This is a genomic window from Pseudomonas sp. St386, assembly GCF_018325865.1.
Taxonomy (GTDB): Bacteria; Pseudomonadota; Gammaproteobacteria; order Pseudomonadales; family Pseudomonadaceae; genus Aquipseudomonas; species Aquipseudomonas brassicacearum.
On record NZ_AP021900.1, the window covers coordinates 4,244,037 to 4,474,722 of the forward strand.

Here is a 230,686-nt window from a genome sequence, read left to right on the forward strand (position 1 = left end):
CCGGATGCACTGCCGGCCGACCTGCATTATGTCGATGACACGGCCCCGGGCATCACCCGTAAAAAGCAGCGGGGCAAATTCTGTTATTTCGACCCGCAGGGCCAGCGCATCACCGACGCAGCCGAGATTCAGCGCATCAATGCCCTGGCGGTGCCGCCGGCCTACACCGATGTCTGGATCTGCACCGACCCGCGCGGCCATCTCCAGGCCACCGGGCGCGATGCCCGCGGGCGCAAGCAGTACCGCTACCATGCGCGCTGGCGTGAGGTCCGTGATGCGGACAAGTACTCGCGCATGCTGGAATTCGGACGGGCCCTGCCGCGCTTGCGCAAACGCCTGGAGGAAATCCTCGCCACGCCGGGGTTCAGCCGCGACAAAGTCATGGCCACGGTCATCACCCTGCTGGACGTGACCCTGATCCGCGTCGGCAACAGCCAATACGCCCGGGACAATCGCTCCTACGGCCTGACGACCCTGCGCGACAAACATGTCGAGATCAACGGCAGCGCCATCGCCTTCCAGTTCCGTGGCAAGAGCGGCATCGAGCACCAGATCACCGTAAAGGATCGGCGCCTGGCGCGGATCATCAAGCGTTGCCAGGAGATCCCCGGGCAGAACCTGTTCCAGTACCTGGACGAACACGGCGAGCGCCACGCCATCAGTTCTTCGGACATCAACGCCTACCTCAAGACCCTCACTGGCGCTGACTTCACCGCCAAGGACTACCGCACCTGGGCCGGCAGCGCAGCCGCTCTGGCCGGGTTGCGGACGCTGCGCTGGGAAACCGAGAGCGAGGCCAAAAGACACGTCGCCGAGATGGTCAGGCAAGTCGCCCGACAGCTGGGCAACACGCCGACCGTCTGTCGCAAGTGCTACATTCATCCTGCGGTGGTGGAAGGTTTCCTGCTCGGTGCCCTGACCCAGTTGCCCAAACCCCGGGCACGCAAAGGCCTCAGCGAAGAAGAAGCCGGGCTGACGCTGTTTCTGCAGCGCATGACGCAAGCCGCCCAGAAATGCGAACAGCAGCAACCGGCTTGATGCGCTCACCAGCAGCCAGCCACGGATGAGGAACATCCGCAGACCGCTGGACTCCCAACTGTACGGCACAGCCGATCCGCAGGCACTTCAAAAAGGGTGAAGTCGACAGGAGTTTCAGATGTCCGAACACATTGTCCATTTTCATTGCCAGATCGATCAGGGAACCACCGAACGCTTTCGCGATAACTGCCTGGAGGCCATTGAGAAAGGCGCCGACTCGCTGATGCTCAATCTCTCCACAGTCGGTGGCAGTACCAACTTCGGTTTCACCCTCTACACCTTCATCAAGTCCCTTCCGGTACCGGTACGTGCGGTGAACGCCGGCAACATCGAGTCGATGGGCATCGTCATGTACCTGGCCGCCAGCGACCGCACCACCACCCCGCATTCGCGTTTCCTGATTCATCCGATGAACTGGTATTTCGGCCAGAAATCCGTGGACCACTCACGCTTGCGCGAGTACCTGTCCAGCCTGGACAACGACGTGGCGCGCTACGTGGAAATCTACGTCAAGGAAACCGCTGGCGCGGCGACGCAGTTGGATATCTTCAAATGCCTGTGCGCCGAAGAGCGGGTGATCCCGGCGGAAAACTCCCTGGCTTTCGGCATTGCCCATCGGGTCGAGCAAGTGATTTTCCCCACGGATGCCAAGCATTGGAAAGTCAGCGGTGGCGAGGATTAGAAGTGAAGACTGAGGGCTGACCATTCGTCGCCAGCAAGCGGTTTTTTTTAAACTTCCCTCAGCCATTTTCTTTCCCAACTAATGCGAGGCACGTTGCTCGCTCAACCAAAATGAGGATTCTCGAAATGGCCAGTAGCGGAAACAAAAACCCAGGCAACTTCGCCAATGATCGTGAAAAAGCATCGGAAGCCGGCAAGAAAGGCGGACAAGCGTCGGGCGGCAACGTTGCCAACGATCGGCAAAAAGGCACTGGAGCCGGTAACAAAGGTAGCGAACGCAACCAAGGCGGCGGCAGAAAATCGTAACCACCCAAATCGTTGGGGCGCAGACGTACTGCGCCCCGGCGCTATCCGCTCTTCCCCTCGCCACAAATACGAAATTCCATATATTCGATTGTCCGCATATACTCCGGCGCAGCCCAACCTTGCGCTTATCGGAGCCGATCGATGAAAGTCCTCTTCATGTGCACAGCCAACAGTTGCCGCAGCATTCTCAGCGAAGCGATGTTCAACCATCTGGCCCCAGCCGGGTTCGAGGCCGTCAGCGCCGGCAGTTTCCCCAAGGGCCACGTGCTCCCGCGCAGCCTGAGCACCTTGCAAGAAGCCGGTATCAGCGTCCAAGGCTTGCGCAGCAAGGGTTACGACGCGCTCGAGGGCAGCCCGCCGGACATCGTCATCACCGTGTGCGACAGCGCCGCTCGCGATGCTTGCCCGGTGTACTTCGGCCCCGCCATCAAGGCCCACTGGGGCCTGGTCGATCCATCGACCGTCAGAGGCAACGACGATCAGATCGGCCAAGCCTTCCATTCCACCCTGGATCGTATCGAAACCCGCTGCCGGGCGTTTTTCGCCCTGCCCTTCGACCAGCTCGATGCCCAGGCCCTGAAAGCCGAGCTCGACCGCATCGGCACCCTCTGACCGATCAACCTGCGCGATAGGCCTGCTTCACCGTCTCGATCCAGCTCGGGTCCAGACGCGATTGTTCGGGGTCCAGGCCCAGCGCCTGCATCTTCGCCAGGTGCGCCTCGGCCTCTCGCGCCAGGGAGCCCTGGGCGCTGGAGTTGGCGTCCAGCTGATGCATCTGGGCCAGTCCCAGGTGATAGAAGCGCAGCAGTTTCATGGCGGTGGGGTCCTGGGCCTGCACCCCGGCGGTCACCTGGTGCATCACGTTGGTGATTTTCATCAGACTGCGCTTGAGCTGCCAACCGTACACGGCGGCGGCCATCCACGGCTGCGACCAGAAATACAGGCGCATCAGCGCAGCCATCGCCAGCACCGCGACAATCACCCCGCCGAGATTGAAACGAAAGTTATCGCCTCCGGGCGTGCCCAGCAGCATCACGGCCAGGCTGGATAGCAGCATCGCCAGGGCCAGGAACACCACCGCGATGATCAGGGTGCTGCGGCGAGTCTGCTTGCGGTACGTGTCGCCATCCCACGGTTTGATCTCGAACATCGCGGTGCAATTTCCTTGTACGGCATCAAAAGAGTCACGCATTATCGCCTGCCCGGTCGATTTAGCTATGCTGGAGCTCATTTTGTAGCGCAACCGACTCGCCGGGTCCGGACCAAAGTCCATGGCGATAGCGCAAGGATCGTGCGATCTTTCTGCGTGGACGTTTTTTTCAAGATGCCGTCGTTGTGTGCATGGCATCGTTTTCAAGGAAAGCTGAATGACTCAAAGACATGTAATCAACGCCTCGGTAAGCCCCAAGGGCAGCCTGGAGACCTTGTCCCAGCGCGAAGTCCAGCAACTGAGCGAAGCCGGTTCCGGCAGTATCTATACCCTCTTCCGCCAGTGCGCCCTGGCCATCCTCAACACCGGCGCCCATGTTGATAACGCCAAGACCATCCTGGAAGCCTACAAGGACTTCGAGATCCGTATTCACCAGCAGGACCGGGGCGTGCGCCTGGAGCTGCTGAACGCGCCGGCCGACGCCTTCGTCGACGGCGAAATGATCGCCAGCACCCGGGAAATGCTGTTCAGCGCCCTGCGCGACATCGTCTACACCGAGAACGAGCTGGACAGCCAGCGCATCGACCTCAGCTCGTCCCAGGGCATCAGCGACTACGTGTTCCATCTGCTGCGCAACGCCCGCACCTTGCGTCCAGGCGTGGAGCCGAAAATCGTCGTGTGCTGGGGCGGTCACTCGATCAACACCGAAGAATACAAATACACCAAGAAGGTCGGCCACGAACTGGGCCTGCGCAGCCTGGACATCTGCACCGGTTGCGGCCCTGGCGTGATGAAAGGCCCGATGAAAGGCGCCACCATTGCCCATGCCAAGCAGCGTATCCATGGCGGTCGCTACCTGGGCCTGACGGAACCGGGCATCATCGCCGCCGAGGCGCCGAACCCGATCGTCAATGAGCTGGTGATCCTGCCGGACATCGAGAAACGCCTCGAGGCTTTCGTGCGTGTCGGTCACGGCATCATCATCTTCCCGGGCGGCGCCGGTACGGCGGAAGAGTTCCTGTACCTGCTGGGGATCCTGATGCACCCGGCCAACCAGGACCTGCCGTTCCCGGTGGTTCTCACCGGGCCGAAAAGCGCCGCGCCGTACCTCGATCAGTTGCATGCGTTTGTCGGTGCAACCCTGGGTGAGGAGGCGCAGAAGCACTATCAGATCATCATCGACGACCCGGCCGAAGTGGCACGGCAGATGACCCAAGGGCTCAAGGAGGTCAAGCAGTTCCGCCGCGAGCGCAACGACGCCTTCCACTTCAACTGGCTGCTGAAGATCGACGAGGGCTTCCAGCGCCCGTTCGACCCGACCCACGCCAACATGGCCAGCCTGGGCCTGAGCCGCGACCTGCCCGCCCACGAACTGGCCGCCAATCTGCGCCGGGCGTTCTCGGGGATCGTGGCCGGTAACGTCAAGGACAAGGGCATCCGCCTGATCGAAGAACACGGCCCGTACGAAATCCACGGCGACGCCGCCATCATGGAACCCCTCGACCGCCTGCTCCAGGCCTTCGTCGCCCAGCACCGCATGAAACTGCCGGGCGGCGCGGCGTATGTGCCGTGCTATCGCGTGGTGACCTGACCGGTTCAAAGACCACAGCAGATCCAATGTGGGAGCAAAGCTTGCTCGCGATAGCGGTTTAAAGGCCCAACAGAGATATTGCCTGTGATGAGGCTATCGCGAGCAAGCTTTGCTCCCACAGGCGCGCTCCCACAGGGGATTGTGTGATTACTGAATCCGCATCAGCCCGGCTTCATCCACCTCAATACCAAGCCCAAGGTAATCCTTGATCTGCGGATGAAGGGTGACCACCGGGTGCGTATGCGTCGCCGTTACCACCAGCACATCCGCCTCGGCCGCCTCGCCTGCCCGGATGCCCGCCTCGGCGTCTTCAAAGACCAGGCATTCTTGCGGTGCCACTTGCAAGCGTTCGGCCGCCAGGCGATAGCAGGCTGGGTTGGGCTTGCCATCGCTGACGTCTTCGGCCGTGACCATGACCAAAGGACGTGGAATTCCGGCGGCTTCCATACGGCGCAAGGCCAATGCCATCGGCGCTGAGGTGACGATTGCCCAGCGCTCTGGCGGCAGGCTGTTCAGAAAGGCCTGCGCACCGGGCACCTGCACCACCCCTTCGACGTCTTCGATTTCCTCCCGGGTAATCTGCTCGGCCCCGGCCTGGGCATCCACCCCTGGCAGGTGCTGGCGGGCGATGGTGTCGATGGCGCGCACGCCATGGATCGTCGGCAGGAACGTCGCCACGTCCACGCCATGACGCACGGCCCAGCGCGTCCAGATCCGCTCGGCGGCGGCGATGGAGTTGAGCAATGTGCCGTCCATGTCGAACAGGAAGGCGCGATAGGCAATGTGGGTGGGGAGACTGGCAGACATCGGATCCTCGGTGGCGGCGTGGCGGGTGATGGCCACTGTAACATCGCCAGAACCCAATCCTCTGTGGAGGCGAGCCTGTGGGAGCAAAGCTTGCTCGCGATAGCGGTTTTAAAGCCAACAGGGGCGTTGTATGTGATGAGGTCATCGCGAGCAAGCTTTGCTCCCACAGGCTGACCCACTGCTGACCCAAAGGGGATTTGTGTTGTGTCAGAAAGCTCTGTTCTACACCAACCGCTCGATCGGCTGATGCTGCCACACCCGTTTGTAGTACAGCGTCTGCAACAGCAGCATACTCAAGTAGGCCACCGGGAACGCCATCCACACCCCTTGCAGCCCGAAGTGAGCGTCCAGCAGATACGCCGCTGGCACTTGCACGGCGACGATGCAGAAGATCGAGATGGCGACCGGCACCAGCACCGTGCCGCTGGCGCGCATGATGCCGCCGACGATCGCCTGGAAGCCGAACACCAACAGGCTCCAGAGCATGATGTGCAGCAGGTGTTCGGCCTGGACCCGTGCCGCCGGGTCGGTGATGAACAACCCCAGCAGCCAGTGGGACAACAGATAGCCCAGGACCACCAGCCCACCCGTAAGCCAGAGGTTGATCAACAGCCCCGTGCGCAGGATCGGCCCCAGGCGCTCCAGGCGTCCGGCACCGATGGCCTGGGCGCCGAGGATCGAGGCGGTGATGGCGATCGACAGCGCCGGAAACTGCACGTAGTTGACGATCTGCGTCACCGCGCCATAGGCCGCCGTGGCCTGGGAGCCATGGCTATTGACCAGCGTCAGGATGACCAACTCCGACAACGAGATCACCACCATCTGCAACCCTGTGGGCAAGCCAATGCGCAGCACTTTGCCAAGGATCTCCGTGTCCAGGCGCATCGCCGCGAACAACGCCCGGTCCGGTGCCAGGGCATGCTCGCGACGGTTCAGGCGCCATGCCAGCATGGCCATGGCCGAGGCCGTCCCCACCAACCCCGCCAGCGCCGCGCTCTGGATGCCCATCGGCGGCAACCCCAGCCAACCACGAATCAATACGGGCGTAAGCAGCAGCCCGACACTGGTGGAGATCAGCAGCGCCAGCATCGGTGAGACCGTATCGCTCACCCCGCGCAGCAGTTGAGTGAACAGCACAAATACCAACAACATCGGCAGGATCCACATCATGACCCGGGCATAGGAAACGGCATCCTCCAGCACATCGGCCGGCGTGCCGAGCCCCTGCAACGCCTGACGCGCAAAAACACTGCCGAGCACCGCCGCCGTCAGGCCGATGATCGCCCCCAGCAACAACGTCGAACCGGCAATCGCCTTCACCGTGCCGGTTTCTCCGGCACCGTAGGCCTGCCCGATCAACACTCCCGCCCCCGCGCCGAGGCCAATCACCAATGCGATAAAGAAAAACACGATGGGAAACATGCCCGACACCGCCGCCAAGGCCTGGGTACCGAGCATCTGGCCGATGTAGATGCTATTGAACGTGCCAGACATGGACTGCAGGAAGTTGGACAGGACCATGGGGGCCAGGAACAGAAGATAGGTTTTCCAGAGGGGCTGGGTGGGCATGGGGGCTCTGATGGCAGGTTCGAAATCCAATGCGGGGTAATTTAGCGCAATCCATTCAGTCTGTTTCAGAAGAATCAACCGGAGAGCACTCTTGAGGGTTCTATGTTGTGGCTTATACCTTCGTCGGGTGCATTCGACATTTCACAGACAGCGTCTAATCTGAAGTAGCACAGTGCCACGTACTGTGTAGGCCAATGCCTATGCAATACCGGTATCGGACAGCCGGTCTTAAAGTCCGAGTAGAGGTCGCAGATAACCAGTTATTCGCAAATAACCTGTTAGAAACTCTGTTCAAGGACCGAACCATGACGTCGTACCCACACGGTCATTCCTTCGCCCAACCACCTCGCATCCTCTGGAACACAGTGCTCGTCGCTTTTGTTGCTGCCGTTGGCGTCTTACTGCTCAACGGTCCAAGTGTTCAAAACATCATCCTGGCTGTTGCCCTCCTGGCCGTTGGCGTCGGTGCTGGCGTATGGGGTGCGCGTTCGCAACGTCAGCAGTTCGACCGCGCCATCGCCGCCGCCATGGCCCGCCACGACCTGCAAGCCAGCGAGCACCTGGCCCATAAAACCAGCGAGCAACTCAACGAAGTCATTCTCGGTGCGATGCCGATCTGGGCCAAGCAGGTCGAAAGCTCCAGGCAGCAGACCGAAACCGCAATCGTCTCGCTGACCAGCCGCTTTACCGGCATTTCTTCGCGCCTGGAAGAGACCGTGCAAGCCTCGCAACTGGCCGCCGGTGAGTTGGCCGGCAGCAGCAGTGGCGGTGCCGTACAGGTGCTGGCCCAGAGCGAAAGTGAACTGGTCAAGGTCATCGATTCCCTGAAGGCCACCCAGGCCAGCCGCGATGAAACCCTTGCCCAGGTGCGCAACCTGACGGCCTATACCGGCGAGCTGCGGACCATGGCCGCCGATGTCGCGGCGATTGCCGCACAGACCAACCTGCTGGCCCTCAACGCCGCCATCGAAGCCGCCCGTGCCGGCGAGGCCGGGCGTGGGTTTGCCGTGGTGGCCGACGCCGTGCGCAGCCTCTCGAGCAAATCCAGCGAGACCGGCCAGCAGATGTCGGCCAAGGTCGACATCATCAACAACGCCATCACCCAACTGGTGCATGCCGCGTCCAGCGGCGCGGACCAGGACAGCCATTCGGTCAGTGCCTCCGAGCAAAGCATCCAGCAGGTGCTGGAGCGCTTCAAGAGTGTCACCGGCAGCTTGGCCGACTCGGCCGACATGCTGCAGCGCGAGAGCTTCGGCATCCGCGATGAACTCACCGAGGTGCTGGTCAGCCTGCAATTCCAGGATCGGGTCAGCCAGATCCTCAGCCACGTGCGCGACAACATCGAGGACCTGCATGTGCACATGCAGCAGGCCAGCCAGTCGCCCGAACAGGCTGTTTCCATCGACGCCCGCCAATGGCTGGCGCGCATGGAAACCACTTACGCCACCGACGAGCAACGCCGTAATCACCACGGCGACTCGGGCGCGCAACAGACTTCACAGGAAATTACCTTCTTTTAGGAGCGCCGTTCATGGCTAAAAGTGTATTGGTTGTCGACGACTCCGCGAGCGTTCGACAGGTGGTCGGCATCGCGTTGAAAAGTGCCGGCTATGACGTGATCGAAGCCAGCGATGGCAAGGACGCGCTGGGCAAGCTCAATGGCCAGAAAGTGCACCTGATCATCAGTGACGTGAACATGCCCAACATGGACGGCATCACCTTCGTCAAGGAGGTCAAGAAGCTGGCCAGCTACAAGTTCACGCCGATCATCATGCTCACCACCGAATCCCAGGAATCGAAGAAGCAGGAAGGCCAGGCCGCCGGAGCCAAGGCCTGGGTGGTCAAGCCGTTCCAGCCGGCGCAGATGCTGGCGGCGGTATCCAAGCTGATTCTTCCTTGATAGCCGGAGGCTCCCATGCCGTGGCAATACGAGACACACGATGACACCGCCCAGGTGCACATCGACGGCGAGCTGACGATCTACACCGCCGCCGACCTGGCCGCGCAATGGTTGCCGCACCTGGGCGCAACACCGCGAATGGCCCTCGATCTGTCGCAGATCACCGAGATGGACGGCGCCGGCCTGCAACTGCTGCTGATGGTACAGCGCGAGGCCGCCAAGGCCGGCACCCAACTGACATTGACGGGCCAAAGCAAGGCCGTCACGGAAACACTTGCCCTGTGCAACCTGGTTGCCTAGGGCTGTTGCAATACGTCGGACACGACAAAGGATATGAGCGTGAGCATCAATCTCGATCAGGCACAACAGACCTTCATCGTCGAGGCACGGGAACAGTTGCAGGCGATGGAAGAGTCGCTGCTGCAACTGGAAACCGACCCCGGCGACGATGACGCCATTGGCGCGATCTTCCGGGCGGCGCACACGATCAAGGGCTCGGCCGGGCTTTTCGGCCTGGAACCGATCGTCAGCTTCACCCATATCGTCGAAGACGTGCTCGATCGCCTGCGCAATGGCAGCGTCGAGGTGGACGCAGGCCTGATCGCGGTGCTGCTCAAGTCCAGCGATCACATGCTGGAACTGATCAACGTGGCCGCCAACCAGGGCGGAGCGCTGCCGCCACCGGCCCTGCAGCGGGAAGTGGAGCTGTGCCAGATCCTGCAGGAGTACCAGGCGCCCTCGCCCGCTGCGGCCCCGACATCTACCCCTGAAATCAACACCAGCGAACCCGGCGAAACGCGCCTCTGGCACATCTCCCTGCGCTTCGGCCAGGACGTGTTCCGCAACGGCATGGACCCGCTGTCGTTCCTGCGCTATCTGCAAACCCTGGGTGAAATCGTCGACCTCACCACCTTGACCGACGCCCTGCCCGCCGCCGATGCCTGGGACGCCGAATCCTGCTACCTGGGCTTCGACATCGAGTTTCGCTCGGCCGCCAGCCACGGCGCGATCAACGAAGTATTCGACTTCGTCCGGGAAGACTGCGTGATCGAGATCGTTGCCCTGGATAACGACATCGCCCCCCAGGCCAACACCGGCCTGGTTGCCACGTCGCCGGAACAGGTCGAGGAAAACACCGCCCTGGTCACCACCGGCGAGGTGTTGTCCGACCAACGCAAGACGCCGCGCGTGCCTGCCCAGATCGCCAGCGACAAACAAGCGGTGACCAGCGACAGCAAGGCCAAGGACGGCACCTACGTGCGGGTCAATGCCGACAAGCTCGACGAACTGATCAACCTGGTGGGCGAACTGGTCATCGCCAGCGCCGGTGCCAGCCTGCTGGCCCGCACCTGCAACAACGATCCGTTGCAGGAATCCACCTCGACGGTGTCGTCACTGGTGGAGGAAATCCTCGACGGCGCCCTGCGCCTGCGCATGATCCCCATCGGCGAAACCTTCAACCGCTTCCGTCGGGTGGTGCGCGATGTCAGCCAGGAGCTGGGCAAGGACATCGACCTGATCATCAGCGGTGCGGAGACCGAGCTGGACAAGACCGTGGTGGAAAAAATCGGCGACCCGCTCATGCACTTGCTGCGCAACGCCATGGACCACGGCATTGAAACCGCCGAGGCGCGCCTGGCCGCTGGCAAACCAGCCAAGGGGCACCTGCACCTCAACGCCTATCACGACTCGGGCAGCATCGTGCTGGAAATCGCCGACGACGGCGCCGGCCTGAACCGCGACCGGATCCTGGAAAAAGCCCAGGAACGTGGCCTGGTAACACCGGGCGCGAGCCCGACCGACCAGGAAATCTACAACCTGATTTTCGAACCTGGCTTCTCCACCGCCCAGGCCGTGACCAACCTTTCGGGGCGTGGCGTGGGCATGGACGTGGTCAAGCGCAACATCACCCTGCTGCGCGGCACCGTCGACCTGGACAGCCAGCCTGGCAAGGGCACCGTGGTCCGTATCCGCCTGCCGCTGACCCTGGCAATCATCAATGGTTTTCTGGTGGGCATCGGTCAATCGACCTATGTCATTCCGCTGGATATGGTCCAGGAATGCATCGAGCTGAGCGAAGACGATGGGCTCGCCAGCCGCGAACAAGGCTACCTCGACCTGCGCGGCGAGGTGCTGCCGCTGGTCTACCTGCGCGATCACTTCAGCCACGAAGGCCCGGCCGCGCGCCGGCAGAACGTGGTGGTGGTGCGCTACGCCGAACTCAAGGCCGGGCTGGTGGTGGATGACTTGCTGGGTGAATTCCAGACCGTGATCAAGCCGCTGGGCAAGCTGTTTGGTGCCCTTCGCGGCATCAGTGGCTCGACCATCCTGGGCAGTGGCGCCGTGGCGTTGATTCTCGACGTACCGGCGCTGCTCACCCAGATCGCCCAAGTGGAAAACCGCTACACACCGACTCAATTCCAACAAGCCAACGCTCGCTGACGCTTTAGCAATTCCATGGAGAGGTACTTCCCAATGAAATGGTTCTACGATCTTAGAATCGCCACCAAACTGATCACTTCATTTCTTGTGGTGCTGGCACTGACAGCCGTCATGGGTGTGTTCGCGATCATCCAACTGGGCGAAGTAAACAGCACCACGGTCGAGATCCGGGAAAACTGGATGCCGTCCATGCGTGCCGCCTCGGGCATGCGTTTCTACGGAGCGAACTATCGCCTCAAGGAAAACCGTCACATTACCGCCGACTCCGAACAGGAACGCGTGACTGTCGAGCAAGAAGCGGAAGAAGCCAGGAAGGGTTTTGAAACGCGCCTGGCGACCTATGAAAAATTGCTCTCCAATGCAGAAGACCGTCAACTGTTCGAAACCACCCGCAATGACTGGACCGCTTACCTCGCCGTGAGCAAGGACCTGTTTGCACTGTCCCGGCAAAACCTGACCGAGCAAGCCCACGCACTGCTCAAGGGCGAGTCCAAACGTCAATTCGATCTGGTGACCACTGATCTGCAAAAAATGGTGGAGCTCAATGATGTCGGAGCCGGCAAGGCCAGCGAGCGTGGCGCAGCGCTGTTTGAAAAATCGCGCCTGTCGATCATTGCCGTGCTGATTGCCGCCCTGCTGGTGGGCCTGGGCCTGGCGCTGTTCATCTCGCGCATCATCTCCCGCCCATTGAAACAGGCCGCGGCCGTCGCCGAACAATTGGCCGAAGGCAACTTGAACGCAAAAATCGAGGGCGGGTCCAAGGACGAAACCGGCATGGTGCTCAACGCCATGCAGAACATGGTGGGCAAGCTCTCGCACATCATCGGTGAAGTGCGTAACGCGGCGGACAACCTGGCCAGCGCCTCCGAAGAAGTCAGCGCCACCGCACAATCGATGAGCCAGGCCACCAGCGAGCAAGCGGCCAGCGTCGAAGAAACCAGTGCCTCCATCGAACAGATGAGCGCCAGCATCAACCAGAACACCGAGAACGCCAAGGTCACCGATGGCATGGCCAGCAAGGCTGCCAAGGAAGCCACCGACGGCGGCGAATCGGTGCAGCAGACCGTGGTGGCGATGAAGAAAATCGCCCAGCGCATCAGCATCATCGACGACATCGCCTACCAGACCAACCTGCTGGCGCTCAACGCCGCCATCGAGGCTGCCCGCGCCGGTGAACACGGCAAAGGCTTCGCGGTGGTCGCCGCCGAAGTGCGCAAGCTGGCCGAACGCAGCCAGGTGGCCGCCCAGGAAATCGGCGAGCTGTCGTCCAGCAGCGTCGACATGGCGGAAAAGGCCGGGAACCTGCTCAACGAGATGGTCCCTTCGATCAACAAGACCTCGGACCTGGTGCAGGAAATCAGCGCCGCCTCCGAAGAACAGGCCGCCGGTGTGGCGCAGATCAACACCGCCATGACCCAGCTCAACCAGGTGACCCAGCAAAACGCCTCCAGCAGCGAAGAACTGGCCGCCACCGCCGAGGAAATGAGCAGCCAGGCCGAGCAGCTGCAACAGGCCATGAGCTTCTTCACCCTGGACACGCCGCCCAAATCCGCCGTCCAGGTCGCTCGGGTCGACAACACCCCCGGCCCGTCCAGCCGCAAACCGGCCCGGACTCAGGCACCGGTCATGCCCAAGGCGTTTGCCTACAACATGGCCAGCGCCCCGGACGAATCGGAATTCACTCGGTTCTGATGGCCCGGTTCCACTGGCTTGCTTAAAGGAGAAAAAGCAATGGGCGCCATCGCGACCACACGTCAAACCGCCATCGCGGTCGAGGAAGAAGCGCAATACCTGACGTTTATGCTCGGCACGGAGATGTTTGCCATCGGCATCCTGTGCATCAAGGAAATCATCGAGTACGGCAACCTGACCGTGGTGCCGATGATGCCGGCCTTCGTGCGCGGGGTGATCAACCTGCGTGGCGCGGTCGTGCCGGTGGTGGACCTGTCGGCCCGTTTCGGCCGGCCGAATTCGGCGATCAGTCGCCGCAGCTGCGTGGTGATCATCGAGGCGGCCAGCGCCGACGGCCAGGCCCAGGACATTGGCCTGTTGGTGGACACGGTATCGGCGGTGCTGGAAATCCCGGCCTCGCAGATCGAGCCGCCACCGAGTTTCGGCGCGAAGATCCGTGCCGATTTCATCAGCGGCATGGCCAAGGTCGATGGCAAGTTCGTCATCGTGCTGGAGGTGGACCGTGTGCTGTCCATCGACGAGATGTCCCTACTCGCAGAAGCCAGCCCGAGCGCGCTGGAAGTGGATGCCCCGTGAACGCCGATACCTGCAAGGAACGCACGCTGAACGCACAGGCGCTCACTGACCGAGAGTTCGGCCAGTTCCAATCCTGGCTGTACCAGGCCGCCGGCATCAGCCTGTCCGAGGCCAAGAAAGCCCTGGTGGCCGGGCGTTTGTTCAAGCGCCTCAAGCACTATGGCTTGGACAGTTACGGCGAGTATTTCAAGCTGATCATGAACGGCCAGCGCACCGATGAGCTGCAGGTGGCGCTGGATCTGTTGACGACCAACGAGACCTACTTTTTCCGCGAGCCCAAGCATTTCGACTTCCTGCGCCAGCACGTGCTGCCCCATGCGACACCGGGCAAGACCTTTCGCTTGTGGAGCGCGGCCAGTTCATCGGGGGAAGAGCCCTACAGCCTGGCCATGACCCTGGCCGAAGGATTGGGCACCACACCCTGGGAAGTCATCGGTTCGGACATCAGCAGCCAGGTGCTGGCCAAGGCGCGCGCCGGGCATTACCCGATGGAACGTGCCCGCACCCTGCCCCATCCGCTGCTGGTGAAATATTGCCTCAAGGGCACCGGCAGCCAGCAAGGCACGTTCCTCATCGACCGGGCATTGCGCAACCGGGTCAACTTTATCCAGGTCAACCTCAACGACACCTTGCCGGATCTGGGGGAGTTCGATGTGATCTTCCTGCGCAACGTCATGATCTATTTCGACCAACCCACCAAAAGCAAAGTGGTTGCCCGCTTGTTCCCCCGGCTCAAGCCCGGCGGGTATTTCATCATCAGCCACTCGGAAAGCCTCAACGGTGTGTCCGATGCATTGAAACTGGTGGCGCCATCGATTTACCGCAAACCATGAACGCCGCCATCAGGGAAGTGGCCGAGGTGTACCTGGCGCCTGGGGAGTTTCGCTTCGCCACCTGCCCGACCCGCCTGCGCACGATCCTCGGCTCTTGCGTGGCGATCACGCTGTGGCATCCGGAACGCAGGATCGGCGCCATGTGCCACTTCATGCTGCCCAGTCGGGTGCGCTGCTCCACCGCACTGAACGGCCTCTATGCCGACGAAGCCATCGAACTGTTCATCCACCAGGCCCGGGCCCACCACACCGAACCCGAGGACTACCAACTCAAGCTGTTCGGCGGCGGCGAGATGTTCCCCGAGCTGCAACGCCACGTGCCCTACGGCGATGTGGCGCGGCTGAACGTCAACGCCGCGCTGGAAATGGCCGCCCTCTATCGCCTCGACCTGATCGCCCAGGACATGGGCAGCACTGGCCACCGCAGCATCATCTTCGACCTTTGCAGCGGCGATGTGTGGGTCAGGCACCAACCTATAAGGACCCGGCACTGACTATGTCAAAAAAGATCAATGTACTGCTGGTGGATGACTCTGCCGTGGTTCGCCAGGTGTTGCTGGCGATCCTCAGCGACACACCGGACATCCACGTCATGGGCGCGGCGTCCGACCCGATTTTCGCCATGGACAAACTGGCCAAGGAATGGCCCGACGTGATCGTGCTGGACGTGGAAATGCCGCGCATGGACGGCATCACGTTCCTGAAGAAAATCATGAGCGAGCGCCCCACTCCGGTGGTGATCTGCTCGTCCCTGACACCCCGGGGCGCGGAAACCACCTTGCAGGCGATGGCCGCTGGTGCGGTGGAGATCATCACCAAGCCCACCACCGGCCTGAAGAACTTTCTGTTGGAGTCGGCGCCGGAGCTGGTGTCGGCGATCCGTGCCGCCGCCCAGGTCAACGTGCGCAACCTGGGCAAGCGCCCCGCCCCGATCGCGCTGACACCCGCGACCAAACTCACCGCCGACGCCATGTTGCCCGCCGCCAACGGCCACGCCATGGCGCAGACCACCGAACGCATCGTCGCCCTGGGCACCTCCACCGGCGGCACGCAGGCCCTGGAAGCGGTGCTCACCGCCCTGCCGCGAGTGTGCCCGGGCATCGTCATCGTCCAGCACATGCCGGAAAAATTCACCGCCTCGTTTGCCGCCCGGCTCAACAGCCTGTGCCAGATCGAAGTGCGCGAGGCCCGCAACAACGACCGTATCCACCCGGGCCTGGCGCTCATCGCACCAGGCGGCAAACACATGATGGTGACCCGCAGCGGCGCGTTCTATCACGTGCAGGTGGTGGACGGCCCGCTGGTCAACCGCCACCGCCCTTCGGTGGATGTGCTGTTCCGCTCCGTGGCCAAATTCGCCGGCCGCAACGCCACCGGCATCATCATGACCGGCATGGGCGACGACGGCGCCCGCGGCCTGAAGGAAATGCTCGACGCCGGCAGCACCACCGTGGCCCAGGACGAAGCCAGTTGCGTAGTCTTCGGCATGCCCAAGGAAGCGATCAAACTCAACGCCGCACAACGGGTGATGGGGTTGCAGGAGATTGCGCAGGTGATTCTGCATCGGTAACAACGACCGTCCCTACAGCGGAGCTTGATCTGGTGAACGATCGTTCCTCACGCTCCGCGTGGGAACGCCGCCAGGGACGCTCTGCGTTCCGCTTCTGGAAGGTGACGCAGAGCGTCACGGGATGCATGCCCACGCAGAGCGTGGGAACGATCAGGTGGCGGGGCGGTGAACGATCGTTCCTCACGCTCCGCGTGGGAATGCCGCCAGGGACGCTCCGCGTTCCGCTTCTGGAAGGTGACGCAGAGCGTCACGGGATGCATGCCCACGCAGAGCGTGGGAGCGATCAGGTTGCGGTGGCGGTGAACGATCGTTCCTCACGCTCCGCGTGGGAACGCCGCCAGGGACGCTCTGCGTTCCGCTTCTGGAAGGTGACGCAGAGCGTCACGGGATGCATGCCCACGCAGAGCGTGGGAACGATCAGGTGGCGGGGCGGTGAACGATCGTTCCTCACGCTCCGCGTGGGAACGCCGCCAGGGACGCTCTGCGTTCCGCTTCTGGAAGGTGACGCAGAGCGTCACGGGATGCATGCCCACGCAGAGCGTGGGAGCGATCAGGTAGCGGTGGCGGTGAACGATCGTTCCTCACGCTCCGCGTGGGAACGCCGCCAGGGACGCTCTGCGTTCCGCTTCTGGAAGGTGACGCAGAGCGTCACGGGATGCATGCCCACGCAGAGCGTGGGAGCGATCAGGTTGCGGTGGCGGTGAACGATCGTTCCTCACGCTCCGCGTGGGAACGCCGCCAGGGACGCTCTGCGTTCCGCTTCTGGAAGGTGACGCAGAGCGTCACGGGATGCATGCCCACGCAGAGCGTGGGAGCGATCAGGTTGCGGTGGCGGTGAACGATCGTTCCTCACGCTCCGCGTGGGAACGCCGCCAGGGACGCTCTGCGTTCCGCTTCTGGAAGGTGACGCAGAGCGTCACGGGATGCATGCCCACGCAGAGCGTGGGAACGATCAGGTGGCGGGGCGGTGAACGATCGTTCCTCACGCTCCGCGTGGGAACGCCGCCAGGGACGCTCTGCGTTCCGCTTCTGGAAGGTGACGCAGAGCGTCACGGGATGCATGCCCACGCAGAGCGTGGGAGCGATCAGGTTGCGGTGGCGGTGAACGATCGTTCCTCACGCTCCGCGTGGGAACGCCGCCAGGGACGCTCTGCGTTCCGCTTCTGGCGGAGGGCAGTGAACGCCGCGGTCAATACCATCGCTGAATCTCAATCAACCCTTCCATCCCCGCATAATTGCGTGCACTGGAGTAGCGCCAATGCTCCGGTAACTCCACGTACCCACGCTTCACTGGGTTGAAATGGATGTAATCCAGTTTCTGGCGCATGACCGCTTCGCTATGGATTTGCTCCGCATGTGAGCCTTCTTGCCAGAGCTGATAGACCCTGTCCTGCTTATGTGCTCGCTTGCTGAACCGCAGGCGTTGCAATGCCCGCGCAGCGCCCTTGCTCTGTAGGTCGTTGATGATCTGGCGCGCCGTAAAGGATTTGAACTGACGCAAGCACTTGCCCAGATTCGGCGCTTGGGCAACGAAATGCAGATGGTTTTCAAGAACGACATAACCGAACAACTGCAAGTTTTGATGGGTTTGCTGATAGCGCCAGCACCCAAGCAGGTGATCAACGAGATAGGGCCGTATGAACAGCGGCAACCACTCCATCAATGTGCAGGTGAGAAAGTGGGGTTTTTCGGGTTCGGTAATGACGTAGCGGCTCCGGCCCATGGGATGCCTTCCTTTGCGGCGTGAGGAACAACTATGTTGCCGGCTTGGAGCCATTTGCGGATAGACGAACAGGGCTCGGAGCATGTGGGAATGGTCGGAAAGAACTCGATGATCGTTCCCGCGCTCTGCGTGGGAATGCAGCCTGGGATGCTCTGCGTCCCTTCAAGAGCCGAACGCGGAGCGTCCGTGGAGGCATTCCCACGCAGAGCGTGGGAACGATCAATGAAATCGCTCTCCGCAGGCTTTCCAGCAGCCGTTGCCTATACAGGCGAAATCGTCGCCAGCACGCCGATCAAAATAGTCAGCGCCAAAAACCCACCTAAAAAAATCGCCATCTTCGCCATGAGCACTCCTGGACCAAAAAATTGCAGTACACGGGCCGTCCGATAGGCAAACCGCGTGTTTATTCTGGGGTGGGGGCCGGGTTCATTACAGAGGCTCCTGACGCAGGAAAATACGGATCAGACGAACGCCCGCCCGCCCCCGTCGCGCAACTTTCAATAAGCGACAGATACGGCGAAGTTCTTTCACCGAAGGGGAGCGGATATACCAAAGTATATTTTCATGTCCCAAGTCAGCGTGGTCATCGGCCCAGGCAGCACTTAATCTTGCCGGGCATTTAACGCCCCCGTTCAAGTGCGCTTCAACTTCATGACATCCAATGATCGCAAGTGTGGTCGCAGCTCTGGCTTTGCACAGTAAATAGAGGTGATCCATGCGCCCTTCTTTCCTTGCACCTGTATTGACGCCCTTCAAAAACCGGGAACAACTTCCTGCTAGTTCCTGGCGGGCCGATATAGCGCTGCTGGGCCTCCTGTTGCTCTTGGCTGCCTTTGTCTTCCATGGCCTGGATCAAATGAACCAGCCCCTCGGCGTGCTTGATGCTTCACCGCTGTCCCTTGATCTGGTGCACCTGCCGGAATATACCTTGCGCACGACTTTGCGCATGTTCATCGCCTTGTTCGCTTCGTTTGTTTTTTCCTTGGTCGTCGCCACGTTGGCTGCCAAAAGCCGCAAGGCTGCAATCGTTATCCTGCCCGCCTTGGATATTCTCCAATCCGTGCCAGTCCTTGGCTTTCTTACGTTTACCGTTGTGTTCTTCATGGGACTTTTCCCGGGCAAGGAAACCGGCGTGGAGTGCGCGGCCATCTTCGCCATCTTCACCAGTCAAGTCTGGAACATGACCTTCAGTTTCTATCAATCGCTGAGAACCGTGCCCAACGATCTTTACGAGGTCAGCCGACAGTTCGCGTTTTCGCCATGGCAACGCTTCATCAGGCTGGAGTTGCCCTTCGCCACGCCGGGCCTGGTGTGGAACATGATGATGTCGATGTCCGGCGGCTGGTTTTTCGTGGTCGCTTCCGAGGCCATCACCGTCGGCGACACCACCGTCAGCCTGCCGGGGATCGGTTCATGGCTGGCGCTGGCAATCGAGCAGCAAAACATCGCCGCGATTGCATGGGCGGTACTGGCCATGGTCGCGGTGATCATTGCTTATGACCTGCTGTTTTTCCGGCCTATCGTCGCCTGGGCGGACAAATTCCGCTTCGAGCAGACCGCCTCCCAGAAACGCCCACGGTCCAGGGTCTACGACCTGCTGCGCTCGACTCGCCTGGTGCCCTTGGTGCTGCTGGCGCTGGGCAGCATCAAGGCCTCGCTATTCCTGGAGAAGCTCCCCGGCTGCCGTCCATCCGCTTCAAGACCAGTGCCCGCGTCAGCCGCACAGCCGACCGGGTCTGGCTCGCCCTGGTCGCCGCTGCCTGCATCGCCGGCATCCTGCAGTTGTCGCGGTTCATCGGCAGCACTTTAGGTTGGGAGGACGTCGCCAGTACGTTTGGCCTGGGCCTGATCACCCTGGTGCGCGTCAGCGTACTCATCGTGCTGGCCAGCGTGGTGTGGGTGCCCATCGGCGTCTGGACCGGCTTGAACCCGCGCTGGGCCGAGCGCCTGCAACCCATCGCGCAGTTACTGGCAGCCTTCCCGGCCAACGTGCTATTTCCGTTCGCGGTGATCGCCATCGTCGCCCTGAAACTCAACCCCGATGTCTGGCTTTCGCCGCTGATGATCCTGGGCACCCAGTGGTACATCCTGTTCAACGTGATTGCCGGTGCCAGCGCCCTGCCGACCGATTTGCGCGAGGCGGCGCGCAGCTTCCACATACGCGGCTGGCAGTGGTGGCGCCAGGTCGCGCTGCCGGGCGTCTTCCCTTACTACGTCACCGGCGCCCTCACGGCAGCGGGCGGCTCATGGAACGCCAGCATCGTCGCCGAGGCGGTGTCCTGGGGCGACCACCATTTGTACGCGTCCGGCTTGGGCTCCTTCATCGCCCAGGCGACCACGGCCGGGGATCTGCAACGAGTGGCGCTGGGCGTTGTGGTCATGTCGATTTTCGTGGTGGGTTTCAACCGGTTGCTGTGGCGCCCGCTGTACGGTTTCGCCGAGCGTCGGCTTCGAATTGATTGAGGGGTGATCCAATGCAAGTGATGGACAAACGCTGCCTCGTGGATGTGCAGCAAGTCGGCCACGTCTACGGCACGGCGGGCGGCGCCGAGCGCCGGGTTCTGGACAATGTCTGCATGCGTCTGGACGAGGGCGAAATCGTCGGTCTGCTCGGGCGCTCGGGCTCCGGCAAATCGACCTTGTTGCGCTCCATAGCCGGCCTGATTTCGCCCACCTCCGGCGTGGTGGATTTTCCAAGCAATGCCCAAGGGCTGGCGAGCTCGGTGCGCATGGTGTTCCAGAGCTTCGCCCTGTTCCCCTGGCTGACGGTGCTGCAAAACGTCGAGGTCGGCCTCGAGGCCCTCGGCGTGGCGGCACCTGAGCGGCGTCGGCGCGCGCTGGCCGCCATCGACATGATCGGCCTCGATGGTTTCGAAAGTGCCTTCCCCAAAGAGCTATCGGGCGGCATGCGCCAGCGCGTTGGCCTGGCCCGCGCGTTGGTGGTCAATCCGGATGTGTTGTTGATGGACGAACCGTTTTCCGCGCTGGACGTGCTGACCGCCGAAACGCTGCGCACCGACCTGCTGGATTTGTGGCGTGAGGGGCGCATGCCGATCCGGTCGATCCTGATGGTCACCCACAACATCGAAGAAGCCGTGCTGATGTGTGATCGGATTCTGATTTTCTCCTCCAACCCGGGGCGGGTCATGAGCGAGATCAGCGTGGACCTCAGCCAGCCGCGCAATCGTGCCGACCCGGCGTTCCAAGCCCTGGTCGAACACATTTACGTGCAGATGGCCGGGGGCGCGAATGTCGGCTCCGCACGCCAGGAAACCTTTGCCGGCAGCGGCGTGGGCATGGTCCTGCCGTCGATCTCCAGCAATGCCCTGGCCGGGCTGATCGAAGCGGTGCAGGACCAGCCGTTTGCCGGCCAAGCAGATCTGCGCGAACTCGCCAGTGCATTGCGCTACACCGCCAGTGACCTTTTGCCGGTCGCCGAGGTGCTGCAACTCATGCGCCTGGCCGACCTGCAGGACGGCCACATTACCCTCCTGCCGGCCGGGCAGCGCTATGCCGAGTCGGCGGTGGATGAGCGCAAGCAACTGTTTGCCAAGCACCTGCTCAAATATGTCCCGTTGGTGGGGCATGTGCGCCGGGTGCTGGACGACCGCCCTACCCGCACCGCACCGGCCAGGCGTTTCCGTGACCAACTGGAAGATTTCATGTCCGAGCACGACGCTGCCATTACGCTGGACTGTGTCACGCAATGGGGCCGCTACGCCGAGTTGTTCGCCTACGACGAAGTGGCCGATCAGTTCAGCCTGGACAATCCATCCTGAGACGCTGCGGTATAAACTGCGTGGATCAGGCCTGGTCGTTGGAGCAATGCGCGATGGACATTCAATGAGAAGAACGGCGTTGACCCTGCGTCTACTGCTCCTGCTGGGATTGGCCCTGGGCATCGCGGCGATCGACACCGTCACCGACCTGGAAATCGCGGTCGGGGTCTTCCAGATCGTGGTGGTGCTGATCGCCGTGAGAATCCTGCCAGCGCGCGCCGTGGCTGGGGTCTCGGTCATCTGCATGGTCCTGACGATTCTCAGCTATCGCTTCACTCGTTTTGGCGACACAGAGGCCGGGCAGATCAACGTGCTGATCAGCCTCGCGGCCATCGCCGGCACCACGTACCTGGCGTTGCGTCTCTCGGCCGCCGTGCGCACGGTGCATCAGACCCGCGCCCACCTGGCGCACATCGCCCGCATCAACATGCTCGGCGAACTCGCCGCCTCGATTGCCCACGAAGTCAACCAGCCCCTGGCCGCCGTTGCCGCCAGCGGCAGTGCCAGCCTGCGCTGGATGGCCACCGAGCCGCCCAACCTGCCCAAGGCCCGGCAGGCGGTAGAGCGGATCATCGCCGACACCCATCGGGCCAGCGACATCATTGCAAGGTTGCGCGGTATGGCCCGGCATCAAGCGCCGACGAAGCAATGGCTGAACGTCGCCGACACGGTCCATGCCGCGCTGCGATTGTTGGCCGGCGAACTGAACGAGCAGAACATCACCTTGCGCGTACAGGTCCAGGAAGGCCTGCCGCCGATGCTGGCGGATGAAGTACAAATCCAGCAAGTGCTCCTGAACCTGGCGATGAACGCGCTCGACGCCATGCGCCAGGTTGACGTCGACCAGCGGATTCTGCAGGTTCATGTGACGCTTGAGTCGCCCCAGCAACTGCTCTTTTCGGTGTCCGACCAGGGCAACGGCTTGTCGGCAAGCGACCGGGAACGGGTGTTCGACGCCTTCTACAGCACCAAGCAGGACGGCATGGGGATGGGGTTGGCCATCAGCCGCTCGATCATCGAGGCCCATGACGGGCGAATCTGGGCCGCCAGTAATCCGCAGTCCGGCTCGACGTTTCACTTCACCCTGCCAGCCGTTACAAGGGAATCCGATGAGCCAAACTGACATTCATGACCAGGTCGATTCGATGATCTACATCGTCGACGACGACCACTCGGTGCGTGCCTCACTGCAAGACCTGCTGGCCTCCGTGGGCCTGGCAAGCATGGCATTCGGCTCGGCCCGTGAGTTCATCGACGCCCAACGGCCGGACGTGCCGGCGTGCCTGATTCTGGATGTGCGCATGCCGGGCTTGAATGGGCTGGACTTCCAGCAGGAAATGGCCCGCTTGAACATCCTGGTCCCGGTGGTGTTCATCACCGCCCATGGCGACATTCCCATGTCCGTCAAAGCCATGAAGGCCGGGGCGCTGGAGTTCCTGACCAAGCCATTTCGCGAACAGGACCTGCTCGATGCCATCACCCAGGGCCTGAACCGCGATCAGGAACGGCGCAAGGCCGCAGCGAGCATGGACGCGTTGAAACGCCGGCATGACACCCTGACTGACGGCGAACGCGAGGTGATGGAACTGGTCGTGTCAGGGCTGCTGAACAAGCAGGTGGCCGGCCAACTGGGTTTGAGCGAAGTGACCGTGAAAGTGCGCCGCGGGTCGTTGATGCGCAAGATGAATGCGGACTCGTTGGCAACACTGGTGAAGATGTCGGAAAAACTCAAGGAAGCAGATCGCTAGCGGCCCATGATCACGGCTATCATTGCCGCTCGCCCTGTTGACGGGCGATGTCGCAGCCCCTCAAGGACTCAGGTATGAACCTTCTGCCGTCACGCTCCACCCTCTTCGTCTCCAGCCTTTTGCTCAGCTCGCTGTGCTTCGCCGAAGGCGAGCCAACCGACGGCAGCCTCATCAAGGACTCAACCAAAGCAGCCGTCTCAACGTTCATTACCGCCGGCAAGAACCTGCTCGGCGGCGTCAGTGAAGGCGTGCTCGATGGCCGCGAATCGGCCCAAGGCACCGATGGCGCCGCGATCATTTCCTCCAGCGAGCAAATGAAAGACCGCATCGCCGTTGAAGTGCTGAAGCTCGAGCCCAGCGACGACAACGTCAGCATCACCCTCGGCTTCAAGAACAGCACCGACACCCAACTGCGCGTGGTCAACCTCGGCCAGACCGGCGTGCTGCTGGCCATCGACCAGGCGGGCTACTCCAACCGCCTCACCGGCCTGGACAACCCGGATGAAGTCACCATTCCGCCGAAGACTGCCGTGCGGCAGAAGTTTGTTTTTGAAGGCATGAACGAAGCGGTCAGCACGGTACGGGTGTGGGGGCAGGATTATCCGGTCAAGAAATAATGCACCCGCTCGTTCGGACGATCGTTCCCACGCTCCCGCGTGGGCATGCATCCCGTGACGCTCTGCGTCACCCTCCAGAAGCGGAACGCGGAGCGTCCCTGGCGACATTCCCACGCGGAGCGTGAGGAACGATCGTTCAAAGTTGTAGGCATAACGCAACCTGTGGCGAGGGGATTTATCCCCGCTGGGCTGCGCAGCAGCCCCAAAAAACCGCGCAGCAGAACACAGGATTCATTGATAAACCCCAAGCTCAACCCGGGTCAGGTAATCCTCTACTAACTTGAAACCCTGCGCATTATCGATCAGCTCCAATGGCACCTGACCGTCCAGGTACGTACAGGGCTTCCTCAACCAGTCTTCAGCCAACCGCTGGCTGCCGAAAACATTGGCGGCGTGTTCCAAGGCCTTGGCGTATGGGGCTCCAGGCATCGATCTGTCCTCACGATATAAAACCAAGCTGAGCGCGCCGGATGCCACGCTGAGCACTGAGACAATCCAGATCGTAAGGCTGGTACTTCCGAAGGCCAACCCTAAAAAGTTGTCAGAGACTTCTGTGATTTATCCCAAAGCGATCGCCTGTCTGTAGGACGGGGGTTCCATGGCACTCCGTGTGGCGACAACATCCAACGTCATTGCCTACACCCACAACAGAATCAACCGACTTTTGCCCCACTCCCCGGCTCAAACCTCAACGCCAGCACGCTCACCAACACAATCACCGCCCCCACAATAACCATCGCTGACGGGCGCTCAGCCAGCACCAAAGAAGCCATCAACATCGCCGTGGGCGGTATCAGGTAAAGCGCCATGGAAGCGCGGCTCACGTTGCTGTGCGCCAGCACGTAAGCCCAAGCAAGGTACGCCAACGCGCTGGGAAAAATACCCAGAACCAACACCGCCAGATTCACCGAAGCCGAAGCCTGTCGCGCCGCACTCAACATCCCCGGCGCAAAAATGAACAACAGAATCGTGCCCGACCAAACGGTGTAACAAACCAGGGTCAAACCGTCATAACGATGGGCATGGCGCTTCTGCAAAACGAAATACAAACTCCAGGACAGCGCAGCCAACAGGATCAAGAGCCCATGGGCGTCCATGTCACCCAGGCCACGATCCCCCGCGACCACCACGCCAGCGCCAAGCAAGCCGCACAGCACACACCCCCACTGCCAACCGCTGACTCTGTCCTTGAAGACAAAATGCGCCAGTAACGTGCTGAACAACGGCGTGGACTGGGCCAGCACACTGGCCGCCCCGGCGCTGACGCCCCGCTGACCGTAATTGAGGGCGATGTGGTGCAAGCTAACGGCAAAGAAACCCAACACCATCAGCAACGGCAAATCCCTGAGACGCGGCCAGGAAATACCCCTCACCATCGCCACAAGGGCCATGAACACCGAGGCGATGAGAAACCGCACCAACGCCAATTGACCCGGCTCATAAGCCTGCAAGCCAATGCGGATACCAATCGGTGAATAAGCCCAGCAAACGATCACCAACAGCGTCGCCAGGATAACCTTCACACCGGTTTTGCCGGAGGAACCTTCAACCAGCGCAAAACGCGTTTCCATCTAGAGTTCCTGCTCACTGGCCGATTTGCCTCGAAGTATCGAAACCACCCCACCTCAGCACAAGTGACTTAAACTCAGTCAACCATTCACTTTTGGTGAGCTATGGAACTGTCCCAACTGCGCATGCTCAAGACGGTCTGCGACACCGGCAGCATCGCCCGCGCCGCCGAAGTGCTGCACTGCGTGCCGTCCAACATCACCGCGCGCCTCAAGTCCCTGGAACGGGAACTCGGCACGCCGCTGTTTTTCCGCGAAGGTCGCGGGCTGCAGGTCAGCCCGGCAGGCGAATTGTTTCTGGAGTACGCGATCAAAATACTGAGCCTGACGGAAGAGGCCCGCCGCGCAGTCGCCCCCACCCGCGCACCGAGTGGCCCACTGCGCATAGGCGCGATCGAGTCCAGCGCCACCGGACGCCTGCCTCAGTTGCTCGCCAAATACCACGCGCAGTATCCGCAAGTGTCACTGGAACTGAGCACCGGCACCTGGGCGCAGCTGCTGGACGATATCCAACATCACCGGCTTGATGGCGTGATCGTAGCGGTGGACATCGAACGGCCTGGGCTCAAGCGAGCCGTGATGTACCGCGAAGACCTGGTGCTCATCGCCTCCGAGTCTCACGGCCCGCTGCGCAGCGCCGCCGATTTGCAAGGCAAGGCAATCTTCATGTGGCCCACGGGCTGTCCGTACCGCTTGGCGCTGGAGCAGTGGCTGCTGCGTCATGACCAAGTGCAACCGATCATCAGCATTGCCAGTTATGGCGCCATCGTTGGCTGTGTCAGCGCTGGCGCAGGCGTCTCGCTGGTGCCCCGGGGATCTATGAGCAATACCGCCAGGGGGCTGGTTGGACGGGGTATGAATTTCCCGAGCTGACGGGGATTGATAACGTTTTTTACTGGCATGAAAACGCTGGCCGGCATCCTGCCAGAGAGGCGTTTCTGGCGATGCTGCAAACGGAGTTCGAAGGCTAGGTGTAGCACGCTCCCCTGTGGCGAGGGAGCTTGCTCCCGCTGGGCTGCGCAGCAGCCCCAATACCCGATCATCCTGATAAACGAAGATTCCAATCATTAACAAGGAGTCCGCTTTGGAATTACTCCCCCCACTTCATCCTCCACGAAACCACCCACTGGATAGTCAACCACCACCTGGCATCCACCCTGCCCGGCTACCTCATGCTCGGCTCCAAGCACCACGTTAATTCACTGGCGCAACTGCCCGAACCCGCACTCGCAGAGCTGGGTGGCCTGATGGCAAACATCCAGAGCGTTCTTGAAACACAACTGACCCCCAAATGGCTTTACATCAGCCGCTTCGGCCACGATCCCCGCTACCCCATCCACTTCCATTTCATCCCGGTGTACGACTGGGTCGAGGCACTGTTTTGGAAAGATGCGCGGTACAGGTTGCTGGAAACCTTTGGGGCTCAAGAGAACGCCCAGACATTAACCGATGGCGCAGAGCTGACGTTGTTCATCTGGCGTGAATTTGGTGAGAGCCCGACGCCGCCAGCAATCCAAGGGCCCTCTATCAGCCAGGTAATTGAAAAGTTGCGGCAAGCATTCAGGACTCAGCCAACACCAAACCTTCCTCCAGCGCACTAGCCATGATGTCTGCTGCAGGTGCGCTGACCCAGGTCGAAATATCAGTTTCGCCCCTCGACGCAAGCCAGCGTCCGACCATTTGATAGCCTAACGAGTAACCAAGCCATTTGGGTTTGTCGCCAAAACCAAAGAACCACTCGTTGTGATCGTAATACCTCGACTCGAGAATTTGCAGTCCAACCGGTGAGCGTAAAAGATCGGCAGATGCGATGGCATGCTCCCAAGGCTCCGGATCGCTACCAAGCACATGCCGAACAAACTGACCGGCAAGCCCTTCGCTGACCAACGCCTCGCCTAACGTCCAGCCATAACCAGGGCCGCCCATGCGCAGGCAATGGTGAACCTCATGAACAACATGCCGACGCAGTGCGCCGGTGCGCAGGCTGGAAAAGAAATTCGGATTGTCGGGATCAAGGGTCATGGTAAACATGGAGCTGCGATACGCCCGCCCTACCAGGCCCATCTCCGGAATGGTTTCGCCCGGTAGCCGCTGAATCAGGACATCGAGTCTCGGCGGGGGCATTAGGCGAGCAATAGCTTCGTAGGCGGCGTCAAACTCATCAACCAGCCCGCGGCGAAGCTCGGCAAGACTCCCCGAGGCCTCCAGCCAGTGCAGCGTCCATTTCTCCACGCCCCTTCTCCTTTATTAATCAAGTACCTGACTCGATGACTCCGGGCCGCTCGCGACGGTAGATCCCCGCCGGGCAACTGTCCAGCGTCGACCAGATTCGACTGCTCCTTTGTCTGCCCGGTTATCTCTGGCAAAAAACTGTCTCGATTCCTACAAGGCTATCGGAAGCAGATGTCTTGCCCGTCCTGTCTGGTGAAATCTATAGTCATTCCCATCGCCGAATAGGGTGATCAGGTTTGGCGACCTGCGTATCGGATCAGCCCTTTAAATTAATTGGAGCAATCCCATGCAAAGATACACACCCATCACCGGCATCGACTGTACTCCCGCTTCCCTGCTCATCGACACCCAAGCCCCGCTTGACGTATTACATGCCACAGCTGATTACCGCATCCGTGTGGTGACTCAGGTACTGGAGAACATTGCGTTTCGCTCTGAAATCACTAGCGATACGGTAGTGCTTTCGGACTTTGCACAGCTTTTGGTGATTCCGTTGCGGGATGGGTGCGATTTGCTGGAGGTGATTGGTCGGCGGCTTCAGGCGCAGGTTGAAAGCTGATGGAACGACGGGCGCCTAAAAGCGCCCGTTTTACGTAATTAGAAGTGATATCCGTACCACGCCTCAAATCTGGCCAACTAGTTTAAAGGTCATGCCGGCAGAGAGCGGCCAAAAGTAGTCAGTGGACAGATTAGTGGCAAATCGGCTGCGTTCACCTGCTGCGCTCATTCACTCAGGACGTTAGCCCCATCCGAATCAGCTCGCTGAGGTATCTGCGAGGTCGGAGTTTTAGCCCCGTCCTAGTGAGCAGAGAGAGCTATTTGAACCAGCTTTTATGTGCACGGTGTCAAGTCACCGAGGGCTTCGTAGCTAGCATGAAGGTCATAAAGAAAATCCTCAGCCAATTCGGGTAGGCCCAAGATATAGGTGTCTCGGTGAGAGATGTTGAATAGCTTGTAGTTTTGCATGCTATCAATGCGCCCCGTGGACACAGGCTTGAATGGTCTGCCGCTGAGTATTTCTATATTAAGTTGCTTCTCTTCAATTATGTTGTATTGATCCGCCGTCAAGTCTATAGCTGTTTCTTGATATTCAAGCCAGTAATGAGAAATCGTATCGTGCCCGTAATGATTTACAGCTCTTCCACTAACACCATAGATCACCATAGATGGCCATTTTTGGAGCGAATGATAAGCGAATAGCAAGGAAGATAGCTTGCAGTGCATGATCGGAAAATTCTCTGTGACCAACAGAATATTTGCTTTTTTGGCAAGCTCCAGTTTGAGCCTGAATTTCTCTGCCTCGACGATTACTTCATTGATATCTGGCTCGTTCATGATTCTATTCACAATTACGATTGAGTACGGGCAAGCAAAAGCACAGTGCTTGACTGCCCGATGAACGAAGCAAGCAACAATTGCCACTTCGGCTGAAACACTACTTAATTCGAACGGAATGTGTCTATCACCTAAGAAAAACGTGGAGTCGGAAAAATACCAATTGAGACCCCCTCAACTAGAACGCTAGATGTCATTCGTTTTTTTAAATCGTTTGCAAAATCTATAATCAGCATAACATCCCTTTTAAGCATATCAAACTCAACCATAAAGGTTTCGCCCGTCACGGACGTGCCGTTTCGGTGAACAATGTCATGTCGTCGCTCGATTACGACCTCCAATGGACCTATATCGATACCCTTTCCCGCATCATCAAACATCAACCCGAAAACATTTTTTACCGTTTTTAGATTGTGAAATACGTCCTTAGAAAGCCCTTCAATAACTAGACCTTTTAAGCCGCCCTCTGAGTCGAGCACTTTCCTCCATCCATATTTTTTGATTGCACCGCTCGGATCGTAGTGCTGGGTGATTCTTGTGGCAAAGTTACTATATTGTGTTGCTAATGCCACAAGCGACTGACTGATATATGACTCAAGAAGCGTAACAGAGTGCGAGTACGCCATACCGTACACCACACGTTTGAAATTATGTCCGCCGTTGAGTCTAGCCACATCCATTATATTCTCTAGCTGGGTTAACAACAGCGCATAATAGCCGCAGTGAGGAAAGGTATGATCGAATTCAAGCGAAGGAGGTATTAGCGTTCCGTACCCGTAGAAAAGTGCAGACGAATTGTCGAATTCCAAACCATCGAGCGCGCAAAGCGCTTCATCTCGTTCATTGCAGAGCCCAATCAGGTGATCCTTGATTCTTGACATTCTATTAAACTCATTTTTAGGCGCATTAGTAAGAGAGGAGTTTAGTATCAAATAAGGCGTCTCTCTACCAGTCTTGGCAACCCTGAGAGTTTGTCTCATTCTTACCTACCAAACCCGATGGGGCATGCACGTTCGCCTATTTGGCGCAAAATAATTCGCATGATCATCGTTCGAATACTTGATTTGTCCTCATAGGCACCTTGACGTTAGCCGGGCAGCATCAGACGACGATCAGGTGGTCCATAACTGCCCGCTATGGCGGAGATCAGACATCCATCGAACGACCGCTTTCGGCCAAAAGCGGTCACTCGCGTCCAACTGCTCCTCATCTAACGGTGGAAGCGTTCCAAAACGCTTAGTCATACGACATGGTTTCCACAAGCTAATAAATTGGACCTGCTAGAACATCAAGAAGAGAATGAACTACTGGTCGTACAACGTCGGCTGTCGAATCGTATCCATGAGCTGGAATGCACAAGGAAGAGGACCTTGCATTGAGCAAACGTAGACAATGCCCATGAGTTTCTTCGTTGAGCCTTCCTGCGGACGCTAAATAACGCGAGTAGCTTGAAATTTCACTCTCGGACGAACTTGACGCCAACCGCGCACCAATCAAACCAGCAAACTCATCATCTGTGCCAATCCTGGATTTAATAGCATAATTGACCCTGTCCTGAAAATCCCATAACGAATGGCTCGGTCGATTGATCATTGCTCTAACCAGCTTCTCGAGCTTTACACCTTGAAGCCTTTGAACCGCGACAAGGATAGGTCCAACAAAGCTTTCATAGTCGTGGTCGTCATTACTTACCGCTGATACTACTTTGTCCAGACTGGGGTTGCCGGGATCATAAATGGCCAGTGCTGCAACGCCAAGTTGGAAACCACTCTCACAAACAGTCGACTGTAATTGGGCTAACACGTCACCGTTCTCGGAAAATTGCTGTCGCAATATATAGGAAGCTTCGAAATAGCTCTGCATTCTATGCCAAGAGTGATCCGCACTGTTTCTGCGAATCCTAGTCCCAGTCAAACAGTGCTGTAGCAGCAAATCGCTTCTGGAAACCTCCTTGGCGAGCGCCTGCAATACCGGGACGCGAAGACACTCCGTGGTGTGTGAGCAATAGTCGAGAAAGCGCTGCCGCAAAACGTCATTAACGGACACATATGGCGCTATAAGCTCCCAAAAGCGCGATTCGTCAGTAAAGTGTCCTAGTCTTGAGAGTAATTGCTCGCCGAAGCTCTTTTCCAATTCGTCCCAGTGCTCGGCCACCAATCTAATCAGCGCTGGGGGCTCATTAGAATATTGCCCTAGCGATATATCCAGGGGTTTTTTGCCCCACTCGAGGATGGAAAATTGCTCCGTTGCTCCGTACACGACCAAGCCGGCGAACGCAGCCGCTCGCCGAGCGTCATGATCGTGTCCAACCGCCATTGCATCTATAAGCAGGCGATCGACAACTGGCTTCCGGTCTGTGTCGATGGAGAGCAGTGCTTGATAGTTTTTTATGGCAGCGTGTGTTTTGAGAGGGCCGTCTACTTCATGATCATACTTTTCCAAGATTTCCTTGGCAGTATCGTTTCGGTCGAATTCACTGGAGGCAGCATCAATGATTTGCAACCGCATGACAACTGAGAGGGAACCAACACTCTGAGCGATAAGTTTCTGAACGACCGAATCATCACGATAGGCTGAAGCTAGCAGCCCAATGGGAGGGTTACGCCCTTTAAGTCTTTCTAGCGCAAACGCTTTAACCCTGCCTTCTTGGGGTAGAGCGCAATCAACTGCCCGGAACCTGAAAACACGTGGTCTGGCTCGCACAACGCCCTGCTCACCAAAATATCTACAATTTCTTTATGATCGGAAACATCCAACTTGCTGAAAGCAGCAAGCAATGTGTCGAACCTTACCTTATGGTGACCGTTGAGAATTTTTAATAATTCCTCAATGCACGCTTCGCGACTAAGCATTTTGGGGTACAAGCCAATCAGATGAAATCTGCGCTCATCGGGCCACAGAAGTACCTCTTGCACCAGCGCGCGAACTTCAGGAAGCTCAGCCGCCCAACCTTCAACCAAAGGAGCCAGAGCCCAGAAGACCGAAAAACCCTCAGTTTTTTTCACCCTATCCATCAAGTACTGTTTAATTCTTGGGTCTTGAAGGCAGTTGTACACCGGTCTCGCGACATACTCTTGATGCTCCACCTTCTTGGAAATAACCGCGAGCACGAGCTGCTCTCGAACCTCACTATCCATTTCCGAGAATTTCAAAAGCTGGCTCCAATCCTGCCCCAATCGCAAGACGAACGGATGCTCTGACTGCAACTCACGCGCGATCCATGCACATATCTGCGCATTGTCAGCACTACAGCTGAGAAGATAATGTTGTGCGATCTCCTTCTCAATTTCATCGTAGCGCGTGAAGCTTCCGTTTAGGGTACCCAGGCAAATCTCAACTAATTTAGGGTTGTCCAACCAACCCTGTACCAAACTTTCCCCAACCTGTGCACGATGCAAGTAGCCGACCCCATCACGCCAAGCACACAATGAAAGTAGCGCTGACAGATCAGTATCCTGGTGCAGCCCTAATTGAACCTTGCACCAGATAGCGCTCAGCTGAAGCGCCTTGTCCACAGCAACAGAGGCTGTGGTTAGAAAATCAATCAACATCGGATTATCGGACCAACCGAGGGTCAGGGCCTCCAGAGCCCGCGCCACCACCGCCAAATCGGAGTCACCGCGAAGCAACCCCATCAGCCAGCCTTCTACCTCAAGATCGCCGTTGTAGACGACTGCCAAGGACTGAGCGGCGGCTCGAGAATTGGCGGGACTCTCATCCTTAAGCCCATGTTTCAACAAACTGAGCTGATGGTCTGACCGCACCCATCGTGCTAATGCGGAATAAAATTCTTGCAAATACTCTGCAGCCCGTATGCCCCAGCGGTTGATATTTTCCGAAGTTCTTTCTCTGAGTGTCGGGTTGTAAATTCCCCCTAGCGCAGCGGCAAGGTGGGCACTTCGCTCGCCACCCCACCCAGCCCCTCCAATGATGTTCAGACTGCGTTCAGCCAGCCTGATAGCAGTAGGTCGATTGATCTCTGCCCCTCCAAACACGACATTGGCAAGAAGCAAGCGCCGCTGCAATGCGCCGATCACATCAACCTCAGGCTCATCGATAACCTGCACGATTTGCTCGGCTTCAGACCGCCTCGTGTTCCCCGCAATCAAATCGCCGAACACACTTCTCCAACGGAAACTGCTTGCATTCGCCCGCACAAAATTCAAGATCGTCTCAATCGGCCAGCCGTGTATATGGACGGATGCCAGATATTCCTCCAGGCTTGCATGCACAAAACCCACTTCCTCGCGCCCTTTTTCAACTAACAGGCCCATCGTCTCAGCGTTAACCGCAAGGATCTCGTTGGCGACTTCAGAAGCCTCGCGAGTCGTGTAGCAATATCCCTCAGGGTCAGTGAGAAATGTTTTTATGCATTTACGAGCCAGTTGAAGGGGATACCCCGCGTCTCCCCCCTCCATTCGAATCTCGAATGCAAGCGCTGCGAGCGCTTCCCTGCGAACGTCGATTGATGCTGCGGAGGAAAATCGAGGACTGACGTCCCCTGCCGCCGTGGCTCGGCTAGACGGATGGACCTCCAACAGCAGGTCAGTCAACTGGCTCAGCGCCTGCACCTTGTTGATCGGCAACACCAACTGCCGAACGGCCAACGCGATCAATCCCAGCAATAACAGCGGCGTCTCAGCGAGCGTGGCCAACCCACGCCCTTTATCAAGCTCTTTGAAGAACCGCTGAGTTTGCCAGGTGATTGATTCTTCATTGGAAGATTGATCGTTGCTGGAACCCACGTTTCGCGAGAACCACGTCGTGGCGATTTCCCTCTGCTGCACCTTTGACAGCGGTGCTAGCAGCCCAACTGCCCAGCTGTCGGGAATCCCTCCGATTTTTGAAAGTCCTCCGGGTCGAGCACTGACGACCGCCGGAATGTTGTGTGCGGACACAATGGTTAGCATTGTGAGCAAGGTCGTGCGAGCTGCCTGCTCGTTGGCCCATTCGTCCAGCCCGTCGACAAGAAGCACTACCCGGGATTCATCAATGGCTTGATCAATCAATGCTACGAGGTCACCAGTTAACTGAGGCTGCCAAGTCGCACGGATTAATTCTTTGATACCTATAGTTCCGTCATTGGCTTCACTGAGGCGCACCCACTTGGCGAAAGAAATGAACAACGGTAAATGGCGGCCCCAGCGTTTCGCAACGTCAGTAAATCGCTCCTGTTCACCGAGCAGATCAAGCGCTAGGCACCGCAGCACCGTACTTTTTCCACTACCAGCATGCCCGACGACAGCAATCTGATCGGACTCTGCCAGCCAATCCAAGATGGGGGTGCGACGGTAATTTTCCGCCTGACGGCTTTCCTCTTTTTTCACCGGTGAATGTGCGTCAGTTCGCTGCGGTTCGGACATGAGCGAAGTTGATGCCTCACCCTGGCCAGGCGCCGCCTGGCTCATGACAGTTTCCTTCAGCAGAACGTCAGGGGCAGAGAAACGGTCAAGCAGTGAAATGGGAGCCTGGGGCCGATCGGAAAAAGGCGTTGGGGCATTCACCAGAATTCGGTCCAGAAGCTCGAAACCTCCTTGATAGACACGACGGAGTTGCGTCCTGATCTTGTGCAACTCGCTACCATCTAGCCGCAACAGAACGTCCTGACTTACAGTGTCTCCAAAAAATGCCTTAGCGCACTCACGCCCAAAAAACTCCAATACGACATCTGGGTAATTTTGCAAGGCGCCGCACAAGTCATGACCGCCAAGCACCTTAAGGGTCATTCCTTGGGCATGAAATAATTCGGCCTGAACTTCAATCGCATCCTGCAAACCGACGTCATCCACTGGACATTGCACGGCAATGTAGAAAATATCAGTCCTTCCCACCCAGCCTCCGGCAAGGAATGTCGCACAGGCTTTCTTCAGGTCTCTCGCGGTGTACTTTGCATAGCATTTCACCTGCCAGGTGTCGTATCTGCCGTTGCGCTTTCGAGCAAAAATGTCTATGCCCTGCTGCGCTTGTCCTGCCCTTCCATATAGGCTATGAGATTCGATATCAGCTTGTTTCCCCGCCAATCGATAACACAGCTTTTCAAAGTTCTCCCAGCGTAGTTCACTAAATGGCAACGCCTGTGCGGCCGTGCGAACTGAGGTAAAAGGTGGAACATGGCTCGCTGGGGCCGTGATTGCAGTTTCCGTCATTTTTGAGGATCCATGTGCAGGTGCGACTCCTGTCATCGGCCGCCGGTGGTTATGCATCATATTGTGTATTAAAACTGGGGGCACCGTGGTTTGAATCGCCACTGTCTTGATAGACACCATTGAGTGGCCGCTTCTGGCCGATTGCTACCTCTTGCGAATGGCTGCAGGCCAGAAGCGGTCACTCGAAGTTGTCTGTGAGCCTAGAGGCGATTCAGAGTGCGAGGGCCTATTGATCACGGTAAAGCGATATCCATTGACGAGCGACATGTGCGGTTAATACCTCAGCCCATGGCTGCCTCAGAGTTCACGGCGTGCTCGCGGTAAAGCGTCTGAATGAGGTGGTGAAAATTCTCTTGACCGATCTTCCGAGCGAGAATCGCTTATGCTGCCTCGAAAACTGCTCCAGTGTGGATCGCCTCATCTTCAAAAAGATCAAGCTGACGTATGTGAGCCTCTGCCTGCTCAGGATCAACCGTGAAAAGTACTACAGCCAAGTCTTTAAGCGCCCTTGTGCAGCTCACATAAAAAAGACGGCGCGTTCGATCCACTGTTGTTTCTTCACCCGCATCCATATGTTTTTTGTCGTTATCTGATAGTTCTTTAAGGCCTAAGTATTTTTCATAGGAGAATTGGAAGTGGCTACTTTCAGCGTCATCTAAGACCACAAGTACCCTGTCGAACTCAGCACCTTTTATGCCTTGCTGAGTCCAAAAAGGTGAGCGTTCCGAGATGTAGGTATGGTAAGGCAAAAGCTGGCTTGCGGGACACGCTAGAAAAGCATCCATCGAAACCATTTCCTTTTCGGACTCATCGTCTTCTTGAACGTCGTCGTCATCCTCCTCTCCTACTTCGGGCTCGGGCTGAACAGGCACAGCTGCACTTGGGTCCAAATACGATACCAACCTAGGGTCGAGGATCAGTAGCTCAGAGACATGTACTTGTTTCAAAAGATCGCCGATCGTTGCACCCGAATTCCCTGCTATGCCTGCTGCGATCGAAGCAACAAGTTCGCCGAGTATTTTAAGGCGCTTCTCCACACTCACCTCGAAAAGGGACTCTTTATCAAGAAGAAGTGAATAGTCTCGGATCAATCGCATTACCTCAAGCTGTCGACCATTGGTATGAGCGATAGCGATCGGGATCAAAAACTTTACACACGGCGAAATAGGCCATGCAGATCCGTCTAAAAAGCCATCTTTGAACGCTGAGGGAGCTTTGGAGTTGAGCGCAGCGTAGAGAGTTCCAAATCCTAAGCGCCTTGCAGCCATCTGATGAACAATGACGAGAAGCTTTACCCACGCTTGGTCGTCATCACCTGGTCGCCAATGATCATCACCGGTATGTGCCGCCATCCATTCGCGTACTCGAATCAAATTCGCGTCGCGTGTATCGTCTGCAGGCAAAATGAAAAGGTGCGCCGAACCTTCAGGGGTTTGAACGATGCCCTCAGGACCTAGCCGGTTTCCAGGGATTTGAACGAGGTCATCACCGTCACGACGGATGGCATTCGCGAGATTCAGAACCTTAGTTGAGCACCGGAAATTTTCAGGTTTCGGAATGTCGGCCCAAGTAGGTTCTGCTTCAACCTGTCCAGTCCCCGTAGCGTAGATTCTTTGCATCGGATCGCCAAAGAATCCAAGACAAAATGTGACTCCGGGTTCGCGCTCGACGGTCTTCAGAGATTCCACAACCTCTGTGGTCGTGTCTTGGCTCTCGTCCACAAATACGAACGGAAACTGGCGCGCGAGAAGGGTTCGGAAGAGGGGGCGTTCGGCAATGAGATAGGGGACGAGTTTCAGAATGTCGTCATGTCCCAAAATACCCTTCGCGTAATTGCTACCTGTACCGTATCGGAATCCTTTGACTGCCGCGATCCGCCCCGACTGCCGATGGAGGCGTTCCAAGTCTCGGGTGTCCTTATCCTTCGTGCGCTGTTGAACCCTAGGCCCATAGGTTGCCCGTTTTTCTTCAAGAGCCTCTATTTTTTCCACGATGCGCCCCGACACCCAGACGCGAATGTCGTTCTGAAAAGGCTTTGCCAACAGCCACATGAAGCTGTGGATCGTCGAGACGTGAACTAGGGGGTCACTGCCGACATCCCTCCAAATCTCTCCGGCCGCAATCTCGGTGTAGGTAATGCAGGCAACGCGCTGACGAGTTTTCTTCAGCTTATCGCCGTGCATTTGGATGACCGATGACAGGCCCTTAATTAGCGAGGTGGTTTTTCCGGAACCAGCACCGGCCTTCATGATGAAGCTACGCGGTGGAGCATTCCCAAGGCAGTTCCGCAGATCGATGTCGGCCTGGGTGTCCGGCTTGTTCGCCCGGCTACTCATACTCGCCTCCTATCGCACCATCTTCTTCGGCGATGAGAATGGCGTCAGGCAGCACGGCCTCGAGTTCGATCCGTATTTCGTCTTTCAGCCAGACAAGCCCATCACGGATGTAAGTCGGCACATCCCACGCTTTCTCGTCTTCAGTGAGAACGGCGAGCGCGAACTTCGTTTTATCGAAACTCTTCCGCGAAACCTTCTGATGGAGGCCTTTGGCAAGAGCAGCAGGACCAGCGGCTTCGCCCTTCACAATCAGGCCTAAAGGCTTCCTCGCTATGGACTGGGACCAGTCCGGGTTTTCGAGGCCGAAGTCTTCTTCTAGCGTACGCCCGCAGAGGGTTTCGGTGGCCCCGTTCCAAGTGATAGCCCGTTCAGTCTGATAGGCCACGCGAACCTTCGCATCGTCTTCGAGCACGTGAGTTTTGTCCGCTTCCGATGCATTACGCAAGTCTTCGATTGTGAGCTTCCCCGGAAGCCATTTAATGAGTGTTTGATTCGAAGTTGCAGCGTCCGGTTCACTGGGCAAACAAGCTCTCCCATATTTCTTCTTAGTCGCTGGGACTATAGGCTCTTGGACTGGATCTTGCGCATTGTCCAGAGCCTGCCCTGCTGCATCGTCTTCCGCGTCGGCTGGAACCTCAAACTCTTCGACTTCCTCGTCATCCACGGCATCGTCAGCCGCCTGTGCTACGAGGGCAACACTATCAATATCGGTGATGATCAGAGTTGTCAGACCGAGAAACTCGATGAGCGACTGGAAGCGGTGCCCAAAGGCACCGCCCACCTCCAAGATGCATAGACAAGCTGAGCGGAGAGTTTTTGCGCTCTTCCGGATCATGACAGGAAGGAGCAATCTCTCAACATTGCCTTCAACCAGAATTGCTGCATCTGAGAAAAATAGATCACAGTGTGTCAGCTTAAGATATCGTTCTAGAAAATCACGATCATCCGGCTGGGATTGGTAGAACGCCGATAGATTAAGTACCTCCGTCAACTGTTCCTTGCCAACTTTTTTGCGTCGGAAGTAGCGGATCGGCTTAAAGCCTCGCTCGTAAAGGATGTGCGGGGAGTGGGTCGTGATGACCATTTGACTGCCAAAAATGCTTCCGTCATCGCCCTCTATATTCAGAAGCTCAAGAATATTGCGTATGAATACCTGTTGGAGTTGGGCGTGTAGATGGGCCTCTGGTTCCTCCACAAAAAGTAGGTGCAATGGAGGGCGACTGTCCATTGTCGCCCACCTAGCTTGGGAGTCTAGAATCTCCACAACCATGTAGATCAAATTCTTGAACCCAAGCCCGTTATAGCTATCAGGAAGGGTGGCCGTGTCTTCGCCATCTCCTATCTGGTAGTGAACCCGTGCGTCCTGGCTCATGACGTGCGCGGGGTCTAGCGCTGACATTATCTTCAGTCGCGGGTTATTGACACCCGGATAGCCAAGCTTGGCGAGCCGATCAAGCGTCGGCTTGAAAACGCCATCCAAGTGAATGTTGAGCGCTTGCTCAGAGTCGAACAACGCTTTTAAGGCTATGTGATCGTCCTGCCTCTGATTGAGGTTGCGCTTGTAGAAACGGCTCAGACGCTTTGACAGGTCTTCTGATCTTGCGCCAGCTTCCGGATTAGGATCAGCAAGGTGTCGTTGAGCACCCAGATTGTCGATATGAATAAGAGACTTTAGAATCGTTCCGCCGCCTGGCTCTCCACCTAGTTCATCTGGAACATAATCGCCGACCTCGCGGAAGCTCTCATCAAATTGCGAGCGATCCAAGATGAAGTAGCGCAGCTCGTATTCGCTCTTGAGCTCACGCTGGAGATAATCCGTCATAGAACGCGGCCAAGGAATATATTGCGACTCGGGCGGCAGTTCCGCTGTCTGCGCAGCACCTTTGGCCTTAGCTTCTTGGAAGTTTTGAATGAGGTTGATGGGGCTTCTAGCAGTCAGGGAAACTCGTATACCAACTTTGGTTCCTTCCCACGCAGTACTAGGGAGCAAGGGAATCACTAGATAGAGGTCTGGCGCTGCAACCTCGAACCAAAGATCAAGATCTATACTTGGAAGCGAGAACCCCCGAGGTAGTGCGCCGGCTAAGTCGATATTTCCAGCTTCATCGAAACTCTTCCAGCATGAGGAGCTGAAATCATAGAGGCTGAAACGATCCCTTCCACCCGTCACGAATGCATGGATTGCCTGAGTTGCCGACGTTTTGCCGCTGTTATTCGATCCTACGAATATTGAAATATCGTCAGCCAGCTCAATATGAGCATCCTTTAAACGTCGAAAATTTCTGAGACGATACGAGTGAAGATGCACGAAAGTCCTCCGCTGATTTTTGAAATCTATAGCAAGCTGTATCTCCGAAATACATCAAGCCAGTGACCGTTTTCCATTAGGGCGTGCAGGTTTTGCATCGTCCCAGTTTAGTAGACGATTTGAGTGTCTGCTTTTGGCCGATTGCTGCCTCTCACGAAGGGCTGCAATCGGCCAAAAGGCGCCAATCAAGAAAATCCCCTATCCCCCCATCAACCCGCCAACCCACTAGCCCCTAACCACCTTCATATTGCCAAGTATCCTCCCAGCACCCTGTCCAGACGGAAGTCCAAACACTCGCGCCTAATCCCGGCTGAATTGCGTCGCGCTCTCGTAGCCCACTTCAAAGGCAGCCGCCATGACGCTTTTGGCATTCGCCACCATCAGGGTTCTGGCCTGGAGCAGACGAACCCGCTTCTGGTACTGCAAGAGGCTCAGGTTGGTGACAACTATGAAGTGACAATGGAATGCAGAGGCGCTCATTGAAGCGCATAGCGCCAATCGCTCAACACCAATGGGCTCGGCGAAGTCGCGGCGGATTCATTGGATTGCCAGGTTGATTCGGGCCATCGCGGTATCCGGCGCGGCGATGTCTCGCAACATCCAGCCATGGGGCCTTGGAGTACGCGGAAGATAATCTCTCGCTCATAGACGGGGGCCAGTGTCTTCGGAGAAGGATTCGCCCTGAGCATCGCCGGGACCGTCATTACTGACCTCCAAGAATGATCAATCCCGAGGCACACGACCCGACTACCAAAGCCCTTGGGCTCAAGCCTCCAATACGCGTTTCACCTCAAACCCTCTCACCGTCACTGATATGAATACCAAGATCACAACGACCCGATGCAAGATGCGCTTTGAGCGTCAACGCCGGGATTTCGTAATCGCCGTGGTTCTGGCGACGAAATGGCAAGGGTTGATCACTGAAGAGCCTATCCAAGCGAGCGGCATAAGCCGTGCAAATGGATTGGAACCGGGCGGCGTCCATCTTGCTGGTCTTATAGATTGAGAAGGCCGGCAGGACCGTGAAGCCAGGATAGAAAAGCACCCCATGCTGGATAGGAAATAGCAGGTCATCCAACGCGCCGTTCACCCCTCGGCCACTGTAGTGGGATTCCCAACCGCCCATCGTGACCACCAACATGGCGCGCTTGCCTGTCATGCTGCCTTCGCCGTAGCGATCGCCCCAGTGGTTTTCGCTATGTTCGCCGACACCATAGGCAAACCCGTAAGCGTAGACGCGTTCGATCCAACCCTTGAGAATCGCGGGCATCGAGAACCACCACAGCGGAAATTGAAAGATGACGGCATCGGCCCAGCGCAATTTGGCCTGCTCTGCCTGGATGTCCGCCGGTTGGCTGTCAGCGGCAAATACACGCTGGGATTCAAGTGCCGGGTTGAAAGGCGTTTCTGCGTCATAACCTGGGGCGTCGTCCGGATCGAGAGACGCTTTCCACCGCATGCTGTAGAGATCTGAGACTTCGACCTCGTGGCCTGCTGCTTCCAGGTGAGTGATTGCAAAATCCTTGAGCGCGCCATTGAGCGAACGAGGTTCGGGGTGGGCGTAGATCAGCAGTATTTTCATGAGGGGCTCCGCGTTGAATGTGTCCCTCAGCGTAAGCATGCATCCGCTATGATAGAAATGAATTCCCGAAACACATGGTATTTGCATGCACAATAGCTTGCGCCGTCTGGATCTTAATTTGCTGGTCACATTGGACGCCTTGCTGGCGGAGCAAAATGTGACGCGGGCAGCGCGCTTGCTCAATCTCGCGCAACCGACCGTCAGCCTGCAACTGGGCAGGCTGAGGGATCTTCTTGATGATCCGCTTTTACTGCCTGGCCCCCGAGGGATGTCGCCCACCGAGCGTGCTCGCGAATTGCAGGGGCCCCTGCGTGACGCGTTGGCCGCGCTGGAAAGCGCACTGAGTCCTGTTGCCGCTTTTGAACCCGGACGGTCCCATCAAACGTGGAAGATCGCTGCCAGTGATTATGCGACGACTGCCTTGATCTGGCCGTCGCTCTCGCGGCTCAGGCACTTGGCGCCGCACACGCGGTTGGCGCTTGTGAATAAACCGACTGTCGACTTTGCCAAGGATCTGGAAAACGGCCTTATCGATCTGGCGCTGCACACCCGCGATGAAGCGCCGCCCAGGTTGCGTCAGCGTTCCTTGATTCACGAACGCTATGTGCTGGCGGCGCGGCGCGGCCATCCCGCGCTGGCAACCAGGCTGTCGCTCAAAGCGTTCTGCGCGCTTGAACATGCTGTCATGTCACCTGATGGCGCCGGCTTCGTTGGCAGTACCGACCATGCGCTGGCAGCTGAAGGTCTGGAACGGCGAGTGGTATTGTCCGTGTCCAATTTCAACTCGCTGGTCTCGGCATTGGTGCACAGCGATTTGGTTGCGGTGGTGCCGGAACGGCTGGTGAAACATGAGTCAGCGCTTCACGTCCAGGCACCTCCGCTCGCCATTCCCGGGTTTGAAATGCTGATGTTATGGCCCGAGCGACTGCATCGCGATCCTGCCCATATATGGCTGCGCGACCTTATCGCTTCGACGTTGGAAACAACCGGCACGCAGAAATAAATGGACCGGACCATGAAACGATGACGACGCCCCCCTGCCCCCGTGTCCCGTTAATAATGTCCAATTCACTCCAAGGAAGAAGCTAATGTCCTCCGATCCCCTATGCCTGGTTTTCGTACCCGCCCTTGCAGCTGTACTCACAGCAGCCGAGTCCAAAAAAGGCACCCCACTCACCGAACTCGAAGTCTGCAACATCCGAGACCAAGCCACCTGCATTGCAGTCACCTTTGCCACCGCGCTGGCGATGGAACAAGAGCGGGGCTATGCGGATATCGTTGCCGAGGATTGCTGGAATGAGTGGCAACGATTACGCCTCTCGATTCAACAAAGCCCACGTTGAAGGGCTAACACCTCAGCCCACCCCCAGGGCTCAAGAATTTGAAAAAATTACAGCACGTTTAGCGTTATGCAGGTGGTCAGCTCCATCCGAAGTAACGGGTTGCTTTCGGCCAGAAGCGGCCAAACGATGACCGCTGGGGCTGTATTTTGCGCCTTCCTGCAAACAGATGGCTAAACCGTTGGTACTGTTCCGCCGTCGATCACAAACTCACTTCCCGTGATAGATGCCGCTCGCGGCGAAACCAGGAAACCGATCAGGTCAGCAACTTCGGAAGGTGTCGATGGACGGCCGAGCGGGATACCCCCAAGTGCTTTCATGATGATCTCTTTACCACCTTGATAGTCAGTACCTGCCTCCTGCGCGAGTCGCTCGGCTAATGCGACCGACGCTTCGGTTTCAACCCAGCCCGGCGAAACCCGAACCACGCGGATGCCTCTGGGCGAAACCTCTTTCGATAAACTTTTGCTGTACGTCGAAAGCGCGGCCTTGGCCGCCGCATAAGCTGTTGTCGCTTGCGGCAGTGGCAGCCGACTCTGGATGGAGGTGACGTGGATGACGACCCCTTCCTTGCGCTCCAGCATACCCGGGAGCAAGGCGCGGTCGAGACGCACCGCCGGCAACAGGTTCAGGCTGAGCTCTCGTTGCCACTGTTCCTCGTCCAGTGCAGCAAAACCACCGCCGGGTGCCGACGAACCACCCAGGACATGGATCATTATGTCCACGCCATCCAGCCGCTGTTGGATCGCGGCGATCAGCACGTCACAACCTTCCCGGGTCGAAAGATCAGCCGCAATCAGAATAGCGCCCGGCATTTCAACGTCCACCTGCCTGGCCGAGGTAATGACCTTCGCGCCCTCGGCCAGTAACAACTCGACGACAGCCTTGCCGATGCCTTTGGTGCCACCGGTGACGAGGACCCGCTTGCCAGTCAAACCTAGATTCAGCATGGCGTGATCTCCAGGGAACGGATTCGACCGCCCTCCAGCGTGAAGACGTGACTCAGTTGAACCGGGCTACCGGGGAAATTCCCAACAAGGCGCGCAATGACAGTCAGTCTGCCCTGCCCTTGCAGGGCATGCAGTGGTTGGACCTGATAGATAAAGGCTCTACGTGCCTCCTGTTGCCAGGCTTCGATGGCAGTTGTTCCTTCGTATGTTTTTCTCTCATCCGAAACCGTGGCGTCCGAGCAGAAGCAGCTCGCAAGTTGCGCTGCATCGCCACCATTGGTGACCGCAAAGTACGCCTGCACGACGTCGGGAAGCTGAAGGGTCATGTTTTCGCTCTCCAGAATCTGGTTGTATGAAGCGATCTTGTGCACTTTTGTACGCGAACCTGATGCAATGAGGCATCCATCCGGGCCGGGCATCAGGAGATCAACCCCAGTTTCGCTGCCTTGAAGGTGGCGGCCGCTCGAGTCGAGCATTCCAACTTTCGGAAGATGCTTTCCACGTGCGTGCGAACGGTGCTAGGACTTATTTCCAGCAACCTCGCCACTTGCTTGTTGTTGGCGCCAACGCTGATCTCCCTGAGGATGCGACACTCTCGCCCAGTGAGTAATAGCCCACCAAGCTGCTGGATCTGGTGCTCGCCGTGTGCGGCCAGCCTCAGCAATGCATCACATGCTTGAGGTGGCGAGCATTCAGCAGTAACCCAATCGCTTCCACTGCCGATGTCAAAGTACGTCTCAACAACGCTGACACGCTGAAGGCTCATTTGCTGATCTCCTGGATAGATTTCCTGGAGCGATCTTGCTGCCTGACGGATAGTTTGTTCAACTGGGACAAACCCTTATGACCAATCCCGAAATTCAGGACAATCCATGTCACAAGATCGTTTAGGCCTCAGTGATCTGGACGCTGTCATAGCGGTCGCACGCAGGGGTTCGTTTCGGCAAGCCGCTATCGATCTCGACGTCTCCGCCACCGCATTGAGCAACACCATTGCCCAACTGGAAGCCCGCCTCGAATCGCGGCTGTTCAATCGCACTACCCGTAGCGTGGCCATCACCGAAGCGGGCAGGATATTTCTGGAGCAGGTGGGGCCAGCCTTGCAGGATTTGCGTGCTGCACTCGATGCAGTGCGATCGCATAACGCCGGCCCCTCGGGCACGCTGCGTATCAATGCGTTCGCCAGCGCTGCCCGATCGGCGCTCCTGCCACTGGTGATGGAGTTCCTGCAGCATCATCCGAAAGTACACATCGACCTCGTAACCGAAGGCCGTCTGGTGGATATCGTTGCTGACGGCTTCGATTTCGGCGTGCGTTCAGCAAGCCTCGTTCCGAACGACATGATTGTGATCCCTCTCGGCCAGCCGCAACGGTACGCTGTGGTCGGCTCGCCGGCGTACTTCGAAAAACACGGCAAACCGCGAACGCCATCCGAGCTGCTCCAGCATCGATGCATCCGCGTTCGACTACCGAATGGGGCGATTTTCCCGTGGCATTTCGAGCGGGACGCAGAAGTGACTCGTCTCGATGTGAGCGGGCCGCTTACGCTGGATGAATCCAGCGTGGTCAAAGTGGCAGTGCAGGAAGGCATGGGGCTCGGCTTTTTCATGGAGCAGGACGTTCACGAGGAAATCCGCGCCGGACAGTTCGTGCGGACTCTCGAAGACTGGACACCGCCCAGAGACAAGCTGTGCCTGTACTACCCGAACCGCCGCAACCCCTGCGCGGCAGCCAAGGCATTCATCGACCTGGCACGCGCCAGTCAAGCCGATCAGGACGGGCTCGCATGATTCAGGCTTGACCCGGACCTGGCTCAGGCAATCAATCCCAGTGTCAGTCCCTTCAAGGTAGCGGCTGCCCGGGTCGAGCATTCCAGTTTGCGAAAGATGCTTTCCATGTGCGTGCGAACCGTGCTCGGACTGATGTCCAGCAGCCGCGCCACCTGCTTGTTGCTGGCGCCACGGCTGATCTCCAGCAGGATGCGGCACTCGCGAGTCGTGAGTACCGAAGCCTTCGGTTGACGCATCCGACGCTCGCCACCTGCGGCGGCAATTACTGCTTCGCAAACATCGTTGTCGAACAAGCCACTGCCAGCATCCTGTTTGAGTAGCCTGGCTGCATCCGCTTCGCCGTGGGCCGATCGCCATGGCCTGGCTTCCCTTAGCGCGACCCAGGCTACCGATGTGGCGAACAGGCGATGCTCGGCACACAGCGCATCACCCGCCACGCCTCGAAAATAGCCACTGCCGTTGAGCCGTTCATAGGCATGGGTTGCAATCTCTGCGGGCACGGCCAGTTCAGTGATAGGTCTAAGCGCCTGTTGCGTCCAGTAAGGGACAAGGCGCACCCGCTCCGCAGCGCCGTATGGCAACCTCCCTGCGGTATTCCAAAGGTGGTTCGAAACGGCTGCCCGGCCGAGACCGTAGATGAGCGCGGACTTGCCAATTTCTGTCAAAGTGGGCTCACGCAGCCCCCACAGGCGCGCCGCTTCCACGGCGACACGCGCTACCTGCCGCGAATGCCCTGCCAACCACGGGAGCTTCAAGTCGATGATGTCTCCCACCAACGTCAGTGAGACGCAACGCTGCTCATGCGCGTGGTCAACCGTTTTCGAAAGCGTTTCCAAATCCGCCAGCCAGTCCTTTGCGTTCCCCAGAAGCAACGATACTAGCGACGCGGGATAGCGCCGATCCGACTGCTCTCTGATCCAGCGCAGCGCCGCGTCGAGGCCGTGTGCACGACTGAGAATATCCAGATCACCTGCAAGTACTACTTGATAGGCGACCTCCGGAATGTGCTCATGGGTCAGGCCCAGCGGCCGGCCAGTGCCGTCGTAGGTTTCGAACACGCGACACAAGCCCGCCTCGACGGCGGCACCGAGCTGGAGGGTTTTGGCGATTGCTCCAGACACCTCACAGTGCACGACGGCAAGCGGGGTTGCCTGATGCACCGCGTTCATTTGCTCATTGCCCAGCGTCAAATCGAGCATCGCGCGGCGGCCATCGACGTCGTCGCCCAGCAGATCCGCAAAGCCTTCGGCATTGGCGGTGCAACCGGACCAGCGCAGCAAGGCAACCTGTTCCGCTACCCTCAGGTGCTCACCGTCGCCGTGCTGGGCCTGCGCCAGCATCCGCGCCAGTGCGGCAACACGCCGGGAATGACCGAGTGGTTGTCCCATGCTGAGGTCACCGACCTGGGCGATCGTCGCCAGTGCCCCGCCCAGGGAGATATCCAGTTGCAACACTCTATCCATGAAAAATGTCCCGGGGTCGGATAATTGACCGATGCCCACAACGCAGGCTAGTCAGCAGAATTTGAACTCCCGAACAGGAGCTCATCCAATGAAAACATTCAAATCGAAAATCGCTACCGTCGCCTTTGCCCTAGCCGGTACCTTCATCGCAAGCGCCAGTCACGCGCAGGATACAACGCCCTCCGTGGTGATCGTACACGGCGCGTTCGCCGACGGCTCCGATTGGGCCAAAGTGGTGCCACTGCTCCAAGCCCAAGGGGTGGCCGTTACGGTTGTGCAAAACCCGCTCACCTCGCTTGCCGACGATGTTGCCGCTACGCGCCGCGCGTTGAGCAACCAGCAGGGCAAGGTGATTCTAGTCGGGCACTCTTGGGGCGGCACTGTGATTACCGAGGCCGGTAGCGACCCGAAGGTCAGCGCGCTGGTGTATGTCGCCGCCTTCGCGCCAGAGGCCGGGCAAACCAGCGGCGAACAAGGTAAAGGTGCGCCCACGCCCCCTGGCATCAGTCAGATCAAGGCAGACGGCAACGGTTTCCTCTATTTGACGCCGGAAGGCATGGCCAAGGACTTCGCCCAGGATCTCCCGGCAGCGCAGACCGCCGTCATGACCGCCACGCAAGGTCCCATCAAGGCATCTGCCTTCGAAGATAAAACGACCGTGTCGTCCTGGAAGGCCAAACCGTCCTGGTATCTGCTTGCCACAGAAGACCGGATGATCCACCCCGACGTCCAGCGCTCTGCCGCCAAGCGTATCGGTGCCACCCTTGCAGAGGTGCACACCAGCCATGTTCCCCAGCAGTCACAGCCCGCCGAGGTCGCCGCAGTGATTCTTAAGGCAGTGCACAGCGTTGGCGAACAATGATCGTAGGGAAATGACGCCACTGATAACCGCAAATTCAATCGCTGCATCGATACGGAGCGTCCGCATGAATCATCTGCATGATCAACACTATGATTTCATTGTGTGCGGTGCAGGTACGGCGGGCTGCGTGGTCGCAGCCCGTCTTGCCGATCAGAAAAGCGCACGCGTCTTGCTGATTGAAGCTGGCGAGGGGTACTCGGGCCCCGAGGTTGCCGAACCGGCACAATGGCCGATGAACCTCGGTTCAAAGCGCGACTGGGCATTCGAGGGGCAACCCAACCCACACCTCAACGGTCGACGACTATCCCTGAGCATGGGTAAGGGACTCGGCGGTGGCTCCAGCATCAATGTGATGGTCTGGTCGCGCGGGCACCGCTCCGATTGGGACCATTTCGCTGCCGAGTCCGGCGACCCGGCCTGGGGCTACGATTCGGTACTCAATTACTACCGCCGGATCGAGAACTGGCAAGGCAGCCCTGATACCACTCGGCGTGGTTCAGGTGGCCCCGTGCATGTCGAACAGCCGGCCATGCCTCAACCCCTCGCGTGGGCAACGCTGGAGGCGGCAAGCCGGCTGGGTATCCCCAGATTCGACAGTCCCAATGGCGAGATGATGGAAGGCCCGGGCGGGATCGCTATTACCGACCTGCGCATCAACCAGGGCAAGCGCGAATCCGTTTACGACTCCTATATCCGGCCACGGTTGCACTATCCGAACTTGACGGTTCTGACAGGGGCATTGGTGACCCGCGTATTGCTTATCGGTACACGGGTTATCGGTGTCGAAGCGGTGATCGCAGGCGAACGGCAGTGCTTCTATGCCGCAGCCGAGGTCATCCTGTCCTTGGGCGCGGTGCAGACACCCAAGGTGCTCATGCAATCGGGAATCGGCCCGGAAGAGGAACTGCGAAACCACGGCATCGCACCGACCAATCACCTTCCCGGCGTGGGCCAGAATCTTCAGGACCATCTCGCCTTTGGCTGTACGTGGGAGTACCTGCAACCCCAGGCAGTCGGTAGCAGCGGGTGCGAAACCACCTTGTACTGGAAAAGCGACAGTCGCCTGGAGGTCCCGGACCTGTTGCAGTGTCAGCTGGCGTTTGCGGTACCCTCTCCGCCTGAGGTCGCGATTGAGCCGCCACAACATGGCTGGACAATGTTCGCTGGACTGGCCAGGCCTGCCAGTCGAGGACGCTTGCGCCTGTCGGGTGCCGGGCCACTGGATGCCCCACTCATTGAGCCGAACTCGCTGAGCGCGCCCGAGGATATGACAGCGGCGTATGCGTCGATCGACCTGTGCAGGGCCCTCGGTAACAGCGAAGCCTTCAACGGGCTGGTCAAACGCGAAGTTGTGCCCGGGCCGAAAGAACATCGCGCTATGGAGCAGTTCATCCGCAACTCTGCCGTGACTTACTGGCACCAATCCTGCACCGCGAAAATGGGCCGAGATACGATGTCGGTGGTCGACCATCAACTGCGTGTGTATGGCATCGATAAACTGCGCATCGCTGATGCCTCGATCATGCCGCGAATTACCGTTGGCAACACGATGGCGCCGTGCGTCGTCATCGCCGAACGAGCAGCAGATCTTGTCCTCGCTGCGCATGGTGTGACGGCTGCGGCCATAGCGCTGACCGGTAATTCATAAGAATACTGATACAACCCATGCTCGCTGGCAGAAACTGGCCGATTGCTGCCCGCTACGAAGCACAGTTATCGGCCCAAGATCCAAAACGCGGTCAGCACAACGACTTCTGGTAATAGAGCCGGGTATGCCCCGGTGGATAGTCTGCCAGGCGTCCGAATTCGGAGTAGCCAAGTTTTCGATAAAACCCGGGAGCCTGAAAGCTGAAGGTCTCCAGCCAGATACCAATGCAATGTTTTTTCTGCGCAACTTCTTCAGCCATACGCATTAGCCGTTCTCCGATACCCTGACCACGCATCGACTCGGGAACGCTGATAAGATCGATGAGCAGCCATCGATAAGAGACCTTGCCGTACAGCCCGCCAATCACTTCATTGCTGTCAGCGTCTCGTAGCAATAGAGCAAAAACCTCATAGGCGTCGTCTCCACCGTTGGCCAAGTTATGGGCAAGCAATGGGGTCAAAATTCCTATTCGCTCTGCTTCAGTCGCATTTTCCGAAAGCTGGATTTCTACAGGCATGGCGCTCTCCCTGAGCAGTGAGTAACTGGGTCAACAAGGTATCCCATTCAGTGGATACAACAAGTCCAGGCAGTTGGGCAGCCCCACTTATCCAACAGAATCGGCCGAAAAGCCATTTGACCCTGAGGGATTCCCGAATTTTCTTACGCGCGACCTTATCGCTTCAACGTTGGAAACAACCGGCGCGCAGAAATAAATGGACCGGACCATGAAACGATGACGACTGGCCCCCTGCCCCCGGCGCAAAAGCGCTTTTCAAGCCTCTTCAAGCGCTCTCGAAACCAGCCCATCTGGAACATCGCTGCTAATTAGCCACCGCTTCGAACGCACCCAAGACCGCACCCGTAAATTAACCCCTCGCTGGCAGGCTCGGACGTTGGGCGCATAGTAGATTGGCTTTCAACTCTGCCCTGCTCTGCCGCTCCTGCTTCCAGGCCGGTTGACCTGGAGCGCTGCGCCAAGATTCGTTAAGCGGGCTATTATCGACAGTGTCGAATCCAAACTCATTATAGAGCCGGGTCACAAATTCGATTGCCTCTGGGAAGTCGCTGGAGGCCGCTAGAGCTAGCCGATCTGGTGACCCGGCCGGCTTGCCCCAAGTAGTGATTCGTGGGGCCTGAATATGCGTAAAGGCCTTGACTACTTTGGCTTTGGGAAGATGCTCCTGGCGAAGTTCGTGAATGGTTTTCTGGCCGGTGTCCACGAGGTCGAAAGCGCCGTCACGCCAAGCCATATAATTGTTGGTATCCAGCACGATCTTACCTGCAAGCTCCTCAACCGGTATGTCGTTGATCCTTTTCAGCGGGACGGCGACAACGATGACCTCGCCAGCCATCGCGGCACCTGCCGCAGTTTCCGCGCGCGCTAACGGGCCCAATTCGTTGATCAGATCTACTAGGGTGTCCGGACCGCGAGAATTGGCGATGACGATGTTATAGCCGCACGCAATGGCTGCTCGGGCAATCTGGCTGCCGACCTCGCCTGCCCCAATGATGCCGATGGTAGTCATGAAGAACTCACCTGATGTCTGCTATCAAAACTATCCGCAGGTTATGAACGCCTGACGCTAACGTGGTGCACGAGTCCGACGTGGGCCGGGCAGTGGAAAAACCTGCCCGGCTATGTGTCAAGCGCCGAAGGCACCGTCAATTGTATGCATTGCTCCGGTCACAAAACCCGCTTCCGGACCGGCCAACCAGGCCACCATTCCCGCGACCTCTTCAGAACGGCCATGGCGTTTGATCGCCATGAAGCTATGCATAAGGTCTTTCATCGGACCGTTCGCTGGATTGGCTTCGGTATCAATCGGCCCCGGCTGGACGATATTGATCGTAATTCCACGCGGGCCGAAATCACGGGACAGCCCTCGCGCCATACCTTGCAGTGCGGACTTACTCAAGGCGTAGGACGCCATGCCGGGAATGGGCATGCGGTCGCCGTTCACCGAACCGATCACGATAATCCGACCGCCTGCGGGCATCTGTCGCGCCGCTTCCACCGAGGCATGGTAAGGCGCTTGCACATTGATGCGGAACAGACGATCAATCGCGTCCGGGTCCTGCTCTAGCGCGTCGCCGAAGATGGCGATGCCAGAATTGACGATCAGTATGTCCAACGGACCGCTGTCGCGGACACGAGTAATGACTGCATCACGGTCGGCGCTGTCCGTTGAGTAGGCACTGGTGCCGGTTTCGGTAGCCAGAGAATGTGCCGCTTCCGGCGAACCCGAGTAAGTAAAAGCAACCTTGGCGCCATCGGCAGCAAAGCGCCTGACAATCGCCGCGCCAATTCCACGGCTGCCGCCAAGTACCAACACCGACTTATTCTTGAAATCCGACATGAACGTACCCTCCTGATTAATGTAGCGCATGATACAATTATCCAGAACCTCCCTGTCAAAGGATTTTGTAATAGTGACTACAAATAAGTCAGTGCGTGGGCGTCCTCGGCGGTTCGATCCGGATCAGGCAGTAGCCACCGCCCAGCGCTTGTTCCATGCCAAAGGCTACGACGACGTAAGCGTTGCAGATCTCACGACAGCATTCGGCATCAATCCGCCCAGCTTTTATGCGGCATTTGGCAGCAAGGCCCAGTTGTACAAGAGGGTCCTTGATCGGTATGCCCAGACTGGGGCCGTCCCGTTATTACAGATACTCGGGGCAAACCGGCCGCTCGCTGTCTCGCTTGCGCAGGTGTTGGAGCAGGCCGCGCGCGCCTACGCTGCCGATCCTTCAGCCACTGGCTGTATGGTTCTGGAGGGCACTCGAAGCAACGACGTGGAGGCGCGTGAGGCCGCTTGCGCCTTCCATGTCGCTGCGCAAGAGGTGATTAGAAACGCCATTGCCGAGCGTTACCCACTTGAGGCCGACCGGCTAGCGGATTTCGTCAGCACCACGATGGCTGGCCTTTCGGCCAGCGCGCGTCACGGACAAAGCTTGGACCGTCTGTTGGCCACCGCACAGCTTGCCGGCGTGGCGCTCGCCCAGGCTCTTCCGGGCTGAGGTATTGACCAATAAGGGACCGGAACTGTTTTCAAGCAAATAAATCCGTTCCCTTTTCCGGACGGCTCAATAACAAGCGTAGCTTTGCGCCACAGAATAAGCGCCAACCTGATTTGAAAATGGATAACTGCCTATCGTGACCGCCTGACGCCGACGTTGCCTGCTTGGTGCTACGGTGATGGCTTTCTAGCAACCCATTCGAGATATCCATATGAAACCCGATCCGACGATCGATAACGTATTACGCGTCGCGTTGGTGACAGGATCCACTTCCGGTATCGGCGCAGCCATTGCGCGTGTACTAAGCCGGGCAGGCTATGCGGTGGTGCTCCATTCGCGAAATTCTGCTGATACGGGACGCGCTATGGTTGCCGAAATGAAGCAGGCTATTTACGTGCAAGCCGATCTTGCTTTCGAAGCTGACAGGGTCAGGCTTATTAACGAGGCGATCGCTGCGTGGGGGCAGCTCGACGTATTGGTCAATAATGCCGGTATTAGCAGAGTCATTCCGCACAGCGACCTTGCCTCGGCCAACTCGACGGTATGGCACGAACTTAACGAGGTTAATGTCGTGGCGCCGTTCCACCTGGTCGCATTGGCCGAGTCGGCATTGCGCGATGCCGCCCGTTACCGTCGAGCCGGTTGCGTCGTAAACATCAGTTCCCATGCCGGCATCCGTCCTAAGGGCGCATCGATTCCCTATGCGGTAAGCAAAGCTGCGCTTAATCACATGACCCGCTTGCTCGCGGTATCGCTGGGGCCAGAAATTCGCGTAAACGCTGTGGCGCCTGGCTTGGTCGACACGCCTCTGACCGCAGAATGGACAGATGCCCAAGAGTTGTGGCGAACTCGCGCACCTATGCGCAGGGCCGCTAGCCCAGACGACATCGCAAAAGCTGTTGTAATGCTGGTCGAGTCGGACTACTTGACCGGCGAGATACTCCTCTCAGACGGCGGGTTGAATCTGACCTAGGCGAGCGTGCTCCGGTGTAGCAGGTGAGAAGACGGGTCACTCTGTTTCGCCGGCTCACCCAAAGGACGGGCAGCATAGCTTCTCAGGACGGACTAGGGTTTGTCTGAAAGTCGCTTTGACTAAAAGCCTCGACCAGGCCTGCCGCGTTTGTGTGACGGGTCTCAGTACAAAAAACGCAACGTTATTGAGCGGTTGTTCAGCTGGCTCAAGGAAAAACGTCGGCTCTGTACGCGTTACGACAAACTTGCCAGCAGCTTTAAAGCCATGGTCACACTGGCCTGCATCGAGAGATGTTTGCGGGCTGACTTTTCATACAAGCCCTAGGTCGCCTGCACTCATTTGTGCCATATTCATTTCCGAAAACTGCAGAGTAATCTTTCAAATCGGCAGCGCCGTACGTGTGCGGATGGCTAAGGCTGGCTACGTTACCGCTTAGAATGAGCCCTTCCATCAGCCAACGAGCACGCCATGAAGCCGGACAATCTGAGTTGGGATGATCTGCGGATCTTCATGCACGTCGCCAGGTGCCAGAACCTCTCCCGAGCGGGAAAACAGCTGAAGATCGACCAGTCGACGGTAAGCCGCCGGATCAACCAGCTGGAATACGCCCTTGGCTTTAGCGTATTCGAGCGCAGCAGTTCCGGCTTGCAGTTGAATGACCAAGGCGCTCGCTTGCTGGCGCAGGTGGAAGTGATGGGCAACGGTTTTTCCGGGCTGCTTGAGCAGTTGTCCTCGGGCACCAACACGGTTTCCGGCAGGGTCCGGGTCGGTACCATGGAAGGCCTGGCCTCGCTCTACCTGACCCAGCAGGTGCCAAAGCTGCAATTGCTGCACCCCAACGTCACCCTGGAGTTGGTCACTTCGACCCACCAATTGCAGGTGACCCGGCGCGAGGCAGATATCTTCCTGGGCTTCTTCGAACCCTCGGGCCAGGGCTTTCACACCGAACGAGTCGGGCAGTTCGAATTGAACCTGTACGGTAGCGACGACTACTTGCTATCTCACGGCACCCCTTCGCTGCAGACATTGGAGAACCACTTGTTCGTCGGCTACATCGAAGAGTTGGTGCAGATCGAGGCGGTCAAATGGCTCGATGAACTAATTTCAACGCCTAAACTGGTATTCCATTCCAACAGCATGCTCGCGCAGATGTTTGCCGCCAGCGCCGGCGCAGGGCTGGTAATGCTGCCCTCCTTTGCCCATGCCGAACGCTTTGGTCTGCGGAAAATCCCGCTGAATGGGCCCAAGGTCACCCGCGATCTATGGCTGAGCGTCCATCAGGACCTGCGTTATGTGCCGCGAATCAAAACCATGCTGGAGCACCTGTCGCGGCTGTTTCGTAACGACGAGTTATTCACCATCAACTAATACCACGCGACATTCAAAGTTGATAATTGCGCACTTTTGCACCATATCGCAGCACTTCTTCATTTCAAGCACCGTTTCGGCGATGCAGCTTTGCAATAGGCGTTGTTGCATTACGGCTTGGCAGTCTGGGCCCGTACTTTAAACTGAGTTCGCCACCTACCCGACCGAGGCGCACTCAATGAAACAAGACTCCATCTGGAGTGCCATTTTCGAGCACCCAAACTTTGCAATACTGGTTAAACGACGGCGCCGGCTGGTCTCCACGCTGATGCTGATCAGCATGGTGGTGTACTTCGCCATTCCATTGTTCTCTGCATACTTCCCCGAATTTCTTTCTTATAAGATTTATGGCGCCATCAATGTTGGCCTGGTGTATCTGGTCGGGCAATATTTCTTCGGTGCTGCGATTGCCATTTTTTATGCCTGCCGCTTGAAGAACATCGACGCGATGTCCGTCGCCCTGGTTTCCGAAGCTTCCGTGAGCGTCAATCATGACCCAAACCAACCGCACTAACCGCTTGGCCACCCTGCGCGGCTCGACAGCATTCAAAGCCTGCATGGGGCTGGCCGCCTTGCTCACGGCCAGCCAGGGCAACGCCGCCACGCTGGTCTCCGAAGCCAACCGGCCACTGACCTTCGGCGTGTTTGCCGCGCTGTTCCTGATCACCCTTGGGATTACCTTCTGGGCCGCGCGCAAGAACAGTTCGGTGAAGGATTTCTATACCGCGGGCGGTGCATTGTCCGGCCGGATCAACGGCCTCGCCATTGCCGGTGATTACCTGTCAGCAGCCGCATTTCTAGGGGTCTCCGGCCTTATCGCCATCTATGGGTTGGACGGTATAACCTACGTCATCGGCTTCTTTGTATCTTTCATACCGGTGCTACTACTGATCGCCGAGCCTTGCCGCAACTTGGGTAAATATACCTTGGGCGATGTGTTGGCGTTTCGTAATAACTTCCGCGCCTCGAAGTTCGCAGTAGCGATTTCCAGTGTATTGGTCGCGCTCTTTTATATGGTGCCGCAGATCGTTGGCGGCGCCGTGATCATCGCTGCACTTATCGGTATCCCATTCGAAATATCGGTGGTGTCGGTGGGCGTGCTGATGCTGGTCTACGTGCTGTTTGGCGGCATGCGTGCCACCACCTCGGTGCAGATCCTCAAAGCCACCTTGCTGATTGCCTTCTGCTTCCTGTTGGTGGTACTGAGCTGGGCCCCTTATGGCTTCAACATCAGTGCCTTTTTCAGCGACCTGGTAGGCAGCTCGGCCGTGCAGAAACACGTGCTCGGCACCTTGCTCAACGGCGTGTCCCAACTCTCGGCGGAACAAGCCGGGCAACGCTTCATGGAGCCTGGGCTGTACCTGAAGAATCCGCTGGAACAGATCTCCCTGAGCCTGGCGCTGGTGCTCGGCACGGCGGCCATGCCCCATATCCTGATGCGCTTCTTTACCGTGCGCGACGCACAAAGTGCCCGTACTTCGGCGCTGACCGCCATGCTGCTGATCGGCCTGTGCCATCTGTTCATCATCGTCATCGGTTTCTCCGCCGCGCTCCACCTGGGGCCCTTCGCGATTACCACCATGGACAAGGGCGGCAACCTCGCCGCCCCGATGCTGGCCCAGTTCCTGGGCGGTGGCGCCGATAGCCTGCTCGGCAACCTGATGCTCGCGTTCGTCGCGGCCGTGTCCTTCGCAACCATAGTCGCAGTGGTCGCCGGGCTGACGCTGGCAGCAGCCTCCACACTCGCCCATGACGTGTATGTAGGCGCCGTGCGCCAGGGCAAGGCCACCGAGGGCGAGCAGGCCACCGCAGCCCGCCTGGCGACATTGGCGATCGCCGTCATCGCCATCTGCGTGGGCATTTCGGCCAAGGGCCAGAACGTCGCGCAACTGGTCGGGCTGGGCTATGCGGTCGCCGCGTCGGCCAACCTTCCGGCACTGCTGCTGACCCTGTACTGGCGCCGCTGCAGCACCGCTGGCGTGATCGCGGGCTTGCTGGGCGGCACGGTGCTGTCCATCGGCCTGGTGCTGGTGTCGCCGAATATGAGCTACCCGCTGCAGCAAAAACAGGTGGCGCTGGCCGCAGCCGCTAAATCCCAAGCCAAAATCGAATTGATCGACAAGGGCGCATTGGTTGCCACCGCCACGGAGCGCGAGCAATTACTCAGCGATGTGACCAAGCAACAGGCAACCGCCAGCCTGATCCCGGACTCGGCCACCAGCCTCATCGGCCTGCGTGAGCCATGGGTGCAGCTGCGCAACCCGGGGTTGATCTCTATCCCGCTCGGCTTTGCCCTGGTCATTCTGTTTTCGCTGCTGTTCCCCAGCCAGCTGTCGCTGTCGCGCTGGGTGGAGTTTTCCGTGCGCCGCGAGACCGGCCTGGGCGTCGCACAAGCGGCTCAACACTAATTCGTCAAGGTTTCCATCATGTCCCTGCCTACTGTAAAAGTCGCCGCCGCCCACGCCGCGTCCGTGTATATGAACAAGGCCGCCTGCGTAGACAAGGCCTGTTCCTTCATTGCCGAAGCGGCCGCCAATGGCGCCGAACTGGTGGTGTTTCCGGAGTCCTTCATCCCAGGTTTTCCGGTCTGGGCGGCGCTGTGGGCGCCCATCTATAACCATGATTGGTTCAAGCTGATGGTCGAGAACAGCGTGATGATTGACGGCCCGGAGATCACCGCCATCCGCTCCGCCGCACGGCGCCATGGCATCCTCGTTTCCTTGGGGTTCAGTGAAGCGACGCCGGCCAGTGTCGGCTGCATCTGGAACTCGAACGTACTGATCAGCGAACAAGGCACCGTGCTCAACCACCATCGCAAACTGGTGCCTACCTTCTATGAAAAGATGGTGTGGGCACCCGGCGATGGTCACGGCCTGCGTGTGTCCGATACCCGCATCGGCAAAATAGGCACCCTGATCTGTGGCGAAAACACCAACCCCCTGGCCAAGTACAGCTTGGCGGCGCAAGGCGAGCAGATCCACATCTCCGCCTGGCCGGCGATCTGGCCGACGCGCAAACCCGGCGGCCAGAATTTCGACAACCTCGCGGCCAACAGAATTCGCGCAGGGGCGCAGTGCTTTGAAGCCAAGGTATTCGGCATCTTGAATGCAGGCTTCATGGATGACTCGATGCTCGACATGCTCTCGGCCAGCAGTGATGAGCAAGCCATCGAAGTGCTGCGCAACAGTCCACGTGCCGCTACGCAATTTCTCGACCCGGCGGGGGCCTCCATTGGCGACCTGTTGCAGAACGAGGAAGGCCTGGCGTACGCCACTTTCGATTTGAACGAATGCGTGGAGCCGAAGCAGTTTCATGACATCGCCGGTTATTACAATCGCTTCGACGTATTTGACTTGACGATAGACCGGCGCCGGATTACCCCTGCCACCTTCAACGACCCTGTGGACTCTAACTGCAACCGGGAATTACAGGCGTTGCCTGAGCTGGACTGATTGCTGGAAAACGCAATGAGCTTCTGCTGAAGGCCGGTGTGGCAGTTGTGGGGCAGACAGTATGCACTGCCTATTCGCCACTATCGAGAAAGGCAGTAGGAATGGCTTATCCTTCAGCCAGCTGAAACCGCAGGGTATGGGGATAGCCCTCCTGATTGGTGCCTCAAGGTATCCAGTATTCGAGCGTTAAAATCCATTGCCGGAGCAACATCGTGGCCCTGCGACTCACCTTGTTGGTTCATGCCCGTGCAGCATCTGCACGCTCGGGCAGCTTTTCTAGTGACGAGCCCCTCGAAATGGATGGGCCTATGGATGGATTCACTGGACGGTAGGGGGAGAGTCATCGCGATCACCCAGCGGACTGACCACCAAAATATACCTCGCCTGCGACACCCATGGCTTCCCGCTGGCCATAATGCTCTCACCCGGCGAGAACGTTATTGAGCGACTGTTCAGTTGGCCCAAAGAAAAACGTCGGATCTGTACGCGTTACGACAAACTGGCCAGCAGCTTTAAAGCCATGGCCACACTGGCCTGCATCGAGAGATGCTTGCGGACTGACTTTTCAGACAAACCCTAAGGGCCCTTATCGCATCCGGCAGATCGCGTTCTGCTGTTTCAAAAAGGCTCTTCAAGCGAAAGTCTGTCTGTAATCAAGTTAGCCAATGCATCGTGATCGCTGGGAGGGAACTTGGCACCGAAAGCTATTCTGTTCGATCTGGACAACACACTCACCCATCGCGCGCTCAGCATTGACCGCTACGCTGAGCGATTTCTGCATGAGTTCAAGATTGAAATCGCTGAGGCAGACAGCCGTCAGATCTCTCATCTGATCGCGCGCATCGACAACGGTGGATATCTACAACCGGGATCGGAATATTCTTCCATCCGCGAGGCGATTGGGTACACGCTAGCCCAGGAGCTGAAGTGGACTGGGCCAGTCGATCCCAAGCGATTAATTACACACTGGATGAATCACTTCCCGAGCGCTGCGGTTGAAATGCCAGGCGCTAGCGCGATGGTTCAAGCGCTTCATCGCAAGGGTATTGGCATGGGCGTCATCTCCAACGGCGCCGAGCATTCGCGACGGCAGACCTTGGAGGCACTACCTTTCGGCGAAACAATTGAAACGATGATTTGCTCCGAGGCGTGCGGCATTGCGAAACCGACGCCTGAGATATTCCATCTGGGAGCGCAGGCGTTGGGAGTTCGTCCTGAGCATTGCTGGTTTGTCGGTGATCACCCACAGAACGATTACCTGGGTGCTACAGCAGCCGGAATGCTTGCCGTCTGGTTGAGTGGATTCCATCCATGGCCAGCGAGCATAACGCCAGCGGAGCGTTCCATTAAAACATTGGAAGGACTCCTGGACATGCTTACAACCTAGCAACGGTCCACCGCTTACATCCGATGATGCTCCACCAAGAAATCCACAAACAACCGCACCCGCGCCGGCATTGCCGAGCCCCCTACGAACACCGCATGAATCGGTTCCCGGTCGCCGGGGTTCCAGGCTTCCAGCAGCGGTATCAGGTCGCCGCGCTGCAGGTCCTCGCTCACGGTGAACTCGCCGATACGCGCAATGCCGGCACCTACTCGCGCAAGTTGTGCCAGCGCTTCACCACTGCTGCATTCGATGTTGCCGCTGACCTTCAGGGAGAACTCTCGTCCGTCGCGGATGAACGGCCAGTTGGGTTCGGCACGTCGGAAGTTGAAGCGTAGGCAGTTGTGCCGGAGCAGGTCTTCCGGTTCCTCGGGGGTGCCGTGGCGCCGCAGATAGTCGGGCGATGCCACCACTACCTGGCCGGTGTCGCCGATCCTGCGCGCGGTCAGCGGGCTGTCGGGCAGATGGCCAAAGCGTACCGCTACGTCGGCCTGGCCGCCGAGAATGTCGACCACTTCGTCGCCGAGGGTGAGGTCGACGACGATGTTCGGGTAGCGGGCGCTGAACGCTGCCACCAAGGGAACGATGGCCAGCCGCCCATGGCCAAGGGCGGCGCTGACCCGCAAACGGCCCTTGGGTACGCCCTGGTCGGCGATAGCTTCTTCGACCTCGGCCATGTCGGCCAGGATACGCCGTGCGCCGCGCAGGAACGCCTCACCCTCGGCGGTGAAGGTGATCGCTCGGGTGGTGCGCAGCAGCAGGCGGGTGCCAAGGCGTTGTTCGGTACGCGCGATGATCCGACTGACCGCCGAGGGTGTCAGTCCCAATGCACGCGCGGCGGCTGAAAGGCTGCCTTCTTGCGCCACGGTGGCGAACACGCTCATTTCACCGGACCTGCCGTTAAAGTCCATTTGTGCCTCTTACGCAAAGGTGATTGCCAAAAATGCTATCTACCGCCTGGAAAAGTTGGATCGTAGCATTGGCGGCATAGATAAGGAGCCTTCCATGCGTATCAATCCACCACTTGTCGCACTCGCCATTGGTGCCTTTGGCATCGGCGTTACCGAGTTCGCCCCCATGGGCATGTTGCCGGGCATCGCTGCGGATCTCGGCGTTTCCATTCCCGCTGCGGGTCTGTTGGTCAGTGCTTACGCCCTGGGCGTGCTGCTTGGCGCGCCGCTGATGACCCTGACCACCGGCAGGATTCCCCGGCGCTATCTGCTGATCGGACTCATGGCGATTTTCACCCTGGGTAATCTGATGTCAGCCTTGGCTACCGATTACTACAGCCTCATGGTCGCCAGGGTGGTGACCTCACTGAACCACGGTGCGTTCTTTGGCGTTGGTTCCATCGTAGCCGCCAGTGTGGTCGCCCCAGAGAAGCGTGCCGGGGCGGTCGCGGCCATGTTCATGGGTCTGACCCTGGCGACCATCGGCGGCGTGCCGCTGGCCGCCTGGTTTGGCGAACTGTTCGGCTGGCGCACCGCTTTCTGGGGTATTACCGGCCTAGGCGTGGCGACCATGGCCGCGTTGTGGTTCGCCCTGCCCAACCTGCCGGCGCCGCAAGGCGTCGGTGTACTGGCCGAAATTCGGGTACTGGGCCGCGGACCGGTGCTGGGAGCGTTGGCCCTGACCGTCGTCGGCTCGGGTGCCATGTTTACCGTCTTCACCTACATCGCGCCGATCCTCAGCAGCGAGACCCATGCGTCCACCGCCTACATCACGGCCATGCTGGTGCTGTTCGGTGTGGGGTTGACGCTGGGCAACATGTGGGGCGGCAAGGCCGCCGACCGCTCGATAGACCGCACCCTGATCGTTTCACTGAGCGTGCTGATTCTTGTCTTGCTGGGGTTCACCGTACTGATGCGTTGGCCGCTGCCGGCCGCCGTGGCGATCCTGATATGGGGTATCGCCAGCTTCGCCCTGGTGCCGCCGTTGCAGATGCGCGTCATGGAAGCGGCCAAGGACGCGCCCAACCTGGCCTCGGCGGTGAACATCGGCGCCTTCAACCTCGGTAACGCGATTGGTGCGGCGCTCGGGGGTGCGGTGATCAATGCCGGGCTGGGTTATCCGGCGATCTCCCTGGCCGGGGCGGCAATGGCGGGGTTGGGTTTGCTGATGGTGTTGGCTTTTGCCTGGCGCTCCAGAGCGATTGCAGCTGCAGTGGTGTGAGGATGATGTGAGGGGGACTGTTAGTCGCCATTGAGGCGCTCAAGCAGCCCCTTTGAAATGACAATCAAGCCCTGCGCTTGGCGCAATACTCCAGCATGAGCTGAGTGACCGCTGCCACAATCGTCTGATCCGCATCGGGCGAGGTGAACAGCCGACATTGCGCATCCGGCAAATTCGGCAACCCATGTTCTACCCCAATGACCGCCAATCCTTGCCCCAACTGACTCAGTGGCATGGGCGCTACCGCGAAGCCTGCCAAGGCCGACGCCCGTAACCCGGCCGTGCTGCTGCACAACATCACTGTGCGTTGGGCGATCCCCGCCTGCGCCAGCCTTGTCAGCGCGGCCTCGCGATAAGGGCACGGCTCGGGGAACAGGGCCAGCGGCAACGGCGTGGGTAACCGCGCAACGGGTTGCGCCGACCAGGCCCACACCAGCGGTTCTTGCCATAGCAACAGCCCCGCTTCGCTGGTTTCGCACAGCGAACCGATGACCACCTCCAGATGCCCTTGCTTCATCAGCGCCAGTAACGTCCCCGGAATGTTCACCTGCACCTCGATCTCCATTCCGGGGTACTGCGCGGCGAAATCCTGAACAGTGCGCAGTAATCGAGCCTCGACAAAATCTTCGGACACTCCGATTCGCAGCCGTCCGTGAAACGGCGTGCGTGTCAGGTCTGTCCAGGCATCACGGTTGAGCGCGAGGATCGTGCGCGCATAAGAGACCAGGCGCTCGCCATCGGCCGTCAGTTGCTGGGAACGGGTGGTGCGCGTCAACAGGGGTTTACCAATCTGTTCTTCCAATCGCCGCACGTGGCCACTGACCGCAGACTGCGTCAGGTGCAGCTTCTGGGCGGCGCGGCTGAAGCCGTCTTCATCGACAACCGTGACCAATGTCTTGAGCAGCAGAGCATCGAACATAGTTTTATACGTGATCAATTGAGCTTTAATTTACGATTTATATTTCAATTACAACTATGTTGCAATGCTCCCACCTGCCCTGCCTTCCCCTCATTCAAGGTGTGTCATGACGACTCTTCTCCATATTCAGTGTTCTCCACGCAAGCACCGCTCGGCTTCCCTTGAAGTCGCGCGCAGCTTCATTGCGCGTTATCAAGCAAACACCCCGGACACCGAAATCATCACCCTCGACCTCTGGAACATGGCCCTGCCGGAATTCGATGATCTGGCCATGGAGGCTAAATACGCCGGGCTCAATGGCACGCCGTTGACTACCACACAACAAGAGGCCTGGAACACGTTAGAAGCGTTGGCAAGTCACCTGCACCGCGCGGATGTACTCGTGATGTCCGTACCGCTGTGGAATTTCAGCATCCCGTACAAACTCAAGCACTTCATCGATCTGGTATCGCAGAAAGACATCCTGTTCAGCGTTGACCCGCAACGCGGTCTGGAAGGCATGCTGCACAATAAACTCGCCGTGGTGATGTACGCCCGCGGCCTGGATTTTTCGGCGCAGTCGATCACACCGGCGGAGCGCTTCGACTTCCAGAAACCCTACGTGGAAGCCTGGCTGAAATTTATCGGCATCACGGATGTGCATTCGGTGATTGTGGAGAAAACCATCCTGGGAGAAGACGTCGATCGGCACGCACGTGAGGCCGCGACTCAGCAAGCCAGGAACCTGGCAGACAGCTTTATCAGCACCTGATGATCGATGAGAAGAAGGCAGAAGATCCGGCGTGTGGGCATTTGAAGGATTGGCTGGTTGCTCAGTTCAAGTAAAGTCAACGAACTTAACCTTGCCTGACAATATCGACCGAGATCTCCACCGCCGCAATCGTGCCTCTGTTCTCAAGCCAGTGCGTGGTGTTCCTGTCCTCGGGCCAGCCCACTCCCGGCCCGTAATCCGTGGCGACGCCATTTCGATGGTCAGTGATCGTTCCTTGCAGAATGTAGACGGTGCCTGGTCTGTCGACATGGTTGTGAATCGGCCCGAAGACGCCTCCAGGCTCGATGGTCACCCTGCGCATCCTGAGTTGGCGCCCGGCCATACCCTCGATCTCAGGCCCCAGGTCAATCGTTGACAGTAACGTCACCGTTACCCCTTTCGTCTCAGGCGCCACCTGTTCGTTGCTCATCGCGCGCTCCCAACTTTACTTACAGGGCCTAACTGGAAGTAAAGACCCTGAAAGGTGTGATCCGTTGGAAGGCGACAAAGGGTCGATTGCCGGCCTTCGCGACAGGCCGTTGTAGACCCAGGCTGTGTAAAAACGTATCCCTGCTTTTTGACCTATGTATCAAAATCCCAATCTGACACCTCCCACTACTGCGCAACCGCAAAACCGAACGTGTGCTCTTGCAGGCTCGTTTTGATCAACGCGGCCAGTTGCCGGATGGCGGGCGTCGGGTCTTCTCCACTGCTGTGAAGCACATAGCCAAGGCTTGGTACGGCCGGCAAGCCGGAAACGACAGCGAGATGACTCGGCAGCCCAATGCGAGTTCGCAGCGTCAAGCCCAAACCGGCGGCGACGGCCGCCCAGATACTCGCGACGCTGGGGCTGGTCAGGGCGATTCGCCAGGGAATTTTCGCGGCATCCAGTGCCTGTGTGGCAGCGCTACGCAATACGCAAGGCGCGTCGAACATGATCAATGGCAGCGGTGAGTCAACAAGGCGGGTAAGTGACGGCATGTCACGAGCCCCGATCCAGTGCATCTGCGTTTCGCCCAGCCGCGTGGCATAGGGCGACATATGCCCTGTGTCCCATGTCAGGGCCAAGTCCAGGCCAGCACTTTCGACCAACGCAAGCAGTTCGGCGTTACGCGCGATCCTGACCTCGAGAATCACCATCGGGTAAGTCTGGACGAAGCGTCGAAGGATCTCGCTCAGTAAATGTTCCCCAAAGTCTTCTTGAAGCCCGAGGCGAATTGTCCCCGCGGTTTGGCTTTCATGCAGGGTCTGGAAAATGCCGTCGTTCAGTTCCAGCAACCGACGGGCATGACTGAGCAGTGATTCACCTGCGGGCGTCAAGACTAACCCTCGACCGGATTTGGCCAGTACCGGAGTACCGATCTGCTCCTCAAGTTTCTTCAATTGAGCGCTCACGGCAGAAGTCGATCGACCGAGACGATCCGCCGCTTTGGCAAAGCTGTTGAACTCCACGCCGGTGACGAAAGTACGCAATACATCAAGATCGAAGGTCGGACGGCGCATTGAATAGTCCACTAATTTGGGATGATCTCCTCTATTAAATCTGATATTCGGAACTATCGCGACTTGATAGTTTTCCCCCCTGTCGCTTTAGCCATGGGAATAACTGTTATGCCGTTTTCACGTATTTCACTGCACCGGGGGAAGTCGGCCGAGTATCTACAAGCATTGTCCCAAGGGCTGCACGATGCCTTGGTTGATAGCTTCGAGGTGCCGAAGACCGATCGCTTCCAGGTCATCCACCAACATGAAGTGGGCGAGTTGATATTTGATCCCGACTACCTGGGTGGGCCGCGTAGCCATGACTTTGTGCTGATCACGATTACCGCTGGCCGCCCTCGAAGCGTCGAGACGAAACAGCGTTTCTACCGCGACCTGGTCGAGAAACTGAGGCGAGCTCCAGGTCTCGACGCGGAGGATGTAATGGTGGTGATCACCACTACGGCCAGCGATGAATGGTCGTTTGGTGGTGGCCGGGGCAACTAGCCTTCAAGTTTGTGCGGGGTACGACGGCCATCGTGGATGACTGTACGGTGGCGGTGCACCCTGCGCACCGCCTACTCCAACCGCAACAAACTTTATCGCTTAGATGAATCCTGTGATACTTAATGCGAATTACTCTCACAAGCATTAGCATCTAAGGATCTATCCATGTCGACTTGTGCCACCTCGCCACGTCACTTCACCCCTGCCCGCAATCTTCTGGCCATGGCAATTTGCATGGCCACCCTCGCCCCAGCCTTTGCCGATGACAACAGCACCACCCCACCCGCCACCCTGGAACTAGACGCAACCGAGGTCTCCGGGAGCGGCCAACTGGGGAGTACCACGGAAGGCACCGAGTCCTACACCACCGGCGCGATGTCGACCGCGACCAAACTCCCGCTGACGATGCGTGAAACCCCACAAGCCATCACCGTCATTACGCGCCAGCGCATGGATGACCAGGTGATGACCGACATCAACGACGTGGTCAAGGCGACGCCCGGTTTGTTCCTGGACTTTTCCTCTGGTCCTGGTCGGCAGATCTACAAGGCACGCGGTTTTGAAATCGACAACTTGATGTATGACGGCATCCCGAGTGGCTACAACGGCGTTAACGTTGGCGCCCAGCCTAACTTGGCCATGTTCGATCGAGTCGAGGTGGTGCGCGGTGCCACCGGCCTGGTGACAGGTGCAGGCAACCCTTCGGCCGCCATCAACCTGATCCGCAAGCGGCCATTGGCCGAGCAGAAAGTCACCCTGACCGGTGCGGCCGGCAGCTGGGACGACTACCGCGGCGAGGTCGATGCCTCCAGCCCGCTCAACGACAGTGGCACGCTGCGCGGCCGGGTCGTGACCTCTAACCAGGCCGCCAACAGCTTCATCGACAATGTCGAGGAGGATCATGGCCTGTTCTATGCGGTCACCGAAGCGGACCTGAGCGAAGACACCACCCTGACCCTGGGATTTTCCCATCAGAAGGACAAGACCAATTACTTCTGGGGCTCTTCGATGATCGGCCAGGACGGCCATCATCTGGACCTGCCACGTTCCTACAATCCGGGGACGGATTGGGAGAACAAGGATCAGGAGATCAACACCGTATTCGCCGAAGTCCGTCATCGCCTGGCCAATGACTGGAACCTTCAGGTCAACGCCAACTACTCCGAACAGAACGCGTTGTTCTCCGGCTCTTACCAATCGCGCTGGGTCAACAACACACTGGCCCGCACGGTCTACCAGGCCGACTTCGATGAAAACCAGGCCGGAGTAGACGCATTCGCCAGCGGGCCCTTCGAGGCGTTCGGACGCAGCCATGAACTGGTGGTGGGCGCCAGCAAGCGCATCTACGACATGACCACCCACAACTACAGCCCGTACGACACCAACTGGCCGTTCAATGCGGGTAAACCGGACTTCGTCCACACCAACAACCAGCGCGAAGTGACCACTCAGGATGGCGTCTACCTCACCACACGCCTGAGCCTGGCCGACCCGTTGAAGCTGATCCTCGGCGGGCGCCTGGACTGGTACGACTACGATAACCGGGATGGCGATGGCGACTACAAGGTCACCCGTAACCTCACCCGTTACGCCGGCTTGATCTACGACCTGGACGAGCATCACTCAGTCTACGTCAGCTACAGCGATATCTTCACGCCGCAGAGCTCCAAGGATACTTCCGGTAGCCCGGTCAAGCCGATCGTCGGCAAGAACTACGAGGTCGGCATCAAGGGCGAATATTTTGATGGCGCGCTGAATGCGAGCGTGGCGCTGTTCCGCGTCGACCAGGAAAACCGCGCCGTGCAACTGTTTACAGCAAACTGCCCACAGGCAACCTGCTATGAAGCCTCCGGCGAGATTCGCAGCCAGGGTATCGACTTCGAACTGCAAGGCGCCTTGACCGAAAACTGGCAAGTCGGCGGTGGCTACACCTACGCACGAACACACACTATCAAGGACGCCGCCAACCCACAGAACGTAAACAAGCAGTTCGACACCGACACGCCGGAGCATCTGTTCAAGCTGACCACCAGCTACCACTTCCAGGGCCCGCTGGAAAAACTGCGCGTGGGCGGCAACGTCTCCTGGCAGAGCCGCATGTACAACGACATCCTGCTGGCTGATGGCAGCAAATACCGCCTCGAACAGGGCAGCTACGCGATCACCGACCTGATGGCCGGCTACCGGGTCAGCCAGAACCTGGACTTGCAGGTCAACGCCAACAACATCTTCGACCGCAGGTACTACTCGACCATCGCCAACTCCGTGAGCTATGGCGGTGACTCCTACGGCAACCCTCGCAATATGATGCTGACCGCCAAGTACAGTTTCTAGAAAGCAGAAAAAAGGGGACGTAACTTGGAGCGTCCCCTTTTCAACCCATAGCAATGCACTTGCGACCATCCTCATGGTCTACCGGAAGCCGCAAATTTCACCTCCCGCACACATCTGCGCTAGAGAGACAAGTACATGAAAATGGCTGCCATTTTTGCACTCACCTGGATTGGCTTCACCTCAGCGGGTGCATTTGCCGGTGATCGGAACCAGGACTATCGAGAGGCAAGCAGGCGCCACTGGGAGCATCAGCGGGAAATGGATCGAGCCGCAGACAGGAAACACCGCGAGCGCCATCAAGAGAGGGAGCGGGAAGAACGCAAGCATTATGAGGAAATGGAGCGGGAAGAGGCCAGGCGTAGAGCGCAGTACTATCAAGAGCGGTAGAACGTCTGCCGCGATTGGCTTCATCAGGCGCCTGATTCTGTCACTGCCTATATATCCGGAATTGAACTGGCCTGTAGCATGCAGAGACCTATGCCTCAGCAGAAAATCCGGATCAGACTATAACTTGACAGCCGTGGTCTGACCCGACTCTGCGATTTTGGCGCGATCTAGTTACCTTTACAAATATCTGGAAAAACCAAGCTTGAAAGTTCCTTGAAATTATTAGCATCAAGAAAACTCATGTCCTGCTTCGCGATCACGCGTCCAGGATAGCTTTTTTTCTTTCTGTCAAAAGTTGTGGAAACGAAGCCATGGTTACCGACCATTCTAAGCGCCTTTGAAATACGCTCAGGATAGCTCTTGCCTGCCCACTTCCGCAGGGTATCTTCTGGCGCACCACGCAAGTTCAGCTCCTCGCAAACGGCCTCTTGAACAAATCTACCAAGATCACAGGATGCGATTAGCCGAGCATCAATTGCGGCTAGATACCGCATGAGTATGGAGACGAGTGTAGAAATATCCTTAAGAGATGGCTCGCTCTTAGAACTGTATCGCTCAAGGGTTTTTTCGAAGTCTATACCGGCATGCTCGGCAGCCAGATACTCCTTATCCGCGATCAAGTCCGAAACGACCTTGGGATCTAGCGGATCCGTATCCATGTCGTGTACGAGTACATTGCGCCATGCAACCAATAGGACCACAGCCGAGTGATAGGACGGTCTTAGAGGAATGGCGGAAATGGCAGGTCCGTTCAAGGTTTGAGCGTGGGAAAAAAGCCCACCACAACGAGCATTCAACGATAGCGTTTTTTGTTTGCCACAGAACTTTTCCGAAAAATCACGCAGGACAGACTTGATCTCGGATGGGCGATCGATGACTTCATTCAGTCGCGTCTCGAGCATTGATATGCCGCTTGGCGTGAGCGCCTGGCCCCTTTGGATAATCTGAGGCTCTTTTCTCAGCACTGAACGTAAGGTCATATCAGCCAATGGGCTCGGACCAACGCCTAAGTCTTCAAGGTAATGATCCAAGGCATCACAGGCCGTTACCATCAAAGACTTTATTGCAAACCCTCTTGCCTCACGCTCAGCCTGGATGAGATCACCAGGAGCCCAACTAACAGCAAGATCCTTGGGTTTCAACGCGATTCCTGCACCGACCCCGCATAAACCGATCACGACACTGTTCAGGTTTCGCACCGGATTGCCAAGCTTGGTACGGAACAGCTTCAAAGCTCGCGTACGTAAAATTATAGTGCTCGTCATATTGCTGCTTAACGTGAAGTAGGCCGGATTCGAACCGGCATGGAGAAAACTTCTTCTCCCCCGCGGATAATGTAAAGCCGAAGCTTAAGTAAAGGGCGGGTGAGCTTACCGATGCTCAACTACTCCGCCGCGGATAGTACCAACGCAACTGAGTGATATCAACTCAACATCACTCAGAATGAGCCCGCTTCGGCCTCCGGGTAACGTTCGTTTGAGTGCCTCCATGCCGCCAAGCACAGTACTATCTGTAATCAGCCAATGAAAAAGGACCTTTCCTTGAACAAGAAACAACGTGACGACATCAGCAAGCTCCTCAGCTACGTACTACGCCATGCCCCCGAATCCATGGGGCTCGTCCTGGACCGCGACGGTTGGGCCGACATTGATAATCTGATTTCGAACGCCAACCAACATGGCCATACCTTCGACTACCAGATGCTGCACGAGGTGGTCGAGACCAACGAAAAGAAGCGTTTCACGCTCTCTGAAGATGGTCAACGCATCCGAGCCGCACAAGGTCACAGCACCGGGCAGGTCCAGGTGCAACACGTCGAAAAAACACCACCTGCCCAGCTCTATCACGGAACCGCCAGCCGCTTCATGGCCTCCATCGAGGTGCAGGGCTTGATGCCAGGCAGTCGGCACCATGTCCATCTGACTGAAAGTCCCGAAACAGCAATGGCCGTTGGCAAGCGCTATGGACAACCTGTACTACTCGCTGTTGATGTACAGGGTATGAGAGAGGCAGGGGTTCGGTTCTTTCAGGCGGACAATGGCGTTTGGCTGGTGGAGTCGGTACCTGCGGCCCACTTGAAGACGGTAGAGGACAAAACTCACACATGAATGGGTCCGTTTTTTACCGTGGTCTGACCCCGATTTCCTATGACCCCGATTTCTCATATCCGGACGAACATCTTTCCAGCGGATTATGAAAGAAGCGCTCTCAGTTGCGCGGGAACGGCTACAACTTCTTTGGTTTCCGGCGAGACACATACATGAGTGACATTCGCCACAAAAGATAAGGGCCCATTAACAATGAACCCTTCGACCAAAAACGTGAACGAATGAACGCCCAACTTCGCCACGCTGACTTTGATAGACAACTCATCATCCCACGTCAAAGGCATCAGAAACTCCATTGACATGGCGCGTACCGGCGGCAGTATCTCAAAGCCCATCAGGGTTCTAAGACCGGGCGTGCCCAGCCATTCATCGAGTGCCACATAGATAGCCTCTACTGAAAAATATGAAAATCGCGGTGTGTAAACCACTCCTGCCGGATCACAGTCGCCAAACAAAATAGTTCTACTGACGAAAACCGCCTTGGGCATTGGTCTATTTCCCTTTAGTTTTCAGAGCCTTGGTACATATTTTGTCACTCAAGGATGATAACCATAATGAGCGTAGAAAGCCGTATTAATACCTGGGACCGGCTTTCGCCGGTTCCGTGCGTTCATTGTCCAACCGCCCCCTCATACCGCCGCTGAATCCGCTCCAACTCCCCGGAACGCCGCAACTGCTCTAGCGCACTGGCCCACGCCGCCACCACTTCATCGTCACTGTCAGGGCTGAAGGCGATGTACAGCGACGAGCGATACAGTTCGATAGGAATTCGCCGCAGCGTGCCCGGCGCGATGTTCAACTGACGGCTGTAGTAAGCCACGCCCGCATCGGTGTCGCCGATGATGATGTTGGTGCGTCCGGCAAGCAGCATGCGGTAAAGCAGCTTGCTCTCGGTGGCGCTTTTATCCAGATTGTTGAAGCCCAGCGACTGCAACATCTGCGGCACCAGGCCGGCGTGGCGGGTGGTGATCTGCGGGGCACGCAGCAGTTGTTCCAGGGAGTTCACCGGCGGCGTACTGGCCAGTTGATAGGGATGGATGGACTCTTCCACGATCGGTCCGACCCATTTGTACAATGGCTCGCGCTCCGGTGTGCGGAACAGTGAGTACATGATGGTCTTGGGTCGCGTCTTCAGTACCTGGGTGGCTCGCATACTCGGCTGCAACAGCACCTCGAAGTCATTCCCGGTGAGCGCCATGATGGCCCGGACGATCTCGGTGGTCATGCCGGTGAGCTGATTGTTTTCCTGATAGTTGTACGGTGCCCACTCTTCGGTGATGACTTGATACTCCTCGGCCCCGGCATCAACCGTGCCGAGCAACAGGCAGAGCAGCGCTGCAGCCGGTGTCGAATGTCTCACGTGTTCTCCCGCCGGATTGTTCGGTGTTTGTACATGGATGAAGCCTGATTCAAGGGGGCAAGGTAAGCATAGACCCAAACACACGCCCAACAGTTGACGCAGTCCACATTCCGCCCCTTAGCAACCCCCAGGCCTTGGTGTACGATCAGCGCGATCCGGATATCGGCCAGCGTACGCGGCGCTCCCCTTTCGCCCTTCTCCCTGTGACCCCGCCCACATGAATCCAATCGACCCACTGTCGTTTCAACGCATCATCACCGCCCATGGCAACGTCGAAGGCGCGGCGTATTTCGACGCTGAGGAAAGCCTCGTCCATGACGTGTTTGCTGACCGCATCGTTTTCCAGACCAACTACCTGGATTACCGCAGTTATGAGGTCGATCTCGCCGAGGGCAGCGTACGCGTGCGCAAGACGCGGCTGGATAACTACTCGCGCGGCCATAAGGCACAGGTGATCGATGACGACATGGACGACGAGGACTGGGCCGAGCTCGGTAGCCTGTGGCAGCGCTTGAGCCACGACCTGGACACCCAGGAGCAAGGGCCTCAGCCCGATTTGGCCGAGACCCTGGCCGATCTGTTTGATTGCCTGTTCGACGAGGCGCGCGCGCAGGCGCTCATTCAAAACATCCCGGTGCCTACCGGGCAGTGGGATTGGGCTTGGACGCAGGTTGAGTCAGCGCTCACCGAGGCCAATCAGTTGGCGGGGTTCGAATGGAAGGAGTGGTCGTCCTACGGGGTCGATGCCGTCAATGCCCTCGCCCCGCTGCGGCAACTGGGCATTGAAATCCCTGCGCCTGAGCGTAAAGCCATCGATGCTATCAACCGCGCCAACGATTGGGAACGTGCGCTCCTGCAGTATTTCAACGCCCAGCTGGAGGCCCATGACTTGAAGTTGTTGGCCATCGGCACGCACTTCGATGAATACCAGGCCTTCGCCTGCCTGCCCATGAACGGCCTGGGCCTGATCAACGCCCTGGAGATCATGGGCAGGCTGGGCATCGTCTACAAATATTAAGCAACTGACGCCACGCGCTTTCGGTCCGTTTTAACAAGCCCATAAAGGGCTACCCCTCCTTTGAGCCTCGAAGTGACGACATGACAAACTGTGATCAATGCGGGTTCCTCCTCCCTTACGACACTGCTGCTTGCCCGCGATGCGCCGGGGAAATTCAGTACATGGTAGAGGCACACGCGCCAAGGTCCCAGCCGTCGAAAGGGCAGAAAATCCTGAAATGGGTGCTGATCGGTATTGTGGTCGCAGTGCTGGCAGCGGTGGCGGCGGTCATGTGGATCTTGCACTCGCTGGGGCCGATGCCTTCTTTTGGTTGATGGCGACAGATACTTCCCAACCCACGGATGGATGAACACATGAAAACCACCATCGATCACCTCGTCATCGTGGCAACGGACCTCGATACCGGCTGCGCGTTCGTGACTGACGCATTGGGCGTCGCCCTTCAACCTGGCGGCGTCCATTCACGCATGGGCACCCATAACAGGCTGCTGCACCTTGGCCCGGGCTCTACCTCGAAGTGATTGCCGTGGACCCGTCCGCCATACGTCCGGACCGGGCACGCTGGTTCGGCCTTGATCAATTGGCCCCCCATTCGCCGGCACGCCTGGCGACCTGGGTGGCACGCACCGATGATATCCATACCGCTCGTGATGCTTGCCCTGGCCTTGCCGGGGATGTCGAACCCATGACGAGAGGAACATTGAATTGGCAAATAACCGTACCGGCTGATGGAAACCTCCCTATGGCCGGATCAGTCCCCACCCTCATTCAATGGGCGCCTGGGCCTCATCCGGCGGACACGCTCCAGGACAAGGGCTGCACGCTATTGGCACTGGATGTCTTTCATACGGATCCGGAAAAAATCAAAGCGATCCTGACGGCCATGAACTTTTCTGGCCCGGTCCATCTTCATGCACTGCAAGCGCCTTCGGCACCCTACCTGGTTGCGCATATTCAAACGCCAAATGGCCTGAAGACATTGCCGCTTTTACACGTGTGACCGTTTGGGGCGGCTTCGCCACCCAGCGGGAGCAGGCTCCCTCGCCACGAAGACTCACCTCGCAACCGAAGCGAAACGCAGCTATTGGAATTTTCCAATAGTTGCTATCGATACCGGCGCCGTTCTCGTCCACGACCTCTCTCTCTAATCTGCCCACCAACGCGATCGACGACGATCGCCGCAGATCAAACCGACCTTATGGAGAGAGAAACGATGAACACATTCAACCGCACCCTCGCTGTCGCCACCCTGGCATTGGCCACCCTCAGCGCCGAGGCCGCGTCGCCTGTCCAGGCCGCTGCCAGTGCGTCTGCTGTCGGCAGCGTGGTCCAGTCCGCCAGCTACATCACCACCAAGGATGGCGTCCAGCTGTATTACAAGGACTGGGGCCCGCGCGATGGTCAGGTCGTGACCTTCAGCCACGGCTGGCCACTGGACTCCGACAGCTGGGAAGGCCAGATGATGTTCCTCGCCTCGAAGGGTTATCGCGTGGTGGCTCACGATCGTCGCGGCCACGGTCGCTCCAGCCAGCCTTGGGAAGGCAACGACATGGATCACTACGCCGATGACCTGGCGGCGGTGATTGAAGCGCTGGACCTGAAGGACGTCACCCTGGTGGGCTTCTCGACAGGGGGCGGTGAAGTGGCTCGCTACATCGGCCGTCACGGCACCGCTCGAGTGAAGAAAGCCGTGCTGGTGTCCTCTGTCCCGCCGTTGATGCTCAAGACAGACACCAACCCTGGTGGCTTGCCTATCGAGGTGTTCGATGGCCTGCGCAAGGCGTCCCTGGAGAACCGCTCGCAGCTGTACCTGGACATCGCCTCGGGCCCGTTCTACGGCTACAACCGCAAGGGCGCCAAGCCATCCCAAGGGCTGATCCAGTCGTTCTGGGTGCAAGGCATGCAGGGTGGCAGCAAGAATACCTATGACTCGATCGCGGCATTCTCGGCTACCGACTTCCGCGGCGATCTGAAGAAGTTCGATGTGCCGACGCTGGTGATTCATGGCGATGACGACCAGATCGTGCCTATCGACGCTTCAGGCCGGGCCTCGGCGGCGCTGATCAAGGGCGCTCGACTGATCGTCTACCCTGGCGCGCCGCACGGCTTGACCGAGACGCACAAGGATCGCCTCAATCAGGATCTGCTGACCTTCCTCAAGGAATAAAAGCCCAGATCCCTTGTGGGAGCGAGCTTGCTCGCGATGGCGGTAGATCAGCTTACCTCAATGCTGAATCTGCCTACGCCTTCGCGAGCAAGCTCGCTCCCACAGTTGCTCCAGGATGGATCTCGGGTTCAATGCCGCAACAACTTACGCAATGGAATCTCATCCTTGCGCACCGGTGACTTGATGACGATGTAGCTGAAGTACTTGGAGATGCCGATGTTTTTGTCCAGCAGGCTTTCCATCACGTCCTGGTAGTCCTGGATGCTGCGGGTCATGAAGCGCACCAGGTAGTCGTAGCCGCCACTGATGAGGTGGCATTCGAGTACTTCATCCACCAGGCGGATGTTGGATTCGAACTTGGCGAAGTCCTCACGCTTGTGGTCGCTCAGGGTGACTTCGGTGAAGACCGTTACCGAATCGGTAATCTTGGCCAGGTTCAGATGGGCCTTGTAGCTGGAAATGTACCCCAACGACTCCAGTCGTTTGACCCGCTGCAGGCACGGGCTGGCGGACAAGCCCACGGCATCGGCCAGGCTGACGTTGGTCATGCGGCCATCTTTTTGAAGCTCTACCAAAATGCTGATGTCGATCCGGTCCAGTTTCGCTAAACCTTCCATCGCATACCTCTTGCCTGCCGTTTGTAAGACAATCTTCTAACAAAATCAGCGTCGTAAGGACAGCTGATGCTGAGCGACCAGATCAGCCATGCTGTTGATGCAGTAGTCCGCCGCACAGGGCGCGGGAGACATATCGGCGTTGCGGCAGATCAGGCAGACAGCCCCAACCGACCGTGGGTGGGGGCCGGGACGGGTCACCTGGAGAATCGTCTCGGCGCTCAGGCCATTGGCCGCCAACCAATCGTGATCCTGCAACGGGTCGCTCGCCAGCGAAATAAAATCATCAGGCTCGATGCCCAGGCGCTCGCACAACACGCCCCGGTCCTCGGCATCGCGATCCCCCTGCACCAATAACCGATAGAACTTGCGCAGGTAGAGCATCGCACCCGGCGCATCCTCGAACAGCGTCCAACCGGCAGCCGAGCGGGCGAAGCTCATGCCCTCCTCCCAACTGACCTTGAGCTTCCAGCGCTCGGCCAATTGACGGTGGGCGAAACACAGCAAGCCGCTGAAGCCCAATTCGCCGAAACGCGGGTACAAGGCTTGCAGCACCTCGTCAAAATCGGCGAGCACCTGTGCTTTGTCCAACGGCTCGCCATGGTTTTCCAGCAACGGTTGCAACGCCGTCCAGACGCCGGAGTCCCGATCCACCAGGACCTCATCGCAGTCGATCAACAACGCCCGATATTCAGTCAGCCTCATCTGTAAAGCCTCCGATGATGTCCCATCGATCAACGCTCCATTAACAACCGCCACTGACGCTCGCCCAGGCAAACGTCATGAACGCGGGCGTCAGCCCAGGACGCGTGCCAAGGCGCCGTCGAGAATCTGCAACGCTTCGTCGATCTGCGCCTCGCTGGTCACCAGCGGCGCCAGGAAGCGCAAGACGTTGCGGTACACCCCGCACTTGATCACCAGCAAACCACCGGCCCGGGCTTCGTCGATCAGGCGTTGGTTCAGGTCGGCGTCCGGGGTGCGCGCGTCGTCATGCTTGATCAGTTCGATCGCCAGCATGAAGCCGCTGCCGCGCACGTCGCCGATCTGCGGGTAACGGGTTTGCAGATGCAACAGGCCCTGGCGCAAGCGCTCACCCAGGACTTCACCACGGGCCAGCAGCTGTTCCTGCTCGTACGCCTCGATCACCGCCAGCGCCGCCGCGCACGACAGCGCATTACCGCCGTAAGTACCGCCCAGGCCACCCGGCAGTGGAGCGTCCATGATCTCGGCCTTGCCAACCACGCCCGACAGCGGCAAGCCACCGGCGAGGCTCTTGGCGACCGTGACCAGGTCCGGCTGGATGCCGGCGTGCTGGAAGCCGAACCATTTACCGGTGCGACCGAAACCGGTCTGGATTTCATCGAGAATCAACACAATGCCATGCTTTTGCGTCAATGCGCGCAGGCCCTGCAAAAACTCGACGGGGGCCGACAGGAAACCGCCATCGCCCTGCACCGGCTCGATGATGATCGCTGCGACCCGTTCAGGTGCCACTTGAGTGGCCAGCAGCTCGTCCAGTGCCTGGAGCGCCATCGCGCTGGTGACGCCGCGATAGGCATTCGGATACGGCGTGTGGAAGACCTCCGGGGCGAACGGACCGAAGTTCTGTTTATACGGCTGGCTCATGCCGGTCAGCGTGGTGCCGAGCAAGGTCCGGCCATGGAACCCGCCGCGAAAGGCAATCACGGCCGAGCGGTTGGTGTGGGCCCGGGCGATCTTCACCGCGTTTTCCACCGCTTCGGCACCCGAGGTGAAAAATGCGGCTTTATAGGCATGCTGGCCGCCGATCATTTCGCACAGCCGCTGGGCCAGGTCCAGGTAAGGCTTGTAGGCCACGACCTGGAAGCAGGCATGGGAGATCTTCTGCAGCTGGGCCTGCACGGCCGCGACGACCTTGGGGTGATTGTGGCCGATGTTCAACACACCGATGCCGCCGACGAAGTCCAGGTAGCGCTTGCCGTCCACGTCCCATAATTCCGAGCCCTGGGCCCGATCGATCACCAACGGGTGCGCGGTGACCAGGCCACGTGGCACGAATTGATCACGCTGACGGAGCAAACTTGGGGTTTCTTCGACTTTACTGTTCATTGGCATTTCCCATCGTGAGCCTCGCACCCAGGAAGCGGCTGCGGTGTGTTCACAGGTTAAGCGTTCGACGCGATTGTCTAAGCCGAACTTGGTCGTTGAGAAATTCGGATCGACTGTTTACACCCCGGCAAACAGCAGAATCCTCCAGAGGCATTCCAGCCCCATGGAATCTGCCGCAAGAGGCACCTTGCAACGCAGCGTGATGCTGCTACACCGGCCCTTTCGACAGATCCTGCTCTGGCATTGAGGCATGCTAGGGGCTCCTTGATTTCAGGCGAGAAGTGACCCATGGCCCTGCTCTATAAAGCTGACCCGGTACGCGGCGAACACTGGCGGCGCCTGTTCGCCGAACACGCGCCGGACATCGAATGGCGTGCCTGGCCAGACATCGGCGACCCGCGGGATATCCAGTACCTGGCGGCCTGGCAGGCACCGGACGACATCGAAACGCTGTTGCCGAATCTGCGAGTGCTATTCGCCTTGTCAGCCGGCGTGGATCAACTCGACCTAAGCCGCTTGCCGACGACGCTGCCGGTGGTGCGCTTGCTCGACCCCGGCATCAGCCAAGGCATGTGCGAGTACGCCAGTTTCGCCGTGCTCAGCCTGCACCGGGACATGTTGCGCTATCGCCAGCAACAGGCCGAACGGTGCTGGCAAGCACACCGGCTGGTGCCCGCCGGGCAACGCCGGGTGGGCGTCATGGGCCTGGGTTTGCAGGCACGGCAGATACTCGCCACCTTGAAGACCTTTGGCTTTGCCTTATCCGGTTGGGCCCGCAGCGAACATCACATCGACGGGGTGGCGTGCTTTGCTGGCGACGAGCAATTGCCGGCCTTTCTCGGCCAATGCGAGATTGTGCTGTGCGTCCTGCCGTTGACCGAACAGACCCGAGGGATCCTCAACCGCCAGCTGTTCCAACACCTGCCCAAGGGCGCAGCGTTGGTCAACATGGGCCGAGGTGGGCACCTGGTGGAAGAGGACCTGCTTGAAGCCCTTGCCGACGGCCAACTCAGCGCCGCGGTGCTGGATGTCCTCGAGCAGGAGCCGGCGCCAGCGGACCATCCCTTCTGGCACCATCCCCACATACTGTTGACCCCGCACATCGCGGCGATGACTCAGCCTGAAAGTGCCTTTGGCGTGTTGCTGGAGAACATCCGCCGGCATCAACGGGGTGAATCGATGCTGGGCCTGGTTGATCGTGAGCGCAGCTATTGAGCCCTGACGGCCTCTGGTTTCGATCTGAACAGCGAAAAAACGACCCGGTATTTACTGCTGGCCAAGCGTCTGATTTGAGCAAGAAATGTGGCCGGCAGGGCCGTTGCTTACGCAAGATACCGAATCGATGTGCCGCCCTTGCCAGGCCCGGTGGCAGGTGAGATACAAAGACTTTCAGCGCACATATCCATCCGATTTCGTCCCTTATTTTATGGTGATCAGCCATGTCCATTTCGCACCGCCCTACTTATTTCTATCGTGCCATGACCACCACCGACGTGCCTTCGGCCCATGCCTTGTCCGTGCAGTTGAAATGGCCCCATCGCCTGGAAGACTGGGCGATGTTGCAGCGCGTCGCCCAGGGGTTTGTCGTGGAAGACCAGGGTCGTTTGATCGGAACGGCGTTCACCTGCGCCCAAGGGGACTACGCCACCATCGGCCTGGTGATTGTCGACGATGAGTACCAGGGCCAGGGAATCGGTCGCAAGCTGATGGAACTGGCAATCGAAGCTTGCGGCTCGCGAACCGCCATCCTCAACGCGACCCTGGCCGGTGCCCCGCTGTATGCCAGTCAGGGGTTCGTTGATTTTGGGCATATCCAGCAGCACCAAGGGCAAGCGCTGGTTCCGGCCCCACTGGAACTGGCCGCCGGCGAGCGCTGCCGCGAGCTGAGCGCAGCCGATCACGCCGAGCTGATCAAACTGGCCAATGCCGGGAGCGGGCTGGAGCGGAGCGTTGTGCTCAATGACCTGTTCGAGGTCGTTGAACATTCAGCGGGTATCGAGCGCGACGGTCACTTGTGCGCCTTCGCCCTGCTGCGCCCCTTCGGCCGTGGCCGCTGCATTGGCCCGGTCATCGCCCAGAACCTGGAACAGGCCCAACACTTGATCGCCGTGCTGCTGGCTCAGGTGCCGGACGCATTCGTTCGCATCGACATCCCTTCAAGCAGCGGCCTGGCCCCTTGGCTGGAAGAGGCCGGGCTCAAGCAGGTCGACACCGTCGCCCAAATGGCACGGGGCACGCCCCCGCAGGCGAGCGGTGCGGTTCGACAATTTGCGCCGGTGACCCAGGCCATTGGCTGAAACCCACACTCCCCTCAACGCTTCCCTGGAGAATCATCTTCATGCTCGAACCCACTGCAGTGCTGTTGGCACACGCCGATGGCCGCCTTGCCTCAACCCCGTTCACCCCGGGCTCGCTGGGCGCCAACGATCCGTTCGACCGACTCATCGCCTATGCCGGGGCGGATGGCATGGCTGCCGGCGTGGTCCGGGCGAACGGGCTGTTCAGCGTCGATGAATACCCCTTCAGTGAGACGCTCGTGGTGCACGCCGGCGCAGTGACGCTGCGCAGCCAGGGGCAGACGCTGCAGCTCAAGCCGGGTGAAAGCGCGGTGATCGGTCGGGGCACGGCACTTGAGGTCGAGGCGCAGCCCGGCTCGCTCTGGGCCTTCTGTGCCGAGACCCAACGCATCGAAGCGCACCTTCCCGGGCTGACGGCACTCCCCGCCCACACCCTGCTCTCGCCTTCTGCTGCCCCGGATGACGAGATCCTGCTCAGCCCGCCGCCGCAATGTCGCTCGCACAATCTGTTTGTCGAAGAAGCGAGCAACCTGCGCATCGGTATCTGGGACTCGACGCCCTACACCCGCAAGTCACGACCGCACAAACTGCATGAGCTGATGCACCTGCTCGAAGGCAGCGTCACCTTGCAGGCGGCCGATGGCAGCGACTTGACGGTCAACACCGGCGACACCGTTTTCGTCCCGCTGAATGCACCGTGTGCCTGGAAAAGCAGCGTCTATGTGCGCAAGGTGTACGTCGTCAAGTAATCCGGTGTATGGCAGCACTTGCTCGCGAAGACGGCGGCACATCCAACATCACCACTAGCTGATCCACCGCTATCGCGAGCAAGCTTTGCTCCCACAACGGGTTGCGGGTGGAGGTGAAATCTGCGGCCAACCGAGAACCCAATGTGGGAGCGGGCTTGCTCGCGATGGCGGCGGCACATCCAACATCACCACTAGCTGATCCACCGCTATCGCGAGCAAGCTTTGCTCCCACAACGGGTTGCGGGTGGAGGTGAAATCTGCGGCCAACCGAGAACCCAATGTGGGAGCGGGCTTGCTCGCGATGGCGGCGGCACAGCCAACATCACCACTAGTTGATCCACCGCTATCGCGAGCAAGCTTTGCTCCCACAACGGGTTGCGGGTGGAGGTGAAATCTGCGGCCAACCGAGAACCCAATGTGGGAGCGAGCTTGCTCGCGATGGCGGCGGCACAGCCAACATCACCACTAGCTGATCCACCGCTATCGCGAGCAAGCTTTGCTCCCACAACGGGTTGCGGGCGGAGGTGAAATCTGCGGCCAACCGAGAACCCAATGTGGGAGCGGGCTTGCTCGCGATGGCGGCGGCACAGCCAACATCACCACTAGCTGATCCACCGCTATCGCGAGCAAGCTTTGCTCCCACAACGGGTTGCGGGTGGATGTGAAATCTGCGGCCAACCGAGAACCCAGTGTGGGAGCGAGCTTGCTCGCGATGGCGGCGGCACAGCCAACATCACCACTAGCTGATCCACCGCTATCGCGAGCAAGCTTTGCTCCCACAACGGGTTGCGGGTGGAGGTGAAATCTGCGGCCAACCGAGAACCCAATGTGGGAGCGAGCAAGGTTTTTTGGCGGGTGGCGGCGGATCAGCAAAAAAAAGCCCGCAGTGTGAGCGGGCAAAAGGTGTCGCAGGTTAGATCGAGCCTCAGAGCACGGCGGCGATGGCCCGGCCAACATCCTGGGTCGAGCCTTGTCCACCCAGGTCGGGGGTGATGGGGCCTTCGGCGATTACTTGTTCGATGGCCTTGAGAATCCCATCATGGGCCGCGCGGTAGCGTTCATCGCCGTTACCCAGGAAGTCGAGCATCAAGGCGCCGGACCAGATCATCGCGATCGGGTTGGCGATGTTCTGCCCATAGATATCCGGCGCCGAACCATGCACCGGTTCGAACAGCGATGGGTAGCGGCGCTCCGGATCGAGGTTGGCCGACGGTGCGATGCCAATGGTGCCGGCACAGGCCGGGCCCAGGTCGGAGAGGATGTCGCCGAACAGGTTCGACGCCACCACCACATCAAACCGGTCCGGCTGCAAAACAAAGCGAGCGCACAGGATGTCGATGTGTTGCTTGTCCCACTTCACATCCGGGTACTGCTCGGCCATCAATGCCGTGCGCTCGTCCCAATACGGCATGCTGATGGAGATGCCGTTGGACTTGGTGGCCGCTGTCAGGCGTTTGCGCGGTCGGGTCTGGGCCAGGTCGAAGGCGAACTTCAGGATGCGGTCGACGCCTCGGCGGGTGAACACCGACTCCTGCAGCACGAACTCATGCTCGGTGCCTTCGAACATCTTGCCGCCGATGGAAGAATATTCGCCCTCGGTGTTTTCACGGATCACCACGAAGTCGATGTCCCCCGCCTTGCGCCCGGCCAGGGGACACGGCACGCCCGGAAACAGCCGCACCGGGCGGATGTTCACGTACTGGTCGAAGTCGCGGCGGAACTTGAGCAACGAGCCCCACAGGGAAATATGATCCGGCACCTTGTCCGGCCAACCCACGGCGCCGAAGTAGATCGCGTCGAAGCCCTTGAGTTGTTCGAACCAGTCGGAGGGCATCATCTGCCCGTGCTCCAGGTAGTAATCGCAATGGGCCCAATCGAGCACTTCGATGTCCAGCGACAACTGCCACTTTTTCGCGGCTTGCTCCAGTACCCGCAGCCCTTCCGGCAGGACTTCCTTACCGATGCCATCGCCGGCAATCGCAGCGATTCGAAATGGTTTGCTCATCAATCGTGGCTCCCTGGTGTCTGTTCAAATGACGGTCGCATCACAACCCACCGATGTGGAAGGCTTTGACTTCAAGGTACTCGTCCAGGCCGTACTTGCTGCCTTCGCGCCCCAGGCCCGACTGCTTGATGCCGCCGAAGGGCGCGACTTCCATGGAGATAAGCCCGGTATTGAGCCCGACCATGCCGAACTCCAGCGCCTCGCCGAAACGCCATGAGCGGCGCAGGTCCTGGGTGAAGTAATAAGCGCCCAGGCCATAAGGCGTGGCATTGGCCAGGGCCAGGGCCTGCTCTTCAGTAGTAAAGCGCATCAGCGGAGCCACCGGGCCGAAGGTTTCTTCGTTGGCCAGCAACATCCCGGCGTGGGCCTCCCCCAATACCGTTGGCTGGACAAACTGACTGTCGCCCTCGGGAACACCGCCACAGAGCAGACGCGCGCCCTGGCTCAACGCATCGTCGATGTGCCGGGCGACTTTGTTCACCGCAGCGAGGTTGATCAGCGGGCCGATCATCACGTCAGCCTCCAACCCGTTGCCGACCTTGAGCTTGCCCACCTCCTCTACCAGGCGCGCGGCGAAGCGTTCGTAGATACCGTCCTGCACCAGGATGCGGTTGGCGCAGACGCAGGTCTGGCCGGCGTTGCGAAACTTGCTGAGCATGATGCCGGCCACCGCCTGCTCCAGGTCTGCATCGTCAAACACGATGAACGGCGCGTTGCCGCCCAGCTCCAGGCTCAAGCGCTTGATGTGCTCGGCGCTCTGGCGCATCAGCAAGCGCCCGACCGCCGTAGAGCCGGTAAAGGAAATCTTGCGTACCGTCGGGTTGCCGGTCAGCTCTTCGCCGATACCGGCCGGCATGCCCGTCACGACATTGAACACGCCGGCCGGAATCCCGACCCGCTCGGCCAACACCGCCAGGGCCAAGGCCGACAAGGGGGTCAGGTCCGAGGGTTTGACGATGACCGGGCAGCCGGCCGCCAAGGCCGGTGCGCACTTGCGGGTGATCATCGCATTGGGGAAATTCCATGGGGTGATCGCGGCACAGACACCCACCGGCTGCTTGAGCGTAAGCAGGCGTCGGTCGCCGCTGGGCGCCGGGATGGTCTCGCCATAGACCCGACGGGCCTCTTCGGCAAACCATTTGGCGAAACCGGCCCCGTAGCGGATTTCACCTTTGGCTTCGTTCAACGGCTTGCCCTGTTCACAGGTCATGATCAGCGCGAGGTCGTCGAGGTTGTCCATCATGGCTTGATACCAGCGCTCCAACAGCGCTGCACGCTCCGCCGCCGGACGCGCGCGCCACGCTGGCCAGGCGCGCTCGGCGGCCTCGATGGCACGCCGGGTTTCCACGCCTTGCATCGCCGGTACACGGGCGAGCACCTGACCGGTGGCCGGGTCAATGACGTCAAGGGTGGCGGCGTTGTCGGCGCCGATCCACTGACCGTCGATGTAAGCGAGTTCTGCCAACAGGCTGGGGTCTTTCAATCGATTCTTGAGCATGGTCGCGTCCTGTTCCGAGGTGATTCCAGTCTAAGGAGATGCCACGGGGCAGGATGCTGAAAGCGGGGTTTGGGCAGTGTTGGATGCTGAAGTTTCGAGGTGGGACGGCAGGCTCTACCGAGGCCCCAGGCTAAGCACCGAACACTGAACACTGAATACTGAATACTGTGGGAGCAAAGCTTGCTCGCGATGGCGGTGGATCAGGCGACATCGATCAAGACCGTGTCATCGTTCATCGCGAGCAAGCTTTGCTCCCACAGGTGCGCTCCCATAGGTGTGTTCCCACAGGTGTGTTCCCACAGGAGTGCTCCCACCTTTTGTTTTGTGCAGGGCTTAGATTTTCAGCGAGCCGAGCAACCCTTCCAGAAACCGCTCCCCGGCCTCCATCTGGCTGATCTCGATGAACTCGTCGGGCTTGTGCGCCTGTTCGATCGAGCCTGGGCCACAGACCACCACGGGCACGTCCAGGCGCTGCTTGAACAGGCCGCCTTCGGTGCCGAAGGAGACCTTGGCGGTGCCGGTGTCCGGGGTGGCGAAGTTTTTCAGGAAGCGCACGGCTTCGACGCTCGGGTGGGTGTCGAGCCCCGGATAGACGTTGAGGGTTTCGATCTCGATGTCCGCGACGCTGGAGAGCTTTTTCGCCTCGCGCACGATCACCTCGGCGCGCTCGCGCAGTTGCTCCAGGAACAGGTCCAGATCGTCGTCCGGCAAATTGCGCACTTCGAAATCCAGGGTGCACAGGTTCGGCACGATGTTCAGTGCCTTGCCGCCGACAATCTGCCCGACATGCACGGTGCTGTAGGGCACATCGTAATCCGCGTCCTGGGCGCCTTGTTCCTGCAATTGCTGCTGGCTCTGGCGCAACGCCGCGATGAAATCGCAGGCCACGTGAATCGCATTGACCGAGCGCGGTGCCAGCGATGAGTGCGCTTCCAGGCCGCGACAGTAGGTGCGATAGGAGCCCTTGCCCTTGTGGCCGAGCACGAACTGCATGTTGGTCGGCTCGCCAATCACACACAGAAACGGTCGCACCGGCGCCAGGTGCAGCACATCGAGCAAGCGCCGCACCCCCACGCAACCGATCTCTTCGTCATGGGAAAGCGCCAGTTGCAATGGCCGGTTCAAGGAGTGGTCAGCGGCATCGAGCATGGCGTCGATGGCCAGCGCAATGAAACCTTTCATGTCACAACTGCCACGCCCGTACACCCGTCCATCGCGCACGGTCGCCTGGAACGCCGGAACGGTCCAGGCCTGCCCCGCCGCCGGCACCACGTCGGTGTGGCCGGACAGCAGGACCCCGGGCAACTCACGCGGACCGGTGCTGGCGAACAGGTTGGCCTTCTTGCCGCTCTCATCCTTGACGATCAGCGACTCGATACCCTTGCTCAGCAACAGCTCGCGCACGTACTCGATCAGGGCCAGGTTCGATTCTGAAGAGACCGTTTCAAACGCCAGCAGGCGTTCGAAAATGGCTAACACGCGGGGTTTCATGAGGCCTTGCTCCGTTGCTCGGCGGAAAGGGCGAACCGGCGGATGGAGAACGGCTCGATGAAGGTTCGAGTGCTGCCGGTGCTGATCAGTTCAGCCATGACATCGCCAACGCCCGGACCGAGCTGGAAGCCATGGCCGCTGAAGCCGAACGCATAGTACAAGCCATCGACGTTGCCACTGGGCCCCATCACCGGCAGGGAATCGGGCAGGTAGCCTTCGATGCCGCTCCACACGCGGATGATGTTGAGATTGCCGACACCCGGCAGCAGGCGACGCATCTGGTCCAGTTGGTTGAGGATGCTGCGCGGCTCGACATAGGCCCGGCGGTTGAGCATGTCCGGCTTGCAACGATAGCCGCCGCCGATGACGATATTGCCCCGGGGAATCTGGCGAAAATAGATCACTTCTTCAGGAATCTTGGTGTACACGCCGATCACCGTCGGCAAGGCATAAGGCACCGGTTCGGTGACGGCCATCTGCGGTCCGTTGGGCTCCAGCGGCACTGGCTCGCCGAACTGCGCCGAGAGCTTCTGGCCCCAGGCGCCCGCAGTAATCAACAGTTGCGCGGCGCTGAACTGACGACCATCGGTGGTGCTGATGCTGAACCCGTCACCGACCTTCTGCACCTCGGCCACCTCGGTGCGTTCCTCGATGCGCGCACCGAGTCGCCGCGCCGCCCGGGCAAACGCCGGGGCGGCCAGACGCGGATTGGCGTGACCGTCGTGGGGCGCATAGGAGCCGCCCTTGACGTCCTTGCCGAGAAACGGAAAACGCGCATGCAGCTCGCTGCCGCGATAGATCTGCAAGTCCAGTTGCGCCGCTTCCGGTGCCGCTGCGTAAGCCTCAAGCTCGGGTATTTCATCCTCGCGATAACACACGCGCATGTGCCCGCTGGCGATGAACTCCAGGTCGTCGTCGATCAGCTCCGGCAAGCGTTTCCAAAGCGCCCAGGACCGGTTCGCCAGTTCCAGTTGCCCGAGAAAACGCCCCTGGCGCCGCACGTTGCCGAAGTTCACGCCGCTGGCGTACTGCCCGATCTGGTCACGCTCCAGCAGGATCACCGACTGCCCCCGTTGGCGCAGGAAAAACGCTGCCGCCGAACCCATCAGGCCGCCGCCGACAATCACCACATCGGCTTTATTCAGCGTCATGGCGTCACCTCCCGAGTGAGCATCGAAAGTGGTTTCACGGGGGCCTGACCACGCTGGCGCCCCACCTCCTGCACCTGGACACCCGCTGCTGCCGCAATCACTTCGGCCCCGGCCTGGGAGCAATAACGCCCCTGGCAGCGGCCCATGCCGACCCGGCTGAACGCCTTGGCCCGGTTGACTTCACAGGCGCCCTTTTCGCTGACCGTGCGGCGCAGTTCGCCAGCGCTGATCATCTCGCAGCGGCAAACGATGGCCTCGTCCGGCAAGGCCTTGGCTTGTGCCGCTGGCCAGGGAAACGCCTGGGCCAGGCCGAGGCGAAACGCATCCATTACCTTGAGCGCCTGGCGCTGTTCGGCGACGAGTGCGGCGTCCACCGGCTGCTGCAGATCGCTCAACAACGCCAAGGCGACCAGGCGCCCGGCATGCTCGGCTGCATCGGCGCCACGGATCTTCGAACCATCACCGGCGGCGTAGACACCGCTGACCGAGGTCCGCCCCTCCTCGTCCGTGTCCAGCAGCCATTGGCTGGAGGCCTCGTCAAAGCGCAGGCGGCAGCCCGCCAGGTCGGCCAGTTGGGTTTCCGGGCGCAAGTGATAACCCAGCGCCACCGCGTCGCACGCCACCGTCAAGGTTTCCCCACTGGCGGTACGAACCCGCACGCCGCTGACGCCGGTGGTCGCCTCGCCCAGAATTTGCAGCGGCGAAATACCCAGGTGCACGGCAATTTTCGCCCGGTACAACTGCGCCAACAGTTTCATGCCGGTGAACAGCAAGCTCGGGCGCGCCATGAGTTTGGGCAAGGCTTTGATGCGCTGGCCCAGCGGCGATGTGTCCAGCACTGCCGCGACGTTGGCGCCGGCCTTGAGGTATTGGCTGGCGACCAGATACAGCAACGGTCCGCTGCCCATGAACACCACGCGGTGGCCGATGGAAACCGCCTGGGCCTTCAAGGCGATCTGCGCGCCGCCGAGGCTGTAGGTACCGCCCAACTGCCAGCCCTCGATGGGCATCAGGCGGTCGGTGGCGCCGGTGCAGAGGATCAGCGCGTCGTAATCCACCGTCGTGTGCTGGCCCTGGCTGACGCAGCACAATTGCCCGGGTGTCAGGTTCCACACCAGGGTGTCCGGACGGTAGTCGATCTGCGGGCGCAAGCGGTCGAAGCTTTCGTGCAGGTCACGGGCCTTGTCCGCCTCGGTGCCGTACAGCGTGGCGTAGCTGCGGGTGAACCCTTCGGGCTGGCGCCGGTAGATCTGCCCGCCATCGCGACGGTTTTCGTCGAGCAGGATCGGCTTGAAGCCCGCAGCGACCAGGGTCTGGGCGCAACGGATGCCGGCCGGTCCGGCGCCGACAATGACGACTCGATGCGTGTTCAGCCGCGCAGTGGCCATATCGCCTCCGGTTGTTGAGTAATGATGTCCAGCCCTTCGCGCACTTCATTGGAGCAAGCTCGCAGGCGCTCGCCGCCGCGGGTCCAGACCCAGCAATCCTGGCAGGCGCCCATCAGGCAGAAACCGGCCCGGCTGCCCGGATCGAATTCCGACTGGCGCAACGCCGGGCCGTGGGTCAGCAATGCGACCATCAGGGTGTCGCCCTGCAACGCCTCGACCGAGACGCCATCCACTTTCAATTTGACGACGGGCCGGCCCTTTTCGGCCAACCTCACGAAACGCGCGTTCATGCGTAGGCTCCCACCATCATGCTGTTTGAATCCTGTTGGCGCTTGAGCAACTCGGCACTGTCGTGATGACAGAGCACCTCGCTGCCGCCGTCGATAATCCGCCGGGGCGGCGCGGTGTGGTTGCACAGGCCATCGACCCGCGCCGGGCAGCGATTGAGGAAGGTGCACAGCTCCGGCACCTCCGCGCGCGCGCCCAACGCCGGCAGCGTGCCGCAGGTGGTGGCGCCACAACTTTCCAGCCAACCCTGACGCATCTCCGGTACCGAGTGGATCAGCAGGTCGGTGTAGGGATGGAACGGCGCCTGGGCGAACGATTGCCGGCTACCCTCTTGAACCTTATGGCCGCTGTACATCACCACAATGTCGTCGCACAGCGCCCGCACCGTGGAGATGTCATGGCTGATGAACAAGTAGGACACCCCCAGTTGCTGGCGCAGGTCGCGCAGCAGTTCGAGAATCGCCGCGCCGACCACGGTGTCGAGAGCCGAGGTCACTTCATCGCACAGGATCAGGTCTGGTTTGGCCGCCAGCGCCCGGGCCAGGTTGACCCGCTGTTTCTGTCCGCCGGAGAGTTCGCTCGGGCGGCGCTCGGCCATGTCCCGTGGCAGACGCACCAGGTCGAGCAATTCGCCGATACGCTCACGCAGCGCCGCGCCCTTGAGGCCGAAATACATCTTCAACGGCCGGCTCAGGATGGTGCTGATGCTGTGCATCGGGTTGAGCGCGGTGTCGGCGTTCTGGAACACCATTTGGATGCGCCGAAACTGTTCATCCGTGCGCTCGGACAGGCTGCCGCCCAGCGGCTGACCGTCAAACGTCAGCCCGCCCAGGGCCGGGGTCAACAGCCCGGCCACCACTCGCGCCAGAGTCGATTTTCCAGAGCCTGATTCACCGATCACACCGATGGCCTGGCCCCTGCGCACGGTCAGGTCGATGTCTTCGAGCACCCGGATCGCCGGCATGCCGTGCTGGTTCTTGTTGCCGTAGCCAGCGGTCAAGCCCTTGATGGTCAGCAGTGGCGTGTCTTCGGCCACACCGCATGGCGGGCGAATCGTCGTGTCCGGCCGTGCCGCCGCCAGCAGGCTGCGGGTGTAGGCGTGAGCCGGGCCCTTGAGCAGCGGCGCGGTGGCGCTCTGCTCGAAGATCTGCCCGCCGTTGAGCACCACGATCTGGTCGGCCATCTGCGCCACGACGGCCAGGTCGTGGGACACGTAGACCGCCGTCGCGCCACGTTCGCGCACCACCCGCTTGAACGCACGCAACACGTCGATCTGGGTGGTCACATCGAGGGCCGTGGTCGGCTCATCGAGCACCACCAGCAGCGGATCGCTGATCAGCGCCATGGCCGCCATCACTCGCTGCAGTTGCCCGCCGGACACTTGGTGGGGATAGCGTTGACCGATGCGTTCGGGATCCGGCAGCGCCAGGTCGCGGAACAGTTCGATGGCCTTGGCTTCGAGCACGGCACGGCTGCCCAGGCCATGGATCAACGCGCCTTCCACCACTTGGTCGATGAGTTTCTTGGCCGGGTTGAACGCCGCCGCGGCGCTTTGGGCAATGTACGACACCCGATTGCCGCGCAGGCCTTGCAGCTCGCGCTCACTCAAGGCGAGCATGTCGTGCTCGCCAATCTGCACCACCCCACCCGCCAGGCGACAACCGCGCCGGGCATAACCGAGCAGCGCCAGGGCGATGGTGGTCTTGCCCGAACCGGACTCGCCGATCAGCGCCAGCACTTCACCTTTCTCCAGGGAGAAACTCACGCCCTTGACGATCTCCACCTCGCTGCGCTCGCCACAGGCGACCACACGCAGGTTCTCGACTCGGATCAACTGGCTCATATCAATGGCCTCCCGTACGTCGGTTGCGCCGCGAAGACAAGCGGTCGATAAACAGATTGACGCCGATGGTCAGGGTGCCGATGGCCAGGGCTGGAATCACGATGGCCGGCGCGCCCTGGTTGAGGCCGCCGATGTTTTCCCGCACCAGCGAACCCAGGTCGGCATCCGGCGGTTGCACGCCCAGGCCGAGGAAGCTCATGCCGCTGAGCAGCAGGACGATGAAGCCAAAACGCAGGCCCAGGTCGGTCAGCACCGGGTTGAGCATGTTCGGCAGAATTTCCACACAGGCGATGTACAGCCGGCGTTCGCCACGGGTGCGGGCCACTTGCACGTATTCCAGGGCCTCGATGTTCACCGCCATGCTGCGGGCGATACGAAACGCCCCCGGCATGAAGCTGAGCACCGCCGTGCAGACCAGCAGGGTCACTGACGAGCCGAACGCCGAGACCATGATCAGCGCGAGCATCTTGCTCGGGATCGAAATGAAGGCATCCATCAGGCGGCTGATCAGCTCATCCAGCCACTTCGGCGAAACCACCGACAGCAACGCGCAACTGGTGCCCAGCCCACTGGCCAGCACCGCCGCCACCAACGCCAGGCCAACGGTAAACTGCGCGCCCACCAGAATGCGGCTGAGCATGTCGCGGCCCAGGTAATCGGTGCCCAGCGGATAAGCGGCACTGAGGTTGTCGAAGACATTGTCGGAGACCACTTCCCCCACCGGGTGCGGCGCCAGCCATGGCCCGAAGATAGCCACCAGCAACCAGATCACACACATCGCGGCGCCGATCAGGCCGAGCCAGGGGGTTTTGCGCGACACCTTGCCCAAGGCCAGTTCGGGCGCCGCAGGCGGGGATTTCACAATGAGATTGTTCATTGGTTTCTCAGCCTCGGATTGGACAGGATCGCGCACAGGTCAGCCACCAGCACCAACACCAGGTACGCCGTACAAAACAGCATGGTGCAGGCCTGGACCAACGCCATGTCGCGGTTGGTCACGGCATCGACCATCAAGCTGGCGATGCCGGGATAGTTGAAAATCGTCTCGACGATCACCACCCCACCCAGCAGGTAGGACAGGCTCAGGGCGATGGCATTGGCGATCGGCCCGATGGCATTGGGCAAGGCATGGCGCAGCACCACCCGCACCGGGCTCACGCCTTTGAGGCGGGCCATTTCCACGTAGGGGCTGTCGAGTTGATCGATCACCGCCGCCCGGGTCATGCGTGCCATTTGCGCGACGATGACGCAGCACAGGGTCATCACCGGCAAGGCATAGGTGCGCATGAATTGCAGCGGCGAAGTGATCTCGCTGGAATAGGACAGCGCCGAAAGCCAGCCCAGGTTCACCGCGAAAATCAGCACGGCAAGGGTGGCGACCAGGAACTCCGGCACCGCCACCATCGTCAGGGTGAAGAAGCTCAGGAAGCCGTCGATGCGCCCCCCTCGCCCCATCGCCGAGCCGATGCCCAGGATCAACGCTACCGGCACCGACACCAGCGCCGTGGCCGCCGCCAGCATCAGCGTGTTGGGCACCCGGCCAGCCATCAACTCGCTGACCGGCGTGGCGTTGGAGATCGACACGCCCATGTCGCCGCTGAGCAGGCTCATCAACCAGTGCAGGTAGCGCAACACACCCGGTTGGTCCAGGCCCATCTTCACCCGCAGCGCCGCCACTTGCTCAGGCGTGGCGAACTGTCCAAGGGACTGTTGCGCCGCGTCTCCCGGCAACACCGCCGTAATGGCGAACACCACCATCGATACGATCAACAGGGTCACGACCGCAGCGCCCAGGCGCCGGCCGATCAACCAAAGTGTGTTGCTATTCATCGCCCTACCCCTTGTGCCATGTCACGCCGCAAGACAACACGCATCAAGCGTCAAGCCAGACTTGCTCAGCGAACATATAGCCCATGAAACCGCCCAGCGGGTTGGTGCCATAACCCTTGACGCGTTGGTCGACGCCATCGATGTTGCTGATGAACACCGGGATGCCGATGCCGCTGTGGTCATGCACCAGGGTCTGCATGTCGGCATACATCTGCCCGCGCTTGGCCTCATCGGTTTCACCGCGAGCCTGGATCAGCAACTGGTCGAACTGCGGGTTTTTCCAGCCGGATTCGTTCCACGGTGCCGTGGACTGGAAGAACTGCGAGAACAACATGTCGGCGTTAGGCCGCGGGTTGATGTTGCCGAAGCTCAGCGGGTGCTTGGCCCAGTGGTTGGACCAATAGCCGTCGCTCGGCAGCCGATTGACGTTGAGCTTGAGCCCGGCCTCCTTGGCCGATTGCTGCAGCAGCACGGCAACGTCGACCGAACCGGTGGCGGCCGGCGAGCACATCACCGGCATGCTGATGTTTTCCATGCCGGCCTTCTTCAGCAGGAAACGGGCCTTCTCCGGATCGTAGGTCCGTTGCGGCAGGTCGGCGTTGTAGAAACGAGAGCCGGGCGCAATCGGATGGTCGTTACCGACCCTGGCGAACCCACGGAAGATCGCCGACTTGACCTGTTCGCGGTCCAGCAGCAGTTTCATCGCCTCGGTAAACTCCGGGCTCTGGCCGGGCATCTGGTCTTGGCGAATGATCAGGTCGGTGTAGTTACCCGACGGCGAATCCACCACGCGATGGGTGGTGCTGTCCTTGATGCGCGTGGTCGAGCGCGGGTTGACCTCATTGATGATCTGCACGTCGCCCGACAGCAACGCGTTGACCCGTGACGGTTCGTCACCGATGCCGATGAATTCGATTTCGTCGAGGTACGGCAGGCCAGGCTTCCAGTAGTTGGTGTTGCGCGCACCGATGGAACGCACCCCAGGCTTGAATTCCTTGACCTTGAACGGGCCGGTGCCGATGCCCTGGTTGAAGTCGCTGGTGCCCTCGGGGACGATCAACAGGTGGGATACGGCAAGGATCGACGGCAGCTCGGCATTCGGGCCGCTCAGGCGTATCTGCACTTCATGGGTGCCGGTAGCCTTGACCTCGGCAAACTGCTCGGCCAGCGGCAAGACCTTGGAACCGGTGATCGGGTCCTTGTGACGCATCAGGGAAAACACCACGTCGGCGGCGGTGAGGCCCTTGCCGTTGTGGAAGGTCACTTCCTTGCGCAGGGTAATCACCCAGAGCGTGGCGTCGGTGGTGTCCATGCGTTCGGCCAGTTCCAGTTGCGGCACCATGTGGCTGTCGAAACGCGTCAGGCCGTTGTAGAACATGTAATGACGCACGTAGTCCGTGGACGATGAGCCTTTGGCCGGGTCCAGGGTATCGGCGGTGGAACTGGAGATACCGGCGACGCGGATACGCCCGCCGGGCTTGCCTTTGCCGGGGCTTGCCTGCTCATCGGCAAGCAGCTTGCCGGCGGCACCGAACAGACTGCCGGCACCCGCCGCGGCCACACCGGCCAGCCCGAGCATCTGCAATGCATGGCGGCGCGACATGCCGCGGTTGAGCCCTTCGAAAACACGCAGACTTTCTGTACCGGTGATCAACTGGTCTTTGATGCCGTTTTTATTGTCACTCATGTCAGTTCTACCTTTCGGAAAATGATAGGGCTCGATTACGTGCGTTAACGCAACGTGGTTGAAACGCCAAACAACGCGGTGAAACTCAGTGCAGGTAGTCCTGCAAGCGGTAATACGCGCCGACCAGCGGCAAAAACCAAGGCTTGCCGAAGTGCCCGGGAATGGCCGGCCAATCCAGTTCGCGCCAAGGGTTGGCCTCGACCTTGCCGGCCATGACCTCGGCCATCACCTGCCCCATGTGCACCGACATCTGCACACCGTGGCCGCTGTAGCCCATGGAGTGATAAACCCCGCCATGCTGGCCGGCCCGGGGCAGGCGATCGGAGGTCATGTCCACCAGGCCGCCCCAGCAATAGTCGATCCGGGTGTTCGCCAACTGCGGGAACATCTGCACCATCGCCGCTTGCAGCACCTTGCCGCTCTTGGCGTCGGACACGCTGTCGGACATGGCAAACCGCGCACGACCGCCAAACAGCAAACGGTTGTCCGGGGTCAGGCGAAAGTAGTTACCGATCATGCGGCTGGTGACATAGGAGCGCCGGGCCGGCAGCAGGCTGTCGATCAGCGCCTGGGGCAGGACCTCGGTAGCGACGACGAAGCTGCCCACCGGCACGATTCGCCGCCGATACCAGCCCAGGCCGCCCTGCTGACTGGCGCCGGTCGCCAGCAGGATCTGCGAGGCCTGCAGCGTCCCTTTGCTGGTGTTGACTCGATAACCGCCGGCACTGGTCTTCCAGTCCTGCACCGCCACCCCCTGGAAGATCAACGCACCGTGACGGGCGGCCGCTTCCGCCAGGCCGACGCCGAAACGCCCGACATGCATCTGCACGCCATTGCGCTGCAACAGGCCACCGTGAAACTGCGCCGAATTGACTTCCTCCCGCGTCTCCTGGGCCGACAGCAGCTCGACCTCGGCATCGACTTCCTTGCGGATCAATTCACAGGTGCGCGCCAACCCTTCGTAGTGCATCGGCTTGGCGGCCAGCTTGAGCTTGCCGTTGCGCTTGAGGTCGCAAGCAATCTGCTCTTGCTCCACCAGCGTCACGACGCTCTGCACGGCGCTTTCATAGGCTTGGTAATACGCCCGAGCCTTGTCGGCGCCGAGGCTGGCGGTGAGTGCCGCGTAATCCTGGGCCACGCCGGTACTGCAATGCCCGCCGTTGCGCCCTGACGCCTCGCCAATCACCCTGCCCGCTTCCAGCACCGCCACGCTGGCCCCCTTCAAGGCCAGGGCCCGCGCCGCCGCCAGGCCGGTGAAGCCGCCACCGACGATGGCGACATCGACCTGCCCGGGCAATCCGCCGAGTTGAGCACCGGTGAACGCCGGTGCGGTGTCGAGCCAATAGGACTCACTGCCCATGTCTAACCCCTTTCGCCTTCAAGCGTGCGTCGAGACTCAGAGCCCGACCAGCGCGGGCAACCCGCCGATGTCCGGGATCTGGTGGTAGCCAAAGGCAGCGTTGGCCGGGTGTTCATGACCGCGGGCGACGAAGGCTTTGTGCTTGATCTTCATGTCGTGGGCCGACATCAGGTCGTAACGGAAGCTCGACGACACATGCAGGACGTCTTCCGGTCCGCAGCCAAGGTTATCGAGCATGAACTCGAAGGCGGCCAGGCGCGGCTTGTAGGCCTGGGCCTGCTGGGCCGTGAAGACTTTATGGAAAGGTGCGCCGAGCTTGTCGACGTTGGACATGATCTGCTCGTCCATCGCGTTGGAAAAAATCACCAGGGGGATCTTGTCGGCGATTTTCGACAGGCCCGCCGGTACATCGGCGTGGGGGCCCCAGGTTGGCACGGCGTCGTAATAGAGCTGGCCTTCGCCACGATATTCGACGCCCCAACGCTTGCAGACCCGCATCAGGGAGGTCTTGATGATTTCATCATAGGGCCGCCAGTCACCCATCACCTGGTCCAGGCGATAAGCGGAGAAGTCCTTGACGAACTGGTCCATCTGCCCGGCGTCGACACGGTCGGCGAACAGCTCGCGGGTCATGGTGCCCATCTGGAAATTGGTCAACGTGCCGTAGCAGTCGAAGGTGATGTACTTGGGTCGAAGAAAGCTCATGAGTGCGGTCCTGGATTGTTGTTGAAGGCTCGACGAGGCGAACGATGGCGCCTTTCGTGAGGCATCGGTGCAACGCTGCATCACGTTTTCATTACAACACCATGAGACCGTGGATAAATCGTTAAAAATACCGGCCGCTTGGTACAAACCACCGTTTTGCGGGGCTCGCTCAGCAGACTTTGCGGGATGCTCCAGGCGTGGGCGTCGTGCCCGTGTTTCTGTGGGTTTGGGGGCATTTATGGTGCGCCAAACGGCTCTGCAAAGAGTTGTTTTCGGCAGAATCTACGCTTGGCGCAGCAGCTTCAGCATCCGCGGTGAATGGGCCGGCGTCATCGCGAGCAGGCTCGCTCCCACAGGGGGATGGTGGTGGACACCGGTTCAAGGAACGCCGCAGATCCATTGTGGGAGCGAGCTTGCTCGCGATGGCGGTGGTCGGTAGGAGCAGTGTCCTATTCAGACCTTCAGTTCGGCCTCCAGGAAGCTCACCAACGCCTGCACCCGCGCGCTGCGCAGTTTGCGCGAGGGCACCAGCAGGTTGATTGGGGCGCTGTCGAATTGCCAATCGGCGAGCACCCGTACCAGGCGGCCGTCGGCGATGGCTTTGCTGACGTCCCATTGCGAACGCAGCACCAGCCCCAGGCCCTGTTCGGCCCAGCGTCGGGCCACGCTGCCGTCGTTGCTCAACAAGGCAGGCTTGATCCGCAGGGTCTTGCGCCCGTGCGCATTGCGCAAGTGCCACAGGGTGACATCTTCATCGTTCTCACGAATACAGATGCAGCGATGCTCGGCGAGTTGCTCCGGCGCTAGCGGTGTGCCGTTCTGCTCCAGGTAAGCGGGACTGGCGCACAGCCATCGGTCATTTTGCGTGAGGGGTCGGGCGACCCACTGGCTGTCGCTCAGGTGACCGATGTGAATCACCGCATCGCTGTCATGACGGTCAGGCCAGGGCGTTTCCCGAAGATCCAGATGCAGGCATAGCTGCGGGTGCAACCTGGCAAAACGGGCCAGCAGCGGCGCGAGGCGTTGGCGTCCATAGCCGAACGGTGCCGCCAGCCTGAGAGTGCCGGCCAGTTGATCGTCTTGCTGCCTGAACGATTCGGGAAGCGCCTCCAGCTGTTCCAGCAATAGCGCACTCTGGCGCGAGAAACGCTCGCCGTCGGCGGTCAGGCTCAGCCGCCGGGCGTCGCGATTGGCCAGGGTCATGCCCAGGAGCGTCTCCAGTTTGCGTAGGCGCATGGACAGCGCCGGCGGCGAAACATTGAGGGCCCTGGCAGCGGCGCTCAACGATTCGCAGCGTGCCAGCGTCACGGCCATGCGCAGGTCTTCGAGGCTGATCATTCAGTTCAACTTAATGATTGATGACAGCGCATTGAACCACGGCTTTACGATGACTGAGTAGAGTCGAGCCTGTCTTTCACCCGCGAGTCTCGTTCATGCCAGTCTCAATTGCTTCCCTCGATACCCCGGTCGCGCTCATCGATGTGCCGCGAATGCAGCGCAATATCCAGCGCATGCAACAACGCATGGACGCCTTGGGCGTGCGTTTGCGCCCGCACATCAAGACCAGCAAATGCCTGCCGGTGGTTCGGGCGCAGCTTGCAGCAGGCGCCAGCGCCATCACCGTGTCGACCCTTAAAGAAGCCGAGCATTGCTTCGCCGAAGGCATCCGCGACATCTTTTATGCCGTGTCCATGGCACCCGGCAAACTGGCCCAGGCCCTGACGCTGCGGCGCAAGGGCTGTCGATTGAGCATCTTGACCGACAGCCTGGCGGCGACGCAGGCCATCGTCGATTTCGGCAGGCAGCACGACGAACGTTTCGAGGTCTGGATCGAGATCGATTGCGACGGTCATCGGTCCGGCGTGCGCGTTGAAGACGATGCACTTGTCGACATCGCGCGGCGACTCAGCGAAGGCGGCATGCAGCTTTGCGGCGTCATGACCCACGCCGGGTCCAGCTACGAGCTCGATACGCCCCAAGCGCTGCAAGCCTTGGCCGAACAAGAACGCCACCTCTGCGTCAGCGCCGCCCAACGCATCCGCGCAGCCGGGCTGGCCTGCCCCGAGGTCAGCATCGGCTCCACACCCACGGCACTTTCGGCGCAAAGCCTGGAAGGCGTTACTGAAGTGCGCGCCGGCGTCTATGTATTCTTCGACCTGGTGATGCACAACATCGGTGTTTGCCAGGCGGATGAGCTGGCCCTGAGCGTACTGACCACAGTCATCGGTCACCAGCCGGACAAAGGCTGGATCATCACCGATGCCGGCTGGATGGCCATGAGTCGTGATCGGGGTACGCAGCGCCAGCAACGGGATTTCGGGTATGGGCAAGTGTGCAGCGAAGCTGGCGACTGGATCGAAGGCGCCCTGCTCACCAGCGCCAACCAGGAGCACGGCATCGTCACCCTTTCCAGTCCCGCGGACATCGATATCACCGAGCGGTTTCCCATCGGCAGTCGCCTGCGCATCCTGCCCAACCACGCCTGCGCCACCGGTGCGCAATTCCCTGATTACCGCGCCTGCGATGCCTCGGGCGCGGTGCACACCTGGAGTCGTCTGCATGGCTGGTGAAATCGAGTTGATTCACACAACCCAGGCGGCCGCTGCGGGCGGACATTACGCCCAAGCGGTCTTGCACCAGGGCGTCTTGTACGTGTCCGGGCAACTGCCGATACGCACCGATGGCAGCCACAGCGTCGACCAACCGTTCGAAGTGCAAGCCGCCATCGCCCTGGACAACCTGATGGCGATTCTCGGCGCAGCAGGCCGCAGCCCCAGCGACCTGCTGAAAGTGACGGTCTATGTCGCCGGCATCGAACACTGGCCGGCTTTCGACCGGATCTACGCCCGCTATCTCGGCGAACACCGGCCTGCGCGCGCGGTGGTGCCCGTCCCCGCCTTGCACCATGGGTACCTGATCGAAATCGAAGCGCTGGCAGGGAGAGAGAGAACATCATGAAGCCAGAAAAAAGCGATGTACTGATTATCGGCGGCGGCATCATGGGGTCGGCGTCGGCGTTTTTCCTGCGCCAGCGTGGGCACTCGGTGACCCTGCTGGAACGCGACCTGATCGGCCAATACGCCAGTGGCGTGAATTTCGGCAACGTGCGACGCCAAGGGCGATTCCTCGGCCAGCTGGAACTGTCGAATCGCTCGTACGGGTTGTGGAAACGGCTCCCCGAGTTGATTGGCGATGACCTGGAGTTCATCCCCAGCGGCCATATGCGCGTCTGTTATCGCGAGGACGAAATCGCCGAGCTTGAAGCCTACGCCGCCGCCCCCGAAGCCCGCGAACTGGACTTGCAGATCATCACCGGCAAGGCCTTGCACGCACGTTTCCCGTTCCTCGGCGCGCAGGTCAAGGGCGGCTCGTACGCCCCTCACGACGGCCACGCCAACCCGCGCCTGGCCGCCCCGGCATTTGCCCGCGCGGCGACACGGGCCGGGGCCAGCATCCGCGAGCGAACAGAAGTCGCCACGGTGCAAAAGGTGAATGACCAATTCCGCGTGACCACCACCGACGGCCAGCTATTCATCGCCGAGCAACTGCTGATCACGGCGGGCGCGTGGGGGGCGAAGCTGTCCGAACAATTCGGCGAAGCGGTGCCGTTGGAAGCCAATGGCCCACAGATGTCGGTCACCGAGCCGGTGCCCTATGCCTTGCCGACCGTGATCGGCGTGTTCACCAAGATAAAGGAGGAGGTGATTTATTTCCGGCAGATCCCCCGAGGCAACCTCATCATCGGCGGCGGTAACCGCTGCAAACCGGACATGATCAACCGTCGCGCCTACTTCAAGCCCGAGAGCCTGCTCAACCAGATGCATCAGATGAGCCGCCTGCTGCCCGGGGTGGCGAACCTCAACATTATCCGGGTGTGGAGCGGCATCGAAAGCTATACGCCAGACTCGCTGCCGATCATGGGGCCAAGCGGCAAGGTCAAGGGGTTGTTCTATGCCTTTGGGTTCTGCGGGCATGGCTTCCAGCTCGGCCCCGGCGTCGGCGACGTCATGGCCGAGCTGATCAACACCGGCAGCACCCGCACCCTGATCAGCCCCTTTGATATTCGCCGGTTCACCGAACCGACCGCCCTGACAATGCCTCAGATGAGCACGCCTGGCACCGGCAGACTCATATGACACAAGCGACTGGGCGCCCTTTTTGCCCCGGACGGACACTGCCACTTTTTTTGCCAAGTTAGCCCGGCAGATACAGCAGATTCTTCTTTGCCAGGCTTGAGAACGGCATATCCCATCCGGGCCGCTTTGTTAGTTTATCGAGAAGAAAACGGCCTCAGGATCTGTCGCCGGCAGTGCTATCACCGCTCTATGGGAGCCCGTTGGATGACCACCCCCTTTTTGAACACCCCGCCTACGTCCCAGCAGTTCTATATCAATGGTGACTGGCAGTCTCCGGCATACCCGGCCACGCTGCCCGTGGTCAATCCCGCTACCGAGCAAGTCATTGCCGAGGTCGCCCGAGGGTCCGGCGAAGACGTTGACCGCGCCGTAGCGGCGGCTCGCGCAGCATTTCCCGACTGGTCCGCCACTTCGGTGCAAGCGCGCGTGGCGATCCTGGGAAAGATCCATGCGCTGATCCTTGAACGCAAAGAAGAACTGGCCCAGGTGCTCTCGCTGGAAATGGGCGCGGCCATCGGCTTCGCACGGGCCATGCAAGTGCCGCTGGCCGCCGAACACGTTCGGGTGGCCCGCGATGTGCTGTCCACTTACAACTTCCAGAAGATTGAGCATGGCACGGCCATTCAACGCGAACCCATCGGCGTCTGCGGCCTCATTACGCCGTGGAACTGGCCGCTGTATCAAATCACCGCCAAAGTCGCCCCGGCGATTGCCGCCGGTTGCACGGTGGTGTTGAAACCCAGCGAACTGTCGCCCCTGAGTGCCCTTCTCTTCGCACAATTGGTGCATGACGCTGGCCTGCCTGCCGGCGTCTTCAACCTGGTGAACGGTAGCGGTGCCGAGGTCGGCGCGGCCATGGCGGCGCATCCCGACATCGACCTGATCTCAATCACCGGCTCGAACCGCGCCGGCGCACTGGTGGCCCAGGCCGCCGCCCCTACAGTCAAGCGCGTTACCCAAGAGTTGGGCGGCAAGTCACCGAACGTGCTGTTGCCCGACGCCGACTTCGCCAAGGCCGTGCCGCCGGGCGTAATGTCGGCATTTCGCAACGTCGGCCAATCGTGCAGCGCACCGACCCGAATGATCGTGCCAAGGAACCGCCTGGCGGAAGTCGAGGCGTTGGCTGCTGCCACCGCCAACGCGATCATCGTGGGCGATCCACAATTGGAAGCAACCGTGCTCGGTCCCATCGCCAACGAGGCCCAGTTCAATCGCGTGCAAGCCATGATCGAAGTGGGCATGAATGAAGGTGCCAAGCTTGTCTGCGGCGGCCCAGGACGCCCGGAGGGTCTCGAACAAGGCTTCTACACCCGCCCCACGGTTTTCTCGCAGGTCGACAGCGCCATGCGCATCGCCCAGGAAGAAATCTTCGGCCCGGTGCTGTGCATCATTGCCTATGACACGTTGGATGAAGCCGTCGCCATCGCCAACGACACCGTCTATGGGCTGGGCGCGCATGTCCAGGGCCAGGACCTTGATCTTGCCCGCGCCGTTGCATCGCGTATCCGCTCAGGGCAAGTGCTGTTGAACTACCCGGCGTGGAACCCGATGGCACCGTTCGGTGGGTACAAGCGTTCGGGCAATGGTCGTGAGTATGGGGTTCACGGGTTCGAGGAGTATTTGGAGATCAAGGCGATTGTCGGCTTCGAATGACCGCCCTACTCCTCGGCCCGCCCTGTCCACTCGCGATCATGCTCGTAGTGTCGGGTGAGCGGAAACGCCGGCAGCCAGGACTCACGGCGCACGGTCCAGCTTTCGTAGGTGGGCATCAGTTGATCGGGGGCGTCCAGCGTCCCAAGGTGCACTTCTATTTCGTCACCCGAGCGGGCGAACAGCGACGAGCCGCAGCGAGGGCAGAAAAAGCGTCCGGCATAATCCCGTGTTTCACCTTCGATCGTCACGGCATCCTGGGGAAAAACGGCGGCAGCGTAGAAGAGCGCGCCGTGATGCTTGCGACAGTCGAGGCAGTGACAGAGGCCAACCCGATACGGACGGCCCGAGGCTTGGATGCGAACGTTGCCGCACAGGCAACCACCGGTGAATCGGTCCATGGTGGGTCTCCTCTACACACTGGGCAGTCGGCTTTCAAGATACATGTCGATCAATGATAGGCGCATGTTGCGCCATCAGCTCCACGACCCAGTCGATGAACACCCGCAATTTGGCGCTGATGTGCCGGTTCGGGGGATAGGCCAGATACAGCGGCATCGGCTCGAGGTGCCAGTCTTCGAACAGCGGCACCAAACCGCCCTGCGCTTGATGAGGCCCGGACATGTACTTGGGCAGCCAGAGCACACCCAGCCCTGCCAAACCGGCCGCGAGGTAAGCGTTGCCGTCGTCGATGGCCAGCGCGTAGCGCCCTTTGACGTGAAGCAGCTCACCGTCACGACGCATGGCGTAGGGCAAGGATTTGCCGGTGCGTGCCCACAGGAAACCCACGGTGCGATGGTGCGAATCCTCCAGTTCACGCGGGTGCGCGGGCAGGCCAAACCGTGCCAGGTAACTCGGCGCGGCGAAAACGCCGAGGGCGAGATCGCCAACGCGTCGGGCGATCAGCGACTGATCCCTCAACTCACCACCGCGCACCACGCAATCGACATTCTCATCGAGCATATCGACGATGCGATCGCTGACGCCCATGTCGATCTGGATGTCCGGGTATCGCCCGTAGAACGTTGGCAAGGCCGGTATCAGGATCATCGCCGCCAGCGGGCTCGGCACGTCCACCCGCAGTCGCCCGCGAGGTAACGCCTGGGCGCCGGAAACGCTGGTCTCGGCATCGTCCATGTCGGCCAGCAGCCGGATCACCCGCTCGTAATAGACCGCGCCATCGGCGGTGACGTTGACCTTGCGCGTGGTGCGGTTGAGCAACTTGACCCGCAACCGTGCCTCGAGCTGCTGCACCAATTGGGTCACGGTGGTCTTGCTCATGTGCAGGGTTTCAGCCGCCTTGGTGAAGCTGCCCGCCTCCACGACTCGAACGAACGCTTGCATCGCATCAAAACGATCCATTTGTGCCTCGGGTGTCGATCCGATTGTTTGGTTTCTACAAACAGTGATCGCCAAGGTTGCTCGTTTATCGCCTGGACACAAGCCCCTAGAGTGAGTTCATCGTTTGGAACCCACTCTTTGATGGAGGTATTCATGACACAGCGCGACGTGGTTTTCCCGCCTGGACGCCGGGCACTCTATGAGCGTAATCGCTATTCGCCGGCGATTCGGTCCAATGGTTTTCTGTTCGTCTCGGGACAGGTTGGTAGCACCGAAGAAGGTTCGCCGGAGCCCGACCTGGAAGCTCAGGTTCGGCTGGCGTTCAACAACCTGAAGGCGATACTCGCCGCGGCCGATTGCAGCTTTGACGATGTGGTGGACGTCACGGTCTTCATGGTCGACCCCGAATCAACCTTCGAGCGGGTCTGGAGCGTCGTGCCCGAGTTCTGGGGCAGCGCGCCGCATCCGACGCTGACGGCGGTGGGCGTGACGTGGCTGTATGGGTTTCAGTTCGAGATCAAGGTGATAGCCAGGTTGCCTGAAACCACTCTATAGGTCCGCTGCATCAAGGTGGCTGTACCGGCGCCTTCGCGAGCAGGCTCGCTCCCACAGGGGGATCTGTGCTGGTCGCAAAATCGAAGTCACCACCCACCAATGTGGGAGCGAGCTTGCTCGCGATAGCGGTGGGTCAGTTTGCATCAATGTTGGCTGTGCCGGCGCTATCGCGAGCAAGCTCGCTCCCACAGGGGGAATGATGGTGGTGATTCGTCGGCTAGCCTTTCACCGCGGCTTCAATCGCGGCAATGTCGATCTTGGTCATCGTCATCATGGCCTCGAAGGCACGCTTGGCGACCGCTTTATCGGAACTGGTGACCGCGTCAACCAACACGCGAGGGCTGATCTGCCACGACAGCCCCCACTTGTCCTTGCACCAGCCGCAGGCGCTCGCCTGGCCGCCGTTGTCTATGATCGCGTTCCACAAGCGGTCCGTTTCGGCCTGGTCATCGGTTGCGATCTGAAATGAAAAAGCCTCGTTGTGCTTGAACGTCGGCCCGCCGTTGAGGCCGATGCAAGGGATGCCGATCACCGTGAAATCCACGGTGATCACATCGCCTTGCTTGCCCGACGGATAATCGCCCGGGGCAAGATGGATAGCGTTCACCGCACTGTCGGGAAACGTCTTGGCGTAGAACTCCGCAGCTTCCTGTGCGGTACCGTCGTACCAGAGGCATATCCTGTTTTTATTGTTCATGCCGGCTCTCCAAATGGGACTGGACGATAAAGTCTAGCAGTCCCTCCGAAAGTTGCAGGTTACCGGGCCTCAGGTGAACAGATCGACGCCCAACTGAAACGCAACCCACAACGCCAGGCCGGTGGCAAACACCAGCGCAATATTCTCGAACAGGTTGTTGCGGTATTCCTTGCCCAGCAGGGACTTCTGGTTGGACATGATCAGCAGGCCCAGGGAAATCACCGGCAAGCCGATGATGTTCAGCGCGTTGACGCCGATGGTCAGCGTGACGAAGTCCGGCATGCCGGGGAGCGACCAGATCAGTGGCGTCACGAGAATGAACAGCATGAACCATTTGTGCATCGGGTCACGGTGGAACTCTTTGCCGTAACGTTCCCGGCGCTCGGGCCGTACGTGCTGGAAGGCGTCGGTGATGAGCATCGGGAACGCCGTGGTCTTGCCGGAGATGCTGGCGAACAGCGTGGCAAACACACCGATAAAGAACACGTACCAACCGATCGAACCGAAGAACATTTCCAGGGCCTTGCCCAAATCGCCCAGGGTGTTGACCTCGATGCCGTTGGGCCGCAGGATTTCCGCGCCGACGATCCAGATGGCCAGGTTGATGATGATCCCGACAAACACCGCAAACAGCAGGTCGTTACGCTGGATACGCTTGTGTTCAGGCCCTACCCAGCCCTTCTGGCGCATGACATACGGATGAACGAAGTTGGCGATCGAACCGGCCACCGCACCGATCACCGAGACGGCTACCAGCAACGCGCCGTGAACCCCTTCATCGGGCGGGATACTGAAGCCGATGGTGCCTCTGACAATGCCGGCGACATCCGGGCCGGACATCACCGCCAGGGCCAGGAACGCCAGCGTCATGATCGCCAGCAGCCCTTTCATCACGCCTTCGATCATCGAATAGATATTACGCCCGACGAGCATCCACACCGCCAACACCACAGCCACCGAACACAGCATTGGATAGTCGATCTTGAACAACATGGCCAAGGCTTCGCCAGCCCCCTTGATCATGTAGGCGTTCATCAGGTGCCCCATGAGCAACGCATACACCAACAGGAACCAGGCGAAAAACGGATTGAGCTGGGCATAACCTTGCAGGATGGTCATGCCCTGGTTATTGCAGAGCTGGAAGCGCGCGATGATGTTGACGATCAGGTAACGCAGCAGCAGAGAGACCGCCAGTACCCACATCATCGCGTAGCCATAATTCGCGCCGGCCACGGATGAAGTGATCAAGTCGCCGGCGCCCAGCCAGGAAAGGACCGCAATGATGCCGGGACCGAGAAGCTTGAGCAGGCGAACGAAACGGCCTTGCGTGGACGCCGCAGCCTGGCCTTCAGCGGAAGGAATGCTCGTCATGGATGGAATCTCCGTTTATTTTTTTTTGTGAGAAACGGCCACAGTCGAACATATTAGATACGACGTCGTACAACCATTATTAATGCGTAATTATGTAGAAATGTTTCATGGCATCCGCTCTCAAAGTACCGTTGTATTCCAGGAGCAAATTGCCACTAACCCCTCACCTGCTCGCCGTTATCGACCATCCAGCGCACCATCCTCGCCAACGGCACCCGATGCTGCTGGATGGCGCACCAACTGACGTGTTCATGGCGATACAACTCGACATATCGGTTGAGCAGCACGTGGCGACCATCCTCGGCCAACCGCAGTTCAACCTCACGGCAATGCAGCACATCCGGATCGAGTGCGCGCATTCGCCGATGCAGGACCAACGCCTGGTTATTCATCTGCAGCGGCTCCGTCCTGGCATTGCGGGTCTTCCTGCACCACCGCTCCCAACTTGCCTTGGGCGACAAGATCGGCACGCCGCTGCGCCGTTGCATCACGAAGCGCCGCGTAGTAATCCGGTTCGGTCTGCAACTGGTCGGTTAGCGGCAATGCCTCGGCGCGGCCATCGACAACACCGCCGACGGTGTTGATCGTACCCAGGGTATCGACGGTGCTGCTGTTGCCGCCAAACGGGTCGACGGCAAAACTCAGCACTTTGCCCGTCGCGTCTCTCAGGTTGGCGCTGCCCAGCAACGGCAGTTCCACGATCGGTCCGGGGGCGACGTTCCAGACGCCGAAGGTCTGGCCGAAATCGGCCTTGTGGCGCTCGATGCCCAGCTTGCCCGACACATCGATCAGCCCGACGATGCCCGCGGTGGTGTTGATGACGAACCGCCCCAGTGTGTTGACCGAGCGTTGTGCATTGCCTTGCAGCAAGTCGTTGATGAACACCTTGGGCTCACCGAAGTTCGCCACGAAGTTGTGGACGCCGGCCTGGAACATCTCCGGCAGCTTGAGATAACCACGGGCAACCGGGGCCAGCGCATAGTCATCCACGGTCCGATTGAACACGAAGATGCCGCGGTTGACCGGTTCTGCGGGATCGTGAACGGTATAGGTCGCGCGTTCACAGGAGCCTGGTTTTGCAGCTGGTGTGCTGGAGCAACCGCTGGCGAGTGCCGTCAATACAACCACAACGGTGGATCGAACAAACAACGGAGCGGGTCTGGTGATCGGCATACAGGGTGATCTCGGCGAGGAATGGGGAATTGCCAATCAGCTAGGAAACGGTGCCAGACACAACCCTTGTGAAGAGGAGGACGCTTGCTGTGGGAGCAAGGCTTGCCCGCGATGCAGGCGACGCGGACTTTCAAGTATCGAGGCGCCTGTTTCGCGAGCAAGCTTTGCTCCCACAGAAATCCCCTCGCCACAGGTTTTGTGTAGGGCTGACTCGTTTTTAACTGACCGACATCAAAGGCCATCCTGCCGCTGTTTTTTTGCCTGGAGATTTCCAGAATATTGCCCGCCGGCAACTTTATTGCCGGATTGAAATATATGACGCAGGCCCTGGATTGACCCTAGTATCGCCTCCTGTATTCATTACCCTGCGTGCCCACCGTGAGCCATTTATTACTGGTGGACGATGACCTCGAAGTCCTCGCCCTCTTGCGCAAATTCCTCGAACAACATGGCTACAGCGTGGATGTGGCCGCCGACGGCACCGCCTTGTGGCAGGCGGTGGAACGGCGGGTGCCGGACCTCATCATCCTCGACGTCATGCTGCCGGGCGACAACGGCCTGGTGCTCTGCCAACGACTGCGGGCCGAGCACACGGTCGGCATCATCATGCTCACCGCCATGGGCGAATTGAGTGACCGCGTCGTCGGCCTGGAGCTGGGGGCGGACGATTACCTGACCAAGCCGTTCGACGCCCGCGAGCTGTTGGCCCGGGTGCGTGCCGTGCTGCGGCGCACCGGTGAAGCCAGGGACACGCTGAACGACTCCTCCCGGCCAATCCTGGAGTTCGAAAACTGGCAACTGGACGTCACCCGGCGCGAACTGCGTTCACCGGACAAGGTCATGATCCCGCTGTCCACCGGGGAGTTCGAACTGCTGCTGGTGTTTGCCGAACACCCGCGCCGGGTGCTGACCCGCCAGCAGTTGCTGGACCTGGCTCGCGGCGAAACCTTCGATGCGTTTGACCGCAGCATCGATGTCCAGGTCAGTCGATTGCGGCGCAAGTTGGAGACCGATCTCACCGGCGTATCGATGATCCGTACCGTGCGCAACAGCGGCTACCTCTTCAGCCCCCACGTGGTGAAGCGATGAAATACACTCGACGGCCAAGGGATACGCTGGCGCGGTGGATCGCCCTGACCACCCTGGTCGCCATGCTGACATTGCTGGCCCTGAACGCGCTGTTCAGCCAACTGGCTGATGCCTGGGCCCGCCCGCCCCTGATGGAAACCGGCCTGATTGAAAAGGTCGCCGCCATCACACGCATCATCGACTCGGCAGCGCCCGAACAGCGGCCCACCATTGCCAGGGCGGCCAGTGACCAGAGCTTCAACGCGCAATGGCTCCAACGCCATGAAGATGCCAAGCTGCCAGTGATCGACGACCCCGAATACAACGATGGCGCACTGCGGTTGCGCCAACAGTTGGGCCGGCCCGATGCGAGGATCGAGGGCTATGAGCCAAGCGATTGGCACGCCGGCCAGCCCGGCGCACGCTACGCCGCGATGATCGAATTGACCGACCACTCGTGGGTCGCGTTTTCCCTGCCTGCGCGCAGTTGGGGACTGGAGGAATGGGAGCGCAGCCTGATCATGCTGGCGCTGATCCTGGTGTCGACGATTATCGTCGCGCTGATCGCCACGCGACACCTGGCAGCACCCTTGCAACGCTTTGCCGAAGGCGCCAGACGCTTCGGCGTCGACCACCAGGCACCACCGATTCCGGTCATCGGCCCCCACGAAATCCGCCAGGCGATCCTCGCCTTCAATGCCATGCAGGCCCAGCTCAAGCACTTTCTGCAAGACCGCACGCAGATGCTCGCCGCCATCTCCCATGACTTGCGCGCGCCGTTGACGCGCATGCGCCTGCGCGGGGAATTCATCGAGGATGCCGAGCAGCAATCGCGCTTGTTCAGGGACGTGGACGAAATGCAGGCGATGATCAACTCAGCCCTGGAATTCTTCCGCGACGATGCCCGCCTGGAACATGCCACCGCGTTCGACCTGGCCGAGCTGCTGCACACCATCGTCGATGACCTCAAGGACGCCGGCACCGAGGTCGCATTCGATGACGCCCACCGCTTGGTTTATGTCGGCCGCCCCATCGGCATCAAACGCGCCTTGGTCAACCTGATCGACAACGCAATCAAATATGGCAACGCGCCGACTATTCGACTCGAGGCCGACGCCAATCGTGTGGACATTTGCATTCTGGATCGCGGACCAGGCATCGCCGCGCAACACCTTGAGCAGGTCTTCACGCCGTTCTTTCGCATCGAAGGCTCTCGCAACAAACACACCGGCGGCGTCGGGCTGGGCCTGTCGGCGGCCCGGGCGACAGTGCTGGAGCATGGAGGCACGCTGACCCTGAGGAATCGACGCGGCGGCGGGTTGGAGGCCAGGGTCTCGCTGCCGCTTGACTGAAGTGCCCGATGTACCGATCCGCTCTAAACAATCAGCGCCTTCCTCGGTAGGATGTCCGGTTTTTCCGGCCTGGACCCTGTTCCAGGAAGGTGCTCTTGTTTGTATCGCCCGACTCAATGCCATCGTTCGCGCTCACGACAGACAGGAATCGACGGAGCCAAACCAAGGAATTCACCGATGATTCTTATCATTTATGCGCACCCCTACCCCGACAAATCGCGGGTCAACCAGCAGATGCTCAAGCGAGTGTCGACCAACCCGGACGTGGTCATACGTTCGCTCTACGAGCTTTACCCCAACTTCGACATCGACGTCGAGGCGGAACAGCGAGCGGTGGAACAAGCAGAGCTTGTCGTCCTCCAGCACCCGATGTACTGGTACAGCACACCGCCCCTGCTGAAACTGTGGATCGATAAGGTATTCACCCACGGCTGGGCCTACGGTAAAGACGCCATCGCCCTCAAAGGCAAGCGCTTGCTGTGGGCCGTTACCACCGGTGGCGATCACGCGCATTTTGCGATCGGCGACTACCCCGATTTTTCGGCGCTGGCCCAACCGCTCCACGCCACGGCCATTTACTGCGGCATGCGCTGGCTGGAGCCGGTGGTCGTGCATGGCGCCTATGCCGCCGACCCTGAGGCCCAACACGCACAAATCGAACACTACGGCGAACGCCTGGCCGCCTGGAAGGAAGATTGAAATGGAGACGCACAGCCTGATTGAAATGCTGATCTACCTGGCCTCGGCGACGCTGATCGTACCGATTGCCGTTCGGTTTGGCCTGGGTCCGGTATTGGGTTACCTGCTGGCCGGGTGCATCATCGGCCCATGGGGGCTGAAGCTGATTACCGACGTAAAGGCCATTCTGGAATTCGCTGAAATCGGCGTGGTGCTGATGCTGTTCATCATCGGCCTTGAGCTCGACCCCAAACGGCTCTGGGCCCTGCGCAAGATGGTGTTTGGTGGTGGCGCCCTGCAGATGCTCGCCTGTGGCGCTGCCATTGGCTTGTTCTGCACCGCCCTTGGCCTGAACTGGACGGCAGCGCTGCTGGTCGGCCTGACCCTGAGCCTGTCCTCCACGGCCATCGCCATGCAGGCGATGAGCGAACGCAACCTGACCGCCACCGCCGTCGGCCGCAGCAGCTTTGCCGTGCTGCTGTTCCAGGACATCGCGGCGATTCCGCTGGTGGCGATGATTCCGCTGTTGTCGGCCCACGGCGACACGCCTTCGGGCACGGCGTTGTTGCTATCGATTGGCAAAATCGTCGCCGCCATCGCCATCGTCGTGCTGTTGGGACGCTACGTGACACGGCCGCTGCTGCGCTTCGCGGCACGCTCAGGCTTGCGCGAGATATTCAGTGCCGTCGCGCTGTTCCTGGTGTTCGGCTTCGGCTTTCTGCTGGAAGAGGCCGGTTTGTCGATGGCCATGGGCGCGTTCCTCGCCGGGGTCCTGCTCGCCAGCTCCGAATACCGCCATGCCCTGGAAAGCGACATTGAGCCGTTCAAAGGCCTGCTGTTGGGCTTGTTCTTCATCGGTGTCGGCATGTCGATCGATTTCGGCACCCTGATCAACGCACCGCTGAAGGTCGTCACCCTGACGTTGGGTTTCATTCTGATCAAGCTGCTGGTGATCAAGATGGCGGGCCGGTTCCTCAACGTCCCCGCCGGCCAGCGCTCCTGGCAGGCGGTGTTGCTGGGCCAAGGCAGCGAGTTCGCCTTCGTGGTGTTTGGTGCGGCGACCGTGGCCGGCATCTTGACCGATCAATGGGGCAAGAGCCTGACCCTGGCGGTGGCCTTGTCCATGTGCCTGACGCCCTTGCTGATCGTGTTGCTGGATCGATTCGAGTCCGTTGCCAAGAAAAACAAACGCGAATCCGACCTCGTCGATCAGCAGAACCCACGGGTGATCATCGCCGGGTTCGGCCGTTTCGGGCAGATCGCCGGACGTCTGTTGATGTCTTGCGGCGTCGAGGTGGTGGTATTGGATCACGACCCGGACAACATCGAGACGCTGCGCAAGTTCGGCGTGAAAGTCTTTTATGGCGATGCCACGCGCCTCGACTTGTTGCATGCAGCAGGCGCGGCCCAAGCGGTGGTGCTGATCAATGCGATCGACGATCGGGAAGACAATCTGACGCTGACCCGACTGGCCCAGGAGCACTTCCCTGCGTTGCAGTTGATCGTGCGGGCGCGGGACATGGGCCACCTCATCACCCTGCGGCAGATGGGTGTGGAGGCGGCCGAGCGGGAAACCTTCGAGAGCGCGCTGTCATTGGGTCGCAGTGCGCTGGAGCACATGGGCGTCGGGGCTTACGAAGCGCGCGAACGGGCTGACCAGTTCCGACGGCTGAACCTCAAGATGCTGGAGGAAATCGTCGCCCAGCCGGAAGATGACCTCAAGTTCCGCCACGATGCCTACCGGCGCGCCAATGCGCTGCTCACGGACATGTTCAACGAAGACCGTGCCCGCCCCGTCGACAACTGGCAGGAACATCATCGCAACGAAACGGAAAAGACGGCCGGTTGACCGGCGTCACACACGCCCGAACTTGCGCCGGTACACCACCGGCGTCAGCCCGGTCAGCGCCTTGAACATACGCTGCAAATTGGAACTGCTGCTGAAACCCAGCTCGGCGCCGATGCTGGCGAGAGGCAGCGCCGTCAACGTCAGGCGTTCGCTGACCTGGTTCAACTTGATGCGCCGGGCGTAGGCCGCGACAGTCTCACCCGTTTCACGGCTGACCTTGCGTGCCAACGTGCGCTCGGACACCGCCAGTTCGCTTGCCAGGGCCTGGACGGTGACCCGCTCGGCCGGCATCTGTTCGATCAACCCATGCAAGTGCCGCAACCATCCGCTGGGTTGCTCGATCAGGGCAGTGCCCTGGAACGCCGCATGGGGAATGGCCGGGCGCGGCAGCACCATGAGCCGCGTGATATCGCGCAGTACGTCGCTGCTGACGCTGCGTTCGATGAGCTTTTCGGCGATGGGCAGGTAGCCGTTCACCCCGGACGCGGTCGCCGTGCGCTCGTTGAACACGCAGTTCTGCTCGCTTTGCCAATGGATTTTTCGATACTGCTGCTGCATCGCCTGCGCCAGCCACCAGGTCACTGTCGCGCCCTGCCCGTCCAATCGACCGGCGGCGGCCAGCAGGCAGACACCGGTGCAATAGGACCAGAGCTGAAGCGATCGGGCATGCTTGGACAGCGCGCTCACGAGGGCTGTCTGTTCAGCCAACACCGCATTCACCTGCTCGGCCGATTCGGCCCAGAAGCCAGGAACCAGAACGGCATCCAAACCCGCACTGCCCAACACCGCTTCCGCCTGCAGAGCCACGCCATGGGCACATACCACCGGCCCGGCCTGCAACGCGATGTAGCGAGCCTCGAACAGCACCCGCCCTCTTCTGCGGTTGGCGGCATGCAGCAGATCGGCGAACGCGAACAGGCCCGCGGGCATGCAGCCGGGAAACAGGAGCAGACCGACTCGAAGTTTTTTGATCATGACTGGAAACGAATCAAAGATGTCAGATCCGGCCATTATGCACATGGGAAAGGATCGGCACCATGAAGCGCTCGCTCAACAGGAACGCCTCATGAACATCCAGCAGATCCGTAACGCCACGATCATTCTTGAATTCGGCCCGTATCGCGTGCTCGTCGACCCGATGCTGGCTGGCAAGGGCACGCTGCCGCCGCTCCGACTGTTTGGTGCCACGCAGCGTAATCCGCTGGTGGCGCTTCCGGCCTCGACAGCGAAGGACCTCGATACGGTCACCCATTGCTTGATCACCCACTGTCAGAAAGGCCATTTCGACCATCTGGATCGCGCAGCCAAGCAGTGGCTGAGGGAAAAACAGATCCCGGTCATCTGCACACCCCATGACGCCCCCTACCTCACCAAGCGTGGCCTGAATGTCCAACCACTGGCCAAGGCGCATGACCAACCCAACCCATTCCTGGGCGGCACTATTCGCTCCGTTCGATGCACCCATGGGCTGGGTCTGGTGGGCAAGCTGATGGAGCATGGCGTCGGCTACCTGATCGAGCTGCCCGGCGAACCGAGCGTCTACCTCACCGGCGATACCGTGCTCACCCCCACCGTGTGCGAATTCGTCTTGCGACACCAACCGCAGGTCAGCGTAGTTCCGGCAGGCGGGGCACGGTTCGATATCGGCGGCGACATCATCATGGGCATCGACGAGACACTGGAGTTCACTCGTTTATCTCGCGGGACCGTGGTGGCCAATCACCTGGAAGCGATCAGCCACTGCCCGACGACACGCAAAGCCCTTGCCGAAGCAGCCGCGCTGGCCGGTGTCGCAGGCCGGTTGTTGATACCAAAAGATGGCGAGACGTTGGTCTTTCGGGCGGCCTAGGCCAACCCGTCCAACTCGGCCAGCATCGGCGCAGGGATCTTCAGCTCACTCGCAGTGAGGTTTTCCCGCAGGTGCGCCAACGACGACGTACCGGGAATCAGCAGGATATTCGGCGCCCGTTGCAGTAACCACGCCAGGGCCACGCACAGCGGTGATGCCTGCAGGCGCGTCGCCACGCTGGAAAGGGTTTCCGATTGCAGCGGTGTGAAGCCACCCAGGGGAAGAACGGCACGTAGGCGATGCCCTGCCGGCCCAGGTCAGCGATGAGTTGTTCGTCGTCGCGATGAGTCAGGTTGTAGTGGTTCTGCACACAGATCACCTGGGCAATGCCCTGGGCCTGCTTGACCTGCGCGGCCGTGACGTTGCTCAGGCCCAGGTGACGGATAAGGCCCTGGCGCTGCAGCTCGGCCAGTGTCGTGAACGACTCTTCGATGGAGTCTTCGGTGGGCGAATGCAGGTCGCCCCACACCCTGAGGTTGACCACGTCCAATACCTCCACGCCCAGGTTGCGCAGATTGTCGTGGACCGCACGGGTCAACTCGGCTGGGCTGTGGGCCGGGTTCCAGGACGCGTCGGCACCGCGAACAGCGCCGACCTTGGTGACGATGACCAAGTCCTGGGCGTAAGGGTGCAGCGCTTCGCGGATCAGCTGGTTGGTGACATGGGGCCCGTAGAAATCGGCGGTGTCGATGTGGTTGACCCCGCTCGCCACTGCTTCGCGCAGCACGGCGATGGCGGCCGCCGGATCTTTGGGCGGCCCGAAGACCTGGGGCCCCGCCAACTGCATCGCGCCGTAACCCATGCGATTGACCGCGCGATCGCCCAGTAAGAAGTTGCCTGCCTTGCCTGCAATGTTCATCTCGTCGCCCTCGGATCAATGTGAGTGGGCCGACTATAGGCGTTGACCATTCCCTTGATAATCAGGTGCAATCAGCACGGGTTGTACGGCGGAGAGAACAATGGCAACGGATATTCAAGACTTGCTGGCCTTTGTGGCCGTGGTCAATGCGAAGGGCTTTCGTGAAGGTGCGCGGCTGAGCGGCAAGTCCGCGTCGAGCCTCAGCGATGCCGTACGCCGGATGGAAAGCCGGCTCGGTGTACGCCTGCTCAACCGTACCACCCGCAGCGTGGTCCCGACCGAGGCCGGTGCGCGGTTGATGGAACGCATCGTCCCGGCCCTGGGCGAGGTAGAGGCGGCGATGGACGTGGTCAACGACTTTCGCGACCGGCCTTCGGGCACCCTCAGGCTGAACGTGCCGGTCAGCGCCGCCCGGCTGGTGTTGCCGGCGATCATCACGCCGTTCCTGAAAAGCTACCCCGACATCCGCCTGGAAGTGGTCACCGAAGAAAGTTTCGTCGACATGCTCGCGGCGGGCTGTGACGCCGGCATTCGCTACGACGAGCGCCTGGAGCAGGACATGATCGCCATTCCCATCGGCCCACGGTTCCAGCGCTTTGCAACGGCCGCTTCACCGGCCTACCTCGACGCCAGGGGCCGCCCCGAGCATCCACGGGACCTGCTTGGGCATGCCTGCCTGACGGGCAAGTTTCCCAGCGGCGCCCTGCCCCTGTGGGAATATGAACGTGACGGCGAAACGATGAGCGTCGACCCGAGCGGCCCGTTGATCGTGCGTATTGGCGGCGCGATGGACCTGGCGGTACAGGCTGCGGTGGATGGGCTGGGCATTGTCCATCTGTTCGAGGACTGGTTGCGGCCCTACCTGGACAGCGGCGCCCTCGAGCCGGTACTCGAACCCTGGTGGCAGCGCTTTACCGGGCCATTCCTCTACTACCCAGGCCGCCGCTACCTGCCCTCGCCGCTGAGGGCTTTTGTGGATTTCATCCATGCACAACAGCGTGGGAGCGAGCCTGCTCGCGATGGCGTCAGCACAGCCAACCTCCCCGCAAGCTGATACACCGCTATCGCGAGCAGGCTCGCTCCCACAGGGGTTCGGCTGCGTAGCTAAAATCCTGCCCCACCACAAATCCATTGTGGGAGCGAGCCTGCTCGCGATGGCGGTCATGCATTCACCCCTTTGCCCGCTCGTCTCCCCGCCGCAAGGATTTTCGAACCAAGCCATTCGCCACGGCTCGGACCTACATGACACCGCTGAAAGCCACGATGACGCGCTTCGACCGTCACGGCCTGAACGGCGGGCACATCGGGAATGCTTTGCGTTTCACTGCCGGGAGTTTTCGTTATGTGTGACAGTCTTGTTCAACACGTTTCTTCAAAAGACTCCCTGGCGTATTTCGCCCAGCGAGACACGCCCGGCAGCCGTTTCGATGCAAGCGTGACGCCCCTGGACCTGCACGTGACAACGCCGCCCAAGGCCCAGGACCGCCAGAGCCTGATCAAGCCAGACATGCAGGTCAGCGCCATTCGTCGTCGCGGTGGGCACCTGGAGTGCATCAAGGTTCGCTGGGGTTGGTCACCGATCTGGTCGGTCGGAACGATGCCGCCGCTGACCCATCTGCCCTTGCATCTGGTGATGCGCTCCAAGGTCTTCGATCCCATCAAGCACGAGGGCCGCGTACTGGTCGCCGTGGAGGGTTGGTATGAGTCGCAAGCCCCCGCCTCGCCCTCCCAGGCGCAACGCCTCACCTACACCACTTCGCGGCAATCGGCGCCAATCTTCCTGGCCGCCCTGGCCCAGGCCAGCGAGACCCCGTTTGGCTGTGACGGGCTGGCCCTGGTGACGTATGGCGACATCGTCAACCAGCAGCAGCGGGTCCTGGCCTTCAGCGCCGACGATGCGCTCGACTGGCTGGAGCCCGCGCTGGGATGGGAACAGGCACAACAGCTGGCCGCACGCCTGAACAGCGCGCAACCGCACCTTGAAGCGGAAATGACAACCCAGCGTCCGGCCCAGGGCGGACTTTGACTTTGGGAGATAAAGCCATGTACGTGATCATGGGCGCCACAGGCCACGTTGGTTCGGCCACGGCCCGAGCCTTGCTGGCGCCAGGGCATGCCGTGACTATCTTGACCCGCAACGCCACCCACGCCACCGAATGGCACGCCAGGGGCGCTCAAATCGTCGAAGCGGACGCCGAAAACGTCGAGTCGTTGCGCGCCGCCTTTCGGCTTGGGCGCAGGGCGTTCATTCTCAACCCGCCGGCGGCTCCCAGTACCGATACCGATGCGGTGGAACGGCGCACGGTCGCCAACATCCTGGCTGCCCTCGACGGATCGGGCCTTGAGAAAATCGTCGTGCAATCCACCGCCGGCGCCCAGCCTGGCGAGCGTATCGGCGATCTCAGCGTCTTGTGGGAATTGGAAGAAGGGCTGAGCAACCAGTCGATCCCGGCGGCGATCAATCGCGGGGCTTATTACATGAGCAACTGGGACAGCCTGCTCGATACCGTGCGCGAGACCGGCAAGCTGCCCACGCTGTTTCCAGCCGACCTGGCCTTCCCCATGGTTGCGCCCCGGGACCTGGGCGAAATGGCGGCCGCGCGGTTGCTATCGTCGGTTGATGACATTGGCGTGCGTAACGTGCAGGGACCTCGCCTGTACTCGCCCAACGATGTGGCGCAGGCATTTTCCCAGGCGCTCGGCCGGCCGGTCGAGGTGCACGTGATACCCAGGGACCAATGGGAAAGCACCTTCCAAAGCCTCGGCTTCAGCCTCGCTGCGGCGCAATCCTATGCGCGCATGAGCGCCGTCAGCCTCGACAGCGGCTTCGACGTGGGCGACGACGCCTTGCACGGCACCACGACGCTTGAGGCCTACATCCAGGCGCTGGTGCAAAACAACGGGCTGGGAGCGCACGGATAAAGGAATGCAGGAACGGCGCAGCAATGGACGGTAAACTGCGGCGGTCTTTTTCTTTTCCAGCATGAGGCTTTGCATGAGCAACCCAGACATTACGTTTATTCCAGATCCGGATGCGGACTCCATTTCCTCCGACGTCGCCGGTTTCGGCGGCCTGCTGGTTTCCACGCAAATCCCCACCCACGCCGACGGCAGCCTGGAACTGGGCGACATCACCCGGCAGAGCGAATGCACGCTGCAAGCCCTCAAGACCGCCCTGGAGGGCGCCGGCAGCTCCATGGATCGGGTCCTGCACCTGACCATCTACCTGACCGACATGGCTGACCGCGCCGCTTTCAACGAGGTCTACAAACGCTTCTTCGCCAAACCCTGGCCGGTTCGTGCCGCCGTGGGCGTGGCGGCGCTGGCGGTTGAAGGGATGAAAGTGGAAGTGACAGCGATGGCGGCGAAGGGCTGAGCGAGCCCACTGCCTAGAAGCGGAACGCGGAGCGTGAGGAACGATCTTCCGCAGCTCCCGCAACCTGATCGTTCCCACGCTCTGCGTGGAAATGCATCCCGTGACGCTCTGCGTCACATCCCAGAATCGGAACGCGGAGCGTCCCTGGCGGCATTCCCACGCGGAGCGTGGGAACGATCGACTGGAGTATGCCTGGCTATTCCTGGACCAATCCCCTCCCCCAATCCCCGCCTATACTTCTTTGCCAATCCCCCGGGGCCTGCACTTCCAACAATAAAAAGCAGAGGTGGAACATGGTCTGGCAACAAGTCTACGATCCCTTCGGTAATGCGGTGCTGTCGACGCTCCTGGCGGCGGTTCCCGTGGTGGTGATGCTGGCGTCCCTGGCGTTCTTTCATGTCAAGGCACACCTGGCGGCGTTGATGGCCCTGGCCTCGGCCTTGCTGATCGCGATCTTCGCCTTCGGCATGCCCGCCGGCATGGCCGGTTCGGCGGCACTTTACGGCGCGGCCAACGGGCTGCTGCCCATTGGCTGGATCGTCCTCAACATCATTTTCCTGCACCGGCTGACCACCGAGAATGGCTCGTTCAAGGTCTTGCAGGATTCCCTCGCACGCATTACCGACGACCGACGCCTGCAATTGCTGCTGATCGCGTTTTGCTTCGGTGCGTTCTTCGAAGGCGCGGCGGGTTTCGGCACGCCGGTGGCGGTGACCGGGGCGATCCTGATCGGGCTGGGCTTCTCCCCCTTGGCCGCCTCGGGCCTGGCGCTGATCGCCAATACCGCGCCCGTGGCGTTCGGCGCCCTGGGTACGCCGATCATCACCCTGGCCAAGGTTACCGGGCTGGATGAAATGGAGTTGTCGATGATGGTCGGTCGGCAGTTGCCGTTTTTTTCGGTGATCGTGCCGTTCTGGTTGATCTGGGCGTTTGCCGGGTGGCGCAAGATGCTGGAGATCTGGCCGGCGATTCTGGTGGCCGGTGTCAGCTTCGCCATCCCGCAGTTCCTGGTGTCGAACTACCACGGGCCGATGCTGGTGGATGTGATTGCCGCGCTGATTTCCATGGCCTGCCTCACCGGCTTTCTAAAGGTCTGGAAACCGGCCACGGTGCACACGTCCGCAGCGTTGTCGGGACGGGTCGATGATTCGAAAATCGACGCCAGCGAAGATGAAAAACCGCAGGCCAGCGCCACCTTTTCCAGTGATGCGCGACCGGCTGTGCTGCGGGCCTGGATGCCGTGGATCATCCTCACAGTATTCGTGTTCGCCTGGGGCACCCAGAGTTTCAAGAACCTGTTCGATACCCGCCCGGCGCTGGACCCGCAGACCCAATCGGCCAAGCTCGACCCCCAAGGCAAGCCGATGCGTGAGGCCAACCCGATCTTCTCGCCCCTGGTGACCTTCGGCACCATCCACCAGCAGATCGAAAAAGTCCCGCCCGTGGTGCCCCAGCCTAAAACCGAGGAAGCGGTCTACAAGTTCAACTGGTTCACCGCCACCGGCAGCGGCATCTTCCTGGCGGCGATTCTCGGTGGCTTGCTGATGGGCTATTCCATCCCGCAACTGCTGCACCACTACCTGCGAACGCTCTGGGTGGTGCGCTACTCGCTGATTACCATCGTGGCGATGCTGGCCCTGGGGTTTCTCACGCGCTACTCAGGCCTGGACGCGACCATGGGCCTGGCCTTCGCCGCTACGGGCATTTTCTACCCCATGTTCGGCACCTTGCTGGGCTGGCTCGGCGTGGCGCTGACCGGTTCGGACACGGCGTCCAATGTGCTGTTCGGTGGTTTGCAACGGGTGACAGCGGAACAGTTGGGGATCAGCCCGGTGTTGATGGCTGCGGCCAACAGTTCCGGCGGGGTCATGGGCAAGATGGTCGACGCCCAGTCGATCGTGGTCGCCTCCACCGCCACCCGTTGGTACGGTCACGAAGGCGAGATCCTGCGCTACGTGTTTTTCCACTCGGTGGTGCTGGCGATTCTGGTGGGCGGGCTGGTGACGTTGCAGGCGTATGTGGCGCCGTTCAGTCATATGGTGGTGGGAGGACGCTAACAGGAATATTGATCGTTCCCAGGCTCCCGCGTGGGAATGCACCCACTGACGCTCTGCGTCACGCTTAACGGAACGCGGAGCGTGGGAACGATCAAAACAACGGTGTTACTGAACGTTTTTCAGCTTGACCACATCACCAGACACCGAGGTGGTGTAGCCGGTCAGGACCCAGGCCCAGAACCAGTTTTCCTGGACTTGGGTGTTGATCATGGCGTCGCCGCCCTTGGCCTTGATCGCCGCGTCCTGGGCACGCACGAAACGGTTGTTCTGGCGAATCGGGATCACGCCGAACAGCAGCAGGCCGGTGGCCTTGGCTTCGCTGTGGCCGACAACGGTGTATTGGCTGCTGTCGTATTGCTGGGTTTTCATCGGGGTGCCGGTGCAACCCGCCAGGGCCAGGCCGAACAGTGCGCAGGCGACAACTTTGCTGATGTGATTCATTGAATACTCCATGAGAAAACGCCCGGGATCCGTCTCTCGGGCGGCGCGTACTCTAACCGATCAGCAACAAATTGACATACGATAATCCGCCCTATTCAGCGCCTGGAAGGCTCATCGCAGAGCCATCCGTCAGTTGCGCCTCCAGCGAAGCAGGCCCTCGTCGATAACATGAAAACTGCGCCACGGAAGGCAGTTCTTGCCTTGACGGCCGATAGGTAACGGCCGGTCCCGTTGGAGGGTTTTATCATGATTGACCTGACTGTCTGGAACATTACCCTGCCCGTGCAAACGCCGGCGCAGGTCGTGGCGACCAAAGCCATGCCGACCCTGAAAAACAAGTACTTCGACAACAACGGCCAGCGGATCGTCTTCTGGGCGCCGGTCACTGGCTCCCATACCGGTAAAAGCGAATACCCGCGCTCGGAACTGCGGGAAACCGGCAAAGACGGAAAGCTGCGCAACTGGCGCTACAACAGCGGCACCAACACCCTCAAGGGCGAGCTGTCGGTGAACCAGGTGCCTTCCGAAGGCCGCGTGGTAGTGGCACAGATTCACGCCAAGGACGCGCCGACGCCGTTGTTGAAGCTGGTATATCGCTACGAAAAGGGTACCGGCAATATCGACGTGGAATACCGGATCAAGCCCAAGGACAAGAAGAGCCCGGTGATCTACACCGTGCCCAAGGTGCCGTTGAACAAATCCTTCTCGTACACGCTGCAAATGGACAAGCAAGGCCAGCTCTCGGTGCTGATCGGCAACAGTGGCAAACAGGTGAAGCTGGACAAGTCCTGGCAAGGCTACGACTTCTATTTCAAGGCCGGCGTCTACACCTTGGACAACAAAGGCTATTCCAACGAAGGCGGAAAAGTGACCTACACCAAACTGGACGTCAGCCACAAATGACTGACGCCCAGCCCTGCTTGTGCTTCAGGCCTTTGATGGCGCGCTAACCGCCTGCCGGCCGCTGAAGGAAAACAGGAAACAGGCGAACACCAGCAACGCGAAACCGGCCGGGAACAGCCAGATGCTTTTCCAATCGTGGCCGCCCTCCAGGACAAAGTGATCGGTCACCTGCCCCGCGACCCAGAAGCCGATCAGCATCCCCACACCATAGGTCGCCAGGGTAATCAGGCCCTGGGCCGAACTGCGCAAATGCTTCGGCGCCTTGGCATCGGTGTAGATCTGCCCCGAGACAAAAAAGAAGTCATAACAGATGCCGTGCAGGGCAATGCCGGTGAACAGCATGAACGCCAGGTCGCCGTTATTGCCGTAGGCGAACAACAGGTAGCGCAGCGCCCACGCCAACATGCCCACCAACAGCGCCAGCTTGATGCCGAAGCGTTGGATGAACAGCGGCAACAGCAACATGAACAACACTTCCGAGACCTGCCCGATGGCCATCTTCGCCGTCGGGTTGGTCATGCCGGTTTCGGCCAGGAACGGGTTGGCATTCTGGTAATAAAAGGCCAAGGGAATGCAGATCAGGATCGAGGCGATGAAGAACACCAGGTAGCTGCGGTCCTTCAACAGACCCAATGCATCCAAGCCCAACAACTGCTTGATGCCGCCACCGCTCGCCTGCTCTTGGAACGGCGCCGTGGCCGGCAGCGTGAAACTGTAGAGCCCCAGGACCAGGGAAGCGATGGCCGCCATCAGGAAGGTATTGCGCAAACCGCCTGCAGAGATCGCTTCACGCGAATCCCAGGCGAATACAAAACTGATCACCACGCCCGCGACGATCCAGCCAATCGTGCCCCACACCCGGATGCGCGAGAACTCCAGCGCCGGGTCGCGCATTTGCCGGAACGCCACGGAATTGACCAGGGCCAGCGTCGGCATGTAGACCACCATGTACGCCAGCACATACGGGTAGAACACGCTGAAGTCCGCCGCCGAATACAGCTGATACAGCAACGCCGCGCCCAGCAGGTGCAACACCGCCAGGATCCGTTCGGCATTGAAGTAGCGGTCGGCGATCAGGCCGATGACAAACGGCGCAATGATCGCCCCCCACGACTGAGTGGAAAACGCCATGCCGATCTGCCCGCCGCTGGCGCCCAGCGTGCTGGAGAGAAAAGTCCCCAGGGTGACGAACCAGCCACCCCAGATAAAGAACTGCAGGAACATCATCACGCTGAGGCGTGCGTTCATCGTGGTCATGACAGTCACCGTTTTATTGTTGTTCTTGTGAAGAAAGAAAAAACGCACCGCTTTTGTTGCAAAGGGATTTACCTCCACTGTGGGAGCAAGGCTTGCCCGCGATGGCCGCGCCACGGTCTAACCGTTGAACCGCGTTTTCGTTCATCGCGGGCAAGCCTTGCTCCCACACCGGGTTTCCTCGCCACAGGTTTTTGGGTTGGGCCGGCTACCTCAACAGGCCCAGCAACCGCCGGTTGGAGTCTTCATCCGCCGTTACACCAGCAAAATCGTCGAAAGCCTTGCGCGTCTTGCTGATCATGTGCCGCTGGATGAACGCAGCGCCTTCTGCGGCGCCCTGTTGCGAATCCTTCAGGCAACACTCCCATTCCAGGACCGCCCAACCGCTGAAATCGTATTGGGTCAATTTGCTGAAGATCGATTTGAAATCGATCTGGCCATCGCCCAACGAACGGAACCGCCCGGGCCGATCGACCCAGCCCTGGTAACCGCCGTACACCCCGGAACGGGCGTCGGGGCGGAACTCGGCGTCCTTGACGTGGAACATGCGGATGCGCGCGTGGTAGCGATCGATGAAACCCAGGTAGTCCATCTGTTGCAGCAGCAGATGGCTGGGGTCATAGAGGATCGCCGCCCGCGGGTGATGATCGACGGCCTCCAGGAAGCGCTCGAACGAGGCCCCGTCGTGGAGGTCTTCGCCGGGGTGGATTTCGTAGCACAGGTCCACCCCCGCCGCGTCGAAGCAGTCGAGAATCGGCAACCAGCGCCGCGCCAGTTCGGCGAACCCTTGCTCCACCAGGCCTGTCGGACGTTGCGGCCATGGGTAGAGATACGGCCACAGCAGCGCGCCGGAAAACGTTGCATGAGCCTTCAGCCCCAACCGCTGGCTGGCGCGGGCGGCCAGCTTGAGTTGCTCGATCGCCCACTCGGTACGTGCCTGGGGCTGGCCGCGCAGATGGGCCGGGGCGAAGTCGTCGAACAGCACGTCGAACGCCGGGTGCACCGCCACCAACTGGCCTTGCAGGTGCGTCGATAACTCGCTGATCTCGACACCGGCCTGGGCACAGGTGGCCTTGAGCTCGTCGCAATAATCCTGGCTCTCGGCGGCCCGGGCCAGGTCGATGTATTGGGTGCCCGACGTCGGTAATTGAATGGCCTTGTAGCCTTGCGACGCCGCCCACTGGGCGATGTTGGCCAGGGTGTCGAACGGCGCTTCGGCGGACATGAATTGCGCCAGGAAAATGCCTGGGCCACGCAGGCCGTTCGGTGTCTTGTCGAGGGTATTCACAACAGGGATGCTCCGGTTTGCACGGCGGTCCATTTCGCGTCGCCACGGTGATTGAGGATGGCGGCCTCGATAAATGCCATGCCACGCAAACCGGTCTCGATGCCGGGCACGCCAGGGACGTCAGGGCCTTCGACATGGTTGCGAATGGCCTGGGCGAAATCGCCGTAGAGGTTGGCCATGGCCTCCAGATAGCCCTCGGGATGGCCGGCCGGCAGGCGCATGCGCCGCGTGGCCGCCGCGCACAGCCACGGCTGGCCGACACCGCTACGCAAGATGCGCAGGGGTTGGTCAAAGGCGCGATGGATCAGGCTCGCCGGTTCTTCCTGGCGCCACTCCAAGGCGCCCTTGTCGCCGTAGACGCGAATCTTCAGCGGGTTCTCTTCGCCAGTGCAGACCTGGCTTGCGATCAACGCGCCGCTGGCACCGCTCGCCATCTTGAACAGCATCGCGGCGTCGTCATCCAATTGTCGGCCCGGGACGTGCGTGCCCAAGACGGCGCATAGCTGTTGGATAGGCTGGTCTGCGACGAACTCGGCCAGGGAAAACGCGTGGGTGCCGATGTCGCCGATGCAACCGCCCAGGCCGGACTGCCCGGGGTCATCACGCCACTCCGCCTGCTTATTACCCTGAGCGGCGACATCCTGGCTGAGCCAGCCTTGGGGGTACTCGACCAGCACTTTGCGCACCTGGCCGATCTCGCCCGAACGCACCATCTCCCGGGCCTGCCAAACCATGGGATAGCCCAGGTAGGTGTGGGCCAGGCCGTAGAGGCAACGGCTGCCTTGCAGCACGTCCCTGAGGGCCAGCAACTCGTTGAGGTCCAGCGCGGCGGGTTTCTCGCTGAACACATGGAAACCGGCTTTCAAGGCCTGGCTGGCGATAGGCGCATGGAGGTGATTGGGCGTGACGATCACCAGCAGTTCCATGCGCTGATCCAGAGGCAGCAGCGCTTCGGTGTCGAGCATCTGCTGCCAGTCGTGGTAGCAACGGGACGCTGGCAGGCCCAGGGCCGCGCCGGTCTGCCGAGTGTTGTGAGGATCGCGGCTGAATGCGCCGCAGACCAGTTCGAAACCGCCGTCCAGGCCCGCGGCCTGACGGTGGGCCTGGCCGATGAACGCGCCCTCTCCACCGCCGACGAAGCCCATTCTTATTTTCGGTGCTACAGGATTCATCGCGATTGTCTTCCTGTGAGGATGATAATGTAACCGGTTACATCATGGCGGAAATCTAGGCTCAGTTTTCCTGCGTGTCAAACCCCACGAGGTCACGCATGAACATTTGTGAGGCGCTCAACCTGCGGTAAGCTCCCCAACCGTAGCCCCTGCCCCCCGAGGTGATTTTGTCCAACATTCGTGAAGTGGCCCGGCTGGCCGGTGTGTCGGTGGCCACGGTGTCCAGAACCCTGAAATCGCCCGAACGGGTGCTTCCCGAGACGCGGGACAAGGTCAACGCGGCGGTGGAACAGGCCGGCTATCGGCCCAACCTGATGGCGGTGCAATTTCGCTCCCGGCGCACCGGCAACCTGGTGATCCTGGTGCCGACCATCGCCAACACGTTTTTCGCCCGGGTCATCAGCGGCGCGCAGCAGGCCGCGCAGGCGGCGGGTTATCGATTGCTGCTGTGCGACACCCAGGGCCGCGCGCAGATCGAGCGGGAATTCGCCGCGCTGGTCTACGCCCACCAGGCCGACGGGGTGATCCAGTTGCGCGCCAGCGATCCTTTCGAATCGATGCCCGCAGGCGCTGAAAGCCTGCCGCTGGTCAACGCCTGCGAAGTGGTCAAGAACGCCCCCTACCCAACCATCAGCCTCGACAACCGGGCCGCCGCCCAGGCCATGACCGAGCACCTGATCGGCCTCGGCCATCGCCGCATCGGCATCATCAAGGGACCGCGCAGCAGCCCCTTGACCCTGGACCGCGTGGCCGGCTACCAGGATGCCCTGAGCCAGGCCGGTATCGCCGTCGACCCAAGCCTGATCTGCCATGGCGACTTCACCTTGAAGGCCGGTGATGACGGAGCCGGCGCGATGTTGGCGCTGGTCGACCGGCCCAGTGCGTTGTTCTGTGAAAACGACGAGATGGCCATCGGCGCACTCAGGCGCATCAAGCAAATGGGCCTGCGGGTGCCCGAGGATATTTCCCTGGTGGGGTTTGACGACATCCCGTTCGCCGCCTATTGCGACCCGCCCCTGACCACCATTGCGCAACCTGCCGAAGCGTTTGGTCAAAAAGCGGTAGAGATGCTGATTGCCCTGATCGAGAAAAAGCCGATTGCCGAACGGCATGTGGTGTTGCCGTTTGAGTTGACGGTGCGAGGCAGTACGGCGCCCCTGGCATAACCACAAAAACCTCCTGACCACGGCTCGACTCGCCACCGCCCCCGTTTGAACTACAGTGGAAAGACTCTGCATACAGCCATAACAAGACGGAGAGGTCCCCATGCGAGTCAACAAGCGCTTCACCCTCCTGGCCGCCGCGGCAGCCCTGGTGGTCAGCACCACGGCCCAGGCAGCCCCGGTGTATATCAACATCCTGACGGGGGGCACCAGTGGGGTTTATTACCCGATCGGGGTCGGGCTCTCGCAGATCTACAGCAGTGGTATCCAGGACGCCAAGACATCGGTGCAAGCCACCAAGGCCTCGGTGGAAAACCTCAACCTGCTGCAAGCCGGTCGTGGCGAGCTGGCCCTGGCCCTGGGCGACTCGGTGGCGGATGCCAGGAACGGTGTGGAAGACGCCGGTTTCAAGGCACCGTTGACCAAACTGCGCGCCATCGCTGGCGCCTATCCCAATTACATCCAGATCGTCGCCAGCCAGGAGTCCGGCATCAAGACATTGGCCGACCTCAAGGGCAAGACCGTTTCCGTCGGCGCGGCAAAATCCGGCACCGAACTCAATGCCCGGGCGATCTTCAAGGCCGCAGGGCTGACCTACCAGGACATGAAGGTCCAGTACTTGCCGTTCGCCGAGTCGGTGGACTTGATCAAGAACCGCCAACTGGATGCCACACTGCAGTCCTCCGGCCTGGGGATGGCGGCCATTCGTGACCTGGCCTCGACCATGGCGCTGAGCTATGTATCGGTGCCCACCGATGTGGTGGAGAAAATCGCTAACCCGGCCTATCAAAGCGCAATGATTCCGGCCAACACCTACGACGGCCAGACCGACGCCGTACCGACCGTGGCCATCACCAACATCCTGGTCACCCGCGAGGACGTGCCGGATGAGGTGGCGTACCAGATGACCAAGCTGCTCTTCGAGAACCTCACTCGCCTGGGCACTTCCCATTCGGCGGCCAAGGACATCACCTTGAAAAACGCCGCGAAAAACCTGCCGATCGCACTCCACCCCGGTGCCGAGCGCTACTACAAGGAAGTGGGCGCGCTGTAACACCCTACGCATCAACGGCGCCCGTCGCCGTTGATGCATCGTGTTTTCGCCCCTTGAATGTGAACAGAAGGCAGGCACCTCATGAGTGAAGACCAGCACGGCATCGCCACGGACCCGCGGGACTGGCCCAAGACACTGTTTTACGTGGCCTTGCTGTTTTCAGTGTTCCAGATCGTCACCGCCGCGTTTTCTCCAGTCTCCAGCATCGTGCTGCGGGCGGTGCATGTCGGCTTCCTGCTGTGGGTGGTGTTCCTCAGCTACCCGGCCTATGGCAAGCAGCGTCCCTGGCAACCCCTGGCCTGGGTCCTGAGCCTGGGGAGCGTGGCGACGGCGCTCTATCAATGGGTGTTCGAAGCCGACCTGATCCAGCGCTCTGGCGACCTGACTACCGCCGACATGATCATCGGCGTGATCCTGATCGTGCTGGTCTTCGAAGCCGCCCGGCGGGTGATGGGCATCGCGCTGCCGATCATCTGCGGCCTGTTCCTGGCCTATGGCCTGTTCGGCGAATACCTGCCGGGGGATTTGGCCCATCGCGGCTATGGCGTCGATCAAATCATCAACCAACTGTCATTCGGCACCGAAGGCTTGTACGGCACGCCGACCTACGTGTCGGCCACCTATATCTTCCTGTTCATCCTGTTTGGCGCCTTCCTGGAAAAGGCCGGCATGATCAAGCTGTTCACCGATTTCGCCATGGGCCTGTTCGGCCACAAACTGGGCGGGCCGGCGAAAGTGGCGGTGGTGTCATCGGCGCTGATGGGCACCATCACCGGCTCAGGCATCGCCAACGTGGTCACCACCGGGCAATTCACCATCCCGTTGATGAAGCGCTTCGGCTACAAGGCCGCGTTTGCCGGCGGTGTGGAAGCGACTTCCAGCATGGGCAGCCAGATCATGCCGCCGGTAATGGGCGCGGTGGCCTTCATCATGGCCGAAACCATCAATGTGCCGTTCGTTGAAATCGCCAAAGCCGCATTGATACCCGCGTGCCTGTACTTCGGCTCGGTGTTCTGGATGGTTCACCTGGAAGCCAAACGCTCCGACCTCAAGGGCCTGCCCAAGGACCAGTGCCCCAGCGCCTGGGGCGCGGTCAAGGAAAACTGGTACTTGCTGATCCCGCTCGGGGTGTTGGTCTACCTGCTGTTTTCCGGACGCACACCGCTGTTTTCCGGCATGGTGGGCCTGGCATTGACAGCCATCGTGATTCTCGGCTCGGCGATCATTCTCAAGGTCTCGAACTATGCTTTGCGCTGTGCCTTCTGGATCGCCTTGGGGCTGCTGTGCGTCGGTTTTTTCCGGTTGGGCATCGGTGTCGTGTTCGCGGTGATCGGCGTGTTGGTGGTGGTCTGCTGGTTCATGCAAGGCACGCGGGAAACCCTGGTCATCTGTCTGCACGCGTTGGTAGATGGCGCGCGTCATGCCGTTCCAGTGGGGATCGCCTGCGCCTTGGTAGGCAGCATCATCGCCGTGGTCTCGCTGACCGGCGTGGCCTCCACTTTTGCCGGCTACATCCTCGCCATCGGCAGGGACAACCTGTTGCTGTCGCTGATCCTCACCATGCTCACTTGCCTGGTGCTGGGCATGGGCATCCCGACCATTCCCAACTACATCATCACCAGCTCGATCGCCGCGCCCGCCCTGCTGGAACTGGGCGTGCCGCTGATCGTGTCGCACATGTTCGTGTTCTATTTCGGCATCCTCGCCGACCTGACCCCACCGGTGGCGCTGGCCTGTTTCGCAGCCGCGCCCATTGCCCGGGAAAGTGGCCTGAAGATCAGCTTCTGGGCGGTGCGCATCGCCCTCGCCGGTTTCGTCATTCCGTTCATGGCGGTCTATAACCCGGCACTGATGCTCCAGGGCGACAACCTGTGGATGACCGCGTACATGCTGATCAAGACGTTGTTGGCCGTCGGGCTTTGGGGCATGGCGTCCACCGGCTATCTGCAACAGAAGATGCCGGTCTGGGAGCGCCTGTTGTGTTTTGCGGCTGGCGCGTTGCTGGTGGTGGCCCTGCCGCTGACCGACGAGATTGGCTTCGTGCTGGGTGGGCTGCTGATTTTCCAGCACATCTGGCGCTCGCGGCGTGCCGGACGGGCCTTGGCGTGATCGGGCTGTGTCTGGGCCTGTCCGGCGTGGTCTGGGCCCAGCTTCCCGTTGCCGATTTCACGCTGGCATGGAACCACACCATCGAAAAGATCCGCTGGGAGGAAGATTATCGCGTGACCGCACAAGGGTTGGTCCTGGGTGAAGCCAGGGTCAGAGGCAATGGCGCGGGCATGGAGATTCCCGAAAACGCCCGACTGGAAAATGGCAGTTGGCACTACCAACGCCAGATGCCGCCGCTGCAACCGCTGAGGCTGGGCCGTACGCCGCAGGCCGGCGATTATCAAGTGTGCTTCGATGGCACTTGCCGGCCGATGAGTCATTGGTTGGGGCCGCCGACAGAGGGCCAGCCGACCGTGGAGCTATGGAGTTGCGGACAATCCTGAACCCATCAGAGGATACTCACTGAACACACCCTTGTGACTAGGCCGTGGGAGCAAGGCTTGCCCGCGATACAGGCGACTCGATTTCTGAAAGACCGCATCGCCTGTATCGCGAGCAAGCTTTGCTCCCACAGTATCCTCGCCACAATGGAGAACCGCTCAATCAGGCAAACGTCGCCCCCCGTGTATTCACGAACAGCGAATACAGCGAATGGCTGCCGGCCATGAACAACCGATTGCCTTCCCGCCCTCCGAAGCAGACGTTGGGGCAGCGCTCCGGCAGGGAGATGTGCCCGATGGCTTTGCCTTCAGGGTTGAACACTCGCACACCGTCGAGTTTTTCCAGGTCGGCCTTGGGGTCGCCATTGCCGCCCCAACCGCACCAGAGGTTGCCGCTCTCGTCGCACTTGATTCCATCGATCGCCGCGTAATCCAGGCCTTCGATGTGCTTGCGCCGCTCCCCCAGCGTGCCATCGTCCTTGACCGTGATTGCCCAGATCAAGCGGTTGGGCTTGGCCCGGCCTTCGACCACGTAGAGGATTTTCTCGTCCGGGGAAAAACACAACCCGTTCGGCCCCGCCAGGTCGTCGATCACCCGGCTGACCTTGCCGGTTCCGCCGTCGATGCGATACACCGCGTGGGGCTGGGCGGGGGTGACTTTGTGTCCCTCGTAGTTGTTGCCGGTCTGGAACGGCGGGTCGGTGAACCAGACCGAGCCATCACGCTTGCACACGATGTCGTTGGGCGAGTTCAGCGGCTTGCCTTCGAAACTGTCCGCCAGCACGGTGATAGTGCCGTTGTGCTCGGTGCGAGTGATGCGTCGGCCTTCGCTGGCGGTGGTGGAGCCTTCGCACACCAGCAGCCGGCCCTGGCGATCGCGGCACATGCCGTTGGAGAAGTTGGAATTCTCGCGGTACACCGACAGGCTGCCGGTGATTTCATCCCAGCGCACGATGCGGTTGTTTGGAATGTCGCTGACCAGCAGGTAACGACCGTCACCGACCCACACCGGCCCTTCTGCCCAACGCAGACCGGTGGCGAGTTTCTCCACGCTGGCGTTGAAGATGCGCAAGTCCATGAAGCTGGGGTCAAGGATATTGATCAGCGGGTCCGGGTAACGCTGGCTCAAGGGTTCGGCCTGGGCGAGCCCTGGCAGATTGCCAAGGGCGGCGGCAGCGGCCGAGACCACCAGGGATTTTTTCAGGAATACCCGGCGGCCCTGATCGGCGGCGGTTGCAGATTGCGAAGCATCCATCGGTGCGTCTCCGTTAATTATTATTGGACGGGACGACAGTTTTACTACGTGATAAGACATCGTACAAGTATGTGAATCTGCTCTTGCGGACAGTCGATCAGGCCGGGTTCAGCGGTATACGAACGGTAAATGTCGTGCCGACTTGCGCCTCCGAGTGGACCTTGATGGTGCCCTGATGGGCCGATACGATCGCCGAAGCGATGTGCAGGCCAAGTCCGAGCCCAGCCGTGGAACCGTACTGCATTTCACCGCTGCACAGACTTCGGACCATTGGGTTGAAGATGTTGGCAATGGCCTCTTTCTCGATAGGCTTGCCCTGGTTGTTGATCGCAATCACGGCCATATCCTTTTCCACGCTCAACGAAACAGTCACCGGCGTGCCTTCGGCACCATGCTGGAAGGCGTTGCCAATCAGGTTGGCAAATACTTGCTCCATGCGGGCGGGATCAAACCGCGCCTCCAGGGCACCGGTCGTTTCAAAGCGGATTTCGCTTTCCGGGTGATAGGCCCGCGCCTCCTCCACCATGCCTTCGCAGGCGGCCACCAGATCGCCGTTGAAACGCTGCACCGGAATGCCCGAGCCGAGTTGGGTACGGGTGAAATCCAGCAGATCGCCGACGATCTTGTTGGCCCGCTTGACGCTGGTGTAGATGCGCGAAGTGATCTTGGTGGCCTTGGCGGGCAGGTCTCCCGCCCGCAGCAGCACTTCGGAACTCAGCAGGATCGCGCCCAAGGGGCTGCGCAGGTCATGCCCCAGAATCCCGAGAAAGATGTTGCGCGACGCATCCACCGCCCCCGAGTAACTGACGACGGACTCGGCCAAGGCCTGGTCCACGGCCTCGTTGAATCGAATCAGATCGTCCATGACCTGTTTGTGATCCAGCTGCGTGTGCGGCATCCAGAGCATGAGCACGCTGGTGCGCAGGGCCCGGTATTCGGAGACCATTTGTTCCACGGTGAAACCCGAGGACTGGCGGATGACCGCATGGGTTTCGGCGGCGGTTTCGGCATCCGCCGTCGGGGCCTCCCCGTGGGACTTGGCAATTGCCTCCTTGCGCGTTTGCGAGGTGCGCAGGTCAGCAGCGATGGTGCGCAGCATCTGCTCGGCATGGTCGCGCAGGGCCACGGAATCCATGCCAATGGATGCGGGGGTGATGGTTTTGGCGAAGTCTTCCCACGCCTGAAGAATCGGCTCGATATTGTCGAGAATGAAATCGGCCAGGCGCATGAGTTTTTCCGCAAGAAGGGCGATGCTGTAAACGACACAGCGGCCAGGTTTGTTGTACAGCAAAGCACCGGATAATGTGCGTAATGCTGTTCATTTTGATATTCCGCTGTGTTTTTTTTGGGGGGTGTATATCCTTTTCTGCGGTAACGGCGGCTGGCGGTTCCGCCGTTACGGCGGGTTACTTTCGACTGGGCCGGCTTCCGGGCTTTTCGAAAGTGACCCGCCGTAAAGGCGGAACCCTAAGTAGCCGTTACCGCAGAAACGGATATACACGCCAAAGCAACTAAATACCGAGCGTACAGCCCTGCCGACCTTGTCCCTTGCACCCCACGAGGTAAAAACCTTACAGTCGTACGACAACCTATAACTAAAAACAGCCGATCCAGGACCTTTTGCCTTGGCGGCCGCCATAGAGACACCTGCCATGACTCGCCCCATCGCTGCACCTGACACCCCCACGCCGTTACCCCGCCACCTCGCGGTGCTCGTCCTGCTATGCATGGGCTGTGCCTTCGCCGGGAACCACGTCGCCGCGCGGGCCGCGTTCGATGACGGTGCCGGTGTGCTGCTGGCGATCTTGCTGCGCTCGGGCGGGACGCTGCTGGTGCTGGCTGCGATGGTGCTCTGGCAACGACAGAGCCTGCGCCTGCCGCCCGGTGCGTGGCGCTGGCAATTGGCACTGGGGCTGTTGATCGGCGCCCAGAGCCTGTGCCTGTACTCCGCCGTGGCGCGGGTTCCGGTGGCGTTGGCGCTGTTGGTGGGCAACGTGTTTCCGATCCTGCTGGCTTTGCTGACCTGGGCCCTGGGCGGGCCACGCCCGACGGCGCGCACCGCCGCGTTGATGGGCATGATCCTGGTGGGGCTGGTGTTCGTGCTGGAAGTGCCGGCGCGGTTATCGTCTGGGCAAGGCGTCGGCCCGCAATGGCTGCTGGGGGTGGGTTTGGCCTTTTGCGCTGCTTGCGCCTTTGCCTGCGCACTGTGGATCACCGATCACAAGTTGTCCCAGGTACGCGGCTCGGTCCGCAGCCTGCTGACGATCTTCATCGTCTTCAGCAGCGTCAACCTCGCCGGCCTGACCGGTGCCCTGCCCGGCGGTTTCGACCTGCCAGCCAGCAGCACCGGTTGGTTCGCCCTGGCGACCCTGGTGGTGCTCTACGGCACCGGCTTCACTTTGCTGTTCATTTCCGTGCCCCGCCTGGACATGCCGCGCAACGCCCCGGTGATGAACATCGAACCGCTGGCCACGCTGCTGATCGGCTGGCTGGTGCTGGACCAGATGCTCAACCCGGGCCAGGTGATGGGTGGCGCGATTGTGGTGACGGGCATCGTGCTGCTGACCTATCGCAAGGTCGAACGGGTCAAGGTGCCTGTGGCTGAAACGGCGAATTGAACCCACTGAACACAGTTGTGCCAGACCGCAGATACTCTTCGCCTTCCTGAAACTTGTTTCAAAACCGACAGTCCTACCCCAGCCGTGAAAACCCCGCCGATCTGCAGCGACGGGTTTTCCAGCTGATCGGCGCCAAGCCTGGCGCTAAAGCACCTCCCCCTTCTTGAGCCGTTCGCCCCATGCGCCACCCTGTTCGCTCTTGCCGTTTCGTTTCGCTGTGCTTGCTTGCCCTGTTTCCCTTATTTGCCAGCCCCGCCCATGCCCGCGGCGAAAGGCAGCTGGTGGACGCCATCAACGATTTCCGCAGCCAGTCGCGCCGCTGTGAATGGCGCACGGTGCGTGCCACCCAGCCACTGGTACTGCGTTCGAGCCTGGGCTTGCCGATGGGCTTTCGCGGTGGCCTGCGGGAAACCTTGAAAGACGCCGGCTATCAAGCCCGGGCTGTGCGCAGCATCCGCCTGACCGATGCGCGGGACGCCGAAGAAGCCTTCGACATGTTGGCCGACGAACATTGCGCAGCGCTGCTGGACAACCAGTACGCCGACATCGGTGTCAATCGGGTCGGTGATGAATGGCGCGTGGTGCTGGCGCAACCCATGGCTGGCACACGGATGAGCGACGCGGGTGCGTCGGACAAGTCGCTGCTGGCCCAGGTCAACGCCGCCAGGGCCAAGCCACGGATGTGCGGGCGCCAGCGCTTTGCGGCGGCCCGGCCGCTGAGCTGGAACGCCGCGTTGGGAACCGCCGCCCAAGGCCACAGCCGGTCGATGGCCCGCGAGAACTATTTCGCCCATCGCGATCCGGACGGTCGCTCCTCTTCCGATCGCGCCAAGAGCGCCGGCTTTCGCGGACATAAACTGGGCGAGAACATCGCCGCTGGTCAACGCTCGCCGAGCCAGGCCATGCAAGACTGGCTGGACAGCCCGGGGCACTGCGCCAACCTGATGAACCCGATGTTCACCCAGATGGGCGCAGCTTCCGCCAGCGATTCGCGCAGTGATGCGGGGGTGTACTGGACGATGGTGCTTGGTGCGCCGTGATGTGACGGACACCTTTGTGGCCAGGGAGCTATGGCAAATCTGCCGCCTCTCACGCCGGCCGACGAACCGCCCTCACCTTGCCACTGCCACCGCCGCCACAGAAAAACCGGTCGGCCCCGTCGGACTCCAGCCCCGACACACCGGTCCCGGGTGGCATCGTCACGCTTTCCAGCACTTGCGCCGTTTGCGGATCGATACGTCGCAGGTCGCTCTCGTCGTTTTCCCAGGTGCCGTGCCAAAGCTCTCCATCGACCCAGGTCACGCCCGTGACAAAGCGGTTGGATTCGATGGTGCGCAGGACCCTTCCGTCGGCGGGATCGATCTGCAGTATCTTGCGCGCCTTGTACTGACCGACCCAGAGTGATCCTTCGGCCCACGCCAGGCCGGAATCATCACCGCTGTTGGGGGCCGGAATCGTCGCCAATACCTGACCGGTGCGTGGATCGATCTTGCGGATGCTGTCGCCGGCAATCTGGAATAAATACTCACCGTCGAACGCCGTGCCCGCATTCGCCGGGACATCGAGCGAATGCACGGTCTGGCCACTGACGGGATCGAGGGCATACAACTTGTCGCCTGAAGCGAACCAGACGCGCTCGCCGTCATGGCTCACGCCATGCACGCAATCGACGCCCGGGAAAGGACCGTATTCACGCAGGATCTGTGCCTCTGAACGTTTCATCTCACTCGCCTCATCAGTGGGGTGTGACTGCAGCCTAATCCTCCGATGGCAGCGCAGTGAGTAACAATACCGTCGCGAATCCAGGCATCGGTGGCGCCAACCAGCGACGGGCCCTGGCGCGCCCGAACGACTGCGCCTTACCGGCGGCGGCCAGTGTCTCCAAGGCCCGTTGCACGCTACGCTGACTGATGTCCAGCGCCAGCGCCAGGGCTGAACTGGACCAGGCTTCACCGTCGGCCAGCAATGCCAGCACCGCTGCGTAGGGCTCCTCGACGACTCGCGCCAGCACCACGACCTCGTCGGCATGTCGCGGCATCAGGGTAAAACCGCGCTGGGTTGCCCTCACGTCAGCCAACGGACGAAGCGTGGCACGCAACCGCCCCATCTCGACCCGCAGCCGGGCGCGATGGGATTCATCCGTCAGTTTCAAGCCGAAGGCCTGGGTCATGAGCGTTTCCCTTGGCACGTCGCCAGGCCAGGCTTGAGCCAGCCCTCGCGCCAGGGCGAACAATACCGGACGCCGGGCAAGGCGGACCTGAATGCCGGCGCCGCTGATCCCATAGCGGCACGCGTCCACCACCAACGCCGGCCCGGCCAACAGCGCTTGCACTTCTTCCAGCAGGAGCAAGCGCTCCTGGCCTCGGGCGATCAGCCGCGCGGCGGGTGTGCGCAGTAGCCGCCAGGCGCTTTCAATTTCGGCGCTCAGCGCGCCGATTCCCGCTTGCCCTGCGGCTTGCCCGGCCCGTTCGAGGGCGGCGCGGGCGGCCTGTGTTTGCAACCGTCGCATGGCGATTCCCGCAGCCACTAACTCGCAAGCCGCCCGTGATGCCAAGGGCAGGCAGGCAAGCTCCAGGTCAACGAGCCTGCGTTCGGCCTCGTCGAGCCGACCGATCAACAGCAGCCGCCGGATTTCGATCGTGTGGGCGTGCGCAACGTTCGCCCGGTCGTCGTGGGTTTCGAGCACCGCCCGCGCGGCGTCGAGGCGCTTCATCGGCCAAGCCAGGTCACGGGACGCCAGGGCGATTTCGCCTTCGGCGACCACACAACGCGCCCGTGCCACGGCCTCCTTGGGCCCGAAGGCCGCGCCCGCCCGACGCATCAGGGCCCTGGCCCGAACCAGATCCCCCAACTGCGCCATGGCAATGCCGCGAAGCGCGAGGGCCGGGGCATCGTTGCGCAGCGCGACGCGATTGAGCGCAGCGACAGGGTCCCCCGCCGCCAGTGCTCGCGCCGCTGCGGTGATCAGAGGGTCAGCTGTCATCGGTCTTGGGGTCAGAGGCGGATGTCGGCAGCCGGCACCACGTCGATCCGCGATACCGCACTGCTCAGCCGCCCCAATCGGTTGTTGTGATTGGCGATGATCTGCTCAGCCGCCATGCTGCCGTTGTCCACCGTGGAGTGGGCATCGGCCGCCAAAACCACGTCGTACCCCAGGGCATGGGCTTGGCGCACGGTAGCGTTGACGCAATAGTCGGTTTGCAACCCGCAGACCACCAGGCGGTCGATGCCTCGGGCCTGCAACAACGGTTGCAGGTCGGTCTGGTAGAAGGCATCGGGGGTGGTCTTGCGCACCCGCAGGTCATCGGCAGCGGTCAGCAGGTCGTCGGCCAGTTGCCAGGCGGCAGAACCATACGTCAGCGAGCCTTCCAACTCTTCGTGCTGGATCAGGATCACCGTCAAGCCCAGGGCCCGGGTTTTGGCCGCCAGTTCGTTGATGGTCCGGATGATGCGCTGGCTGTCGAAGCATTCCTCTTCGCCTGAGCACAGCGCGTTCTGGACATCGATGATCAGCAATGCGGTGTTCATGACCTTCCCTCTTCAAACAATATCGCAGCCGCGCGATAACTCAATACCCCAGCGACAACCCAGTGTTGCGACGGGGGTCGTTGGCGCCATAGAAGCGGTTCTTGCCCACCGGTTTGCCACCCAATGACGGCGCACCGACCAGGATCGCGGCAATGTGGTTGGGGTCCTGCGGGCCGGCAAACTTGTGCCCCCAGCTCTCCAGCAGCTTGCGGGTATCCGGGCTGGCCGCAAAAGTCTCCAGGTTGGTTTCCTCCGGCATCCACTGTTGGTGGAAACGTGGGGCGTCGACAGCCTCCTGGAGGTTCATGCCGTAGTCGATCACATTGAGGATCGTCAGCAACGTCGCGGTGATGATCCGGCTGCCGCCCGGGGTACCCACCACCATGACCGTCTTGCCGTCCTTGGTGACAATGGTCGGGCTCATGGATGACAACGGCGCCTTGCCCGGCGCGATGGCGTTGGCTTCGCCCTGCACCAGGCCATACATGTTGGGCACGCCGACCTTGGCGGTGAAGTCGTCCATTTCATCATTGAGAATCACCCCGGTCTTGCTTGCCATGACACCGGCACCGAACCAGTCGTTCAGGGTGTAGGTGACCGAAACGGCATTGCCCCACTGGTCGACGATGGAGTAATGGGTGGTGTTGCTGCCCTCATGGGGCGCCACGCCGGGCTTGATCTTCTGCGAGTCGCCGGCCTTTTGCGGTTCAATCGCCGCCCGCAGTTTGGCGGCGTAGTTTTTATCCAGCAGATGGTCGATGGGGTTCTTCACGAAGTCCGGGTCCCCCAGGTAACTGTTGCGGTCCACGTAGGCGTGGCGCATGGCTTCGATCTGATAGTGCATGCCCTGGGCCGAATGGAATCCCAGGTCCTTCATCGGATAGCCGTCGAGGATGTTCATGATCTGGCACAGCACCACCCCGCCGGAACTGGGCGGCGGCGCCGAGATGATGTGGTAGCCGCGGTAGTCACACTCCACCGGGGCCAGCTCGCGGGTCTTGTATTTGTCCAGGTCGGCCTGGGTGATGATGCCTTTGTTGGCCTGGCTGGAGGTGACCAGGGCATCGGCGACCCAGCCCTTGTAGAAACCGTCGGCACCCTTGGCGGAGATTTCCCGCAGGGTCTTGGCGAGGTCTTTTTGTACCAGTTTCTGGCCGACCTGCATGGGCTCGCCGTTGTGCAGGAAGATCGCCCCGGAGTCACGCATGTCCTTCTTGAACACATCGGTGGCGGTTTCCAGCAGATCGACATCGCCCTGCTCCAGGGTAAAGCCTTCCTCGGCGAACCTGATGGCCGGAGCGATCAGCTCCGCCCGCGGTTTACTGCCGTATTTCTTCAACGCCAACTCCATGCCGGAGACGGTGCCGGGCACGCCCACGGCCAGGTGTCCGCGGGTGCTGAGGTCGGGGACGACGTTGCCATCCTTGTCCAGGTACATGTTGGCCGTGGCGGCCAGGGGCGCTTTTTCGCGGAAATCCAGGAACGTCTTGCGGCCATCGGCCATTTGCAGGGTCATGAAGCCACCCCCGCCCAGGTTACCCGCCGCCGGATACACCACCGCCAGGGCATACCCCACCGCCACCGCCGCATCCACGGCATTGCCGCCGCTCTTGAGCACATCGACACCCACGTGGGTCGCCAGGTGCTGGGCGGTGACCACCATGCCGTTCTCGGCGGCCACTGGCGCCTGGGAGGCGGCCTGGGCATACAAACAGCTGAGGGTCAGGGTGGTGGCAATGAGGGTCCGGGCAAAGGATTCGAACTTCATGAGTCGGCCTCTTCTTGTTTTAAAAAGTCGGGGATCGCATCAAGCAACTAGCTAGTATGGCCTGGTTTGCGTAATGCGCCTGTTCTCCCGTCCACCGGGTGACGCCACGGTAGCCTTTGAGATAGGCTCCTGCGGTTCATCTTGACTGCATAAGGACATCGCCGATGACGCTACGAATCGAACGCACGGACACGCCCACCGACGAAGAACGCCAAGCCATCCTCGCCCCGCTACGCGCCTATAACACCGCCAAGACCGGCGGGACGGTGCCTGAACTGGTGGCTTGGCTGGTGCGGGACGAACAGGATGAAATTGTCGGGGGGCTCTATGGCCGAGTGTTTTTCCGCTGGCTGTATATCGAGCTGCTGGTGGTGCCGGAACAGGCCCGGGGCCAGGGCACGGGCTCGACCCTGATGCAGATGGCCGAAGAACTGGCCCGGGAGAAAAACTGCGTGGGCATCTGGCTGGACACCTTCGACTTCCAGGCGCCGGAGTTCTACCGCAAACACGGCTTCACGGAAATCGGCCAGATCGACGACTACCCGCCAGGCCACCAGCACTTCTTCTTCCAGAAGCGCCTGACGCCTACAGATTGAAACGCAAACCCTGTGGGAGCGAGCTTGCTCGCGATCGGCCTATCTGCTTAAAGACACGTCGCCAACGCCGCCAACCGGCGCTTGGCCACGAAGTCGTCATGCTTGGCGTAATAACTCAACTCGGTGCCTGTCGCACCGGCATGCAGATCGACAAACGATTCGGCAGAGCGGGTGTAGACCGTCGAGCCGCCCTTCTTGCCCGGTTGCAGGTAGGCGCCGGCATCGACACCAAACACCGCTTCGTCCTGCCAGGAGAACTGCACACACTGGGCCACGACCTGTTCGGGTTTGTCCGAGGTCAAGGTCTTGTAAGGGGCCTGGGTCCGGGCCTCGTTCATCGCCGAACCCGCGCAGCCGGCCAGCAAGGTTGCGGCCAGGGCCACGGTCAACATTCGCATTGCGTTCACTCATCAAGAAAAAAACGGACTGTAGCACTGCGGCCCGGGCCTTCGTGCTGCTTTACTGAAATTTACACGGGACATCGGCCTGCGATTCGCGCACCCTGTCGCGCCATTGCCACCAGCCACGCGGAACACTCCATGACCCCCAACGCCGAATTCTACAAACCCACCGCCGAATACGCCGACAAACTGATCAGCCAGATCGGCCAGACACCGTCCTGGATCGCCAAGCGCCTCGGCGTCACCGACAAGCGGATTCGCTACATCCTCGACGGCGAACGCACCGTCAAGGGCGAAACCACGCCGATCCAGATGACCTACACCGAACAATTCGCCCTCGAATGCCTGGCGGCTGCGGCCAAGGCCAGCAAGAAGCAGTCTGCATCCCCCAAGGAGTGACCATGGCGGCAACCGAACAGCAACACGAACGAGCCCTGGAAAAATTCCTCGACGAGCGCCCCGAGCTGCGCGTCGAGCTGGACCACCTCAACCCGCTGCTGGCCCAGGCCAAGGGCGAGACTGCCGCGCAGTACCGCGCCGAGCGGTTGCATGAAGCCTTCGAAGCCGAGGCCGAGCGCCTGGGCCTGTTTGCCTGGGAACTGACCCTGCAACTGACCGCCGCTTCACCCCAGGACTACCAGGCCCAGCGCCTGGAAGTGCACAAGGAGGTGGCGGAGATGGCGGGGATGGAATGGGCGGAGTATTGCGAGTTGCATGGCCTCAAACTCCAGGACTGAGCACTTTCCCTGTGGCCTGTAGGAGCTGCCGAGCAGGAGCATTCTTTAAATGCCCCTGAACCAAACAGGTCTCGCCCCCTTCCCTGGCAATCGCCCCACCGCCCATAAAGCTTTATCATGGCCGCAGTTTTGCTGATCGGGTCTGTCATGAAGTTCGCCATCGCGCTGTTTTCCGCCGCCCATGCGCCCTCCTCGCGCCGTGCCTTGCTGTTTGCCCAGGCTGCGCTGGCGGGCGGGCATGAGATCGTGCGGCTGTTTTTCTATCAGGACGGCGTCTATAACGCCTGCGCCAGTGTCGTCACGCCCCAGGACGAACAGGACCTGCCCCAGCAATGGCGAACCTTTGTCAGCGACAACCAGCTCGACGGCGTGGTCTGCATCGCGGCGGCGTTGCGTCGTGGGGTGTTGAACGAGGAAGAGGCCCAGCGCTACCAGCGTTCGGCGGCCAGTGTCGAGGCGCCCTGGGCCTTGTCCGGGCTGGGCCAGTTGCACGATGCGATCCAGGACGCCGACCGTTTGATCTGCTTTGGAGGCGCGTGATGGCCAAGTCTTTATTGCTCATCAGCCGCCAGGCCCCATGGTCCGGCCCCGCCGCCCGTGAAGCGCTGGACATCGTCCTGGCCGGCGGTGCATTCGACCTGCCGATCGGCCTGCTGTTTCTCGACGATGGGGTGTTCCAGCTCACCGCCGGCCAAAACGCCAAGGCGGTCCAGCAAAAGGACCTGAGCGCCAACCTGCAGGCGTTGCCGATGTTCGGCGTCGAGGACCTGTTCCTCTGTGCCGACAGCGCCGCCGAACGGGGTATCGCCACTGATACCCTGGCGCTGGGCGACGTGAAAGCTCTGACCGCGCCGCAAATCGCCGCGCTCATTGACCGTTACGACCAGGTGATCACCCTCTGATGTCGACTTTGCATGTGTTGTCTCATTCGCCCTTCGGCGATAACCGCCTCGCCAGTTGCCTGCGGGTACTGGGCAATCAGGATGCGCTGCTGCTGTGCGGCGACGCGACGTACGCGTTGCAACCGGGCAGCCCACCGTTTGAGGTGCTGCAGGCCGCTGGCGTGAACCTGTTCGTGCTCGCCGAAGACCTCCAGGCCCGCGCCCTGGACACGCCAGACTGGGCCGAAGCCATCAACTACTCAGGTTTCGTCGAGCTGTCGATCGAGCACGACAAGGTCAACACCTGGCTATGAAGACGCTGAACGTGGGCGACCGCGCCATCGCGCTGGACAAGGACGGCTACCTGGCCGACCTTGACGACTGGTCGGCCGAGGTCGCCACGGCCCTGGCAACCGCCGAAGACATCGAGCTCGGCCCCGAACACTGGGAAATCCTCGAACTGCTGCGCGGCTTCTACAACGAATTCCAGCTCTCCCCCGCGACCCGGCCGCTGATCAAGTACACGGCACTGAAACTGGGCGCGGACAAAGGCAATAGCCTGCACCTGAACCGATTGTTCAAAGGCACTCCCGCCAAACTCGCCGCCAAGCTGGCGGGCCTGCCCAAACCGACGAATTGCTTATGACCGACTTCCCATCGCTGACCCTTGAGACCCCGGCCGAACACCCGTTCGCCCAGTTCGTGCGCATCCTTGGCAAAGGCAAGCGCGGTGCCCGCAACCTGACCCGCGAAGAAGCCCGCGAAGCCATGGGCCTGGTGCTCGACGAAAAGGTCGAGGACACCCAGCTTGGCGCCTTCCTGATGCTGCTGCGACACAAGGAAGAAAGTGCCGAGGAGATGGCCGGTTTCACCGAGGCCCTGCGTGAACGCCTGGTAGTCCCGGCGTTGGCGGTGGACCTCGACTGGCCGACCTACGCCGGCAAGAAACGCCATTTGCCGTGGTACCTGCTGGCGGCCAAGTGCCTTGGGCAGAACGGCGTGCGGATTTTCATGCACGGCGCCGGCGCTCATACGGCAGGCCGGCTCTACACCGAACAATTGCTGGGCTTGTTGCAGATCCCACTGTGCCGGGATTGGCAGCAGGTCGGCAGCGCGCTGGACAACGGCGGCCTGGCCTTCATGCCGCTGGTGGACTGGGCGCCGCAGATGCAGCGGATGATTGACCTGCGCAACACCCTGGGCCTGCGCTCGCCGATCCACTCCCTGGCACGCATCCTCAACCCGCTGGCCGCCCGGTGCGGCTTGCAAAGCATCTTCCACCCGGGCTATCAGGCCGTGCACCGCGATGCCAGCGGCTTGCTCGGTGATACCGCCATCGTCATCAAGGGCGACGGCGGCGAGATCGAAATCAACCCGGACGCCGACAGCCACTTGTACGGCACCACCGGCGGCGTCAGTTGGGACGAAGAATGGCCGCGATTGGCCGAGCAGCGCCACGTCAAACCGGAAAACCTCGATCCCGAGCACTTGAAGGCGATCTGGCGTGGCGACGTCGAGGACAGCTACCCACAACTGGCGCTGATCGCCACCATGGCCCTGGCCTTGCGTGGCCTGGGCCTGGCGCGCGAAGAAGCGTTCGACAAAGCCCGGCAGTATTGGGATGCCCGGGATCGTTCGATTTAACCGATCATTAGCGCCCAACCTTTGCGCTTTTACTCCGAACCTATCGGAATAGACTCGCCTCCAACGTTTATTGGCCGAGGAGATCGAGATGGGTTTGTTAGTCGAGGGCCGCTGGCAGGATCAGTGGTATGAAAGCAAGGACGGCACCTTCCAGCGCGAACAGGCGCAACGCCGTCACTGGGTGACTGCCGACGGCAGCGCCGGCCCTTCGGGCGACAGCGGTTTTGCCGCCGAGGCCGGGCGCTACCATTTGTACGTGTCCCTGGCCTGCCCCTGGGCGCACCGCACGCTGATCTTGCGCAAGCTCAAGGGCCTGGAAAACTTGATCGATGTGTCGGTGGTCAGCTACCTGATGTTGGAAAACGGCTGGACCTTCGACAAGACCCACGGCTCCACTGGCGACAAACTCGACAACCTGAGCTTCCTGCATCAGCGCTACACCGCCGACACGCCGGACTACACTGGCCGCGTTACCGTGCCGGTGCTGTGGGACAAACGCCAACAACGCATCGTCAACAATGAATCGGCGGAAATCATCCGCATGTTCAACAGTGCCTTCGACGACTTGACTGGCAACGACCTGGACCTGTATCCCGAACACCTGCGCCGCGATATCGACGCCTTGAACGAGCGGATCTACCCGACGGTGAACAACGGTGTGTACCGTGCCGGATTCGCCACGACCCAAGCCGCGTATGAAGAAGCCTTCGACCGGCTATTTACCGAACTGGATTGGCTGGAAGCGTTACTGGCAACCCGTCGCTACCTGGCTGGCGATTACCTGACCGAGGCCGATATTCGCCTATTCACTACGATCATCCGCTTCGACGCGGTGTACTTCGGCCACTTCAAATGCAACCTGCGGCGCATCGCCGATTATCCGAACCTGTCGAACTGGCTGCGGGAGTTGTACCAGTGGCCAGGCATTGCCGAGACCGTGGATTTCACCCACATCCAAGGCCATTACTACGGCAGCCACAAGACCATCAACCCGAATGGGATCGTGCCCAAGGGGCCGAAGCAGGACCTTACGGTCGCCCATGATCGGGGAAGGTTGAGTGGGAAAGGGATTTGGCGTGGGGCTGGGGATTGAACCTGGGTTTTCGCTGTATTTGAGGGCCTCATCGCGAGCAAGCTCGCTCCCACATTGGACTGTATTCAAACACGGTCCACTGTGGGAGCGAGCTTGCTCGCAATCGGGACAACACGGTTTCAGACCTGGCCTTGAGCCCCTTCAAACCACGCCAGCTTCTCGCGCAGTTGCACCACTTCCCCAACGATCACCAGGGTCGGCGCATGCACTTCGTGCTCGGCCACCAGCCGTGGCAAGTCCGCCAAAGTGCCGGTAAATACCCGCTGGTTGGACGTCGTGCCCTGCTGGATCAACGCCGCTGGCGTATCCGCCGCACGGCCATGCTTGATCAGCTCGCTGCAGATCATCGGCAGGCCGACCAAGCCCATGTAGAACACCAGCGTCTGGGCCGGAGAGACCAGGTCGGCCCATGGCAAGTCGCTGGTGCCGTCCTTGAGATGGCCGGTGATGAAACGCACCGATTGGGCGTAGTCGCGATGGGTCAGCGGGATTCCGGCGTAGGCCGCGCAACCACTGGCCGCGGTGATGCCCGGGACGACCTGGAACGGGATGCCATGGGCCGCCAGCTCTTCGATCTCCTCGCCGCCGCGCCCGAAGATGAACGGATCGCCGCCCTTCAACCGCACCACGCGCTTGCCTTGGCGAGCCAGGTCCACCAATTGCTGGTTGATCTGGTCCTGGGGTACGGCATGTTCGGAACGGCGCTTGCCGACGTAGATGCGCTCGGCGTCGCGCCGGCAGAGCTCCAGGATCGCCGGCGCCACCAGGCGGTCGTACAGCACCACGTCCGCCTGTTGCATCAAGCGCAAGGCGCGGAAGGTCAACAGGTCCGGATCGCCCGGCCCGGCGCCCACCAGATAAACTTCGCCCGGCGCGTCCGGCGCCTGGCCATCGATCTTTTCCCGCAGCAGGCGCTCGGCTTCAGCGCCCTGCCCGGCCAGTTGCCGGTCGGCGATAGGACCCTGGAACACTTCTTCCCAGAACGCCCGTCGTTGCTGCACATCGGGAAACAAGCCTTTGACCTGGCTGCGAAAACGCGCCGCCAGCCCAGCCAACTGCCCGTAGGTCGACGGAATCCAGGTTTCCAGCTTGGCCCGGATCAGCCGCGCCAGCACCGGCGCGTCGCCGCCGCTGGACACCGCGATCACCAACGGTGAGCGGTCGACGATCGCCGGGAAGATCACGCTGCACAGCGCCGGCGCGTCCACCACGTTGACCGGCACACAACGCTTATGAGCGTCAGCCGAGACCTGGGCATTGAGCGGTTCGTCGTCGGTAGCGGCAATGATCAGCCCGCAACCGTCCAGGTCCGTTTCAAGGTAACCGCGCTGGAGGCACTCGCCGCCGCTGCCACTGACCAGTTCCCGCAACTGCGGTTCGATGTCGGGTGCGACCACCCGCAGCAACGCGCCGGCATCGGCCAGCAGGCGGGACTTGCGCAAGGCAATCTCCCCACCGCCGACCACCAGCACGCGGCTGCCGCGCAGGTTGTGGAACAGTGGCAAATAGTCCATTTAGCCGATGACCTCAATGCCGCCCATGTAGGGCTTCAACACTTCAGGCACACGGATCGAACCGTCGGCCTGCTGGTAGTTTTCCAGCACCGCCACCAGGGTACGCCCCACCGCCAGGCCAGAGCCATTGAGGGTGTGGACCAGTTCCGGCTTGCCGGTTTCCGGGTTGCGGAAACGCGCCTGCATGCGGCGGGCCTGGAAGTCGCCGCAGTTGGAGCACGAGGAAATCTCGCGGTACTTGTCCTGGCTCGGGATCCAGACTTCCAGGTCATAGGTCTTGACCGCACTGAAGCCCATGTCGCCGGTGCACAGCGCCAGGGTGCGATACGGCAGTTCCAGCAGCTGCAAGACCTTCTCGGCGTTGGCGGTCAGGCTTTCCAGCGCTTCCATGGACTTCGAAGGCTCGACGATCTGCACCATCTCGACCTTGTCGAACTGGTGTTGGCGGATCATGCCACGGGTGTCACGGCCCGACGCCCCGGCTTCACTGCGGAAGCACGGCGTGTGGGCAACGAACTTGATCGGCAGTTGCTTGGCGTCGACGATTTCGCCGGCCACGATGTTGGTCAGCGACACTTCGGCGGTCGGGATCAGGTACAGGTCTGCCTCGCCTTCGCGGCTGATCTTGAACAGATCTTCCTCGAACTTCGGCAACTGGCCAGTGCCTTGCAGGGCCGGGGCCTGGACCAGGTACGGCGTGTAGGCTTCTTCGTAGCCGTGCTCGGTGACATGCAGGTTGATCATGAACTGCGCCAGGGCCCGGTGCAGGCGGGCAATCGGCCCGCGCAGCAAGGCAAAACGGGCGCCCGACAGCTTGGCGGCGGTTTCGAAGTCGAGCCAGCCGAACTTCTCGCCCAGGGCCACGTGGTCCTGCACCGGGAAATCGAAGGCTTTCGGCGTGCCCCAACGGCGCACTTCGACGTTGCCCTCTTCGTCTTCACCGACCGGCACCGATTCGTGAGGCAGGTTCGGGATGCCCAGCAGGATCGAATCCAGCTCGGTCTGGATCGCGTCCAGCTCGACCTTGCCGGCGCTCAATTCGCCCGCCATGCGCTCGACATCAGCCATCAGCGGCGCGATGTCTTCACCGCGCTGCTTGGCCTGGCCGATGGACTTGGAGCGCGCGTTACGTTCAGCCTGCAGGGCTTCGGTGCGGGTCTGGACGGTCTTGCGCTGTTCTTCCAGCGCTTCGATGCGCGCGACGTCCAGGGCAAAGCCACGGGATGCCAGGCGGTCCGCTACGTCCTGAAGGTTGCTACGTAACAGTTTGGAATCGAGCATGTCGGTCTCTCGTTATCAAAGTTTGGTCAAGGACAGGCCAGCCCAGGTGGCGAGCAGCCCGCCGAATACGCTGATGGCCGCATAGCCCAGGGCCAGCGGCACTTGCCCGCTTTCCAGCAAGCGCACCGTATCCAGTGAAAAGGATGAAAAGGTCGTCAGGCCGCCAAGAAAGCCGACGATCAGGCCCGCACGCACCTCGATAGGCACTTCCGGGCGCATCAAAAACAGACCGTATAGAACACCGATCAGCAGACAGCCCACGATATTAACGGCCAGCGTCGCGGTATAGAAGTGCCGCGGCCAATTTGCGTTGATCCAGTTGCCGGTCGCGAAGCGCACCAACGTACCCGCAACGCCACCGGCGGAAACTGCAAGAATCAAGGGGATCAAGGTTTTCTCCGCTGCCGTGGACTCAAGCGGTCCAGTTGCGCCAAGTGGTTGAGCTTCTCGCCGATCTTCAGCTCCAGGCCACGAGGCACCGGCTGATAGAAGCGCTGGGGTTCGAGTTCATCGGGAAAATAGTCTTCGCCGGCGGCATAGGCGTCCGGCTCATCGTGGGCGTAACGGTATTCTTCGCCGTAGCCCAGCTGCTTCATGAGCTTGGTCGGCGCGTTGCGCAGGTGCAGCGGCACCTCGAGGGAACCGTGCTCGGTAGCGCTGCGCATCGCCGCCTTGAAACCCATGTACACGGCGTTGCTTTTCGGCGCGCAGGCCAGGTAGGTGATCGCCTGGGCCACGGCAAGCTCGCCTTCCGGGCTGCCGAGGCGCTCCTGCACGTCCCAGGCCGCCAGGCACAGGCTCAGGGCCCGCGGGTCGGCATTACCGATGTCTTCGCTGGCCATGCGCACCACCCGCCGCGCCAGGTACAGCGGATCGCAGCCGCCGTCGATCATGCGCGCAAACCAGTACAAGGCCGCGTCGGGGTTGGAACCGCGGATCGATTTGTGCAGCGCCGAAATCTGGTCGTAGAACGCCTCGCCGCCCTTGTCGAAGCGCCGACGGGTGTCACCCAGCAGGCTTTGCAGCAGCTCGACGCCGATCTCGCTGTCGTCTTCGGCCAGGTCCGAGGCGTTTTCCAGCAGGTTGAGCAAGCGCCGGCCATCGCCATCGGCGGCTGAAAACAGGATCTGGAAGCCTTCATCGCTGAGGCTCAGATGCCGCTTGCCCAGGCCGCGCTCCTCGGTCAGCGCGCGATGCACCAACTTGCGCATCGCCGCCTCGTCGAGGCTCTTGAGCACGTAGACCCGCGCCCGCGACAGCAAAGCGTTGTTGAGTTCGAACGAAGGGTTTTCGGTGGTCGCGCCAATGAAAATCAGCGTGCCGTCTTCGACGTAGGGCAGGAATGCGTCCTGTTGAGACTTGTTGAAACGGTGGACTTCGTCGACGAACAGGATCGTGCGCTTGCCGTATTGCCCGGCCTGCTGCTTGGCCACTTCCACCGCCTGGCGGATCTCCTTGACCCCGGCCAGTACCGCCGACACCGTTTCGAAATGGGCGTCCGAGACTTCCGCCAGCAGTCGCGCCAGGGTGGTCTTGCCCACGCCCGGCGGGCCCCAGAAGATCATCGAGTGCAACGCACCCTGCTCCAAGGCCTCGCGCAGAGGCTTGCCGCGGGCGAGCACATGCTCCTGGCCGACGTACTCATCCAGGTTGGTCGCGCGCAGGCGGGCGGCCAAGGGCTGGGCAATCGGGGCGCTTCGAAACAGGTCCATCACTACTTATGCAACCTCCACTGAATCCTGGTGCCGATGATCTCTGCCGGAGCAGACCTGTGGGAGCAAGGCTTGCCCGCGATTGCATCGCCTCGGTCTACCAGATACACCGAGGTGCCTGTATCGCGGGCAAGCCTTGCTCCCACAGACCAATTCCCACAGACCATTCCTACAGGCGATTTCCCACAGGGGGTCTTGGTTTATTCCTGGATCACGTCCGCACCCTTGGGGATATCGAACTTGAACTTGGACGCGGCGATCGGCTCGTTGGCCTTGACCCCGGTGAACAGGATATTGGTGCGCTGGCCAACACTGTCGATCAGTTGCATGTCGTTGACCAGGCCGTTACGGAACGACAGGCGCAGACTGTCGAACAGGCTATCCTTGGTCTTGGGCTTGAGGGTGAAGTCAATCACGCCACCGGCCTCCTTGGAGGTGATCTCGAAGCTCTGGCTGATCTCGGAAATGTCACCGGAGAGCAGCAGCGCCGGCGTCTGGGTCAGGCGCTGGTCGAGGGTCTTGATGGTCACCTGCTCCAGGTCCGGGTCCCACAGGGAAACTTTCTTGCCATCTGAGACCATCAATTGCTCGGCTGGCGCATCGGTGTGCCAGTAGAACAGGCCTGGACGCTGCAGGGCCATGTCGCCAGCGGTTTCCTGCAACTGGGTACCACTGCCATCGAGGGTCAACTGGGAGAAACGCGCGGTCAGGGTCTGGGAGCCTCCCAGCAATTGGGTCAGGCGAGCCACGTCCTTTTCGCCGGCGTGGGCCGACAAAGTAGACAAGGCCAGTACGGGCAACAGCAACATGCGAATCAGGCGCATGGGAGTCCTCATGAAGTCGTGGGGGTCGAGCGGTCTGTCAGCAGGCCGCCCGGGTCGTTAGTCGCGCATCGGGCCCGGCGCCAGTACTTCGCGCGAGCCGTTGGTGTTCATGGCCGTCACCACCCCGGCCATTTCCATGGCTTCGATCATGCGGGCGGCGCGGTTGTAGCCAATCTTCAGCTTGCGCTGAACGGCAGAAATCGAGGCCCGGCGGCTTTCCAGGACGAATTGCACCGCTTCGTCATAGAGCGCATCGGTTTCAGCATCGTCGTCACCGCCGCCGCTGCTGCCCTCGAAACCGCTGCCGGCTTCTTCGACACCGTTGAGGATGTCGTCGTTGTATTCAGGAGCGCCACGCAGTTTCCAGGCCTCCACCACGCGGTGCACTTCGTCGTCGGAGACGAACGCGCCATGCACACGGATCGGCAGGCTGGTGCCCGGCGGCATGTAGAGCATGTCACCGTGACCAAGCAGCTGCTCGGCACCGCCCTGGTCGATGATGGTCCGCGAGTCGATCTTGCTCGACACCTGGAACGCCATGCGGGTCGGGATGTTGGCCTTGATCAGGCCGGTGATCACGTCCACCGACGGCCGCTGTGTGGCGAGGATCAGGTGGATACCGGCCGCACGGGCCTTCTGGGCAATACGGGCGATCAGCTCTTCGACCTTCTTGCCGACGATCATCATCATGTCGGCGAATTCGTCCACCACCACCACGATGGTCGGCAGCTTGTGCAGCAGCGGCGCTTCGTCGTGGATATTTTCGCGGTGATACAGCGGGTCGCTCAACGGCGTACCGGCCTCTTCGGCTTCCTTGACCTTGGCATTGAAGCCCGACAGGTTGCGCACGCCCATCTTCGCCATCAGCTTGTAGCGGCGCTCCATCTCGGCGACGCTCCAGCGCAAGGCGTTGGCGGCGTCCTTCATGTCGGTGACCACCGGGCAGAGCAGGTGCGGGATGCCTTCGTAGATCGACAGCTCGAGCATTTTCGGGTCGATCATGATCAGCTTGGCGTCTTCGGGACCTGACTTGAACAGAATCGACAGGATCATCGCGTTCACGCCCACCGACTTACCGGAACCGGTGGTACCGGCCACCAGCAGGTGGGGCATTTTCGCCAGGTCAGTGATGACCGGCTTGCCGCCGATGTCGTGGCCCAGGGCCAGGGTGACCGGCGACTTGTGGTTGTCGTACTCAGGCGTCGACAGCACTTCGGAGAAGCGCACGATCTGCCGGTCTTCGTTGGGAATCTCGATGCCCACGGTGGTCTTGCCGGGAATCACTTCCACCACCCGCACGCTGGTCACGGCCAGGGAACGCGCCAGGTCTTTCGCGAGGTTGGAGATGCGGCTGACCTTCACGCCGGCGGCCGGCTGGATTTCGTAGCGGGTGATGACCGGGCCCGGGTGAATCGAGTCCACCGAGACCTCGACGCCGAACTCCTTGAGCTTGATCTCCAGCAAATGGCCGACGGCCGCCAGGGATTCGGGCGAGTAGTTGAGCTGTTTCTTCTCGGCCGGGTCCAGGATCGAGATCGGCGGCAAGGTGCCTTCCACCGCGCTGTCGACGAACAGCGGCGCCTGTTTCTCTTTCTGGACGCGCTTGCTTTGCTCGGGCGGCTTGGCCGGGGCCATGGTGATGACCGGCGGCACCTGTTTCTCGCGATCGGACATGTGCTTGCTCAACGCCTGCTCACGCTCGATCAGGCGCTCCTTGACCTTGGCCTGCTCGCGCTTGTCCGGCGTCGTCGGGGCTACCACGTCGTGGACACGGTCGTCGACTTCACGCAGTTGCGCCACCAGTTGCTTGCGCTCGGTGCGCGCCGCCCACCAGCGATTCATGGCGCCCTGGATCAGCTCGATCAGGTCGAGGGTGATCTTGCCGGTGACGTCCATGACCTTGAACCATGACAGGTCGGTGAACACCGTCAGGCCGAACAGGAACAGGGCGATGAACAGCAGCGTGCTGCCCTGGATGTTCAGGGCGTTCCTGGCCAGGTCGCCGAGGCTTTCCCCCAGCGCCCCGCCCGCCCCGGCCGGCAAGCCGGTGGGCGCGTGGAAATGGATATGGGCCAGCGCGGCCCCCGACAACACCAGGAACACCAGGCCGATCAGGCGCCAGGAGAACAGCCAGCCGCTCCACTGCCACGGCTCGTGGCGCTGGCGGAAGATCTGATAGGCCTTGATCGCCAGCAGCAGCGGGAAGATGTAGGCGAAATAGCCCAGCACCATGAACAGGATGTCGGCGCTGTAGGAACCGGCCGGACCGCCGAAGTTCTGCACGTCGTCGATCTTGCTGTTATGGCTCCAGCCCGGATCGTCCTTGCCGTAGGTCAGCAGGGCCATCATCAGGAACAGGCACAGGGCGCCGATGGCGATCAACGCACCTTCCTTGAGCCGGTAGTGCAATTGCTGGCGCCAGAGCGGAACGACTGGTTTGGGTGCTGCGGTGGATTTCTTCAAAACGCTTCTTTTCCTGCGCCAACGGCGCGTCCATCTGTTGAATGACTATAAAAAACTGCCCATGACGAGCAGGTAAAAAAGTGAATGTGCACAACCGGTACTACTTTTACCACTGTGGGGTGCATCCAGAAAACCGCAGGTGTTGCCGAAGATTTTGATCTTTAGCCCATCCTGCGTTCAAAACTCAAGCATTGTACGGGTTTGTCCGCGCCAAGGCATTGCCTGACAGCATAGCCGGATACAGGGTGTACACGCGCCAATTGGACCATGCATTCTCTTTTGTGACAAAGGCTTATGAGGTGTTTTTTATGAGCGAAGTGAAGCATTCACGCCTGATCATTCTCGGTTCCGGCCCTGCGGGGTACAGCGCTGCCGTCTATGCTGCCCGCGCCAACCTCAAACCCGTTGTCATTACCGGTCTGCAGGCCGGTGGCCAGCTCACCACCACGGTGGAAGTCGATAACTGGCCCGGCGATGTCGAAGGCCTGACGGGCCCGGTACTGATGGAACGCATGCAACGGCACGCCGAGCGCTTCGACACGCAGATCGTCTACGACCATGTCCACACCGCCAAGTTGCAACAGCGCCCATTCGAATTGATCGGCGACAGCGGCACCTACACCTGCGACGCGCTGATCATTGCCACCGGTGCCTCAGCCCAATACCTGGGACTGCCTTCGGAAGAAAGCTTCGCCGGCAAGGGAGTTTCGGCGTGTGCGACCTGCGATGGCTTTTTCTATCGCAACCAGGTGGTGGCCGTGGTCGGCGGCGGCAATACCGCGGTCGAGGAAGCCCTGTACCTGTCGAACATCGCCAGGGAAGTGCACCTGATCCACCGTCGCGACAAGCTGCGTTCAGAGAAAATCCTGCAGGACAAACTCTTCGAAAAGGCCGCCAGCGGCAATATCAAGCTGCACTGGAACCAGAACCTGGACGAAGTCCTGGGCGACGCCAGCGGCGTGACTGGCGCGCGCCTGCGCCACAGCGAGACCGGCGAAACCAGCACCCTGTCCCTGGCCGGCGTGTTCATTGCTATCGGCCATAAACCCAATACCGAGCTGTTCCAGGGCCAGTTGAAGATGCGTGACGGCTACCTGCTCGTACGCGGCGGCAACGAAGGCAACGCCACCGCGACCGATATCGAAGGCGTGTTCGCCGCCGGCGATGTGGCCGACCATGTCTATCGCCAAGCGATTACCTCCGCCGGCGCTGGCTGCATGGCCGCACTCGACGCAGAGAAGTATCTCGATGACATCCCGGCCGTTTGACGGTTAACCTTCCAGGCGGGCGCTCGCTGATGGACGAGGCCCGCCACCTGCCGCCCTCCCCTTCTACTAAGCCGGATACCAATGCTGACCTGGTTACAACGCAACACTTTCGAGTTCCCGCCACTGGCAAAAGCCATGCGCGATCCCAACGGGTTATTGGCCGCCGGTGGCGATCTATCCGCCGACAGGCTGATCCAGGCCTATCGCCATGGTTGCTTCCCATGGTTTTCCGAGGGGCAGCCGATCCTCTGGTGGTCGCCGGACCCGCGCACGGTGCTGTTTCCCGACGAACTGCACATATCCCGCAGCCTGGGCAAACTGCTGCGCAAGCAGCGCTATGAAGTGACGTTCGATCGGGATTTTGCCGCGGTCATCCAGGCCTGCGCCGCGCCGCGGGACTATGCCGAGGGCACCTGGATCACCGACGCCATGCAAACCGCTTATCTGGAACTGCACCGACGCGGTTTCGCCCATTCGGTGGAAGTGTGGGACCAAGGGGCATTGGTGGGCGGCCTGTATGGCTTGGCCATGGGCCAGCTGTTTTTTGGCGAGTCCATGTTCAGCCGGGCCGACAATGCGTCGAAATTCGGCTTCGCGAGGCTGGTCCAACACCTCAAGGCCGCCGGTTTCGTGCTGATCGACTGCCAGATGCCCACCGAGCATCTGCACAGCCTGGGCGCCCGCTCGATTCCACGGACTGAGTTTGCGGGCTATCTCAAGGCCCATCTGGATCAACCCAACCACGCAACCTGGGTTTGCTGAGCGACATTCGCGCTCGTGGCTTACACTTAAATTTAAAAGCTTATCCGAGGGTTGATCATGACCGAGTTGGCGCGCTTGAAGTTCTATGCCACTCAGCCCCACTCTTGCAGTTACCTGCCAGAGGAGCAGGCCACGACGCTGTTCCTCGACCCTAGCCAGCCCATGGATGTGCATGTCTACGCAGACCTGTCGGAAATGGGCTTTCGTCGTAGTGGCGACCATCTCTACCGGCCCCATTGCCAGCATTGCAACGCCTGCGTCCCGGCGCGCATCCCTGTGGCGCAATTTTTGCCCAATCGTCAGCAGAAACGCATTTTCAAGCGCAACGCCGACCTTCAGGTCCGCCCAGCCAAGCCGCAGTTCACTGAAGAATATTTCGACCTGTACCAGCGCTACATCGAACAACGCCATGCCGATGGCGACATGTATCCGCCCAGTCGGGATCAGTTCTCGACCTTCCTGGTACGTGATCTGCCGTTTTCCCGCTTCTACGAATTCCGCCTCGAAGGGCGCCTGGTCGCCATCGCCGTCACGGACCTGCTGCCCAATGGGCTTTCGGCGGTGTACACCTTCTACGAGCCAGACGAAGAACGGCGCAGCCTGGGGCGGTTTGCCATCCTCTGGCAAATCAACGAAGCCCGGCGCCTGGGACTGGAAGCGGTGTACCTGGGCTACTGGATCAAGAACTGCAAGAAAATGAACTACAAGACCCAATATCGCCCCATTGAACTGCTGATTAACCAGCGGTGGGTTGTCCTGAGTTAGATCCCTTCGGCTTAAAAGCTAGAACCCCTTGGCTTGAACCCCCTTTTTCGGGCACAATGCACGCCGCTTTTGCCTGGCGCAGTTGCACCGGGCCATTCACTGGATACCGAGGGCTTTACTGCATGTCGAAAGAAGACAGCTTCGAAATGGAAGGCACTGTCGTCGACACCCTGCCCAACACCATGTTTCGTGTGGAGTTGGAAAATGGGCACGTCGTAACCGCGCATATCTCCGGCAAGATGCGCAAGAACTACATTCGTATTCTTACCGGTGACAAAGTGCGCGTCGAGCTGACGCCCTATGACTTGAGCAAAGGGCGCATCACTTACCGCGCTCGCTAACAAGTCAATACAAAACGCCCGGCTGATGCCGGGCGTTTTTGTTTGTGGGAGCCAAGCTTGCTCGCTCCCACAAGGGATTGGTGTGGGGCTGGAATAGCAAAAAGGCGCCTTTCGGCGCCTTTTGCTGTGTTGCGACTAACGATCAGGCCATTTCGGCCGTGGTTTCGAAGTCGAAGGTCAGTTCGCCGTCCTTGATGTCGATGTGGACCACACCGCCATGCTCGGCCAGTTCGCCAAAGAGGATTTCCTCGGCCAGCGGACGCTTGATCTTGTCCTGGATCAAGCGAGCCATCGGCCGCGCCCCCATCGTCACATCGTAACCACCTTCTGCCAGCCAACTGCGGGCCGCATCGGTGACTTCCAGCAATACACGCTTGTCCTCGAGCTGCGCCTGAAGTTCGGTAAGGAACTTGTCCACCACGCTCTTGATGACTTCATGGCTGAGGCGACCAAACTGGATAATGGTGTCCAGGCGGTTGCGGAATTCAGGCGTGAAGCTCTTCTTGATCACTTCCATCGCATCGGACGAGTGGTCCTGATGGGTGAAACCGATCGAAGCTCGAGCCGCGGTTTCGGCACCGGCGTTCGTGGTCATGATGATGATCACGTTGCGGAAGTCCGCCTTGCGCCCGTTGTTATCGGTGAGCGTACCGTGGTCCATGACCTGCAGGAGCAGGTTGAAGACTTCCGGATGCGCCTTCTCGATTTCATCGAGCAACAATACGCAGTGTGGCTGCTTGGTGATGGCTTCGGTCAGCAGGCCGCCCTGGTCGAAACCGACATAGCCTGGAGGCGCACCGATCAGACGCGATACGGTGTGGCGCTCCATGTACTCGGACATGTCGAAGCGAACCAGCTCGATACCCATTGCCTTGGCCAGCTGCCGCGCGGCCTCGGTCTTGCCGACACCGGTAGGACCGGCGAACAGGAACGAACCCACTGGCTTGTCTGGTGACTTGAGACCGGCGCGGGACAGCTTGATGGCGGTCGACAGCGAGTCGATGGCCGCATCCTGGCCGAACACCGTCAGCTTCAGGTCACGCTCCAGGTTACGCAGCAGCTCCTTGTCGGAACTGGTGACGTGCTTAGGCGGAATACGCGCGATTTTCGCCACGATGTCCTCGACCTGAGGCACTTCGATGCGCTTGACGCGTTTCTCCACCGGTTGCAGGCGCTGGTAGGCACCCGCTTCGTCGATGACGTCGATGGCCTTGTCCGGCATGTGCCGGTCGTTGATGTAACGCGAGGCCAGCTCAGCCGCCGCGCGCAGGGCTTCATCGCTGTATTCGATGTTGTGGTGCAGCTCGAAACGCCCTTTCAGGCCGCGCAGGATACCTATGGTGTCTTCCACCGAAGGCTCCGACACATCGACCTTCTGGAAACGCCGGGCCAGGGCACGGTCTTTCTCGAAGATCCCGCGGAATTCCTGGAACGTGGTCGAGCCGATGCAACGGATATCACCCGACGACAGCAACGGCTTGAGCAGGTTCGACGCATCCATGACCCCACCCGACGCCGCCCCGGCACCAATAATGGTGTGGATTTCGTCGATGAACAGGATCGCTTGCGGACGTTTTTTCAACTCGCCAAGCAACGCCTTGAAGCGTTTCTCGAAATCACCGCGGTATTTGGTACCGGCCAGCAAGGCACCCAGATCGAGGGAGTACACCACGCTGTTGGCCAGCAGGTCCGGCACCTGGTTGTCGACGATGCGCTTGGCCAGGCCTTCGGCGATTGCGGTCTTGCCCACGCCCGCCTCGCCCACCAGCAATGGGTTGTTCTTGCGACGCCGAGCCAGGATCTGTGCGACACGCTCGACTTCCGCTTCGCGCCCGACCAGCGGGTCAATGCGTCCCTGGCGTGCCAGTTCGTTCAGGTTGCTGGCATAGGCATCCAATGGGTTGCCTGAAGAAGAAGACTCACCGCCCTCGTCGTCCTGCATATCCTGCTCACCCTCGGAATGATCGCCATGCCCCGGCACCTTGGAGATGCCATGGGCGATGTAGTTGACGACATCGATACGCGCAACGCTCTGCTGCTTGAGCAGGAACACCGCCTGGCTTTCCTGCTCGCTGAAGATGGCAACCAGCACGTTGGCGCCGGTGACTTCACGCTTGCCCGAGCTCTGTACATGGAAGACAGCACGCTGCAGGACACGCTGGAAGCCCAGGGTTGGCTGGGTTTCGCGATCCTCGTCATGGACGGGGATCAATGGCGTGGTGGAGTCGATGAACTCCTGCAGATCATGCTTGAGTTTATCGAGGTTCGCGCCGCAGGCACGCAAAACGGTGGCGGCAGCCTCGTTATCCAATAGGGCCAGCAGCAGGTGTTCGACGGTCATGAATTCATGACGCTTCGAACGAGCCTCCTTGAAGGCAAGATTGAGGGTGACTTCGAGCTCGCGGTTTAACATAGCTTCACCTCATACCCAAGTGGTCGGCGTTAACCGTCCTTCTCGATTTCACAGAGTAGCGGATGCTGGCTTTCCCGGGCGTACTGGTTGACCTGCATGGCCTTCGTCTCGGCGATGTCGCGGGTAAACACTCCACATACTGCCCGTCCCTCTGTATGGACGGCCAGCATGACCTTGGTCGCCAGCTCGCGATTCAGGTTAAAAAACACCTCGAGCACTTCGACGACGAAATCCATCGGTGTGTAGTCATCGTTGAACAAAACCACCTTGTACATCGGTGGCGCCTGTAATGCAGGCTTTGCCTCCTGAACAGCAATGCCTGCGGAATCGTCGTCGTGTAGATCCGGGCGATCCTGATTGAATGTTAGTCGAATCTGGCTGACTGCATGCATGGAAAGAAAGGTTCGTTTAGTTGGCGAATACAGTGATGGGGGCGCTTGTGGGCGATTTCAACCACGACCACCCGGCCACCTTGACTATCGGCAAAACGGTGTTACAACCAATAGAGCCCATCGTGGGTTAAAAAGGTCCGTGGAATCTATCCTTACTTCAAGATTAGCCTGCGGATGGACTGGATGATACTCCAGTGATGGAGTGCGTTGCAGAGGGAAATGGGTTATGTCGGTCGTCAAGATGAATGGCAAGGTGAAATGGTTCAACAATGCCAAGGGCTACGGTTTCATTATCGCGGCCGGCAGGGATGATGAAGACCTTTTCGCCCATTACTCGGCCATCAACATGGAAGGCTATAAAACCCTGAAGGCCGGACAGCCTGTGACGTTCGACGTCATCCAGGGACCCAAGGGCCTGCACGCGGTCAACATCAGGGTTGTCACCGTCGAAGAAACGCCCGCCCCTGTCCAGGTCAGGGTCACCGAGACCCATTGACCGGCCGCCGCACCGGACAAATGAAAATGCCCGACTCGATCACTCGAGCCGGGCATTCGCGCTGAGCGCCGATCCGCTTACATGTGCGAGATCAGGGCATCACCGAAGCCCGAAGACGACACCAGCTTGGCGCCCTCCATCAGACGTTCGAAGTCATAGGTCACGGTCTTGGCCGAAATCGCGCCGTTGGTGCCCTTGATGATCAGGTCGGCCGCTTCGGTCCAACCCATGTGACGCAGCATCATTTCCGCCGACAGGATCAGCGAGCCAGGGTTGACCTGGTCCTTGCCGGCATACTTGGGCGCGGTACCGTGGGTGGCTTCGAACATTGCCACGGTGTCGGACAGGTTGGCGCCTGGCGCAATACCGATACCACCCACTTCCGCCGCCAGGGCGTCGGACAGGTAGTCACCGTTCAGGTTCAGGGTGGCGATCACGTCATATTCGGCCGGACGCAACAGGATCTGCTGCAACATCGCATCGGCGATGGCGTCCTTGACGACGACATTCTTGCCGGTCTTCGGGTTCTTGAACTGCATCCACGGCCCGCCGTCGAGCAGGGTCGCGCCGAACTCCTCGGCCGCCACTTCGTAGGCCCATTCCTTGAAGGCACCTTCGGTGAACTTCATGATGTTGCCTTTATGCACGATGGTCAGCGAATCGCGGTCATTGTCGACAACATATTGCAAGGCCTTGCGAGCCAGGCGCTGGGTGCCTTGCTTGGAAACCGGCTTGATGCCGATGCCGCAGTCCTCGTCGAAACGGATCTTGGTCACACCCATTTCTTCTTTCAGGAACTTGATGACCTTGGTGGCTTCAGCCGAACCGGCCTTCCACTCAATGCCAGCGTAGATGTCCTCGGAGTTCTCGCGAAAGATGGTCATGTCCACGTCGCCAGGCTTCTTGACCGGGCTTGGCACGCCTTCGAACCAGCGCACCGGACGCAGGCACACGTACAGGTCGAGCTGCTGGCGCAGGGCCACGTTCAGCGAACGGATACCACCGCCCACCGGCGTGGTCAGCGGACCCTTGATGGAAACCACGTAATCCTTGACCGCGTCCAGGGTTTCCTGGGGCAGCCAGGTGTCCTGGTCGTAGACCTGAGTCGCTTTCTCACCGGCATAGACTTCCATCCAGGAAATCTTGCGCTTGCCGCCATAGGCCTTCTGAACCGCAGCGTCCACAACCTTGATCATGACCGGACTGATATCGACGCCAATGCCGTCGCCTTCGATGAAGGGGATGATCGGGTTGTCGGGAACATTAAGAGAATGGTCTGCATTGACGGTAATTTTGTCACCGACGGCTGGAACCTGAATCTTTTGATACCCCATGCTGAACTCCGTTGCTTGGATTGAACATCTGGCTGCGTTCGAGCGTACCCCACTTGAATCGGCGCGCAAACCCTACGTTAGGCTCATCCGGGGTAAAGCGTTGCAGTTCGCGGTGTACAACCCTGAAAACCAAGGGAAAAGCGCCAAACATGAGCATAGCCTGCTCCTTGGGTACTGCGACGTTTAGACCAATGGACGTGTACGGAAGTCTATGAACCATCGGCAGATTGCCAGCTACCTATGTATAATGCCGCCGCTGACCACAGGGTCACACTGGCTGAGCGCTCTATCACAGGTCTTTCCGCCAGTTTAAAAGCCGGACCGTTACCGCGGCCCAACCGCTTGACGCTCGACTGATGCACCCAACATCACCGCGAAGAAACCTCGACATTCGGTTCACGGATGACTTTGAACGAACGCGCTTACCCGGCGCCCCTCGAGTTTCTGCGCATGCTTTAGCAAAGAAGAGAGTTAATCCGAATATGCCCACCCGCTCGAAGATCATCTATACCTTCACCGACGAAGCGCCCGCCCTCGCCACCTACTCGCTGCTGCCGATCGTCGAAGCCTTTACCGCTTCGGCCGATATCGCCGTGGAAACCCGCGATATCTCCCTCGCAGGGCGCATCCTGGCCAGCTTCCCCGAGCAACTGGGTGACAAAGCCGTAGCCGACCACCTCGCCGAACTGGGCGACCTGGCCGTTACGCCCGAAGCCAACATCATCAAGCTGCCGAACATCAGCGCCTCGGTACCGCAACTGCAGGCCGCGATCAAGGAATTGCAGGCCCAGGGCTACGCACTGCCGGACTACCCGGAAACCGTGACCAGCGACGCCGAGAAAGACGCTCGCGCCCGCTACGACAAGATCAAGGGCAGCGCCGTGAACCCGGTCCTGCGCGAAGGCAACTCCGACCGTCGCGCGCCGCTGTCGGTCAAGAACTACGCCCGCAAGCACCCGCACAAGATGGGCGCCTGGGCAGCCGACTCCAAATCCCATGTAGCCCACATGAGCACCGGTGATTTCTACGGCAGCGAAAAAGCCGCCCTGATCGACGCCGCCGGCAGCGTGAAAATCGAGCTGATCGCCCAGGATGGCACTGCCACTGTCCTGAAGGAAAAAACCACCGTACAAGCCGGTGAGATCCTCGACTGCGCCGTGATGAGCAAAAACGCCCTGCGCGACTTCATCGCCGCTGAAATCGAAGACGCCAAGCAAAAAGGCGTCCTGCTGTCGGTTCACCTCAAGGCCACCATGATGAAGGTCTCCGACCCGATCATGTTCGGCCAGATCGTTGCCGAGTTCTATAAAGACGCCCTGGCCAAGCACGCACAGGTGCTGGAGCAGATCGGCTTCAACCTGAACAACGGCATCGGCGACCTGTACGCCCGCATCAAGGCCCTGCCGGCCGAGCAGCAGGCGCAGATCGAAGCCGACATCCAGGCGGTCTACGCAGCGCGCCCATCCCTGGCGATGGTCAACTCCGACAAAGGCATCACCAACCTGCACGTGCCGAGCGACGTCATCGTCGACGCCTCGATGCCGGCCATGATCCGTGACTCCGGCAAGATGTGGGGCACCGACGGCCAACTGCACGACACCAAGGCCGTGATCCCGGATCGCTGCTACGCCACCATCTACCAGGCGGTGATCGAAGACTGCAAGCAACACGGCGCCTTCGACCCAACCACCATGGGCAGCGTGCCGAACGTTGGCCTGATGGCCAAGAAAGCCGAAGAGTACGGCTCCCACGACAAGACCTTCCAGATCAAGGTCGACGGCGTGGTCCGTGTTTCGGACAGCAACGGTCGCACCCTGCTGGAGCAGAGCGTCGAAGCTGGCGACATCTTCCGCATGTGCCAGACCAAAGACGCGCCGATCCAGGACTGGGTCAAACTGGCCGTCAACCGCGCCCGCGCCAGCAGCACCCCGGCGATCTTCTGGCTGGACCCGATGCGCGCCCATGACGGCGTCGTGATCGAGAAAGTCCAGACCTACCTGAAGGACTACGACACTGCCGGCCTGGACATCCGCATCATGTCGCCGGTCGACGCGATGAAGTTCACCCTGGCCCGCACCCGCGAAGGCAAGGACACCATCTCGGTGACCGGCAACGTACTGCGCGACTACCTGACCGACCTGTTCCCGATCATGGAACTGGGCACCAGCGCCAAGATGCTGTCGATCGTGCCGCTGATGAACGGCGGTGGCCTGTTCGAAACCGGCGCTGGCGGCTCGGCCCCCAAGCACGTGCAGCAGTTGCTGGAAGAAAACTTCCTGCGCTGGGATTCCCTGGGCGAGTTCCTGGCCCTGGCTGCGTCCCTCGAGCACCTGGGCGTGACTTACAACAACCCTAAAGCACTGGTGCTGGCCAAGACCCTGGACCAGGCTACCGGTGAGTTCCTGGACCGCAACAAGTCGCCTTCGCGCAAGGTCGGCGGCATCGACAACCGCGGCAGCCACTTCTACCTGACCCTGTTCTGGGCCCAGGCACTGGCCGCTCAAGACGACGACGCAGCCCTCAAGGCTCAGTTCGCTTCCCTGGCCAAGACATTGACCGACAACGAAGAAAAAATCGTTGCCGAACTCAATGCCGTGCAAGGCAAGCCCGTGGACATCGGCGGTTACTACTTCGCCAATCCGGAGCTGACCAGCAAGGCCATGCGCCCGAGCAACACCTTCAACGCGGCGATTGCTGCGCTGGTGTAAGGTTGTAGGCAGTACCACAAACCCCGGCCTAGTGCCGGGGTTTGTGTTTCTGGCATTTAGAACCCACCCCTGTGGGAGCGAGCTTGCTCGCGATTGCAATTCATCATTCAATTCAAATATTGACTGACCCACCGCTATCGCGAGCAAGCTCGCTCCCACAATAAGATCGGGGTACGGTCGGAGAGATAGGCCGGCTGTTAGGCCGCCTCGCGAGCAAGCTTTGCTCCCACAGATCTGACAGGTGTATGACCAGGAGAACCAGGCCGGCCGTTAGGCCGCCTCGCGAGCAAGCTTTGCTCCCACAGATCTGACAGGTGTATGACCAGGAGAACCAGGCCGGCCGTTAGGCCGCCTCGCTTTTGATCTTGATCTGGGGCGCCCCGTTAACCACGATGGCCGAACGCAGGCATTGTGGAGTGGGCATCCCGGCATGGATGCCGGGATAGCCGCGCTGGGCCCAGAGTGTGTAAAAACCCCGAAGCCAACCCTTGCTATGATTCCCCAGGACTTCATCGCAAGGGCTGCCCATGAAACGCTTCATCCAAGGTGAACACCGAGATCAAACTACCTTGCTCCCCGAGAGCTTGGACGACTACGTCAGCGACACCAATCCGGTGCGCGTTGTCGATGTCTTCGTGGATGAGCTCGACCTGATCAGCTTGGGTTTTGACAGCGCTGTCCCCGCTAAAACGGGCCGACCGGCTTACCACCCTGCAGTCATGCTGAAGATCTACATCTACGGCTATCTCAACCGTATCCAGTCAAGCCGGCGCCTTGAGCGCGAGGCGCAGCGCAACGTCGAGCTGATGTGGCTGACCGGTCGCCTGATGCCGGATTTCAAGACCATCGCCAATTTCCGCAAAGACAACGGAAAGGCCATTCGAGGAGTCTGTCGGCAGTTCGTCGTGTTGTGTCAACAATTGGGGCTGTTCTCGGAACATTTCGTTGCCATCGATGGCAGTAAATTCAAGGCGGTGAACAACCGCGACCGCAATTTTACCAGCGCCAAGCTGAAGCGCCGGATGGAAGACATCGAGTCAAGCATTGCCCGTTATCTGAAAGCCCTGGATGAGGCTGATCGGGAAGAGCCCAAGTCTTCAGGGCCCAAAGGCGGCCTGGAAGAGAAAATCGCCAAATTGAAGGAGCAGATGAAGGCACTCCAAGCGATTGAAATACAGCTTGAAGCATCGCCGGACAAACAGATCTCGCTAACCGCCCAGGACGCGCGCTCGATGATGATGACGAGCGGTCATGGCATCGTGGGCTACAACGTGCAGACAGCAGTCGATACCAAACACCATTTGATCGTTGCGCACGAGGTGACCAATGTCGGTCACGACCGTGATCAGCTTAGCTCGATGGCCCAGCAGGCCCGTGAGGCGATGCAAATCGAATCGTTGTCGGTGGTGGCGGACCGAGGGTATTACAAAAGCGTAGAAATCCTGGCCTGTCACGAGGCAGGGATCACAGCTTATGTGCCGAAAACGCTGAGCTCGCGGGCCAAATTTGATGGCCGTTTCGGCAATGACGAGTTTGTTTACGACGCAGACAAAGATGTCTACGTCTGCCCCGCTAAACAAGTGCTGATCTGGCGCAACTCTTACGTCGACAAGGGCAAGAAGCTGGACGTTTACTGGCACTCCAACTGCCGAGCCTGTTCGATAAAGGCGCAATGCACACCGGCCAGAGAGCGAAAAATTCGGCGCTGGGAACATGAGGCGTTACTGGAGGAAATGCAGGCCCGGCTGAACAATGAGCCGCAGATGATGAACATCCGCAAGCGAACGGTCGAGCACCCCTTCGGGACGCTGAAGCAATGGATGGGAGCGACGCATTTTCTGACACGGCGGCTGGCTGGGGTCAGCACTGAAATGAGCTTGAATGTGCTCGCTTACAATTGGAAAAGAGTGATGAAAATCCTTGGTGCGCAGGGTCTGATGAAGGCGCTGGCGGCCTGAAAGCCTGCCGTTTTTCCCCGTTAATCAAGCTATGAAGCCTTGCTAGCGTTCGTAGGGGCCGCTTGGAGCTACAGGAACGCTTCAGGTTTTAATCAGTTGGCCAACACCTGTCGGCACTACGTGCCGACGATGTTTTTATCGGTTTTTACACACTCTGGGCCATGGATGGCCCTTCGCGGCGGCCCACGGAGCAATGCCGGAGAGAGGGCATGCCGAGCCTAGGCGAGGCACCGAGTGGTGGGGCATGAGCGTTTTGCTTACTTTTGACTGGGCCGGCTTCCGGGCTTCTCAAAAGTGAGCCGCTGTAAGAGCGGAACCATAGGCAGCCGTGACCGCAGCAACGGATATGTACTCAATCCCCCCCCGCAACCCACATCCCAATCCGAGAAATAGAAGAACCTTATGAACTGGCAACCCCACATCACCGTCGCCACCATCGTCGAAAACAACGGCCGCTTCCTGATGGTGGAAGAATCCAAGGCCGGACGCGCAGTGCTCAACCAGCCCGCCGGCCACCTTGACCCGAACGAAACCCTGATCGAAGCCGCCGTGCGCGAAACCCTGGAAGAAACCGGCTGGGACGTCGAACCCACGGCCGTGGTGGGTATTTACCTGTACACCGCCCCCAGCAACGGTGTGACCTACCAGCGCGTCTGTTTCGCCGCCAAGGCCTTGAAACACCACCCCGAGTATCAACTGGACGACGGCATCCTCGGCGCCAAATGGCTGACCCGCGACGAACTGCTCGAACAGCGCGAGCACTGGCGCAGCGAGCTGATCATCCGCTGCATCGACGATTATCTGGCCGGCCATTGCCACAGTCTGACGCTGATCCGTCCTTCTCTTTAGCCTTGTGCGCCCGGGCCTGATAGAATCGCGTCCTTTTTCAAGACACTCATTGAACTCCTATGCGTGATCCAGCTCCTTCTGACACATCCAAGAAGCGCGTCATTGTCGGCATGTCCGGCGGCGTGGACTCTTCCGTTTCCGCCCTTCTGCTGATCGAGCAGGGTTATGAGGTGGAAGGCCTGTTCATGAAGAACTGGGAAGAAGACGACGGCACCGAATACTGCACCGCCATGGACGACCTGGCGGACGCCCAGGCCGTGTGCGACAAGATCGGCATCAAGCTGCACACCGCCAACTTCGCCGCCGAGTACTGGGACAACGTGTTCGAGCACTTCCTGGCCGAGTACAAGGCCGGCCGCACGCCGAACCCGGACATCCTCTGCAACCGCGAAATCAAGTTCAAGGCGTTCCTCGACTACGCCATGATGCTCGGTGCCGACCTGATCGCCACCGGCCACTACGTGCGCCGCCGCGACATCGACGGCCGCACCGAACTGCTCAAGGGCCTGGACCCGAACAAGGACCAGAGCTACTTCCTGCACGCCGTCGGCGGCGAGCAGATCGCCAAGACCCTGTTCCCGGTAGGCGAACTGGAAAAGCCCGAAGTGCGCGCGATCGCCGAAAAACACCAGCTCGCCACGGCCAAGAAAAAAGACTCCACCGGGATCTGCTTTATCGGTGAGCGCCGTTTCAGCGACTTCCTCAAGCAATACCTGCCGGCCCAGCCGGGCGAGATCAAGACGACCGAAGGCGAAGTCATCGGCCGTCACCATGGCCTGATGTACCATACCATCGGCCAGCGCCAGGGCCTGGGCATCGGCGGCCTGAAAGACGCCGGCGAAGAGCCGTGGTACGTGCTGGTCAAGGACCTGGAGCACAACGAGCTGATCGTCGGCCAGGGCAACGACCACCCATGGTTGTTTTCCCGCGCCCTGCTCGCCTCCGATATCTATTGGGTCAACCCGATCGACCTCGGCGAACCACGCCGCCTGACGGCCAAGGTTCGCTACCGCCAGAGCGACCAGCCCTGCACCCTGGAAAAAACCGCCACGGGCTACCGTGCCACCTTCGATGACCCGCAGCGGGCGGTCACCCCCGGCCAGTCCGTGGTGTTCTATGACGGCGAAATCTGCCTGGGCGGCGGTGTGATCGAAGTCGCAGAGCCCTGGAGCAGCAAGGCATGACCCCCATCCAGGAACAACTGACGGCATTGGGCGGCGTATTCCTCGCCGCCGTGCTGGTGGACAGGATCGCCAAGACCGGCCAGGCCACCGAAGCGGGCGTGGCCTGCATGCTCGGCAGCCTGCTGGTTCGCGACCCCAAGGACACCCTGGAAGTCTACGGCGGCGACGACTTGAACCTGCGCGAAGGCTATCGTGCGCTGATTGGCGCCCTGGAGCGCGATCCCAGCGCCCTGCAACGCGAACCGCTGCGCTATGCCCTGTCGATGCTGGGCCTTGAGCGTCAGCTGGCCAAGCGCGACGACCTGCTGGAAACCATCGGCAAACGCTTGCCGCAGATCCAGTCCCAGGTGGAGCACTTCGGCCCGTCCCACGAAAACGTCGTCGCGGCCTGCGGCGCGCTGTACCAGGACACCCTGAGCACCTTGCGCCAGCGCATCCAGGTGCATGGCGACATGCGCAACCTGCAGCAACCGAGCAATGCCTCGAAGATCCGCGCCCTGTTGCTGGCCGGTATTCGTTCGGCACGGCTGTGGCGGCAGTTGGGCGGCCATCGCTGGCAACTGGTGATCAGCCGGCGCAAATTGCTTAAAGAGCTTTACCCGTTGATGCGCAACGAATAAGTCGCCTCAACCCGTTTTTTTAGTTCGTTACGCGTAATACGCCGGTCAGTTGGCGACGGACCGGCGATTGTTTTCATGTATGATACGCGCCCCATTTCGTTGCCCGACTGTCCGAGAACACCCCATGCAGCTCTCTTCGCTCACTGCGGTTTCCCCTGTTGACGGCCGCTACGCCGGCAAAACCCAGGCCCTGCGCCCGATTTTCAGCGAGTACGGCCTGATCCGTGCCCGCGTCCTGGTTGAAGTGCGCTGGCTCCAGCGCCTGGCCGCCCACCCTGCCATCAGCGAAGTCCCGGCGTTTTCCGCCGAAGCCAACGCGGTGTTGAACGCCCTCGCAGAAAATTTTGTGCTGGAGCACGCCGAGCGCGTCAAAGAGATCGAGCGCACCACCAACCACGACGTCAAGGCCATCGAATACCTGCTCAAGGAGCAGGCGGCCAAGCTGCCGGAACTGGCCAATGTCAGCGAGTTCATCCACTTCGCCTGCACCAGCGAGGACATCAACAACCTGTCCCACGCCCTGATGCTGCGCGAAGGCCGTGATGAGGTGATGCTGCCACTGATGCGCCAGACCGCCCAGGCCATCCGCGAGCTGGCGATCCGCTTCGCCGACGTGCCGATGCTGTCGCGCACCCACGGTCAACCGGCTTCGCCGACCACCCTGGGCAAGGAACTGGCGAACGTGGTCTACCGCCTGGAGCGCCAGATCGCCCAGGTGGCCGCCGTGCCGCTGCTGGGCAAGATCAACGGCGCCGTGGGCAACTACAACGCCCACCTGTCGGCCTACCCGGACATCGACTGGGAAGCCAACGCCCGCGCCTTCATCGAAGACGAGCTGGGCCTGAGCTTCAACCCCTACACCACCCAGATCGAACCGCATGACTACATCGCCGAACTGTTCGATGCGATCGCGCGCTTCAACACCATCCTGATCGACTTCGACCGTGACATCTGGGGCTATATTTCCCTGGGTTACTTCAAGCAGCGCACCATCGCTGGCGAAATCGGTTCCTCGACCATGCCGCACAAGGTCAACCCGATCGACTTCGAAAACTCTGAAGGCAACCTGGGCATCGCCAACGCGCTGTTCCAGCACCTGGCGAGCAAACTGCCGATCTCCCGCTGGCAGCGCGACCTGACCGACTCCACCGTGCTGCGCAACCTGGGCGTGGGTTTTGCCCATAGCGTCATTGCCTACGAAGCCAGCCTCAAGGGCATCAGCAAGCTGGAACTGAACGAGCAGAAGATCGCCGCCGACTTGGACGCCTGCTGGGAAGTCCTGGCCGAACCGATCCAGACCGTGATGCGTCGCTACAACATCGAAAACCCGTATGAAAAGCTGAAAGAACTGACCCGTGGCAAGGGCATCAGCCCTCAAGCGTTGCAGACTTTCATCGATGGCCTGGACATGCCTGCCGACGCCAAGGCTGAGCTGAAAAAGCTCACGCCGGCCAGTTACATCGGCAACGCAGCAGCACAAGCCAAGCGCATCTGATCCACGGCTTTACCTTTGAGACGCCCGGCCGCGCCGGGCGTTTTTATTCGCGTCTGAAAAGTATATTTTTTCAATAGGTTACACATGAATCCTGATATTCCTCTGCAACTCCTGGGCGGCATCACGGCACGGGAGTTCCTGCGCGACTACTGGCAGAAAAAACCCCTGCTGATCCGTCAGGCGATTCCTGACTTCCAAAGCCCGATCGATGCCGACGAACTGGCCGGCCTGGCCCTGGAAGAAGAAGTCGAGTCGCGCCTGGTGATCGAGCATGGCGAGCGTCCCTGGGAATTGCGTCGCGGCCCGTTTGCCGAAGACGAATTCAGCAAGCTGCCAGAGCGCGAGTGGACCCTGCTGGTACAGGCGGTCGATCAGTTCGTACCGGAAGTCAGCGAGCTGCTGGAGAACTTCCGCTTCCTGCCGAGCTGGCGCATCGACGACGTGATGATCAGCTTCGCCGCACCCGGTGGCAGCGTGGGTCCGCATTTCGATAACTATGACGTGTTCCTGCTGCAGGGCCACGGCCAGCGCAACTGGAAAATCGGCCAGATGTGCGACTCCGAAAGCCCGCTGCTGCAGCACGCCGACCTGCGCATCCTCGCTGAATTCGAAGCCACCGATGAGTGGACCCTGGAACCGGGCGACATGCTCTACCTGCCGCCGCGCCTGGCGCACTGCGGCGTGGCCGTGGACGACTGCATGACCTACTCGGTGGGTTTCCGTGCGCCGAGCGCCGCTGAAGTCCTGACCCACTTCACCGACTTCCTCAGCCAGTTCCTGCCGGACGAAGAACGCTACACCGACGCCGACGCACGCCCTGTAGCCGATCCGCACCAGATCCAGCAGGACGCCCTCGACCGCCTCAAGGGCTTGCTGGCCGAGCACATGAGCGACGAGCGCCTGCTGCTGACCTGGTTTGGCCAGTTCATGACCGAGCCGCGCTACCCGGAACTGGTGGTGGGCCCGGAACTGGAAGAAGACGACCTGCTGGCCAGCCTGGAACAAGGTGCCGTGATCATTCGCAACCCGAGCGCGCGCCTGGCCTGGTCGGAAGTCGATGACGACCTGCTGCTGTTCGCCAGCGGCCAGAGCCGTTACCTGCCGGGCAAGCTGCGCGAGCTGCTGAAAATGATCTGCGCCGCCGACGCCCTGCACATCGAGAACCTCGGTCCGTGGCTGGCCGACGAAGACGGTCGCGGCCTGGTCTGCGAGCTGGTCAAGCAAGGCAGCCTGGGGTTCGCTGATGAATAAAATTCACGTTCGTGTCGCAGACTGGCAAAAGGATAACGCCGAGATCCGGCGCATTCGTGAGACCGTGTTCATTGCCGAGCAGTCCGTTCCACCTGAGCTGGAATGGGATGCCGACGACCAGAGCGCGGTGCATTTTCTGGCGTTTGAAGGCGACTTTCCCATCGGCACCGCCCGCCTGCTGACCGACGGCCATATCGGCCGCGTCTCGGTCCTCAAGGACTGGCGTGGCCTGAAGGTGGGCGATGCGCTGATGCACGCCGTGATCGCCGAAGCCGAGAAGCGTGGGCTCCAGCAGCAGATGCTCAGCGCCCAGGTGCACGCCACGCCGTTCTATGAGCGGCTGGGGTTTGCAGTGGTCAGCGAGGAGTTCCTGGAAGCCGGGATTCCGCATGTGGACATGGTGCGGCGCTCGGCCTGAAACCTGTGGCGAGGGAGCTTGCTCCCTCGCCACAAATGAATCATGCAACCTCGAAACGCCCCGCCATCTACCGATGCCGGGGCGTTTTGCCGTCTAACATTCAACTTGCGCCACCCGGGGCCGACAAACTGGCAATATCAGGCCTTTGTCTCATGGAGAAATGGACATGCTTCTACGCACCCTGCTGACCCTCTTGCTGCTTGGTAGCAGCCTGTCAGCCGTGGCCGATACGCAAATCGTGCCGCTGAACTACCGCACCAGCGCCGACCTGCTGCCGGTGGCACAGAACTTCATCGGCAAGGACGGCCAGGTCAGCGCCTACGGCAACCAACTGATCGTCAACGCCGAGCCCGGCAAGATCGAAGAACTCCGGCAGTTCCTGGCCCAATTGGACACTGCGCCCAAGCGCCTGCTGATTACGGTCGACACCAACGAAAACAACCTGCAGGGCGACCAGGGTTACTCGATCAACGGCGCCGCGCCCAGCCAGACCCGCATCATCAACCGCAGCACCGCCAGCCGTGACGGCGGCGTGCAGCAGGTGCAAGCCAGCGAAGGCCAGCCGGCGCTGATCCAGGTCGGCCAGAGCGTGCCCTTCACCAGCAGCCAGACCGACAACTACGGCCGCCTGCAAAGCCAGACCGAATACCGCAACGTCACCCAGGGTTTTTATGTCACGGCGAGCGTCACCGGCGAGACCGTTCATCTCAGCATCAGTACCAACCGTGACCGCATGAGCCAGGAACGTCCCGATGTAGTGAACGTTCAGAGTACCGACACAACCGTCAGCGGTCGCCTGGGCGAATGGATCACCCTGGCCGGCGTGAATCGCCAGACTCAAGCCGACAAGCAGGGCCTGACCCGCAGCTACTCTACCCAGGGCCGCGACGACATGATTTTGCGGGTCAAGGTCGATACCCTGAACTGAAGCACCAAAAACTGACTGATGAGTCGTATTAGACCAAAGATGTAGTGCTATAAAAAAAGCACTACAAAACGTTTGACGAGGCAAAAAACCGAAGGCATGATGGCCTCGCTCCCGCTAATCAGGGGCCCTGGCAAGGGCCTTCGGGTCGACGCTTGCAACTACCCTGCGAGCCGATTCGTGTCTGTACCGCCCACAAGGTGTGTTTGACGAGGTTGCGACTGGAACGAAGTTGTCCCGAGGGACGGAAGCGTAACTAGGTAACCCGGCATCACTCTGAGTTCGTATGGAGGCCCACGACGCCCGAATGCGCCCGCAGTTCGCCCCTACCTGCTCACTTTCCCCTCGAGCCCATCGTTCATCCCGTCGCCTCCCCGCCTGAACCGACTTGTACGCCAACCCCTGGTCGGCAGGAGCAGGAATTTTCCACCAAGACCTATGCGACGAGGTTTATCTCCATGGCACTGACACGCGAACAGCAAATTGCAGCCCTTGAAAAAGACTGGGCTGAAAACCCGCGCTGGAAAGGCGTGAAGCGCAATTATTCCGCTGCTGACGTCGTCCGTCTGCGTGGCTCGGTTCAACCTGAGCACACCCTTGCGAAAATGGGCGCCGACAAGCTCTGGAACCTGGTCACCCAGGGCGCCAAGCCAGCCTTCCGTCCCGAGAAAGATTTCGTCAACTGCATGGGTGCCCTGACCGGCGGCCAGGCTGTGCAGCAAGTCAAGGCCGGCATCCAGGCGATCTACCTGTCGGGCTGGCAAGTGGCCGCGGACAACAACTCCGCCGAGTCGATGTACCCCGACCAGTCGCTGTACCCGGTGGATTCGGTTCCAACCGTGGTCAAGCGCATCAACAACTCGTTCCGTCGCGCCGACCAGATCCAGTGGAAAGCCGGCAAGAACCCGGGCGACGAAGGCTACATCGACTACTTCGCGCCGATCGTGGCTGACGCTGAAGCCGGTTTCGGTGGCGTCCTGAACGCCTACGAGCTGATGAAAAGCATGATCGAAGCAGGCGCCGCCGGCGTTCACTTCGAAGACCAACTGGCTTCGGTGAAGAAATGCGGCCACATGGGCGGCAAGGTACTGGTTCCAACCCAGGAAGCTGTGCAGAAGCTGACCGCTGCCCGCCTGGCCGCCGACGTTGCCGGTGTACCAACCATCATCCTGGCCCGTACCGACGCCAACGCCGCTGACCTGCTGACCTCCGACTGCGACCCGTACGACCAACCGTTCGTAACCGGTACCCGCACCCAGGAAGGCTTCTACAAGGTGCGTGCCGGTCTCGACCAAGCCATCGCCCGTGGCCTGGCCTACGCACCGTACGCCGACCTGATCTGGTGCGAAACCGCCAAGCCGGACCTGGACGAGGCGCGTCGCTTCGCCGAAGCGATCAAGAAGGAATACCCAGACCAGATCCTGTCGTACAACTGCTCGCCTTCCTTCAACTGGAAGAAAAACCTGGACGACGCGACCATCGCCAAGTTCCAGCGCGAACTGTCCGCCATGGGCTACAAGCACCAGTTCATCACCCTGGCCGGCATTCACAACATGTGGCACAGCATGTTCAACCTGGCGCACGACTACGCCCGCAACGACATGACCGCCTACGTGAAGCTGCAAGAGCAAGAGTTCGCTGACGCCGCCAAGGGCTACACCTTCGTCGCTCACCAGCAGGAAGTGGGCACCGGCTACTTCGACGACATGACCACCGTGATCCAGGGCGGCACTTCGTCGGTGACCGCACTGACCGGTTCCACCGAAGAAGAACAGTTCCACTGATACACGCCGTAAACGGCCCTTGCGGACCGAGTAAAAGCTAACCGCAAAGCCGATGATCTGAAGCCCCGACTGGTTCGGGGCTTTTTTTTGCCGGTTTTTCCCGCTCCGTTTTTCACACCTTGAAGTGACTGACCAACTGCTGCAACTGGTTACCCAGGCGCGCCAGTTCGATGCTGGAGGCTGCGGTTTCTTCACTGGCTGAGGCGGTCTGCTCGGATACATCGCGCACGCTCAGGATACTGCGGCTGATTTCCTCGGCCACCGAACTCTGTTGCACCGCGGCGGCGGCAATCTGCTGGTTCATGGCCTGAATGCCGGAAACCGCCTGGGTGATGTTGCCCAGGGAGGTGCCGGCTTTGCCTGCCAATTCCACGCTGCTGTCGGTCAGTTCGCGGCTGTTTCGCATGATGCTCGATACCTGGCGCGTGCCGTTCTGCAAGCCCGCCACCAGGCTTTCAATCTCTTCGGTGGAATGCTGGGTACGCTGGGCCAATCCGCGCACTTCATCGGCGACCACGGCAAAACCGCGCCCGGCGTCACCCGCGCGAGCGGCCTCGATGGCGGCGTTAAGGGCCAGCAAGTTGGTCTGCTCAGCCACCGCCCTGATCACGTCCATGATCTTGCCGATGCGCCCGCTTTCCTGTTCCAGCTCGTTCATGGCTTCGACTGAACGCCCGACCTCGCCGGCCAGGCGCTCAATCTGAACGATGGCTTGCGCGACCACCTGGTCGCCAATACGAGCTTGTGCATCGGCCTCTGATGCAGCTGCGCGAGCTTGTTCGGCATTACGCGCGACTTCATGCACGGTGACCGACATTTCGTGCATGGCGGTAGCCACCTGATCGGTCTCGGTCTTCTGACTGTTGACCCCGGCACTGGTCTGCTCGGTGACAGCCGAGAGCTCTTCGGCGGCACTGGCGATTTGGGTAACGCCATCGCGGATGCCACCGATCAGGTCGCGCAAGGTGCTGCCCATGCGCTCAATACCCTGCTGCAAGACACCCAGCTCATCACGACGGGTCACGATCACGTGCTGCGTGAGATCACCTGCTGCAATGCGATTGACCACAGCCAATGTGTCCTGCAACGGCCGTGTAATCTGGCGGGTGATGATCAGGGCGGCAAAAATCCCCAACAACATCGCCAAGGCCGTACAACTCAGCTGCAGGATGCGCGCCTGGGCGCTGTCTTCGTCACGGGAGACCAGTTGGCTGGCATACATTTCGTCAGACAGACGAGTGATGGTTTCACCCAGATCGATAGTGTCCTGCACGGCCTTGCCAATGGCCTGATTGCTGGCAGTGAAATCCTGCACCGAACGGCGGTAAGCAATCAGCGCGGTTTCCAGCTGCTTGATGGTGTCGGCATAGGTCGGACCGAAAGCGCCGTTGAGGGTTTCGATGCCCTTGAGCGCATTTTCCAGCTGGCGGGCGGCGGCGAGCTCGGTGGCGCTGTTGGGGTTGCCGGTATAGCCACGCACTTCATAACGCACCAGTGCCAAGTCCTCTTTTGCCTTGAGGATGACCCTGTACAGCTCGAAACGGCGCTCATCCGAGGCAGGCATTGCTTCTACGTCATTGATGACTTTGGCAATCAGCGCGGCCCCCTTGACCGCATTGACGCCCATCTCCTTGCGCATGGCCGCGTCATTGCGATAAGCCTCGCGCATCGTATTCAGTGCCACTTGATACTGCGTGCTGGCCTGCTCGATCAGCGCAAGTTTTTTCAGGTTTTCAGGTTTTCTCAACTCGTTTGCGAGGCTTTTCTGCTTGGCGACAAACTGGTCCAGCGACGCCTGGATCAATGCACCCTTTTGTTCATCTCCCCGGTCCAGCTGGTATTGCAAGCGTGCCCTGCGCAGGTGATCAAGACGGTTGCCGAGTTCGGTGATGCTGGTCATTCGATCAGTACGCTCGATCATTTTCCCCAGGCTGAACCAGCCGGTCGCGGCGAGGATAGCGGTCAGAAGCAGCACAACGGCAAAGCCCAAAGCCAGCTTGAGCATAACGCTCATATTCGCGATCCAAGAGTTCATGGCATTCCTTGTGGTCATCAGCCGCGAACGATGAAACCTGGCGCGGCTATCTAAGAAGGGACGTTAGCCTAATCAAGTATTGATATAGATGATTAGATGAATGAAGCACAAAGATAGCCATTTGACATCATTCATTCAAGGAAAGTCGAGGATGCATCGATTGGACGGGGGCTGGCGAGCAAAAATTGGCACGAGACCGGGCCTAAAGCACCACAGCGGTGTCGCTTAAACGTGCAAACCCCATGGCCACAGGTTCTGCATTGGCTCAACTGATCGACATTGATCTGACGAACCTGGTTTTTTCACCCGTTTTTTTTGAAGCAACCTACGCTGTAAGAGCAAGCCTGCATCTGTGGGAGTCAGGCTTGCCCGCGATGAACGATTACGCTGTCTGCCTCGGGACCGCGTTGCCGGCATCGCGAGCAAGCTTGGCTCCCACAGGAGCAGTCCCCGACACAGATCCAACCTTCACCGCCCCCTCCGTCACAAAACTTCAGCGCACGGGTAGAAAAATTGATCGAACGCAGTATTGGGCAGTCCGAAAAGGAGTAAAACGTTCGGCGCTGACAATTGCAGTAGCGGCGATGTAAGACAGTCTTTCAGGCACAACACAAAGTGCACCGTAGAAAGGCCGCTACAAATAATAATAATTATCATTTGGAAGTCATTATCATTGTTGCATTCCGCACAAAATATTATTGATGAATAACCGGCCAACGCCCACCAGGCCTGGGCCGCAGGGTCTTGGAGGCACGCTATGTCCTTATTCCAATAAATAATTTCGCTATAGGAATTTTACTTGCCCGGTGTTTAGCCATAAAATCACCGCGATTGATTGCTGCGACATATCGTCACTGCGTTATTTCATTCAAGCTCAGAGACCTTTGCTCTCTGTTAAGGATTTCCAGCATGTCCGAAGCGACAGGACTCATGGCCCACAATTGGGGCTTTGCCATTTTCCTTCTGGGCGTTGTTGGCCTGTGTGCTTTCATGCTCGGTGTGTCGAGCCTGCTTGGGTCAAAAGCCTGGGGCCGCAGCAAAAATGAACCGTTCGAGTCCGGCATGCTACCTACCGGTGGCGCCCGCTTGCGGCTCTCAGCCAAATTCTATCTGGTCGCGATGCTCTTCGTGATCTTCGATATCGAAGCCCTCTTTCTCTTTGCATGGTCTGTGTCCGTCCGCGAAAGCGGCTGGACCGGATTCGTCGAAGCTCTCGTTTTCATAGCAATTCTGTTGGCAGGTCTTGTCTACCTTTACCGAGTGGGGGCGCTTGATTGGGCTCCGGAAGCTCGGCGCAAGCGGCAAGCGAAGCTGAAACAATGAGGCTTTGGCAATGCAATACAATCTCACCAGGATCGACCCCGATGCTCCTAACGAGCAGTATCCGATTGGCGAACGGGAAACCGTTGCCGATCCGTTAGAAGATCAAGTCCACAAAAACATCTTCATGGGCAAGCTCGAAGACGTGCTGAACAGCACGGTCAACTGGGGTCGCAAGAACTCCCTGTGGCCGTACAACTTCGGCCTTTCGTGCTGCTACGTGGAAATGACCACCGCCTTCACGGCGCCCCACGACATCGCGCGCTTTGGCGCCGAGGTGATCCGGGCATCGCCACGCCAGGCGGATTTCATGGTTATCGCCGGTACCTGCTTCATCAAGATGGCGCCGATCATCCAGCGTCTCTACGAGCAAATGCTCGAACCTAAGTGGGTTATCTCCATGGGTTCGTGCGCCAACTCCGGTGGCATGTACGACATCTACTCCGTCGTTCAAGGGGTGGACAAGTTCCTGCCCGTGGACGTCTACGTGCCCGGCTGCCCGCCTCGCCCTGAAGCTTTCCTGCAAGGCCTGATGCTGTTGCAGGAGTCGATTGGCCAGGAGCGTCGCCCACTGTCCTGGGTCGTTGGCGATCAAGGCGTCTATCGCGCCGACATGCCATCGCAAAAGGAACAGCGCCGCGAACAGCGTATCGCAGTCACCAACCTGCGCAGCCCCGACGAAGTCTGATCCAGCTCTGCTCTGCATAAGAAACGAGAACCTGGCTTCATTCTTTACGTTGACCGAAAGCGATAAATAACCATGACTACAGGCAGTGCTCTGTACATCCCGCCTTACAAGGCAGACGACCAGGATGTGGTCGTCGAACTGAACAACCGTTTTGGCCCCGAGGCGTTCACCGCCCAGCCGACCCGCACCGGCATGCCGGTGCTTTGGGTTGCCCGCGCCAAACTCGTCGAAGTCCTGACCTTCCTGCGCAACCTGCCCAAGCCGTACGTCATGCTCTATGACCTGCACGGCGTGGACGAGCGCCTGCGCACCAAGCGTCAAGGGCTGCCCGACGGCGTCGATTTCACCGTGTTCTATCACCTGATGTCGATCGAGCGTAATAGTGACGTAATGATCAAGGTCGCCTTGTCCGAGAGCGACCTTAGCGTGCCGACCGTGACCGGCATCTGGCCGAACGCCAACTGGTACGAGCGTGAAGTGTGGGACATGTTCGGGATCGACTTCCCCGGCCACCCGCACCTGACCCGCATCATGATGCCGCCGACCTGGGAAGGTCACCCGCTGCGCAAGGACTTCCCGGCCCGTGCCACCGAGTTCGACCCGTTCAGCCTGTCCCTGGCCAAGCAACAGCTCGAGGAAGAAGCCGCGCGCTTCAAGCCTGAAGACTGGGGCATGAAGCGTTCGGGCGCCAACGAGGACTACATGTTCCTCAACCTCGGCCCGAACCACCCTTCGGCCCACGGTGCGTTCCGCATCATCCTGCAGCTGGACGGCGAAGAGATCGTCGACTGCGTGCCTGACATCGGCTACCACCACCGTGGCGCCGAGAAAATGGCCGAGCGCCAGTCCTGGCACAGCTTCATCCCGTACACCGACCGCATCGACTACCTCGGCGGCGTGATGAACAACCTGCCGTACGTGCTGTCGGTCGAGAAACTGGCCGGGATCAAGGTACCGGAGAAGGTCGACGTCATCCGCATCATGATGGCCGAGTTCTTCCGTATTACCAGCCACCTGCTGTTCCTGGGGACCTATATCCAGGACGTGGGGGCCATGACCCCGGTGTTCTTCACCTTCACCGACCGCCAGAAGGCCTACACGGTGATCGAAGCCATCACCGGTTTCCGCCTGCACCCGGCCTGGTACCGCATCGGTGGTGTTGCCCACGACCTGCCACGCGGCTGGGAAAAGCTGGTCAAGGACTTCGTCGAGTGGATGCCCAAGCGCCTGGACGAATACACCAAGGCCGCCCTGCAGAACAGCATTCTCAAGGGTCGTACCATCGGGGTCGCCGCCTACAACACCAAAGAGGCCCTGGAATGGGGCGTCACCGGTGCCGGCCTGCGTTCCACCGGTTGCGACTTCGACCTGCGCAAGGCGCGCCCCTACTCCGGCTACGAAAACTTCGAATTCGAAGTACCGCTGGCGGCCAATGGCGATGCCTACGACCGCTGCATGGTTCGCGTCGAGGAAATGCGCCAGAGCATCAAGATCATCGACCAATGCATGCGCAACATGCCGGAAGGCCCGTACAAGGCGGATCACCCGCTGACCACGCCGCCGCCAAAAGAGCGCACGCTGCAACACATCGAGACCCTGATCACGCACTTCCTGCAGGTTTCGTGGGGCCCGGTCATGCCGGCCAACGAGTCCTTCCAGATGATCGAAGCGACCAAGGGCATCAACAGTTATTACCTGACGAGCGACGGCGGCACCATGAGCTACCGCACCCGGATTCGCACCCCAAGCTACCCGCACCTGCAGCAGATCCCTTCAGTGATCAAAGGCAGCATGGTCGCGGACTTGATCGCGTACCTGGGTAGTATCGATTTCGTTATGGCCGACGTGGACCGCTAAGCATGAACAGCACGCTTATCCAGACAGACCGTTTCGCCCTGAGCGAAACCGAGCGCTCGGCCATCGAGCACGAGCTGCATCACTACGAAGACCCGCGCGCGGCGTCGATCGAAGCCCTGAAGATCGTCCAGAAGGAACGTGGCTGGGTGCCTGACGGCGCGCTCTACGCCATCGGCGAGATCCTCGGCATCCCGGCCAGCGACGTCGAAGGCGTGGCCACCTTCTATAGCCAGATTTTCCGCCAGCCAGTAGGCCGTCACATCATTCGTGTCTGCGACAGCATGGTCTGCTACATCGGTGGCCACGAATCGGTGGTCGGCGAGATCCAGAACAAGCTGGGCATCGGCCTGGGCCAGACCACCGCCGACGGTCGTTTCACCCTGCTGCCAGTGTGCTGCCTGGGTAACTGCGACAAGGCGCCAGCGCTGATGATCGACGACGACACCTTCGGTGACGTCCAGCCTGACGGCGTCGCCAAACTGCTGGAGGGCTACGTATGACCCTGACTTCCTTCGGGCCCGCCAACCGCATCCAGCGTTCGGCCGAAACCCATCCCCTGACCTGGCGCCTGCGTGACGACGGCGAAGCCGTATGGCTGGACGAGTACCAGGCCAAGAATGGCTACGCCGCTGCGCGCAAGGCGTTCAGCGACATGGCCCAGGACGACATCGTCCAGACCGTGAAAGACTCCGGCCTCAAGGGCCGTGGCGGCGCGGGCTTCCCCACGGGTGTGAAGTGGGGCCTGATGCCCAAGGACGAATCCATCAACATCCGCTACCTGCTGTGCAACGCGGATGAAATGGAGCCCAACACCTGGAAAGACCGCATGCTGATGGAGCAACTGCCCCATCTGCTGATCGAAGGCATGCTGATCAGCGCCCGCGCGCTGAAAACCTACCGTGGCTATATCTTCCTGCGTGGCGAATACACCACCGCCGCCAAGCACCTGAACCGTGCCGTGGAAGAAGCCAAGGCCGCCGGCCTCTTGGGCAAGAACATCCTGGGCTCGGGCTTTGATTTCGAGCTGTTCGTCCACACCGGTGCCGGACGCTACATCTGCGGTGAAGAAACCGCACTGATCAACTCCCTGGAAGGCCGTCGCGCCAACCCACGTTCCAAGCCGCCCTTCCCTGCCGCTGTAGGCGTGTGGGGCAAGCCGACCTGCGTGAACAACGTCGAGACCCTGTGCAACGTGCCGGCGATCATCGCCGACGGCGTGGACTGGTACAAATCCCTGGCCCGTGACGGCAGCGAAGACATGGGCACCAAGCTCATGGGCTTCTCCGGCAAGGTCAAGAACCCTGGCCTGTGGGAACTGCCATTCGGCGTCACCGGCCGCGAGCTGTTCGAAGACTACGCTGGCGGCATGCGCGACGGCTACAAGCTCAAGTGCTGGCAGCCTGGCGGCGCCGGTACCGGGTTCCTGTTGCCGGAACACCTGGACGCCCAAATGTACGCCGGCGGCATCGCCAAGGTCGGCACCCGCATGGGTACCGGCCTGGCCATGGCGGTGGACGACAGCGTGAACATGGTGTCGCTGCTGCGCAACATGGAAGAGTTCTTCTCCCGTGAGTCGTGCGGTTTCTGCACCCCTTGCCGCGATGGCCTGCCATGGAGCGTCAAGCTGCTGCGGGCCCTTGAAAACGGCGAAGGCCAGGCCGGCGACATCGAGACCCTGCTGGGTCTGGTGGGTTTCCTCGGCCCAGGCAAGACCTTCTGTGCTCACGCACCGGGTGCCGTGGAGCCGTTGGGCAGCGCGATCAAATACTTCCGTCCAGAGTTCGAAGCCGGCATCGCGCCCACCAGCGCCGTCGTCCCGCCTCTGGCAAAGCCGATCGTAGTCGGCGCGTAAACGCTTAAAAAGGCGAAGGGTCCGTGCCCTTCGTCTTCTCGTGTGATGACGCCGTAAACGGCTGTGTTGATTCACGCGAATAACAAGATTCCATTAGCCACGCCCGCTGACACCGGGCCAACGAAGAACTTTGAACCATGGCCACTATCCACGTAGACGGCAAAGAGCTCGAAGTCGATGGCGCAGACAACCTGTTACAGGCATGTCTGTCGCTGGGCCTCGACATTCCTTATTTCTGCTGGCACCCCGCCCTTGGCAGCGTTGGCGCTTGTCGCCAGTGCGCGGTCAAGCAGTACACCGACGAAAACGACAAGCGTGGTCGGATCGTCATGTCCTGCATGACCCCTGCCACCGACGGCAGCTGGATCTCCATCGACGACGAAGAAGCGAAAGTGTTTCGCGCCAGCGTCGTCGAATGGCTGATGACCAACCACCCTCACGACTGCCCGGTCTGTGAGGAAGGCGGCCATTGCCACCTGCAAGACATGACGGTGATGACCGGCCACAACGAGCGCCGTTATCGCTTCACCAAGCGTACCCACCAGAACCAGGACCTCGGCCCGTTCATCTCCCACGAGATGAACCGCTGCATCGCCTGCTACCGCTGCGTGCGTTTCTACAAGGACTACGCCGGCGGCACCGACCTGGGCGTGTTCGGCGCCCACGACAACGTGTACTTCGGTCGCGTTGAAGACGGCACCCTGGAAAGCGAATTCTCCGGCAACCTCACCGAGGTCTGCCCGACCGGTGTGTTCACCGACAAGACCCACTCCGAGCGCTACAACCGCAAGTGGGACATGCAGTTCTCGCCGAGCATCTGCCATGGCTGCTCCAGCGGTTGCAACATCTCCCCGGGCGAGCGCTACGGTGAACTGCGTCGCATCGAAAACCGCTTCAACGGTTCGGTGAACCAGTACTTCCTGTGTGACCGTGGTCGTTTCGGCTATGGCTACGTCAACCGCAAGGATCGTCCACGCCAGCCGCTGCTGGCAAACGGCGCCAAGCTGAGCCTGGACCAAGCGCTGGACAAGGCCGCCGAGCTGCTGCGCGGTCGCAACATCGTCGGCATCGGTTCGCCACGGGCCAGCCTGGAAAGCAACTACGCGCTGCGTGAACTGGTCGGCGCCGAGCACTTCTACAGTGGCATCGAAGCCGGTGAGCTGGAACGCATCCGCCTGGTGCTGCAAGTGCTCAAGGACAGCCCGCTGCCCGTGCCGAACATGCGCGACATCGAAGACCACGACGCGGTGTTCGTCCTCGGTGAAGACCTGACCCAGACCGCCGCCCGCATGGCCCTGGCCCTGCGCCAGTCGGTCAAGGGCAAGGCCGAAGACATGGCCGACGCCATGCGCGTCCAGCCTTGGCTCGACGCTGCCGTGAAGAACATCGGCCAGCACGCGCTGAACCCACTGTTCATCGCCAGCCTCGCTGAAACCAAGCTCGACGACGTGGCCGAAGAGTGCGTCCACGCCGCCCCTGACGACCTGGCCCGCATCGGTTTCGCCGTGGCCCACGCCCTGGACGCCAGCGCCCCGGCCGTCGACGGCCTGGACAGCGAAGCAGCCGCTCTGGCCCAACGCATCGCCGACGCCCTGCTGGCGGCCAAGCGCCCACTGATCATCGCCGGCACCTCGTTGGGTTCCAAGGCGCTGATCGAAGCCGCGGCCAACATCGCCAAGGCCTTGAAGCTGCGCGAGAAGAACGGTTCCATCAGCCTGATCGTGCCGGAAGCCAACAGCCTTGGCCTGGCCATGCTCGGTGGCGAATCGGTGGACGCCGCCCTGCAAGCGGTGATCGACGGCAGCGCCGACGCCATCGTGGTGCTGGAAAACGACCTGTACACCCGCACTGACAAGGCCAAGGTCGATGCCGCGCTGAACGCCGCGAAAGTGCTGATCGTCGCTGACCATCAGAAAACCGCCACCACCGACCGCGCCCACCTGGTGCTGCCGGCGGCGAGCTTCGCCGAAGGCGACGGTACGCTGGTCAGCCAGGAAGGTCGCGCCCAGCGCTTCTTCCAGGTCTTCGACCCGCAATACCTGGACGCCAGCATCCTGGTTCACGAAGGCTGGCGCTGGCTGCACGCCCTGCGCGCCACCCTGCTGGACCAGCCGATCGACTGGACGCAACTGGACCACGTTACCGCCGCCGTCGCTTCGAGCAGCCCGCAACTGGCCGCCATCGTCGACGCCGCACCGTCCGCCTCGTTCCGCATCAAAGGCCTGAAGCTGGCGCGCGAACCGCTGCGCTACTCCGGTCGCACCGCCATGCGCGCCGACATCAGCGTTCACGAACCGCGCACCTCCCAGGACAACGACACCGCGTTCTCGTTCTCCATGGAAGGCTACTCGGGCTCGACCGAACCGCGCTCCCAGGTGCCATTCGCCTGGTCGCCGGGCTGGAACTCGCCGCAAGCCTGGAACAAGTTCCAGGACGAAGTCGGTGGTCACCTGCGTGCAGGCGACCCGGGCACCCGCCTGATCGAAAGCCAGGGCGATCACCTGAGCTGGTTCGCCAGCGTGCCGCGCGCCTTCAATCCGGCACCGGGCACCTGGCAGGTCGTGCCGTTCCATCACCTGTTCGGCAGCGAAGAGAACTCTTCCAAGGCCGCACCGGTGCAGGAACGCATTCCGGCCGCCTACGTGTCGCTGGCCAAGTCCGAAGCCGACCGCCTGGGCGTCAACGACGGTGCCCTGCTGAGCCTGAACGTGGCCGGCCAGACCTTGCGTCTTCCGCTGCGCATCAATGAAGAACTGGGCGCCGGCCTGGTGGCCCTGCCGGCTGGCCTGGCAGGCATCCCGCCAGCTATTTTCGGCAAAACCGTCGACGGTCTGCAGGAGGCAGCGCAATGAGCTGGTTCACCCCTGAAGTGATCGCTGTGATCCTGACGGTCCTCAAGGCCATCGTGATCCTGCTGGCCGTGGTGGTCGCAGGCGCACTGTTGAGCTTCGTCGAACGTCGCCTGCTGGGCTGGTGGCAGGACCGCTACGGTCCGAACCGCGTCGGCCCATTCGGCATGTTCCAGATCGCCGCCGACATGATCAAGATGTTCTTCAAGGAAGACTGGACGCCGCCGTTTGCCGACAAGGTGATCTTCACCCTGGCACCGGTGGTCGCCATGAGCGCCTTGCTGATCGCCTTCGCGATCATCCCGATCACCCCGACCTGGGGTGTGGCGGACCTGAACATCGGCCTGCTGTTCTTCTTCGCCATGGCCGGCCTGTCGGTGTATGCGGTGCTGTTCGCCGGCTGGTCGAGCAACAACAAGTTCGCCCTGCTGGGCAGCCTGCGGGCCTCGGCCCAGACCGTGTCCTACGAAGTGTTCATGGGCCTGTCGCTCATGGGCATCGTGATCCAGGCCGGCTCGTTCAACATGCGCGACATCGTCGAGTACCAGGCCCAGAACCTGTGGTTCATCATTCCGCAGTTCTTCGGTTTCTGTACCTTCTTCATCGCTGGCGTGGCCGTGACTCACCGTCACCCCTTCGACCAGCCGGAAGCGGAGCAGGAACTGGCCGACGGTTACCACATTGAATATGCCGGCATGAAATGGGGCATGTTCTTCGTCGGTGAATACATCGGGATCATCCTGATCTCGGCGCTGCTGGTAACGCTGTTCTTCGGTGGCTGGCACGGTCCGTTCGACATCCTGCCGCAACTGTCCTTCGTCTGGTTCGCCCTGAAGACCGCGTTCTTCATCATGCTGTTCGTCCTGCTGCGCGCCTCGATCCCGCGCCCACGCTACGACCAGGTGATGGACTTCAGCTGGAAATTCTGCCTGCCGCTGACCCTGATCAACATGCTGGTGACCGCTGCGATCGTTTTGATGAACGCGCCTGCGGCCGCGGTTCAGTGAGGATTTGACCCATGTTCAAATATATTGGCGACATCGTTAAGGGTACCGGTACCCAACTGCGAAGCCTGGTCATGATCTTCGGCCATGGCTTTCGCAAGCGCGACACCCTGCAATACCCGGAAGAGCCGGTCTACCTGGCACCACGCTATCGTGGCCGCATCGTCCTGACCCGCGACCCCGACGGCGAAGAGCGCTGCGTGGCCTGCAACCTGTGCGCCGTGGCGTGCCCGGTGGGTTGCATCTCGCTGCAGAAAGCTGAAACCGAAGACGGTCGCTGGTACCCGGACTTCTTCCGTATCAACTTCTCGCGCTGCATTTTCTGTGGCCTCTGCGAGGAAGCCTGCCCGACCACCGCGATCCAGCTCACGCCGGATTTCGAAATGGCCGAGTTCAAACGTCAGGACCTGGTGTACGAGAAAGAAGATCTGCTGATTTCCGGTCCCGGTAAAAACCCTGATTACAACTTCTATCGTGTTGCAGGTATGGCCATTGCCGGTAAGCCAAAAGGCGCCGCGCAGAACGAAGCCGAACCGATCAACGTGAAGAGCTTGCTGCCTTAAGGAAGAAAGATGGAATTCGCTTTCTATTTCGCATCGGGTATCGCGGTGGTGTCCACGCTTCGTGTGGTCACCAACACCAACCCCGTGCACGCCCTGCTCTACCTGATCATTTCGCTGATCGCCGTGGCCATGACCTTCTTCGCCCTCGGTGCACCGTTCGCCGGTGCCCTGGAAGTGATCGCCTACGCCGGCGCCATCATGGTGCTGTTCGTGTTCGTGGTGATGATGCTCAACCTCGGCCCGGCCGCGGTCCAGCAGGAACGCTCCTGGCTCAAGCCCGGCATCTGGGCGGGACCGGTGATCCTGTCCGCCCTGCTGCTGGGTGAACTGCTGTATGTGCTGTTCGCTCACCAGAGCGGCCAGGCCATCGGCCACACCACCGTAGACGCCAAGGCCGTGGGCATCAGCCTGTTCGGTCCGTACCTGCTGGTGGTCGAACTCGCCTCGATGCTGCTGCTTGCCGCAGCCGTCACGGCGTTCCATTTGGGCCGTAACGAGGCGAAGGAGTAATCACATGCCTGCTATCCCTCTCGAGCATGGTCTGGCGGTTGCCGGCATCCTGTTCTGCCTCGGTCTGGTTGGCCTGATGGTCCGCCGCAACATTCTGTTCGTGCTGATGAGCCTGGAGGTCATGATGAATGCCTCCGCCCTGGCTTTCATCGTCGCGGGCGCTCGCTGGGCGCAGCCGGATGGACAGATCATGTTCATCCTGGTGATCAGCCTGGCAGCCGCCGAGGCCAGTATCGGCCTGGCGATCCTGTTGCAGCTGTATCGCCGCTTCCACACTCTCGATATCGACGCTGCCAGCGAGATGCGCGGATGAACCTAATCTTTCTGACTTTCGTATTCCCCCTCATTGGTTTCCTGCTGCTGTCGTTCTCCCGTGGACGCTGGTCGGAAAACCTTTCGGCGCTGGTTGGCGTGGGTTCCATCGGCCTGTCTGCCATCGTCACGGCCTACGTGATCTGGCAGTTCAACGTCGCCCCGCCCGAAGGCGGTGTGTATGTGCAGGTGCTGTGGCGCTGGATGGCGGTGGAAGGCTTCACGCCGAACTTCGCCCTCTACCTGGACGGCCTGTCCATCACCATGCTCGGCGTGGTGGTCGGCGTGGGTTTCCTGATCCACCTGTTCGCCTCCTGGTACATGCGCGGTGAAGCCGGTTACTCGCGCTTCTTCGCCTACACCAACCTGTTCATCGCCAGCATGCTGTTCCTGGTGCTCGGCGATAACCTGTTGTTCCTGTACTTCGGCTGGGAAGGCGTGGGTCTGTGCTCGTACCTGTTGATCGGTTTCTACTACAGCAACCGCAACAACGGGAATGCCGCACTCAAGGCGTTCATCGTCACCCGGATCGGCGACGTGTTCATGGCCATCGGCCTGTTCATCCTGTTCCAGCAACTGGGCACGCTGAATATCCAGGAACTGCTGGTAAAGGCGCCCGAGCACTTCAAGGTCGGTGACTTCTGGATCGTCCTGGCGACCCTGATGCTGCTGGGCGGCGCCGTTGGTAAATCCGCGCAACTGCCGCTGCAAACCTGGTTGGCGGACGCGATGGCCGGCCCTACCCCGGTCTCGGCACTGATCCACGCCGCGACCATGGTGACCGCTGGCGTCTACCTGATCGCCCGTACCCACGGCCTGTTCGCCCTGGCGCCGGACATCCTGCACCTGGTGGGCATCGTCGGCGGCGTGACCCTGGTACTGGCCGGTTTTGCCGCGCTGGTACAAACCGATATCAAGCGCATCCTCGCCTACTCGACCATGAGCCAGATCGGCTACATGTTCCTGGCCCTGGGCGTTGGTGCCTGGGAAGGCGCGATCTTCCACCTGATGACCCACGCCTTCTTCAAGGCGCTGCTGTTCCTTGCTTCCGGTGCGGTGATCGTTGCCTGCCACCACGAGCAGAACATCTTCAAGATGGGCGGCCTGTGGAAGAAACTGCCGTTGGCCTACGCCAGCTTCATCGTTGGCGGCGCGGCCCTGGCGGCCCTGCCACTGGTCACCGCCGGCTTCTACTCCAAGGACGAGATCCTCTGGGAAGCGTTCGCCAGCGGTAACCAGGCACTGCTCTATGCCGGCCTGGTGGGTGCGTTCATGACCTCCCTGTACACCTTCCGCCTGATCTTCATCGCGTTCCATGGTGAAGCCAAGACCCAAGCCCATGCCGGCCATGGCATTGCTCACTGGCTGCCACTGTCGGTGCTGATCGTGCTGTCGACCTTCGTCGGCGCCATGATCACCCCACCGCTGGCCGATGTGCTGCCGCAAAGCGTCGGCCATGCCGGCGGCGAAGCCAAGCACAGCCTGGAAATCGCCTCGGGCGCCATCGCCCTGGCAGGTATCCTGCTGGCCGCCCTGCTGTTCCTGGGCAAGCGTCGTTTCGTCACGGCGATCGCCAACAGCGGTATCGGGCGATTCCTTTCGGCCTGGTGGTTCGCCGCCTGGGGCTTCGACTGGATCTACGACAAACTGTTCGTCAAGCCATACCTTGCGATCAGCCACATTCTGCGCAAAGACCCGCTCGACCAGACCATTGGCCTGATCCCGCGCATGGCCAAGGGCGGCCACACTGCCCTGAGCCGTACCGAGACCGGTCAACTGCGTTGGTATGCGGCTTCCATGGCGGCTGGCGCCGTGCTGGTTATCGGCGCCATCGTGCTGGTAGCGGTCTGATATGAACCTTGCGAACTTGCGAAAGGAAACGAGCCCGTCATGATTCTGCCCTGGCTAATCCTGATCCCCTTCATCGGCGGCCTGCTGTGCTGGATCGCGGAGCGCTCCAGCTCCACGCTCCCGCGCTGGATTGCGCTGCTGACCATGTCCCTGGAACTCGCGCTCGGCCTCTGGCTGTGGGCGACCGGCGACTATTCATTTGCTCCGGCTCCTGGCGCCGATCCAACCTGGGCGCTTGAATTCAAGCATGCCTGGATCGCGCGCTTCGGCATCAGCGTGCACCTGGCCCTCGACGGCCTGTCGCTGCTGATGATCCTGCTGACCGGCCTGCTGGGTATCCTCTCGGTACTCTGCTCCTGGAAAGAGATCCAGCGTCACGTGGGTTTCTTCCACCTGAACCTGATGTGGATCCTGGGCGGCGTCATCGGCGTGTTCCTGGCGCTGGACCTGTTCATGTTCTTCTTCTTCTGGGAAATGATGCTGGTGCCGATGTACTTCCTCATCGCGCTCTGGGGTCACAGTTCTTCGGACGGCAAGAAAACCCGGATCTACGCGGCGACCAAGTTCTTCATCTTCACCCAGGCTTCCGGCCTGATCATGTTGGTGGCGATCCTTGGCCTGGTGCTGGTCAACTTCAACAACACCGGTGTGATTACCTTCAACTACGCCGACCTGTTGAAAGTGCAGATGTCCAAGACCACCGAGTACGTGCTGATGCTCGGCTTCTTCATCGCCTTCGCGGTGAAGCTGCCAGTGGTGCCGTTCCACTCCTGGCTGCCGGACGCCCACGCCCAGGCGCCGACCGCAGGTTCCGTGGACCTGGCGGGTATCTTGCTCAAGACGGCGGCCTACGGCCTGCTGCGCTTTGCCCTGCCGCTGTTCCCCAATGCGTCGGCCGAGTTCGCGCCGATCGCCATGACCCTGGGCCTGATCGGGATTTTCTACGGTGCGTTCCTGGCGTTCGCCCAGACCGACATCAAGCGCCTGATCGCGTTCTCCAGCGTTTCGCACATGGGCTTCGTGCTGATCGGGATCTACTCCGGCAGCCAGCTCGCCCTGCAAGGCGCGGTGATCCAGATGTTGGCTCACGGCCTGTCGGCGGCGGCGCTGTTTATCCTCAGCGGCCAGTTGTACGAGCGCCTGCACACCCGGGACATGCGTGAGATGGGCGGCATCTGGTCGCGCATCGCCTACCTGCCGGCCATCAGCCTGTTCTTCGCAGCCGCTTCCCTGGGCCTGCCAGGCACTGGCAACTTCGTCGGCGAGTTCCTGATCCTGATCGGCACGTTCGCCAGCGCTCCGTGGATCACCGCCATCGCCACCTCCGGCCTGGTGTTCGGTTCGGTCTACTCGCTGATCATGATCCACCGTGCCTACTTCGGCCCGACCAAGTCGGACGAAGTGCTGCGCGGCATGGACGGTCGCGAACTGATCATGGTGCTCGGCCTTGCGGTGCTGCTGGTTTACCTCGGCGTTTCCCCGCAACCGTTCCTCGACACATCTGCCGCCACGATGCATGGCGTGCAGCAGTGGCTCGGCACCGCCTTCTCTCAACTCGCTTCGGCCCGGTAAGAGCGCTATGGAATTCACGATTCAACACTTTATCGCGCTTGCGCCGCTGTTGATCACCAGCGCCACGATCATCGTGGTGATGCTGGCGATCGCCTGGCGCCGCAATCACTCACAGACCTTCCTGCTGTCGGTGGCGGGGCTGAACCTGGCCCTGCTGTCGATCTTGCCGGCCCTGAAAGTCGCACCCTTGGCGGTCACCCCGCTGATTCAGATCGACAGCTTCGCCTGCCTGTACATGGCGTTGATCCTGGTCGCCACCCTGGCCTGTGTCACCCTCGCCCACGCCTACCTCGGCGATGGCGGTTCGGGTTACCCGGGCAACCGCGAAGAGCTGTACCTGCTGATCCTGATGGCCGCCGCCGGTGGCCTGGTCCTGGTCAGCGCGCAGCATCTGGCCAGCCTGTTCATCGGCCTGGAACTGCTGTCGGTACCGGTCTATGGCCTGGTGGCCTACGCCTTCTTCAACAAGCGCTCCCTGGAAGCCGGCATCAAGTACATGGTGCTGTCGGCGGCCGGTTCCGCGTTCCTGTTGTTCGGCATGGCCCTGCTCTACGCCGAAGCCGGCACCCTGAGCTTCGTCGGCATCGGCCAGGCCCTGGCCGCCACCGGCCTGCCTAGCCCGATCGCGCAACTGGGCCTGGGAATGATGCTGATCGGCCTGGCGTTCAAGCTGTCGCTGGTACCGTTCCACCTCTGGACCCCGGACGTCTACGAAGGCGCCCCGGCGCCAGTGGCGGCGTTCCTGGCCACCGCTTCGAAAGTGGCGGTGTTCGCGGTCATGGTGCGTCTGTTCCAGATCTCGCCAGTGGCCAGCAGCGGTGTGCTGAGCAACGTACTGACCATCATCGCCATCGCGTCGATCCTGTTCGGTAACCTGCTGGCACTGACCCAGAGCAACCTCAAGCGTCTGCTGGGTTACTCGTCCATCGCCCACTTCGGCTACCTGCTGATCGCCCTGATCGCCAGCAAGGGCCTGGCCGTGGAAGCCATCGGCGTGTACCTGGTCACCTACGTGATCACCAGCCTCGGCGCCTTCGGTGTGATCACCCTGATGTCCTCGCCGTACAACGGCCGCGACGCCGACGCCCTGTACGAATACCGCGGCCTGTTCTGGCGCCGTCCGTACCTGACCGCCGTGCTGACCGTGATGATGCTGTCCCTGGCCGGCATCCCGCTGACCGCCGGCTTCATCGGCAAGTTCTACATCATCGCCACCGGCGTCGAGGCTCACCAATGGTGGCTGGTCGGCTCCCTGGTGCTGGGCAGTGCCATCGGCGTGTTCTACTACCTGCGCGTCATGGTCACCTTGTACCTGATGGAACCGAACCTGCGTCGCCACGACGCCGAGTTGCACTGGGAACAGAAGGCAGGCGGCGTGATGCTGCTGGCCATCGCCGTACTGGCGTTCTTCCTCGGTGTGTACCCGCAGCCGTTGCTGACCCTGGTTCAGCAGGCTGGCTTGACGGGCTGATCGTGTAGCGGTAGATCGTAGAAAACAGAAACGGCACCTTTGGGTGCCGTTTTTTTTTTAGGCCAGTGCCATGGACGTTAGCCTTGGACACTATTTATTCAGTTACCCGATATAGCTCATGACTCAGGCCCGCCACGGTGCAAGCGCCCCTTCGAAAAGTGAAAAGGCTCCATGCAGGAAACGGTTGAAGCGAGCGGCATCACGCCGCAGCCCTGCCTGCTGACCACCAATCAGGCACAGATGGGCCACCTGACCAATCACTTCTGCTTGCCCTGGCATATGGACCAGGCGGCGGCATGTCCGTATCGCGAAATCCAGTCGTCTTGTGTCAACACGCTGCTGAAACTCGCCTACCAACGGATCGTGCAGCGACCAGGCTCGGATGGAAACTTCCCGCCCAGGTTGTTTCTCAGCGGCAATACTCAAATAGCGTTTCAGGATTTCGCCCGCGCTACTGCCCTGCCCCGCATAAGCGAGCATGCGCTCCGTGTAGTCTTCTTCCCAAGCGGCTAGCAAGGTGCGGACAAAATCCTCGCGATTGCGAAAATGGTGATAGAACGATCCGCGGGTCACATTCAATCGGCGCGATAGACTCTCGGCCGAAACACCGGTATGCCCTATTTGGTCGAGGGCCTCAAAACCAGCCGCGATCCAATGGTTACGAGTCAGTTTTCTCAACGGTCATTTCGCTCCCTATTTAGCGCCATACAGACTGTGTATGGCGCGTAACCGATCGGTACGCTGCGAACACCAGCAGAGATGGCCGTTGCGTTTTGCACGCCAGCACTTTTCATGGAGCTCGCCTTGAAGAAAATCGTTCTGGTTGCTTTCGACCAATTCACTGATATCGACCTATTCCTGATGTGGGACATCTTAGGCCGCAACACTGAGGACTGGCACGTCCGAATATTGGGTTCCAGCTCTATCGTGCGGTCGGCGCACGGCCTGCCTGTTTCGGTGCACGGTCCGCTTTGCGAGGCCAACAGTGCCGACGCGGTATTGTTCGTCAGCGGCAAGGAAGGAATACCCGCTGCACTTGCCGCCCCGGATTTCCTGCCGTCGTTCGAACTTGACTCCAGACGCCAGCGAATCGGCTCCATATGCGCCGGAGCTTTCATTCTCGAACGGCTTGGGCTGCTCAACGGCCCAGCCACTACCCACCCGGATGCGCGATCGAGCTTGCAAGCTCTGGGACTTGAACCCATGGACCAGCCTCTTGTATGCCAGGGGAACGTTGCAACCGCTGGTGGATGCCTTTCGGCGCTCTATCTGGTGGGATGGTTGGTTGAATCCTGGTTCGATGCCGACAAGCGCCGTGCGACGTTGCTCCCTGTTCTGCCGGCTGGGCAGCAAGCGCTCTATGATGCCTTGATCGGGCTCAGTATCCGACAAGGAGAAGTTGGCGCCTTCCAACAAAAAACGCGACATGGCATGTCGTCGAATTGGTAGTTAGAACTCAGGAGAGATCCCCGATGCCCCGAGAATTTGAGCTCATTATGTCCGTGCCAGTCCCCTCAGGGTCCGGCATCACCCACCTTTACAAGTCGATGAACCTGGCGGACGCTTTTGCGATTCGGCTTCCTGCGGGCACATCCGGCAATCCAGATTTGCTGGCTCGATTCATCTTTTCCCACCAGCCATCCTGGATCGGATGGCTCCTGAAAGTCCGGGACACTGTCGTTGCCTGTTTTGGCCTCAAGACAGCCAGACATTTGGCAACCCTTGCTGATCGGGTAGGCGTCTTCAAGGTCTACAGCACGAATCAGACTGAAATCGTGTTGGGAGAAGACGACAAGCACCTCGACTTCCGGATATCGATCCTGTGTTCTGAAGAGGCAGAGCCAGAAGGCAGTCGCCAGCTGGTTCTTTCAACCGTGGTCCAGTGCCACAACCGTCTAGGCCGGGCCTACATCTTCGTTATTGCCCCATTCCACCGCTTGGTTGTTAAGGCCAGCCTCCTGCGTGCAGCACGCGTCGGTTGGCCTCTGGCTACCTGCCCCTGAGGCTGGGAGCGCTGTATGGCCCACGCTACATCCACTTCCCAAGCAGGGCTATCCTCAACCCGCCAACCTGCGATCCCTGAAGGAGGAACAACGTTGAGTGTCGATATCGAGTGCGTCGTCGTAGGCGCTGGGGTCGTCGGGCTTGCCGTGGCGCGAGAGATGGCCCGAGCCGGGCATGAAGTGCTGCTGATCGAAGCCGCCGAAGCCATCGGCATGGGCATCAGCTCGCGCAATTCCGAAGTCATCCATGCGGGCATCTATTACCCACCGGGCAGTCTCAAGGCGCAGTTGTGCGTCGAAGGCCGACACCAGCTGTACACCTTTTGTGAAAGCCACGGCGTCGCCACCCGCCGGCTCGGCAAGTTGATCGTTGCCACGGATCAGGCGCAGGTGGCCGGACTCGAAACATTGCTTGAGCGTGGCTTGATGAACGGCGTGGACGACCTGCGCCTGCTCGACCAAGAACAGGCGCAGGCATTGGAACCGGCCCTGGCCTGTGTCGCCGCGCTGTATTCGCCTTCCACCGGTATCGTCGATTCCCACGCTCTGATGCTGGCCTTGCTGGGTGACGCCGAAGCGGCCGGGGCGAACATTGCTTTCCACACGCCTTTACTGGGTGCTCGCGTCATCACTGGGGGGTTCATGCTGGAATTGGGCGGCACGGCGCAAATGACCTTGTCCTGTCGCCTGCTGATCAACGCCGCCGGCCTCCAGGCACCTGCCCTCGCCCGCCGCATCGAAGGCCTGGAGATGCAATCGGTGCCCGAGGACTTTTTGTGCAAGGGCAACTACTTCAGCCTCGCCGGGCGAGCACCGTTCCGGCACTTGGTCTATCCCGCCCCGGAAGCCGCCGGCCTGGGCATCCACATGACGCTGGACCTGGCCGGCCAGGCGCGCTTCGGCCCGGACACAGAATGGGTCGAGTGCGAGGACTACCGAGTGGATCCGGCCCGGGCCGAAGCGTTTTACCCGGCGATCCGCAATTATTGGCCGGGCCTGCCGGACCAGAGCCTGCAACCGGCCTACAGCGGCATTCGCCCGAAGATCTGCGCGCCCGGCGAACCGGCCCGCGACTTTGTCATCAGCAGCGAGGCCGAACACCGGGTGCCAGGGTTGATCAACCTGCTCGGGATCGAATCGCCCGGGCTGACGTCCTGCCTGGCAATCGCCAGCCGGGTCCGACAACGGATCGAAAATGTCTAGCCACCAGCGCAAAGTGCAACGCGTTTTGCCCCCCGCTCATGCAGCTTGCACGACGCCGGAAATTCTTTGCGTTTCAACTTATTGTTTTTAAAGGGTTTTAAATCGATCTTCGGCTGGCACAGCTGATGCAATTCAGCTCTTACGCGGCGTAGGCGTCTCCAAGCCTGCCCGCTTCCGTGTATTGCCGAGGAGCTACCCATGAATGCCATCGATCTGTTGAAAGCCGACCACGAACGCGTCAAAGCCATCCTGACTCAACTGAGCGAGTCGACTGAACGCGCCGTGAAAAAACGTACCGACCTGTTGGCGAAACTGGAAATGGAAATTTCCATCCATACCCGCCTGGAAGAAGAAATTCTTTATCCGGCTTTCAAGCAGGCCGGTGGCAAGGACGAGGCCGAAATGTATTACGAGGCCAAGGAAGAACACCGTACCGTCGACTCCCTGGTGCTGCCAGACCTGAAAGCCACCGATCCAACCCAGCCGGAATTCGCCGGTCGGGTGAAAGTGGTCAAGGAACTGCTTGAGCACCACATCGAGGAAGAAGAAAAGGAAATGTTCCCGCACGCGAAAAAACTGCTGGGCAAGGCAAAACTCGATGCCTTGGGTGCAGACATGGAAACCATGAAAGCGCAGTACAAAAAAGAACTGAGCAGCGCCAACCTCGCCGCCTGATCAAAGCGCCGTAGATGCTTCAGCCGTCATGTGACGGCTGAATGCGCTGCGGCGCTTTATTGCATTTGTTCACGCAAGAATTCCACCAACGCCTGAACCGGGCGTGCACTTTGCCGATGCTGGGGATACACCGCAGATAGCGCCAGCGGTTCGGTCTCGAAACCTTCCAGGACCTTGATCAGCCGCCCATCCTTCAAGGCGTCGCCGAGGATGAAAGCGGGCAGATAGGTGATGCCCATGCCGGCGATGGCCGCGTCCCTGAGCAAATCCCCGTTATTGGCGCGCATGCGTCCCGTGACCTCCAGGGTCAGCGGTTTGCCGGCCCCCACGAAACGCCACTGCACCTGACGACTGTGACCATAGGGCAGGCAGTCGTGATTGCGCAGGTCTTCAGGCCGCGCGGGTGTGCCTTTTTGCGCCAGGTAGGTCGGGCTGGCGCAGTACACCCGCTCGATAGTCGCGATGCGCCGGGCAATCAGCGTCGAATCCTCCAGCACGCCGATGCGCAGCGCCAGGTCATAGCCCTCTCCCAGCAGATCCACCGAGCGGTCGCTCAGGTCCACCTCGACGCTGACACCCGGATAGCGCTGCAGAAACAGCGGCAGCAGGCTGCCCAGGTGCGCCACGGCGAAGGACAGCGGTGCGCTGAGGCGAATGGTGCCGCGGGGTTCGCTGGTCTGGCCGCTGATGCCCTGCTCCACCTGTTCGACTTCATTGAGCAGGCGCAGCGCCGCTTCGTAATAGCGCTGGCCCAGGGGCGTGACGTCCAGCCGTCGGGTCGAGCGATTGAGCAGGCGTACGCCCAGGCGTTGTTCCAGTTCCATCAGCTTGCGGCTGACGAACTGCTTGGACAGCCCCAGTTTTTCCGCCGCAGCGGTGAAACTGCCCGACTCCATGACCTGGGCAAAGATGCGCATTTCTTCGAAGGGGTTCATTGTCATTCCTGGGGTGGACAGTCAGGGGGATTGGCTGGGCATTGTGGTCTTGGTGAGTCAGATTGCCTAGCTGTTGAATGTGCCACCGCTATCGCGAGCAAGCTTTGCTCCCACAGGTTTTCCCACAGATCCAATTGTGGGAGCAAAGCTTGCTCGCGATAGCGGTGGCACAACTTGCGAGGCGCTGATGCCAGACACAAAAACGCCCGCACAAGGCGGGCGTCGTTCAGCATGGACTGCTTACTTGGCCGTCAGCGCCGAGTAGCTGTTCATCAGGTTGCGGTAGTTCGGAATGCGCTGGGACAGCAGGTTGCCCAGGCCTTCGATGTCGTTGCGCCAGTCGCGGTGCAGCTCACAGGCCACCGAGAACCAGTTCATCATCTGCGCGCCGGCAGCGGTCATGCGTACCCAGGCGGCCTGTTGCACGGTTTCGTTGAACGTACCCGAGGCGTCGGTCACCACGAACACGTCAAAACCTTCAGCCAGCGCCGACAGAGTCGGGAACGCCACGCAGACATCGGTGACCACGCCAGCGATGATCAGTTGCTTGCGGCCGGTGGCCTTGATCGCCTTGACGAAATCTTCGTTGTCCCAGGCATTGATCTGGCCTGGACGCGGGATGTACGGCGCGTCCGGGAACATTTCCTTGAGCTCCGGCACGATCGGACCGTTAGGGCCTTTTTCGAAGCTGGTGGTCAGGATGGTCGGCAGTTCGAAGAACTTCGCCAGGTCGGCCAAGGCCAGCACGTTGTTCTTGAACTCGTTGGGCGAGAAGTCCTGGACCAGGGAAATCAGGCCGGTCTGGTGATCGACCAGCAGGACGACCGCGTCGTCTTTGTTCAGACGGTTGTAGGCGGGAACGTTGCTCATGGGATGACTCCTTTGGGATGGATGTATTGAAAAACAATGTGGGAGCGAGCCTGCTCGCGATGACGGTGTGTCAGCTTGCGGCGATGTCGGATGTGCCGACGCCTTCGCGAGCAGGCTCGCTCCCACAGGGGAGAATCGGTGTGTTAGTCAAAAAGCAAAGCAGGAACAGCCAAACGCGCCCCAGAAGCCTTGGAAATCGCTGACCGGGACGTTCGACAACCTCGCCCGTTCATGGCTGTGGGAATGCACCGTGCACGGACCGCTGCACTGGTGGACCTGGGCCTGCAACGGCGACGTCGGGCGCCAGTGCCCTGGGACCTTGACCACCGGCGACCAGTCCGGCAGCACCGGGACGCTGGCCGGCCCGAGTTTTTCGAAGTCGCCGGCGGCATACACCACCTTGCCGTCGACCACGGTCAGCACCGACTCGATCCACTTGATGGCTTCTTCCTCGACGCTGAAGAAGTCCGCGCTCAGGGCCGCCAGGTCTGCCAATTGGCCGACCTTGATCTGGCCTTTCTTGCCCTGCTCCGATGAGAACCAGGCGCTGCCGTGGGTGAACAGCTCCAACGCGGTCAGGCGCGGCAGGCCCTCTTCGTGCAACGAAAGGCCGCCGACCGTGCGCCCGCTGACCATCCAGTACAACGAGGTCCACGGGTTGTAGCTGGAGACGCGGGTGGCGTCGGTGCCAGCGCCCACCGGCACGCCTTCGGCGAGCATGCGCTTGATCGGCGGCGTGGCTTCGGCGGCCTTGGCGCCGTAGCGGTCGACGAAATATTCACCCTGGAAGGCCATGCGATCCTGGATCGCAATCCCGCCGCCCAACGCCCGTACGCGCTCGATGTTCTTCGGCGTGATGGTCTCGGCATGGTCGAAGAACCAGGGCAGGCCGTTGAACGGAATGTCGCGGTTCACCTTCTCGAACACATCGAGCATGCGGCTGATGGATTCGTCGTAGGTGGCATGCAGGCGGAATGGCCAGCGCTGCTCCACCAGGTGCCGGACCACCGGCTCCAGGTCCTGCTCCATGCCCGGCGGCAGGTCCGGGCGCGGCTCGAGGAAGTCCTCGAAATCCGCCGCCGAGAACACCAGCATTTCCCCGGCGCCGTTGTGCCGCAGGAAGTCATCGCCCTGGTGCAACTTGACGCTGCCGGTCCAGTTCTTGAAGTCGCTGAGTTCTTCCTTGGGCTTCTGGGTGAACAGGTTGTAGGCGATGCGCACCGTCAACTGCTGCTCGCGGGCCAACTGCTCGATCACCGCATAGTCGTCCGGGTAGTTCTGGAAGCCGCCGCCAGCATCGATGGCACTGGTCAGGCCCAGACGATTGAGTTCACGCATGAACTGGCGAGTGGAGTTGACCTGGTACTCCAACGGCAGCTTCGGCCCTTTCGCCAGCGTCGAATAAAGGATCATTGCGTTAGGCCGCGCCACCAGCATGCCGGTGGGCTCGCCCTTGCTGTCACGCACGATCTCGCCACCCGGCGGGTTCGGCGTGTCACGGGTGTAGCCGGCCACCCGCAGCGCGGCACGGTTGAGCAAGGCACGGTCATACAGGTGCAATACGAACACTGGCGTATCGGGAGCAGCCTGGTTGAGCTCTTCCAGGGTCGGCATGCGTTTTTCGGCGAACTGGAATTCGTTCCAGCCGCCCACCACACGCACCCATTGTGGCGTCGGCGTGCGGTCGGCCTGGTCCTTGAGCATGCGCAAGGCATCGGCCAGGGATGGCACGCCCTCCCAGCGCAGCTCCAGGTTGTAGTTCAGGCCGCCGCGGATCAGGTGCAAGTGCGAGTCGTTGAGCCCGGGAATGACGGTGCGGCCCTTGAGGTCGATGACCTGGGTGCCGCTGCCACGCAAGGCCATGGCCTCGGCGTCGGTGCCGACCGCGACAAAGCGCCCCTGGCTGATGGCAACCGCACTGGCGCGGGGCTTTTCACGGTCGACGGTATGGAACTGGCCATTGAACAGAATCAGATCGGCGTTCATCGGATTTCCTTCTGGATGAGTAGAGGCAAGGGACAGCCGCGGCCAGAAAGCCGCCGCAGCGCTGAGCAAGGACCCGGCGGCGAGCAATTGGCGGCGCAGCGGATCGGTTGGGTCGTCCTTATTGGCCATGGCCGGGCTCCAGGTGCACGTGGGCTTTCGAGGCCTCAAGCCACGGTGCGAACAGACGGGTCGCCAGCGGCATGCACACGTACACCACAGAGAGCACGATGGTCAGGGTGATCAGGAACGTGGCGACCACGTAGTTGGAAAGAAAACTGTTGAGTTGCAGCAACGGCCCCCAGATCAGCGGTACCAGCAAGGTATGCGGCAGGATCACCAGCAGCGTCACCACGGCCTGCTTCCAGCGCGGCGGCGGTGTAGCCGCATCGGCCAGCGGGGTGAACCAGAACTCCTTGTGCGACCCGACTTCGGTCTGGTCACCGTCGGCCAGCAACGGCATGGCCTCCTCCACCAGTTCGCGGCGCTCGGGCGAGTCCAGCCAGCGCTGCATGGCCTCGGTGGAACAGAAACGCAGCACGCAGGTGAACAGCGCCAGCCCGCCCTGCTTGCCCCGCACCACATCCACCCCCAAATGACCCGGCCACTGGCCGGCCACGCGCACCGTGCGACGCAACCAGGCCTCGTAGGCAGCCTCCTGGCCAACCTTGATCCGGTGCTTGACCACCAAGGTCACGATTTCATCGAAGCCGGGCCTGGCCGGGCTCGCGGTGGATTCAACGGTTTGAGACTCAGACATGGCGAAGCACTCCAACAAAACGCGTATTGATTGCCAGGCGTCCGGGCCCGGCGATAAACACACTGGTAAATACGATCAACAGCAGCCAGCCGAACTGGCCTTCTTCCAGGCTCCATTGCGGGTGCACCACCAGCAGCGCCACCGCCAGCAGAAACAGGATCGGCAGGCACGCCAGGCGTACCAGCACACCGGCCATGATCAGCAGCGGACACAGCACCTCGGCGAAAATCGCCAGGATCAGGGTCGGCGCCGCGCCAAGGTGAAACGGGTCTTCGATACGGGTCAGCTCGACGCTGTAGTGCAACAGCTTCGGCAGCCCATGGACCCACAGCAGAAACAATCCGCCGCTCAAGCGCAGGAACAACAAGCCCAGATCCTGCAGCGGGCGCTCATCAGTCATGTTCATCGGTGGGCTCCGTCCGCAGTGATCGAGGCCGCCGCTGGCAGCGGTTGGGACATGTGACTGGCAATGCGCGAACGCAGCCAGCGCTCGGCCGGGTCGTTGTCATGCACGCCGCTCCAGACCATCGACAGTTCAGCGGCATTGATCTCGAACGGCGGGTCCTCGGCGCGCAGTGCGCAGCCTTCCACCAGCGCGCAGGCCGCATAGTCGGGCACGGTGGCGATCAGCTCGGTGCCGGCCAGCAAGGCCCGCAGCCCACTGAACTGCGGCACCGCCAGCACCACTTTGCGGGTCCGGCCGATGCGGGCCAGGTCCAGGTCGATGTTGCCGCTCAGGTCGCCCGAGAACGAGACCATGGCGTGGGGCCGCGAGCAGTATTCATCCAGGGTCAAGGGCCCCGGGCGCTTGTCGCCACGCAAGACCTTGCAAGGAATGTCCCGCAGTTTCTTGCGCTTGGCATTGGCCGGCAGATCGGTGGTGTAGCTGACGCCGACGCTGATTTCACCGCTGGCCAGCAGCGACGACATCAGCAGGAAGTTGGCCCGGCGCACCACCACGATGATCCCCGGCGCTTCTTCGCGCAGCTGGCTCAGCAGCGGTGGAAACAGGCCGAATTCGGCATCGTCGGACAGACCGATGCGAAACACGTCGCAACTGGTGGACGGATCGAACGCCTTGGCCCGGCTGACCGCGCCAGAGATAGTGTCCATGGCCGGTTGCAGCTCTTGCAGGATCGCCAGGGCCCGCGGCGTCGGCTCCATGCCGCGACCGTGGCGGATCAGCAACGGATCATCGAACAGATCCCGCAGCCGCCCCAGCGCCGCGCTCACCGCCGGCTGGCCCATGAACAGCTTTTCGGCGACACGGGTCAGGTTTTTCTCGAACATCAGCGCCTCGAAGATCACCAGCAGGTTCATGTCGAGACGGCGTAAATCATTGCGGTTCATGGGTGTTGTTCCTGTTGAATGCCAATCCTGTGGGAGCAAGCTCGCTCCCACAGGTGTGTGGCTTGATCAACCCTGGATGAACGCCAGCAGGTCCGCGTTCAGGCGGTCCTTGTGAGTGTCGGTCAGGCCGTGGGGCGCGCCGGGGTAGATCAGCAGCTGCGAGTTCTTGAGCAACTTGGCGGCGGCGATGCCAGCCGTTTCGATGGGGACCACCTGATCGTCATCGCCATGGACCACCAGGGTCGGCACGTCGATGTTGCGCAGGTCTTCGGAAAGATCGGTCTCCGAGAACGCCTTGATGCAGTCATAGGTATTCTTGTGGCCGGCGAGCATGCCCTGCATCCAGAACCAGTCGATCATGCCTTGGGAGACTTTGGCGCCCGGACGGTTGGCACCGAAAAACGCGCTGGCCACATCCTTGTATAGCTGAGAACGGTCGGCCAGGGAGGCCTGGCGGAAACCGTCGAACACTTCCACAGGCAGGCCGCCGGGGTTGGCCGGGGTCTTGAGCATCAGCGGCGTCACCGCCGAAATCAGGCCGAGCTTGGCGACACGGGCAGCACCATGGCGGCCGATGTAGCGCGCCACTTCGCCACCGCCAGTGGAGAAGCCGAGCAACACCGCGTCCTTCAAATCCAGCCGCTCGATCAGCTCGGCCAGGTCATCGGCGTAGGTGTCCATGTCGTTGCCGTCCCAGGGCTGGCTGGAGCGCCCGTGCCCACGGCGGTCATGGGCGATTACCCGGTAGCCATTGGACGCCAGGAACATCATCTGCGCCTCCCAACTGTCCGAGTTCAACGGCCAGCCGTGGCTGAAGACCACCGGTTGACCGCTGCCCCAGTCCTTGTAGTAAATCTCGGTGCCGTCGCGGGTGATGAAGGTGCTCATGACGTGACTCCTTGAGGTGGGTGGATCGCTTTATGGTCCGGCCATGGGGGGCACCTGCGTGAGTTAAACGTTGTTAATTTTTTCGGAACCGGCGTGTTAAAAGCCCGCTCCCTCGCCACAGGGTCCGGCGGCTGGAAGGCAGGGAGTAGAGCCTGCGCCGTTGCGCTTGAAGCCAAACCTGAGGAATATGCTCGGGTAAAGCCCAGGCACCGGGACCAGAACATTGAGAGCAACATGAGCCAATACCTCAGCCTGCCCGTCGAACAGACGGTGCATTTCGGCCCTTACCGAGTCCATCCTCGCCAACGCCTGGTGCTCGAGGGTGGGCAACCGTTGCGCCTGGGACGGCGGGCCGTGGAGATTCTGCTGGTGTTGCTCGAGCACGCCGGCGAGGTGGTGAGCAAGCAGCAACTGATCGCCCGGGTCTGGCCCAGGAGCGTGGTGGAAGACACCAACCTGCGCGTGCACGTCGCGGCACTGCGCAAGGCCCTCGGGGATGGCCAGGCCGGGCAGCGCTACATCGTCACCGTGGCGCAGCGCGGCTACAGTTTTGTCGCGCCGCTGTCATTCGAGCCGTTCGACCAATGGGCGCACATCCCTCATCCGTCCTTGACGCGCAACCTGCCTCTGCAACGCACGCGCATGATCGGGCGCCAGGCCCTGGTGGAAAACCTGGTGGCCCAGCTACCGAGAAAACGCTTCATTACCCTGGTCGGTACCGGCGGCATCGGCAAGACCACCGTTGCCCTGCGGGTCGCTGAACGGCTGATCGGCCAGTACCGTGACGGCACGCATCTGCTGGACCTGGCATCGCTCAACGACGCGGCCATGATCGCCCCCAACCTGTGCGCCTTGCTCGACCTGCCACTGCAGGACGGTGATCCGCTGGACGCCATCGCCCGGCAGCTCAAGGAGCGGCATCTGCTGCTGGTGATCGACAACTGCGAGCACCTGATCGACGCCATCGCCCTGCTCAGCGAAACCCTGCTGCGCGGCGCACCCCACCTGCACATCCTGGCCACCAGCCGCGAAGGCCTGCGCGCCGAAGGCGAACACGTGCAGCGCCTGGACGCCCTGGCGTTCCCGCCCCGGGAAATGCCCATCGAGGGCTACCCCGCCCTGGAATACCCGGCGCTGCAACTGTTTGCCGAACGGGCGATGGCCAGCCGTGACGACTTCGAACTGAGCGACCGCGAGGTGCCGTTGGTGGTCGACATCTGCCAACGGCTGGACGGCATTCCCCTGGCCATCGAGCTGGCTGCCGCGCAAATCGGCCGTTTCACCCTGGAGGAGCTTCACCGGCAACTGCAAGACAGCGTCGCCCTGCTTCACAACGACACCGACGCCGCACCGCGCCAGCAAACACTGCGCGCCACGCTGGACTGGAGCTTCGCGTTGCTCACGGCCTGCGAACAGACCTGCCTGCGGCGGTTGGCGGTGTTCATGGGCAGTTTCAACCTGGCCTCGGCCGCCGCGGTGATCGTCGGCAAGCATGTCGCGCCCGAACAGGTGCTGGTGTCGGTCAGCCAGTTGGTCGCCAAATCGTTGCTCAATGTAGAGATCGGCGATGAAGAGGTGCGCTATCGCCTGCTGGACACCACCCGCCGCTATGCCTTGGAACAACTGGCCGAAGCCGGGGAGCTGGCGGTCAGCCAGGAGCGCCACGCCGAACGCTGCCTGGCGCTCATGGGACAAGCGGAAAACGATTGGGAAAACACCCCCACCCGACTGTGGATCGCCCGCTATGCCGACTATCGCGACGACATCCGCGCGGCGCTCGACCGAGGCTTGGGCCCGCAGGGTTCACACGCCGTAGCGATCCGCCTGACCGCCCGTACCCTGCCCCTCTGGCAGGAACTGTCGCTGCTCAAGGAACACGGCCTCTACGTCAACAAAGCACTGCAATTGTTGCGGGCCAGCCCCGCGCCATGCCCGCGCTTGACCCTGGCCCTGGAGCTGGCCCATGCCAGTTTCAACTACCACACCGAGGGCGGCACGCCGGCCACTGTTCGAGCCTTCGCCACGGCCCGGCAACTGGCCCGGCAATGCCAGGACCTGGCCAGCGAGCTGCGGGCCGTGTCCGGGCAAATGACCGTCGACCTCAGTTGCGGTTACTACCAACAGGCCTTGGCACACAGCCGGGATTTCGACCGGTTGGGCTTGCAGGGCGACCCGACCCTGTCCTTGAGCACCCAACGCCTGCGGGTGCTGGCGTTGCATTTCACCGGCGACCAGCGCGCGGCGCGGCGCGAAGCCGAACAGGTGATCCAGCGCCTGGCCCAGAGCGGTCACCTCAGCCGCTTCAGCCACGGCTTCGGCGTGCAATACGATCAGAGCGTGGCCGCGCTGACGGTTCTGGCGCGCATCCTCTGGCTGCAAGGTTTTGCCGAGAAAGCCCAGCGTACCGCCAACCTGGCGCTGCAGATCGCCGTGCAGATCAACCACGGTATTTCGATCTGCTACACCTTGGCGCTGGCCGGTTGCGTGATCGCCCACTACACCGGCGATCATTCGACTGCCCGGGAAAGGCTCGACCTGTTGAAGCAGCAGGCCAAGAAACATTCGGTGATGCTGTTCCATGACTGGGCTTGCCATTACGACCACGCATTCGACGATCAGCCCCTGGCAACACGCCCGACAAACGGGTTGATCCAGGACATCGCCGTCACCCTGCGCAGCGACTTCGTCAGCCCGGCGCAAATCGAACGGGCCCGCAGCGGTGCCGCGGGCTGGTGTTCGGCGGAGATCCTGCGGGCCGGTGCCGAGACCTTGCTGGCGCGCAATGAACCGTCCCTGGAAGAAGCCGCCGAAGCGCAACTGCTGGCCGCCTTGGCCGTGGCACGTCGTCACCAAGCCCTGGCCTGGGAACTGCGCAGCGCCACGTCCCTGGCCCGTTTGTGGCAGCGCCAAGGGCAGGCGCATGCCGCGCAGGCACTGCTCGGCCCCGTCTATCGACGCTTCACCGAAGGTTTCGAGACCCCCGACCTATTGGACGCCAGCGTGCTGCTCCAGGCGCTGACTTGACGGTTGGGGCCTTGAACGCCGGACTCCCCAGGCACCTTGCAGCACGTAACGCCGATGAAACACAGGCCACTGACCACTGCGCCGCAGTTTGTCCATGGCATAGGCGCGAGTGGTGTGGAGCAGATGGAAGCGCCCCCCTTCGGCAAGCGGTTCGACCATCAGCAGTGACACGCTCACCAGCCGCGACAGCAGCGAGGGTAATTGCCCGACACTCAGTTCAGCGCAACTGATCACGGCCAGCGCCGCCTTGAGCGTAAACGGCCCCTCGAACACCGCCAGGCGCCGGAATGCGGTTTGTTCGTCAGCGCTCAAACGCTCGAAACTCGAGTCCAACACCGCCTCCAGGCTGCGGTGCCGGGCCACCGCCGTACGCCGCCCATGGCTCAAGAGTGATAAACCGTGATCCAGTTGTTCCAGGACGCCAGCCACTCCCAAGGCATCGACCTGGGCCGCCGCCAGTTCCAACGCCAGCGGCAATCCGTCCAGGCGCTGGCAGATCTGTGCAAGCGTCGGCCAGTCGCGGCCACCCGGCTTGAAACCCTCCTGCCGGGCACCAACCCGTTCCATCAGCAACTGCACCGCCGGGCATGCCTCGATCTGGTGCTCCGGTTCCAGGGGCGACGCCACGGCCAGGCCCGGCAGTGACACAATCCTTTCATCCGGCAAGTCCAAGGGTTCGCGACTGCTGAGCAGCAGCGACACCCCAGGCGCCGCAGCCACTGCCTGGACCAGCTCCCTACAAGCGTCGAGCAGATGCTCGCAACCGTCGAGCACCAGCAACATCCGACAGGGTTCGAGGCAGCGGGCCAAAGCACCCTGCTCCACGCCCAGCACGCCGGCCACTTGCGCCACCACTTGCGAAGGATCGCCGACGGCCGCCAGGTCAACGAACCAGGCACCGTCCTCAAAGTGTTCGAGCAGCAGCTCCGCCACCCGCAACACCACTGTGGTCTTGCCGACCCCGCCGGGGCCGGTCACGGTGGTCACGGATTGACGGGGCACTTGCGCCAGCAATCGTCCCAGGACTTTGTCGCGACCCACCACCGGGCTCAAGCGTGCGGGCAGATTGTGCCGCTCGGTTTGGGGGCTGAAAGGCGACTCAACGCGCTCTTGCGCCACCAGGGGCAGCGCAAGGCAATAGCCTTGTCGAGGATGATTGAGGATATAGCGAGCGCCGCCTCGCCCATCACCGAAGGCCCGCCGCAGCGCCGCGATGTGCACCCGCAGGTTGATGGCCTCCACGACGCTGTCTGGCCAGACGTGAGCGATGAGTGTTTGCTTGCTGACGTAGTGGCCGGCGTGCTCCACCAGCACCTGCAGGACGTCCAAGGCACGGCCGCCCAGCGCAAGGGGCTGACCGTCACGGGTCACCAGCCGCTGCTGCCGGTAGAAGGCGAACGGACCGAAGCCCACCGCCGGCTCGCTATCGGGTTTGACGTAACTGTTCATGGGCGATCCAGCGCCGGATAACCGGTGCGGGCGTCAGCGTGCGGATCACCGAACACGTCTGCCCAGGCTCCTGCGCATCCTTTCCAAAGGGTTCGCCGTTATCTTGGCAGGCGCAGGCCTCAGGACAATGCTGGCACAGGGAGCGCCACGGACATCACGGTGCCCTGGACGGACACCGATGGCTCAACTGAACTGCTGGCGATACTGCACCGGGGTCAGGCCGAGCTTTTCACCGAACAAAAAGCGCATGTGCCGCACGCTGCCGAAGCCACTGCGAAACGCCACGGTCTTGAGCGGCAGGTCGGTGGTTTCCAGCAATTGACGCGCCCGGTCGATGCGCGCGCCCTGCAGGAACTCCATGGGTGTCATCTTCACCTCACGGGCGAAGACCCGGGCGAAATGCCGCGCGCTCATGGCGGCCAACGCGGCCATGCGCTCGATGGTGAAGGGTTCATCCAGATGTTCCATCACATGATTCTGCACGCGGGTAATGGCCGATTCCTGCGTCGACACCGCCGCCACCGAGGGGCTGAACTGCGCCTGTCCACCCTGGCGTTTCATCACCACCAACAACACCTTGGCCACGTCCAACGCAACTTTGCGACCGTGGTCCTGAGCGACGATGGACAGGGCCAGGTCGATCCCGGCGGTGACGCCGCCGGAGGTGATCAGGCGCCGGTCCTGCAGGAAGATCTTGTCGGTTTCCACCAGCGCCTTGGGGAAACGTTGTATCAGGCGGTCGGTGTAATGCCAGTGGGTGGTGACGTGATAATCGTCGAGCAAGCCCGCCTCACCGAGCACAAAGGCCCCGGTGCAGATGGAGCCGTAGCGCGTAGCCCGCTGTGCCGCGGCCCGCAACCAGATGTGCAGCCCCGGATGCTGGTCGTTATAGGCCCCCGGCCCGCCCGGCACCAGCAACACGTCATAAGCCGCCCATGCCTGGTCGATATGGATATCGGCCTGGACCATCACGCCGTTGGACGCCCGCAATGCCCCGCGCTCGGTTCCCAGGGTCAGCAATTGATAACGCAGGTCCCCTGCGAGGTAGCGATTGGCGATGGAAAACACCTCCATAGGCCCGGCCATGTCGAGCAGCAAAAAATCCGGGAACAGCACCATTGCAACGGTTTTCATCGGGGATACGCCAAAAAATCCAGAACTTGTAAATGTCCCATGTGGGAGCGAGCCTGCTCGCGATAGCGGACAATCAGTCAACACAAGCGCAAGCTGGACCGACGCTATCGCGAGCAGGCTCGCTCCCACAGGTTTTATAGCTTCAAAGTCTCAGCATTATGTCGAAGCGAAGCATCTGCCGGTAGGGCTGTCTATTGTCCACCCAAAACGGACAGTCTTTCGTTTTTCACCTGCTTATTGAACATATGGATAACCATTAACCTTCTTCTGAACCCGGCGAACGGCCCAGCCGTCGCCCACAGACATCAGGAGAATTGATCATGCTGACCCTTCGCAAAGCTTCGGATCGCGGCATTGCCCGCCACGGCTGGCTGACCTCGTTCCACACCTTCTCGTTCGCCAACTACCGTGACCTCAACGAACAGGGCTTCTCCGACCTGCTGGTCATCAACGATGACCGGGTCGCCGCCGCCAAGGGTTTCGGCCAGCATCCCCACCGGGACATGGAGATCTTTTCCTATGTGCTCGAAGGGGCGCTGGAACACAAGGACACCCTGGGCACAGGCTCGGTCATTCGCCCGGGTGACGTGCAGTTGATGAGCGCCGGCAGCGGCGTGGCCCACAGCGAGTTCAACCATAGCGCGGACGAGCTGGTGCACTTCCTGCAGATCTGGATCGTGCCCAACGTCAGCGGTGCCACACCACGCTACCAACAGGAGCATTTCAGCAGCGAGCAGAAACGCGGTCGCCTGCAATTGATCATCTCCCCCGACGGCGCCGACGGCTCGCTCCAAGTGCACCAGAATGCACGGGGCTACGCCGGGTTGTTCGATGGCCAGGAAAGCGCCACCTTGACCCTGGCCCCGGATCGCTATGCCTACGTGCACGTGGCACGAGGCGCTGTCGAGCTCAACGGCATACCGTTACAGGAAGGTGATGGCGTGCGGGTGCGCGAGGAGCAGGTCCTGACCTTCAGTAACGGCCAGGATGCCGAAGTGCTGGTGTTCGATCTGCGGCCGCAGGAACTGCCACAGATGCCGTGAAGCAACCGTGACCCCTTGTGGGAGTGAGCCAGCCCCCACAAGGGTTATCTTGCGCAATAAGCGAAGAAAGATTCGAAAGTCCTGAATCCATGATCAATGACGTATTTCAGGCGAAAAACATCTAAAAAAAATCAGCCAACCTGAATAATTCAGGCTTTGATATGGAGGGTGGCGTATTTGGGGAGATTCACTGGGCCGCCTCAAATGCGTTCCTCTGTTGCCACGAGCCAGGTCGATCTATAAAGTTCCCGAAACGATCTCGTTTCTGACCAATGGTCGTCGGATACTAACCAACGCAAATTGACTCAATGCACGCGCCAAGGCAAAATGATTTCACTTTGCCACTAATTCTCCTGACTTGCTTATTCACGGAAGAAAGCATGAAAATCGTTATATCCCTCGCGTTACTCTCTATTGCGTGCAGTGCGGCCGCGGACGTCCAGAACATCAAGTACCTCTACGATGATTCGGATGCGGTGTACTCCATCGTTTCGTTTGTCGACGACGGTCCAGCCATCCAGGCCACCATACAAAGATCGGGCGCTTACTTCACCAACTACACAAAGCTTGAACTCGACTGCGCCACCCGCAATGTTCGGCACATGGGGATGTACAACAGCCTTTCAGGGGTGGAAAAAGCTCAGTTCGACCAGATGGAAGGGCGAATCGTCGATGGCTCGATAGCCGACGAAGTTGGAAAAGTGCTCTGCAAGGACACAACCCTGACCGCTTCGCAAGCAGCGAAGCAAACTGAAGACCTGCCCTCCGAAACACGGACAGGCGATAACACCTGATTTATGTCCGCAGCGCGGAAGCTGTGCAGGAGCAGCTCCCGCGCTAAAGCGCGGCAACGCCCTCTCCCCACCCTAACAACTCATCCCTGATTTGCCAGCGTCTTCATCGCACGGTTTGTTTGCGCTCCGATTTCGAGCGATAGCTACCAGGTGGCACACCAAAAAAATCCCGGAAACGACGCTGGAAGTGCGGGGAGCTGACGAAGCCCGTCGCCACGGCGATTTCGGTCACGGATCGATTGGTTTGCTGGATGAGCTGGCGGGCACGCGTCAAGCGCAGTTCCAGGTAATAGCGTGTGGGAGTCGCACCGAGAAAACTGCAGAACCGCCGCTCCAACTGCCGCTTGGAAATCTTGACGCACGCCGCCAGCTCATCGATGGTCAACGGCTCTTCTACGTTTTGCCACATCAGTTCCAGAGCCAGCTTGAGGCTTTCCGGCAGTGTCGGGTCGGTCTCGACGAAAACCGGCGGCAAGTCCGTCGCATCATCGCCAGACTCATCACAGCGAAGAATTTCCTCGATGGCGCCCACGAGCGCCGCCCCGCCCGTCTGGCGAATCAATTGGAGCATCATGCGCAGCGAACTGTTGGCGCCCGCGCAACTGACCCGTTCCCGATCAACCACATAGGCCCGGCTGGACACCTTCACGTGGGGAAACACCTCCGCCATCATGGCGCGGCTTTCCGGGTGGACAGCGCATTCGAAACCATCCAGCAGATTGGCATCGGCAACGAAGAAGGCACCGTTCCACAACCCGCCCAGGATCGCCCCGGACGCCGCATGGGCGCGCAGCTTGCGGCGCAGCAAGGGATGGCCTTGCAACTTCACGCGAAAGCCCCCGGCGACGATCAGCACGTCCTGGTTTTCCGGCATCTGCGCCAGTTCGATGTCGGTCGAGATGACAATGCCCAGGTCGCTCGTGACTTGCCCACCTGAAACCCCCACCGTCAGCACCTCGTAGAGGGGCATGTCGCTCATCAGGTTGGCGGTCACCAGCGCATCCACCGCACCGGTGAAAGACATCATCGAGAAGTTGTCCATCAATACAAACGCGACGCGGATCGGCGCCTGGCTGGCGGGCGCCGCGCCGAGCGGTCGATAAGCCATGTTCTTGTTTTTGAGTACGCTCTCGAATGCGCTTGGCATAGGGCCTCGTTAATACATTAAAGACGATGAGGATTGCTGCACGAGGGTGCCTTGAACCCCAGGGCGAAGGCGCAGGGCAAACCACGTTATCTTCCAGACTAGTGACGCCGGCTGCAATCGCGCCTGCGCCGTCTACCGATCATCCCGCGCCAAAATGGCAAGCCTCAAGTGCCTACGACTTTGGTCGATACACTGGCAGTAGGCATGGGTGCTTTTCCCTTAAGAGACTCGCAACGCCAACCACTGCTGTTTCCGCCATCCAAACACTTAAAATATCCCGCGGGAGAAGTCATGAATATCAAACAGAAGCTGACATGGGCGTTCGCGGCCATCGCCTGCCTTCCGGTTATCCTGGTGGCGGTGCTGGTCGTGCTGAACCTGCGCGACGCCGCAAAAGCCAACTTTCTAGACAGCAGTGGCCGTGAAATCCGCCAGATCGACAACGGCATGAAGCAGTTCTTCGATGGCATCAGCCAGAACGTCGAACTCTTTGCCAGGGATCCGCGGGTCATCGCCGCCAAGGGCTTGAAAAACTATTCCAGCGCCGACGCCGCACAAGCCCCCTTCCCTGAGATCAATCAACAGCTTCTGGAGATCTTCGAAAGATTCGCCAAGAGCCATCCGACCACCGCCTATCTTTCCGTGGGCATGGATGACGGCGGCTACGCGAGCTGGCCGGACGATCCCAAAATGGCCAAGTACGATCCGCGCGTGCGTCCATGGTACAAGGCCGCCATGGCCGCACCGGGCACAACTGTGCGCACAGACGCCTATTACTGGGCGCCGGACGATGTGTCGCTGATCGGCACCGTACAAACTGTCGCTGACTCCAGCGGTAAATTGGTGGGTGTTGTTTGCCTGGACGTGTCGCTCAAACAGCTCACCGAACTGGTCAAGAACATCAAGCTGGGTGAAAGCGGCTACCTGATGCTGGTCGAAGCCAACGGCAACGTCCTGGTGGATGCTGCCGATGCCAAGCATAACTTCAAGCCGTTGGCCGACTTGGGCCCCAACTATGCCGAGCTGGCCAAAAGCAGCGATGGCGTGACCCAGATCGAGATCGACGGCGTGCCCTACATGGCCAACGTGGTCAGCTCCAAAGGGTTGGGCTGGCGCTTCATCGGCCTGATCAAGCGCGATGAAGTGATGGCCGAGGCTTCGAGCCTGACTTGGCTGATCGCCGCCATTGCTGCCGTACTGGCTGTGGTATTCGCTTTGGTAGGCGCCAGTTTCGCCAGCGTGATCGTGCGGCCGATTCGCGGTGTTGCCAACGGCCTGCAGGAAATCGCCGAAGGTGAAGGTGACCTCACCCGCAAACTCATCGTGCAAGGCAAGGACGAAACGGCCACCCTGGCGGGCTGGTTCAACCAGTTCCTGGGCATGATCGCGCAACTGATGCAGCGCATCGGCAGCGCCTCTTCCGACCTGCAAACCGCCGCAGCCGATACCAGCCACGTGGCCCAGAACATGAACGACGCTGCCGGGCGCCAGCGCCAGGCCGTGGAGCTGGTGAGCACCGCGTTCAACGAAATGGTTGCCACCGCCAACGAAGTGGCCCGCTCTTGCAGCCAGGCCGCCTCCAGTGCGGACGAAGGCTATCGCGATGTACACGATGGCCAGCATCACATCGGCGAAGCCACCGGCAGCGTGCTGAAACTGAGCGACGACCTGCAAAAGTCGACCCAGACCATGCAGGCGCTGGAACAGGACAGCAAGAACATCAACACCATCCTCGACACCATCCGCTCGATCGCTGAACAGACCAACCTGTTGGCCCTGAACGCCGCCATCGAAGCTGCACGGGCCGGCGATCAAGGTCGCGGGTTCGCAGTGGTGGCCGACGAAGTCCGGGCGCTGGCACGGCGTACCGCCGACTCCACCGGTGAGATCGACAGCCTGCTGGGCAACCTCGCACGGCGCACCCAGGAAGTGACCCAACAGATGCAAAGCAGCCTGCAGGTGTCGCAAACCAGCGTGGAGCGCATCCAACAGGCCCGCGACAGCTTCGACAAGATCCGCCACTCGGTGGACTCGATTCGCGACCAGAATACGCAGATCGCCACAGCGGCTGAGGAGCAGCACCAGGTGGCCGAAGACATCAACCGGCACATCGCGCAGATCCATGCCGATGCCCAGTTGGTCGAGGAATTCGCCCACTCGGCGCAGACCGGCTCGGGGCGTCTGACGGATATTTCCGGACAACTCAAGGGTTTGGTGGGGCGCTTCAAGTTCTAAGCGGTAGTGCCTGGGAGAGCCAGGGATGGCTCTCTGCTTATGACGACTGGACGGTAGGGAAAATCGCTGGCAAGGCGCTTGACCTACCCTTTCGCCTTGACTGCATACAGGCCACCGATCACCACCAGGCTAGCCCCTACCACTGTCCATAGGTCCGGCAATTCGCCGAACACGAACAGGCCGATGAACGTGGCGAATACCAGCAGCGTGTAATTGAAAGGCTGGAGCGTGGCCGCCGTCGCATACCTGAGCGCCTGGATGAGTAAAAGCTGGGCCACTACACCTGTGGTAGCAAGCACTCCCATCAAGACCCACTGCATCGGGCTCGGAACAACCCATCCGGGAAGGCCGGGTACGGTGACGGCCATTGCGCCGAAAAAACCCATGTAGAGCATGTTCGTAGCAAACGAATCGTCGCGGCTAATCCGCCGCGTCAACACATTGAACACAGCGAACCCCAGCGCGGACATCAAGGGAATCAGCGCTGCGAGTTCGAAGACACCGCCGCCGGGGCGAAGAATGACCAAGGTGCCCAGGAAACCTATCGCAGCGGCAATCCATCGACGCACGCCGACGAACTCCCCCAGCAATGCTCCCGCCAAGGCCAGCGTCATCAGCGGGAAAACCGCATACAAAGCATGCATCTCAGCCAAGCCAAGATAACGCAGGCCAAATCCAAACAAAGCGATTTCACCCACCCCAACCAGGGCACGAGTTATCTGGAGAAAGGGATGCTGGCTTCGACATGCGGTTCGCAAACTTCCCTGATAAACGCTATAGCCAACAGCAAACGCAAGGAATACCCAATAGCGCACCATGACGAGCTGGGCGACGGGCAGATCCCTTACCAGCAGTTTGGTGACGCCATCCTGGCTGGCAAAGATCAGCATGGACAAAAGACACAAGGCGATGCCTAGCTGAGGCCGCGGCGCATCATGATCACGCACCATGCACACCGCCCTTGGCCGATGCCATCAGGGCGGTATCGTCACGCAGGCCTTTATTTGCGCGCTGTCGTGCGATGCTATGGCGCAACGTATCCCTCTCCAGCGTCTCGACCGCTACAAAGGCTTCAACGCCGGCCCCAGCTTCCACCTTTTCAATGAGATTCAAAATCGCCTTCTTCATGAACCAATGTGAGGTGCGATCCAACTTGGCCGCCGCCGATTTCAGCCTGGCACGCGTTTCCCCATCCAATTTGATGCCCATTGTTGTTACCGACATAACTCAGCCTCTGAATGAATCAAGCCCCATAAAGCAAGAAGTGGAACGCACGTCGATCTCATTGCATGAATACAAGAAGGCGGATTGAAGACAACGCCCCCCGCACCAGGACTCCACCACCCAACATCCTCCCGATACCAGTCACCCGGCGAAAGAACGAGGTAGAACTCGGCAGGCGGGTGTTGGTGATAGGGGTAGCTGGTCTTGGGCATCATCAGCGCCAACCCCAAGGTCAAGGTGGAACATTCAAATAGCGCTCCAGGGCCGGCGATCATCCCGTGGCGATGGCGCTCCACAAAAGCGCTGTCCTGGTTGGCCCGGGCTTGGCGGTTTATCCAGGGAAGATGGGGCAAGAGCGTGCTCAGCTCAGCCAGTATCGATATCAGGTCATCATCGGTCCTGGGCGCAGCGTCAAGCGCCTCGGATAAGTGACGCTCCAAACACCGGGGCAGCACATTTGAAGTCTGCGCAGTCTTGCTGATATTCCATTGGGCCGTGCTCAGAGACGCGACATGTGCTGGCGCCTCATTGCAACCGCTGCCCGACAGGACGCTCTGGAGCGAACGCCTGAGCGACTTCCCACTACGGATAATGTCCTGGTCCCACGATGGATCTTCAGTGCTGTTCATCATCGTTTTCGATCCCATTTCCCGAGCAACTTATCGAACTGGCTTACAGACGGCTCAGTTGTTCCAACAGGTCAACGGGAACACTGATCCCATCATTCTGTGCGGTGAGCGTTAAGTGTTGCCGTTCCCATCCCGGCCTGTGGACGCCCATCTGCGTCAGGCGGGTCAGTTGGCTGGACAGTCGCTGTTCAAACCCGCTTGAAAAGAAGGCCGGCGCCAGGAGCAGGATCAACAGGCCACAGCCAGGCGTCTGGTTTCCCTGGTTAAACGCCGGCGCATCCAACGACCAGTTGGCACCCGTGAGCCCCGCCGCCAGGACCTCGACCATGAGCATCAGATTGGCCCCACGATGTCCGCCAAAAGGCAGCAGCGCACCGCTCAACGCCGCCAAGGCATTACGTGTGCCGTTGCCCTGTTGGTCCACCGCCCAACCGTCAGGGATGTCGCTGCCCGTCGAAGCGGCGTGGGCGATATTCACGAATGCCGCGGCACTGCACGCCTGGTCGAACATCAGCGGGATGCCGTCGGCTGAGGGCGCGGAAAATGAAAGCGGATTGGTCGAGTAGGTCTTGCCCTTGGCACCAGGAACGGCGACCAGGGCCGGCCCGTTTGCGACCGCCAATGCAATCAGCCCGGCCTGGGCAAACCGCAACGTGTAGTCACCCAGTTCACCGCTGGTGAAACTGTTGCACTGGCTCAGCGTTGCCATACCATTGGCGTGCGCGGCATGGCACAGCGAATCGAAACAGCGATCGACACCCAGTTGGGCAATTCCGCCTTGGGCATCGGACTTGAAGATAATCGCGCCAGCGCGGGAGATGCGTGGTTCGGCACGTGGATTGATTCGTCCGGAAGAAAAGCCCGGCAAGTAATCGGCGAGGTGGCGAAACCCCACGGCCTGGTTACCGCGCGCTTGCGCAGCCACGGTGGCGTGAGCCAATGAGAGGGCAACCGCGGGTGAGCAGCCCTTCGATTCACAGAGATGCTTCACCCAGTCGACCGCCTCATCCAGGGTAAAGCGACGATAGGCTGTGGTTTTCAAGGGTATCGCCTGAATGTTCGTTCGATGCATCCGATGCCCTTCACGCAGGACATCGGACTGCAACTCAACTATTGAATAGCAGCAGCCATTACTGGGACGGTGTGACGGAGGCGGTCTGACTGCCGAACATCGCCTCGAAGCGAGGCTTGTTGGCGGCGTAGTACTCTGCAACGACCTTGTCTGCCGAACTGTCACGGGCGGTGGACATCAACTTCTCAAGGTCAGCCTTGGGGATCTTGAAGTTGGCGAAGAACCGGGCGACATCAGGATGCTCGGCGCTGAAGCCTTTGCGGGCAACCGCATGGATTTGCTCAGCACCACCGAAAATCTGCTTCGGATCATCCAGGTAGCGCAGCGGCCACTTGGCGAACATCCAGTGGGGACTCCAGGCGTTGATCAACGACCATTTGTCACGCTTGATGTTGCGATCCAGCTCGCTCAGCATTCCAGATTCTGAAGAGGCGACCATCTTGTAACCATCGAGCTTATATTCCTTGATGGCCTTTTCCGTCAGTTTGTACTGACCATTGCCCACTTCTGACGTCAGGATCTTACCGCCCAGTTTCTCCCGTACTTCAGGCTTGTTGAGGTCTTCGACACTGGCGATCTCGCTGGTCGGAATGGACGTTGGCACGGCCATGCCGATCCGACCTTCATACAGCACGCCAAGGTCTTCGAGCTTGTCCTGGTATTTGTCGTAGAACGCCTTGTGAGTGCTCGGCAGCCAGACCATCGGAATCAGGTCGATATTGCCGTTAGCCAGGGCCTGGAACTGAATGCCGATATCGGCGAGTACCAATTTGACCGGTTGCTTCAAGTGGTCACGCAATGCCGTATCTGCCAGCTTTACAGCGATTTCCGTATCCGACCAATTCACCCATCCAATACGGATAGGCGTGGGTTCCTCGGCGTGAGCCGTCAGGCTACCGGCGGCCATCGCCAGGCCTGCAAGCCAGCCGATACAAGTTTTACTGGATAACGTAATCATGGTGCATCTCCGCGTACTGTATTAATAGTTATTGGCAGGGCAGCAGAAGAATTAACTTCCCTCATAAAAGCAGAGTGCCATTACACCCTCAAGGGATTTTATGTTATACATGGATAAGTTTTAGTTATACGAAAACCCTTCATGTATTCAGGTCGTTCGGCCCTCCTCCGCCACTTGGCGGAGCTTATGAATGTAATCACTCACAATGCTTTTTCGAGCGCCGGCAAGGCCTCGAACAAATCCGCCACCAACATGTAATCCGCCACCTGGGCAATCGGCGCCTCGGCGTCCTGGTTGATCGCAACAATGACCTTCGAGCCACTCATGCCCGCCAAATGTTGAATGGCGCCGCTGATACCCGCAGCGATGTATAGCTCTGGCGCGACGATTTTCCCCGTCTGCCCGACCTGCAAATCATTGGGGGCAAAACCCGAGTCCACCGCGGCACGCGAGGCCCCTACGGCACCACCGAGCTTGTCGGCCACACGCTCGATCAAGGCGAAATGTTCCTTGGATTGCATGCCGCGGCCACCGGAAACAACGACGCGGGCACTCGACAAATCGGGCCTTTCACTGGCCGTCAGTTGTTCGCTCACGAAACGCACGTTGCTTGCGCTTTGCCCGCCCTCCACCGCCACCACTTCGCAACGATGTTCATGGGACAAGGCCTGGGTGAACGCCGAGGCACGAACGGTCAGCAACTTGATCGGGTCAAGGGACTGCACCGTGGCGATGGCATTGCCGGCATAAATGGGACGCTGGAAGGTGTCCGCCGAAACGATGTGGGTGACGTCGGAGAGCATGCCGACATCCAGGCTGGCCGCGACCCGCGGCAACACATTGCGGCCCATGCTGCTGGCGTCGGCAACGACGTGCGTATACCCCTCGGCCACCAGTGAAGTGATCAGCGGTTGGGCATTTTCAGCCAGGGCGTTTTCGAACATCGCACCTTGTGCGAGCAGCACCCGGCCCAGGCCCTGGGTCAGTGCTGCCTGTTGCGCCACTGCCGACGCGTCCGTCCCGCCCATCACCAGCAAATCCGTCTCGGCACCCAGCGCCATGGCGGCGGTCACGGCACTCCACGTACCCGCCGTCAGCTCACCTGCACTGTGCTCGGCGATCACCAATGTGCGCATCAAATCACCCCCGCAACGTTTTTCAGTTTATCCACCAGCTCGGCCACCGAACCGACGTTGATGCCCGCTTTGCGCACCGCAGGCGGGACAACCCCTAACAATCGAGCGTGTTCCTTCACGCTCGCGCCCAAGGTGTCAGCAGCAATGATTTCAAGCGGTTTTTTCTTGGCTTTCATGATGTTCGGCAACGAGGCGTAGCGCGGTTGGTTCAGGCGCAAATCACAGGTCACCACGGCCGGCATGGCGAGGGCGAGCACCTGGCTGCCACCGTCGACCTCACGCTCGACCACCCATTGCCCGTCGTCGTGATTGATTGCCGAGGCGTAAGTGGCCTGACCGCTGCCAATCAGCTGCGCGACCATTTGCCCGACCTGGTTGTTCTCCTGGTCGATCGCCTGTTTGCCGAACAGGATCAGTTGCGGCTTTTCCTGATCGATCACTTTGCTCAGGTACTTGGCGACGTTGAGCGGCTCGAGCAGCTCACTCGTCTCGACCAGCAGCGCCCGGTCCGCGCCGAGTGCCAATGCCGTGCGCAGTTGCTCCTGGGCGGCCGAAGTGCCCACCGAGACCACCACCACTTCGGATACCAGCCCCTTCTCCTTGAGGCGAATCGCCTCTTCCACCGCGATTTCGCAGAACGGATTCAAGGCCATCTTCACGCCATTGAGCTCGACGGCTGAACCGTCGGCTTTCACCCGGACTTTCACATTCGGATCGATGGCGCGTTTTACCGCAACGAGCACTTTCATAGTTCTTTGCATAGCCCCCTTGCACTCTGGATCGATGCGGGATGACCGACCGGATACGCCGGATCCCCCCTGTTTCGACTGGATGGTAATCCTGGTTTTTCCACCACGCAAGAAAAATGTACACCTGTGTCTCAATCGTTGACACACATGAACATTCGACATACCGTTATGTCAAACCAAGCCTGATGTTCTGTTCCCGGAGCGCAACACCATGTCCAGCGATCCTCTGCTGCAGCCCTATAAGATCAAACACCTGACCCTCAAAAACCGGATCATGACCACCTCCCATGAGCCCGCTTATCCTGTCGACGGCATGCCGAAGGATCTGTACCGCGCCTACCACGTTGAACGTGCCAAGGCTGGTGTGGCGCTGACCATGACGGCGGGCTCCGCCGCCGTTTCCCGGGACAGCCCGCCGGTGTTCAACAACGTGCTGGCGTACAAGGATGAAGTGGTCAAATGGATGAAGGACCTGACCGACGAATGCCACGAACACGGCGCGGCGGTGATGATCCAGCTGACCCACCTGGGACGGCGCACACGCTGGGACAAGGCCGACTGGCTCCCGGTCGTCTCGCCTTCCCATCGTCGCGAAGCGTCCCACCGGGCCTTCCCGAAAAAGATGGAAGAATGGGACATCGACCGGATCATCAAGGATTACGTGGACGCCGCCGAGCGCATGAAGGCCGCCGGTCTCGATGGGTTGGAATTGCAGGCCTACGGGCACCTCATGGATCAGTTCTGGTCGCCACTGACCAACGATCTCGACGGGCCCTACGGTGGTTCGCTGGAAAACCGGATGCGCTTCACTTTTGATGTGTTACGCGGCATTCGCCAGCGTTGTGGCGAGGATTTCCTGCTCGGGGTGCGCTACACCGGCGATGAAGACCTGCCCGGCGGCTTCGGTGCCAGCGATGGCCTGCAGATCTCCCACATGCTCAAGGACAGTGGGCTGGTGGACTTCCTCAACGTCGTTCGCGGACACATCGATACCGATGCCGGCCTCACCGACGTGATTCCGATCCAGGGCATGCGCAACTCGCCGCACCTGGATTTCGCCGGCGAGATTCGTTCGGCCACCGGTTTCCCGACGTTCCATGCTGCCAAGATCCCGGACGTCGCCACGGCGCGACACGCCATCGCCTCCGGCAAGGTGGACATGATCGGCATGACACGCGCGCACATGACCGACCCGCACATCGTGCGCAAGATCATCGAAAAGCGCGAAGAAGAAATCCGTCCCTGCGTCGGCGCCAACTATTGCCTGGACCGCATCTATCAGGGCGGAGCTGCGTATTGCATCCACAACGCCGCCACTGGCCGCGAAACCACCATGCCCCACGAAATCCCCAAGGCGGCTGTCAAGCGCAAGGTGGTGGTGATCGGCACCGGCCCGGCGGGCCTGGAGGCGGCACGGGTGGCCGGCGAACGTGGCCACGACGTCACGGTGTTCGAAGTGGCGGATCAGCCCGGTGGGCAGATCCGCCTGACTGCCCAGAGCGAGCGTCGCCGCGAAATGATCAGCATCATCGACTGGCGCATGGCGCAATGCGAACGGCTGGGCGTGAAGTTCCATTTCAACACCTGGGCCGAAGCCGAGACCGTCATGGCCGAGGCGCCGGACGTGGTGATCGTCGCCACCGGCGGTTTGCCCCATACCGAGGTGCTCAAGCACGGCAATGAACTGGTGGTGTCGACCTGGGACATCATTTCCGGCGACGTCAAGCCCGGCCAGAACGTGCTGATCTTCGACGACGCCGGCGACCATGCGGCGTTGCAGGCGGCCGAGGTCATCGCCAACAGCGGTGCAAAACTGGAGATCGTCACGCCGGACCGGTCGTTTGCGCCGGAGGTGATGGCGATGAACCTGGTGCCTTACATGCGCAGCCTGCAAGACCTGAACGTCACCTTCACGGTCACCTATCGGGTCGACTCCGTGGAGAAGCGCGACGGTCAGTTGGTGGCCAACTTCGGCAGCGATTACGGCCAGGTGCACAAGCAGCGCGTGGTCGATCAGGTGGTGGTCAACCACGGCACCCTGCCCCTGGACGATTTGTACTTCGAACTGCGCTCGCATTCGAGTAATAACGGCGCGGTGGAACAACACGATCTGATCGCCGGCAAAACCCAGAATATCGTGACCAACCCGCAGGGCCGTTTCCAGTTGTTCCGGATCGGCGACGCGGTGTCGGCGCGCAATACCCACGCAGCCATCTACGATGCGCTGCGACTGGTCAAGGACATCTGAAGTCATGCCCCTGATCCTGGATCAGGGGCCATTTTTCCTATTCGACACGAGGCTCTTCCATGTCAGCACAGACCTTGAAATCAAGGGCTGCGGTCGCATTCGCGCCCAATGAACCGTTGCGGTTGGTCACCATCGATGTGGCGCCGCCCAAGGCCGGTGAAGTCCGGGTTCGCATCATCGCCACTGGCGTTTGCCATACCGACGCTTTCACCCTTTCGGGCAGCGATCCCGAAGGCATTTTCCCCACGGTGCTGGGGCATGAAGGTGGTGGTGTCGTCGAGTCCATCGGCGAAGGCGTGACGTCGCTGCAAGTCGGCGACCATGTGATCCCGCTCTACACCGCTGAATGTCGGCAGTGCAAATTCTGCCTATCCGACAAGACCAACCTCTGCCAGGCCGTCAGGGCCACCCAGGGCAAAGGCTTGATGCCCGATGGCACCTCGCGTTTTTCCTATGAAGGCCAACCGCTGTTCCATTACATGGGCTGCTCGACTTTTTCCGAATACACGGTGCTGCCGGAAATTTCCCTGGCGAAGATTTCAAAAGACGCGCCGCTGGATCAGGTTTGCCTGCTCGGCTGCGGGGTGACCACGGGGATTGGCGCGGTACTCAACACGGCAAAAGTCGAAGCCGGTGCCAGCGTGGCGATCTTCGGGTTGGGCGGTATCGGCCTGGCCGCGATCATCGGTGCAAAGATGGCCAATGCCGGACGCATCCTGGCCATCGATATCAACCCAGCCAAGCGCGACGTTGCCCTGTCATTGGGCGCAACGGACTTCATCAACCCCAAGGACGATGACCGCCCCATCCAGGACGTCATCGTCGAACTCACCGACGGTGGCGTGGATTACTCCTTCGAATGCGTCGGCAATGTGCAACTGATGCGCGCGGCGCTGGAGTGCTGCCACAAGGGTTGGGGCGAGTCGATCATCATCGGTGTGGCCGGTGCCGGCCAGGAAATCAGCACCCGCCCGTTCCAGCTTGTCACCGGTCGCGTATGGCGCGGCAGCGCCTTCGGCGGCGTGAAGGGCCGCACCGAGCTTCCCAGTTATGTAGAGAAGGCCAGCCGCGGGGAAATCCCGCTGGAAACCTTCATCACCCACAACATGCCCCTGGACAAGATCAACGACGCCTTCGAGTTGATGCACAGCGGGCAAAGCATTCGCACCGTCATTCATTTCTGAGCGCCGGTCGATCGTCCAACTACCCATAGAAAGGAAACCAAGATGTCTGTTTTTACCCATGTCACCGTCGGCACCAACAACCTGGCAAAAGCACGTGCGTTTTATGATGCCACCTTGAAAGAGATCGGCCTCAAGCGTGTTGCCGATCTCAACGAGGCCGGTTCCATCTGGGGCGTCGATAAGCCTTCGTTCTTTGTACTCAACCCGGCCAATGGCAGTCCGGCGACCATTGGTAACGGTGTTACGGTGAGCTTCGAGGCACCGAACCGTGCTGCGGTTCTGGCGTTCCATACGGCTGCATTGGCGAACGGTGGCGTATGTGAAGGCCTGCCAGGCCCGCGTGGCTGGGCGGACAATGCCTATGCGGCTTATGCTCGGGATCTGGATGGGAACAAGCTGGCGGTGTATTGCTTCAAGGCTGAATAGGATTTGAGGTTGGCTTGAGGAAAACGGCGCCTTTCGTTTTTGGGGGAGTGCCGTTTTTTATCTGGGGGTGGGGTTGCTCGCGAAAGCGGTGTCACAGTCAATGAATATGTTGGATGTGCTGGCCTCTTCGCGAGCAAGCCCGCTCCCACAAAGGGTTTGTGTTGGGCATGGATGTTGTGTCCGCTGAAGATCGAATGTGGGAGCGAGCCTGCTCGCGATGCGGTGGTGGCCGTTACCCGACCCCGATCGTTTTATCAGGCTTGAAGCCCCGTGCGGGCCACCGCGGCACCTGCTTGCAGCGCCCTTCCAATCTGCTCTTCGAAATACCCCTGGGTCATCGCCTGCAAGGCGGCGGCCGTTACACCGCGGTAGGCCACCAAGGCGTCGATCATCTGCTGGGCATCACGGTTGGCCAGCAGCTGGCTGCTGTGGACCACGACGTTTTTCGCGGCAAGCTGCGCGATATCACCAGGTATACCGGCCAGCATCGCCTGATTGGCCAGCGCCGTCATCAACAAGGCCGGAAAGGCCGGGCCGGTGCCTGAGAGTGCAGAGAGGTAATCGATGAAGTCTTCTTCCTGGACTTCAGCAGCGGTGCCCACACACTCAAACAAGCGCTGCACCAGGATTTTCGTCGTCGCCTCTACCCCGCCCGAACAATACCAGGGCGTAAAGGACTGCTCGATTTCCACCGCCGCATTGGGCATCGCCCGTACGACTGCCGACGCCATGGTCTGTGTAGCAATTGCCTGTGCCGTGATGCCGGCCATCAAGGAGATCACGGTTTTGCCCGTCGCATTGATGTTCAAGCTGGCGAACTGCTCGGGGCGAACCGCGATGATCACGACGACGCTGCGATCCACCAGGTCCTGGTTGTTCGTGACCAGACTGGCACCTTGTTGGACCAACGGGTGGTTTCCCGAACGATTGGAGATGATCAGGTTTCCCGCCGGCACCAGTCCCTTTGCCAGGACGGCCTTGGCAATCGCGCCGCCCAACCAGCCGGTTCCGCCAATGATCCCCACGGTCTCATTGGTCATCGCCGTTGCCTTCGAAAGTGTCCGTCAACGGAACAAAGACCCCGGGCTCTTTTTCGGCATAGCCGAACTTCCCATAGAAACGATCCAGCTCACGCTGCTTGGGGACTTTGCCGGTGAAGATGCTCACGTAATGAGGGATGCGCTGGAAACGCACGGTGATCAGCTCACTCGTATTCATGGTGATATAGCCGATTTGAGTCAGATAAATCGTTCGGGCCCGGGTATCAGCTCCCTGGCTGTCATAACCAAAGCGCTTGAACATGTTCGCCAGGGCGTTCATTCGCTGCTCGTCTACCGCAGCGACCTCCTGGGCCACTTCAGCGGACTGCAGCGCCCAGCTGCGCACGGCAAACTCGAACTGCGAGTCGAACAATTGTGGGTTGAGCCAGCACTCGAACACATTCAGGATCGCCTCGGAGATGCTTTCGGCATAGCTTTCACATTGCCGGATCAAGCCCCCCGTATTGGTCTCTCGCCAACGCGACAGCAACGCCGCCAGCAGTTGCTCGCGATCCTCGAAGAACCAGTAGAAGCTGGTGCGTGACAAGCCCAGGCGCTTGGCCAGCGGCATGACTCGAACAGCATCGATGCCCGATTCCTTCAGGGCCTCGTAGGCCGCTTCCAGCCAGCCCTCCGGCGAGCCCCGCCAGCCTGCGTCCTGGGCCTTGCCGCGTGCCTTCCCTACCTGGGGCATCTTTGCTTACCTTCTTTAAAATAATGCGTAACGTGAATGTACTCGGATGACCGTCGAATGTACACCTGAGTACATTTGATTGACTTTTTCGCCCGAGAAGTGGTGAACAATTAATGATCAAAACTCATGAGACACTGACATAAAATGGTTTGTCAGCAAAAGGCACTTGGATAACTATCTTCCACAGGCAACGGACTCCAAACCAAAACAACAACGAGCCGCCATCATGAATCTTGCAGTGCACACCTCTGAAGGACACTCGACACCCGGCCAAAGAATGCCGGGGCGACTGGCTTTGATACACGCGTCTTCCGTTACTCATCCCCTGCCCAAACTTCGATAACTGCTCACGCGACGCCTCGCGCAGTCGTTTTGTGTTGCCTGGAACCTGGCACACGGAGCTGCGCCCGGGCGGTTGCTGGCGTGCTGTTTCTTTCCATCAGCCGGATTAGTGATATGTGGATTACACAAGAAAAGCTTCCACTGGGTGAACATATCGCCCGGTATGTCGAATGGTTGACACAATATGGTGCTGGAGTTTTCGACGCCATATCGCTGTCGCTGTCGGGCGTCATCTCCGCGTTTACCAGCGCACTCCTCTGGTTCAACCCCTTGGCGTTGATCGCTGTATTTGCGCTGCTTGCCTATTACATCCAACGCAAGGCCAGTCTCACCCTCTTTGTCACCCTCTCCTTCCTGCTGATATTCAATCTCGGTTACTGGCAGGAGACCATGGAGACCCTCGCCCAAGTGACCTTCGCCACACTTGTCTGCGTGGTCATCGGTGTACCGTTGGGCATCGTTGCAGCCCATCGACCATGGTTCTATGCAGCCTTGCGGCCGGTGCTCGACCTGATGCAGACCGTGCCCACCTTCGTGTACCTGATCCCGACCCTGACACTTTTCGGCCTGGGGGTAGTCCCAGGCCTGATTTCCACGGTGGTGTTCGCGATTGCCGCGCCCATCCGCCTGACCTACCTGGGCATCCGCGACGTACCGGACGAACTGATGGACGCTGGCAAAGCCTTCGGCTGCTCCCGTCGCCAGCTCCTGTCGCGCATTGAACTGCCCCATGCGATGCCGAGCATCGCGGCCGGCATCACCCAGTGCATCATGCTGTCGTTGTCGATGGTGGTGATCGCCGCACTGGTGGGCGCCGATGGTCTGGGCAAACCCGTGGTCAACGCACTCAATACCGCCGATATCTCGATGGGTTTTGAAGCCGGCCTGGCGATCGTGCTGCTGGCCATCATCCTCGACCGAATCTGCAAACAACGTGAAGCCGTGAAAAGAGGTGACGCATGAGCATCATCCGTTTTGAAGACGTTGACGTCATCTTCTCTGCCCGTCCGAAGCCCGCCCTGGATCTACTCGACAAAGGTTTTTCCCGCCCGGAGATTCTTCAGAAAACCGGTTTGATCGTTGGCGTGGAGAAAGCCAACCTGGAGATCAACAAAGGCGAGATCTGTGTGCTCATGGGCCTGTCCGGCTCCGGTAAATCCAGCCTGTTGCGCTGCATCAATGGCTTGAACACCGTCAGCCGCGGCAAGCTGTTCGTCGAACATGAAGGCCGGCAGATCGACATCGCCTCCTGTACCCCCGCCGAACTGAAGATGATGCGCACCCAGCGCATCGCCATGGTGTTCCAGAAGTTCGCCCTGATGCCCTGGTTGACGGTGCGCGAGAACATCAGCTTCGGCCTGGAAATGCAGGGCCGTCCTGAGAGAGAACTCCGCAAGCTGGTGGATGAGAAGCTGGAGCTGGTGGGCCTGACCCAATGGCGCAACAAGAAGCCCGACGAGTTGTCCGGTGGCATGCAGCAACGGGTCGGCCTGGCCCGCGCCCTGGCGATGGACGCCGACATCCTGCTGATGGACGAACCCTTCTCCGCCCTCGACCCGTTGATCCGCCAAGGCCTGCAAGATGAGTTGCTCGATCTGCAGCGCAAGCTGCACAAGACCATCGTATTCGTCAGCCATGACCTGGACGAAGCCCTGAAGCTGGGCACGCGCATCGCCATCATGAAAGACGGCAAAATCATCCAGTACAGCAAACCCGAGGAGATCGTGCTGAACCCGGCTGACGACTACGTGCGTAACTTCGTCGCCCACACCAACCCGTTGAATGTGCTGTGTGCGAAAAGTTTGATGACCCCGCTGGACCAGTGCATTTTCGTCCGCGACGAATATTGCCTGGATACAGCTCAAAACCTGTGGATGGTGGTGAACCCGCAGGGTCATTTGACCAGCCTTCGAAAAGGCGCCACGGCGGCGCACGTCCAACCATGGAATCCGCCCCAGCCAATCGAGACCCTGGCTCGACAGCCCACTTGCGTACCGTCGACGACTACCATGCGCGACGCCCTGCAGATTCGCTATGAAACGGGCCATCCACTGATCGTGCAGAACGAGGCCGGTACTGTCCTGGGCATATTGGGCGACGGTGAACTGTATCGGGCACTGCTGGGACATAACCTGTCACAGCCCGCGCCTTCTGAACCCGCAAGAGAATCTTCGGTGGCTTGATTCACCAGGCAACGACGTCGGAACGCACCTATGCAACCCAGCGATATCGATAAAAAGGTCAAGGGCTATCGGCGGTTGATACCGTCGATGACGGCGTTGCTGGAATTCGAAGCCGTGGCGCGATTGGCCAGTTTCACCCTGGCCGCCCAAGAGCTGGGCGTGACCCAGGCGGCCGTCAGCAAACAAATCCGGTTGTTGGAAGATACCCTGGGGACCAAGCTGTTCCATCGGCTTCATCGGGCGATCAAGCTGACTCACGAAGGCTATATCCTGCATCTGGTCGTCGCTGAGTCCATTCATCGCATGGCCAGTGTCTTCGACAAAATTGCCGAGGGCATTGGTGAGCAGGAGATCACCATCGCCTGCACGGAGGCGTTCTCTCACTTGAGAATACTCCCCAGATTGATCGCTCTGCGCACCCTGCAACCGAAGTTGAAATTGCGCCTGATGACGCAGCAGGTCTCGCCAAGTTCTTATCGGGATGACGTCGACCTGGCCATCCGTTTCGGCAATGGAAAATGGGAGGATGGCAGCTCGGTCTTCCTGTTCGATGAAGAAGTGTTTCCCGTTTGCTCGCCGGCCTGGCTCGCCGCCAACCCGGCACCTTCATCCATTACCGATTTTCTGGACACGGCGCTGATTGACTCAGATTCCACCCTTGAAGGCTGGATGACCTGGAACCGTTGGTGCCGGGAACTGGGCGATATGCGCCCCAAGCTCAATTATTCATTTCGCTGCAGTTCCTACAACGATGCGATCCAGGCGGCCATTCAAGGCCACGGCATTGCACTGGGATGGAGTCGGCTGATCGCGCACCGTCTCAACAGTGGCGAACTGATCAGAATCACGCCCTACGTGGTCAAGCCAAAAGACGCTTATTACCTGGTGATTCCGAGCGGTCGAAAACTTGAGCCCATTACCCAGGCACTGGTCGATTGGTTGCGCGATGACAGTTATCTAACTCACTGATAATCAACAAGTTAAAGTCAACTTTCAGGCATAACGCAAAGTTATGCGAGCGTGAAAATAAAGCGCGTTGACGGTCTTATTCCACCTTTCCAAACTGTACTCGCCGCCTGATCAATTTGAATGTGAGCGAGACCTATAATGACAATCAATGCCGTGAAGACCCATCGTGAACTCCTGGCCGACCGCACGCCCGGCCATGGCATGCCAGGCGGTTTGTTTGGTCGCCAGGATATTTTTGAAACCGATGTCGAGGTCTTCTTCACCAAACATTGGATTCTGGTGGGCGTCACCAGCGATGTCCCCGAACCCGGTGATGTCTCGACCCTTGATATTGGCAAATCCTCCATCCTCCTGGTACGCGACGATGACGAGCACGTGCAAGCGTTTCGCAATGTCTGCCGTCACCGCGGGGCTCGCCTGAAACAGGCCGGCAAGTCGACGGTGGGCATGCTGGTCTGCCCCTACCACCAGTGGAGCTACGACCTGGATGGCAGCCTGAAACATGCGGCACACATGGGCAAGGACTTCGACCCTAAATGCAAAAGCCTGATCCCTGTGCACACCCGGGTCATCGGCACCCATGTCTTCGTCTGCCTCGGCGACGAACCACCAGAAGACATCCTGTACCTTGACCAGGTCATGACGCCGCGTTTCGCCCAATACGACATCGCCCACTCAAAGATCGCCTACGAATCGGAAATCATCGAGAACGGCAATTGGAAACTAGTGATCGAGAATAACCGCGAGTGTTATCACTGCGCCGCCACCCACCCGGAATTGACCGCTTCTTTCCTGCCCGAAGATTTCGGTTTCTGCACCGATGGGCTGGGCGAGGATTCACTTCAGGCACTGGCCGAATATCACCGCCGCAATGCCGACACCAAGGCCAACTGGGAGCGCGAAGGCTATATCTGCGATGCCGTCGAACACCTGGGTGAAGACGCCGTGACCCAATTCCGCTCGCAGCGACTGGCCATTGCCGGCAACGGCGAATCCCAGACCCTGGACACCCGCGTGGCGTGCACCCGGCTGTTTGGCGACCTCACCCGCCGCGACTTGGGCGACGTGCATCTTTGGACGCACAACTCCTGGACCCATGTCATGAGCGATCACGCCGTAGTCTCCTACATCATCCCGCTGGCACCCGATAAAACCCTGGTGCGCACCAAATGGCTGGTTCATGCCGATGCCGTCGAAGGCGTCGACTACCAGGTGGATAAGCTGACCGAAGTCTGGGCGGCGACCAACCTGCAAGACGCCAGCCTCGTCGGCATCACCCACAGCGGCACCCAGGATCCCGCCTACACGCCCGGGCCGTTCTCGGCCTTTACCGAAACCTATGTCGACCAGTTCTCGCGCTGGTACGCGGCGCGTCTGGCCGCCCACGGCGTGTGAGGAATGAACATGACGACTTACGAAAACCTGACGGGTCCTGGAAACACCAGCGCGGTCCAGCGCTTTACCGATCCGACCACCTGGGGCACGTTCGGCTCGCAATGGCACAGCGGGGAACAGAAAACCCTGCAATGCTGCGCTGTGCGCCAGGAAACCCATGACGTAAAAACCTTCATTTTTCGTTGTGCGGACTTCAGCGCACTGAGTTTCGAACCCGGTCAATTCATCACGATCTCACCGGTCATTGGCGGGCAGACCCTCTTCCGCTGCTACACCCTGTCGTCCTCCCCGACCCGGCCCTTTGCGTTTTCCATTACCGTCAAACGTGTGCCGGGGGGCGCGGTATCGAACTGGCTGCATGACCACCTCAAGCCCGGCGACAGCCTGAAGGCGTCCGGTCCGGCGGGCAGCTTTACACCGGTCGGCCATCCTGCGACCAAGTTGTTGTACCTGTCGGCCGGCTCGGGTGTAACGCCCCTGATGTCGATGACCCGGGCCGCCTGCGACATGGCCGGCAACCTCGACATTGTCTTCGTACACAGCGCGCGTACTCCTGCCGATATCATCTTCCACGCAGAATTGACGCGCATGCAGGCCGCCATGCCGGGACTGCGGGTCATCAGTGTGTGCGAAGGACTTGGCGACACCGCTCAATGGCAGCAACCGATAGGCCGGCTCGATTTGCCGTTGCTGAGCCAGCAAGTGCCGGACTACAAGGAACGGGAAATCTTTACCTGTGGTCCCCAGGGCTACATGGAAGCGGTCAAGTCGCTGCTCAGGGAAGCGGCGTTCGATTTCGCCCACTATCATCAGGAAAGCTTCGACATCAGCGCACTGAACGAGGAACCGTTGCTCGAGCAAGCCCCTTCCCTCGATCAGCAGGAGGTGTTCACGGTAACCTTGTCGCGCTCGGGGAAGACGTTCAGCATGCCGGGCAATCAGACCGTGCTGAGCGCCGCAAAAAAGGCCGGGGCAATCGTGCCCTCCTCCTGCAGCCAGGGCGTTTGCGGCACCTGCAAGACCGCCCTGCTACAGGGTACGGTCGAGATGAATCACAACGGCGGTATCCGGCAACGGGAAATCGACAAAGGCCTGCGTTTGCTGTGCTGCAGCAAGCCCACTTCTGACCTGGTCCTTGATCTTTAGCCTTGCATCGCGAATAAGGTAGTCACTGCACACTGGCTTCTGCACAATCTCCGTGCGCTTACCCTAATAAGACAGTGGCCCAGCCTGATGAAACTGCAACCCTTGCCGCCCCTCAACAGCCTGGTGGCATTCGAGGCCGCCGCCCGCCACTTGAGCTTCACCGTGGCGGCACGCGAACTGAACGTCACCCAAGGCGCAATCAGCCGCCAGGTGCGCTTGCTCGAAGACTACCTGGGCACGGCGCTGTTCACCCGCACGACCCGCGAAATCAACCTCACCGCCACCGGTAGCCAGTATTACGAAAGCGTGCGCGATACGCTGCAACAGATCGCCCAGGCCACGGCGGGAATACGCCATTGGCAAGGCGCGCAGCAGGTCACTGTCGTCACCAGTACGGCGATGGCCTCATTGTGGCTGCTGCCGCTGGTGTCGGAGTTCCAGCGCCAGAATGAAGAGATTGACCTGCGCATCATCGCGACGGATCAAGTCAGTGATTTTTCCCGGCTGGACTGTGACCTGGCGCTGTATTACTGCAGCACACCGCCGAAAAACATGAAAGTCACGCCGTTATTCAACGAAGAGATTTTCCCGGTATGCAGCCCTGCCTATCTGGCGCAGCATCCAGGGATCGAGACGCTGAAGCAGTTGGGCGGATGCACCTGGTTATGGCTGGAAGACCAGCACCGCGACTGGATTGGCTGGAAGGATTGGTTCCAACGCCTTGGTTACCAGGCGCCAGAACCTCGACGGCGCATCAATATCAACAGCTACTCCATGTTGATCCAGTCGGCGCTGGCTGGCCAGGGGATTGCCTTGGCCTGGTCGGGCCTGCTCAGCAATCACTTGCAAACCGGCAACCTGGTGCGGCCGACGCAAGCCATCCTGCGC

At 60.4% G+C, this 230,686-nt stretch carries 214 protein-coding genes, 1 tRNA gene and 8 pseudogenes (2 of these 223 only partly in view); 127 read left to right on the plus strand and 96 right to left on the minus strand.

What is annotated here, in order from left to right; genetic code table 11:
- From KI235_RS18535 to KI235_RS18550, 4 genes are all read left to right on the plus strand, one after another.
- Positions 1-1,038 carry the 3' portion of a DNA topoisomerase IB gene (locus KI235_RS18535; RefSeq protein ID WP_003203027.1) on the plus strand. Its footprint begins 18 nt before the window's first position, so the window shows 1,038 of its 1,056 coding nt (coding positions 19-1,056); the start codon falls outside the window, past its left edge; its stop codon occupies positions 1,036-1,038.
- A 118-nt stretch (positions 1,039-1,156) separates the two neighbouring features.
- Entirely contained in the window at positions 1,157-1,720 is a 564-nt protein-coding gene (locus tag KI235_RS18540; RefSeq protein ID WP_003203029.1) for an ATP-dependent Clp protease proteolytic subunit, read from the plus strand.
- 125 nt (positions 1,721-1,845) lie between these two features.
- The gene (locus tag KI235_RS18545) at positions 1,846-2,025 is read left to right on the plus strand and encodes a general stress protein (RefSeq protein WP_053162905.1); all 180 of its coding nucleotides are present in this window, start codon (positions 1,846-1,848) and stop codon (positions 2,023-2,025) included.
- A 141-nt stretch (positions 2,026-2,166) separates the two neighbouring features.
- Entirely contained in the window at positions 2,167-2,637 is a 471-nt protein-coding gene (locus KI235_RS18550) for an arsenate reductase ArsC (protein WP_013693623.1), read from the plus strand.
- A gap of 4 nt (positions 2,638-2,641) precedes the next feature.
- On the opposite strand, the gene KI235_RS18555 is transcribed toward KI235_RS18550, so the two are convergent.
- Positions 2,642-3,175 carry a DUF3087 family protein gene (locus tag KI235_RS18555; RefSeq protein WP_003203035.1) on the minus strand — a complete coding sequence of 178 codons (534 nt, stop codon included), beginning with the start codon at positions 3,173-3,175 and terminating at the stop codon, positions 2,642-2,644.
- A 217-nt stretch (positions 3,176-3,392) separates the two neighbouring features.
- On the opposite strand from KI235_RS18555, the gene ppnN reads away from it, so the two are divergent.
- On the plus strand, positions 3,393-4,766 hold the full coding sequence (gene ppnN, locus KI235_RS18560; RefSeq protein WP_003203037.1) for a nucleotide 5'-monophosphate nucleosidase PpnN: 1,374 nt from the start codon (positions 3,393-3,395) through the stop codon (positions 4,764-4,766).
- 147 nt (positions 4,767-4,913) lie between these two features.
- On the opposite strand, the gene KI235_RS18565 is transcribed toward ppnN, so the two are convergent.
- Entirely contained in the window at positions 4,914-5,573 is a 660-nt protein-coding gene (locus KI235_RS18565) for an HAD family hydrolase (protein ID WP_003203038.1), read from the minus strand.
- 222 nt (positions 5,574-5,795) lie between these two features.
- Entirely contained in the window at positions 5,796-7,142 is a 1,347-nt protein-coding gene (locus tag KI235_RS18570) for an MATE family efflux transporter (protein WP_003203040.1), read from the minus strand.
- Between the two features lie 305 nt (positions 7,143-7,447).
- On the opposite strand from KI235_RS18570, the gene KI235_RS18575 reads away from it, so the two are divergent.
- From KI235_RS18575 to KI235_RS18615, 9 genes are read left to right on the plus strand one after another with little or no spacing between them, the layout of a single operon-like run.
- Positions 7,448-8,662 carry a methyl-accepting chemotaxis protein gene (locus KI235_RS18575; RefSeq protein ID WP_003203042.1) on the plus strand — a complete coding sequence of 405 codons (1,215 nt, stop codon included), beginning with the start codon at positions 7,448-7,450 and terminating at the stop codon, positions 8,660-8,662.
- Positions 8,663-8,673: 11 nt separating this feature from the next.
- Positions 8,674-9,042, plus strand: a complete 369-nt coding sequence (locus KI235_RS18580; protein ID WP_003203044.1) for a response regulator — start codon at positions 8,674-8,676, stop codon at positions 9,040-9,042.
- 15 nt (positions 9,043-9,057) lie between these two features.
- Positions 9,058-9,342, plus strand: a complete 285-nt coding sequence (locus tag KI235_RS18585; RefSeq protein WP_003203046.1) for an STAS domain-containing protein — start codon at positions 9,058-9,060, stop codon at positions 9,340-9,342.
- Positions 9,343-9,381: 39 nt separating this feature from the next.
- Positions 9,382-11,484, plus strand: a complete 2,103-nt coding sequence (locus KI235_RS18590) for a chemotaxis protein CheA (RefSeq protein ID WP_212795222.1) — start codon at positions 9,382-9,384, stop codon at positions 11,482-11,484.
- 33 nt (positions 11,485-11,517) lie between these two features.
- Positions 11,518-13,176, plus strand: a complete 1,659-nt coding sequence (locus tag KI235_RS18595) for a methyl-accepting chemotaxis protein (protein ID WP_003203049.1) — start codon at positions 11,518-11,520, stop codon at positions 13,174-13,176.
- Positions 13,177-13,215: 39 nt separating this feature from the next.
- Positions 13,216-13,752, plus strand: a complete 537-nt coding sequence (locus KI235_RS18600) for a chemotaxis protein CheW (protein WP_003203051.1) — start codon at positions 13,216-13,218, stop codon at positions 13,750-13,752.
- On the plus strand, positions 13,749-14,585 hold the full coding sequence (locus KI235_RS18605) for a protein-glutamate O-methyltransferase CheR (protein WP_003203053.1): 837 nt from the start codon (positions 13,749-13,751) through the stop codon (positions 14,583-14,585). The genes KI235_RS18600 and KI235_RS18605 overlap by 4 nt, the downstream gene beginning before the upstream one ends.
- Complete coding sequence (cheD, locus tag KI235_RS18610; RefSeq protein WP_003203055.1) at positions 14,582-15,079, plus strand: chemoreceptor glutamine deamidase CheD; 498 nt, start codon at positions 14,582-14,584, stop codon at positions 15,077-15,079. The genes KI235_RS18605 and cheD overlap by 4 nt, the downstream gene beginning before the upstream one ends.
- A gap of 2 nt (positions 15,080-15,081) precedes the next feature.
- On the plus strand, positions 15,082-16,155 hold the full coding sequence (locus KI235_RS18615; protein WP_003203057.1) for a chemotaxis response regulator protein-glutamate methylesterase: 1,074 nt from the start codon (positions 15,082-15,084) through the stop codon (positions 16,153-16,155).
- A gap of 1,189 nt (positions 16,156-17,344) precedes the next feature.
- Here KI235_RS18615 and KI235_RS18620 read toward each other — a convergent pair.
- Positions 17,345-17,878: a hypothetical protein gene (locus tag KI235_RS18620; protein ID WP_003203062.1), complete on the minus strand. Its 534-nt coding sequence runs from the start codon at positions 17,876-17,878 to the stop codon at positions 17,345-17,347.
- Between the two features lie 429 nt (positions 17,879-18,307).
- Positions 18,308-18,595, minus strand: coding sequence for a hypothetical protein (locus KI235_RS18625; protein WP_212795223.1), 288 nt, complete (start codon positions 18,593-18,595; stop codon positions 18,308-18,310).
- Here KI235_RS18625 and KI235_RS18630 point away from each other — a divergent pair.
- The 5 genes and pseudogenes from KI235_RS18630 (at position 18,594) to KI235_RS18650 (ending at position 24,022) form a co-directional block, all read left to right on the plus strand.
- Positions 18,594-20,341, plus strand: a pseudogene (locus KI235_RS18630) (ABC transporter permease subunit). The gene KI235_RS18625 and the pseudogene KI235_RS18630 sit on opposite strands and share 2 nt — an antisense overlap.
- Positions 20,342-20,352: 11 nt before the next feature.
- Positions 20,353-21,657 (plus strand): nitrate/sulfonate/bicarbonate ABC transporter ATP-binding protein, encoded by a 1,305-nt coding sequence (locus KI235_RS18635; RefSeq protein WP_212795224.1) that lies wholly within the window; start codon positions 20,353-20,355, stop codon positions 21,655-21,657.
- A gap of 64 nt (positions 21,658-21,721) precedes the next feature.
- Complete coding sequence (locus KI235_RS18640) at positions 21,722-22,780, plus strand: sensor histidine kinase (protein ID WP_244864256.1); 1,059 nt, start codon at positions 21,722-21,724, stop codon at positions 22,778-22,780.
- Entirely contained in the window at positions 22,767-23,405 is a 639-nt protein-coding gene (locus KI235_RS18645; RefSeq protein ID WP_038855955.1) for a response regulator, read from the plus strand. Before KI235_RS18640 ends, KI235_RS18645 begins: the two co-directional genes overlap by 14 nt.
- Positions 23,406-23,479: 74 nt before the next feature.
- Positions 23,480-24,022: a hypothetical protein gene (locus KI235_RS18650; protein ID WP_003203076.1), complete on the plus strand. Its 543-nt coding sequence runs from the start codon at positions 23,480-23,482 to the stop codon at positions 24,020-24,022.
- A gap of 231 nt (positions 24,023-24,253) precedes the next feature.
- Here KI235_RS18650 and KI235_RS18655 read toward each other — a convergent pair.
- Positions 24,254-24,436, minus strand: a pseudogene (locus tag KI235_RS18655) (MbcA/ParS/Xre antitoxin family protein); the annotation flags it as partial.
- A gap of 239 nt (positions 24,437-24,675) precedes the next feature.
- Entirely contained in the window at positions 24,676-25,593 is a 918-nt protein-coding gene (locus KI235_RS18660) for a DMT family transporter (protein WP_212795226.1), read from the minus strand.
- A 102-nt stretch (positions 25,594-25,695) separates the two neighbouring features.
- On the opposite strand from KI235_RS18660, the pseudogene KI235_RS18665 reads away from it, so the two are divergent.
- Positions 25,696-26,561: pseudogene (locus KI235_RS18665) on the plus strand (LysR substrate-binding domain-containing protein).
- A gap of 135 nt (positions 26,562-26,696) precedes the next feature.
- Positions 26,697-27,191 carry an HIT family protein gene (locus tag KI235_RS18670; RefSeq protein WP_212795876.1) on the plus strand — a complete coding sequence of 165 codons (495 nt, stop codon included), beginning with the start codon at positions 26,697-26,699 and terminating at the stop codon, positions 27,189-27,191.
- Here the strand turns inward: KI235_RS18670 and KI235_RS18675 are convergent.
- Positions 27,151-27,822, minus strand: a complete 672-nt coding sequence (locus tag KI235_RS18675; RefSeq protein ID WP_212795227.1) for a DUF2268 domain-containing putative Zn-dependent protease — start codon at positions 27,820-27,822, stop codon at positions 27,151-27,153. The two genes, KI235_RS18670 and KI235_RS18675, sit on opposite strands and share 41 nt — an antisense overlap.
- Positions 27,823-28,108: 286 nt before the next feature.
- On the opposite strand from KI235_RS18675, the gene KI235_RS18680 reads away from it, so the two are divergent.
- Entirely contained in the window at positions 28,109-28,381 is a 273-nt protein-coding gene (locus KI235_RS18680; protein WP_018601122.1) for a hypothetical protein, read from the plus strand.
- A gap of 272 nt (positions 28,382-28,653) precedes the next feature.
- Here KI235_RS18680 and KI235_RS18685 read toward each other — a convergent pair whose 3' ends face one another.
- The 8 genes and pseudogenes from KI235_RS18685 to KI235_RS18720 all read right to left on the minus strand — a co-directional run bounded on the left by KI235_RS18685 (position 28,654) and on the right by KI235_RS18720 (position 41,529).
- Positions 28,654-29,157 carry a hypothetical protein gene (locus tag KI235_RS18685; RefSeq protein WP_212795228.1) on the minus strand — a complete coding sequence of 168 codons (504 nt, stop codon included), beginning with the start codon at positions 29,155-29,157 and terminating at the stop codon, positions 28,654-28,656.
- A 131-nt stretch (positions 29,158-29,288) separates the two neighbouring features.
- Positions 29,289-30,038, minus strand: coding sequence for a hypothetical protein (locus tag KI235_RS18690; protein ID WP_212795229.1), 750 nt, complete (start codon positions 30,036-30,038; stop codon positions 29,289-29,291).
- 382 nt (positions 30,039-30,420) lie between these two features.
- A complete protein-coding gene (locus KI235_RS18695; RefSeq protein ID WP_212795230.1) occupies positions 30,421-31,665 on the minus strand; it encodes a hypothetical protein in 1,245 nt (414 codons plus the stop codon).
- 110 nt (positions 31,666-31,775) lie between these two features.
- On the minus strand, positions 31,776-35,303 hold the full coding sequence (locus tag KI235_RS18700; RefSeq protein ID WP_212795231.1) for an NACHT domain-containing protein: 3,528 nt from the start codon (positions 35,301-35,303) through the stop codon (positions 31,776-31,778).
- Positions 35,304-35,683: 380 nt separating this feature from the next.
- Positions 35,684-37,639: a UvrD-helicase domain-containing protein gene (locus KI235_RS18705; protein WP_212795232.1), complete on the minus strand. Its 1,956-nt coding sequence runs from the start codon at positions 37,637-37,639 to the stop codon at positions 35,684-35,686.
- Complete coding sequence (locus tag KI235_RS18710) at positions 37,632-39,947, minus strand: ATP-dependent endonuclease (RefSeq protein ID WP_212795233.1); 2,316 nt, start codon at positions 39,945-39,947, stop codon at positions 37,632-37,634. Before KI235_RS18710 ends, KI235_RS18705 begins: the two co-directional genes overlap by 8 nt.
- Before the next feature lie 303 nt (positions 39,948-40,250).
- Positions 40,251-40,606, minus strand: a pseudogene (locus KI235_RS18715) (helix-turn-helix domain-containing protein); the annotation flags it as partial.
- A 131-nt stretch (positions 40,607-40,737) separates the two neighbouring features.
- A complete protein-coding gene (locus KI235_RS18720) occupies positions 40,738-41,529 on the minus strand; it encodes an NAD(P)H-dependent oxidoreductase (RefSeq protein WP_212795234.1) in 792 nt (263 codons plus the stop codon).
- An 85-nt stretch (positions 41,530-41,614) separates the two neighbouring features.
- Here KI235_RS18720 and KI235_RS18725 point away from each other — a divergent pair, with 85 nt between their 5' ends.
- On the plus strand, positions 41,615-42,532 hold the full coding sequence (locus tag KI235_RS18725) for a LysR family transcriptional regulator (protein ID WP_212795235.1): 918 nt from the start codon (positions 41,615-41,617) through the stop codon (positions 42,530-42,532).
- Between the two features lie 85 nt (positions 42,533-42,617).
- Positions 42,618-42,872, plus strand: a complete 255-nt coding sequence (locus tag KI235_RS18730; protein ID WP_043042465.1) for a hypothetical protein — start codon at positions 42,618-42,620, stop codon at positions 42,870-42,872.
- Positions 42,873-43,042: 170 nt separating this feature from the next.
- Here KI235_RS18730 and KI235_RS18735 read toward each other — a convergent pair whose 3' ends face one another.
- The 3 genes and pseudogenes from KI235_RS18735 to KI235_RS18745 form a co-directional block, all read right to left on the minus strand.
- Positions 43,043-43,819, minus strand: a complete 777-nt coding sequence (locus KI235_RS18735; RefSeq protein ID WP_212795236.1) for an SDR family oxidoreductase — start codon at positions 43,817-43,819, stop codon at positions 43,043-43,045.
- Positions 43,813-44,145 (minus strand): nuclear transport factor 2 family protein, encoded by a 333-nt coding sequence (locus KI235_RS18740; protein WP_212795237.1) that lies wholly within the window; start codon positions 44,143-44,145, stop codon positions 43,813-43,815. Before KI235_RS18740 ends, KI235_RS18735 begins: the two co-directional genes overlap by 7 nt.
- 92 nt (positions 44,146-44,237) lie before the next feature.
- Positions 44,238-44,498: pseudogene (locus KI235_RS18745) on the minus strand (LuxR C-terminal-related transcriptional regulator); the annotation flags it as partial.
- 193 nt (positions 44,499-44,691) lie between these two features.
- Here KI235_RS18745 and KI235_RS18750 point away from each other — a divergent pair.
- Positions 44,692-45,609, plus strand: coding sequence for a LysR family transcriptional regulator (locus KI235_RS18750; RefSeq protein WP_003203108.1), 918 nt, complete (start codon positions 44,692-44,694; stop codon positions 45,607-45,609).
- Between the two features lie 23 nt (positions 45,610-45,632).
- Here KI235_RS18750 and KI235_RS18755 read toward each other — a convergent pair whose 3' ends face one another.
- Positions 45,633-47,072: an HD domain-containing phosphohydrolase gene (locus KI235_RS18755; RefSeq protein ID WP_212795238.1), complete on the minus strand. Its 1,440-nt coding sequence runs from the start codon at positions 47,070-47,072 to the stop codon at positions 45,633-45,635.
- Positions 47,073-47,160: 88 nt separating this feature from the next.
- Here KI235_RS18755 and KI235_RS18760 point away from each other — a divergent pair, with 88 nt between their 5' ends.
- Positions 47,161-47,934 (plus strand): alpha/beta hydrolase, encoded by a 774-nt coding sequence (locus tag KI235_RS18760; protein ID WP_003203112.1) that lies wholly within the window; start codon positions 47,161-47,163, stop codon positions 47,932-47,934.
- Positions 47,935-47,998: 64 nt separating this feature from the next.
- Positions 47,999-49,582, plus strand: a complete 1,584-nt coding sequence (locus tag KI235_RS18765; RefSeq protein WP_212795239.1) for a GMC family oxidoreductase N-terminal domain-containing protein — start codon at positions 47,999-48,001, stop codon at positions 49,580-49,582.
- A 91-nt stretch (positions 49,583-49,673) separates the two neighbouring features.
- Here the strand turns inward: KI235_RS18765 and KI235_RS18770 are convergent, their stop codons facing one another.
- The 3 genes from KI235_RS18770 to bdcA form a co-directional block, all read right to left on the minus strand.
- On the minus strand, positions 49,674-50,099 hold the full coding sequence (locus tag KI235_RS18770) for a GNAT family N-acetyltransferase (RefSeq protein ID WP_069971543.1): 426 nt from the start codon (positions 50,097-50,099) through the stop codon (positions 49,674-49,676).
- A gap of 349 nt (positions 50,100-50,448) precedes the next feature.
- Positions 50,449-51,108 carry an NAD(P)-binding domain-containing protein gene (locus KI235_RS18775; protein ID WP_003203118.1) on the minus strand — a complete coding sequence of 220 codons (660 nt, stop codon included), beginning with the start codon at positions 51,106-51,108 and terminating at the stop codon, positions 50,449-50,451.
- A 117-nt stretch (positions 51,109-51,225) separates the two neighbouring features.
- Positions 51,226-51,939 (minus strand): SDR family oxidoreductase, encoded by a 714-nt coding sequence (gene bdcA / locus KI235_RS18780; RefSeq protein WP_212795877.1) that lies wholly within the window; start codon positions 51,937-51,939, stop codon positions 51,226-51,228.
- Between the two features lie 73 nt (positions 51,940-52,012).
- Between bdcA and KI235_RS18785 the strand changes: the two genes are divergently transcribed.
- The 9 genes and pseudogenes from KI235_RS18785 to KI235_RS18825 all read left to right on the plus strand — a co-directional run bounded on the left by KI235_RS18785 (position 52,013) and on the right by KI235_RS18825 (position 59,780).
- On the plus strand, positions 52,013-52,600 hold the full coding sequence (locus tag KI235_RS18785; RefSeq protein ID WP_003203122.1) for a TetR/AcrR family transcriptional regulator: 588 nt from the start codon (positions 52,013-52,015) through the stop codon (positions 52,598-52,600).
- A gap of 211 nt (positions 52,601-52,811) precedes the next feature.
- Positions 52,812-53,573 (plus strand): SDR family oxidoreductase, encoded by a 762-nt coding sequence (locus KI235_RS18790; RefSeq protein ID WP_080902191.1) that lies wholly within the window; start codon positions 52,812-52,814, stop codon positions 53,571-53,573.
- A gap of 123 nt (positions 53,574-53,696) precedes the next feature.
- Positions 53,697-53,897 (plus strand): annotated as a pseudogene (locus tag KI235_RS18795) (transposase); the annotation flags it as partial.
- 144 nt (positions 53,898-54,041) lie between these two features.
- The gene (locus tag KI235_RS18800; RefSeq protein ID WP_003203128.1) at positions 54,042-54,941 is read left to right on the plus strand and encodes a LysR family transcriptional regulator; all 900 of its coding nucleotides are present in this window, start codon (positions 54,042-54,044) and stop codon (positions 54,939-54,941) included.
- 178 nt (positions 54,942-55,119) lie between these two features.
- The gene (locus tag KI235_RS18805; RefSeq protein WP_003203130.1) at positions 55,120-55,455 is read left to right on the plus strand and encodes a DUF485 domain-containing protein; all 336 of its coding nucleotides are present in this window, start codon (positions 55,120-55,122) and stop codon (positions 55,453-55,455) included.
- On the plus strand, positions 55,433-57,349 hold the full coding sequence (locus KI235_RS18810; protein WP_013693653.1) for a cation acetate symporter: 1,917 nt from the start codon (positions 55,433-55,435) through the stop codon (positions 57,347-57,349). Before KI235_RS18805 ends, KI235_RS18810 begins: the two co-directional genes overlap by 23 nt.
- Positions 57,350-57,367: 18 nt before the next feature.
- Entirely contained in the window at positions 57,368-58,393 is a 1,026-nt protein-coding gene (locus tag KI235_RS18815; protein WP_003203135.1) for a carbon-nitrogen hydrolase family protein, read from the plus strand.
- Between the two features lie 346 nt (positions 58,394-58,739).
- Positions 58,740-58,973 (plus strand): annotated as a pseudogene (locus KI235_RS18820) (hypothetical protein); the annotation flags it as partial.
- 111 nt (positions 58,974-59,084) lie between these two features.
- Positions 59,085-59,780, plus strand: a complete 696-nt coding sequence (locus KI235_RS18825; RefSeq protein WP_003203137.1) for an HAD family hydrolase — start codon at positions 59,085-59,087, stop codon at positions 59,778-59,780.
- A 14-nt stretch (positions 59,781-59,794) separates the two neighbouring features.
- Here KI235_RS18825 and KI235_RS18830 read toward each other — a convergent pair whose 3' ends face one another.
- Positions 59,795-60,688, minus strand: coding sequence for a LysR family transcriptional regulator (locus KI235_RS18830; protein WP_013693655.1), 894 nt, complete (start codon positions 60,686-60,688; stop codon positions 59,795-59,797).
- Between the two features lie 94 nt (positions 60,689-60,782).
- Here KI235_RS18830 and KI235_RS18835 point away from each other — a divergent pair, with 94 nt between their 5' ends.
- A complete protein-coding gene (locus tag KI235_RS18835; protein WP_013693656.1) occupies positions 60,783-61,949 on the plus strand; it encodes an MFS transporter in 1,167 nt (388 codons plus the stop codon).
- A 64-nt stretch (positions 61,950-62,013) separates the two neighbouring features.
- Here the strand turns inward: KI235_RS18835 and KI235_RS18840 are convergent, their stop codons facing one another.
- Positions 62,014-62,868 (minus strand): LysR substrate-binding domain-containing protein, encoded by an 855-nt coding sequence (locus KI235_RS18840; RefSeq protein WP_013693657.1) that lies wholly within the window; start codon positions 62,866-62,868, stop codon positions 62,014-62,016.
- 106 nt (positions 62,869-62,974) lie between these two features.
- Here KI235_RS18840 and KI235_RS18845 point away from each other — a divergent pair, with 106 nt between their 5' ends.
- Positions 62,975-63,619 carry an NAD(P)H-dependent oxidoreductase gene (locus KI235_RS18845; protein WP_212795240.1) on the plus strand — a complete coding sequence of 215 codons (645 nt, stop codon included), beginning with the start codon at positions 62,975-62,977 and terminating at the stop codon, positions 63,617-63,619.
- Between the two features lie 85 nt (positions 63,620-63,704).
- Here the strand turns inward: KI235_RS18845 and KI235_RS18850 are convergent, their stop codons facing one another.
- Both KI235_RS18850 and KI235_RS18855 read right to left on the minus strand, forming a co-directional pair.
- Entirely contained in the window at positions 63,705-64,049 is a 345-nt protein-coding gene (locus tag KI235_RS18850) for a cupin domain-containing protein (protein WP_013693659.1), read from the minus strand.
- 185 nt (positions 64,050-64,234) lie between these two features.
- Positions 64,235-65,122 carry a LysR substrate-binding domain-containing protein gene (locus KI235_RS18855; protein ID WP_212795241.1) on the minus strand — a complete coding sequence of 296 codons (888 nt, stop codon included), beginning with the start codon at positions 65,120-65,122 and terminating at the stop codon, positions 64,235-64,237.
- Positions 65,123-65,230: 108 nt separating this feature from the next.
- Between KI235_RS18855 and KI235_RS18860 the strand changes: the two genes are divergently transcribed.
- The 3 genes from KI235_RS18860 (at position 65,231) to KI235_RS18870 (ending at position 68,326) form a co-directional block, all read left to right on the plus strand.
- A complete protein-coding gene (locus tag KI235_RS18860; protein ID WP_013693661.1) occupies positions 65,231-65,605 on the plus strand; it encodes a tautomerase family protein in 375 nt (124 codons plus the stop codon).
- A 165-nt stretch (positions 65,606-65,770) separates the two neighbouring features.
- Positions 65,771-67,939, plus strand: a complete 2,169-nt coding sequence (locus tag KI235_RS18865; RefSeq protein WP_212795242.1) for a TonB-dependent siderophore receptor — start codon at positions 65,771-65,773, stop codon at positions 67,937-67,939.
- Positions 67,940-68,074: 135 nt separating this feature from the next.
- Complete coding sequence (locus KI235_RS18870; RefSeq protein WP_027913165.1) at positions 68,075-68,326, plus strand: hypothetical protein; 252 nt, start codon at positions 68,075-68,077, stop codon at positions 68,324-68,326.
- A gap of 167 nt (positions 68,327-68,493) precedes the next feature.
- On the opposite strand, the gene KI235_RS18875 is transcribed toward KI235_RS18870, so the two are convergent.
- The gene (locus tag KI235_RS18875) at positions 68,494-69,558 is read right to left on the minus strand and encodes a hypothetical protein (protein ID WP_170291496.1); all 1,065 of its coding nucleotides are present in this window, start codon (positions 69,556-69,558) and stop codon (positions 68,494-68,496) included.
- Between the two features lie 47 nt (positions 69,559-69,605).
- Positions 69,606-69,717: transfer RNA gene (locus tag KI235_RS18880), tRNA-OTHER, on the minus strand.
- 150 nt (positions 69,718-69,867) lie between these two features.
- On the opposite strand from KI235_RS18880, the gene KI235_RS18885 reads away from it, so the two are divergent.
- The gene (locus KI235_RS18885; RefSeq protein WP_003203156.1) at positions 69,868-70,434 is read left to right on the plus strand and encodes an RNA 2'-phosphotransferase; all 567 of its coding nucleotides are present in this window, start codon (positions 69,868-69,870) and stop codon (positions 70,432-70,434) included.
- A gap of 83 nt (positions 70,435-70,517) precedes the next feature.
- Here KI235_RS18885 and KI235_RS18890 read toward each other — a convergent pair whose 3' ends face one another.
- Positions 70,518-70,922 (minus strand): thioesterase family protein, encoded by a 405-nt coding sequence (locus KI235_RS18890; protein ID WP_013693665.1) that lies wholly within the window; start codon positions 70,920-70,922, stop codon positions 70,518-70,520.
- 122 nt (positions 70,923-71,044) lie between these two features.
- Positions 71,045-71,794 carry a transporter substrate-binding domain-containing protein gene (locus tag KI235_RS18895; protein ID WP_003203157.1) on the minus strand — a complete coding sequence of 250 codons (750 nt, stop codon included), beginning with the start codon at positions 71,792-71,794 and terminating at the stop codon, positions 71,045-71,047.
- A gap of 217 nt (positions 71,795-72,011) precedes the next feature.
- On the opposite strand from KI235_RS18895, the gene KI235_RS18900 reads away from it, so the two are divergent.
- The 5 genes from KI235_RS18900 (at position 72,012) to KI235_RS18915 (ending at position 74,979) form a co-directional block, all read left to right on the plus strand.
- Positions 72,012-72,812 (plus strand): hypothetical protein, encoded by an 801-nt coding sequence (locus KI235_RS18900; RefSeq protein WP_003203159.1) that lies wholly within the window; start codon positions 72,012-72,014, stop codon positions 72,810-72,812.
- A 161-nt stretch (positions 72,813-72,973) separates the two neighbouring features.
- On the plus strand, positions 72,974-73,126 hold the full coding sequence (locus KI235_RS18905; protein WP_003203160.1) for a hypothetical protein: 153 nt from the start codon (positions 72,974-72,976) through the stop codon (positions 73,124-73,126).
- A 39-nt stretch (positions 73,127-73,165) separates the two neighbouring features.
- Positions 73,166-73,333, plus strand: a complete 168-nt coding sequence (locus KI235_RS30635; RefSeq protein WP_280527324.1) for a VOC family protein — start codon at positions 73,166-73,168, stop codon at positions 73,331-73,333.
- 5 nt (positions 73,334-73,338) lie between these two features.
- A complete protein-coding gene (locus KI235_RS18910) occupies positions 73,339-73,812 on the plus strand; it encodes a VOC family protein (protein ID WP_280527325.1) in 474 nt (157 codons plus the stop codon).
- Between the two features lie 213 nt (positions 73,813-74,025).
- Positions 74,026-74,979 (plus strand): alpha/beta hydrolase, encoded by a 954-nt coding sequence (locus KI235_RS18915; RefSeq protein ID WP_003203164.1) that lies wholly within the window; start codon positions 74,026-74,028, stop codon positions 74,977-74,979.
- 128 nt (positions 74,980-75,107) lie between these two features.
- Here the strand turns inward: KI235_RS18915 and KI235_RS18920 are convergent, their stop codons facing one another.
- From KI235_RS18920 to gabT, 3 genes are all read right to left on the minus strand, one after another.
- A complete protein-coding gene (locus KI235_RS18920) occupies positions 75,108-75,596 on the minus strand; it encodes an Lrp/AsnC family transcriptional regulator (protein ID WP_003203167.1) in 489 nt (162 codons plus the stop codon).
- A gap of 45 nt (positions 75,597-75,641) precedes the next feature.
- A complete protein-coding gene (locus KI235_RS18925) occupies positions 75,642-76,298 on the minus strand; it encodes a 2-haloalkanoic acid dehalogenase (RefSeq protein WP_039012386.1) in 657 nt (218 codons plus the stop codon).
- A gap of 90 nt (positions 76,299-76,388) precedes the next feature.
- Complete coding sequence (gene gabT, locus KI235_RS18930; RefSeq protein ID WP_003203170.1) at positions 76,389-77,681, minus strand: 4-aminobutyrate--2-oxoglutarate transaminase; 1,293 nt, start codon at positions 77,679-77,681, stop codon at positions 76,389-76,391.
- Between the two features lie 288 nt (positions 77,682-77,969).
- Between gabT and KI235_RS18935 the strand changes: the two genes are divergently transcribed.
- From KI235_RS18935 to KI235_RS18945, 3 genes are all read left to right on the plus strand, one after another.
- On the plus strand, positions 77,970-78,896 hold the full coding sequence (locus KI235_RS18935; RefSeq protein ID WP_013693668.1) for a glyoxylate/hydroxypyruvate reductase A: 927 nt from the start codon (positions 77,970-77,972) through the stop codon (positions 78,894-78,896).
- A gap of 224 nt (positions 78,897-79,120) precedes the next feature.
- Positions 79,121-79,978, plus strand: coding sequence for a GNAT family N-acetyltransferase (locus tag KI235_RS18940; protein WP_114731370.1), 858 nt, complete (start codon positions 79,121-79,123; stop codon positions 79,976-79,978).
- Between the two features lie 41 nt (positions 79,979-80,019).
- Complete coding sequence (locus KI235_RS18945; protein ID WP_069971537.1) at positions 80,020-80,727, plus strand: cupin domain-containing protein; 708 nt, start codon at positions 80,020-80,022, stop codon at positions 80,725-80,727.
- A gap of 925 nt (positions 80,728-81,652) precedes the next feature.
- Here the strand turns inward: KI235_RS18945 and KI235_RS18950 are convergent.
- The 13 genes from KI235_RS18950 to KI235_RS19010 all read right to left on the minus strand — a co-directional run bounded on the left by KI235_RS18950 (position 81,653) and on the right by KI235_RS19010 (position 97,311).
- Positions 81,653-82,732, minus strand: a complete 1,080-nt coding sequence (locus tag KI235_RS18950) for a tartrate dehydrogenase (RefSeq protein ID WP_038856293.1) — start codon at positions 82,730-82,732, stop codon at positions 81,653-81,655.
- Between the two features lie 40 nt (positions 82,733-82,772).
- Positions 82,773-84,230, minus strand: coding sequence for an NAD-dependent succinate-semialdehyde dehydrogenase (locus KI235_RS18955; protein WP_003203184.1), 1,458 nt, complete (start codon positions 84,228-84,230; stop codon positions 82,773-82,775).
- 333 nt (positions 84,231-84,563) lie between these two features.
- On the minus strand, positions 84,564-85,721 hold the full coding sequence (argE, locus tag KI235_RS18960; protein WP_003203187.1) for an acetylornithine deacetylase: 1,158 nt from the start codon (positions 85,719-85,721) through the stop codon (positions 84,564-84,566).
- Positions 85,718-86,872 (minus strand): FAD-binding oxidoreductase, encoded by a 1,155-nt coding sequence (locus KI235_RS18965; RefSeq protein ID WP_003203190.1) that lies wholly within the window; start codon positions 86,870-86,872, stop codon positions 85,718-85,720. The genes argE and KI235_RS18965 overlap by 4 nt, the downstream gene beginning before the upstream one ends.
- Positions 86,869-88,260, minus strand: coding sequence for an FAD-dependent oxidoreductase (locus KI235_RS18970; RefSeq protein ID WP_028237186.1), 1,392 nt, complete (start codon positions 88,258-88,260; stop codon positions 86,869-86,871). The genes KI235_RS18965 and KI235_RS18970 overlap by 4 nt, the downstream gene beginning before the upstream one ends.
- On the minus strand, positions 88,242-88,550 hold the full coding sequence (locus KI235_RS18975; RefSeq protein ID WP_003203193.1) for a (2Fe-2S)-binding protein: 309 nt from the start codon (positions 88,548-88,550) through the stop codon (positions 88,242-88,244). Before KI235_RS18975 ends, KI235_RS18970 begins: the two co-directional genes overlap by 19 nt.
- A complete protein-coding gene (locus KI235_RS18980) occupies positions 88,547-90,391 on the minus strand; it encodes an ABC transporter ATP-binding protein (protein WP_212795243.1) in 1,845 nt (614 codons plus the stop codon). The genes KI235_RS18975 and KI235_RS18980 overlap by 4 nt, the downstream gene beginning before the upstream one ends.
- A gap of 1 nt (position 90,392) precedes the next feature.
- Entirely contained in the window at positions 90,393-91,268 is an 876-nt protein-coding gene (locus KI235_RS18985) for an ABC transporter permease (protein ID WP_027912020.1), read from the minus strand.
- Positions 91,265-92,221, minus strand: coding sequence for an ABC transporter permease (locus tag KI235_RS18990; protein ID WP_003203201.1), 957 nt, complete (start codon positions 92,219-92,221; stop codon positions 91,265-91,267). Before KI235_RS18990 ends, KI235_RS18985 begins: the two co-directional genes overlap by 4 nt.
- 43 nt (positions 92,222-92,264) lie before the next feature.
- Positions 92,265-93,908, minus strand: coding sequence for an ABC transporter substrate-binding protein (locus tag KI235_RS18995; RefSeq protein ID WP_003203203.1), 1,644 nt, complete (start codon positions 93,906-93,908; stop codon positions 92,265-92,267).
- Between the two features lie 85 nt (positions 93,909-93,993).
- Positions 93,994-95,268, minus strand: coding sequence for an FAD-binding oxidoreductase (locus KI235_RS19000; RefSeq protein ID WP_013693673.1), 1,275 nt, complete (start codon positions 95,266-95,268; stop codon positions 93,994-93,996).
- Positions 95,269-95,304: 36 nt separating this feature from the next.
- Positions 95,305-95,973 (minus strand): haloacid dehalogenase type II, encoded by a 669-nt coding sequence (locus tag KI235_RS19005; RefSeq protein WP_003203206.1) that lies wholly within the window; start codon positions 95,971-95,973, stop codon positions 95,305-95,307.
- A gap of 453 nt (positions 95,974-96,426) precedes the next feature.
- Positions 96,427-97,311 carry a LysR family transcriptional regulator gene (locus KI235_RS19010; RefSeq protein WP_060613970.1) on the minus strand — a complete coding sequence of 295 codons (885 nt, stop codon included), beginning with the start codon at positions 97,309-97,311 and terminating at the stop codon, positions 96,427-96,429.
- 95 nt (positions 97,312-97,406) lie between these two features.
- On the opposite strand from KI235_RS19010, the gene KI235_RS19015 reads away from it, so the two are divergent.
- The 4 genes from KI235_RS19015 to KI235_RS19030 all read left to right on the plus strand — a co-directional run bounded on the left by KI235_RS19015 (position 97,407) and on the right by KI235_RS19030 (position 101,762).
- Positions 97,407-98,543, plus strand: coding sequence for a DSD1 family PLP-dependent enzyme (locus KI235_RS19015; protein ID WP_027912016.1), 1,137 nt, complete (start codon positions 97,407-97,409; stop codon positions 98,541-98,543).
- The gene (locus KI235_RS19020) at positions 98,533-98,931 is read left to right on the plus strand and encodes a RidA family protein (RefSeq protein ID WP_028237184.1); all 399 of its coding nucleotides are present in this window, start codon (positions 98,533-98,535) and stop codon (positions 98,929-98,931) included. The genes KI235_RS19015 and KI235_RS19020 overlap by 11 nt, the downstream gene beginning before the upstream one ends.
- Positions 98,928-100,109, plus strand: a complete 1,182-nt coding sequence (locus KI235_RS19025; protein WP_212795244.1) for an FAD-binding oxidoreductase — start codon at positions 98,928-98,930, stop codon at positions 100,107-100,109. Before KI235_RS19020 ends, KI235_RS19025 begins: the two co-directional genes overlap by 4 nt.
- A gap of 204 nt (positions 100,110-100,313) precedes the next feature.
- Complete coding sequence (locus KI235_RS19030) at positions 100,314-101,762, plus strand: aldehyde dehydrogenase family protein (protein ID WP_043042436.1); 1,449 nt, start codon at positions 100,314-100,316, stop codon at positions 101,760-101,762.
- 5 nt (positions 101,763-101,767) lie between these two features.
- Here KI235_RS19030 and KI235_RS19035 read toward each other — a convergent pair whose 3' ends face one another.
- Both KI235_RS19035 and KI235_RS19040 read right to left on the minus strand, forming a co-directional pair.
- Positions 101,768-102,160, minus strand: a complete 393-nt coding sequence (locus KI235_RS19035) for a GFA family protein (RefSeq protein ID WP_003203217.1) — start codon at positions 102,158-102,160, stop codon at positions 101,768-101,770.
- A 34-nt stretch (positions 102,161-102,194) separates the two neighbouring features.
- Positions 102,195-103,121: a LysR family transcriptional regulator gene (locus KI235_RS19040; protein WP_212795245.1), complete on the minus strand. Its 927-nt coding sequence runs from the start codon at positions 103,119-103,121 to the stop codon at positions 102,195-102,197.
- A gap of 132 nt (positions 103,122-103,253) precedes the next feature.
- On the opposite strand from KI235_RS19040, the gene KI235_RS19045 reads away from it, so the two are divergent.
- Complete coding sequence (locus KI235_RS19045) at positions 103,254-103,655, plus strand: RidA family protein (protein WP_003203221.1); 402 nt, start codon at positions 103,254-103,256, stop codon at positions 103,653-103,655.
- Positions 103,656-103,872: 217 nt separating this feature from the next.
- Here the strand turns inward: KI235_RS19045 and KI235_RS19050 are convergent, their stop codons facing one another.
- The 4 genes from KI235_RS19050 to KI235_RS19065 all read right to left on the minus strand — a co-directional run bounded on the left by KI235_RS19050 (position 103,873) and on the right by KI235_RS19065 (position 106,896).
- Positions 103,873-104,352: a VOC family protein gene (locus KI235_RS19050; RefSeq protein WP_013693684.1), complete on the minus strand. Its 480-nt coding sequence runs from the start codon at positions 104,350-104,352 to the stop codon at positions 103,873-103,875.
- Between the two features lie 69 nt (positions 104,353-104,421).
- Complete coding sequence (locus tag KI235_RS19055; protein WP_060613972.1) at positions 104,422-105,723, minus strand: Nramp family divalent metal transporter; 1,302 nt, start codon at positions 105,721-105,723, stop codon at positions 104,422-104,424.
- A gap of 155 nt (positions 105,724-105,878) precedes the next feature.
- A complete protein-coding gene (locus KI235_RS19060; RefSeq protein ID WP_003203227.1) occupies positions 105,879-106,115 on the minus strand; it encodes a hypothetical protein in 237 nt (78 codons plus the stop codon).
- The gene (locus tag KI235_RS19065; protein WP_003203229.1) at positions 106,108-106,896 is read right to left on the minus strand and encodes a VacJ family lipoprotein; all 789 of its coding nucleotides are present in this window, start codon (positions 106,894-106,896) and stop codon (positions 106,108-106,110) included. Before KI235_RS19065 ends, KI235_RS19060 begins: the two co-directional genes overlap by 8 nt.
- Before the next feature lie 378 nt (positions 106,897-107,274).
- On the opposite strand from KI235_RS19065, the gene KI235_RS19070 reads away from it, so the two are divergent.
- The 4 genes from KI235_RS19070 to kefC all read left to right on the plus strand — a co-directional run bounded on the left by KI235_RS19070 (position 107,275) and on the right by kefC (position 111,843).
- Positions 107,275-107,985 (plus strand): response regulator, encoded by a 711-nt coding sequence (locus KI235_RS19070; RefSeq protein ID WP_003203231.1) that lies wholly within the window; start codon positions 107,275-107,277, stop codon positions 107,983-107,985.
- Positions 107,982-109,316, plus strand: a complete 1,335-nt coding sequence (locus tag KI235_RS19075; RefSeq protein WP_212795246.1) for an ATP-binding protein — start codon at positions 107,982-107,984, stop codon at positions 109,314-109,316. The genes KI235_RS19070 and KI235_RS19075 overlap by 4 nt, the downstream gene beginning before the upstream one ends.
- 177 nt (positions 109,317-109,493) lie before the next feature.
- On the plus strand, positions 109,494-110,015 hold the full coding sequence (kefF, locus tag KI235_RS19080; protein WP_003203235.1) for a glutathione-regulated potassium-efflux system oxidoreductase KefF: 522 nt from the start codon (positions 109,494-109,496) through the stop codon (positions 110,013-110,015).
- Between the two features lies 1 nt (position 110,016).
- Positions 110,017-111,843 (plus strand): glutathione-regulated potassium-efflux system protein KefC, encoded by a 1,827-nt coding sequence (kefC, locus tag KI235_RS19085; protein ID WP_003203237.1) that lies wholly within the window; start codon positions 110,017-110,019, stop codon positions 111,841-111,843.
- Between the two features lie 6 nt (positions 111,844-111,849).
- On the opposite strand, the gene KI235_RS19090 is transcribed toward kefC, so the two are convergent.
- Positions 111,850-112,818 carry a helix-turn-helix domain-containing protein gene (locus KI235_RS19090; protein ID WP_038858969.1) on the minus strand — a complete coding sequence of 323 codons (969 nt, stop codon included), beginning with the start codon at positions 112,816-112,818 and terminating at the stop codon, positions 111,850-111,852.
- 91 nt (positions 112,819-112,909) lie between these two features.
- On the opposite strand from KI235_RS19090, the gene KI235_RS19095 reads away from it, so the two are divergent.
- Positions 112,910-113,692 (plus strand): MBL fold metallo-hydrolase, encoded by a 783-nt coding sequence (locus KI235_RS19095; RefSeq protein ID WP_013693687.1) that lies wholly within the window; start codon positions 112,910-112,912, stop codon positions 113,690-113,692.
- On the opposite strand, the pseudogene KI235_RS19100 reads toward KI235_RS19095, so the two are convergent.
- A pseudogene (locus KI235_RS19100) lies at positions 113,689-114,551 on the minus strand (aldo/keto reductase family oxidoreductase). The gene KI235_RS19095 and the pseudogene KI235_RS19100 sit on opposite strands and share 4 nt — an antisense overlap.
- Positions 114,552-114,651: 100 nt before the next feature.
- Here KI235_RS19100 and KI235_RS19105 point away from each other — a divergent pair.
- The 5 genes from KI235_RS19105 (at position 114,652) to KI235_RS19125 (ending at position 119,984) form a co-directional block, all read left to right on the plus strand.
- Positions 114,652-115,605 carry a LysR family transcriptional regulator gene (locus tag KI235_RS19105; RefSeq protein ID WP_060613973.1) on the plus strand — a complete coding sequence of 318 codons (954 nt, stop codon included), beginning with the start codon at positions 114,652-114,654 and terminating at the stop codon, positions 115,603-115,605.
- Positions 115,606-115,893: 288 nt separating this feature from the next.
- Positions 115,894-116,577: an SOS response-associated peptidase family protein gene (locus tag KI235_RS19110; protein WP_003203249.1), complete on the plus strand. Its 684-nt coding sequence runs from the start codon at positions 115,894-115,896 to the stop codon at positions 116,575-116,577.
- Positions 116,578-116,594: 17 nt separating this feature from the next.
- The gene (locus tag KI235_RS19115) at positions 116,595-117,473 is read left to right on the plus strand and encodes an NmrA family NAD(P)-binding protein (RefSeq protein WP_028237181.1); all 879 of its coding nucleotides are present in this window, start codon (positions 116,595-116,597) and stop codon (positions 117,471-117,473) included.
- A 73-nt stretch (positions 117,474-117,546) separates the two neighbouring features.
- Entirely contained in the window at positions 117,547-117,927 is a 381-nt protein-coding gene (locus tag KI235_RS19120; RefSeq protein ID WP_013693688.1) for a RidA family protein, read from the plus strand.
- Between the two features lie 293 nt (positions 117,928-118,220).
- Positions 118,221-119,984: an L-lactate permease gene (locus KI235_RS19125; RefSeq protein WP_003203255.1), complete on the plus strand. Its 1,764-nt coding sequence runs from the start codon at positions 118,221-118,223 to the stop codon at positions 119,982-119,984.
- A gap of 105 nt (positions 119,985-120,089) precedes the next feature.
- On the opposite strand, the gene KI235_RS19130 is transcribed toward KI235_RS19125, so the two are convergent.
- On the minus strand, positions 120,090-120,425 hold the full coding sequence (locus tag KI235_RS19130; RefSeq protein WP_003203257.1) for a hypothetical protein: 336 nt from the start codon (positions 120,423-120,425) through the stop codon (positions 120,090-120,092).
- Positions 120,426-120,671: 246 nt separating this feature from the next.
- Here KI235_RS19130 and KI235_RS19135 point away from each other — a divergent pair, with 246 nt between their 5' ends.
- Entirely contained in the window at positions 120,672-121,328 is a 657-nt protein-coding gene (locus KI235_RS19135) for a polysaccharide lyase family 7 protein (RefSeq protein WP_027912009.1), read from the plus strand.
- Between the two features lie 24 nt (positions 121,329-121,352).
- Here KI235_RS19135 and KI235_RS19140 read toward each other — a convergent pair whose 3' ends face one another.
- The 3 genes from KI235_RS19140 to KI235_RS19150 form a co-directional block, all read right to left on the minus strand.
- A complete protein-coding gene (locus tag KI235_RS19140; RefSeq protein WP_013693690.1) occupies positions 121,353-122,585 on the minus strand; it encodes a nucleoside permease in 1,233 nt (410 codons plus the stop codon).
- A gap of 205 nt (positions 122,586-122,790) precedes the next feature.
- The gene (locus tag KI235_RS19145; RefSeq protein ID WP_244864258.1) at positions 122,791-123,870 is read right to left on the minus strand and encodes a sugar phosphate isomerase/epimerase family protein; all 1,080 of its coding nucleotides are present in this window, start codon (positions 123,868-123,870) and stop codon (positions 122,791-122,793) included.
- Positions 123,867-125,042 carry a Gfo/Idh/MocA family oxidoreductase gene (locus KI235_RS19150; protein ID WP_003203266.1) on the minus strand — a complete coding sequence of 392 codons (1,176 nt, stop codon included), beginning with the start codon at positions 125,040-125,042 and terminating at the stop codon, positions 123,867-123,869. The genes KI235_RS19145 and KI235_RS19150 overlap by 4 nt, the downstream gene beginning before the upstream one ends.
- Positions 125,043-125,209: 167 nt before the next feature.
- Here KI235_RS19150 and KI235_RS19155 point away from each other — a divergent pair, with 167 nt between their 5' ends.
- From KI235_RS19155 to KI235_RS19170, 4 genes are all read left to right on the plus strand, one after another.
- A complete protein-coding gene (locus tag KI235_RS19155) occupies positions 125,210-126,208 on the plus strand; it encodes a LacI family DNA-binding transcriptional regulator (protein ID WP_003203268.1) in 999 nt (332 codons plus the stop codon).
- Between the two features lie 100 nt (positions 126,209-126,308).
- On the plus strand, positions 126,309-127,259 hold the full coding sequence (locus tag KI235_RS19160; protein WP_003203270.1) for a TAXI family TRAP transporter solute-binding subunit: 951 nt from the start codon (positions 126,309-126,311) through the stop codon (positions 127,257-127,259).
- Positions 127,260-127,340: 81 nt separating this feature from the next.
- A complete protein-coding gene (locus KI235_RS19165; RefSeq protein WP_003203272.1) occupies positions 127,341-129,368 on the plus strand; it encodes a TRAP transporter permease in 2,028 nt (675 codons plus the stop codon).
- A complete protein-coding gene (locus KI235_RS19170; protein WP_027912007.1) occupies positions 129,365-129,751 on the plus strand; it encodes a DUF1850 domain-containing protein in 387 nt (128 codons plus the stop codon). Before KI235_RS19165 ends, KI235_RS19170 begins: the two co-directional genes overlap by 4 nt.
- Positions 129,752-129,911: 160 nt before the next feature.
- Here the strand turns inward: KI235_RS19170 and KI235_RS19175 are convergent, their stop codons facing one another.
- Together KI235_RS19175 and KI235_RS19180 are read right to left on the minus strand one after the other, a co-directional pair.
- Positions 129,912-131,003 (minus strand): SMP-30/gluconolactonase/LRE family protein, encoded by a 1,092-nt coding sequence (locus KI235_RS19175; protein ID WP_003203277.1) that lies wholly within the window; start codon positions 131,001-131,003, stop codon positions 129,912-129,914.
- Positions 131,004-131,100: 97 nt separating this feature from the next.
- Positions 131,101-132,231, minus strand: a complete 1,131-nt coding sequence (locus KI235_RS19180) for a sensor histidine kinase (protein WP_039012861.1) — start codon at positions 132,229-132,231, stop codon at positions 131,101-131,103.
- Between the two features lie 424 nt (positions 132,232-132,655).
- On the opposite strand from KI235_RS19180, the gene KI235_RS19185 reads away from it, so the two are divergent.
- Together KI235_RS19185 and KI235_RS19190 are read left to right on the plus strand one after the other, a co-directional pair.
- Positions 132,656-133,621 carry a DMT family transporter gene (locus tag KI235_RS19185; RefSeq protein WP_244864259.1) on the plus strand — a complete coding sequence of 322 codons (966 nt, stop codon included), beginning with the start codon at positions 132,656-132,658 and terminating at the stop codon, positions 133,619-133,621.
- 179 nt (positions 133,622-133,800) lie between these two features.
- Positions 133,801-134,661, plus strand: a complete 861-nt coding sequence (locus tag KI235_RS19190) for a CAP domain-containing protein (protein ID WP_003203289.1) — start codon at positions 133,801-133,803, stop codon at positions 134,659-134,661.
- Positions 134,662-134,710: 49 nt separating this feature from the next.
- Here the strand turns inward: KI235_RS19190 and KI235_RS19195 are convergent, their stop codons facing one another.
- Genes KI235_RS19195 through ggt form a run of 4 tightly spaced genes read right to left on the minus strand, consistent with a single transcriptional unit; the run spans position 134,711 to position 138,917 of the window.
- Positions 134,711-135,343, minus strand: a complete 633-nt coding sequence (locus KI235_RS19195; protein WP_212795248.1) for a DUF5074 domain-containing protein — start codon at positions 135,341-135,343, stop codon at positions 134,711-134,713.
- Between the two features lie 34 nt (positions 135,344-135,377).
- Entirely contained in the window at positions 135,378-136,604 is a 1,227-nt protein-coding gene (locus KI235_RS19200; protein WP_212795249.1) for a helix-turn-helix domain-containing protein, read from the minus strand.
- 11 nt (positions 136,605-136,615) lie between these two features.
- Positions 136,616-137,149: a cysteine hydrolase family protein gene (locus KI235_RS19205; protein ID WP_003203296.1), complete on the minus strand. Its 534-nt coding sequence runs from the start codon at positions 137,147-137,149 to the stop codon at positions 136,616-136,618.
- Positions 137,150-137,189: 40 nt separating this feature from the next.
- On the minus strand, positions 137,190-138,917 hold the full coding sequence (gene ggt, locus KI235_RS19210) for a gamma-glutamyltransferase (RefSeq protein WP_003203297.1): 1,728 nt from the start codon (positions 138,915-138,917) through the stop codon (positions 137,190-137,192).
- A gap of 164 nt (positions 138,918-139,081) precedes the next feature.
- Here ggt and KI235_RS19215 point away from each other — a divergent pair, with 164 nt between their 5' ends.
- Complete coding sequence (locus tag KI235_RS19215) at positions 139,082-139,513, plus strand: GNAT family N-acetyltransferase (protein ID WP_038858252.1); 432 nt, start codon at positions 139,082-139,084, stop codon at positions 139,511-139,513.
- 47 nt (positions 139,514-139,560) lie between these two features.
- Here KI235_RS19215 and KI235_RS19220 read toward each other — a convergent pair whose 3' ends face one another.
- Entirely contained in the window at positions 139,561-139,911 is a 351-nt protein-coding gene (locus KI235_RS19220) for a hypothetical protein (RefSeq protein WP_013693699.1), read from the minus strand.
- A 141-nt stretch (positions 139,912-140,052) separates the two neighbouring features.
- Between KI235_RS19220 and KI235_RS19225 the strand changes: the two genes are divergently transcribed.
- The 8 genes from KI235_RS19225 to KI235_RS19260 all read left to right on the plus strand — a co-directional run bounded on the left by KI235_RS19225 (position 140,053) and on the right by KI235_RS19260 (position 144,269).
- The gene (locus tag KI235_RS19225) at positions 140,053-140,313 is read left to right on the plus strand and encodes a hypothetical protein (protein ID WP_003203303.1); all 261 of its coding nucleotides are present in this window, start codon (positions 140,053-140,055) and stop codon (positions 140,311-140,313) included.
- Positions 140,314-140,315: 2 nt separating this feature from the next.
- Positions 140,316-140,651 (plus strand): DUF6388 family protein, encoded by a 336-nt coding sequence (locus KI235_RS19230; protein ID WP_003203305.1) that lies wholly within the window; start codon positions 140,316-140,318, stop codon positions 140,649-140,651.
- 147 nt (positions 140,652-140,798) lie between these two features.
- Positions 140,799-141,191: a sulfurtransferase complex subunit TusD gene (gene tusD, locus KI235_RS19235; RefSeq protein ID WP_013693700.1), complete on the plus strand. Its 393-nt coding sequence runs from the start codon at positions 140,799-140,801 to the stop codon at positions 141,189-141,191.
- Complete coding sequence (tusC, locus tag KI235_RS19240; RefSeq protein WP_028237175.1) at positions 141,191-141,553, plus strand: sulfurtransferase complex subunit TusC; 363 nt, start codon at positions 141,191-141,193, stop codon at positions 141,551-141,553. Before tusD ends, tusC begins: the two co-directional genes overlap by 1 nt.
- A complete protein-coding gene (gene tusB, locus KI235_RS19245; RefSeq protein WP_003203312.1) occupies positions 141,553-141,846 on the plus strand; it encodes a sulfurtransferase complex subunit TusB in 294 nt (97 codons plus the stop codon). Before tusC ends, tusB begins: the two co-directional genes overlap by 1 nt.
- Positions 141,843-142,178, plus strand: coding sequence for a TusE/DsrC/DsvC family sulfur relay protein (locus KI235_RS19250; protein ID WP_003203314.1), 336 nt, complete (start codon positions 141,843-141,845; stop codon positions 142,176-142,178). The genes tusB and KI235_RS19250 overlap by 4 nt, the downstream gene beginning before the upstream one ends.
- On the plus strand, positions 142,175-143,176 hold the full coding sequence (locus KI235_RS19255) for a glycosyl transferase family protein (RefSeq protein WP_003203316.1): 1,002 nt from the start codon (positions 142,175-142,177) through the stop codon (positions 143,174-143,176). The genes KI235_RS19250 and KI235_RS19255 overlap by 4 nt, the downstream gene beginning before the upstream one ends.
- 88 nt (positions 143,177-143,264) lie before the next feature.
- On the plus strand, positions 143,265-144,269 hold the full coding sequence (locus KI235_RS19260) for a glutathione S-transferase family protein (protein ID WP_212795250.1): 1,005 nt from the start codon (positions 143,265-143,267) through the stop codon (positions 144,267-144,269).
- 119 nt (positions 144,270-144,388) lie between these two features.
- Here the strand turns inward: KI235_RS19260 and cysG are convergent, their stop codons facing one another.
- From cysG to KI235_RS19290, 6 genes are all read right to left on the minus strand, one after another.
- Positions 144,389-145,783 (minus strand): siroheme synthase CysG, encoded by a 1,395-nt coding sequence (gene cysG, locus KI235_RS19265; RefSeq protein ID WP_003203321.1) that lies wholly within the window; start codon positions 145,781-145,783, stop codon positions 144,389-144,391.
- Positions 145,784-147,064 (minus strand): serine--tRNA ligase, encoded by a 1,281-nt coding sequence (gene serS / locus KI235_RS19270; RefSeq protein ID WP_003203323.1) that lies wholly within the window; start codon positions 147,062-147,064, stop codon positions 145,784-145,786. It abuts the gene before it with no gap.
- Positions 147,065-147,079: 15 nt separating this feature from the next.
- Positions 147,080-147,454 carry a fluoride efflux transporter CrcB gene (gene crcB / locus KI235_RS19275; RefSeq protein WP_013693703.1) on the minus strand — a complete coding sequence of 125 codons (375 nt, stop codon included), beginning with the start codon at positions 147,452-147,454 and terminating at the stop codon, positions 147,080-147,082.
- Positions 147,451-148,776: a replication-associated recombination protein A gene (locus tag KI235_RS19280; RefSeq protein WP_003203328.1), complete on the minus strand. Its 1,326-nt coding sequence runs from the start codon at positions 148,774-148,776 to the stop codon at positions 147,451-147,453. Before KI235_RS19280 ends, crcB begins: the two co-directional genes overlap by 4 nt.
- A 200-nt stretch (positions 148,777-148,976) precedes the next feature.
- Positions 148,977-149,600, minus strand: coding sequence for an outer membrane lipoprotein chaperone LolA (gene lolA, locus KI235_RS19285; RefSeq protein ID WP_003203330.1), 624 nt, complete (start codon positions 149,598-149,600; stop codon positions 148,977-148,979).
- A gap of 57 nt (positions 149,601-149,657) precedes the next feature.
- Entirely contained in the window at positions 149,658-152,063 is a 2,406-nt protein-coding gene (locus KI235_RS19290) for a DNA translocase FtsK (protein WP_003203332.1), read from the minus strand.
- Positions 152,064-152,371: 308 nt separating this feature from the next.
- Here KI235_RS19290 and trxB point away from each other — a divergent pair, with 308 nt between their 5' ends.
- The 4 genes from trxB (at position 152,372) to infA (ending at position 155,199) form a co-directional block, all read left to right on the plus strand.
- On the plus strand, positions 152,372-153,331 hold the full coding sequence (gene trxB / locus KI235_RS19295; protein WP_003203334.1) for a thioredoxin-disulfide reductase: 960 nt from the start codon (positions 152,372-152,374) through the stop codon (positions 153,329-153,331).
- Between the two features lie 81 nt (positions 153,332-153,412).
- Positions 153,413-154,093: a leucyl/phenylalanyl-tRNA--protein transferase gene (aat, locus tag KI235_RS19300; RefSeq protein ID WP_003203336.1), complete on the plus strand. Its 681-nt coding sequence runs from the start codon at positions 153,413-153,415 to the stop codon at positions 154,091-154,093.
- Positions 154,094-154,150: 57 nt separating this feature from the next.
- Complete coding sequence (locus KI235_RS19305; RefSeq protein WP_003203338.1) at positions 154,151-154,858, plus strand: arginyltransferase; 708 nt, start codon at positions 154,151-154,153, stop codon at positions 154,856-154,858.
- 122 nt (positions 154,859-154,980) lie between these two features.
- Entirely contained in the window at positions 154,981-155,199 is a 219-nt protein-coding gene (gene infA / locus KI235_RS19310) for a translation initiation factor IF-1 (protein WP_002553999.1), read from the plus strand.
- Positions 155,200-155,341: 142 nt separating this feature from the next.
- Here infA and clpA read toward each other — a convergent pair whose 3' ends face one another.
- On the minus strand, positions 155,342-157,612 hold the full coding sequence (gene clpA, locus KI235_RS19315; protein WP_003203340.1) for an ATP-dependent Clp protease ATP-binding subunit ClpA: 2,271 nt from the start codon (positions 157,610-157,612) through the stop codon (positions 155,342-155,344).
- A 29-nt stretch (positions 157,613-157,641) separates the two neighbouring features.
- Positions 157,642-158,004 carry an ATP-dependent Clp protease adapter ClpS gene (clpS, locus tag KI235_RS19320; protein WP_003180089.1) on the minus strand — a complete coding sequence of 121 codons (363 nt, stop codon included), beginning with the start codon at positions 158,002-158,004 and terminating at the stop codon, positions 157,642-157,644.
- Between the two features lie 226 nt (positions 158,005-158,230).
- Here clpS and KI235_RS19325 point away from each other — a divergent pair, with 226 nt between their 5' ends.
- Complete coding sequence (locus tag KI235_RS19325; RefSeq protein ID WP_003203343.1) at positions 158,231-158,500, plus strand: cold shock domain-containing protein; 270 nt, start codon at positions 158,231-158,233, stop codon at positions 158,498-158,500.
- A 77-nt stretch (positions 158,501-158,577) separates the two neighbouring features.
- On the opposite strand, the gene icd is transcribed toward KI235_RS19325, so the two are convergent.
- The gene (gene icd, locus KI235_RS19330; protein WP_003203344.1) at positions 158,578-159,834 is read right to left on the minus strand and encodes an NADP-dependent isocitrate dehydrogenase; all 1,257 of its coding nucleotides are present in this window, start codon (positions 159,832-159,834) and stop codon (positions 158,578-158,580) included.
- 482 nt (positions 159,835-160,316) lie between these two features.
- On the opposite strand from icd, the gene KI235_RS19335 reads away from it, so the two are divergent.
- The 10 genes from KI235_RS19335 (at position 160,317) to aceA (ending at position 173,026) form a co-directional block, all read left to right on the plus strand.
- A complete protein-coding gene (locus KI235_RS19335; RefSeq protein WP_003203346.1) occupies positions 160,317-162,542 on the plus strand; it encodes an NADP-dependent isocitrate dehydrogenase in 2,226 nt (741 codons plus the stop codon).
- A gap of 527 nt (positions 162,543-163,069) precedes the next feature.
- Positions 163,070-164,500, plus strand: a complete 1,431-nt coding sequence (locus tag KI235_RS19340; RefSeq protein WP_212795251.1) for an IS1182 family transposase — start codon at positions 163,070-163,072, stop codon at positions 164,498-164,500.
- Positions 164,501-164,902: 402 nt separating this feature from the next.
- Positions 164,903-165,349 (plus strand): NUDIX hydrolase, encoded by a 447-nt coding sequence (locus KI235_RS19345; RefSeq protein ID WP_003203348.1) that lies wholly within the window; start codon positions 164,903-164,905, stop codon positions 165,347-165,349.
- A 59-nt stretch (positions 165,350-165,408) separates the two neighbouring features.
- Positions 165,409-166,533, plus strand: coding sequence for a tRNA 2-thiouridine(34) synthase MnmA (gene mnmA, locus KI235_RS19350; protein ID WP_003203350.1), 1,125 nt, complete (start codon positions 165,409-165,411; stop codon positions 166,531-166,533).
- On the plus strand, positions 166,530-167,153 hold the full coding sequence (gene hflD / locus KI235_RS19355) for a high frequency lysogenization protein HflD (protein ID WP_003203353.1): 624 nt from the start codon (positions 166,530-166,532) through the stop codon (positions 167,151-167,153). The genes mnmA and hflD overlap by 4 nt, the downstream gene beginning before the upstream one ends.
- Before the next feature lie 124 nt (positions 167,154-167,277).
- Positions 167,278-168,648 carry an adenylosuccinate lyase gene (gene purB, locus KI235_RS19360; RefSeq protein WP_003203355.1) on the plus strand — a complete coding sequence of 457 codons (1,371 nt, stop codon included), beginning with the start codon at positions 167,278-167,280 and terminating at the stop codon, positions 168,646-168,648.
- Between the two features lie 84 nt (positions 168,649-168,732).
- A complete protein-coding gene (locus tag KI235_RS19365) occupies positions 168,733-169,899 on the plus strand; it encodes a cupin domain-containing protein (RefSeq protein WP_003203358.1) in 1,167 nt (388 codons plus the stop codon).
- Entirely contained in the window at positions 169,892-170,317 is a 426-nt protein-coding gene (locus tag KI235_RS19370; protein WP_003203360.1) for a GNAT family N-acetyltransferase, read from the plus strand. The genes KI235_RS19365 and KI235_RS19370 overlap by 8 nt, the downstream gene beginning before the upstream one ends.
- Positions 170,318-170,483: 166 nt before the next feature.
- Complete coding sequence (locus KI235_RS19375) at positions 170,484-171,245, plus strand: secretin N-terminal domain-containing protein (RefSeq protein WP_003203361.1); 762 nt, start codon at positions 170,484-170,486, stop codon at positions 171,243-171,245.
- 455 nt (positions 171,246-171,700) lie between these two features.
- Positions 171,701-173,026 carry an isocitrate lyase gene (gene aceA / locus KI235_RS19380; RefSeq protein WP_003203364.1) on the plus strand — a complete coding sequence of 442 codons (1,326 nt, stop codon included), beginning with the start codon at positions 171,701-171,703 and terminating at the stop codon, positions 173,024-173,026.
- 112 nt (positions 173,027-173,138) lie between these two features.
- On the opposite strand, the gene KI235_RS19385 is transcribed toward aceA, so the two are convergent.
- Positions 173,139-175,061 carry a methyl-accepting chemotaxis protein gene (locus KI235_RS19385; RefSeq protein ID WP_003203365.1) on the minus strand — a complete coding sequence of 641 codons (1,923 nt, stop codon included), beginning with the start codon at positions 175,059-175,061 and terminating at the stop codon, positions 173,139-173,141.
- Positions 175,062-175,303: 242 nt separating this feature from the next.
- On the opposite strand from KI235_RS19385, the gene KI235_RS19390 reads away from it, so the two are divergent.
- The 14 genes from KI235_RS19390 to nuoN all read left to right on the plus strand — a co-directional run bounded on the left by KI235_RS19390 (position 175,304) and on the right by nuoN (position 190,910).
- Entirely contained in the window at positions 175,304-175,651 is a 348-nt protein-coding gene (locus KI235_RS19390; protein WP_155252620.1) for a hypothetical protein, read from the plus strand.
- 319 nt (positions 175,652-175,970) lie between these two features.
- A complete protein-coding gene (locus KI235_RS19395; protein WP_003203367.1) occupies positions 175,971-176,384 on the plus strand; it encodes an NADH-quinone oxidoreductase subunit A in 414 nt (137 codons plus the stop codon).
- A gap of 10 nt (positions 176,385-176,394) precedes the next feature.
- Positions 176,395-177,069 (plus strand): NADH-quinone oxidoreductase subunit B, encoded by a 675-nt coding sequence (locus KI235_RS19400; protein ID WP_013693708.1) that lies wholly within the window; start codon positions 176,395-176,397, stop codon positions 177,067-177,069.
- Positions 177,070-177,141: 72 nt separating this feature from the next.
- Positions 177,142-178,926, plus strand: coding sequence for an NADH-quinone oxidoreductase subunit C/D (nuoC, locus tag KI235_RS19405; RefSeq protein ID WP_003203370.1), 1,785 nt, complete (start codon positions 177,142-177,144; stop codon positions 178,924-178,926).
- Positions 178,927-178,928: 2 nt separating this feature from the next.
- A complete protein-coding gene (nuoE, locus tag KI235_RS19410; protein ID WP_003203372.1) occupies positions 178,929-179,426 on the plus strand; it encodes an NADH-quinone oxidoreductase subunit NuoE in 498 nt (165 codons plus the stop codon).
- Positions 179,423-180,778, plus strand: coding sequence for an NADH-quinone oxidoreductase subunit NuoF (gene nuoF / locus KI235_RS19415; RefSeq protein WP_003203373.1), 1,356 nt, complete (start codon positions 179,423-179,425; stop codon positions 180,776-180,778). Before nuoE ends, nuoF begins: the two co-directional genes overlap by 4 nt.
- A gap of 137 nt (positions 180,779-180,915) precedes the next feature.
- On the plus strand, positions 180,916-183,630 hold the full coding sequence (nuoG, locus tag KI235_RS19420; RefSeq protein ID WP_003203377.1) for an NADH-quinone oxidoreductase subunit NuoG: 2,715 nt from the start codon (positions 180,916-180,918) through the stop codon (positions 183,628-183,630).
- Positions 183,627-184,634, plus strand: coding sequence for an NADH-quinone oxidoreductase subunit NuoH (gene nuoH / locus KI235_RS19425; RefSeq protein ID WP_003203379.1), 1,008 nt, complete (start codon positions 183,627-183,629; stop codon positions 184,632-184,634). Before nuoG ends, nuoH begins: the two co-directional genes overlap by 4 nt.
- A gap of 11 nt (positions 184,635-184,645) precedes the next feature.
- Positions 184,646-185,194: an NADH-quinone oxidoreductase subunit NuoI gene (gene nuoI, locus KI235_RS19430; RefSeq protein WP_003180051.1), complete on the plus strand. Its 549-nt coding sequence runs from the start codon at positions 184,646-184,648 to the stop codon at positions 185,192-185,194.
- A gap of 9 nt (positions 185,195-185,203) precedes the next feature.
- Entirely contained in the window at positions 185,204-185,704 is a 501-nt protein-coding gene (gene nuoJ, locus KI235_RS19435; protein ID WP_003203382.1) for an NADH-quinone oxidoreductase subunit J, read from the plus strand.
- Between the two features lie 4 nt (positions 185,705-185,708).
- Positions 185,709-186,017 (plus strand): NADH-quinone oxidoreductase subunit NuoK, encoded by a 309-nt coding sequence (gene nuoK / locus KI235_RS19440; RefSeq protein WP_003180046.1) that lies wholly within the window; start codon positions 185,709-185,711, stop codon positions 186,015-186,017.
- Positions 186,014-187,867, plus strand: a complete 1,854-nt coding sequence (nuoL, locus tag KI235_RS19445) for an NADH-quinone oxidoreductase subunit L (RefSeq protein ID WP_003203384.1) — start codon at positions 186,014-186,016, stop codon at positions 187,865-187,867. Before nuoK ends, nuoL begins: the two co-directional genes overlap by 4 nt.
- A 39-nt stretch (positions 187,868-187,906) precedes the next feature.
- The gene (gene nuoM, locus KI235_RS19450) at positions 187,907-189,439 is read left to right on the plus strand and encodes an NADH-quinone oxidoreductase subunit M (protein WP_013693710.1); all 1,533 of its coding nucleotides are present in this window, start codon (positions 187,907-187,909) and stop codon (positions 189,437-189,439) included.
- A gap of 7 nt (positions 189,440-189,446) precedes the next feature.
- A complete protein-coding gene (gene nuoN / locus KI235_RS19455; RefSeq protein WP_003203388.1) occupies positions 189,447-190,910 on the plus strand; it encodes an NADH-quinone oxidoreductase subunit NuoN in 1,464 nt (487 codons plus the stop codon).
- 123 nt (positions 190,911-191,033) lie between these two features.
- Here nuoN and KI235_RS19460 read toward each other — a convergent pair whose 3' ends face one another.
- The gene (locus tag KI235_RS19460) at positions 191,034-191,588 is read right to left on the minus strand and encodes a TetR/AcrR family transcriptional regulator (protein WP_003203390.1); all 555 of its coding nucleotides are present in this window, start codon (positions 191,586-191,588) and stop codon (positions 191,034-191,036) included.
- 126 nt (positions 191,589-191,714) lie between these two features.
- Here KI235_RS19460 and KI235_RS19465 point away from each other — a divergent pair, with 126 nt between their 5' ends.
- The 4 genes from KI235_RS19465 (at position 191,715) to KI235_RS19480 (ending at position 194,791) form a co-directional block, all read left to right on the plus strand.
- A complete protein-coding gene (locus tag KI235_RS19465; RefSeq protein WP_039012439.1) occupies positions 191,715-192,359 on the plus strand; it encodes a DJ-1/PfpI family protein in 645 nt (214 codons plus the stop codon).
- 23 nt (positions 192,360-192,382) lie between these two features.
- Positions 192,383-192,913, plus strand: coding sequence for a DUF2867 domain-containing protein (locus KI235_RS19470; protein WP_212795252.1), 531 nt, complete (start codon positions 192,383-192,385; stop codon positions 192,911-192,913).
- Positions 192,914-193,006: 93 nt separating this feature from the next.
- Positions 193,007-194,116 (plus strand): NAD(P)/FAD-dependent oxidoreductase, encoded by a 1,110-nt coding sequence (locus KI235_RS19475; RefSeq protein WP_028237144.1) that lies wholly within the window; start codon positions 193,007-193,009, stop codon positions 194,114-194,116.
- Positions 194,117-194,314: 198 nt separating this feature from the next.
- The gene (locus KI235_RS19480; RefSeq protein ID WP_003203396.1) at positions 194,315-194,791 is read left to right on the plus strand and encodes a hemerythrin domain-containing protein; all 477 of its coding nucleotides are present in this window, start codon (positions 194,315-194,317) and stop codon (positions 194,789-194,791) included.
- Positions 194,792-194,847: 56 nt separating this feature from the next.
- Here the strand turns inward: KI235_RS19480 and KI235_RS19485 are convergent, their stop codons facing one another.
- From KI235_RS19485 to KI235_RS19515, 7 genes are all read right to left on the minus strand, one after another.
- Positions 194,848-195,726, minus strand: a complete 879-nt coding sequence (locus KI235_RS19485; RefSeq protein WP_013693714.1) for a LysR family transcriptional regulator — start codon at positions 195,724-195,726, stop codon at positions 194,848-194,850.
- 240 nt (positions 195,727-195,966) lie between these two features.
- The gene (gene ycaC / locus KI235_RS19490; protein WP_003203400.1) at positions 195,967-196,596 is read right to left on the minus strand and encodes an isochorismate family cysteine hydrolase YcaC; all 630 of its coding nucleotides are present in this window, start codon (positions 196,594-196,596) and stop codon (positions 195,967-195,969) included.
- A 147-nt stretch (positions 196,597-196,743) separates the two neighbouring features.
- Positions 196,744-198,582 carry an amidohydrolase gene (locus KI235_RS19495; protein WP_003203401.1) on the minus strand — a complete coding sequence of 613 codons (1,839 nt, stop codon included), beginning with the start codon at positions 198,580-198,582 and terminating at the stop codon, positions 196,744-196,746.
- 118 nt (positions 198,583-198,700) lie between these two features.
- Complete coding sequence (locus KI235_RS19500; protein WP_013693717.1) at positions 198,701-199,339, minus strand: antibiotic biosynthesis monooxygenase; 639 nt, start codon at positions 199,337-199,339, stop codon at positions 198,701-198,703.
- Positions 199,332-199,745 (minus strand): DoxX family protein, encoded by a 414-nt coding sequence (locus KI235_RS19505; protein ID WP_003203404.1) that lies wholly within the window; start codon positions 199,743-199,745, stop codon positions 199,332-199,334. Before KI235_RS19505 ends, KI235_RS19500 begins: the two co-directional genes overlap by 8 nt.
- Complete coding sequence (locus tag KI235_RS19510) at positions 199,742-200,689, minus strand: LysR family transcriptional regulator (protein WP_013693718.1); 948 nt, start codon at positions 200,687-200,689, stop codon at positions 199,742-199,744. The genes KI235_RS19505 and KI235_RS19510 overlap by 4 nt, the downstream gene beginning before the upstream one ends.
- A gap of 66 nt (positions 200,690-200,755) precedes the next feature.
- Positions 200,756-201,577 carry an alpha/beta hydrolase gene (locus tag KI235_RS19515; protein ID WP_003203408.1) on the minus strand — a complete coding sequence of 274 codons (822 nt, stop codon included), beginning with the start codon at positions 201,575-201,577 and terminating at the stop codon, positions 200,756-200,758.
- 234 nt (positions 201,578-201,811) lie between these two features.
- Here KI235_RS19515 and KI235_RS19520 point away from each other — a divergent pair, with 234 nt between their 5' ends.
- Complete coding sequence (locus tag KI235_RS19520; RefSeq protein ID WP_212795253.1) at positions 201,812-204,601, plus strand: winged helix-turn-helix domain-containing protein; 2,790 nt, start codon at positions 201,812-201,814, stop codon at positions 204,599-204,601.
- On the opposite strand, the gene KI235_RS19525 is transcribed toward KI235_RS19520, so the two are convergent.
- Complete coding sequence (locus KI235_RS19525; protein ID WP_212795254.1) at positions 204,563-206,050, minus strand: winged helix-turn-helix domain-containing protein; 1,488 nt, start codon at positions 206,048-206,050, stop codon at positions 204,563-204,565. The genes KI235_RS19520 and KI235_RS19525 overlap by 39 nt on opposite strands.
- A gap of 183 nt (positions 206,051-206,233) precedes the next feature.
- A complete protein-coding gene (locus tag KI235_RS19530; protein ID WP_003203414.1) occupies positions 206,234-207,184 on the minus strand; it encodes a GlxA family transcriptional regulator in 951 nt (316 codons plus the stop codon).
- Positions 207,185-207,504: 320 nt separating this feature from the next.
- Between KI235_RS19530 and KI235_RS19535 the strand changes: the two genes are divergently transcribed.
- Positions 207,505-208,227: a pirin family protein gene (locus tag KI235_RS19535; protein WP_212795255.1), complete on the plus strand. Its 723-nt coding sequence runs from the start codon at positions 207,505-207,507 to the stop codon at positions 208,225-208,227.
- A gap of 380 nt (positions 208,228-208,607) precedes the next feature.
- Complete coding sequence (locus KI235_RS19540) at positions 208,608-209,021, plus strand: hypothetical protein (RefSeq protein ID WP_003203418.1); 414 nt, start codon at positions 208,608-208,610, stop codon at positions 209,019-209,021.
- A 103-nt stretch (positions 209,022-209,124) separates the two neighbouring features.
- Here KI235_RS19540 and KI235_RS19545 read toward each other — a convergent pair whose 3' ends face one another.
- Positions 209,125-210,168: a GlxA family transcriptional regulator gene (locus tag KI235_RS19545; RefSeq protein ID WP_003203420.1), complete on the minus strand. Its 1,044-nt coding sequence runs from the start codon at positions 210,166-210,168 to the stop codon at positions 209,125-209,127.
- Positions 210,169-210,459: 291 nt separating this feature from the next.
- Here KI235_RS19545 and KI235_RS19550 point away from each other — a divergent pair, with 291 nt between their 5' ends.
- Positions 210,460-212,403 (plus strand): methyl-accepting chemotaxis protein, encoded by a 1,944-nt coding sequence (locus tag KI235_RS19550; RefSeq protein WP_003203422.1) that lies wholly within the window; start codon positions 210,460-210,462, stop codon positions 212,401-212,403.
- Positions 212,404-212,486: 83 nt separating this feature from the next.
- On the opposite strand, the gene KI235_RS19555 is transcribed toward KI235_RS19550, so the two are convergent.
- From KI235_RS19555 to KI235_RS19585, 7 genes are all read right to left on the minus strand, one after another.
- On the minus strand, positions 212,487-213,353 hold the full coding sequence (locus KI235_RS19555; protein WP_003203424.1) for a DMT family transporter: 867 nt from the start codon (positions 213,351-213,353) through the stop codon (positions 212,487-212,489).
- Complete coding sequence (locus tag KI235_RS19560) at positions 213,343-213,612, minus strand: transcriptional regulator (protein WP_170291495.1); 270 nt, start codon at positions 213,610-213,612, stop codon at positions 213,343-213,345. The genes KI235_RS19555 and KI235_RS19560 overlap by 11 nt, the downstream gene beginning before the upstream one ends.
- A 5-nt stretch (positions 213,613-213,617) precedes the next feature.
- Complete coding sequence (locus tag KI235_RS19565) at positions 213,618-214,274, minus strand: dimethylsulfonioproprionate lyase family protein (RefSeq protein WP_003203428.1); 657 nt, start codon at positions 214,272-214,274, stop codon at positions 213,618-213,620.
- A gap of 25 nt (positions 214,275-214,299) precedes the next feature.
- A complete protein-coding gene (locus KI235_RS19570) occupies positions 214,300-215,298 on the minus strand; it encodes an Ldh family oxidoreductase (protein ID WP_311195860.1) in 999 nt (332 codons plus the stop codon).
- A gap of 88 nt (positions 215,299-215,386) precedes the next feature.
- On the minus strand, positions 215,387-216,286 hold the full coding sequence (locus KI235_RS19575) for a glycine betaine ABC transporter substrate-binding protein (protein ID WP_013693738.1): 900 nt from the start codon (positions 216,284-216,286) through the stop codon (positions 215,387-215,389).
- A 200-nt stretch (positions 216,287-216,486) separates the two neighbouring features.
- Positions 216,487-217,422, minus strand: coding sequence for an FAD-binding protein (locus KI235_RS19580; protein WP_013693739.1), 936 nt, complete (start codon positions 217,420-217,422; stop codon positions 216,487-216,489).
- On the minus strand, positions 217,422-218,171 hold the full coding sequence (locus tag KI235_RS19585) for an electron transfer flavoprotein subunit beta/FixA family protein (protein WP_027911974.1): 750 nt from the start codon (positions 218,169-218,171) through the stop codon (positions 217,422-217,424). Before KI235_RS19585 ends, KI235_RS19580 begins: the two co-directional genes overlap by 1 nt.
- A 211-nt stretch (positions 218,172-218,382) precedes the next feature.
- On the opposite strand from KI235_RS19585, the gene KI235_RS19590 reads away from it, so the two are divergent.
- From KI235_RS19590 to KI235_RS19600, 3 genes are read left to right on the plus strand one after another with little or no spacing between them, the layout of a single operon-like run.
- Entirely contained in the window at positions 218,383-220,419 is a 2,037-nt protein-coding gene (locus tag KI235_RS19590; protein WP_060613982.1) for an NADH:flavin oxidoreductase, read from the plus strand.
- A 59-nt stretch (positions 220,420-220,478) separates the two neighbouring features.
- Entirely contained in the window at positions 220,479-221,603 is a 1,125-nt protein-coding gene (locus KI235_RS19595) for an S-(hydroxymethyl)glutathione dehydrogenase/class III alcohol dehydrogenase (RefSeq protein ID WP_212795256.1), read from the plus strand.
- A 42-nt stretch (positions 221,604-221,645) separates the two neighbouring features.
- Positions 221,646-222,029: a VOC family protein gene (locus tag KI235_RS19600; protein ID WP_003203443.1), complete on the plus strand. Its 384-nt coding sequence runs from the start codon at positions 221,646-221,648 to the stop codon at positions 222,027-222,029.
- A 254-nt stretch (positions 222,030-222,283) separates the two neighbouring features.
- Here the strand turns inward: KI235_RS19600 and KI235_RS19605 are convergent, their stop codons facing one another.
- Together KI235_RS19605 and KI235_RS19610 are read right to left on the minus strand one after the other, a co-directional pair.
- Positions 222,284-223,069: a pyrroline-5-carboxylate reductase dimerization domain-containing protein gene (locus tag KI235_RS19605; RefSeq protein WP_027911972.1), complete on the minus strand. Its 786-nt coding sequence runs from the start codon at positions 223,067-223,069 to the stop codon at positions 222,284-222,286.
- On the minus strand, positions 223,059-223,763 hold the full coding sequence (locus KI235_RS19610) for a TetR/AcrR family transcriptional regulator (RefSeq protein ID WP_003203446.1): 705 nt from the start codon (positions 223,761-223,763) through the stop codon (positions 223,059-223,061). Before KI235_RS19610 ends, KI235_RS19605 begins: the two co-directional genes overlap by 11 nt.
- Positions 223,764-224,219: 456 nt before the next feature.
- Here KI235_RS19610 and choW point away from each other — a divergent pair, with 456 nt between their 5' ends.
- From choW to KI235_RS19640, 6 genes are all read left to right on the plus strand, one after another.
- On the plus strand, positions 224,220-225,068 hold the full coding sequence (gene choW, locus KI235_RS19615; protein ID WP_212795257.1) for a choline ABC transporter permease subunit: 849 nt from the start codon (positions 224,220-224,222) through the stop codon (positions 225,066-225,068).
- Positions 225,065-226,288: a choline ABC transporter ATP-binding protein gene (gene choV / locus KI235_RS19620; RefSeq protein ID WP_100264087.1), complete on the plus strand. Its 1,224-nt coding sequence runs from the start codon at positions 225,065-225,067 to the stop codon at positions 226,286-226,288. The genes choW and choV overlap by 4 nt, the downstream gene beginning before the upstream one ends.
- A 30-nt stretch (positions 226,289-226,318) precedes the next feature.
- Positions 226,319-227,257, plus strand: a complete 939-nt coding sequence (locus KI235_RS19625) for a LysR substrate-binding domain-containing protein (protein WP_003203455.1) — start codon at positions 226,319-226,321, stop codon at positions 227,255-227,257.
- A 138-nt stretch (positions 227,258-227,395) separates the two neighbouring features.
- Positions 227,396-228,652, plus strand: coding sequence for an aromatic ring-hydroxylating dioxygenase subunit alpha (locus tag KI235_RS19630; protein WP_003203456.1), 1,257 nt, complete (start codon positions 227,396-227,398; stop codon positions 228,650-228,652).
- A 9-nt stretch (positions 228,653-228,661) separates the two neighbouring features.
- Positions 228,662-229,798 (plus strand): hybrid-cluster NAD(P)-dependent oxidoreductase, encoded by a 1,137-nt coding sequence (locus KI235_RS19635; RefSeq protein ID WP_212795258.1) that lies wholly within the window; start codon positions 228,662-228,664, stop codon positions 229,796-229,798.
- 87 nt (positions 229,799-229,885) lie between these two features.
- Positions 229,886-230,686 carry the 5' portion of a LysR substrate-binding domain-containing protein gene (locus tag KI235_RS19640; protein WP_013693743.1) on the plus strand. It continues 114 nt past the right edge of the window, so only the first 801 of its 915 coding nucleotides appear in the window; the start codon lies at positions 229,886-229,888; the stop codon falls past the right edge of the window.

Bases quoted from the DNA above. Each gene is read 5' to 3' on its own strand.
- KI235_RS18540 (WP_003203029.1), top strand. From the start codon at position 1,157: ATGTCCGAACACATTGTCCATTTTCATTGCCAGATCGATCAGGGAACC.
- KI235_RS18545 (WP_053162905.1), top strand. From the start codon at position 1,846: ATGGCCAGTAGCGGAAACAAAAACCCAGGCAACTTCGCCAATGATCGT.
- KI235_RS18550 (WP_013693623.1), top strand. From the start codon at position 2,167: ATGAAAGTCCTCTTCATGTGCACAGCCAACAGTTGCCGCAGCATTCTC.
- KI235_RS18555 (WP_003203035.1), bottom strand. From the start codon at position 3,175: ATGTTCGAGATCAAACCGTGGGATGGCGACACGTACCGCAAGCAGACT.
- ppnN (WP_003203037.1), top strand. From the start codon at position 3,393: ATGACTCAAAGACATGTAATCAACGCCTCGGTAAGCCCCAAGGGCAGC.
- KI235_RS18565 (WP_003203038.1), bottom strand. From the start codon at position 5,573: ATGTCTGCCAGTCTCCCCACCCACATTGCCTATCGCGCCTTCCTGTTC.
- KI235_RS18570 (WP_003203040.1), bottom strand. From the start codon at position 7,142: ATGCCCACCCAGCCCCTCTGGAAAACCTATCTTCTGTTCCTGGCCCCC.
- KI235_RS18575 (WP_003203042.1), top strand. From the start codon at position 7,448: ATGACGTCGTACCCACACGGTCATTCCTTCGCCCAACCACCTCGCATC.
- KI235_RS18580 (WP_003203044.1), top strand. From the start codon at position 8,674: ATGGCTAAAAGTGTATTGGTTGTCGACGACTCCGCGAGCGTTCGACAG.
- KI235_RS18585 (WP_003203046.1), top strand. From the start codon at position 9,058: ATGCCGTGGCAATACGAGACACACGATGACACCGCCCAGGTGCACATC.
- KI235_RS18595 (WP_003203049.1), top strand. From the start codon at position 11,518: ATGAAATGGTTCTACGATCTTAGAATCGCCACCAAACTGATCACTTCA.
- KI235_RS18600 (WP_003203051.1), top strand. From the start codon at position 13,216: ATGGGCGCCATCGCGACCACACGTCAAACCGCCATCGCGGTCGAGGAA.
- cheD (WP_003203055.1), top strand. From the start codon at position 14,582: ATGAACGCCGCCATCAGGGAAGTGGCCGAGGTGTACCTGGCGCCTGGG.
- KI235_RS18615 (WP_003203057.1), top strand. From the start codon at position 15,082: ATGTCAAAAAAGATCAATGTACTGCTGGTGGATGACTCTGCCGTGGTT.
- KI235_RS18620 (WP_003203062.1), bottom strand. From the start codon at position 17,878: ATGGGCCGGAGCCGCTACGTCATTACCGAACCCGAAAAACCCCACTTT.
- KI235_RS18625 (WP_212795223.1), bottom strand. From the start codon at position 18,595: ATGGATCACCTCTATTTACTGTGCAAAGCCAGAGCTGCGACCACACTT.
- KI235_RS18635 (WP_212795224.1), top strand. From the start codon at position 20,353: ATGCAAGTGATGGACAAACGCTGCCTCGTGGATGTGCAGCAAGTCGGC.
- KI235_RS18640 (WP_244864256.1), top strand. From the start codon at position 21,722: ATGAGAAGAACGGCGTTGACCCTGCGTCTACTGCTCCTGCTGGGATTG.
- KI235_RS18645 (WP_038855955.1), top strand. From the start codon at position 22,767: ATGAGCCAAACTGACATTCATGACCAGGTCGATTCGATGATCTACATC.
- KI235_RS18650 (WP_003203076.1), top strand. From the start codon at position 23,480: ATGAACCTTCTGCCGTCACGCTCCACCCTCTTCGTCTCCAGCCTTTTG.
- KI235_RS18660 (WP_212795226.1), bottom strand. From the start codon at position 25,593: ATGGAAACGCGTTTTGCGCTGGTTGAAGGTTCCTCCGGCAAAACCGGT.
- KI235_RS18680 (WP_018601122.1), top strand. From the start codon at position 28,109: ATGCAAAGATACACACCCATCACCGGCATCGACTGTACTCCCGCTTCC.
- KI235_RS18685 (WP_212795228.1), bottom strand. From the start codon at position 29,157: ATGAACGAGCCAGATATCAATGAAGTAATCGTCGAGGCAGAGAAATTC.
- KI235_RS18690 (WP_212795229.1), bottom strand. From the start codon at position 30,038: ATGTCAAGAATCAAGGATCACCTGATTGGGCTCTGCAATGAACGAGAT.
- KI235_RS18695 (WP_212795230.1), bottom strand. From the start codon at position 31,665: ATGCGGTTGCAAATCATTGATGCTGCCTCCAGTGAATTCGACCGAAAC.
- KI235_RS18700 (WP_212795231.1), bottom strand. From the start codon at position 35,303: ATGACGGAAACTGCAATCACGGCCCCAGCGAGCCATGTTCCACCTTTT.
- KI235_RS18705 (WP_212795232.1), bottom strand. From the start codon at position 37,639: ATGAGTAGCCGGGCGAACAAGCCGGACACCCAGGCCGACATCGATCTG.
- KI235_RS18720 (WP_212795234.1), bottom strand. From the start codon at position 41,529: ATGAAAATACTGCTGATCTACGCCCACCCCGAACCTCGTTCGCTCAAT.
- KI235_RS18725 (WP_212795235.1), top strand. From the start codon at position 41,615: ATGCACAATAGCTTGCGCCGTCTGGATCTTAATTTGCTGGTCACATTG.
- KI235_RS18730 (WP_043042465.1), top strand. From the start codon at position 42,618: ATGTCCTCCGATCCCCTATGCCTGGTTTTCGTACCCGCCCTTGCAGCT.
- KI235_RS18735 (WP_212795236.1), bottom strand. From the start codon at position 43,819: ATGCTGAATCTAGGTTTGACTGGCAAGCGGGTCCTCGTCACCGGTGGC.
- KI235_RS18740 (WP_212795237.1), bottom strand. From the start codon at position 44,145: ATGACCCTTCAGCTTCCCGACGTCGTGCAGGCGTACTTTGCGGTCACC.
- KI235_RS18750 (WP_003203108.1), top strand. From the start codon at position 44,692: ATGTCACAAGATCGTTTAGGCCTCAGTGATCTGGACGCTGTCATAGCG.
- KI235_RS18755 (WP_212795238.1), bottom strand. From the start codon at position 47,072: ATGGATAGAGTGTTGCAACTGGATATCTCCCTGGGCGGGGCACTGGCG.
- KI235_RS18760 (WP_003203112.1), top strand. From the start codon at position 47,161: ATGAAAACATTCAAATCGAAAATCGCTACCGTCGCCTTTGCCCTAGCC.
- KI235_RS18765 (WP_212795239.1), top strand. From the start codon at position 47,999: ATGAATCATCTGCATGATCAACACTATGATTTCATTGTGTGCGGTGCA.
- KI235_RS18770 (WP_069971543.1), bottom strand. From the start codon at position 50,099: ATGCCTGTAGAAATCCAGCTTTCGGAAAATGCGACTGAAGCAGAGCGA.
- KI235_RS18775 (WP_003203118.1), bottom strand. From the start codon at position 51,108: ATGACTACCATCGGCATCATTGGGGCAGGCGAGGTCGGCAGCCAGATT.
- bdcA (WP_212795877.1), bottom strand. From the start codon at position 51,939: ATGTCGGATTTCAAGAATAAGTCGGTGTTGGTACTTGGCGGCAGCCGT.
- KI235_RS18790 (WP_080902191.1), top strand. From the start codon at position 52,812: ATGAAACCCGATCCGACGATCGATAACGTATTACGCGTCGCGTTGGTG.
- KI235_RS18800 (WP_003203128.1), top strand. From the start codon at position 54,042: ATGAAGCCGGACAATCTGAGTTGGGATGATCTGCGGATCTTCATGCAC.
- KI235_RS18805 (WP_003203130.1), top strand. From the start codon at position 55,120: ATGAAACAAGACTCCATCTGGAGTGCCATTTTCGAGCACCCAAACTTT.
- KI235_RS18810 (WP_013693653.1), top strand. From the start codon at position 55,433: ATGACCCAAACCAACCGCACTAACCGCTTGGCCACCCTGCGCGGCTCG.
- KI235_RS18815 (WP_003203135.1), top strand. From the start codon at position 57,368: ATGTCCCTGCCTACTGTAAAAGTCGCCGCCGCCCACGCCGCGTCCGTG.
- KI235_RS18830 (WP_013693655.1), bottom strand. From the start codon at position 60,688: ATGGACTTTAACGGCAGGTCCGGTGAAATGAGCGTGTTCGCCACCGTG.
- KI235_RS18835 (WP_013693656.1), top strand. From the start codon at position 60,783: ATGCGTATCAATCCACCACTTGTCGCACTCGCCATTGGTGCCTTTGGC.
- KI235_RS18840 (WP_013693657.1), bottom strand. From the start codon at position 62,868: ATGTTCGATGCTCTGCTGCTCAAGACATTGGTCACGGTTGTCGATGAA.
- KI235_RS18845 (WP_212795240.1), top strand. From the start codon at position 62,975: ATGACGACTCTTCTCCATATTCAGTGTTCTCCACGCAAGCACCGCTCG.
- KI235_RS18850 (WP_013693659.1), bottom strand. From the start codon at position 64,049: ATGAGCAACGAACAGGTGGCGCCTGAGACGAAAGGGGTAACGGTGACG.
- KI235_RS18855 (WP_212795241.1), bottom strand. From the start codon at position 65,122: ATGCGCCGTCCGACCTTCGATCTTGATGTATTGCGTACTTTCGTCACC.
- KI235_RS18860 (WP_013693661.1), top strand. From the start codon at position 65,231: ATGCCGTTTTCACGTATTTCACTGCACCGGGGGAAGTCGGCCGAGTAT.
- KI235_RS18865 (WP_212795242.1), top strand. From the start codon at position 65,771: ATGTCGACTTGTGCCACCTCGCCACGTCACTTCACCCCTGCCCGCAAT.
- KI235_RS18870 (WP_027913165.1), top strand. From the start codon at position 68,075: ATGAAAATGGCTGCCATTTTTGCACTCACCTGGATTGGCTTCACCTCA.
- KI235_RS18890 (WP_013693665.1), bottom strand. From the start codon at position 70,922: ATGCCCAAGGCGGTTTTCGTCAGTAGAACTATTTTGTTTGGCGACTGT.
- KI235_RS18900 (WP_003203159.1), top strand. From the start codon at position 72,012: ATGAATCCAATCGACCCACTGTCGTTTCAACGCATCATCACCGCCCAT.
- KI235_RS18905 (WP_003203160.1), top strand. From the start codon at position 72,974: ATGGTAGAGGCACACGCGCCAAGGTCCCAGCCGTCGAAAGGGCAGAAA.
- KI235_RS30635 (WP_280527324.1), top strand. From the start codon at position 73,166: ATGAAAACCACCATCGATCACCTCGTCATCGTGGCAACGGACCTCGAT.
- KI235_RS18915 (WP_003203164.1), top strand. From the start codon at position 74,026: ATGAACACATTCAACCGCACCCTCGCTGTCGCCACCCTGGCATTGGCC.
- KI235_RS18920 (WP_003203167.1), bottom strand. From the start codon at position 75,596: ATGGAAGGTTTAGCGAAACTGGACCGGATCGACATCAGCATTTTGGTA.
- KI235_RS18925 (WP_039012386.1), bottom strand. From the start codon at position 76,298: ATGAGGCTGACTGAATATCGGGCGTTGTTGATCGACTGCGATGAGGTC.
- gabT (WP_003203170.1), bottom strand. From the start codon at position 77,681: ATGAACAGTAAAGTCGAAGAAACCCCAAGTTTGCTCCGTCAGCGTGAT.
- KI235_RS18935 (WP_013693668.1), top strand. From the start codon at position 77,970: ATGGCCCTGCTCTATAAAGCTGACCCGGTACGCGGCGAACACTGGCGG.
- KI235_RS18940 (WP_114731370.1), top strand. From the start codon at position 79,121: ATGTCCATTTCGCACCGCCCTACTTATTTCTATCGTGCCATGACCACC.
- KI235_RS18945 (WP_069971537.1), top strand. From the start codon at position 80,020: ATGCTCGAACCCACTGCAGTGCTGTTGGCACACGCCGATGGCCGCCTT.
- KI235_RS18950 (WP_038856293.1), bottom strand. From the start codon at position 82,732: ATGAGCAAACCATTTCGAATCGCTGCGATTGCCGGCGATGGCATCGGT.
- KI235_RS18955 (WP_003203184.1), bottom strand. From the start codon at position 84,230: ATGCTCAAGAATCGATTGAAAGACCCCAGCCTGTTGGCAGAACTCGCT.
- argE (WP_003203187.1), bottom strand. From the start codon at position 85,721: ATGAAACCCCGCGTGTTAGCCATTTTCGAACGCCTGCTGGCGTTTGAA.
- KI235_RS18965 (WP_003203190.1), bottom strand. From the start codon at position 86,872: ATGACGCTGAATAAAGCCGATGTGGTGATTGTCGGCGGCGGCCTGATG.
- KI235_RS18970 (WP_028237186.1), bottom strand. From the start codon at position 88,260: ATGGCCACTGCGCGGCTGAACACGCATCGAGTCGTCATTGTCGGCGCC.
- KI235_RS18975 (WP_003203193.1), bottom strand. From the start codon at position 88,550: ATGAACGCGCGTTTCGTGAGGTTGGCCGAAAAGGGCCGGCCCGTCGTC.
- KI235_RS18980 (WP_212795243.1), bottom strand. From the start codon at position 90,391: ATGAGCCAGTTGATCCGAGTCGAGAACCTGCGTGTGGTCGCCTGTGGC.
- KI235_RS18985 (WP_027912020.1), bottom strand. From the start codon at position 91,268: ATGAACAATCTCATTGTGAAATCCCCGCCTGCGGCGCCCGAACTGGCC.
- KI235_RS18990 (WP_003203201.1), bottom strand. From the start codon at position 92,221: ATGAATAGCAACACACTTTGGTTGATCGGCCGGCGCCTGGGCGCTGCG.
- KI235_RS18995 (WP_003203203.1), bottom strand. From the start codon at position 93,908: ATGAGTGACAATAAAAACGGCATCAAAGACCAGTTGATCACCGGTACA.
- KI235_RS19000 (WP_013693673.1), bottom strand. From the start codon at position 95,268: ATGGGCAGTGAGTCCTATTGGCTCGACACCGCACCGGCGTTCACCGGT.
- KI235_RS19005 (WP_003203206.1), bottom strand. From the start codon at position 95,973: ATGAGCTTTCTTCGACCCAAGTACATCACCTTCGACTGCTACGGCACG.
- KI235_RS19010 (WP_060613970.1), bottom strand. From the start codon at position 97,311: ATGATCAGCCTCGAAGACCTGCGCATGGCCGTGACGCTGGCACGCTGC.
- KI235_RS19015 (WP_027912016.1), top strand. From the start codon at position 97,407: ATGCCAGTCTCAATTGCTTCCCTCGATACCCCGGTCGCGCTCATCGAT.
- KI235_RS19020 (WP_028237184.1), top strand. From the start codon at position 98,533: ATGGCTGGTGAAATCGAGTTGATTCACACAACCCAGGCGGCCGCTGCG.
- KI235_RS19025 (WP_212795244.1), top strand. From the start codon at position 98,928: ATGAAGCCAGAAAAAAGCGATGTACTGATTATCGGCGGCGGCATCATG.
- KI235_RS19030 (WP_043042436.1), top strand. From the start codon at position 100,314: ATGACCACCCCCTTTTTGAACACCCCGCCTACGTCCCAGCAGTTCTAT.
- KI235_RS19035 (WP_003203217.1), bottom strand. From the start codon at position 102,160: ATGGACCGATTCACCGGTGGTTGCCTGTGCGGCAACGTTCGCATCCAA.
- KI235_RS19040 (WP_212795245.1), bottom strand. From the start codon at position 103,121: ATGGATCGTTTTGATGCGATGCAAGCGTTCGTTCGAGTCGTGGAGGCG.
- KI235_RS19045 (WP_003203221.1), top strand. From the start codon at position 103,254: ATGACACAGCGCGACGTGGTTTTCCCGCCTGGACGCCGGGCACTCTAT.
- KI235_RS19050 (WP_013693684.1), bottom strand. From the start codon at position 104,352: ATGAACAATAAAAACAGGATATGCCTCTGGTACGACGGTACCGCACAG.
- KI235_RS19055 (WP_060613972.1), bottom strand. From the start codon at position 105,723: ATGACGAGCATTCCTTCCGCTGAAGGCCAGGCTGCGGCGTCCACGCAA.
- KI235_RS19060 (WP_003203227.1), bottom strand. From the start codon at position 106,115: ATGAATAACCAGGCGTTGGTCCTGCATCGGCGAATGCGCGCACTCGAT.
- KI235_RS19065 (WP_003203229.1), bottom strand. From the start codon at position 106,896: ATGCCGATCACCAGACCCGCTCCGTTGTTTGTTCGATCCACCGTTGTG.
- KI235_RS19075 (WP_212795246.1), top strand. From the start codon at position 107,982: ATGAAATACACTCGACGGCCAAGGGATACGCTGGCGCGGTGGATCGCC.
- kefF (WP_003203235.1), top strand. From the start codon at position 109,494: ATGATTCTTATCATTTATGCGCACCCCTACCCCGACAAATCGCGGGTC.
- kefC (WP_003203237.1), top strand. From the start codon at position 110,017: ATGGAGACGCACAGCCTGATTGAAATGCTGATCTACCTGGCCTCGGCG.
- KI235_RS19090 (WP_038858969.1), bottom strand. From the start codon at position 112,818: ATGATCAAAAAACTTCGAGTCGGTCTGCTCCTGTTTCCCGGCTGCATG.
- KI235_RS19095 (WP_013693687.1), top strand. From the start codon at position 112,910: ATGAACATCCAGCAGATCCGTAACGCCACGATCATTCTTGAATTCGGC.
- KI235_RS19105 (WP_060613973.1), top strand. From the start codon at position 114,652: ATGGCAACGGATATTCAAGACTTGCTGGCCTTTGTGGCCGTGGTCAAT.
- KI235_RS19110 (WP_003203249.1), top strand. From the start codon at position 115,894: ATGTGTGACAGTCTTGTTCAACACGTTTCTTCAAAAGACTCCCTGGCG.
- KI235_RS19115 (WP_028237181.1), top strand. From the start codon at position 116,595: ATGTACGTGATCATGGGCGCCACAGGCCACGTTGGTTCGGCCACGGCC.
- KI235_RS19120 (WP_013693688.1), top strand. From the start codon at position 117,547: ATGAGCAACCCAGACATTACGTTTATTCCAGATCCGGATGCGGACTCC.
- KI235_RS19125 (WP_003203255.1), top strand. From the start codon at position 118,221: ATGGTCTGGCAACAAGTCTACGATCCCTTCGGTAATGCGGTGCTGTCG.
- KI235_RS19130 (WP_003203257.1), bottom strand. From the start codon at position 120,425: ATGAATCACATCAGCAAAGTTGTCGCCTGCGCACTGTTCGGCCTGGCC.
- KI235_RS19135 (WP_027912009.1), top strand. From the start codon at position 120,672: ATGATTGACCTGACTGTCTGGAACATTACCCTGCCCGTGCAAACGCCG.
- KI235_RS19140 (WP_013693690.1), bottom strand. From the start codon at position 122,585: ATGACCACGATGAACGCACGCCTCAGCGTGATGATGTTCCTGCAGTTC.
- KI235_RS19150 (WP_003203266.1), bottom strand. From the start codon at position 125,042: ATGAATCCTGTAGCACCGAAAATAAGAATGGGCTTCGTCGGCGGTGGA.
- KI235_RS19160 (WP_003203270.1), top strand. From the start codon at position 126,309: ATGCGAGTCAACAAGCGCTTCACCCTCCTGGCCGCCGCGGCAGCCCTG.
- KI235_RS19165 (WP_003203272.1), top strand. From the start codon at position 127,341: ATGAGTGAAGACCAGCACGGCATCGCCACGGACCCGCGGGACTGGCCC.
- KI235_RS19175 (WP_003203277.1), bottom strand. From the start codon at position 131,003: ATGGATGCTTCGCAATCTGCAACCGCCGCCGATCAGGGCCGCCGGGTA.
- KI235_RS19180 (WP_039012861.1), bottom strand. From the start codon at position 132,231: ATGCGCCTGGCCGATTTCATTCTCGACAATATCGAGCCGATTCTTCAG.
- KI235_RS19185 (WP_244864259.1), top strand. From the start codon at position 132,656: ATGACTCGCCCCATCGCTGCACCTGACACCCCCACGCCGTTACCCCGC.
- KI235_RS19190 (WP_003203289.1), top strand. From the start codon at position 133,801: ATGCGCCACCCTGTTCGCTCTTGCCGTTTCGTTTCGCTGTGCTTGCTT.
- KI235_RS19195 (WP_212795248.1), bottom strand. From the start codon at position 135,343: ATGAAACGTTCAGAGGCACAGATCCTGCGTGAATACGGTCCTTTCCCG.
- KI235_RS19200 (WP_212795249.1), bottom strand. From the start codon at position 136,604: ATGACAGCTGACCCTCTGATCACCGCAGCGGCGCGAGCACTGGCGGCG.
- KI235_RS19205 (WP_003203296.1), bottom strand. From the start codon at position 137,149: ATGAACACCGCATTGCTGATCATCGATGTCCAGAACGCGCTGTGCTCA.
- ggt (WP_003203297.1), bottom strand. From the start codon at position 138,917: ATGAAGTTCGAATCCTTTGCCCGGACCCTCATTGCCACCACCCTGACC.
- KI235_RS19215 (WP_038858252.1), top strand. From the start codon at position 139,082: ATGACGCTACGAATCGAACGCACGGACACGCCCACCGACGAAGAACGC.
- KI235_RS19220 (WP_013693699.1), bottom strand. From the start codon at position 139,911: ATGCGAATGTTGACCGTGGCCCTGGCCGCAACCTTGCTGGCCGGCTGC.
- KI235_RS19225 (WP_003203303.1), top strand. From the start codon at position 140,053: ATGACCCCCAACGCCGAATTCTACAAACCCACCGCCGAATACGCCGAC.
- KI235_RS19230 (WP_003203305.1), top strand. From the start codon at position 140,316: ATGGCGGCAACCGAACAGCAACACGAACGAGCCCTGGAAAAATTCCTC.
- tusD (WP_013693700.1), top strand. From the start codon at position 140,799: ATGAAGTTCGCCATCGCGCTGTTTTCCGCCGCCCATGCGCCCTCCTCG.
- tusC (WP_028237175.1), top strand. From the start codon at position 141,191: ATGGCCAAGTCTTTATTGCTCATCAGCCGCCAGGCCCCATGGTCCGGC.
- tusB (WP_003203312.1), top strand. From the start codon at position 141,553: ATGTCGACTTTGCATGTGTTGTCTCATTCGCCCTTCGGCGATAACCGC.
- KI235_RS19250 (WP_003203314.1), top strand. From the start codon at position 141,843: ATGAAGACGCTGAACGTGGGCGACCGCGCCATCGCGCTGGACAAGGAC.
- KI235_RS19255 (WP_003203316.1), top strand. From the start codon at position 142,175: ATGACCGACTTCCCATCGCTGACCCTTGAGACCCCGGCCGAACACCCG.
- KI235_RS19260 (WP_212795250.1), top strand. From the start codon at position 143,265: ATGGGTTTGTTAGTCGAGGGCCGCTGGCAGGATCAGTGGTATGAAAGC.
- cysG (WP_003203321.1), bottom strand. From the start codon at position 145,783: ATGGACTATTTGCCACTGTTCCACAACCTGCGCGGCAGCCGCGTGCTG.
- serS (WP_003203323.1), bottom strand. From the start codon at position 147,064: ATGCTCGATTCCAAACTGTTACGTAGCAACCTTCAGGACGTAGCGGAC.
- KI235_RS19280 (WP_003203328.1), bottom strand. From the start codon at position 148,776: ATGGACCTGTTTCGAAGCGCCCCGATTGCCCAGCCCTTGGCCGCCCGC.
- lolA (WP_003203330.1), bottom strand. From the start codon at position 149,600: ATGCGCCTGATTCGCATGTTGCTGTTGCCCGTACTGGCCTTGTCTACT.
- trxB (WP_003203334.1), top strand. From the start codon at position 152,372: ATGAGCGAAGTGAAGCATTCACGCCTGATCATTCTCGGTTCCGGCCCT.
- aat (WP_003203336.1), top strand. From the start codon at position 153,413: ATGCTGACCTGGTTACAACGCAACACTTTCGAGTTCCCGCCACTGGCA.
- KI235_RS19305 (WP_003203338.1), top strand. From the start codon at position 154,151: ATGACCGAGTTGGCGCGCTTGAAGTTCTATGCCACTCAGCCCCACTCT.
- infA (WP_002553999.1), top strand. From the start codon at position 154,981: ATGTCGAAAGAAGACAGCTTCGAAATGGAAGGCACTGTCGTCGACACC.
- clpA (WP_003203340.1), bottom strand. From the start codon at position 157,612: ATGTTAAACCGCGAGCTCGAAGTCACCCTCAATCTTGCCTTCAAGGAG.
- clpS (WP_003180089.1), bottom strand. From the start codon at position 158,004: ATGCATGCAGTCAGCCAGATTCGACTAACATTCAATCAGGATCGCCCG.
- KI235_RS19325 (WP_003203343.1), top strand. From the start codon at position 158,231: ATGTCGGTCGTCAAGATGAATGGCAAGGTGAAATGGTTCAACAATGCC.
- icd (WP_003203344.1), bottom strand. From the start codon at position 159,834: ATGGGGTATCAAAAGATTCAGGTTCCAGCCGTCGGTGACAAAATTACC.
- KI235_RS19335 (WP_003203346.1), top strand. From the start codon at position 160,317: ATGCCCACCCGCTCGAAGATCATCTATACCTTCACCGACGAAGCGCCC.
- KI235_RS19340 (WP_212795251.1), top strand. From the start codon at position 163,070: ATGAAACGCTTCATCCAAGGTGAACACCGAGATCAAACTACCTTGCTC.
- KI235_RS19345 (WP_003203348.1), top strand. From the start codon at position 164,903: ATGAACTGGCAACCCCACATCACCGTCGCCACCATCGTCGAAAACAAC.
- mnmA (WP_003203350.1), top strand. From the start codon at position 165,409: ATGCGTGATCCAGCTCCTTCTGACACATCCAAGAAGCGCGTCATTGTC.
- hflD (WP_003203353.1), top strand. From the start codon at position 166,530: ATGACCCCCATCCAGGAACAACTGACGGCATTGGGCGGCGTATTCCTC.
- purB (WP_003203355.1), top strand. From the start codon at position 167,278: ATGCAGCTCTCTTCGCTCACTGCGGTTTCCCCTGTTGACGGCCGCTAC.
- KI235_RS19365 (WP_003203358.1), top strand. From the start codon at position 168,733: ATGAATCCTGATATTCCTCTGCAACTCCTGGGCGGCATCACGGCACGG.
- KI235_RS19370 (WP_003203360.1), top strand. From the start codon at position 169,892: ATGAATAAAATTCACGTTCGTGTCGCAGACTGGCAAAAGGATAACGCC.
- KI235_RS19375 (WP_003203361.1), top strand. From the start codon at position 170,484: ATGCTTCTACGCACCCTGCTGACCCTCTTGCTGCTTGGTAGCAGCCTG.
- aceA (WP_003203364.1), top strand. From the start codon at position 171,701: ATGGCACTGACACGCGAACAGCAAATTGCAGCCCTTGAAAAAGACTGG.
- KI235_RS19385 (WP_003203365.1), bottom strand. From the start codon at position 175,061: ATGAACTCTTGGATCGCGAATATGAGCGTTATGCTCAAGCTGGCTTTG.
- KI235_RS19390 (WP_155252620.1), top strand. From the start codon at position 175,304: ATGGCCACAGGTTCTGCATTGGCTCAACTGATCGACATTGATCTGACG.
- KI235_RS19395 (WP_003203367.1), top strand. From the start codon at position 175,971: ATGTCCGAAGCGACAGGACTCATGGCCCACAATTGGGGCTTTGCCATT.
- KI235_RS19400 (WP_013693708.1), top strand. From the start codon at position 176,395: ATGCAATACAATCTCACCAGGATCGACCCCGATGCTCCTAACGAGCAG.
- nuoC (WP_003203370.1), top strand. From the start codon at position 177,142: ATGACTACAGGCAGTGCTCTGTACATCCCGCCTTACAAGGCAGACGAC.
- nuoE (WP_003203372.1), top strand. From the start codon at position 178,929: ATGAACAGCACGCTTATCCAGACAGACCGTTTCGCCCTGAGCGAAACC.
- nuoF (WP_003203373.1), top strand. From the start codon at position 179,423: ATGACCCTGACTTCCTTCGGGCCCGCCAACCGCATCCAGCGTTCGGCC.
- nuoG (WP_003203377.1), top strand. From the start codon at position 180,916: ATGGCCACTATCCACGTAGACGGCAAAGAGCTCGAAGTCGATGGCGCA.
- nuoH (WP_003203379.1), top strand. From the start codon at position 183,627: ATGAGCTGGTTCACCCCTGAAGTGATCGCTGTGATCCTGACGGTCCTC.
- nuoI (WP_003180051.1), top strand. From the start codon at position 184,646: ATGTTCAAATATATTGGCGACATCGTTAAGGGTACCGGTACCCAACTG.
- nuoJ (WP_003203382.1), top strand. From the start codon at position 185,204: ATGGAATTCGCTTTCTATTTCGCATCGGGTATCGCGGTGGTGTCCACG.
- nuoK (WP_003180046.1), top strand. From the start codon at position 185,709: ATGCCTGCTATCCCTCTCGAGCATGGTCTGGCGGTTGCCGGCATCCTG.
- nuoL (WP_003203384.1), top strand. From the start codon at position 186,014: ATGAACCTAATCTTTCTGACTTTCGTATTCCCCCTCATTGGTTTCCTG.
- nuoM (WP_013693710.1), top strand. From the start codon at position 187,907: ATGATTCTGCCCTGGCTAATCCTGATCCCCTTCATCGGCGGCCTGCTG.
- nuoN (WP_003203388.1), top strand. From the start codon at position 189,447: ATGGAATTCACGATTCAACACTTTATCGCGCTTGCGCCGCTGTTGATC.
- KI235_RS19470 (WP_212795252.1), top strand. From the start codon at position 192,383: ATGCCCCGAGAATTTGAGCTCATTATGTCCGTGCCAGTCCCCTCAGGG.
- KI235_RS19480 (WP_003203396.1), top strand. From the start codon at position 194,315: ATGAATGCCATCGATCTGTTGAAAGCCGACCACGAACGCGTCAAAGCC.
- KI235_RS19485 (WP_013693714.1), bottom strand. From the start codon at position 195,726: ATGAACCCCTTCGAAGAAATGCGCATCTTTGCCCAGGTCATGGAGTCG.
- ycaC (WP_003203400.1), bottom strand. From the start codon at position 196,596: ATGAGCAACGTTCCCGCCTACAACCGTCTGAACAAAGACGACGCGGTC.
- KI235_RS19495 (WP_003203401.1), bottom strand. From the start codon at position 198,582: ATGAACGCCGATCTGATTCTGTTCAATGGCCAGTTCCATACCGTCGAC.
- KI235_RS19500 (WP_013693717.1), bottom strand. From the start codon at position 199,339: ATGTCTGAGTCTCAAACCGTTGAATCCACCGCGAGCCCGGCCAGGCCC.
- KI235_RS19505 (WP_003203404.1), bottom strand. From the start codon at position 199,745: ATGAACATGACTGATGAGCGCCCGCTGCAGGATCTGGGCTTGTTGTTC.
- KI235_RS19510 (WP_013693718.1), bottom strand. From the start codon at position 200,689: ATGAACCGCAATGATTTACGCCGTCTCGACATGAACCTGCTGGTGATC.
- KI235_RS19515 (WP_003203408.1), bottom strand. From the start codon at position 201,577: ATGAGCACCTTCATCACCCGCGACGGCACCGAGATTTACTACAAGGAC.
- KI235_RS19520 (WP_212795253.1), top strand. From the start codon at position 201,812: ATGAGCCAATACCTCAGCCTGCCCGTCGAACAGACGGTGCATTTCGGC.
- KI235_RS19525 (WP_212795254.1), bottom strand. From the start codon at position 206,050: ATGAACAGTTACGTCAAACCCGATAGCGAGCCGGCGGTGGGCTTCGGT.
- KI235_RS19530 (WP_003203414.1), bottom strand. From the start codon at position 207,184: ATGAAAACCGTTGCAATGGTGCTGTTCCCGGATTTTTTGCTGCTCGAC.
- KI235_RS19535 (WP_212795255.1), top strand. From the start codon at position 207,505: ATGCTGACCCTTCGCAAAGCTTCGGATCGCGGCATTGCCCGCCACGGC.
- KI235_RS19540 (WP_003203418.1), top strand. From the start codon at position 208,608: ATGAAAATCGTTATATCCCTCGCGTTACTCTCTATTGCGTGCAGTGCG.
- KI235_RS19545 (WP_003203420.1), bottom strand. From the start codon at position 210,168: ATGCCAAGCGCATTCGAGAGCGTACTCAAAAACAAGAACATGGCTTAT.
- KI235_RS19550 (WP_003203422.1), top strand. From the start codon at position 210,460: ATGAATATCAAACAGAAGCTGACATGGGCGTTCGCGGCCATCGCCTGC.
- KI235_RS19555 (WP_003203424.1), bottom strand. From the start codon at position 213,353: ATGGTGCGTGATCATGATGCGCCGCGGCCTCAGCTAGGCATCGCCTTG.
- KI235_RS19560 (WP_170291495.1), bottom strand. From the start codon at position 213,612: ATGGGCATCAAATTGGATGGGGAAACGCGTGCCAGGCTGAAATCGGCG.
- KI235_RS19565 (WP_003203428.1), bottom strand. From the start codon at position 214,274: ATGGGATCGAAAACGATGATGAACAGCACTGAAGATCCATCGTGGGAC.
- KI235_RS19575 (WP_013693738.1), bottom strand. From the start codon at position 216,286: ATGATTACGTTATCCAGTAAAACTTGTATCGGCTGGCTTGCAGGCCTG.
- KI235_RS19580 (WP_013693739.1), bottom strand. From the start codon at position 217,422: ATGCGCACATTGGTGATCGCCGAGCACAGTGCAGGTGAGCTGACGGCG.
- KI235_RS19585 (WP_027911974.1), bottom strand. From the start codon at position 218,171: ATGAAAGTGCTCGTTGCGGTAAAACGCGCCATCGATCCGAATGTGAAA.
- KI235_RS19590 (WP_060613982.1), top strand. From the start codon at position 218,383: ATGTCCAGCGATCCTCTGCTGCAGCCCTATAAGATCAAACACCTGACC.
- KI235_RS19595 (WP_212795256.1), top strand. From the start codon at position 220,479: ATGTCAGCACAGACCTTGAAATCAAGGGCTGCGGTCGCATTCGCGCCC.
- KI235_RS19600 (WP_003203443.1), top strand. From the start codon at position 221,646: ATGTCTGTTTTTACCCATGTCACCGTCGGCACCAACAACCTGGCAAAA.
- KI235_RS19605 (WP_027911972.1), bottom strand. From the start codon at position 223,069: ATGACCAATGAGACCGTGGGGATCATTGGCGGAACCGGCTGGTTGGGC.
- KI235_RS19610 (WP_003203446.1), bottom strand. From the start codon at position 223,763: ATGCCCCAGGTAGGGAAGGCACGCGGCAAGGCCCAGGACGCAGGCTGG.
- choW (WP_212795257.1), top strand. From the start codon at position 224,220: ATGTGGATTACACAAGAAAAGCTTCCACTGGGTGAACATATCGCCCGG.
- choV (WP_100264087.1), top strand. From the start codon at position 225,065: ATGAGCATCATCCGTTTTGAAGACGTTGACGTCATCTTCTCTGCCCGT.
- KI235_RS19625 (WP_003203455.1), top strand. From the start codon at position 226,319: ATGCAACCCAGCGATATCGATAAAAAGGTCAAGGGCTATCGGCGGTTG.
- KI235_RS19630 (WP_003203456.1), top strand. From the start codon at position 227,396: ATGACAATCAATGCCGTGAAGACCCATCGTGAACTCCTGGCCGACCGC.
- KI235_RS19635 (WP_212795258.1), top strand. From the start codon at position 228,662: ATGACGACTTACGAAAACCTGACGGGTCCTGGAAACACCAGCGCGGTC.